Here is a 230686-nt window from a genome sequence, read left to right as displayed (position 1 = left end):
ATTATAATTCTAATATTCATCGTTCAGTATACACACTAGGGACAGAAGCAGAAGATTTATATTATAAATCAAAAGAAACAGTTAGAAGATTTATTAATGCTAAGTATCAAGAAGAAATTATTTATACAAGTGGCACAACAGAAAGTATTAATAATTTAGCCAGAATGTTAGAAAATAATATTGCTAGTGATGATGAAATTATTATAAGTTCAATAGAACATCATGCTAATTTTATACCATGGCAAGAATTGTGTAACCGAACAGGTGCAAAACTTAATATCTTAGAAGTTAATGAAAATTACGAAATTGAAGTAGAAGAACTGGAAAAATTATTGACTGAAAAAACTAAAATAGTTTCAATAACTTATGCTTCTAACGTCTTAGGTAACATTTCACCAGTAGAAAAAATTGGTAACTTATTAGAAGATAAAAATATATTTTATATTATTGACGCAGCCCAAGCAGTACCTCATCTGTCTGTTGATGTACAAAAAATAAAATGTGATTTTTTAGTTTTTTCTGGTCATAAAATGCTAGCTCCTACTGGTATAGGAGTTTTATACGGTAAGAAAAAACATTTAGAAAATTTAGCACCAGCTAAATTTGGTGGAGGAATGATTAGTATAGTAGAAGATTTTTCTTCAACTTGGGCAGATATACCAAATAAATATGAAGCGGGTACGCCACTTTTAGAACAAGCAGTAGGGCTTATGGCTGCAATAGACTATATTGAAAAAATAGGCATTGACAATATTGAAAAATATACAAAAGAACTTACTAAATATCTATATAAAAATTTATCTGAAATAGATGGTATCACAATATATGGAACTAAGAATATAAATAATAGGGTATCCCTTATTTCATTCAATTTAGATTCTATACACCCTCATGACATAGCTTCATTTTTAGATACAAAAGGAATATGTGTTCGTGCAGGACATCAGTGTACACAACCATTATTAAATAGATTAAACACTTTTTCAGTAGTCAGAGCAAGCTTATATTTCTATAATACAATTAGTGAGATTGATATATTCATACAGACTTTAAAAGAAATAAAGAAGTTTTTCAATAATGAGCTTTCTTAATTTGCAAGATATCTATAAACAAGTCATCTTAGACCATAGTAAATATCCTCATAATATGGGAGAGTTGAATACTGATTATAAACTTGAAATGCTTAACCCTTCATGTGGTGATAAAATTACAATATACATGAACATAGAAAACTACACAATAAAAGATATTAAATTTGTTGGTAGTGGCTGTTCAATCTCGATAGCTTCTGCATCTATGTTGACAGATGAATTAAGGGGTGCAACATTAGATGAAGCTAACAATAAAATAAATAATTTTTTAAATATGATAATGGGCAAAGAATATGATAGTCATATATTAGAAGATAGTAATTCATTAGAAAATATATCCAAATTACCTGCAAGAGTAAAATGTGCTACTCTTGCTTGGAAAATTTCAGAAAAAATAATAAATAAGGAGCGTGATAATTTTGAATAAAAATGAAGCAATGTTTACCGATTATAAATATGGTTTTTCTGATGTTGATATTTCGATTTTTAAAACAGAAAAAGGATTAACAAAAGAAATAGTAGAAACAATATCTAAGAAGAAAAATGAACCTAAGTGGATGTTAGATTATAGATTAAACGCACTAAAAGAATTTTATCGTTTACCTATGCCAACATGGGGGGGAGATTTATCAGAAATAGATTTTGAAGATATGACCTACTATGTAAAACCCTCAGAAAAAACTGAGCGAAGCTGGGACGAAGTACCGAATGAGATTAAAAAAACTTTTGAAAAATTAGGAATACCAGAAGCAGAACAAAAATATTTAGCAGGAGTTTCTGCTCAATATGAATCAGAAGTAGTTTATCATAATATGCACAAAAAATTTGAAGAATTAGGTATTATATTTGAAGATACAGATACAGCTTTGAAAAATCATGAAGAACTATTTAAAAAATATTTTTCAAAATGTGTAGAATCAAATGATAATAAATTTTCTGCTTTAAATTCTGCTGTTTGGTCTGGAGGTTCTTTTATTTACTGCCCTCCTAATGTTTCCATAGAAGCACCACTACAAGCATATTTTAGAATTAATACAGAAAAAATGGGACAGTTTGAACGTACTTTAATAATAATAGATGAAAATTCATCTATACATTATGTAGAGGGCTGTACAGCTCCAACTTATTCTGCAAGTTCTTTACATGCTGCAGTTGTAGAAATATTTGTCAAAAAAAATGCAAGATTTAGATATACAACTATACAAAACTGGTCTACTAATGTTTACAACTTAGTAACTAAGAGAGCCATTGTGGAAGAAAATGCAACAATGGAATGGGTTGACGGAAACCTAGGCTCTAAATTAACAATGAAATATCCTGCTTGCGTTCTTGTAGGTGAGGGAGCTAGCGGTAATACACTTTCTATTGCTCTTGCAAGTGAAGGACAAGTTCTTGATGCTGGTTGTAAAATGATTCATTTAGCACCTAGAACATCATCTTCTGTTGTTTCTAAATCTATGTCAAGAAAAGGTGGAAAAGTTAATTATAGAGGTTGGATTAATTTTGGAAAAAATTCTGAAGGTTCTCGTTCAAATATAGAATGTGATACTTTAATTTTAGATGAATTTTCAACATCAGATACAATACCTTACAATATTATCAAAAATTCAAATGTTTCTTTGGAACATGAAGCAAAAGTTTCAAAAGTTTCAGAAGAACAACTTTTCTATTTAATGAGTAGAGGCTTAGATGAAACGCAAGCTACAGAAATGATAGTAATGGGCTTTATCGAACCATTTACAAAAGAATTGCCAATGGAATATGCAGTTGAATTAAATAGACTAATTTCTTTCGAAATGGAAGGTTCAATAGGATAATAAATGAATAGTTGATTTTTTTAATCAACTATTCATTTATTTATAGCCTTAATACTATATATATGATATAATTTATTAAAATGAAACGATTTTATAAGGAGGTAAAAGATGAAATTTTTATCTTTTAAGCATAAGGAACTTGAATTATATGGTGTAAAAGTTAAAAGAGAAGAAAAGGCTTGGAATTTAATAGAAATTTTAAAAGATTTTGATAAAGATGATTTTATACCTGCAACTCTACGAGAAGCAATAGAAGTTTATGGAGTTAATTTTATAGAAAAAGTTAGAAATATTATTTCTATTGTGGAAAAACGTGAAGATGCAGAAAAATATAAAATTAATCTTAATGATATTATATGGAGGGCACCTATCACACGTACTCCTAAAAATATATTTTGTGTAGGTCATAATTATCCATCTCTTATTAAAGAAATAAAAAATGTAAATATCAAAACTCCAAAAGATGTTGTTATTTTTACAAAAGCTGCTACAACTATATCTGCAAATAATGAAGTTATACCCTCTCATAAAGATTTAACTAAACAACTTGACTATGAGGGAGAGTTAGCTATTGTTATTGCTAAAAATTCTAGAAATATATTAAAACCTCTAGCCTTAGATTATGTTTTTGGTTATACAATAATGAATGATATTACTGCCCACGATATGCAATATAAACACGGTCAATTTTTCTTAGGAAAATCTTTGGAAAAATCTGCAGCATTGGGACCTTATTTAGTTACAAAAGATGAAGTTCGTTCACCAGAATCTATGAATATAGTAACTAAGGTAAATGGAGAGATTAGACAAAATGCTTCTACATCAGAAATGTTATTTAGAATTGATGACTTATTAGCTGAAATAAGCAAAATTATCCCATTGGAAGCTGGTGATATAATAGCTACTGGGACACCAGCAGGTATAGGTTCTGCAATGACACCACAGCAATTTTTAAAAACAAGTGATGAAATAAAAATAACTATAGACGGTATAGGAACACTAACAAATATTATTGGTGACTAAAAAGGAGAATACTGATGGTTAAAGAAAAAAAAACAAAAGATAGTTCAGAGAGTTTAAGTAGAGAAGAAGCTTTAGCTAGAGCTATCAAAGAAATTGAAAAAAATTATGGTAAAGGCGCTATAATGGATTTAGAGGGTAACACTTCTGTTAAAGTAGAAGCTGTTTCTTCTGGTTCTCTTGCAATAGACAAAGCCTTAGGAATTGGTGGTTACCCTAGAGGAAGAATTATTGAAATATTTGGCCCAGAGTCTTCAGGTAAAACTACTGTAGCTTTACACGCCATAGCCGAAGTTCAAAAACAAGGAGGAGTTGCAGCCTTTATTGATGCAGAGAATGCTTTAGACCCTGAATATGCAAAAGCACTAGGAGTTAATTTTACTAAAGGAAGATTTTTCTTATCACAACCAGACTCAGGAGAGCAAGCTCTTGATATAACAGAAAAACTTGTTCAATCAGGAGCTATTGACATAGTAGTAATTGACTCTGTTGCAGCTCTAGTACCAAGAACTGAGATTGAAGGAGAAATTGGTGATGCACATATAGGTTTACAAGCTAGACTGATGTCTCAAGCACTAAGAAAATTAACAAGTATTATAAACAAATCAAATGTTATAGCAATTTTTATAAATCAACTTAGAGAAAAAGTAGGAGTAATATATGGAAATCCTGAAGTTACAACAGGAGGTAGAGCCCTTAAATTTTACTCTACTATAAGAATGGAAGTAAGAAAAGGCGACCAAATAAAAGAAGGTTCAGATGTCTTAGGTAATAGAACTAAAATTAAAATTGTAAAAAATAAAGTTGCTCCTCCATTTAAGCTAGCAGAAGTAGATATAATGTACGGAGAAGGAATTTCCCCTGTTGGTGAAACTCTTGATATAGCTGCTGAATATAATATTATAAAAAAAGCAGGTTCATGGTACTCTTATCAAGGTGAAAAACTTGGACAAGGTAGAGAAGCATCTAAAAAAGTATTAAAAGAAAATAAAGAATTGTATGATGAAATATATGCAAAAATAAGACAAGTTTTCTTAAACGGAAGTAATCACGAAGAAAAAAATACTCAATCAGGAGAAGAAATTTTAGAAAATAATGAATAAAAAAATATTTAAATTAGTTATTTGGCTTATGATATTTTCAATATTAGCAAGTGGATTTATAGCCAGTATATATATGTTTCTATAAAAAATAAAACTCATTAATTTGAGTTTTATTTTTTTTCAAAAGTGCTATGAAGCAAAAAAATCTTATTTATGATAAAATATTAAAGAACAACTAACTTTTAGGAGAATTTTATGACTAAACTTATCGAAAATATGAATGAAAATCAAAAAAAGGCAATATTGACGACAGAAGGACCTTTAATGATAATTGCAGGTGCTGGTAGTGGTAAAACAAGAGTTATTACCCAAAGAATAGCTTATTTAATATACGAGAAAAAAGTATACGAAAATAATATATTAGCCATAACATTCACTAATAAAGCTGCAAAAGAAATGAAAGAACGTATTTATAATATAGTAGGCGAAACTTCTAAATATATTTGGATAAATACTTTCCACTCTATGTGTGTTAGAATTTTAAGAGAACACATTGAAAATTTAGGTTATAATAAAAATTTTACTATATTAGATTCCAGTGAACAAAAGTCAATAATAAAAAATATATTAAAAAATCTTAATTATTCAGAAAATGACTATGAACCAAAATCTATATTAAAGATTATATCAAATTCAAAAAATGAATATAAAAAAGCAAAAGATGTAGCAGAAGCTGCAAGATTTGGTTTCATGAAAGTAGTAGCTGAAGTTTATTCTGAATATGAAAAATATCTAAAAAAAAATGCTGTTCTTGATTTTGATGATTTACTTATAAAAGTAATAGAATTATTTGAAAAATATCCAGAAATATTAGCAATATATCAAAATAAATTTAAGTATATCCATGTAGACGAATATCAAGATACTAATTTAATTCAGTATAAATTAATTACCATGCTAGCAGCTTTACATAATAATATTTGTATAGTGGGTGATGATGACCAAAGTATCTATTCTTGGAGAGGTGCGTGTATAGATAATATAAAGAACTTTGAAAAAGACTTTAAAAATGTAGAAGTTGTATTTTTAGACCAAAATTATAGGTCAAATTCTATTATTTTAACAGCTGCTAATTCAGTAATTAAAAATAATGTAGATAGAAAAGATAAAAATTTATGGTCTGAAAATAAGGGTGGCTCAAAAATTAATTTATATCATGCCTTTAATGATTTAGATGAAGCTGAAAATATATCAAGAAAAATTAAATCATTAGTAAAAACAGGTAAAGAATATAAAGATATAGCTATTTTATATAGGGCAAACTACTTATCAAGAACTTTGGAAAATTTATTACTTACTAACTCTATACCATATAAAATTATAGGTTCGTTAAAATTCTTACAAAGACAGGAAGTAAAAGATTTACTATCTTATATTAATGTTCTTGTAAATAATAATGATGAATTAAGCTTGAGAAGAATTATTAATGTTCCTAGAAGAGGAATAGGCCAAGGTGCTTTAGAAAAAATAGAAAATTATATGGCAATTAATAACACTACTATGTATAATACTTTGGCTAATATAGAAAAAGTAGGCTTATCTAAAAAATCTGTTAAAGACTTACAATCCTTGTATAATACATTTGAAAAATATTCTGATGGTGATAATTTTTCTATTGACCAAATAATAATGGGTATTTATGTTGATAGTGGTTATGAAGAAATGCTTAAAAATTCTAAAGATGAGTATTCTGAAAGTAGAATGGAAAATATTTCAGAATTAGTTACATCTGCTAAGGAATACTCAGAAATAAATAACAATATTATGGATTATATAACAGAAATGTCTTTAGCCTCTGATTCTGATGACGAAAATTTAGATAATGCTGTTACCTTATCTACTATACACGCTTCAAAAGGACTAGAATACGATACAGTATTTATAGTAGCACTTGAAGAAAATATTTTCCCATCTGTTATGAATAGTGATGACTTAACTGATGAACAAAATAAAATGGAAGAAGAAAGAAGACTAGCTTATGTAGCTATAACTAGGGCTAAAAATAATTTATACCTATCTAATGCAAATCGTCGTATGCAATTTGGAAATACAAAATTTAATGAAATATCAAGATTTATAAAAGAAATACCCGAAGATCTATTATTAGAAGAAAGAAGTCTGCAATTATCAAGTTTAAATAAAATAAATTCTGATAATAATAATATTACATACATAAGTAAATACAGTCCGAAAATAAAAGAAAAAAAATTATCAAAAGCATATAATTTTAATATATATGATAAAGTATCTCATAAAAAATTTGGAAAAGGAATTGTAAAAAATATTATAGAAGATAGCATAATTATAAAATTTGAAGAATATGGAGAAAAAACTTTATTACTTGAATATGCAAATTTAATTAAGGAGTAAATAATGAGTAGTAATGAGATAAAACAAGAAATCTACAACTTAGTAGACCTATTAAATAAATATTCATATAAATATTATGTAGAAGATATATCAGAAATAACTGATACTCAGTATGATTTACTTTACAAAAAATTAGAAAAATTAGAAGAGGATTTTCCTGAATTAATATTAAAAAATTCTCCAACTCAAAGGGTGGGCGATGTTACACTAAGTGAATTTTCAAAAGTTAGACATACTACTCCTATGTTGAGTTTATCAAATACTTTTTCTAAAGAAGAACTTAAAGATTTTGATAATAGAATAAAAAGTACATTAAATATAAAATATTTAACCTATATTTGTGAATTAAAAATAGACGGTTTAGCAGTTTCAATTACTTATAAAAATGGAGATTTAGTTTCTGCAGCAACTAGAGGTGATGGTACAATAGGAGAAGATGTTACAGAAAATATAAAGACAATATTTTCAATTCCTAAAGAATTAAATTCAAAAGTTGATATAGAGGTAAGAGGAGAGGTATATCTACCAAGAAAATCTTTTGAAATTTTAAACAAAAAAAGATTGGAAAATAAAGAACCAGTCTTTGCCAATCCTAGAAATGCAGCTTCTGGTTCTATTAGACAGCTAGATTCAAAAATTACGGCACAAAGAAAATTATCAGCATTTATTTATAGTATGGTTAATTCTAATGAAAGTACTCAAGAAGATAACTTGATAAATTCTAAAAAATATGGCTTACCAGTAAATGAAAATTATAAAATTTGTAACAATATTAATGAAGTAATTGAATATATCGACTATTGGGATAAAAACAAGGCTAATCTGCCTTACGATATAGATGGTATAGTTATAAAAGTAAATGATGTTTCTTATCAAGAAAAACTAGGCTATACACAAAAAAGTCCTAAGTGGGCTACTTCTTTTAAATTTCCAGAAGAAGAATTAGCTACTAAATTATTAGATATAGAATTAAGTGTAGGTAGAACTGGAGTAGTTACACCGGTTGCAATATTAGAACCTCTAACTATATCGGGGTCAACAGTTTCAAAAGCTACTTTACATAATAAAGATGTAATCGAAGAATTAGAAATTTGTATAGGAGATACTGTTGTTGTTAAAAAAGCAGGAGAAATTATACCTAAAATCACCAAAGTTATAAAAGAACTTCGTCTTCCTAACAGCAAACCCTATAAATTTCCTGACTATTGTCCTTCATGTAATTCAAAATTAATATGGGAAAAAGAAAATCCTTTTGTTAAATGCGAAAATTTTGACTGCAAGGAACAAACTATTAAAAAAATTATTCATTTTGCGAGTAGAGATGCTTTGAATATTGAAGGTTTAGGAGATAAACAAATAATTTCTCTATATGAAAATAAAATAATATCTGGCATTATAGACTTATATAGTCTAAATAAAGAAAATTTATTAAATATGGATAGAATGGGAGAAAAATCCGCTACAAATCTTTTAAATTCTATTGAAAATTCAAAAATATCTTCTTTAGATAAAGTTATTTATGCTTTAGGAATTTTAAACGTTGGAAAAAAAGCAGCTAATATAATAGCAAAAAAATACGAAAATTTAACAAATTTAAAAGAAGCAAAATTAGAAGAATTAATAGAATTAGAAGATATAGGTCATATAACTGCTTTATCAGTCATAGAATTTTTAAGTTATAAAAAAAATACAGATTTAATAGATAATTTGATTGAAATTGGTATAAATCCTACACATTTACATCAGGATAAAAAAGAAAATATTTTTACAAATAAAGTAGTAGTTCTTACTGGAAAACTTACAAAATTAACAAGAAACGAATCAAAATCATACTTAGAAAATTTCGGAGCCAAAGTTACTAGTTCTGTTACATCAAAAACAGATTATTTAATTTGTGGTGAAAAAACTGGTTCAAAATTAGAAAAAGCTAATGAATTAAATATAAAAATACTTACTGAAGAAGACTTTATAAATATTATGAAAGGATAGTGGATATGATAAATAAAAAAAATAAAATACCCTATAAATTATTTTTTATAGTAGTTTTTATCGTAGCGTTCTTAACTTTTTTAATTATGAATTATAACCCTGTTTCTATCACTTTTATTTTCTTTACAGTAAAAATTCCCCTAACAATACTATTTTTTATTTTAACATTTCTCGGTATAATTTCATCTCATATTTATTGGAAAAATAAATATTCAAAATTAAAACAAAAGCTAGAAAGAACAGAAAAATTACTTTTCAAAAAAGAAGAATTAGAAGAAAAAATATAATAGATGAGGACTTTGATAATGGGTTTGAAATTTAATTGGGTAAGCCCAAGTTATTCTGAAGAAGAAATAAAAAATTTAAAAAATACTTATAATTTAACGGATATGCAAGCTAAATTTCTTTTAGCAAGAAATATAAAAAAAGTAAATCAAATTAAAGAATACTTAATTGGCGACTACGATGAGGGCTTTGACCCATTTTTAATGAGTGATATGCAAATCGCAGTTGAAAGAATACACAAAGCTATTGAAAATGAAGAAAAAATTTTAGTTTATGGCGATTATGATGCAGATGGTATAACTTCTACTGTACTTTTATTAGAAACTTTATTATCTTTGGGAGCTAATGCTTCGTCATACATACCCAATAGATTTACAGAGGGATATGGTCCTAATAAAGAAGCATTTAAAAATATTATAGAATCTGGAATTAGCCTTATAATAACTGTAGATAATGGAATAGCTGGTGTTGAAGAAGTTGATTATGCTAATTCTATTGGTTGTGATGTTATTATTACAGACCACCATAAGATACAAGATAGGCTTCCCAACGCTTACGCTATAATTCATCCAGAACATCCAGACTTTAATTATCCATTTTGCAAATTAGCAGGTGTAGGAGTTGCTTTTAAGTTAGCTCATGCACTTTTAGACATATATCCGGATTTTCTCTTAGACTTAGTAGCCATAGGCACTGTTGCTGATTTAGTTCCAATAGTTTCAGAAAATAGATTTTTTGTAAAACAAGGCTTAAATCTACTAAATGAAGATACAAGAATAGGACTAAAATTTTTATTGGATATTTCTAATCATTATGGAAACATTGATGAAGATACTATATCTTTTATTATAGCACCTAGATTAAATTCTATAGGTAGAATTTCTAGTGCTAGAGACGGTTTACTACTATTATCAACTGATGATAATAATACAGCTTATGAATTAGCTAAAAAAGTTGATAGCTTCAATATAGAAAGAAAAAAAATTACAGAAGATATTGTAAATGATATTAATAAAAAAATAAAAAATGATAAAAGAAATCTACTTGTTATCTATGAAGAAGGTTATCACGAAGGTGTTTTGGGGATAGTAGCGTCAAATATTTCAGAAAAATATAAAAAACCTGTTTTAGTTATGAATAGAGATAATAATAAATTAAAGGGGTCTGCTAGAAGTATCTATAACTTTAATATATATGAGGCTATGAACAAAATAAACACAATGTTTACTGCATTCGGCGGACATAGCATGGCAGCAGGCTTTTCAACATCAGTAGAATTTATAGATGAAATAGATAAGTCACTAAACGAAGAATACAATAATTATTTAAGTAATTTTGACTTTAAATTAGAAAAAAATGTTGATTTAAAAATAGACTATAATAATATTAGTTATCAATTAATAAATGAATTAGATAAATTTAAACCTTTTGGAATGAATTTTGAAAAACCAGTAATTGTGGTTGAAAATATCAATGTTTTAGAGAAAATTGAATTTGGAGCTAATAATCAGTATTTAAAACTATTAATTGGTAATAATAATAATAAAATTGAATGTATAAGTTTTAAAGATAATGAAATTTTTAAAGAAATAAATTCAGGCGACATAATTAATATTATGTTTAATTTGAATAAAAATTATTTTAACGGAAGAACAAAATTACAAATAAATTTAATAGATATTGAGAAAAAAGATTATATTTTTAGAAATTTAACAAATAATAATTTAGACTTTAATTCTTTTCCAAAAAATGAATTGAAAATTTCTAGAAATTATAATGATACGATTAATAATTACTATCTATACAAAGATTTACATAAAATAAATCAAAATTTTGATATTATAAATATACTTGAACTACCCAACAATAAACAATTTATTTTTGATTTATTAAATTTAAATCCGAAAAAAGTAAATATATGTTGCTTAGAAGGAGAAGCTAAATATAAAAAATATAGAATAGATAAGGAAAAATTAATAAAATTTTACAATATAATTTTAAAAATTAAAACTCTTAATCTAAATACTAAAGAAAGTATTAGCAAAATGATAAACTTATTAGAAACCAATATTGCTAGTTTAAAAATTATGATACAAATTTTTATAGAACTAAATCTAATAAAATTAGATAAAAATATAATTTATTTACTATCTGATAATACAGATGTAGATTTAAAAATTTCTAAAACATATAATGCAATGATAGAAAGATTTGAAATAGAAAAATTATTATTAGAAGAAGATATATCAACAATAAATAATTATTTTATGTAAAATTAAATAATAAAATAAGATTTTAAAAATTATTTTGCCATTTATTTATTAATATAGTATAATTTAATAGTTAAAATCATAAGTTTTATATTAGGAGAAGGACAAATGAACTTAGAAAAATATATATCAATAGTAGAAAACTGGCCAAAGGAAGGGATTAGTTTTAAAGATATTACAACTCTTATGGCAGACGGAGAAGCCTATAAATATGCAACGGATAAAATTGTAGAATATGCCAGAGAAAAAAAAGTTGATGTTATTGTAGGCCCAGAAGCTAGAGGATTTATTATTGGTTGCCCTGTAGCTTATGCTCTTGGTATAGGATTTATACCAGTAAGAAAACCAAATAAATTACCTAGAGAAGTAATCAGCTATGAATATGATTTAGAGTATGGAAGCAACACACTTACTATGCATAAAGATGCAATTAAACCAGGGCAAAGAGTTTTAATTACAGATGATTTGTTGGCCACTGGTGGGACAATAGAGGCAACTATTAAATTAGTAGAAAAATTAGGAGGAATTGTAGTAGGAATTGCCTTTTTAATAGAGTTAGACGGTCTAAACGGTTTTGACAAATTAAAAGACTATGATGTTTTAACTTTATTAACAATGTAATCACTAGCAAAATATTATGAAATTCAATTTAATTAAAAAAAAATATTTAAAAGATATAGACACTACTGCGTTTGTCTATGAACATAAAAAAACAAAAGCAAGATTAATATTTTTCAATAATAATGATGAAAATAAATCTTTTAGCATTACATTTAAAACTATACCAAATAGTGATAATGGTATATTTCATATTTTAGAACATTCTGTACTTTGTGGTTCAAAAAAATATCCCGTTAAAGAACCTTTTGTAGAACTTATAAAGGGTTCTTTTAATACATTTATAAATGCAATGACCTTTGCTGATAAAACAATGTACCCTGTATCTTCAAAAAATGATGAAGATTTGAAAATACTCATGGATATTTATCTAGATGCTGTATTTAACCCTCAATTATTAGAAAATGACAAAATTTTAAAACAAGAGGGTTGGCATTATCACTTAGAAAATAAAGATGATGAACTTGAATTTAAAGGTGTAGTTTATAATGAAATGAAAGGTGCATATTCTTCTGTTGATGAAATAATTGATATGCACATTACAGAACAATTATATAGTGATACTCCTTATAGATATTCTTATGGAGGTAAACCAGAAAAAATTGTTGAACTAACACAAGAAGAATTTATAAATACATATAAATATTGCTATCACCCAAGTAATTCATACATTTTCTTATATGGAAATTTAGACATTGAAGATTATTTAGAAAAAATAGACTTATACTTAGCTAATTACGAATTTAGAGATTATAGTAATTATTTGATTAATGAACAAAAAAACTTTATTGAAAAACCAGTAGAAAAAACTTACTATACTGAATATCCAAAAGATAAAAATTATGTTACTATAAACTTTTTAATAGGGTCTAATTTAGAAAATAATTTAATAAATAGTATAAATGTAATAGATGAAATATTACTAGGAAACAATAATACAAATTTTAGAAAATATTTTATTGATAAAGGAATATGTGAAGATTTATATGGATATATGCAAAGAGATAAGGCAGAAGTAGCATATTCTATTATTTTTAAAAATGTAAAAAATGAATATGTAGATAAGATAGAATTTTTATACAAAGACGCTTTGCAAAAAGAATTAAAAAATAAATTTAATAAAGAACAAATTCAATCTATCATAAATAAAAATATCTTTACAATAAAAGAAGAAGTCAATAAAACCAGTTCTCCAAAAGGGGTAAGCTACGCTATAAGAGCCTTGAGAAATTGGTTGTATGGTAATAACCCTTTGGAACTATTTGATTATGATAAAACAATAAAATTCTTAGAAAAAAATTTACAAGATGAACAATATGAATACATAGCCAATAAATTTTTATTAGAAAACAATAAAAAATCTATTATAAAAATATTAGCAACTAATAATAAAGAAGAAGAACAATCATTAAAAGCTTATAAAAATTCTCTATCAGAAGAAGCTATTAGTAAAATTATTTTTGATACAAAATCTTTAATTAAGTGGCAAAATACAGAAGACGACAAAGAAGCTCTCGATAAAATAAAGAGTGTTAATGCTAAATCTGTAACTATAAAAAATCCATTTAAGCCTACACTTTTTAATGAAGTTAATGCTATTAAATATGCACATTACGATATTAATACTTCAAATATAGTTTATTCTAAGTTTATTTTTGATATTACTAATCTTAGTAAAGAAGAATTAAATTATGCAGCATTGCTAACCCATTTACTATTTAACATAAATACTAAAAATAAAACAGAATTAGAAGTAAATACAGAAATAGATACTTATTTAGGGGATATTAATTCTAGTATTAGTATTATGCAAGATGAAAAATCAGCTGATACAAAAATAAAATTTGTAGTTTCTGCTAAAAACTTAGTAGCCAATTCAAACAAATTAGCAAATATTTTATTAGAAAATACACTTAATTATGATTTTTCAAATAAACAAAATATTTCAAATGTTTTATTAGAATTTAAACTAAACTTAGAAACTCAACTAAAAGAATATGGTAATACTTTTGTAAATAGAAGAATAGCTAGCTATATGAGTTTAAAAAATATGTTATTTGAACAAATAAATGGTTATGATTTTTACATTTTTGTTAGTAACGTACTTAAAAATATTAATGAAGATTTCGATAATACATATAATAATTTGACAAATATAGCAGAAAAAATATTTAATAAAAATAATTTAATTGTAAGTACAACTTGCTCTAAAGAAGATAATATCATTTTTAATGAACATATTTCAAATTATGTAAACTTTTTAAAAGAAGATGCAATTTTAGCTAACACGTCTAAAATTAATTTTGAAAAAAAAGAAAAAAATTATTCAGAAGCATTTTACTTTAATACTCTAGTTCAGTATGTTGGTATGGGCTTTGATGAATTTGAAAATTATTCAGGTAGTCTTTTAGTTTTAAGACATATACTTAATTTTGATTATTTATGGAATAATGTTAGAGTTAAAGGTGGAGCTTATGGGTCTGGCATTAATATAAATAAATTTAAAGAACTGTCTTTTTGGTCATATAGAGACCCAAATTTTGAAAATACTTTAAATGTGTATAAAAATACTGCCGACTATATAAAAAATCTGAATTTAAACGATAAAGAATTAAATAAATATATAATAGGAACCCTGAATAATTTTAATCAATTAATGTCACCTATTGAAAAATCTACTTTTTCTCTAAATCATTATATTAATAATTATGATTACAAAGAATTTGATAAAATCGTAGAAGAAATAAAATCTACTACCTTAGAAGATTTAATAAAATTAGCAAAAATATTTGACAGTAATAATAAAAATTATATATGTGTTCTTACTACAAAAGAAAAAGCAACAGCTAATAGTGAGTTGTTTTCTAAAATTATAGAAATAAATTAATGAAAGGATAATTAATAATTATGAGAGTTAGAAACAAATCAAATGCACTACCTAGATTAGAAAATAATCCTTTTGTTTTTATTGAACCAAAAAATAATAAAAATAAGTGGAAAGATATTTTTAAAAATAATAGTCCTATTCACTTAGAAGTAGGGACAGGTAAGGGGAAATTCATATTTAATCTAGCAAAAAAATTTCCTGAAATTAACTTTATTGCTTTAGAAACACAACCAACTGTATTAAGTTTTCTTTTGGATAAAATAGAAGAAGAGGAAATTTCTAATCTAAGATTACTACTAGCAGATGCTAATAATTTAACAGAATATTTCGGAAAAGAAGAAATTGACAAACTATATCTTAATTTTTCTGACCCTTGGTCTAAAAAAAGACACGAAAAGAGAAGGCTAACCTTTAAAACTTTTCTTACTCAATATTCAGAAATTTTAAATAAGGAAAAAAGAATTGCTCAAAAAACTGATAATATGAATTTATTTGAATATAGTTTATTTAGTTATTCAAATTTTGGGTTCACTATTGATAAAATTTCACTCGATTTAACGAATAGTAAATATGAAAGTGATAATGTACATACAGAGTACGAAGATAAATTTATAACTAAGGGCAATAAAATATATTATGTAGAAGTAGTAAAAACAATTATATAAGTGTTGATTTTTACAATAAATTTAATTATAATTATTAAGTAATAAACTTAAAGGAGCAATAAAATGATTTCAGTTAATGATTTTAAAACAGGTATTACTATTGAAGTAGACGGTAATATTTGGAAAGTATTAGAATTTCAACATGTTAAACCAGGTAAAGGTGCTGCCTTTGTACGATCTAAATTAAGAAATCTAAGAACTGGGGCTGTTAATGATAAAACATTTAGAGCTGGTGAAAAAGTTGCAAAAGCTTTAATTACTAACGAAAAAATGTCATATCTTTATGCTACAGGTGATAATTATATTTTCATGAACAATGAAACATACGAACAAATTGAAATTCCAGAATCCAATATTAAATATGAACTAAATTTCTTAAAAGAAAATATGGAAGTTTCTATTCTTATGTATGGTAGCGAAATTCTTGGAGTTGATTTACCAACTACGGTAGAATTAGAAGTTACACAAACAGAACCAGGAGTTAAAGGAGATACAGCTACTGGTGCTACTAAATCTGCTACTGTCGAAACAGGATATACTTTACAAGTCCCTCTATTTGTAAAAGAGGGAGATGTTTTAGTAATAAATACATCTGAAGGATATTATGTATCTCGAGCATAAACAAGGATTGATTAATCCTTCTTTTTATTATTTTTAGGTGATTAATTTCATCTTGAAATAATAATTTTGACAATACCAGAAGTTTTTTTATTAAAATTAAGAAAAATTATTGTTATATTTAATAATATGTGCTATACTGATAACTGTGTATGTAGTAAATGTTATGAATAAACTATTTCCAAAAAGGAGGATTAATTCATGGCAAAAGTTTGTTACGTTACTGGGCGTAAAGCACGTTCAGGAAATACTCGTTCACATGCAATGAACGCTACAAAAAGAAGATTTAAAGCTAACTTACAAAAAGTAACTATTTTAGTTGACGGAGAACCTAAAAAAGTTTGGGTTTCTGCCCGTGCTTTAAAATCTGGAAAAGTGCAACGTGTATAATTAAACACAAGACTAACTTTAAACTATCTAAGATTTCTTAGATAGTTTTTTACTTTGCTTTCATTTGAAGCTATAAGAAATGCTAAATTAAGTCAAGATAAATAATCTCGGCTTTTTATTTTGAATATTATATAAATTTATAGTATGATATAATTATTCGCATAATACATATTATATGTATAAATGAAAAAGATAAAGGTGGAGAAAACAATGAACCAAAAAGATTATTATAAAAAAAAAATAAATAATAATATAAAAAATTTTCCAGAATATATAGAAGATTTTTTTGATACTTTCTATGACATTTTATCACCTCTAACTCTACATCGCTATTTAGAAACTTATCATTCATTTTTAAATTGGTTAATAACTGAATGTATTTCTGAAGCTGATAATATTAAATCGGTAAAAATATCTACCTTAGAAAATTTATCAAAAAAAGAAATGGAATCATATTTCAAAAAATTAGCTCGTGAAGAAATAAATGGAAAATATCGTTCTCAAACTACAATAAATAATTATAAAGCCGCCATGCGTTCATTATATAAATTTTTAACAATTACCAGTGAAAATGAATTAGGAAAATCCTACTTTGAAAGAAATGTAATGTTAAAAATTCCTATTAACAGAGTAAAAGAAACATTATCATCTAGGTCAAAAAAAATATCAGAAAAAATATTTTTAGATTCTCAAGATGATGAATTTTTAAATTATATAGAATTTGAATATGAAAAAACTTTATCTAAACATGCCAAAACATTCTTTTTAAGAGATAAAAATCGAGATATAGCTATTTTAACTTTATTTTTAAGAAGCGGTATTAGGGTTAACGAACTAGCTAATTTAAAAATTAAAGATATTGACTTTAAAAATTCTGAAATTAATGTAATTAGAAAAGGTGGAAAATACGACACTGTAATAATTACAGATTCTGCTATTAAAAAAATTAAAAATTACTTAACTACTCTACCTTTAGAATTAGGTAGGGAAGATAATTTGTTTGTAACTAAAAATAAAAAAGGTATCTCTATTAGAAGCATACAAAAATTAGTTATGAAATATACTGAAAGTTATAATATACCTATGTCCCCTCATAAATTAAGGCATAGCTACGGTACTAAACTTGCCCAAAAAACAAATGGAAATATACCAATAATAATGACACAAATGGGTCATTCAAGTAGCGAAACTTCCATTCTATATATAAACGAATCAAAGAAAATAATTAAAAAATCCATTGAAAAATTAGATGAATAATTTATATAAAGATTTCTTCATTTAAAATACAATTAATAAAATAAAAATAATAAATTATACTTACTTTACCAAAAAATATAAGTATAATTTATTATTTTTTATTTCTAAAATTATTTTTAAAAATTATCTTATATAGTAAAATAAAAAATATTTAGTGCAGATTTTTTTATTCACACTAAATATTATATTTTCATTATTTAAAAACATGTATAGAATTTTTAAAATATTCTATTCCAGATAATATAGTTAAAATTACAGATATCCATAAAATTATATTATCTAAAGCTATTCCTAAGTTATTAAAAATAGGATTCCCCAGTAAAATAAGTATTATTGCTACAAGTTGAGTTATAGTTTTTAATTTACCTAACAAACCAGCTGCTATTACCTCCCCTTGTTCAACTGCTAACATTCTTAAACCAGTAACAGCAAATTCTCTAGCAATAACACAAACAACCATCCAACTAGGTATCATAGCTAGTTCTACCATTACAATAAAGGCACTTCCTACCAATAATTTATCAGCTAACGGGTCTAAAAATTTACCAATATTAGTAACTAAGTTATATTTTCTAGCCAGATATCCATCTAAAAAATCTGTAATTGAAGCGAAGATAAATATTATTGCTGCTATAAATATATTATAACTTATACTTCTTCCTCCTAATATTGTAATATTACCATTTATATTGAAGAGTAAGAAGAAGATAAATACTGGTATTAAAATTGTTCTAAAAAATGTTATTTTATTTGGTAAATTTGTTCCCATAATATACAACTTTATCCTTACACTAATTTTTAATAATTTATCTTTGAAATTTTATTTGATTCATACTTTAATTGATTATACCATAAATATTTTTATTCAACAACTTAACTATTGATTATTTTCTGCAAATTCTGGTTCTAAAAATACTTTTCTTGGCTTGCTTCCATCAGCAGCTCCTATATAGCCGTCTTCTTCTAGGGTCTCTATGATTCTTGCCGCCCTATTATATCCAATTTTGAATCTTCTTTGCAATAATGAAGCTGAAGCCTTTTGAGTTTTTGCTATGAAAAGTAATACTTCTTTATATAGAGGGTCTACTTCATCAGATTTTCCAGCTTCTCTTGATGAATTTTCTGATGGTTTCATGCTAGGGTCGTAATCAGTTTTAGACTGATTTTTTATAAAGTCTACAATATTTTCTACTTCTAAATCAGATAAAAATGCTCCTTGCAATCTCACAGGCTTGCTAGATTCTGCTGATTGAAATAGCATATCCCCCCTTCCTAGTAAAGTTTCTGCCCCTGCCTTATCTAAGATAGTTCTTGAATCTATACTAGAACTTACAGCAAAAGAAATACGAGATGGTATATTTGATTTTATTACTCCAGTTATAACGTCAACCGATGGTCTTTGGGTAGCTATTATTAAATGTATACCAGCAGCCCTTGCCATTTGAGTTATTCTAGCAATTGACTCTTCTACTTCTTTTGAAGCAACTAGCATTAAATCTGCTAATTCATCAATAATAATAACTATGTATGGTAATTCTTTATATTCTTCATCTTCTTGTGCTATTTTGTTATAACCCTCAATATTTTTAACTCTGGCAATAGAAAATTCTTTGTATCTTCTTTCCATTTCTAAAACTACCTTATATAAAACATCAGCAGCTTTTAAAGGATTAGTTACTACTGGCGTTAACAGATGTGGTATCCCATCATAAATAGATAATTCTACCATTTTTGGATCAATCATTATCAATTTAACCTTATCTGGTTTATTTTTTAATAAAATACTTGTTATAATGGTATTTATACAAACAGACTTACCACTACCAGTAGACCCTGCAACTAAAAGATGGGGCATCTTATCCAATCTTGCAAAAATAGATTCTCCAGAAACATCTTTTCCTAAAGTAACCGATAAGGGGGAAGCGTCATTTCCATTAACAAAAACTTCTTTCATGGTTACCAACTGATTAACACTATTGGGTATTTCAATTCCTATTAGAGATTTGCCAGGTATCGGTGCTTCAATTCTAACATCTTTAGCTGCTAAATTTAAGGAAATATCATTACTCAAATTAATTATTTTACTAACCTTGGTACCAGGAGTCGGCATAATTTGAAATTGAGTTATTGATGGTCCTACTATAGCTTTTACAATTTTTACCTCTACTCCAAAATTTTTAAATGTATTTTTTAAAATCTTAGATTTATTAACTATATCTTCTTTTGAAATTTTTTTATTCTCTACTGGGTCTTTTAACAATGAAAGCGGTGGTAAAGTATAATGTTCATAATCATTTACTGCTTCATAATTTAATTTTTCTTCTTTTTTAGAAGTATTATAATTATTATCTTTTAAATTATCCTCTTTTATTAAGTCCTCATTTTTAAAATCATTTATTGATATTTCTAAATCAATATCTTTAATTTCATCATAATAAGTATTTATTTTATCAGCTTCATCTAATTCTTTGGTAAATTCAACTTCTTCGTTTTCTAAATATAAATTCTTTTTAGATGATATACTAGTTATCAAACTAGAAATTTTATCTGGGAATAATTTATTTATATACATTATTATGGTAAATATAAATAGAGATATAGCTAATATCAAAGCTCCATAATAAGATAATAAGTAAACTACTAGCTTACTTTGAAAATAAAAAATTTTTCCCCCTCCTAAAAAAGAATTATAGTTTTCAGAAACATAAAAATACGAAAATAAGTTATAATTACTAGATTTGTAAAAAAATAATTCTAATATTAAAGAAAATAAAAAAATAATAACTACTACATATATTTTATTATGTAAACTTTTTTTAAATATAGAAAATATTACGCTAGAGAAAACTATTAAATATAAAATATAGCTTGAACTACCTAATAAATATTTAATAAAATTATCAAAAGTTTGACCTAGCCAACCCATTCTTAAAGTTGTTATTGTAGTTATAGCAATAAGAACTATGTAAATAAAAAAATTATAAAAACTGGTATTATTTTCTTTGAAATTTAAAAATAACTTATAAACTGAAGTTGATTTTTTTTTTGATTTTATTTTTTTATTTTTTTTCAACCTATTTTTTGACAAAATATCACCTGCTTTCAATATTTTCTATAATTATAGATTCTGTGGGACATGAATCATAACATTCTAATAACAAAGATTTGAATTTATCATCTACTGTCTTTATCATCTTGTTGTTATCCAATTTGCAAAATGCAATACCGTCTTCATCACATTCATAAATTTCAGGGCAAATAGAATAGCAATTGCCACAAGATATACAAGTTTCTCTATTTACTTTAGTTCTCAAATTTATAAACTCCCTAAATAATCCACTAATTTATCAATAGCTTCTCTTCTGTGGCTTATACTATTTTTTTCTTCTGCTGAAATTTCTGCAAATGTTTTATTTAAACTATCAACAAAAAATATAGGGTCATAACCAAAGCCTTGAGTTCCTATTTTCTTTGTTAATATTTTCCCCTTACATTCACCTCTAAAACTTGCCCTTTTACCATCTGAATGAACAATACTTATAACACATACATATTTAGCTGGCGATTCTTTACCATTCAAATTTTTTAAAACTTGTTTAATATTGCTTTCATCTGTTTGCTCCTTAGAATATCTTGCAGAATAGACACCAGGTTCATTATTAAGTAATTCAACACAAAGACCACTATCATCTGCTATAGTATCTTTGCCAGAAAATTTAGAAACTATTTTGGCTTTTTTTAAAGAATTTTCTTCAAATGTTGGCATATCTTCTATAATTTCATCTTTAAAGCCTATATCATCTAATGTCAAAATTGTGTAATCTTTTAAGATATTTCTTATCTCCATTAATTTATGCTTGTTATTAGTTGCTAAAACTAATTCTTTTTTCATAAATTTCTCCTTATTTATAATTCAACCACTTCTATACAAATATTTTCATTTAACCATTTATTTGCTGTTTTTTTAAACTCATTACTATCCTTAGAAATAAAAAATTTATGGTCTTCTTTTTCTTTCTTATTGTGAATTTTTAAAAAAGTAAGAATCATACTTACTTCACGAGCAGTTTCTATTCCAGAAGATATAACTTTAATTTTATTCTTATAGTAACTTTCAATATCTTTTTGTAAAATTGGATAGTGAGTACAACCCAGTATTATTGTATCTATATCTAAGTTTTTAGTTTCAAGTAATTCATTATTTAATAACTTAAAAACCTTTTCTTTGTCATTATAATTCTCTTTTTCAACAAAAGAAACAAAAGTTATACAAGCCTTATTATGAACTATGATATTTTTATTTATATTATGAATTTCTTTTGTATATGCTTTTGACTTAGCTGTAAAATTTGTTCCTAAAACTAAAACTTTTTTATTATTTGTAGCTTGAATTGCTGTTCTTGCTCCTGGTTTAATAACTCCAATAATTGGAATATTATACTTTCCCTCTAAATAATCTAAAGATGCAGCAGTTGCAGTATTACAAGCTAAAACTATCATCTTAACATCTTTTGATATTAAAAATTTAACAGCTTTTTCTGTATATTTTAAAATTTCTTGCTGACTTTTATCACCGTAGGGACAATTTTTCACATCACCAAAAAAATATATAGTTTCATTAGGTAGTTGTCTTATTATTTCCTTAACAACTGTAATTCCCCCCACTCCACTATCAAAAACACCAATAGGTCTATTCATTATTTTTATCCCCTTCAAAAGAATTAAGAATACTCTCTAATTCTAAAATTTTATTATACGATTTTGTTTCTATACCTGAATACTCTTTAAGAATTATATTTATAAATCTAAATACTATATTAATTTCGCTATCATCTAAATGTATTTTTTCCAAAATATTTACAGAATTATTAGATAGAATATATATTAATTGTATTAATTTATTATCCAATTTAAAAAAACTATTATTACATTCTTCTACATCTATAAACATATTTTTTGAAAAAGAATATCCCGCATAATTTTTATTAGTTTTTAAATATTTAAATACAAATCCCTCATATTTTAAAAATAAAATTATAAAATAAATATTTGATAATTTTTCATCAATCTTATCTTCATTTATTAAATCAAGTAAATTATTAAGTAATTTATAAAAATAAGGATTTAATAATTGATTATATCCTATTATTTCTATTATATTTTTTATATAACTTGACTTTTTAATATCATAAATAATATTAGAAAAATAATTGTCGACGTCTAAATTTATTATTTTATTCATTCCACTTGTACGAAAAAATGAAGTTGTTACCAAAGTTGGAATAAACAATTTATTTTTTTTCTTATTCTTATTTACATTTTCATAAAAAAAACTTTCTACAAGCCCGTTTTCTGTAAATATATGTACTATTTCATGGTAATCTTTATAAGGAATTTTTTTTATTACAATACCTTTTAAGATAGCATTTTTAGCCAAAGACATCATCTCTATATCCTAGGTCTTTAATAAGATTTGGTTTTCTTCTCCAATTATCTATAACCTTTACCCAAAGTTCTAAAAATATTTTTTCTCCTAATAAGTCTTCAATATCTCGTCTTGCTAGCTGACCAATTTTTTTTATCATTTGTCCTTGCTTACCTATAATCATACCTTTTTGAGATTTTCTTTCTACTATTATAGAAGCAATAATTTGTTTTTTTAAATCTTTTTCTGATGATATTTTATCAATAACAACGGCTATTGAATGAGGTATTTCTTGACTTGTAAGTTGCAGAACTTTTTCTCTAATAAATTCTGAAATTATAAAATATTCTGGACTATCAGTAATAACATCGTCAGGATACATCTTAATGCTATAAGTTAAATATTTTTTAGTTACATCTAACAAATTATCAATGTTAATTGATTTTAAAGCTGATATGGGTATAATTTCAACAAAATCATGTAAATCTTTATAGAAATTTATTATTTTAAAAATATTTTCTCTATCAATTAAGTCTATTTTATTTAATATTAAAAAAGTAGGAACATTAAGTTCTTTTATAATATTAATTATTCTTTCGTCGCCTCTGCCATATTCATCTAAAACATTAACTATAAGATACACTATTTCTGATTCTTTTATAGCACTATTAGCTAATTTCATCATATAGTCCCCAAGTTTATGTTTTGGTTTATGAATACCTGGAGTATCTATAAAAACAATTTGAGCATCATCATCAGTATATACACCATTAATAATATTTCTCGTAGTTTGTGGTTTGTCTGACATTATTGCTATTTTTTGATTTAGGATATTGTTAAGTAGTGTAGACTTCCCAGCGTTGGGACGACCTATTATTGTAATAAAACCTGTTTTTATTAAATTTTCATTCATAATCATAACTTTCTATCTAGTAAGTCCGTATTTCTCTAAAATTTCTTTTTGCTTAGTAAACATTTCTATTTCATCTTCTTTTGTTGCATGGTCATAACCCAATAAGTGTAAAAAACCATGAACAGCTAAAAATCCTAACTCTCTTTCTAAAGAATGTTCATATTCTTTTGCTTGTTCTTTTGCTATTTCAAAACAAATTATAATATCACCTATGTAATTATCCTGTTCGCCACCAATAATTTTCAATTCATTTTCTACATCATCATTTAAGGCAAAAGAAATTACATCTGTTGGTCTATCAATTCCCCTATATTCCTTATTTATTTTGTGTATTTGTTCTATATCCACGATAGATAATGAAAATTCCGTTTTTGATTTATTTATATTTTCATAATCTGCAGCAATACCTAGTAATTCTACTAACATATTTTTAGTTTCAAACTCAAGTATATTAGAATCATCTATAATTTCTACAAAAGACATACATACTCCTTTTTTATAATAACTTATTGTAAATTATATTATACTTTAAAATAAAAATCCAATAGTAGTAAAAACAAAAGTTTTTACTACTATCAAATTCTTATTAAAATATATTTATAATGTTTTCTTGCTCATCAATATCTATTTTTATGGCATTTGGAATCTTAGGTAAACCAGGCATTGTTAGTATTTTATTTGTATAGACTACTATAAATCCTGCTCCTGATTTTAATTTTACATCTGTTATTTTAACTATAAAATCTGATGGTCGCCCTTTTATACTTGGGTCATCAGAAAGTGATAAAGGTGTTTTTGCCATACAGATAGGCAAATAAGAAAAGCCTAATTTATTAATATTATTAATTTCTTTTAAGGATTCTGCATTTACATCTATTCCGCTTGCTCCATAAATTTCTTTACATATTATTTCTATTTTTTCTAAAATAGTTTTTTCATCAGAATATAATAATTCAAATTTTTTATTATTATTTTCTACTGACTCAACTACTTTATTAGCCAAATCTTCTGCTCCCAAGCTTCCTTTAGCAAATACTTTTGTTTCTGATATTACAACATTATTTTCTTCTGCCCAAGCTTTAACAACTTCTAATTCGGCTTGTGTGTCAGTTGAGAAAACATTTAAAGCTACAACTACAGGTAAATTAAATTTATTTATATTTTCTATGTGTTTTTCCAAGTTTGGAAGTCCCTTTTTTATTGCTTCTAAATTTTCAAGAGTTAATTCATTTGCACTTATTCCTCCATGAAGTTTTAAGGCTCTAATAGTTGCTACAATTACCACAGCTTTTGGAACAATACCAGCTTTTCTACATTTAATATTTAAGAATTTTTCAGCCCCTAAATCAGCTCCAAATCCTGCTTCTGTTACTACATAATCGGCATATTTCATAGCTGTTTTTGTTGCAATAATAGAATTGCATCCATGAGCAATATTTGCAAAAGGACCTCCATGAATAATAGCAGGATTATTTTCTAATGTTTGTACAATATTAGGTTTAATAGCATCTTTTAAAATTGCTGCTAATACTCCTTGAATTTCTAAATCTCCAACATATATAGGTTGGTTTTTTTTATTATAAGCCACAATTACATTTGAAAGTTTTTCTTTTAAATCTTTTAAATTTTCAGATAAACAAAGAATTGCCATAATTTCACTAGCAACAGTAATATCAAAATGGTCGCTTCTTTGTTGTCCATTATTAGCAGTAGCAACTTCAATATGACGTAAGGCTCTATCATTCATGTCTAAAGCACGATTAAATACAACCCTATCAATACCTAATTCATTGCCCTGAAAAATATGATTATCAATTACAGCAGAAATAGTATTATTAGCTGTCGTAACTGCGTGCATATCTCCCGTAAAATGTAAATTAATATCTTCCATAGGAACTACCTGAGCATAACCTCCACCAGCAGCTCCACCCTTCATACCCAAAACTGGTCCCAAAGAAGGTTCTCTTAGTGCAACACAAGATTTTTTACCAATTCTATTTAATCCATCAGATAAACCTATTGTAACTGTTGATTTACCCTCGCCACTAGCTGTAGGATTTATTGCAGTAACTAAAATAAGATTAGACTTTGGATTTGTAGACAATTTATCTATTTTAATTTTTGCCTTGTAATCCCCATAAAGAATTAACTCATCAAGAGAAACTCCTAACTTTTCTGCTACCTTGCAAATTTTTTCTTTCTTACTTTCTATTGAAATTTGAAAATCTGTTTTCATCTATAAACTCTCCTATATAGTATTATAATATGTTTTTAAAATTTTGTTGCCTTAACGCCTCATATAATACCATTGCTACGGTATTAGATAAATTTAACGACCTTACTTTATCAGTAATAGGTATTCTTAAAGTTTTATTATAGTACTCTTCTCTAAAAGAAGCGGGTAAACCTTTAGTTTCCCTACCAAATATAAAATATAATTCTTCATTATTTTCATTAGAAAAATCAAAATTTGAATAAGTTTCACTTCCAAATTTTGTTATTAAAAAATAGTTTTTATCACTTGTATTCTTCAAAAAATCTTCTAAGCTATCCCATATAACTAAATCAAGATGCTCCCAATAGTCCAATCCTGCTCTTTTTAAATGTTTATCATCTATAGAAAAACCTAGGGGCATTATCAGGTGTAATCTAGCACCAGCTCCTACACATGTTCTTGCTACATTACCAGTATTAGCAGGTATCTCAGGTTGAAAAAGAACGATATTATTCATATATTATTAAAATGGTAAACTACCGCCAAAGAACTTACCTAATCCCTTTCTTTTATTTTTATTATTCATAAGACCGCCAAATTGCTTCATCATTTTTCTCATTTCATCAAATTGTTTTATTAATTTATGAACTTCAGAAATAGGTCTACCACTACCTTTGGCTATACGATTTCTCCTAGGAACATTTATTATATCTGGATTTTGTCTTTCTTCTACAGTCATTGATTGAATTATTGCTTCTATATATATAAATTGTTTTTCATCAATTTTAGACATATCCAAGCCTTTTAATTTACCCATACCAGGAAGCATTCCCAGTATATCTTTTATAGAACCTAATTTTTTTATTTGATTTAATTGAGCTAAAAAATCTTCAAATGTGAATGTTTGATTTAACATTTTTTCTTGCATTTTTTTAGCTTCATTTTCATCAATACTGCTCTGGGCCTTTTCTATCAAAGTTAAGACATCACCCATACCCAAAATTCTTGATGCCATTCTTTCTGGATGAAAATCTTCTAAATCATTCATCTTTTCACCCATACCAACTAATTTTATAGGTTTATTAATAATTGATTTTATTGATAAAGCAGCACCTCCACGAGTATCACCATCAAGTTTTGTTAAAACTATACCACTTATTTCAAGTTCTTCATTAAAAGATTTAGCAATATTAACAGATTCTTGACCTATCATAGAATCGACTACTAATAATATTTCATCAGGATTAACATCTTCTTTTATTTCCCTTAATTCATTCATTAAAAGTTCATCAATATGCAATCTCCCCGCTGTATCTATAATAATATAGTTCAAATTATTATCTGCTGCATATTTCAGTCCTTCTTTAACTATTTCCAAAGGAGACTTATCAACATAAAATACAGGAATATCAACTTGTTTACCTAATGTCTGTAATTGTTTTACGGCCGCTGGTCTATAAATATCTGCTGCAATTAATAAGGGTCTTTTTTTGTTATTTTTTTTCGCTTTTAAGGCTAACTTGCCAGCAGTAGTAGTTTTACCAGCACCCTGAAGACCTACCATCATTACAGTATTTATTTTTTTATTTTTTAATACTTCTTCTGTTTGTCCCCCAAGTAACTCTACTAACTCTTCATTTACAATTTTTACAATTTGCTGGGCAGGAGTAAGCGACTTCATTACTTCTACTCCAACAGCACGTTCGCTAATTTTTTTTACAAATTCTTTTACAACCTTAAAATTAACATCTGCTTCCAACAGTGCTAACCTTATTTCTCGCATCATTTCTTTAACATCAGATTCGCTTACTTTTCCCTTACCTCTTATTTTTGATATGGTAGCTTGTAATCTTTCTGACAAATTTTCAAATGCCATAATAAACCTCCTAACTTTCTAGTTTTATTAACTGATCTAGTAGATATGAAATATCCTCGTTACCATTAATTTTTTTTATTTCCTTATAAAAAAATAATCTTTCATTACTAAGTTTTATTAAAGATAATTTTTCTTCAAAATTCTCTAAATCTAATATTATTCTTTTTATATTATTTGAAACAGCTTGTTTTGACACATTAAAATTTTCTGATATTTCGGTTAATGACAAATCATCAAAATAATAATTTTTTATATATTCTTTTTGTTTGTCATTTAATAATTCTGAATAAAAATCATACAGCTGAGAAACTCTTAATATTTTATCTATTTCCAAAATTTTCTCCTTTAATAATATTATCGTTTAATTTTATCACATTAAAAATAATTAGTAAATTTCTTTGTATTAATAAAAAATATTTAGTACAGATTTTATCCACACTAAATATTTTTATCATTTATTTTATTATTCCACTAAATTTTAAATAGGTTTCATAATCCATCTCTTTATTTACTACTCCACCATCTGGTAAAATTTCTATAACACGATTAGCGATCGTTTGAATAAATTCGTAATCATGAGATGTGAAAAATACCGAACCTTTGAAAGCAATAATTCCTTCATTGACAGCAGTAATAGATTCTAAATCAAGATGATTTGTTGGTTCGTCTAATAATATGACATTAGCCTTGGATAACATCATCTTAGACAGCATGCAACGCATTTTTTCTCCCCCAGAAAGAACATGGGCTCTTTTAAGTGCCTCTTCTCCAGAAAATAACATACGCCCTAAAAATGAACGAAGATATGATTCTGCTTCTTCCTCTGGTGAAGCGTATTGACGTAACCATTCAACTAAAGAAAGTTTAAGTCCTTCAAAGTAAAAAGTATTGTCTTTTGGCATATAAGACCTAGAAGTTGTAATTCCCCATTTTATATTTCCTTCATCAGCTTCTATCTCTTCTGCTAAAATTTTTAATAATGTAGTTTTGGCAACTTCATCACCTAATAGTATAACCTTGTCATTAGGATTTACAGTAAAACTAACATTTTTTAAAACTTCTTTCCCGTCTACAGTTTTTGAAAGATTGTCAACTATAAGTAAATCATTTCCAATTTCTCTATCAGGGGTAAATCTAACATAAGGGTAGCGACGGCTTGATGGTTTTATATCATCGAGTGTAATTTTATCCAACATTTTTTTTCTACTCGTTGCTTGTTTTGATTTAGAAGCATTAGCAGAAAAACGTGCAATAAATTCTTGTAATTCTTTGATTTTTTCTTCTTTTTTCTTGTTAGAATCTTCTAACATTCTTCTAGCTAGTTGACTTGATTGATACCAGAAATCATAATTTCCAACATATAATTGAATTTTTCCAAAATCTAAATCACAAATATGTGTACATATATTATTTAAAAAATGGCGGTCGTGGCTGACTACAATAACTGTATTTTCAAAATTTATTAAAAATTCTTCTAGCCACTGAATTGCACTTATATCAAGCCCGTTTGTAGGCTCGTCTAATAATAATACATCTGGATTTCCGAATAAGGCCTTAGCCAGCAATATTTTTACTTTCTGAGAGTTATCCAATTCACTCATTAAAGAATAATGAACAGTGCTAGAAATACCTAAACCTTCTAATAACTGAGCTGCATCACTTTCTGCATTCCAACCGTCCATTTCAGCAAACTCAGCTTCTAATTCTGCAGCAATAATACCGTCCTCTTCTGTAAAAGGGTCTTTCATATAAATTTCATTTTTTCTGTTCATAACGTCCCAAAGTTTTTCGTAACCCATCATGACTACATCGATTACTTTTTCTTCTTCATAATCAAAATGATTTTGACGCAAAACAGCTAATCTTTCTCCCTTACCAAGAGATACATGCCCTTGTTGAGAACCAATTTCTCCAGATAAGAGTTTTAAAAACGTAGTTTTACCTGCTCCATTAGCTCCAATAAGACCATAGCAATTACCATTTGTAAATTTTATATTCACATCCTCAAATAATTTCCTATCAGCAAAGCGAAGTCCTAAATTTGTAACTTGTAACATTATTTATCTCCTTTATTAAAACTAGCTATTAAATTTTCAATGTGTAAAGCATATTCGCTACTTGTATCATAGGTAAAGATTAATTCTGGAAATTTTCTTATTTTAATTTTTTTTGCTACTTCTGATTTTACAAATCCCTTTATTTTACTCAGTGATTCTTTAACTTTTTGTTTTTCCTTATCATCACCAAATACTGTGTAATAAACTTTAGCTTGAGAGTAATCTCCTGTAAGCCTTACTTCAACTATTGTTACAAAACCTAAGTCATGATTTTTTACTTTGCTTGTAAGAACCTGTGTAATTTCTTTTTTTATTTGTTCACCTAGTCTATTAACTCTTAATTCTGACATACTAACCCTTTCTATCTTTTAACCTCTTCCATAACGAATACTTCAAATACATCACCCTCACGAATATCACTATAATTTTCTACCGTCATACCACATTCGTAACCTGCTTGAACCTCTTTAACGTCATCTTTAAAGCGACGTAATGTATCAATTTTACCTTCATATATTACTACACTATCACGAATAACACGAACCTTACCATCACGAGAAACTTTACCTTCTGTAACATAAGCTCCTGCGATTGTCCCAACTTTTGATACCCTTATTACTTGACGAACTTCTGCAAGACCGATAACTTTTTCTACAAATTCTGGGTCTAAAAGTCCTGTCATAGATGATTCGATTTCTTCAATAACTTTGTATATAATTGAGTGCAAACGAATATCAACCTCTGCATTTTGTGCCATTGCTTTTGCATTGTTATCAGGTCTAACATTAAATCCAATAACCACTGCATTAGAAGCAAGAGCTAGAGTAATATCAGATTCATTTATCGCACCTACTCCTGTATGAATTATACGAATATTAACTCCCTCCACATCAATTTTAGCAAGAGACATTGCTAGAGCCTCAACAGAACCTTGCACATCAGCTTTTATAATTATATTAAGGTCTTTCATCTCACCCTGTTTCATTTGTTCAAATAAGTTATCTAATGAAACTGCACTAGAATTTTGTCTTTGACTTTCTATATATTGCTGTTGACGAATTTCCCCTATTTGTCTAGCAGTTTTTTCATCACCAAAAACTACAAATCTATCACCAGCATTGGGAACTTCCTGTAGTCCTGTAATTTCTACTGGAGTTGAGGGTTTAGCACTTTGTATAGCTTTTGCCCTGTCATTAATCATTGCTCGTATCCTACCGTAGGTATTACCAACTACTATTGGGTCTCCAACATTAAGTGTTCCATTTTGCACAAGTAGGGTAGCAACAGCTCCTCTTCCCTTATCCAATTTTGCTTCAATAACAGTTCCAAGCCCAAGCCTATTTGGATTTGCCTTGATTTCTTGCATATCTGATACTAACAATACCATTTCTAACAAGTCATCAATCCCTTGCCCCTGTAAAGCTGATATTGGAACAAATATTGTATCACCACCCCAATCTTCTGGTGTTAAACCATATTCAGCTAATTCACCCATTACTTTATCTGGATTAGCTTGTGGCTTATCCATTTTATTCACAGCTACAATAATAGGTACTTCTGCCGCTTTAGCATGGTTAATTGCTTCTATTGTTTGTGGCATTACTCCGTCATCAGCAGCAACTACTAAAATTGTAATATCAGTTACTTTAGCTCCTCTTGCTCTCATTGTAGTAAAAGCTGCATGCCCAGGAGTATCTAAAAAAGTAATTTTTCTATCATTAACACGAACTTGATAGGCACCTATATGCTGAGTAATTCCTCCAGCTTCTCCAGCAGTTACCCTTGTATTTCTAATTGTATCAAGTAAAGTAGTTTTACCGTGGTCTACATGCCCCATAATTGTAACAATTGGAGGTCTTACCATGTTGTTTTTTTCGTCTTCTTCTACCTCAAAATAAACATCAAGGTCTTCCTTATTAATTTCAACTTCTTGTTGAATTTCCTTACCATAATCTATAGCAATTAATTCTATTTGCTCTAAAGTCAATGACTGATTAATATTAGCCATTATTTTTAATTCTATAAATAATTTTTTTATCAATTCTGTTGACGTGATTGATAAAGCAGAGGCTAGCTCGCCAACAGTCATCCCTTCTTTTACAAGAATAGTATCATCTGAAATATTATTCTCACTAGGAACCTCTATCATAGCTGGTTGTTGCTTATTACTTTTTTTATTCTTTTCTTTTTTTATCTTTTTCTTTTTATTTTTTTTATTATTTTTAAATAATTCCTTATCTAGATTATTTTCTAAGATTTCAGAATTTCTTTTTTTATTTTTTTCTTCTTTTACCCTTTCTGTTTTTTCACTTTTTTGATTTTTAACTTCTTCCTTTTTATTAAAAAGCTTTTCTAAAATTAAAAATCCTTCTTCTGTCAACATTGACATGTGATTACCAACTGCTATGTTGGCATCTTTCAATGCTTTTATTATTTCTTTTGAAGATTTATCTACTTTTTTGGCATATTCATGTATTCTAATTTTTTCCATTATCGATACATCCTCCTTTTTCTCTTATTAACTCTTTTAATCTATTACTAAAACCCAAATCTGTAATACCAACTGCTACACGATTTTCTTTTCCTATCGCACGACTTAATTCCTCTATTGAAAATACAATGCAAGTATCAACTCTGTAATACTTTGTTTTATCCACTAGTTTTTTATAGGTATTTTTTCCACAGTCATTTGCTATTAATAATAATTTTATCTCACTATTTTTGATATTTTTTAATATTAAATCTTCTCCTGTTACTACTTTCCCAGCCTTACTCATTAGACCCATTAAATTTAATGCTTTTCTCATTATTTTTGAGGAATCAACTTTCTATAAATTAGTCGTATTACTTCAGCATATATTGGCTGCATTTCTTCCTGACTTGCTTCGAAAAATTTTTCTAATTTATTTTTTTTCTGTGCAGCTTCTACAACTTCTATATCAGCAACAACATAAGCTCCTCTTCCTGATTTTTTACCTGTATTGTCAACAGAAATTTCACCATCTTTATTTTTTACTATTCTAATAAGTTCTTTTTTAGGCAACATCTCATTAGTCAATATACATTTTCTTTGCGGAATTTTCTTTTTTTTCACAAGCAGGTCTCCTTAATCATTTTTCCTATTTATATCAATTTTCCAACCTGTTAATTTAGCGGCTAATCTAACATTTTGACCTTTTTTCCCAATCGCAAGTGATAATTGGTCTTCTGCTACTTCAACAGTTGCAATTTTATCTTCTTCATTAATACTTATATTAACAACTTTTGCTGGTGATAGAGAATTTATTATAAAATTCTTTATCTCTTTATCCCAAGGAACAATATCTATTTTTTCACCATTAATTTCTTTTAAAACGTTAGAAACTCTGACACCAGAAGAACCAACACAAGCACCAACAGGGTCAATATTTTTATCTTCAGAATAAACAGCTATCTTTGTTCTTTCCCCTGCTTCTCTTGAAACACTTTTTATTTCAACAAGACCGTCATAAATTTCAGGAACTTCTTGCTCGAATAAACGTTTTATAAAATCTGGATGAGCCCTTGAGGCTAAAACATAAGGTTTGCTTCCTTTTGTTGGATTTTCTACTTTGGATATATATACTTTTATAGGGCTTTGTGGTATATAAATTTCTCCTGGAACCCTTTCATTTTCTCCTAGAATAGCTTCAATTTTACCCAATTTAACATAAACATAGCGAGAATCTACCCTATCAACATAACCTGAGCGAATTTCACCTTCATATTCTATATATTCTTTAAACAATACTTCTTTTTCCGCATCACGCAATCTTTGCATTAAGGCCTGTTTTGCAGCTTGAGCACCAACTCTTCCAAAATCTTTAGGACAATCTGTTTCTTCGTATATATCTCCCACTTCATAAGCTGGATTAATTTTAAGGGCATCTTCTAGTGAAAATTCTATTCTATCGTCATATACTTCTTCTACGACATCTTTTCTTATAATAAATTTGTAATCACCAGTTGTTCTATTAAAGTCAACACGAACATTTTTAGAAGCATTAAAATTTTTTTTGTAGGCAGATAATAACGCCATTTCCACTGCTTCAATTAAAACATCTTTTGAGATACCTTTTTCTATTTCTATTAAATCTATTGCTTTAAGCAATGCCTTGCTCATCTTATTATTCTCCTTAATTATTCTATACTTATAATTTAACAGCCAACCTAATTTTAGCTATTTTTGCATAATCTATTTCTAATTTTTTAACTCTTGTTTTATCTTTGTATTCTATCAAAATATTTTCTTTATCTACAGCTATCAAATCTCCAAAAAATTCTTTTTGATTATTAATTTTTTCATAAGTTTTTAGACATACATATTTGCCAATAGATGAACTTATTTCTTCTAAGTTTCTTAATTCTATTTCTATACCTGGAGAACTTACTTCTAAATAATATTTATCAGAAATAAAATCTTCCTTATCAAATTCCTCAGATAATAAATCACTTAATTTTACACAATCGTCAAGATTTAAGCCACCATCTTTATCAAAATATATTCTTAAAAAATATTCTAAACCCTCCTTAATATACTCAACATCATATAAATTATACTCTGTGTCTCTTACTTTATTTAAGGCTATTTCCTTAGCCCTATCAACAATATTCATAATACACCTCTTTCTTATTCAACAAAAAGAGTGGAGAACTCAAATTCACCACTCTTTTTAGGTTAAATTTATTTATTTGTAAACATTCTATCACATAAAATATAGATTGTCAAATTATTTATATAACTCTTTTTTTAATATATTTACTATATTACTTATCTCTTGATTAATATTTTCATTATAAACTTCTTTTGATATCAGACCATCATTATGAGCTTCGTTATAGCCCATAATTATAGAAATAGAATTTTTTATTCTATGCAATAAAATTTTTTGTTTTTCTTCTCTTTTATCTAATGAATTACTCTTTTTTAAAATAATATATAAATTAAAAATTAATAGTAGAGAAATGATTATATAAAATAAAAAATAATAGGCTACCTTAAAATATATAGCTAATAAACACAAAATAATTAAAGTATTTATTAAAATTAAACTATGTATATTTTTCATGATATAACTTATATACCTCTCTTTTATTCACACCGTATTTTTTTGATACAATCTTTAATGCTTCTGAAATTTTTATCCCCGATTCTACTAATTTTTCAATTTCAAACAATAAATTTTCAATTTCAACTTTTTCTTCATTTTTTTTATTCGGAGAAATTATTAATACAAACTCTCCTTTTTCTTTTATAGTATTAGAATTTAAAAAGTTTAAAATATTAATTGCCTTATCCGTTACTACTTGCTCATATATTTTTGTTAATTCTCGAGCTACCGAAATTATTCTATCTTCTTCAAAATCGACAATATGCTCTACCAAATTTTTTATTCTGTGAGGTGATTCATAGATAATAGCTGTATAGCCTTCATTCAAGATACTAGTTAATTTTTTCATTAAATCTCCACTTTTTCTTGGGAGAAATCCATGAAAAACATAATTATAAGACTCTATCCCGCTAGCAATCAAGGCTGTAAGACCAGCATTAGCCCCAGGAATTGCAACAACATCTATAAGATTTTCTTTACATTTTTTTATTAATATATAACCAGGGTCAGATATACAAGGCATACCTGCATCAGACACAAGAGATATGCTAGCCCCATCCTTTAATAATCCTAATATCCTATCACTTGCAACTTCTTCATTATGCTCATGATAAGAAATTAATTTTTTATTTTTTATATTAAAATGATTTAATAATTTTTTTGTATTACGAGTATCTTCACATGCTATAATATCAGATTCTTCTAAAACTTTTAAAGCCCTTATACTTATATCGTCTAAATTTCCTATGGGAGTTGAAACCAAATATAACATATACTTACCTACTTTCTTCATTTATGCCATTAATTATTTCTTGCTTTTCTAGGGTCATATTCTTACTTATATACAGATTTTTTTCTTTTTTACTAAGTTTTTTTAAAGCCATTTCCTTTTTTAAGGCATCACTCTTATTATCAAACTCTTCAAAATATTTTAAAATTACCGGTCTTCTACCCTTGGTATATTTTGCCCCCTTTTTTAAATTGTGCTTTTTAATTCTTTCCTTTATATCCTTTGTATAGCCTATATAAAATGTATTGTCTCTACATAATAAAATATATGTAAACTCTGATTTTTTATTCAATATAATACACCTTCTTCATTTCATCTGTATAAGTATTATCTTCATTATAAATATACATAGGCTGTTCTACTTTTATATCACTAACTTTTGACAAGGTCCCCTCTACTAAAACAATTTTTGAATTTTCGCTAGTTTTTTTACTATACACAAACCTAATTCTTTTTATACCCAAATTATAACTATGGCACTTATTTATAATATCCGCTATTCTGTAACTTCTGTGTACCATAAAAAATTTACCATTTTGCTTTAATGTATACTTTATAGCCTTTAGCACATCATCTAAATTACATAAAATTTCATGACGAGAAATACTATGATTTGTTTTATTTTTTATATTTGGCATATTTTCTACTGGAAAATAGGGAGGATTGCAAATAACATTATCAAAACTTGAACCCTTGAATAGCTTAGCTATATTTTTAATATCCCCCCTAAGTACATTAATATTCTTTAAATTATTAATCCTAATATTTTTTTTAGCTAGTTTAACCAAATTTTCTTGTATTTCTAACATAGAAATATTGGCAGAACTCTTTTCTCTAAGTAAAATGGAAATAGCCCCATTACCACTACATAACTCCAAAATATTTTTATAAGGATTACTTCTAACATTAGCAAAATCAGCAAGTAAGAAGCTATCCGTTGACATTGAATAGTAGTCTTCTAACTGTATTATTTTAAAATTTTTAGAAAGTTTATCTACTCTTTCTTTTGTATTATTCATATTATTTTAAACTGCCCATATCTATATTTTCTTTTATCAAATCAAATAAAAAAGATTCTAAAACTAAGCTAGCATTGACATTAAGGCTAATATCACTCTTAGATTTTAGGATAATTTCATAAAGTCTAAATAAATTAATATTTTCTTTAATATTATTCCTTACTTTTTCAATAGTTATATCTAAAAATAAATTTACATCTTCTTTACTTAAAATATTATCTAATAAATTAATTATAGCTAAATTCTTATTCTTAGAAAAATCTTTGTAGAATAAATTACTTAAATTTAATATTTTTTCATAATTATCTTCAAAACTTATTTTTTGTTCTTCTTTATTTCCCAGATTAATAACTTGACATCTGGATACTATTGTTTTTAAGCTAGCAGCCAAATTCAGGCTACTTAATATTGCGATTATATCATCTTCTGGTTCTTCTAAAAATTTTAAAAGTGAGTTTGCCGCTTGAGGTGTCAGTTTATCAACATCTTTTATCCAATATATTTTTTTACCAAAAGTTGATTTGATGCTTAATTTATTTTTCAAAAAATTAATTTCTTCTTTTTTTATCGAATTGTCAGATTCTATAATTAAAAAATCAATATAATTATTATTGTCTATCTGTTTACATACTTTACATTCATCACAATAATAAAAATTATTATTAAAATTATTTCTACAAAAAATAGACTTTACAAACCTTAAAATAGTATAAGAAATTACTTCTTCATTATTGCTAAAAAATAAATATGCATGAGATAATTTATCTGATTTTAAAATATTTTCAAAATACTTATCTATTGAATATTCCATCTATTTAATAATTCCTTAACCTTATTTATAACTTCAAATTTAACTTCTTCTATACTCTTATTAGCATTTACTCTTATAATTCTCTTTTCTTGCTGTAAAGCTAGCTTATCATAGCCTTTTTTCACATTAATATAAAAATCCTTTTTTTCATTATCTAAATTATTATTATCGCTACGATTTGAAGCCCTAGATAAAGCCTCCTCTACATCAACATCAAAATAAAATGTTGCGTCTGGAGATAAGTTCTCAATAGCAAAATTATTTATCACAAGAATATCCTCCTTACTCAGTCCTCTGCCGTAGGCTTGATAGGCTATTGAACTGTCTAAAAATCTATCGCACAATATTATTTTTCCTGCAGTAAGTTCAGGCAATAATTTATCCTTGATATGTTGTCTTCTGCTTGCTGCAAACAAAAGGGCTTCTGTTTTTGCATCAATATCTTCAAATAAGATTATACTTCTAATCTTTTCACTAATTTTAGTACCCCCAGGTTCTCTTGTAACAACAACCTCATAACCTTGTTTAAGTAAATATTCTCCTATAAATTTTATAATTGTAGTTTTTCCAGAACCATCAATTCCTTCAAAAGTTATAAATTTCCCTAACATAATATCTCCATTTATCTAAAAATTATACTCCACTATAAAATTAGTGGAGTATTCTTTATTTTCCAAATACTTTTAAGTAATCTTGTTTAAACAATTCTATTCCCTTATCAGTTAAAGGATGTTGTATTAACTGCCTAATAACTTTATATGGTATTGTAGCTATATCGCAACCTAATTTCGCACACTCCAAAACATGTATTGGATTTCTAACACTGGCTGCTATAATTTCACTCTCAATATTATTCACCCTAAATATTTCTACTATGTCTCCTATTAAATTTAATCCGTCTTGACTAATATCATCTAATCTTCCTAAAAAAGGAGAAACATAAGTCGCTCCAGCTCTTGCAGCTAACAAGGCTTGTGTTGGTGTAAAGATAAGTGTAAGATTTGTTTTTATACCTTCTTTAGACAAAATACTAGTCGCTTTTAAACCCTCCTCTGTCATAGGTATTTTAACTATCATATTAGGATGAATTTTTGCTATTTCTCTTGCTTCTTCCATAATATCTTCAGCTAGTTCTGTAGTAGCCTTAACTTCTCCACTTATTGGACCATCAACAATACTCGTTATTTCTTTAATAACATCTTCAAAATTTCTTCCTTCTTTAGCTATAAGTGATGGATTAGTTGTAACCCCACAAATTATTCCTAAATCATTTGCTAATCTAATTTCATCAACATTTGCTGTATCTATAAAAAATCTCATTACTTCACTCCATCATATTAATTTTACTTATAAAATAATATTATCACATGCTAAAAAAAAAATCAATCACAGCCTAATATCAACATAATAAAATTGTTTTTTTTTTATAATTATGTTAAAATTTATTAGTAAATTAGGAGGAAATCAAAAATTGGAAAAAAAATATATAAATCAAATTCCATATCTACTATTTATATTTATAGTTTTTGTAACCACTCCATCTTTTTATTATTTTTTTAATAACAAGGCCCAGTATTTAATAAATACCGTAATATTTATACTACCTATTATCATATTTCTGTTATCCTATTTCTACTCTTATAAAAATAATGATTTCAGTTTTTTATTTGCTATATTTATCCCCATATTTCATTTAATATTCTGTACAATCATTTTAAATTTAAGTTTATATACTTATGTAATACTTTATATATTTTCTTGTTTCTGCGGTCAAGGAAGCGGAAAATGTATGCTGAAAATAATTAAATATATAAAAAATAAATAATTAAATTAAAAAAGATAAGATATTAGCTAATATCTTATCTTTTTTGTATAATTCTATCTCATTGTAACAAATTCTTCTGCCCCAGTAGGATGAATAGCCACCGTATTATCAAAATCTTTTTTTCTTGCCCCCATTTTTATTGCTACAGCAAAACCTTGAATCATTTCATCAACACCATATCCTATACCGTGTAAGCCTACAATTACTTCATCTTCTCCTAAGCAAACTAATTTCATTACACAAGCTTGTCTATGACTTGTAATAGCTGAATACATGGGAGTAAAAGAAGATTTATATACTTTAATCTTATCTTTACCATATTTTTCTATAGCTTTTTCTTCTGTAAGTCCTACTGTTCCTATTGCTGGGTGAGCAAATACCACTGTCGGAATATTTTCATAATCTAAATATTCTTCAGGCTTATTATTAAATAATCTTTCAGATAATCTTCTACCAGCCGCTACAGCTACTGGCGTAAGTTCTACACGACCCGTTACATCCCCCACTGCATATATTCCCTCAACATTTGTATTTTGGAACTTATCTACCAAAATATAGCCAGCTTCATTTACTTTAACACCTGTTACTTCTAAATTCATATTTTCTGTTACTGCTTTTCTACCTATTGCCCAAATCAATAAATCAAATGTTTCTTTATTGCCATTTTCTAATTCTAAAGTTACTGAAGAATCATCATTTTTTATAACTTTTTTTGGCACAGCAAAAGTATGTAATTTTAAGCCTTCTTTTTCCATAATATCTTTTAAAGTCTCAACTATTAGTCCATCAAAACTTCTTAAAGGAGCGTGTTTACGAACAAAAAGATGAGTTTTGGTCCCTAAAGAATTAAATACACCAGCTAATTCTACAGCAATATAACCAGCTCCGACTATACCTATACGTTTGGGAATAGATTTCAAACTAAAAACTTCATTTGAAGTTACTCCATATTCAGCCCCCTCAATTTTTGGAATGCTAGGTCTACCCCCAGTTGCAATTAAAATGTGTGCTGCCCTATATAATTGTCCATTAACTTCGACTGTTTTAGAATCTACAAATTTTGCAAAACCTTTTATAACATCTACCCTGTTATTTGACAAACCCTTATTATAAGAAGTGTGTATTCTACCTATATAAGCTGTTCTATTTTCAACTAATTTAGCAAAATCAAAATTTTCTAATTTCAAATCAAAACCATAATCTGCTGAATAATTATTAATAGTATCAGCTACCTGTGCAGCATACCACATAACTTTTTTGGGTACACAACCTACATTAACACAAGTTCCCCCTATATCCTTAGCCTCTATCAAAAGGCATTTTTTACCATAAGAAGCCGCCCTATTTATAGAAGCAATACCTCCACTTCCTCCACCGATTGAAATATAATCATACTCTTTTATCATAATTCACCTCTAACAAAATTTATTTAATTTATTTTTATAGCCTTTAAAATATCCTTTAAGGGATTATTTTCTAAACTATCCTTATTCATATATTTTTTTATATCTTTAAAACTAGCCTTCTCTTTTTTATTATTTTTAATTTCTCTATCAACTTCTTTTTGTTTTATTGAAAAACCACATGAACACCTATAAGTCCCACTATCTCCATTACCAAATAATACCATTTTTTTATGACAATTCTTGCAACGTAAATTAGTAATTTTTGAAATAATTTTTATATTTTTACAACTTACATTGGAACACTTGAGTATTTTAGTGCCTTTTCTGTCTATTTCTAACATAAATTTACCACATTTGTCGCATTTTTTCCCAACCATATTATCATGTTTAAATTTATCTTCACTACTTTTAATTTCAGAAATAATTTCATGAGTATATTTTTTCACACCCGATAAAAATTTTTCTTTGGATAATTTATTTTTAGCTATATTGTCCAAATCTTTTTCCCAAGTTGCAGTCAAAGACGGACTTTTTAGTTTTTCCGGCACTAAATTAAGCAACTGTTTTGCCTTATTTGTTGTTTTTATTTGCTCCCTATCAGAAAAAAGATAATCGTTAGTAAATAACTTTTCTAAAATATCCGCCCTAGTCGCTACTGTTCCTATACCGTTTGTTTCTCTTAATATTTTCTTTTCACTCTCACTATCAACATAGTCAAAAGGATTTTCCATTGCATATATCAAACTTCCTTCTGTAAAATAAGAAGGAGGTGAAGTTTCTTTTTTCACATATACAAGAGAATCGATATTTAATTTTTTTATTTCTTTAATACTATCATCACTTTCTTTTTCAAAAATTTTATATCCCAGCTGTAATGTTTTCTTAGCAGTATTTGAAAAAATTTTATTTTTTATTTTAAATTCCCTGTGTATTTCTTCATACCTACAATCTGCTAATAAATTTTCAAGAAAACGCCTAGTTATTAGGTCATAAATCTTAATTTCCATATCAGACATAATATTATAATTAGGTCTTTCTTCCGTTGGAATAATAGCGTGATGTTCAGTAACCTTTTTATCATTAATCATTCTTCCAGCATTTATATTTCCACTTAAAATATTTTTAACTATACTTGAATAAGTCCCATAAGAAACTGCGTGAAGCCTATCTTTAATTGTTCCTTTCATATCGCTGGTTAAGTATCTAGAGTCAGTTCTAGGATAAGTTAAAATTTTATATTTTTCATAGAGAGTTTGGATAATATTAAGCGTTTGTTTCGGAGAAATTTTATACAAATTTGACGCCGTGTATTGAATATCGGTCAAATTGTAAAGTGGTTTGGGTGATGATTTTTTATTTTTACATTTACTAGTAATATTTTCTATTCTAAAATTTTTATAATTATTCACAAAATTACTAGCATCATCTAAATTATTATCAGAATTACCAGTAATAAATTTTACTCCGTCAACTACTGCTTCATATACATAATAATCTCTTGATTTAAAATTTTTTATTTTTTCTTCACGTTCAGCCACCATTTGCAAAGTTGGAGTTTGAACTCTCCCACAGTTTAAGGCCGCATTATATTTAAAAGTTAGAGCCTTAGAGGCATTAATACCTACCAACCAATCTGCACTAGCTCTTGCAAGCCCAGAGTTATAAAGCCCCATATACTCTTTTCCATCCCTTAGATTTTTAAAGCCCTCTTTTATTGATTTGTCAGTAATTGACGAAATCCATAATCTTTTTATCGGTTTATTAGACCTAGCCTTTTCTATTATATGTCTAGCCAATACTTCCCCTTCGCGCCCAGCATCTGTTGCAATTATTACTTCTTTTATATCTTTTCTATTAATCGCTTTTTCTATCACTTTATACTGCTTAAATGTTTTACCTATAATTTCAGTCTTCATTATCTTGGGTATCACGGGTAAACTATCTAAATTTATTTCTTTAAATTCCCTGTATTTATCCGGAGTTTGTAGGGCTACCAAATGCCCTAAAGCCCAAGTAACAACATATCTATCCCCCTCCAAACACCCATTAATATTCCTACTAGCCGATAAATTTTTTGCTATATCTCTTGCTACCGAAGGTTTTTCACATAATACTAAACTTTTCATAAACACCTCACAAAATTAATTTATACATATTATATATTTTTATTCCATAAATTTCTAGTATAAAAAAGATGATTAACCTAAGTTAATCATCTTCAATTATTATTTTGCAATCTTAACTGCTCGAACTTCTCGAATTACATTCACTTTTATATTGCCAGGATAGTGCATACTTTCTTCAATTTTATTCCTTACTTCTTTTGCAATCTTATAGGCTTTTGTGTCGTCTACTTCTTCAGGATTAACAATAACTCTTATTTCCCTACCCGCCTTAATAGCATAAGTTTTTTCAACACCCCTATGCTCATTCGCAATTTCTTCAAGGCCCTGAAGTCGTTTTATATATGCCTCTAAGGATTCTCTTCTAGCACCCGGTCTCGAAGCTGATAAAGCATCTGCCGTAGCAACCACCACCGATATCGGGTCACTAGCTTCACAATCTCCATGATGAGAAGCTATCGCATTAATTACTATTGGATGCTCCTTATATTTATTAGCCAACATCACCCCAACTTCAACATGAGAACCCTCTACTTCATGGTCAACAGCCTTCCCTATATCATGAAGTAAGCCTGCCCGCCTTGCCATTTGAATATCTAGTCCCAATTCACCAGCTATTATACCTGAAATATAAGCAACCTCAATAGAATGCTGCAAACCATTTTGCCCATAGCTTGTTCTATACTTCATCTTACCTAATATCTTTATTAAATCAGGATGCATATTATGAATACCCAAATCAAATGTAGCCTGTTCTCCAACATCTCTAATATGCTGGTCAATATCTTTTCTAGCCCTATCAACAGCATCTTCTATCTTAGCTGGATGTATCCTCCCATCAGCAATCAACATATTAATAGCCGTTTTAGCAATTTCTCTTCTTATTGGGTCATAACCCGACAACAATACTGCTTCTGGAGTATCATCTATTATCAAATCAACACCAGTTAAAGTTTCTAAGGCTCTTATATTCCGACCCTCTCTCCCAATAATTCTCCCTTTCATATCGTCAGAAGGCAAATCAACAACAGATACCGTATTTTCAGCTACAACTTCTGATGCAAATTTTTGCATAGATTGTATTATCAATTCTTTTGCACGCCTATCAGCAACATCCTTAGCTTCAGCTTCCCTATTTCTTATATAGACAGCTGTTTCCTTAGACATTTCTTCTTCTAATGATGAAATTATTTCTTCTCGAGCTTGTTCTTCAGTCAAGTTTGCAATTCTTTGCAACTCTTTTTCTTGTTGAACTTTCAACTCATTCAATTCTGCATTCTTATCTTCAACAATTTGAAGTTTCTCTTCTAATTTCAATTCCCTAGAACTAATTAATTCATCCTTTTTATTAACCAATTCTGTCTGTCTATCCAAAGAGGCTTCTTTTTGAATAAGTCTTTCTTCTTGTTTTTCTATATCTTGCTTTTTAAATTCTATTTCCTTATTAGCAATATTAACAATTTCTTTAGCCTCATTTTTAGCTATTAATAATTCCTTTTCAGAAATAAATTTAGCCTCCTTTTTAGCTTCATTAACTATATATTCAGCATCTTGCTTAGATAAAACTAATTTTTTTTGAATAGTATTTTTAGCAACAAAATATCCAGATATAATTCCAACAAGTAAAGTTGCAATTATGCTTCCATAAAACATTTGCAACCTCTCTTTAAATTTATTTATTGATTTGTAATTCATCGTGAATAATTATCACATACTAAATTCTACAATATTATCTAATAAAAGTCAATATAAGCAAATATTTTATTAATAAAATATAATAAAAGACTTGAATTATATATTTTCTTGTGTTAAAATTATCCAGTATTTAAAAAATACATAATGTTTGAGTGGGAGAACAATAAGAGTTCAAAGACCACATCACGAAAAATAATAGGAGGTTTATCGTGGCTAAAAAAATTATTAAATTAGTTAAGTTACAAGTTCCAGCAGGTAAAGCTAACCCTGCTCCACCAGTAGGACCTGCCTTAGGGCAAGCTGGAGTTAATATCATGGGATTCTGTAAAGAGTTTAACGCTCGTACACAAGACCAAGCAGGATTAGTTATTCCCGTAGTAATTTCTGTATATGAAGACCGCTCATTTACTTTTATTACTAAAACACCACCTGCTCCAGTATTACTGAAAAAAGCAGCTAAAATTGAAAAAGGTTCTTCAGTGCCAAACAAAGACAAAGTTGCTACAGTAACTAAAGAGCAAGTTGAAGAAATAGCTAAACTGAAAATGGAAGACTTAAACGCTGCATCGGTTGAAGCAGCTGTTCGTATGATTGAAGGTACTGCACGTAGTATGGGTATCTTAGTAGCTGAATAGGAGGATAATAAAATGGCAAAAAAAGGTAAAAAATATCTTGAAGCGGCTAAACTGATAGATTCTTCTAAACTATATTCAGTACTAGAAGCAATCGAGTTAGCTAAAAAAACTAGTCTTGTTAATTTTGACGCAACTGTCGAAGTAGCATTCCGTCTTGGAGTAGATACTCGTAAAAATGACCAACAAGTACGTGGAGCTGTAGTTTTACCAAAAGGAACTGGTAAAACTGCTAAAGTTTTAGTATTTGCTAAGGGAGATAAGGCTGCAGAAGCAGAAGCAGCCGGAGCTGATTATGTAGGACAAGGTGAATATATTACTAAAATTCAACAAGGTTGGTTTGATTTTGATGTAATTGTTGCTACTCCTGATATGATGGGCCAAGTTGGTAAAATCGGTCGTCTATTAGGCCCTAAAGGCTTGATGCCTAACCCTAAAACAGGAACAGTTACTATGGACGTAACAAAAGCAGTAAATGAAATCAAGGCTGGTAAAGTTGAATACCGTGCTGAAAAAGCTGGTGTAGTTCACACACCAATCGGTAAAGTTTCATTCCCTACTGAAGACCTAGTAGAAAACTTTAAAGCTGTTCAAGAGGCTCTAGCAAAAGCTAAACCAGCGGCAGCTAAAGGAACTTATTTCAAATCTGTAGCAGTTACTTCAACTATGGGACCTGCTGCAAAAGTAGACACTGCAGAATTTAAATAAAAAACTAGAGGAAAATTCCTCTAGTTTTTTATTTTTTACTACTTTTGAATATTAAAAACAACTAGCAAAAGCTCTATTTTGATATCATTTTAATATTAGCCCTTTTTCCTTTGCTAAATGCTTTTCAATAATAAATCCATGTGCTATATTATACTTAGCCCTAGTAGAAAAAATTAAATTCGAGAAAATAAAGTAACAACCAAGGAATTAAGAAATAATGAAAAGATATAAAAAATATAAGCAAGTAGATTTGCCCTGGTTAAGGGAAGTGCCTGAACATTGGGAGATAAATTTATTAAAAAACATAGCAAAATATACTACTGGTAATAGTATAAAGAATGAAGAAAAAAAACACTTTAGCATTACTGATAATAGTTATAAGTATATTTCTACTTCAGATTTAGATTTTGAAACTAAATCAATTAAGCACAAATCTAATCTATATATATCTAATAAAAACAAAAACTTTAAAGTAGCACAAAAAAATAGTTTGTTGGTTTGTATTGAAGGTGGAAGTGGTGGAAAAAAAGTTGCTAGATTAACTGAGGATGCTTGTTATGGTAATAAACTGTGTAATATTAATTCTTTCGAAGTAAATATAGATTTTTTATTTTATGTTATTAATTCAACTATATTTAAAAATTACTATAATACTAACATTAATGGTGATAGAAATGGGATTTCACAAAACAAATTAGGTTTATTTTCGTTTGCTATCCCCCCCCTATCAGAACAAAACCAAATAGCCAACTTTCTTGATTGGAAGATAGGGGAGATTGATAGGTTGGTGGGACTGGAGAAAAATAAAATTGAAAAGCTGGATGAGTTGTTGTTTAATAAATTAAATTCAATATATGATAACTTGAAAAATTATAATTTAGTAACATTAAAAAGAATTAGTAATGTGTATTCTGGAAAAGAAGTCGTAGATGAAATTAAAAAAAGTAGTTCTTCTTTTGAAGTGTATGGTTCTGGCCCTACAGCATTTAAATATACAAGTAATTATTTGTTTGATGGGAAATATATTATATTTGGAAGAAAAGGAACTATTGGGAAGCCTTATATTTTAGATAAAAAATTTTGGCTTGTTGACACTGCTTATGCTATTACAAATAATAAAAAAGTAAGTTTTGATTATTTATATTATATCTTAAGAATATTTAAGTGGGAAATATTTACCACTAATACAGTGAAGCCAAGTGTGGTTGCCGATGAAATTATTAAAACTAAAGTTAAATTACCTACAATTAAAATTCAGAAAAATATCAATAAAAAAATTAATATGTTAGAAAACAAAATTAAAATGTATAAAAGTTTAGTAAATCAACAAATCCAAAACTTACAAGAACTAAAACTAACATTAATTTCTGATGTAGTTACAGGAAAAATAGATGTAAGAGAAATAGAAATACCAGAAGAATATAGGAAAAAACCTATTTAATAGCTATTATCTTATATTATAAAAAGCATAATTTAGACGCCCTATCTAAATTATGCTTTTTTCTATTTATTTTTTTCTATATGACTTATTAAATCACTAATTTTTTCTATATTACTTGCATCTTCATCAGAAAATTCAAAATTATATTTTTCTTCAATATCCATAACAATTTCAGCTATTTCTATAGAATCAGCGTCTAAATCGTCATTCAAATTAGAATCTAATTTAATATCTTCAGAATCAATATTTATATGTTTTAATATTATTTCTTTTACTTCTTCAAAAATTACCATACTTGATTATTCTCCTTTAAATTCTTCCACCATTTTATCATATAATCTTGTTTTATGTATATTTTTTGCTTGCTGGACTGCATAATAAACTGCTTTTTCATCAGCAGAACCATGAATTTTAATTGCAGGATTTTTCAAACCCAAAAGTACTGCTCCGCCGTATTCACTATAATCAAATTTTCTTTTAAATTCTTTTAATTCTTTTCTAATAATTAGGGCTGACATTTTACTTAAAAAACTAGATAAAAATATACTTTTTAACATACCACCCAGAGACAAGGCAACACCCTCTATTGTTTTTAATAATATATTCCCAGAAAAACCATCAGAAATAACTATATCATAATTATGCTCTAAAATATTTCTAGCTTCCAAATTACCCTTAAAGTTACTAACATTCTCTTTTAATAATTTGTAGCTATCCTTATAAAGTTTGCTCCCCTTATTTTCTTCATGCCCTATATTTATTAAAGCTGAAGAAGGATTAGCAATACTATAAATATTTTTCATATATATATTAGCCAGTCTTAAATAATTAAGTAAATCTTCTGGCTTTGCTTCTACATTTGCTCCTAAGTCGGTTAGTAAAAATTTATGCTTAGATGCAGTTGGTAACATGGTAGCTAGAGCTGGTCTGGCAACTCCTTCTATTCTTCCTAGAATAAAAAGTCCACTTGCCATATAAGCTCCCGTACTCCCAGCAGATATACTAACATCTATCTTGCCAACTTTCAAATCTTCAAGCATTTTTATCATAGATGAATCTTTCTTTTTTCTATGAACCCTTGCCGGATCATCTGATATAAAAACTTCTTCCCTACACAAAACTTTTATTATATTATTATTTGTAATAAGACTTAAGTCTTCTTCTAAACCATAAGCAAATACTTCTACTTCATTATCACTAAATTTATTTATAAAATTAATAATATTTTGTTTATCATCTGCCCCAAGTAAATCAATACCTATTTTCATATTACGCCTTTTCTTCTCCTAAAAATTTCGCTTCTACTACAAATCTCTCTTCCCAAACACCAGTTTTATAGTTATAAGCATCACAAGTAAACATAGTTAATATATTTGCTTCACCCGGGTGCTGATTTAAAATTTCAACCTGATTATCAAAAACATTATAAACCCTACTTACTTGATATTTTAATAACCTATCTTTTGTTACTATATTTACTTCTGTTCCCACTTGAATTTTTCTAAGATTATAAAATCTTATATCAATACCCAAAACGCTGTGTCCTGCCAAAACAACATTTTGGTCATCCAAGCTTTGCTTAGGATCAACCGTAGCAACACCATTTAATAAGTTAATCTCCGAATCACCTTGAAATATAGGCTCTTGAATTTTTAAATCATCAATAAGTAAAATTCCTAGCATTGAATCAGTTAATTGAATATTTGAAGAATTATCCGTAAAAGCCTTTTGCCACCATGGAACACTTACTTCTTCTTCATTATTTTTATAGGCTGTAATTATTTTATCATTAATACTACCCGTAAGATACTCTCTAATTTTATTTTTAAAAATTAGCAACAAAGATGTTATTAGTAAAATAGCTATTATTAAGTTAATAATTATAATTTTTATTCTTTTATTTTTCATTATATCTCCAATTTCTAATATCTAGTCTTAGATAAATTAATGTAACTTTTTATTCTATCTGTATTTTCTGAAAATTCTATAAGTTTACTAGCTAATTGCTTAGCTAAATACATTAATTCAGTATCATTGATTATATCGGCCACCTTAAAGCTAGGTAACCCACTTTGCCTGGTTCCAAAAAAATCTCCTGGTCCCCTATTTTTTAAATCAAATTCTGATATTTTAAAACCGTCATTTTCTAAGCACATAATATCAATTCTTTCTGATTTAACATCAGATATTAATATACAGTAGGATTGATGAGAACTTCTACCCACCCTTCCCCTAAGTTGATGCAAGGTCGCTAAACCAAATCTATTAGCGTCCATTATAAGCATAAAAGAAGCATTGGGTACATTAACCCCCACTTCAATTACCGTAGTCGATATTAAAATATCTATTTGCTTATTTAAAAATTTTTCAACTATACTATCCTTTTCAGCATTCTTCATTTTTCCATGTAATATAGCTATCCCTACCCTGTCTGGAAAATAATTTTTCATTTTCTCATACATTTCATCAACATTTTTCAAGTCAATTTTTTCTGACTCTTCAATTAAGGGACAAACAACATAGCCTTGTCTACCCTTTTCTAATTCTATAAGTATATTATCAAAAACTGAATTAATTTCCTTTGTGCTAGCCTTATAAGTTTTTACTTTTTTTCTTCCCTGTGGAAGTTCACTTATTGTAGAAACCTTAATATTTGAAATCAAGCTTATTGCCAAACTTCTAGGTATGGGTGTAGCTGTCATCATCAAAGTATTAACCTTTTCTCCTTTTTCTGCAAAAAACTTTCTTTGATTAACACCAAATCTATGTTGTTCATCTGTAATTGCAAATTTTAAGTTTTTAAAGATAACATTTTTTTGAATAATAGCATGCGTTCCTACCAGTATATTAATTTGCCCTTCAGAAAGTAGTTTTAAAATTTTTTCTTTTTCCTTTTTAGGTGTGCTACTTGTTAGCAAGGCAATAGAGACATCAAGATTTTTAAAAAAATCAAAAAAAGTTTCAAAATGCTGACTAGCTAATATTTCAGTAGGTGCCATTATTGCTGCTTGATAAGCCGATTTAATTACTCCATAAACTAAAGCAGCAGCCACAACAGTTTTCCCACAACCAACATCTCCCTGTAACAATCTTTCCATGGGTTGAGGTCTTGATAAATCTATAATTATTTCATCAATAACACTTTTTTGAGAATTAGTTAAATCAAAATTCAAAGTTTTTATAAATGAATTAATATTTTCTAAATCTATATTTATTTTATAATCCTCATCTACTATACTATTATTAATATTTTGTAATTGTAATTTTAATTGATATTCCAGAAGTTCATGGAAAGCAAACATTTTTTTTGCTTTATAAAAAGATAATACATCTTTGGGAAAATGTAAAGTATATAGAATTTTATTTAAGTCCCAAATACCCTTAAAATTTTTTGGTACCAAGTCTAATATATAATTATTTTTATCAATTAATTCAAAACAAGTAGCTACTAATTTTGAATATTTTTTTTGACTTATTCCTTGTTTAAGATGATATAAAACTTCAATATTTGAATTTTTTGATTTAGCCAAAAGTTCTTCATTATTAAAATTAATTTTAGATGCTGTGATTGTATTAGATGATTTACTATATCTTCCTATTATTAATATTTTTTGACCTTCAGATAGATATTTTTTTAAGTATTGTTGGTTAAAAAAAACTATTTTTATAATACCAATTTCTGTTGAAATTAAAAATTGTGTTCTACTTTTTCTTTTACTATAAAATTGAGAGAGTGGTTTGCTACTAATTCTCCCGTAAACATTTACTTTTTCACCATCTTTCATATCAGCCGACAAGTCAGATAAGTGGTTAATTCTATAAGGAATATTAAAAAGTAAATCTTTAACACTACTTATCCCTAATGAATTTAACACTTCTAATGTTTTAGGCCCTATACCGCTTATATTGTTAAGATTATATTCCAATATATTATTCATTACCAAATAATAAGCTCCTATATTCTTCCTCTTTTTTCCTTATAGCTAAACCCCTTCTAGCAGTTTCTTTAAATTTAGGTGATAATTCTTGCCCTATTCTAGCTACTCCTGCTGTCTGAGAACTCGATAGACTTACCATTATAGAATCAATTATATCAAATAGACTTCTAAACTTCATTACTAACTTCTCCTATTAAGAATAAAAATATTTGCAACATGAAAAATCCACGCTGCAAATATCTTGTTATAATTCTATTATTGTAGGAATTATAACTGGTTTTCTTCCTGCTTCCTTATCGAAATACAGTGATAAATTTTCTATTATTGACTGCCTAATAGAGTAAATACTAGTAGTTTTTTTTCTAATAGAAAATAAAACAGCATTTTCTACAATTTCCTTAGCATTATTTATTATTTCTTTAGAGTCATTACCTTGTGTAAATCCTCTTGAGATTAAATCAGGTGTCCCTATTAATTTTTTATTATTTAAATCAATAACTACCGAAACAATTACTGTTCCATTTTCAGATAAGTCTTTTCTAGCCTTAATTACTACACTTCCTATATCTCCTATTCCCAAACCATCAACATAAACATCTGCTGCTTCAATCTTCCCAGTTACTCTTGCAGAATCTTTCGTTAAAGCTAGTATATCTCCATTTGCCATTATAAATGTATTTTCCTCTTTAACATCACATTCAATAGAAGTTTTAGCGTGCATAACCTGCATTCTATACTCTCCATGAATAGGCATGAAATACTTAGGTTTTATTAATCTAAACATTAATTTTTGTTCTTCTTTTGCTCCATGCCCAGAAGTATGAACATTATTAATACTAGATGTTATAACATTAGCACCTAATTTTGATAATAGGTCAATATTTTTGTTAATTGACACTGCATTCCCAGGAATGGCAGAACTAGCAAATACAATCGTATCTGTTGGCATTATAGTTATTTTTTTATGTGTTCCATTTGCAATTCTTGTTAAGGCGGCCAACTCTTCTCCTTGAGTTCCCGTACAAAGTATAAGTAGTTTATTAGGATCTACTTCTTTTAGGTGTTTAGAACTTATAAACGTATCTTTTGGGGCTTTTATATAACCTAACTCCGTTCCTATTTTTATTGCTTTTTCCATAGAACGTCCAAAAACCGCTATTTTCCTATTGTGTGCAATACAAGCCTCTACAACTTGTTTTACCCTAAACACATTAGAAGCAAAAGTTGCAAAAATAATTCTATGCTTAACTTTTCTTAAAATATTTGAAATAGTAATACCTACTTCTTTTTCACTCATAGTAAATTCATTTCTTTCAGAATTGGTCGAGTCAGAAAGTAAGCAAAGAACACCCTCTTCTCCTATTTTAGCCATTTTATATAAATTTGCTGGTTTTCCTACTGGTGTGAAATCAAATTTAAAATCTCCAGTATGAACAATTCTTCCTTGGGGTGTATTTACAATTATTCCAAAAGCATCTGGTATAGAATGAGTAGTATTGTAAAACTCTATTGATAAATGTTTAAAATTTAAAATTGTATCTTCATTTATTTCATGAAATTCTGCTCTCGAAAGTAAATTATGTTCCGCTAATTTTGATTTAATCAAACCCAGGGCAAGAGGACCTCCATATATCGGTAGACTTACACTCCTAAGTAAAAAAGGTATACCCCCAATATGGTCTTCATGACCATGAGTTATTATTAAGGCTTTTACTTTGTTAATATTTTTTTTGATGTATGTATAATCAGGTATTATATAGTCTATCCCCAACATATTATCTCCAGGAAATTTTACTCCTGCATCAATAATGATTATCTCATCACGATATTGTATGGCATAAGTATTTTTCCCTATTTCTCCCATACCACCTATAGCAGCTATCCCTACTTCGTGTTTTTCGATAAATCTATCCATTTACTTTCTCCAATTTAAAATTATCTGATTTTTTTTCAAATTCAAGATGTGCTGGACTAAGTTCTTGTACAAACTCAATATTAAAATTTCTATTTTCTAAAAATTTTAATACTTCTGGTATATTTTCAGCTTCCACATAAATTGTTTTTGTATTTTCTCTTACTGGTATTTCTTTTGCATTTTCTTGATAAAAAACTTTAAATACTTGCATAATTTATTCTCCTATCATTTCGTTTAATATATCTACTGTGTAGTCTATTTCTTCAAAATTTGTATATTTATTTATAAAAGAAAATTGTAATAAATTTTTTTCAACTAAATATTTACTATTATAATGTATAAAAATGTTATTAATAGCCAGAGAATCCCCAATATTTTTAGATGAAATATTATTAGGAATGATAACTGTTATAATTATAGGGGATTGCTCTGATTCTTTTACCTTCATTATTGATAAATTTATTTTTTCCAACTTATCTTTCATATACTTATATCTTTTTAAAATATCAAAATAAACATTATCATTTTTAAAATTATCCAAAGCCATATTAAGAGATTCCATTAATAATGATGGTTGGGTAAAGGGTATCGATAAATTTTTATTGGCATAACTTAAGTCAAGATATAAACTCTCTGAAGATAAATCCAACAATTCAGTATTATGACCTACTATTGCTAGTCCAGCAACAGAACATAAAGCCTTACCTGAAGAACAGGCAACATAATCCACATTACTATAATCATATTTTATTGCTCCTGCTGCAGAAATAGCATCAACAGCAATTACTAAATTATTTTCTCTAGCAATATCTGTTATTTCATGTAAATTATTTAATATTCCCACACTTGTTTCATGATGGACAAGATAGATATATTTATAGTTATTATTTTTAATTTCATTTAGTAAATAATCTAAGTCAAAACTTTCTCCAAAATCAACAGAATAAGTTTCAAAATATAAATCATGTCTTTTAGCCTGATTTATAAGCCTTTTCCCAAATTCTCCATTAGCAAGTATTATACCCTTGCCTAGTTTTCTCTCTGTTAATTGTGCAAATATTGATTCATTTGCCAAAGTTCCAGAACCGTGAAGTATTGTAACATTCTTTACTGACAATATTCTTTTTAATTTTTCTACTGTATTTTCAGCAAGATTCACAAATTCTTTACTTCTATGCGAATATAATTTTTTGTGAAGTTTTTCTAGCACTTCATTTGACAAATCTACTGGGCCTGGAAGATAGTTAATAGTCTTATAATTAGATAATTTTTTTAGAACTTTACTATCACTTTCTTTTAGATTTAAAAACATAGGTATATATTCTGCATCTTTAGTTCCTACATTATCATAAAATCTTTTAAAACCTATGTGGTTATATAATTTTTCTTGACGAATAGTTCCTGAAATGAATATTATGTCGTAAGAATTTTGAATAGTATAACTAAAAACTCTTTCTACAAGAGAAAAAAATACTTTTGTTTTTCTATATTCATTTTTAATAGATAATAATCTTATTTCTATTGGTTTATTAAAATCCCCCTTATAATGTTTTTCAATTCCATTAACTTTTTGATCTAAAGAAAAAGGACGCTTATCACACAAAGATATCATCCCAATAACTTCAGAACCTTTTTTTGCTATAATATATATGTTATTATCATGAAATTTATCAATTAATATTTCATCTTCATTTTTTTCATGCTGAGGTATTTCGTTTACAAAAGTTTCATAATTTAATTTAAATATTTGTTCATATTCTTCTTTTGTATTTGCAATTTTATATATCATCATATCACCAAATTATTTTATTATAAATTTTCCTAAATTCTATATTATCACAAACATATTATTTTTTCAATTAATGCACAAATTAAAAAGAGAGTTTAGAAATAAACTCTCTTTTTTGATTATAAAATTCTTTGACTTCTTATTGCTGTCTTTAAATTAGTACATTGATTTATAGATTTTGCTTCAATAAGTTTTTTAGTTTTTGAGGCAAGAAAGCCTTTATACTTAAATTTTCCAAAAACTGAAGCTATTGCATCTTTAGAACCCAGAGAGCAAACAACGCCACGATTAATATATTTGAAATTAGTTGAGCTTGTTCCCCTTAGTCTATTTAAGATATGATTAGATACATATTCACCCATTTGATTTGCTATTTGTGCTGTAGGTGGATAAGGTCTTGATTGTCCTTCTTCTATAAACGCTGCACAATCACCTACTATATAAACTTCTTCTAATCCTGGAACTGTTAGTTCTTGTGTTGTTACTAAGCGACCGTTTTTAGCTAATTCTGGGAAAGTTTCGTCCATAATTCTACTTCCCTTAACTCCAGCAGTCCATACTAGCGTAGAGGCCTTAAGTTCTTTTCTTTCTCCTTCAACTTCAATTATAAAGCTATCTGGTGTTGAACCCTTAATACCTGCTCCTAAAATAATTTCTACTCCTCTATCTTCCAAATATTTTCTAGCATAATCGCTATATTCTTTATCGAACATTGGAAGTAAAACAGGTGCTGCATCTAAACCATATATTTTTACTAATTTTTCATCAATTCCATATTTCTTACATAATACTTTTCTTCTATCTACTAGTTCTGCTAAAAATTCTATACCAGCAAGCCCAGTACCTCCAACAATTATAGAAATATCTTTTTCATCTTTTTCTGTTGACTCTGCATATTTTTTGAAATTTTCTTCTATTTTTTTAGAAATTTTTTCAGCAGCTTTAATATCTGTAATAGGCATAGAATTATCTAACATACCTTCTATGCCAAATGTGTTTGATTCAAATCCTAATCCCACAACTAAAATATCATAAGCTAACTCTTTAGTTTTTGTATGAACTAACTTTTTATCAGTATCAATTTTAACTACTTCATCTTGTAAAAAGTTTACACCAGTTTCTAAGATATCTTTTATCTCTATACATATTTCACTACTTGAAATGTTACCAGCAGAAACTTCATGTAAATTAACACTATCATAATGATATGAATTTTTATTTACTAAAGTAACTTTAGCCTCCCCACTTTTAATAACTTTTTTTAAACCTTTAAGAGTAGTTAGTCCTCCGTATCCTGCTCCTAAAATAACAATATTTTTCATTTTATTTTCTCCTTATATTAATTTTTTATATTTTATATTTTATATTTTATTTGTTTGTCTAATTTCCGAAACAACATCCACGACCACAGCAACCACCGTCATCACTCCCATCATATTGAATAAGATTAGGATTATCTATAATTATATTTTCTCCCTCATCGTCGATAATATAATCAATAACTGCCCCGCTTAATAATTCTTCATCATCTTCATTGATTAAAACTTTTAAGTCCTTATAATTATAAATTTTATCTCCTGACAGTTCAGTATCTACTGTATCAATATTATAATGCATTTGTGTACCATCAATTGCAACAGATAATTTTAGGTACAGATTTTCATCACCTGCATCTAAAAGCATTGTTTTAAATTTTTCTATGGCAACTTCTGTTATATGAACTAGATTTATTTTTTCTGAAACCATTAAATTTTTCCCTCTTTTTTCTTTATGCTATTATTATAACGCTTTTTATAGTAAAATGATAGTATAACGCTTAAAAAAAATTATAATTTTATAAAATTTTTGGAAAAGAGAATACTATGCTTAATAATGATTTAGAAATAATAAATAAAATAAAATTAGAAATTGAAAAATTAAAACCAAAATTAGAAAAAGATAATGGAAGCATCGAATTTTTAAATTTTAAAAATGGTACTGTTAAAGTTAGAATGCTAGGAGAATGTGCAAGTTGCCCAATAGCACATCTGACTATGGAACATGCTATCGAGGCAAGCTTGGTTAGAAAAATACCAGAGGTGAAAAAAGTTATTAATATTAATTTTCAAATCATAAAATAAAAAGTTGTAACTAATATTAGTTACAACTTTTTATTTTTAACGGTTTCTTTTATCCTTTCATAGGCTCCTAATTCTATTTTATCAAGAGAATTTTTTATAATGTCTAATGTTTTGTTATATCTATATTCTTTATAATATTGTTCTGCTATTGTTAATTGTTTATGTAATTCAATATTATCTTTTCTATATCTATTTGTATATCTTATTAGTTTTTCTACTAATTCTATATCTGTAAGAATATTATCAACTTCAGATTTATAAACATTCAATGATTCTTCAACTTCTTCAACTGCTTCTTTTACCAAATCTATGTTCATTGGTTCTTTTTTAAGTTCTTCAAGTGCATACTTATAACTATCCCTTACTTCTTTGTATAAAACAACAAATCTATCACTAAAACCTGGAACTCTAGAATTAGATAATTTACGTTTAACAACTTCTTTTTCTTGATTTATATAATTTAATTTTTCTCTAGCTGATAATTCTTCTTCTCTAAGACTTGTAAGATACCTAGAATAAGCTGTTTGTTCATCTTCTATTTTTTCTATTTCTTCTAATAGTGCATGAATTTTATTTTTTAAATCTTTATAATTTAATTTAGGCTGATTGCCGATATAAACATCTATCTCATATTTATCATCTATTATATTACTTATCGATTCAAAATTTCTAGCAATCATTTCTTCATCTTGTGAATAGATTTGATACCTATTTTTTATTTCTTGTATATTATTATATAGAGCCTCATTTAACTTATCCTGTACTTTTATTTTATTAGTAACATCAGAATAGTTTTCTTCTACATACTTTTTATATTCAAGTTCTTTTTTTAGATTATTAGAAACTTCTTCTATAATATCATATATACCATCTAGTATAGATTCTACCAAATCAATATTTCCAGATTTAATTTTTTCTCGAGCATCATTTAATTGCCAAACACAACTTTCAATCTTATTAGGAATTTCTAAATGCGATAATTTAAATCCTTTTTTTTCCATTTGCTCTACATTTAGTCTAAGAGTTTGTATTTGTGTAGGCGTTGTTTTCTCGATTTCTTTCAACACTTCTGGTAGAATAGTCATTTTTTCTTTTAAATTCAAGAGTTCATCATTAATAATATCAAGTTGTTCTTTTGCTTCTATGTATTTTCCACTTGCTGTTAAATTTTTAAATTCATCTAACTTAGGAGCTAAATTTTTAATCTCTTGTTCAAAATTATCAGCAGCACCTCCGTATTGGTGTCTTTTTGCCAACAATTCCCTATTCATTTCTTTATATTCTTGAACTATCTCTTCATATTTTTCTTTATTTTTAGGTTCTATTTCAGATAATTCTTTTATTTCTTTTCTTATAGTAGAGATTTTTTCTTTGATTTTAGATACCGATTCTCCACAGTTGAAAATTATTTCATCTGCTTTTTTAAAATTGAATTTATCTATATAACTATCTGCAAGATATAAATCTTTATCTAATTCATCTATATCAATACTTTGTATTTCATACCAAGAACTTTCCCAACCGTCATATAAAACTTGTGCTTTACCTGCCATATTAAGATTCTTTACTTCTCTTAACTCATCAGATAAAGTTTCTCTTTCTAAATTATCTTTAGTTTCAAACAAAGGTAACAAATCCTGCTTTTTTCTATTTTTTATTATAAATAAATAAGCAATTCCTACTATAATCGCTATGAAAATAATAGAATAAACATATACCATATTAAAACCTCCACTATTATTTTTTATAAATACATTATTAATGAAATTATAACACTTTTCTTAAATAAAAACAAAGTTTTTTAGTTATTTTTTTATATTTTTCATTTTAAACTAATGTATCTATAAATTTATTAATATTTTCATTATCATATTCCACTTTTTTTAAGAATAGTCCACTAGCTTCTGCTCTTTTCCCAGCTAAACTTCTATCTTTTGCTTTTAATATATCAACAATATATTCTTTAGGATATTTATTATTAGCTACATTAATTATAGTTCCTATTATTATCCTAACCATATTATATAAAAAACCATCTCCACTTATTTCAAAAATAACAATATCCCCTTCTTTTTTTATAGTAAAATTAGTTATTGTTCTTATTTTATTTTCTATACTACTATTTTTAGAACAAAAGGAAGTGAAGTCGTGAGTTCCCAAAAATAAATTTAAGCACTCTTCAGCTTTGTTATAATCAAAATTATATGGGAAATGTCCAACATAGTTAGCTAAAAAAGGGTCAACATTTTTAGAAATACATAGTCTGTATTCGTATGTTTTTGCAAGACTATTAAATCTAACATGAAAATTATCATCAACAATTTTAGCTCCTAATATTCTAACGTCTTTTGGCAAGTAAGCATTGACAGAATCAACCCACCCTGATTCATTTATATTTAAATAAGTGTCAAAATGTATAGGTTGAATATAGGCGTGAACACCACTATCTGTTCGACCGCTCATGTGAATTTTAACATCATTTCCTTTGTGAATTTTCTTTAAACTTTTTTCTATTACTTCCTGAACTGTTATATGATTTGGTTGAATTTGAAATCCAAAATAATTACTTCCGTCATATCTACAAAAAAGTAGAACTCTCATAAAAACCTCTTTATATTTATTTTATCACTTTAAAATAATAACATAAAAATAGCTAGAGTCAATAAATTGACTCTAGCCTTATATTAATATCCCATATCCATATCATATAAATTACGATACTTATCACTATTTTTATAGAGATAATCATGACTACCATCAAGTTCTATCTTTCCATCTTTTAAGAAAATTATTCTATCCATTTCTTCTATTGAATTTAGATGATGAGTAATCCATAAAATTGTTTTTTCTTTTGAATTTTCAAAAATAGTTTTTAATAATTCAGTTTCTGTTTTAGGATCCAGTCCAACGGTTGGCTCATCTAAAAATAAAACTTCATTTTCCTGTATCAAAGTTCTAGCGAATGCTATTCTTTGTCTTTCTCCACCAGAAAATCTTGAGCCAGTTTCATAAACACTTGTATTTATTTTTTCTGGCAAACTATAAATTAAATCTTTTATTTTTGATTTATCAAGACTTTCATCAATTTGTTTATTCAAAATTTCAGTATCAATATCAGAATTAAGAACTGCAAGTTCGATATTTTCTTTAATTGTCATATCAAACAAGTAAGGTTTTTGACTAAGCATGGATATTTTATTGCCAAGTAATTCTTCATTTGGTTTATTACCAAAAACTTTTATTTGACCTTCATAATTATTGTAAGTTCCTGTTAATAATTTTATTAATGTAGATTTTCCTACACCACTACGCCCTAATATAGCTACTTTTTCTCCTTTTTTTATATTAAGAGAAATATTATCCAAAACTTTTGAACTCTTATCGTAAGAAAAGCTTAAATTATCTATTTCTATAATATTTTCATAATCTACATCTTCAAAATTAATTTTATCACTATTTTCTTTTTCATTTTTATAAAAATCTTTTACCCTGTCGATAGATATTTGATATGCTGGAATTTGAGAAACGGCATCTCCTACCATTGTAACTACGGCTAAAACTGATAAACTAACCATACAAAAAGAAGCAATATAAACATTACTAATAACATCATTAATCATCATATTACGGCATGAATAAATCATAAATACTGCAATTAAAGCAGCAAAAAATTGAATAAATATTTCTCTAAAGTGAATAAATATTTTTATTTTATGTTCTTTCTTTAAGAGTAATTTTTCCTTGCTAGAATAATCTGAAATTAATTTATCAACTTTCCCCGCAGATACTAAATCCGTTATACCAAAAATAGCATTTGTAAAATCTCTATATAGGTCATGTTTAGATTTTTTCATTACATGTAGATTTTTTTTAGTAAATAGTAGTGATAAAAATGGTATAACAAAAATGATAAAAATTCCGAAAATAAGAGCTAGCATAGCATAATTAGCATCATATCCAAACATCATAGTAATAAATATAGTATATAATAGCAAAGAAATTATGCTAGGAAATATACTTTTTAAATAGATATTTTGCAAATGGTCGATATCTTCAGCAATTAATCCCAGTAAATCTCCTGATTTATATTCTTTTTTTAATTTTAATGACATGGGTTCTAAAATAGAATAAACCCTACTTCTCATTTTTTCTATAATTTTTAGTACTAAATTATGACTAAATAATCTTTGAACATAAGAAAATACTGATTGGGATAATGAAAAAGTTCTGGTTAAAACCGTAGGAACTTGTAACAATAAAATATTTCCTATCCTTAAAGATGATTTACTTATCAAGTAACCAGATACAAACATAAGGGCTACGCTTGAAACAGCAGAAATCAAACCAAGAAAAATTATTAAACTTATCTGCTTATTATTTCTTGAAATTTCACTTCTTACTATAGAATTATTTACTTTCATAAAAACCTCCTGTTAGAGATAGTTTTAATTCTTTATAATAACTAGAATTTTTATAATCATTAAGATTTATAATTTTTTTGATATTTCCTTTGTCAATATGTAAAGCATAGTCCATATTATTTAACCAGTGCAATCTATGAGTAGCAATAATAACTGTTCTTCCTTTAAATAATTCTAATAACTTTTCTTTTATTTCAAATTCAGTTTCAATATCTAAATGGCTAGTAGGTTCGTCTAATACTACCACTTCTCTATTACTTATTAATGCTCTTGCAATAGCTATACGTTGTGATTGACCACCACTCAGCTCAAGACCACCCTCACCTATATAAGTTTCCAATCCGTCTTCTAAATTTTCTATAAATTCTTGAAGACCAACTATATTACAAATTTCTAACAATTTATTTTCGCTAATTTTTTCTTTAGTATAGAATAATATATTATTTTTTATAGTGTCTGGAAAAATATAAGGGAACTGAGGGATATAAGAAATTTTATTTAACCAATTAGAATTTTTCAAATCAATATCTTTATCATTTAATAAGATATTTCCACTATTAAAACTAGATAAGCCCGATAATATTGAAATTAAAGAGGACTTTCCAGAACCACTATGCCCTATTAAACATAATTTATCCCCAGACTTAACAGTAAAATTCAAATTACTTAAAATTTTATTTTCTTCTTTTATTAAATCCACATTTTTAAATTCTATTTTATTAAATTTATCTATTTTTACATATTCTTTTTCCAATTGTTTTTTACTGTTTATAATTCTACATATTTCTTCATAGGCAATCTGACCATTTAAACTAGCATGATAATCAGTTGCTGCTTGCTTCATAGGCAAGAAAAATTCTGGTGCTATTAGTAAAACCGTTAAAGATGGCAATAGATAAGTTTCTCCGTCCAATAATAATATTCCTAATCTCACAGCTAAAAATGCTATTGCTAAAGTAGTTAAAATATCTAATGCAAAACTATTTAAAAAAGCATATTTTAAAGTATTCATAGTGCTTCTACGATATTCTCTATTTTTATTTTCCATGATTGGTAGGTATTTTTTAGAAATACCTAAAAATTTTAAAGATTCTATACCTCTTATAGTATCAATAAAATTGTTAGAAAGCATACGATATTTTTTATATTGGCGGTCTGCCATTTCTTTTGCAGTAACACCTAATAAAATCATAAAAATAACAATAACTGGAATAAAAGAAAATATCATAATAGCAGAAACCTTATCTGTATAAAAAATAAAAAATGATGTGAAAACTGGAATAATTACACTACGCATTTTTTTTGAAACATTAAGTTCAAAGAAATTTTTCACTTGACCTATACCTTCTATCAATAAAGTTACTAACTTACCTGTCCCTTGTTTACTAGAAAAATCAGTACCATTAACAAGATAAACATCTATTAATTCCCTACGCAATTTTTTTTCTAATTTTACCGATTCTAATTCTGTTACATACTGTTGCAAATGTAAAAATATAGTTTTAAATAAATATCCTAAAAAGAAAAATATTGAATTTTTAAAAATATTATAATCTCCATAAAATAGACTAACAATTACTTTAGCTAAAAAAGCAGTTTGCATAATTATACAAACTGCTTCTAAAATAGATAGTAATATTAATAAAATGTTCAAGTTTTTCTTTACAGGAAGTTTTATTTTTTTCTTCCTTGCTTCTTTCATTAATTAATACTCCAATTCATCTTCTTTTCTAAGTCGTTTTCTGAAAATAATGTACGACCACACTTGATAACCTAGGACAAAAGGTAACATAAAACATGCCACATAAGTCATAAGTTTTAAAGTGTAAATTCCACTTGCAGCGTCATATATAAATAATGATTTTGTAACATCTTCACTATTTATAATAGCTCTTGGGAACATTCCTGCGAAAACACTTAAAGTTAAAAAACCTAAAGTGCCTGAAGTAGATAAAAATGCTAGTAAGTCTTTATTACTTCTGTTAAGGAAAAATGATGCTACATAAAATACTACTGCAATTACTGCTAAAACAGCACCAACATAATAGTTATTAGTAAATATATCTGTCTTAATAAATGCCCAGCCAGCGAATACCAAAGTAACCACAGCAGATATAGGGAATAGTAAAGTTGAGATTTTTTGTGCTGATTTTCTCAAACCTCCCTCTGTTTTTAAAACAAGGAATTGAGAACCATGAACTAACATAAGTAAAAACATCATTAAACCACCCAATATTGTAAATGGTGATAACAATCCTAAAAAGCCGTCTAATAAGGCTTTATTTTCACTTAATCTAGCTCCAGTCATGAAATTAGCAACTGCTACCCCCCAAAGAATCGGTGGCAATGCACTACCAATAAGCATAGAAAAATCACAAAATCTAATCCATAATCTATTATCGCCTAATTTTCCTCTAAATTCAAATGATACGCCTCGCAAGATAAGTGCAACAAGCATTAAAACAAAAGCTATGTAATAACCACTAAATAATTTTCCATACCATATGGGGAAAGCAGCAAACATAGCACCTCCACCTGTCAACAACCAAACCTCGTTAGCATCCCAAAAAGGTCCTATTGTATTAAAGTATAATCTTTTTTCTAAATCATTACGACCTAATGCTTGAGATAGTACACCTACTCCGAAGTCATAACCTTCTAAAATAAAAAATCCTGTAAATAAAATAGTTATTAAAAGAAACCAAATATTAGGTAATACAACCGCTAAATCCATTTTAGATTACCTCCTTTATTGTTGCTTCTTTTTTCTTCATCATATATCTAAATAATACAAATTGTGCAATACCTAAAACAGTATATAATCCACAAAATACTATTAATGAAAATAGTACCGATTCTGCTGCAATAGGGGAAACTCCTTTACTTGTTGGCAGAATACCAAAAATTATAAAAGGCTGACGTCCCATCTCGGCATAAATCCAACCAGCCGCAGTTGCTACTTCAGCTATTAAAATCATCCAAGGAACACTTTTTAAAAACCACTTTCTTTTAAGTTCTGTTTTTCTTAAAGAAGCTATAGTTCCGAATAAAGATACAGCTAAAAGAATCGAAACAGAACCTGACATTACTCTAAATGAATAAAATATTGTCGTTACATCTGGTATATAATTCAAATGTTCTCCAACAACTGGATAATATTTTTGATCCAATTCTTTTTGAAGTTCTTTCATACCTTTTAAAGAACCTTCGAATTTATCAAATGATAAGAAACTAAGTAAACCTGGAATTTCAATTAAAGGTTTTGATTCTTGTTGTTTTTCATTAATTAAAGCTAATACTGTAAAAGGTGCTGGATCAGCAGAATTTTCATAAAGTGCTTCCGCTGCGGCAACTTTCATAGGATATTCACGAACAAGATATTGCATTTGTGAATGTCCTGTAACTCCTAAACCTAAAGAACCTATTAAGGCAGCAATTATAGAAACTTTGAATGCTTTTCTAAATAGTGTAACTTCATGTCCTTTAGCCATTTTCCATGCTGCTATACCTGATATTACAAAAGCCCCTACTGTTAATGATGTAAACATTACATGTGGAAATTGATTCCACAAATATCTATTAGTAATTATTGAAAGAAAATCCACCATCTCTGCTTTTTTACCAATAATATCATTTTCAACTATTTTAAATCCTACTGGTCTTTGCATAAATGAGTTCGCAGATAAAATCCAAAATGCTGATAAGATAGTACCGATTGACACTAACCATATACACATAGCGTGTAATTTTTTATTGATTTTTTCCCATGAAAAAATCCAAATACCTATAAAAGTTGATTCCAAATAGAAGGCCAATAAAGCTTCTATAGCTAATGATGGTCCGAAAACATCACCTACAAATGAAGAATACTCAGACCAGTTCATTCCAAATTGAAATTCTTGTAGTATACCCGTTACAACACCTACGGCAAAGTTTATCAAGAATAAATGTCCAAAAAACTTAGTTATTCTTTTATAGTGTTCATCACCACTTTTAACATACATGGTTTCAAAGATTGCTATTAAGAAAACCATCCCTATAGTTATAGGTACAAAGAAAAAGTGAAATACGGTTGTTGCCGCAAACTGTAATCTCGAAAGAAATAATAAGTCCACTTTTATACCTCCTTAAAATATTAATTATAATAATAAGTAAATTTTATTATACTTTAATTTTATTATATTATCTTTGTATTAAAAAGAATTTTATATATATTTCAAAGAAGATTTTTCAAAAAAAACAATAAAAGTTCACAATTTAGACAATTATATTAATTTTAATTGTGGCTTACACCCAAAAATAAACTTAAAAATAAAATAAAGAGTACAATTAATGAAATTTTTACATATACAGAATTTTTTTCAATATAAAATTGAAACATCATACCTAAGACTCTTATTATCGGAGTTAATATCAGTATAAAAAGTCCTATTAATAAGAAAAATTCTGCTTTAAAATTTATTAAATTATCAATTAATGAATAGTAATTAAATTTTTCATAGTGAAAAAAATCTTTATTTTCTTTTATAGACAATAGTATTCCAATAACAATAAAAAAAGAACTAGCTAAAACTCCAGAAAGCAAAATATTTGAAATTTTTTTATTAACATAATTCATTTATAGTAGCCCTAAACCTTTCAAAAACATATTAATAATAGTAAATAATAGTATCGGTAAAAAAATTAATCTTATATATTTGGCATTGATTTTTTGCATAACTTTAGCTCCGAACCTAGACCCTATTAAAGTACCTATTGCGACAGGAGCAGCTATAAATGGATTTATAGTTCCATTGAAAAAATATATAAGGGCGCTAGCACAAGCTGTTACTCCCATCATAAAATTACTTGTTGCTGTACTGACTTTTAAAGGTAATTTCATATAATCATCTAATGCTATTACTTTGAAAGCTCCACTTCCTATACCTAGTAACCCACTAGCCATACCTGCTCCAAACATCACTAAAGAACCTTTTTCAACATTTGTAACATTATAAGAAACTTCTTTTTTTTCTGCCTTGTCATAATATGAGGATGAAAATTCAAATTTTTTTGAGTATTTATCGTTTTCTACAAATTCATTTTTCACCTTGAATTTTTTTATTATTCCTGATTTTTTTAACATTCCATAAAATGAATTTAATAAAATTATAGAAAAGAAAATATATAATAATTTTGAAGAAAAGATACCAGAAAGTAATGCTCCTATTATTCCTCCAACAGTTGTAAAAATTTCTAAAAACAATCCTATTTTTATATTAGAAATTCCGTCTTTAACAAAGGCTATTGCAGAACCACTGCTTGTTGCAATTACGGCAATAATGCTAGCTCCTATTGCATATTTTATATCTACTCCAAAAAATATTGTGAGTACAGGAGTTACTATTAATCCTCCCCCAAGTCCCACTAAAGAACCTATAAATCCTGCTAGTATAGACCATAATATTAAGTAAAAAATACTCATAACTTTATCATCTCCCTAAATTAATCCTTTGAATATATTATTAAACATTTTTTATTTGTATTTAAAATTATATTACTATCTTCAAAAAATTCATTACTTGTAGCATTTGCCCTATCTAATGTCAGTTTAAAATTTTCAACGCTATATTTTGCATTATGTATACTTATTACAGTATTTTCAAAAATAGGTACAAAAGATATATACTTGTACTCTTTATTGTTTGTTAATTTATTAACACCTAATTTTGAAACAAAAATAATATTATTATTATCATAAAGTGTAATTTCTAAATGTTCGTATTTTAAGTTGTTAAGCAATAAGATATTACCAAAAAAATGGTCTAATCTCTTGCCTGTTGCCCCGAAAATATTTATTTTTTTTACATTAGAAAAATTTTTTATTATAACATCCAAGGAAAACTCTGCATCTGTTAAATCTTGATTTTCTTTTTTTATAATTCTAGTATTTTTTAATATTTTTTTATAGGTAGCATAATCAAAAGAATCTAAATCTCCACAGATTAAAATTGGTTGTATATTATTATCTATTAAAAATTCAGCACCTGAATCTACTCCTACCCAAATATTTTTTTTATGTAAAAAAGTAGGTTTTAATCCACCTAGCATGACATTTATTTCTAATATTTCATTCATATTCATAATATTATTTTAATAATTGGCTCAGTGTTTCTTCTTTATTGCTAGAATTAAATAAAAATGAACCACATACTATTAAATCTGCCCCCCTATCTCGACACAATTTAGAGGTTACTATATTTATTCCCCCATCGACTTGTATTAAAAAATTATATTTCTTGTCTTTTCTTATCTTATCCAATTCTTCGATTTTTTCTAGCATTCCTTCAATAAATTTTTGTCCACCAAAACCTGGATTAACAGTCATTAACAAGACATAATCTACTTTGTGAAGAATATGTTTAATAGTTGATATAGGTGTTTGAGGGTTTAATACTATTCCTGCTTTTTTTCCTTTATTTTTTATAACATCGATTAGTCTATCTGCATGATTTGTTGCTTCTATATGAAAAGAAACCATATCAGAACCTATATTACAAAATTCTTCTAAATATATATCGGGGTTGGCAACCATTAAATGTACATCTAAAGTTTTATTTGTAGTTTTTCTGATTGATTCTATAACTGGAAAACCAAATGAAATATTAGGAACAAAATGCCCATCCATAACATCTAAATGAAACATATCTATTCCAATATCTTCCATTTCCCTAATATCTTTTTCTAAATTTGAAAAATCAGCCGCTAGTAGTGATGGTAATATTTTTTTCATTATTATCTCCTTTTTATTTCTTTAATTTCTTCAAAAAACATCTTATAATTATTGTATCTTTCTTTAAAATAATCATCTTCTAAATTATTTTTTATATTGCAATTAGGTTCGTCAATATGGTTACAAGTTTTAAATTTACATTCTATATTATAAAAATCTGAAAATAAATATTTTAATTCTTCTTTTTCAATAAAGTTTATATCTAAAGAAGAAAAACCTGGGGTGTCTGCAATATAAAAATTATCTATTTTATGAAATTCTATATGTCTAGTAGTGTGTTTTCCCCTACCTAGATGTTTAGATATTTCTGAAGTTTTAAGTTCAAGTTTATTATTGGATAATTTATTAATAAAAGTTGATTTGCCAGAACCAGATTGCCCTGAAATAGATACAAATTTATCTTTTATTTTATTTTTTAAATCTCTTATATCCTCATCTTTATTAGAAAAAATGATATAACCTATTTTTTTATAATAATTTATTATGTTAGTAAAATTCTTAAATTCAATTTCATTTAACTTATCTAATTTCGTGAAAATTATAATTGTTTTAATATTACTATATTCATTTAAAATAATCATCTTATCAAGTAATTTGCTTGAAAAATCAGGTTCTTTAACTGATACGGTTATAATTCCATAATCTATATTAGATACTTTAGGTCTAAGCAGCTCATTTTTTCTATCTTTTATATCTATAATATATCCAAGAGAATCTTCTTCTATTTTTATTGTTACATAATCTCCTACCAAGGGTTCTATATCCTTATTTCTAAAATTTCCTCTTGCTCTACAAGTAATTATTTCATCATCAGACAAAACATAATAAAACCCACTCATAGCTTTGATTATTTTTCCCTCTTTAGATATCATTTGCCACACTACCTGCAATTTCTTTTTTTATTTTTTCTGAAATCTTAATCATCTCTATTGCATGTTCTTTAGATAATTTCGTTGTATTGTTACCTGAAATCATTCTAGATATTTCATTAACCTTTTCTTCCTCATCTAAATATTTAACCTTAGAAATCGTACGATTATCAATTATAGATTTCTCTATATATAAGTTATAATCAGATAAAGCCGTAGTTTGAGGTAAGTGTGATATAGATAAAATTTGATTTTTTTGAGATAATTGATAAATTTTTTCTGCCATTCTTTGCGAAACCTTACCGCTAACGCCGGTATCAATTTCATCAAATATTATTGATAGTCCTTTAATATTATCAGAAAAAATAATTTTTAATGCCAGCATAATTCTTGAAAGTTCTCCTCCAGAAGCAACTTTAGATAGTGATTTCAAAGGTTCTCCTAAGTTAGCGCTGATTAAAATTTTCAAATCATCTATCCCATCTGCAGAAAAATCTTTATATTTAAAATCTATTTTAATAGTACTTTTTTCCATACATAAAAATTTAAGTTCTGATTGGATTTTCTTTTCTAATATTTCAGCAATTTTTTTTCTATTATCTGATAGTAACTTGGCACTATCTAAAAGATTTTTCTCTAAAGTATGTAATTTTAATTTTAATTCATCTAAATTAGAACTATAATTTTCTAAGTAAAATAATTCGTTTTTTAATTCATCTTTATATAGCAAAAGTTCATCTGCATTTTTCATATATTTCTTTTCAAGTGATTTTATGGTTAAAAGACGATTTCCCATTTCATTTAGTCTTGCCTCGTCATAATCTAAATTATCATTAAACCTTGATAAATCATACTTAAGGTCTTCTAAAATGTAGTAAAAATCATTTATTTCTTGATATTTAGAAGAGAAATCTCCATTATGCCTTGACAATTTCTCTAATAAAGTTTTGATATTATATGTTTTTTCAAGAACTCCGCCTTCAGTATTCAAATTTTGATTTATTCCTAAAATTAATGAATTTATTTTTTCATAATTAGATAAGTAGTCTATCTCTGATTTAAGATTTTCTACTTCATTTTTCTGCAAATTTATTGCTTCTATTTCATTAATTTGGTATTTAGTAAAATCTATTTTTTTGGATATTTCACTACTATCTTCTTCCAATTCTTCTATTTTTTTGTACAGTTTCCTATATTCAAAATAATTATTTTTATAATTTTCTATAAAGGGACTTAAAATTTTTTTACCATAAGAATCTATTAAAAATAAATGTTTTTTTTCTAATAACAAAGTTTGATTGTCGTGCTGTTCATGAATATCTATTAAAAAAGAAGATATTTTTTTCAAAGTAGATAAATTAACTACCGTATTGTTTATCCGACAAATACTTTTCCCATTAGAAAATATATCCCTTTTTATTATAATCAAATCATCAAGTTCAATATCCAAAGAAGAAAAAATATCATTTAATTCCTCATTTTCAGGAAAATCAAAAACTCCTTCAATAGTAGACTTTTCTTCACCATGTCTTATATAATTAATTGAGGTTCTTTGCCCTGATAATTGCGATATGGCAGATAAAATCATAGATTTCCCTGCACCAGTTTCACCAGTTAATACTGTAAAACCATTATTAAAATCAATACTAACCTCTTCAATAATTCCGAATTGTTTTATATTTAATTGTAATAACATTAATTAATGCTCCTTACTTAAATTGTCTATTTGCTTCTTCTACTATTTTTTTTATATTTATATCCTTATTAATTACATTATCAGGTGTATATTTTAAAATCATTAAATATTCAATATTTCCATCTCCACCTGTAATCGGTGAATAAGTTAATTCCTTAACACTAAATCCTAGATTATTAGATAAATAAAATATATTTTCAACTACTTCTTGATGAACAAGTTTATCTCTAACTATTCCACCCTTTCCTACCTTGTCTTTCCCAGCTTCAAACTGAGGTTTTATAAGAGTACAAACTTCTCCAGAAATTTCAATTATTTCTGCAAGAGTAGGTAATATTAAATTTAACGATATAAAAGATACATCAATAGAAACTCGCTCAATCGGTTTTGAAAAATTATCTTTGGTGCAATATCTAAAATTAGTTTTTTCCATTACAGAAACCCTACTATCAGACCTTAATTTCCATGATAACTGATTTGTACCCACATCTAGTGCATACACATAAGACGCCCCGTTTTGCAATGCACAATCAGTAAAACCACCAGTAGAAGCACCAATATCCAACATAACTTTATCAGCAACATTAAAATTAAAATATTTTATTGCTTTTTCTAATTTTAAACCTCCCCTACTAACATAAGGTAAAGTTTTTCCTTTTATTCTCAAATTAACATTAACATCTATTTTTTCACCAGGTTTGTCGACACGATTAGAATCATAAAAAATTATTCCTGCCATTATTGCTCTTTTTGCTTTTTCTCTAGAATCAAATAATCCTTGACTTACACAAAGAACATCAGCTCTTTCTTTTAACATACACGCTCCAATAAGTTTATTTGTTTTAATTTTATCATATATACTTATTTTTATCTATAATATGGAATATTAATTACTTTTAATTTTTTTATTTTTATGTGATAATTATTAAAAATATTTTTAGGAGTGTATATGAAATTATGAAAAAAAATATTATAATCGCTCAAGCTAAATCTTTAATAAATGACGAAAATAATTTATATGCAAATCTAGCGAATTTATCAGCATTATTTAAAGAATATTTACCAGATACTAATTGGGTAGGATTTTATTTAGTTGATTTTGAAAGCAAAAATTTAGTTTTAGGTCCATTTCAAGGTAAAGTTGCATGTGTTAGAATACCATTTAATAAGGGAGTTTGTGGAAAATGTTACACAGATAAAAAAACTATCTATGTAGAAAATGTACACGAATTTCCTGGTCATATTGCCTGTGACTCTGCTTCAAACAGTGAACTTGTAATACCAATATTGGATAAAGATAAAGTCGTAGCATTATTAGATATAGATTCTGTAAAATTTAACAGATTTTCAGAAGAAGAAATTAATTCATGGACTAATATAGTAGAAGAAATATTTAAAGATTTTAAAATAAAAAAGTAATAGTTGATAAACGTGAAATAATTTTTTCTTAATTAATCCTTTTTTACTATTTCTTTTCTTTTCTTATAGTCTATTTTACTTTTTTCCATAATAAAAACATATCCTCTTTCTACCAACACATTTATTATTTTTGTGTCTAGTTTTTGGGACATGTTCTAATTTTTCTACCAATACTTTTTATTAATATTTATATTTATGTAATTTTAAAAAAAATAAAAGGGGAATACAATCTTAAAATTATATTTCCCTTTTTATATACTTACTTAATTAATTAAGTAAGTATATAATATTATCCTTTAAAATTCTTAGTTAAATTTAGCACTTCAGCTGCAATTTTTTCTACAACAACTTCTTTATGTTCTAAAAGTTCACAAATCCAATCTGCTATTTGAATAAATTCTTTTTCTTTATATCCCTTTGTAGTCATAGCAGCACTGCCTAAACGGATACCACTAGTGTGTACTGGTTTTTCATTATCAAAAGGAATGCTGTTTTTATTACATGTAATATTAACTTTACTTAGTAAAGAAGCCGCTTCTTTACCGGTGATGTTAAATTTATTTTTTACATCTATCATCAACAAATGATTATCCGTTCCATTTGAAACTACTCTTACCCCTTTTTCGGTAAATCTCTGAGCCATAGCCTGCATGTTAGCCACTACTTGTTTGATATATTCTTTATATTCATCTTGCATTGCTTCTTGGAAACAAATTGCTTTAGCGGCTATAATGTGTTGTAAAGGACCGCCTTGGGTACCAGGAAAGATGCGTGAATTTATTTTTTTTGCATATTCTTCCTTACAAAGAATAATTCCACCTCTCGGCCCTCTTAAAGTTTTATGAGTTGTGCTAGTTACAAAATCAGCATAAGGAACTGGATTAGGATGTAAGCCTGTAGCTATTAAGCCCGCTATATGAGCCATGTCTACCATTAAATACGCTCCTACTTCATCAGCAATTTCTCCAAATTTTTTAAAATCAATTATGCGTGAATAAGCACTTGCTCCAGCAACTATTAACTTAGGTTTAATTTCTAAAGCTAACTTTCTAATTTCTTCATAATCTAACATTTCTGTTTCTTTATTTACTCCATAAGCATAGAAATCATATAAAACACCAGAAAAATTCATTGGATGACCGTGCGTTAAATGTCCTCCAGAATTTAAATCCATTCCCAACACCTTATCACCAGGATTTAAAATAGCCATATAAACTGCCATATTAGCCTGTGAACCAGAATGTGCCTGAACATTAGCATGCTCTGCCTTAAATAAAGTTTTTAGACGGTCAATAGCCAACTGTTCAATTAAATCAACATTTTCGCAACCATCATAATAACGTGCATTAGGATAACCCTCAGCGTATTTATTCGTTAGAATACTACCACAAGCTTCTAAAATATCTTCAGAAACAAAATTTTCAGAAGCAATAAGTTCAATATTTTCATACTGACGTTTTTGCTCCATTTCTATATATTTTTTTACTAATTCATCTTTCATAAGTATTTTCTCCTTTTCTTATATTTATTATAATATTTAATACTTAGTTAATTATATATTTTTATTAATTTCTTCGTAAGAAAACTTATTCATTTGATGAGAATATAGGTCTAAAATAGGAATTTTGTTTTCAATCAAGTAATTTCCAACTGCCCATTCAATATGTAGTCTATTGTAATCTTTAGGAATTTTTTCTAAAGGAAATAATAATACAAAGTTTTCATTCCATTCTTGTTTTAATTGATGAATTATTATTCCTGAAGTATTATATTTCCACTTACGCTTATCGTAAATATCTTTTTCGTCATATTGTTTTGCATTTTTTGGAATATCAAAGTTTATATCATTACTGCAAGCAACAACTCCTAAAAATCCTTCTTTAGTAAATTTCATCCATACTATATCTCTTTCATCATTCAAATTATATTTTTTTTTAATATCTTTATAATTAAGATTATTAAGATTAAATATTGGATTATAAGTTTGGGCGAAAATTTTATCAATAACTCCTAAACCCGATAAAAAATTTAAAACTAATTCCCCTATTTCTTTCACTGTTGATTTAACGGCTGTTCCTCTATAATTTTTTAATTGCTCCTTTGAAGTTTTAAATCTGGGACAGTCTTTCCCTTGTACAGATTGCCCATGTACAGATTGCCAGCGAAATTCATTTTTTTCATTGTAATAGTATGCCTCACGACTTACATAAAGATATTCTTTCAATAATTTAATATTCATTATTATCTCCTAATTTTTTAATTATCCTATTAATATTACATTTTATTTAGTCAATAGCGTTACTGCTTCCACTTCACTTGTTTGTGGAAACATATCAATAGGTTGAATTTTATCCACATTATAACCTAAATCTATCATAATTTGCAAATCACGAGCTAGACTTGCTGGATTGCAACTTACATAAACTATTTTAGGTATATTCATGTCTGCCATGTTGCGTAAAAAACTTTCATCACATCCCTTTCTAGGAGGGTCTACGATAACAGCATCTATTTTTATTTTTTTTTCTATTAATTCTCTTATCTTATATTCGCTTTTACCGAGTAAAAATTTAACATTTTTTATATTATTTATTTTGGCATTTTCTTTAGCGTTTATAACAGCTTCTTCTACTACTTCTATCCCATATACTTTTTTTACCATATTAGCAGCAAATAAACTTATTGTTCCTATACCGCAATATGCGTCAATTATCACATCAGTATTTTTTAAATTTGCAAGTTCTATTGCTTTTGAATATAAAATCTTAGTTTGAGTGGGATTTACTTGATAAAAAGATGCTAGAGAAATATTGAACTTTATACCCTTAATATCATCTTCTATAAAATCTTTTCCATAAAGTTTAATACTTTTTTCTCCGAGTATTACATTAGTTTTTTTAGAATTTATATTTAACATAATGCTAACTATTCTTTTATCCAGTTCAATAATTTTTTCAACAAATCTATCTAAATTAAAAAATTTCTCTTTAGCTATAATACCAACCATAATTTCTGTTTTGGAGCTATTTGTTCTAAACATAATATGTCTTATTGCACCCTCATGCTTTTCCTCATCGTATATTGAAAGCTGCATATCAGAAATAATTTTTCTTATGTTATTTACCAAAAAATTATGTTCTTTGTACTGTATTTTACAGTCATTTGTATTTATAACGTCATGACTTCTAGGTCTATAATAACCCATTTTAACTTCATTATTTTTTACTTGTACAGGCACTACTGATTTATTTCTATAATAAGTTGGTTTGCCCATTCCTAGTGTAGATAAAACTTCTATCTTGTTAGCTCCAACTATTTTATTTATAATGTTTTTCACCTTATTTGTTTTAAAAGAAAGTTGTTCTTGATATGTCATGTGCATTAAGTTAGCACCTGATGTTTTCTCTTCTACTTCAACCCTATTAGGAGAAGAAGAAATTATCTCTATTAATCTAGCATATCCTAAATTTTTTTTAAGTTTTGTAATTTTTACTCTTATTTTTTCGCCTACTATAACATCTTCTACAAATAACGGAAAATTATCTATCTTTATAACTCCTAGTCCGTCATGAGTATAGTCTATTACTTCAGCAATAAATTCATCATTTTTCTTCATTTAATTCACCTTGTAATTTAAAAATAGTAATGGTAAAGCCATTACTATTATTTTAATAATTTGTAAATTTATATCCTAAAAATTTTTCTATTTATATATATATTTGATTAAAAGGTAAGGCATATAAATCTTTGTGATTTCTTAAAAAGTCTGAACTTAATTCATCTAAATTCTGCTCTAGCATAAAAAATTCTAAGTCATCTATCTTATCTCTTAAATCATTGACTTCTATTCCTTTACTTTCTACCAATCTAGCTATATTTTCTTGCCCTAAATTATTAACTCTTGCCACCATATTTTTTAAATATATCAAATGCTCAGTGCTAATACATTTTCTTTTTGCCAAAAATTTATTATTTGTTTGATATATCCTTCTAGGCTATCATCTTACCTTAAATTAGAAAATTTCAAGTTTTGAAATTTAGTTTTAAATTGATTTAAATTCATAAGTAGATATTCAAAATCTTCTAACTCACATTGCCAATCAAATTTTTCTGCATAGAAATTTTCAATTAAAATATCTGAAAATAATATCCAAATAAGTTCTTCTTTAGCTATATTATTTTTATCTATTCCCCTATTTTCTAAAAAATTAGTATTTTCATTTATATAGGTTTCAGTCTGTAAAATTAACTTTTCTACTTTCTGCAAAACTTTTTGATTGCTATCTGTTATTATATTAGCAAATTTTATATAGTATTATAGCAATACTTCTTTATTATTCATACTTCTAGGATTTTTTTTAAAATATTAAAAATTTTTTTTCATAAATTTCCTTATCTAAATATTAAATCCTATAACTTTTACAGAATTTACATGGGGCAAATTTTCTAGTAATGATTTTAATTTTTCTATATTTGTAAAATTTATATTCATATTCAATGATAAAATTATCGTTGCTCTATCGTTAATAGGAACTGTTTGGTGTATGGTAATAACATTACACTTTTCTCCGTGAATAATACTCAAAACTTTTCCTAGCATTCCTACTATGTCATCTACATTAATAGATAATGATAAAATAGATTCCTTTTTAAAATCTTGAATAGGAAATATAGTATCCCTATATTTATAAAAAGCACTTCTGCTCAAATCATATTTTTTAGAAGCTTCTAATATTGATAAATTTGGATTTTTTTCCAATTCTTTTTTTATTTTTATTGTTTTTTGAACAGCTTCTGGTAAAACGTCTTCTCTTATTATATAATAATTTTTATTTTCTTTCATACTTACTCTACAAATTCAAATTCGCCTTTTAATATTTTAACGGTATCTCCATTTGAACAACCTCTTGCTCTTAGGGCATCATCTACTCCCATAGAACGCATTTGTTGTGCAAATCTTCTTACTGAAGCATCACGATTAAAGTCTGTCATCATAAATGCTCTTTCTATTCCAGCACCACTAACAACGTAAGCACCGGTATCATCACGACTTATATTAAATGTTTCATCATTCGGCTTATGTTTATATAAAACCCTATTTTCAATAGTTTCTTCTTTATTAATATCAATTTCATATAAAGTATTATAGTTAGTTTTGTCTAATAAATCACTTATCTTATAAAGTAAGTTATCAATATTAGAATGAGTAAATGCCGATATTTCTATTAAATCTATTTCTTCATTATTTTCTGCAATTTTTTCTTTGAAAATTTTTAGATTTTCTTTTGATTCTGGCATATCCATTTTATTTGCAACAACTATTTGTGGACGCTCTAGTAAACGCATATTGTAGTCTTCTAGTTCCTTATTAATTATTTTATAATCTTCATAAGGGTCTCTTCCATCAGCTGCTGACATATCTATAATATGAACTATTACTTTTGTTCTTTCTATGTGTCTTAAAAATTGATAACCTAATCCTACACCTTGACTTGCTCCTTCGATAAGTCCAGGTAAGTCTGCCATAACAAAACTCTTGTTATCTTTTGTTTCTACTACTCCTAAATTTGGAACTAGGGTTGTAAAATGATAATCAGCAATTTTTGGTTTTGCTTTTGAAGTTATAGATAATAAGGTAGATTTTCCTACTGATGGGAAACCGACTAACCCTACATCAGCCATTAATTTTAATTCTAATGTTATATTTCTTTCTTCTCCTGGTTCACCATTTTCTGCTATTTCAGGAACTGGATTTGAAGGTGTTGCAAAGCGACAATTACCTCTGCCTCCACGCCCACCTCGTGCAACAATTACTTCTTGTTCATGTATTGTTAAATCACCTAGAATTTCACCAGTATCCGTATCTTTAATAATTGTTCCTGGTGGTACTATAAGATATAAATCTTTTGATTTTCTTCCGTGCATTCCTTTATTCATACCATTCTCACCATTTGGAGCAACAAAACGTTTTTGGTATCTATAATCCATAAATGTTCTCAAACCTTCGTCAACTTTAAAGACAATATTGGCACCTCTACCTCCGTCCCCTCCAGCTGGCCCTCCCTTAGGAACATATTTTTCACGCCTAAATGCTACTAAGCCATTTCCTCCATCACCAGACCTTATATATATTTTTACCTCATCTATAAACATACATTCTAACCTTTCAAATATTTTTATTAAATAAATTCTATTCATTATAACATATTTCTAATGTTTTTTAAATTATCATAATAAAATATCTCATACTAAATATTTAGCATGAGATATTTTTGTTTAATATATTCTTATAATTTTTATTTTTAATAATTTATTTTATATTTATTATTTTATAAAAAATTCTATTGATAAATATTTTAAAACTAAATTTACAAACATAAACTGAATTTCAATTTTTTTATAATTATAAAATTAATTTAGTATGCACAATTTATAGAACTAAGGTCTATTAATATTTATTTTAAATTCTAAAAACAAATCATTTTGCATTTGAACAATTTTTTGACTTTGTGCGTCATATACTTCTAAATGATTCATTGTTTCTTCACTAGGATAAAATTGCTCATCTGAAGTAATTTCTTCACCTAATATCTCATAAGCGTCCAAAATAGGTGTAGCATAGCCAACAAATTCAGCATTTTTAGCAGCATTTTCTGGTCTTAAAATAAAATCTATAAATTTATGGGCTGCTTCTACATTTTTTGCTACTTTTGGAATTACCATATTATCAAACCAAATGTTGCTTCCTTCTTTAGGAACTGAATAAACTAATTTTTCATTTTCTGCTATCATCTGTGCAGCACTTCCAGAATAAGTAATTGCAACTTTGGCATCTTCATTGACCATTAACATAGTTTTTTCATCATTGTTAATAGCTTTTATATTAGCCCCCATCAACTCTAATTTTTTCTCTGCCAACTTTAATTTTATTTCATCAGTTTCATTTACTGATTCGCCTTGCGATTGCAAAGATAAACCTAACATTTCCCTTGCTCCATCTATGAGTATTACTTCATTTTTAAGACGTTCGTCCCAAAGGTCATCCCATTTTTCAAATTTTTGGTCTTTATCAAGCAAGTCTGGATTATAAATTATTCCAAGAGTTCCCCAAAAATAAGGAATTGAATATTTATTATTCATATCAAAACTTTTATTTAATAACTCTGGATTTATTTTATTAAAATTTGTTAATTTAGATTTATCTATTTCTTGTAACAAATTAAAATCTATCATTTTTTTAATCATATAATCAGAGGGTACAACTAAATCATAAGAAGTTGAACCTGATTTTAACTTAGTTAATAGAGCCTCATTAGAATCAAAAGTTTCATATATTACTTCAATACCAGTTTCTTCAGTAAATTTTTTAAGCAAATCCGGAGAAATGTATTCTCCCCAATTAAAAATAGTGAGTGTGTTTTGACTTCCTGCTTGTGAAGAATCTATATAAGTTCTACTTTCTAGCAATCCGATACATAATAAAATAATTGATATGGCTGAAACTACTAATTTTTTCATATTATCTAGTTACCTCCTTTTTTAATTTACTCATACTAATTACATAGTAAATTAATACGGCAATTATAACAAATAATGTTATTACTGTTGAAAGTGCATTTATCTGCAAATTAATTCCTTGTCTTGCCATAGAATAAATTTCCACAGATAAAGTTTGGAATCCATTACCAGTTACAAAAAAAGTAACAGCAAAATCATCTAATGAATAAGTAAGTCCCATAAAAAATCCTGCTAAAATTCCTGGGGTTATATAGGGGATAATTACCTTAGTTATAACTTGTGGATAAGTTGCTCCCAAATCAACCGCGGCATCAATCATTGAAATAGGCATTTCATATAATTTTGGTAAAACCATTAAAACTACTATCGGAACACTAAAGGCAATATGAGAAATTAAAACTGACCAAAATCCTTGTAAACTTTCTAATCCTAACTTGTCAGATATAAAAGTAAACACCAATAAAAAAGAACAACCAATAATAACATCAGGACTAACTATTAAAATATTATTTCCTACTAAATAAGAATTTTTAAATTTATTAGTTTTTAAAGAAAATATTCCTAAAGCTCCTAAAGTTCCTAATACTGCTGAAAAAATACCGCAAAGTAAGGCAATAACTATGGTGTTAATGAGTATAACTATCATTCTAGTATTTTCTATTAACTCTTTGTAATGAATAAAAGAAAAATCTTCAAATACAACCATTGTTTTTCCTGAACTAAAAGAAAAATAAGCCAAATAAATAATAGGAATATATAAAATAACAAAGACAAGTATTAAATATAATTTTGATAGTATATTTTTCATTATTTTTTTACTCCTATCCTATTTTTATTATTTGTTAAAACCATAATTACTCCCATTACTATAATTAAGAATACTGCTATTGTAGAACCTAATCCTACATTTTGAGTAACTAAAAAATGTTCTTCAATAGCTGTTCCTAAATTGATAATTTTATTACCTGCAATAAGCCTTGTAATCATAAATATAGAAAGTGCAGGTATAAAGGTTACCTGAATACCGGTTTTTACACCCTCAATACTAAGTGGTAAAATTATTTTTGTAAATGTTGTTTTTAAGTCTGCCCCCAAGTCATAAGAAGCATCTATAAAATTTTTATTAATACCAGCAACAGAATTATAAATAGGCAGTAACATAAATGGTAAAAATATATAACTAGCTACAAAAATAAAACCAAATGAATTGAATAATAAATTTTGAGTTCCAATACCGATAAATTCTAAAAATGAATTAATCGCTCCATGTTTACCAAATAATCCTATAAAGGCATAAGTTTTTAAAAGTATATTTATCCAAGTAGGTAAGATAATTAGTAATAACAATATTTCTTTGTATTTACTTCTGCTAATTATAAAAGCAAGTGGATAACTAAGTATTAAACAAACTAAAGTTACTAAAAAAGCATACCAAAAACTATAAAAAGTCATCCACATATAAGTTTTACCAAAAAATTCTGTATAATTTAATAATGTAAAATTCCCTTGAGTATCTTTAAAAGAATAATATACTATAAGTCCTATTGGAAAAACTACGAACACCAACATCCATAACGCGTAAGGAACAATAAAAAATGAACGTATCTTTTTATCAAACACTTTTATTCCTCCTCTTCGTATGCTTCTAAACGTGCATCAAACTCTTCTTCTGTTTCTCCAGGAACCATGATATGAATTGCTTCTGGTTCAAAATCAAGAGCAACAGCTTTTCCTACTTCTGCTACTTTTGTAGAGTGAACTATCCACTCATTATATTGATCATCTAAGCAACAAATTTCATAATGAACTCCTCTAAATAGTTGGGTATCTACAACAACTTTTATTTTTCCTTTTTCTACTGAAGTAATTTCTAAATCTTCTGGACGGATTACAACTTCAACTCTTTTATTTTTAGGTAAGCCCGCATCTACACATTCATATTCTTTGCCGTATATTTCAACTAAATAATCTTCTAACATTACCGCATTTACTATATTAGATTCGCCAATAAAATCAGCAACAAATCTATTTACTGGTTCGTCGTAAATATCTAAAGGACTACCACTTTGTTGAATTTCTCCATTATTCATTACAAAAATATAATCGCTCATTGCCAATGCTTCTTCTTGGTCATGAGTTACATAAATAAATGTTATACCTGTTTGTTGTTGTAATTCACGTAATTCATATTGCATTTCTTGGCGAAGTTTTAAATCCAAAGCTGATAACGATTCATCTAACAAAATTATTTCAGGTTTATTTACTATGGCTCTAGCAATAGCAACACGTTGTTTTTGCCCTCCACTCATTTCAGAAATTTCACGTTTTTCAAAATCAGATAAGTTTACTAATTTTAAAGCTTGTTTTACTTTTTTTTCTATTATTTCTTTTTTTTCATTTTTTACCTTTAATCCAAAAGCAATATTTTCAAAAACATTCATGTGAGGAAATAAGGCATAGTCTTGAAATACAGTATTTACTTGACGTAAATTTGCTGAAACATCATTAACAACTTTTCCAGAAATTTTTACTTGACCACTTGTAGGTTGTAAGAAACCACCAATTAATTTTAGAATTGTACTTTTACCACAACCACTGGGGCCTAATAATGTGTAAAATTTTCCTTTTTCAATTTCTAAATCAATATTTTTTAAAACTTTATTATTACCAAAAGACATTGATACATCTTTAAATTCAACAATATTTGTCATTTTTTCCTCCTATAAATATGAATTTGTCGCTACTATTAATACTTTACACTCATCTTCAAAAGGATTTGATAAGGTATGATTATCCGTAGCCGTAAAATAAAATGTTTCGTTGGTATCTGCAACATATTCTTTTTCACCAAAGGTCAACATACATTTTCCTTTTAAGATATAGCACAAAGTGTCCGATTCAGATGGAGAAAAAGTTTTATAACTACTCTTACTTGATAAGGTCAATATCAAAGACTCCATCTCTTTTTCATTTGATTCTGGCACCAGCCAATTCAATTTATAATAATCATCTGTTTCTTCATAAAGTGTTTGATTTTCTTTTTTATAAAGAATTTGTTGTTCTGCACTTTTTTTATCAAAAAAATCTTTTGGTTCGCAACCTAATACTTGAAGTATATCAAAAAAAGTTTCCATCGATGGAGATGATAAGTCTCTTTCTATTTGGGATATATAACCCTTAGATAAATCTGTTCTTTCTCCTAATTCTTCTTGAGTTAATCCTTTTTGAATACGTAATTTTTTTAATCTATAGCCTATTGAATACATTTTTCTCCTTTTAGTTTAGTATTAAAAAACTTTATGTATACTTAGTTAAGTATAATAAAACTTATTGTTTATAAAGTTTAGTAAAACAAAACTTATTGTTTATTTTTAACAAGAATTATTTTATATTATTTTTTTAAAAAAATCAATACTTTATTTATAAAATAAAAAAATATCTATTTTCATATTATGAAAATAGATATTTTATGGAGATGGCGGGATTTGAACCCGCGTCCAAAAACACCTCTATTTAACTTCTACACGTTTAGTTTACCTATTAAATTTAATTTTTTACTTATGCCAGTAAACAGGCTGTAAAAAACGAGTTTGATTAAATTCTTACTTATCACTGCAAACGGAAGTAATAAATTATAGACTATTATTAAATGAACCAGTTATATTAGTCATAGTCAAACCAATTAACCAGCCTTTAGCAATTAAGCTGCTAAAGCTAATGATTTATTGTTGTCAGTTATATTTAAACTGTTTCGTTTTTAAAGAGCCGAGCCTCTTACGTGCAATCAAACAGACCAATGCCCCTGTCGAATCCTAAACATCCCCCGAATATAACTTTGTTATTATAACATACTTTCAAAAAAAAGTGAAGAAACTAAATAGTTCTTCACCTAAATTAATATTACAATTCTCTTCTTCTTGTTCTACGAGGACGAGGAAACATTTCTGATTCTGTTTCGTCTTTAGCGTAATTACTTGTAAATGATGTTGATGCAATGTTAGCTCTTTGAGATAAATCTCTATCATTTTTATCTTCATCAAAACCAGTAGCAATTACAGTAACAATTATTTCATCAGTTTGCTCTAATTCTTCATTTATAACTGTACCAAAAATCATGTTTACTTCTTCATCACTAGCTTCTTGAACTATACTTGCAGCTGCTTGTGCTTCAAATAAACTTAACGATGGTCCACCTGTGATATTTAATAATACTCCTTTTGCTCCTACAATTGAAGTTTCTAGTAAAGGAGACGAAATTGCTTTTTTAGCGGCTTCAACAGCTCTGTTTTCTCCAGAAGCTACACCAATGCCCATTAGGGCTGACCCTTGATCTGACATAATAGCTTTAACATCAGCGAAGTCTAAATTAACTGCACCCGATACATTTATTAAATCAGAAATACCTTGAACACCTTGGCGTAAAATATTATCTGCTTCTAAAAAGGCCTGCATCATAGGAGTAGATTTATCTACAATATCAAGTAATCTTTCGTTAGGAATTACAATAAGTGTATCAACTGCTCCCTTAAGCGCATTAATCCCAGCTGTTGATTGTACTTGACGTTTTTTACCTTCAAAATTGAATGGACGTGTAACAACACCAACTGTCAAAGCTCCTAATTGTTTGGCTACACTAGCAACTATAGGTGCGGCACCAGTACCAGTTCCTCCTCCCATTCCAGAAGTAACAAATACCATATCTGCACCTTCTAAAGCGGCTTCTATTTTATCTTTTGTTTCTTCTGCTGCTTTGCGTCCTATTTCAGGATTCGCTCCAGCTCCTAACCCTTTTGTAAGTTTTTCTCCTATTTGAATTCTTACATCTGCTTTTGAACGTCTTAAAGCTTGTGCATCTGTATTAATTGTAATAAATTCTACATTTTGCAAACCACTTTCAACCATTCTGTCAACGGCGTTACCACCGCCACCACCAACACCCACTACTTTAATATTGGCTGTTTGCCCAAATTCGCTATCTAAAAAGCTATTTACCATTATAATTTATCCTCCTAAATCTTATTCAAAGAATGAACTGTATTTTTTTCTAAATTTTCCAAAAACACTTGCTTCTTCTTTTTCTTCATAATATTCATCTTCATAATATTCATCTGAATTTTTGTCTGTTTCAACTGAAGATACTCCAATTTCTTCTATTTCCTCTAAGTCTTCAAATACTGTATTTGTACTTTCTTTTATTATAGCCACCTCAGCAAAACTTTGATATCCAAATAATTTTTCTATATTGTAACTACTTGTTAGGGTTCCAACTGCTACTGATAATTCTGGAGAATTTGCTCCTATTATTTTTGGAGTGCCAATTCTAACATTCATTTTTTTCAACATATCACGTGCTAATTCTAATACACCAGGCATTAATGTTGTCCCACCAGTTAATACAACATTTCCTTTTACTCTATTTATACCAAATTTTCTTAAAACGTCAAAAGCTCTAAGCATTATTTCTTCAACTATTTCTTCTATATAATCAGATAGTTCTTTTTGAGTAAAGGGTTCTTCGTCAGCTTCTAAATTATCTAAGTCTATTATTATATCACTAGATGCTAAATCATAAAAACTATGACCTTGATTATGTTTTATTTCTTCAGCTTTTTTAAATGAAACATTTAAAACATCAGAAATCATACGAGTAATATCATCTCCAGCAAGTTCTATAGATTGAGATAATTGTAATATATTGTCTTCATAATAACTTACAGTTGTTAATCCTGCTCCAATATCAATTATAACCGAACCATAATCTCTTTCTTCGTCACTTATAAGAAGTTCCCCCAATGAATGAGAAGTTATAAAAGTTTCATTACAGTCAACTCTTAATTTTTCTATACTTTTATAAATAGTATGTAAATGTGTTTTTGATGTCATAACTCTATTTCCAGTAACCTCAAAAGCATGATGCCCTGTCATACCTTTTGGTTGGGTAATATGCTCTATATCATCAACTCTATAATAATCAGGAATTATCTGAACTACTTCTCTTTCTTTTGGTAAAGGAAGAACTTTTGCTTCTTCGATTACCTCTTCTATGTCTCTTCCGTCAATATCGTGTTTATTATCAAATTTAATTTCAGCTACACTTTTCTTAATATGAGTGTGAATACTTGGAACTGCTACATAAAGAGATCTAATATCTTTATTAGCTTCACTTTTAGCCATATCTAATGCTTTTTCTATATCTTTTGCGGCTGTTTCCACATCAACTATATTGCCTCGTTTTATAGCATTAGTTTTAACAATACCAACACCCAATATATTTAATTTTTCATAAACTACATCAGCTATTATTACTTTTATACTAGATGAGCCAAGATCAAGTGCAGTGTACAATTGTGAACTCAAGTTAGACACTCCTTCCTTAAAATTTCCCATTATTTTATAATGAAATTGACACTATTACGCCAATTATTATTACATACAATAGATTATAACATAAAACAATTAAAAAAAGTACGAAAATACAAATTTTTTTTTAATTTTTTTATATTTTTACACACTTGTAATAAAAAGACGTACCCTGTTGAGTGACTTTCTATTACAAGATTTTATATATTTATTGTTTAATTAGTTTTTGTTGAATTATTTTTTATATTTATATTATTTTTTAATAAATTATTAATTTTTGACTCTTTTTGAGTTATAGTTTTTTCAGTTTCTACATAAGCTCCATTGACTAAATTTAAGGTTGTATTAGTCTTATCTGTTATGTGTTTTTCCATTTCAAAATAATAATTTAATTTCTCTGAAAAAATTGATGTAGTTACCTTAACTTTTTGACCATCTCTCATATATATTATGGATAAATCTTTATTATGTTTATCTGGTGTTATTTCTGAAATTTGAGATAAAACTTCCACCTTTAAGTTTGAAAGATTATTTAAAATTTCATTCTTTTTAAATTCTTCATTGTTAAAATTTTCAATAATAGGCAAACTATTACTGTTGCTTACCTTACCTACATATATTTGACCATCAGACATTAATACACTATAAGAATTATCCTCATTTTTTTCCAAAGCTAATAATTTTTTTTCTTTTATTGCAATAGTTATAGTTTGAAAATATTCTTTTTGAATATTAACTTCAGATACAATATTATATTTTTTTAATATTATATCTTTTACATTATCTTCATCAACTTCCCAAATTTTAACATTATTATTTATTCCTACTTCATTTAATAAATTTTCTTTTTCTACCTGGACATTACCTTGTAAATTAATGTTTTTTAATTTTACTAGGCTACTGTTGAAAAATATAAATATAGCAGATAAGATTGTTAATATTGATAATAGTATAGTTGTTTCTTTTTTTCTTTTGTTTTTGTATTTATCTACAGCGCTTATAAACTTCTTTTTACGTTCTGCCTTGTACAAAAAGTTATTTTTATTAAATTTTAAATTCATTTTAATTCAACTCTTTATTTTTTATTTTATTAAAGGTATCAATAAATTCTTGACCTCTTACTTCAAAATTTTTATACTGATCCCAAGAGGCACAAGCGGGAGAAAGCAATACTGTGTCTCCATTTTCAGATTTTTTAAAAGCTATGATAGTAGCATTATCAACTTTACTAGCTTCAATATACTTAATATTATTTTTTTTAGCAAGATTTATAAGGATATTCTTACTTTCTCCGAAACATATAAGCAACTTAACTTTATGCAATTCAGAAGCAAGTTCTTGAAAATTTATTCCCCTATCTTTACCACCTGCAATTAAAATAACATTTCTTTCAAAACCTGATAGAGCTTTTAGTGTAGACACAGGATTAGTTGCTTTTGAATCATTATAATATTTTACACCATCTATGTCTCCAATATACTGCAGTCTATGCTCCACTCCTATAAAATTATACACAATTTTCTGAATATCAGCAATAGATACATTTTCTAATATAGCTACAATAGTAGCATTTATTATGTTTTCTAAATTATGTTGGCCTGGAAGTTTTACTTTTGATATTTCAAATATATCGGTATTCTTATATTTTAACCAGCCAGATTCAACATAAGCATCTGCGTTTTTATCATTTTTACTGCTATAATAAATTATATTTGCATTTATCTTTTCTACTTCATAATTATTTTTATCTTGTATATTTAAAACTAAAAAATCATTTTTATCTTGATTTTTAAATATCCTTTTTTTTATATTTTGATAATTTTCTTTACTACCGTGATAATCTAAATGTGCCTCTCCTAAATTTGTAATAAGGCTTATATATGGCTTGAATTTCTCTGTTCCATTAAGTTGAAAAGAAGATATTTCTGTAACTAAAATTGTATCTTCTCCATTTTCATAAGCTACCTCTATGGCAGGAAATCCAATATTACCCGCTAATTTGACTTTTTTATTTTTTAGACTTAACATCTCATAAATTAGTTTAGCAGTTGTTGTTTTCCCATTAGTTCCCGTTATGCCTATTATTCTATTATTAAAAAGTAAACTTGTTAGTTCTATTTCTGTTATTATTGGAATATTTTTATTTTTTGCTGTTTCTAGTATTTCTATATTATAAGGTATTCCTGGATTTTTAACTATTAAATCTATTTTATCTAATAAAGATAGATGGTGTCCTCCAGAGATAAGCTTAACTCCTAATTTTTCTAAACTAAGTGCTTCAGTATCCTCTGATAAATCTTCACTAGCGTTTAAAACAACCTTTACTCCTAATTTAGTTAATACAAGAGCTGTTTTATAGCCACTTCTTGCAAAGCCCAACACTAAAACTACTTTGTTTTTAATTTTTTCTAATTCTTCAATGTTCATTACACTACTCCTAAATAATAACCTATAAGCGAAGATATACAAGCTATTATTACAAATAAATATACTGTTTTAACTTCCCCATAACCTGATAATTCAAAGTGATGATGAAGTGGTGCCATTTTAAATATTCTTTTCCCTGTTTTTTTAAAGTATATAACCTGAATCATAACTGATATGGTTTCTAATATATATACTAAACCTATAAAAAGAAATGCAATTTCTTTATGTAAAATTATTGATATAGCTGCAAGAATACCACCAAGTGCAAGAGAACCAGTATCCCCCATAAATATTTTTGCTGGTTTTTTATTGAAAATTAAAAATCCAGACAAGCCACCTATTATTGCTAAACAAAATATAAAAATTGGATAATTATTTTCTTTATAGCTAAATAGTAGAAAAACAAATGTTGTAATTATAGTTACACTACTTGCCAATCCGTCAAGACCGTCAGTTAAATTTACTGCATTTGAAAATCCTGTTTGCCAAAAAATAACGAATATCATATATAAGAAATACATATTAATCTTGTAATCTATAAATGGAATATTTATATAATCAACTTCTACATAACTGATTTTTATTAGTATATAAAAAATTGCAGAAAATAAAATTTGTAAAAATAATTTTTTTTTAGGAGATAGTCCATTATTTTTTTTTTTCACAACAATAAGAATATCATCAATATAACCTACAAATGCAAATGACAATGTAGTGTAAATTAAAATAAAGTAATATTTAATATTTTCTACATTGAATATTGAAGCTAAAACTAATGTTAATGTTATTGCTATTATAAAAGATATGCCCCCCATTGTAGGCGTACCTTGTTTTTTTATATGACTTTTAGGGCCTTCTTCTCTAATAGCTTGTCCAAATTTTAATTTGTGCAAATATTTTATTAATCTTGGAAGTGATAATACTGTTACAAAAAATGAAAAAAATAATATTATTATACCAAATTGTATATTCATCTTTTTCTCCTTAAGATAATTTTAATTTTAGTTCTTCATCTGGCTTAATATACTTTCCAGGTAAAATAGATTGTTCTTTTACATAGCCATTCCCTTCAATACTAATTTTTATGTTTGCCAACTCTGCATATCTTAAAACATCAGCTTTTGACCAACCTTTAAAGTTTGGTAAAATGTATTGCGTATCCTCAGTTAATAAAAATACCTTGTCGTTTTTATTAACAATATTGTCAGCAGATGGAAATTGATTTGTTACACTATTTCCAGAACCTAAAACTACTATATTTTTAGTGTTAGTAGATAAATCATTTATACTATTATTAATATTATTACCTATGTAGTTATTTATTGAATAAGTATCTTTTGAAATATTTTCGTTAACTTTTTTTATATTAAGATAGTCTAAGCTACTTTGCATGACTGGATTAAATAATTCTTTTACAGAATTGCTATAAGATTCATTTTCTTTTTTACTCGGTAATTTTATTACTGCATAAACAACTATTTCAGGATTATCACTAGGGGCATAACCTAAAAATGAATGCATAACTTTATATGTACTCTTGTAGTAGACTCCTGTTTCAGGATTAACCACTTCGGCAGTACCAGTTTTACCAGCTACAACATAATCATCTAACCTATATTTTTTACCCCCAGCTGACCATTCTCCATTGACTACTCCATATAATTCTTCCTTAACTCTTTCAGCGGTATTTTTTGATATTGGATTACCAACAATTTCTTTTCGACCCACATTGACATCAATATTTTGGTAATTATCATGTATCCTTTTTACAAAGTAAGGTTTTAACATATTTCCCTCATTCAATATTGCAGTTTCTGCTTGTAACATTTGAATTGGAGTTACTGTACTACCTTGACCAAACACACTTGTAGAAGCTGACACCACATTATTAAAAGCTAATTGTCCTGACGCTTCGTTTTCATACAAAGAGCCAGTTTTTTTACCAAAACCAAATTTTTCAAGACCTAATTTAAATTTATCTCTTCCTAGTTGTTCAAGCATAGTCAACATTAGTGTATTAGAAGATTCTTGAAAACCATGTCTATAAGATATTGTACCCCATCCATTTTTATTATGGTCATATATAGTAGTATCATACACTTTATAGGAACCAGATTTGTAATATTTATTTGGGTCAAATATATTATTTTCCATCATTATTGCAAGAGAAAAAGTCTTCATTGTAGAACCAGGTTCTACAGCTGAATTGAAAACTGCATTTGTCCATGCCTTGTCTAAATTTTCTTTCGTATTAGGATTAAATGCAGGAGTTTGCCCTATACCAAGTATTTCTCCCGTCTTGGCACTCATAACTACTGCAAATGCACTCTCTGGTTCATACTTATCATGAATATCTTTTAGAGTGTTGTCAACAAAACCTTGAATATTTTTATCTATTGTCAGATATAAATCTGCCCCGTTTACAGGTTTTACCTCTGTTGCTGGAATATTAGATACTACTTTCCCCCAAGCATCTCTTGCATAAACTATTCTACCACTCTTACCTCTGAGATAATAATCAAAAACTCTTTCTATACCCAACTTACCAACAATTAAATCACTATCATCACTAGAAGTCTGTGCAAATCCTAAAAAATTTCCTAAAAGAGATCCATTAGGATAATATCTTTTAGTAGTTGTTTCAAATTTTATACCTGGTAGTTTTAAATCTTCTATTTTTCTTTTAGTTTCTACATTAATATCTTTTCCGTAACTTCCAAATTCTACTTGATATGCTTTATCATTTTTTAAAATTTTTTCAATAGCTTCTTTTGATAGATTAATTAATTTAGATAATTCTTCTGCTGTTTTACTTACATCAACAACATGTTTTCTAGGTGCATCATCTTCTAAACCTTCAGAGGCCTTATCAGAAACTACAGCAATAAGTTTATACGATTCAATATTATCTGCTAGAACATTACCATTTCTATCATAAATTTTCCCGCGATTTGGTTCTAATACCGAGTCTATTTTATACTTCTTATCCGCGATTTCAGATAAATTCTTCCCTCTAATAGTTCCCAAAACACTCATTTGACCAATATTATAAATAAGTATCCATACAAAGAAAAAAACAAAAAGAGTTGTAAATATCATTTTTGTTCTTTTTTTAGATATATTTGATTCATTCTCAATACTTTGCTGATCTTCTAAAAATTTTAAAGTTAAAAGTTTTCTTAATTTTCTCAATTATCTCACTACCTTTACATTATCTTTATGTGAAGCCATTCCTAACATTTCTGCGATTTTCTTTACTCTTTCATATGATGACAAGTCATTTATTATAACTCTTTGTTCTTCATTACTACTTTCTATCTTACTAATTTCATTATTATTTTTAGTTTCTAAATTTCTAAGCGAATATATATCACCTACATAACTTAACATAATATATATTGAAACTATTACTGTAATTGGAAAAGCTATATATATGGTTAATTCTGAACGAGTAAGTGAAACCTTTTCTTCAATTTTCTTAACTCCGTATTCTCTACTATATACTTTTAACGTTGCCACTTTTGTTCCCTTTCTTAGGTTATTTCTGCACTTCTACTATTCTTAATTTAGCACTTCTAGACCTATTATTTTCTTCTAATTCTTCATCACTAGGTGTTATTGGTTTTTTTGTAATATTTTTTAATTTAGTTTTGTTTTCAGTTGGAATTATAGGTAGTCCTTTTGGTAAATCTTTTTCTTTTAAATGCTCATTAAATATTTGTTTGCAAATCCTGTCTTCTAAAGAGTGAAAAGTTATAACAGAAATTCTTCCTCCCATATTTACCAAATCTATTGCCTGTTCTAATGAATTTTCTAAAACACCTAATTCATTATTTACTTCTATTCTTATGGCTTGAAATATTCTTTTTGCTGGATGTCCACCTTTTCTCCTAGCGGCGGCAGGTATTGAATTTTTTATTATATCTACTAATTCAAAAGTTGTTTCTATATTTTTTTCTAGTCTTCTCGTCTCAATATTCCTAGCTATTTGCTTAGAAAATTTTTCTTCACCATAACGATAAAATATTCTTACTAAATCATTATAGTTATAGTTATTAACAACTTCATAAGCACTTAATTCTGAAGTAGTATCCATTCTCATATCAAGTCTAGTGTCATAGTTATAACTAAAACCACGTTCTGGAGTATCTAACTGGGGAGATGAAACACCTAAATCATATAGTACTCCATCTACCTTTTCTATTCCTAATTTAGCTAATTCAAATTTTAAATTTTCAAAATTTGATTTTATAAATACTACCTTATCTTCATAATCTTTCAATTTAATTTTTGCATTAGAAACTGCCAAATCATCTTGGTCAAATGCGTACAATTTTCCATTTTTTAATTTTTTTAAAATTTCTAAGCTATGTCCTGCTCCTCCTAGAGTACAGTCAACGTATATTCCATTTTCTTTTATATTTAGTCCACTTATTGCTTCATGAAGTAGCACACTATAATGTTTAAACATAATATCCCCCACTAAAAATCAAAATTTTCAAGTTCTTCTGCCATTTCTTCAAAAGTAATTTCACTATCAAGTAATTGTACTTGCCATTTTTCTTTATCCCATATTTCAATTCTATTGGATACTCCATTGACAACACATTCTTTTTCTAAACTGGCGTGTTCAATTAGTGCTTGTGGAATATTTATTCGACCCTGTTTATCAACTTCAACTTCTACTGCACCAGAGAAGAAGAAACGTTGAAAGGCACGAGCATTTTTCTTTGTAAGTGGTAGCGACTTAATTTTACTTTCTATTTTTTGCCACTCTTGAAGCGTATAGCCAAATAAACAAGAGTCAAGTCCTCTTGTTACAATAAATGTATTTCCTAGTTCTTCCCTGAATTTAACAGGCATACTAATACGCCCTTTATTATCCATTTTATTGTTATATTGACCGATAAACACGCGTCTCACCACCTTTAATATATAATTTACCACACTTCCCCACTTTTTTCCACTATTATTTTAAAAAATATTAAACTTTTTTTAAATTTGTCTTTTTATTTTATTTTTCTAAAAAATAAAAAAATCTTAAATTCTATAAAATAGAATTTAAGATTTTTAATTATTCTTCTATAAAAGAAATTATTGCTTTTTCTGAAAGAGAAGAATCACAAACTACTTTTGTATTTCCTTTCTTAGAAACAAATAAAGCTGGAACTGTTTTTATATTATGCTTCTCTCTAAAAATAGCTAAGTTCTCATCGGTAAAATCTTCTGTATTTACGAAGAAAGTTTGTTTTGCTAAATCTTTAGAAACTTTACTTATTTTTGGTGCAAATATTTGACAGAAAGGACAAGTTGACCTACCTAAAAATACTATTAATTTTTCTTTTTCTTCTATTAACTTTTCTAAGTATGAAGAATTTATAACTTGAAAATCTTTTATATATTCGTTAAACGACATAAGAATATCTCCTTAATTTAATATTTATAAAAATAATTTTACGATAAATAAAAAAAGCGAGCAAAATATTTGCTCACTTTTTATTTATTAATTTCATTAATTTTACTATTTAATTTTTTAGAATACCAAATTCCAAATAAAAGTAAGCCGAATAAAACAACCCAAAAAATTACTGTCCATAAAGTTGAATGTGGAAATTCATGTGGTAAATATCCTAATTTTTTGTTTGCCGCTGCAATTACAAACAATTTAATACCAACCCAAGCAACAATTAAAAAGGCTGCAAGTTCAAGACCTGGTTGGTCATTCAATATTTTTATGAATATATTGGCGGCAAAACGCATTATAATTACACCAATAATTCCACCTAATACCATAACTACAAATTGCCCTAAGTTTATTCCGCCTATTGAAGTTTCTGAAATGTGTGGTAGTGTTATGGCTATGGCAACTGCCGCTAAAATTGAATCAACTGCAAATGCAATGTCAGTTAATTCTACTTTTATTACTGTATCCCAAAAACCACTTTGATTTTTTGTGTTTCCATTTTCTTCGTATTCTTGATAAGCGTTTAATTTTTTATAAAATTCTTTTATGTGTGTGATAGACATATATAATAGATATAAGCCACCCACTACTTGTATTTGCCAATACTGAACCAAAACTGTAATTAAGAAAATAGCTATAATACGAAATACTAACGCCCCAACCAAACCATACATAAGTGCTTTTTTCTGCTGAATTAGTGGTAAATGCCTTACCATTATTGCCAAGACTATCGCATTATCAGCTGATAATAAGCCCTCCAATAATATTAAACTTAATAATACTATAAGGTATTGAATTAAAATTTGTGTGTCCATTTTTTCTCCTTTCAAAATATAAAAAGACCCCCGCTTTTAAATTAAAAGCAAAGGTCTTACTAAATAACAACGTTATCTCTAATACCGATAGAATTTTATCTATGTAATGACGATATCAGAAACTCAAAAGAGTTAAGTTACTCCCCTTTGGAACTATGATAATATTCTATTTAAAATTTTAATACTTGTCAATTATTTTTGCTTAAGCCATTTTAGTATTAGTGATAGTAAAAACAAAATAAGTGAATTTATAATTAAAGTTATGATTGTTAAAAGTAATGTATTTTTTTGCTCTAAAAATATTTGTGCAATAGCAATATTATGAATATCTGTAAATGTATATTTTAAATATTTGAATATATTGTTAAAAGATACTAAGTAAGCTACAACATATTTTGAACCAGCAAAGAATAATAAAGATATAGCTACTGCCAAATTTGTATTATTGAACATAGATAGAATAAACAAAACAAAATTAGCAACAAATAATAATATTGCACAAGCTAATCCCAAACTATATAAATAATTCACATTCTTTAAAAAAGATATTAAATCGAAAATTTTTATGTAGTGGAAATAAGCTAGATTTATAGCTAATATTAAGAAATAATATAATGTAAAATTAATAAATTTAACAAGTAGCTTAGAAAAGATATTTGAAAAATTAGTTACTTTTGAGTTATAAATAATATTATTTACCTTAGTCTTATAGTCTTCTCTATAACTAAATATTATATTAAGCCCTAAAATAAAAGCAACTAGAATTAATAAAACTTTCAAAACATAATTATACAAATAAGTTTCAAAATCTACTTCTAAATAATTTATTATACTTTGGTACTTATATGCTGACAAACCACTTACTAGGAGCAAGAATACAAAATAAATATAATTTAATTTTCTTTTTAAAACTTTTAAAATCTCTATTTTTAACATCTAACTACTCCTCTACTTCATATAAATCTGCATCTTCATTAAAATCACTTATATTTAATACTTCAATATTAGATTTTACAAAATAATACAGGGCGTCTTCTAGGTTATCTCTTCTAATTATTAATTTTTTATCAATAGTTTTAAAATCAAAATGTAAATCTTTATATAAATCTTCTTCTTTGTAGTCTGTAATTTCTAAAACAACTAAATCCTTAATCACAGAGAGTTTATTTGTATCATCAAAATAAACTTGTTTATCTTCTGAAATAACTAAAGTTTTTTCACATAAAAGAGCAAGGTCATTTAACTTTTTAGATAATATAACTATATTTCTATTGTTTTTGGCTATTTCTTTTTTTAGAAAACTTGTTATATAAGCCATGTCTTTAACATTTAATTTTGTATCCGTTATATCTACTATAAATATTTTTTGAGATACTAATGACGAAAATAATATACTAAATTTTTCTTTAGAAGATAAATCTAACTTAGCGTAATTAGACTTATAATCCAAATTTGCTAAGGATAAAATTTCTAATATTTGTTTTTTTGTATACTTAATTTTAAATAAGGATAAACTTGTTTTTAAGTTTTGATATAGGGAAAAATTATTATAAAATCCTATATTATTTTTAAAATATGGATAATAGTTTTTAATTTTTTTTATATCTTTGTCGTTTATAAATACTTTACCATCATAACGTAAATTTCTCTTAAATACTTTTTTTATTAATTCTAATACTTTGTCATTGTCATTAATTATAGTTAATGAAGAGTTTTCTTCTAGTGTAAAATCTAAATCTAAATATTTTTTACGAGCTATTTTTTTTCTAAATTCTTTGAATTGTAATGTCATAAATAACCTCTATTTTTTATCTATCTAAATATATTATAACATATTAGTTTTCTTTTCAAGAAAAAGTAAGTTGAATATAAAATTCAACTTACTTTTTCTCTTTGCTATCTTCCTTGTAATCACACTGATTACAGTATACATATTTTTTACCCTCAAATAACAAGTTTTTACATTTAGGGCAAATTCTATTTATCGGCTTATCCCAAGAAACAAAATCGCATTCTGGAAAAGATTCACAACCGTAAAATACTTTTCCTTTTTTTGATTTTTTTTCTAATATTTCGTGTTTACTACACTTAGGACAAGTTACACCAACTTTTTTCTGTATTGTCTCTGTATATCTACAATCTGGAAAGTTTGAACAAGCCACAAATTTTCCAAATTTTCCTAACTTAAACAACAAGGGCGAACTACAATCTGGACAGTTTTCACCAGTATATTCTTTTTGTATTTCTACCTTATTTAATTCTTTTTCTGCCTTGACTACATCTTTATAAAAATCATTATAAAAATTATAAATTGCATTTTGCCATCTAATTTCACCATCAGCTATTTTATCTAAATCAGTTTCTAAATTAGCTGTAAATTCAGCATTGATAATGTCAGGAAAATATTCTGCTATCATTTTACAAACAACTTCTCCTAACTCGGTAGGATAAAAAACTTTATTTGTTATTTTTGCATAATATCTTTTTTGCAAGGTATCAATAATAGTAACATAAGTTGATGGTCTGCCTATACCTAATTCTTCTAACGTCGCTATTAGTCTTGCTTCTGAATATCTAGCGGGTGGTTGCGTAAAATGTTGTTGCTCTTTAATATTTTTTATTTTGGCAAATTCTCCTTTTTCAAATTCTGCGACTTTTTTAACTTTTTCTTTGTCATTAAGAATTTTTAAAAATCCTTCAAATATAATTTTAGATTCACTAGCTTTAAAAATGACCTTATTATTTTTAAAAGTTGTTGTTGTCGTTTCATAAATAGCATCCGACATCTGACTAGCCACAAATCTTTCCCAAATCAATTTATATAACTTGTATTGGTCAGGACTTAAATATTCTTTAACCCTATCAGGAGTAAACTCAACATTGGTTGGTCTAATCCCCTCATGTGCATCTTGAATATTTTTATTTTCCTTAGTTTTTTTAGCAGAAGTAGAACAATACTCTTTTCCAAAATTTTTCAAGATAAAATTATATGCTTGATTTTTAGCGTCATCTGATATCCTAGTAGAGTCTGTTCTCATATAAGTTATAAGTCCAGTAACTCCTCCTAACTTTTTAAGATTTATTCCTTCATACAATTCTTGAGCAAGACTCATTGTTTTTCTAGTTTTAAAGTTAATTTTCCTAGAAGCATCTTGTTGCATAGTTGATGTTGTAAATACATTAGGAGAATTTCTATTTTTATTTACTTTTATAACATCTACTACTAAAAATTCATTACTAGTAATAGATTTTTTTACCTTATCCACATCTTTTTTAGTTTTTAATTTTATTTTTTCATCATCATAAGAATAAAAATTAGCAGATAAAATTTTTCTATCCTTAATAAAATCTATCTGTAAAGACCAATATTCTTCTGGTATAAAATTGCGAATTTCATTTTCTTTATCAACAATAAGTTTTAAAGCTGTACTTTGAACTCTACCAGCAGATAGTTTTGGTTTTACTTTTTTCCACAAGACTGGCGAAATATTATAACCTACCAACCTATCAAGAACACGTCTTGCCTGCTGTGAGTCAACTAAATTTTCATCTATTTCTCTAGGATGTTTTATCGCTTCTTTTACAGAATCTTTAGTTATTTCATTAAAAATTATTCTATTTTTTTCTTGTGGTAAATCTAAAATACTTGATATGTGCCAAGCAATAGCTTCACCTTCTCTATCAGGGTCGGAAGCAAGATATATTTTTTTCATACCCTTTGCTTCTTTTTTTAAAAACTTTATAACATCTCCCTTGCCTCTTATAGATATGTAGTCTGCTTGGATATTTTCTTTGTCAAGCACCTCTACACCCATTCTACTTTTTGGAAGATCTTTTATATGTCCTTTTGAAGAAATTACCTTATATTTTTTACCCAGATACTTTTCTATTGTTTTAGCTTTCGACGGAGACTCGACAATTACTAAATTTTCAGCCATTTTATTTTTCTCCTAAAATTTTATAATAAGTATGATAATTTATTTTTTTTAAATTGTCAATAACACTTACCTATAATTAATTTTTAATCTATTTTTGTTAAAATAAATGGTTCTTCATTTTCTCTAACCATTATTGTATGCTCGTACTGGGCTACAAATGAGTTATCTTTTGTTACCAATTCCCATTCATCTCTGTCGCTATTAGAAACTTCTTTTGCTTTTGTAGAAACAAAGGGTTCAACAGCTAAACACATTCCATTTTTTAAAATAAGATTATCCCAAGGGTCAAAATAATTAAATACGTGTTGTGGTTCCTGATGTAGACTTGTTCCTATCCCATGTCCTGTTAAGTTTTCTATTACTTGCAATTTATGTTCTTTTATTTTTTTATGGATATTTTTACCTATTTGATTTATTTTTTTTCCTGCTTGGGCATACTTAACTCCTTCAAAAAATGCTTCTTTTGCTACATCGCATACTTTTTGCTTCATATCGTTATCACATTTACCAACTACAAAAGATACTCCAGTATCTGCATAATATCCGTCTTTACAACCAGAAACATCAATATTAAGTAAATCTCCATCTTTTAATATTTTATTATTTGCTGGTATACCGTGTGCTGCTTGATTGTTAAGTGATATACATGTATAACCTGGGAAATCATATTCAGTTATTGGTGCTGAACTTGCTCCATACTCTTCAAATAATTTTTTTGCTATATTATCTAATTCTTTTGTTGATACTCCAGGTACTGCCGCTACTTTCATTGTATCTCTTATTATTGCACAAATTCTACCTATTTCTTTCATTTTTTCAAGTTGTTCTTCATTAGTTATTATCATTATTTGGCTCCTTTATATTATAATTTAATTAAAATTATTTATTAATTCACTCAAATTTTTTATACTGTATGTAGGTTGTTTTGCTTTTGCTTTCAAAGCTTCCTTAATTGTAACTCCTGTTTGTACATGAATGGTATCTATTCCTGCATTTATTCCAGACATAATATCCGTATCATAATTATCACCAACCATTACTATATCTTCCATATTATAATTAAATTTAGAAATAGCTAAATCCATAATAATCTTGTTGGGTTTGCCAATTACAGTAGGTTTAACACCAGTTACATACTCTAAATATTTTACCTGTCCTCCATTACTAGGTGCCATACCTTCTTCTGTGGGAAGTAGTTTGTCTGGATTTGTTCCTATAAACTCTGCACCATTCCTAATTATAAAGCAGGCTTGTTTTAATTTTTCATAAGTTAAATTTCTATCCAAACCTACAACAACAGCTTGTGCATCATCTTTATTAGTAATTGATATATCATTTCTTAATAAAGTTTCTCTTAAACCATCTTCTCCTATAAGATATGATTTTTTATAAGATTTTTTCTTCATATATAAAGCCGCTGCTTCTGATGAAGTAAATATATTTTTTTCGCTAGTTTCTATATCTAAACTTTTTAATTTTTTAACTACATCACTTTCTGTTTTTGTAGAATTATTAGTTAAAAATAAGTAATCTATATTATTAGAATTTAGATAATCAATAAATTCTTTTGCGTATTTTATTTTTTCATTACCGTTATACATTGTTCCATCTAAATCTATTAGATATAAACTATATTTTTTTATCTTCATTATTACACCTTCAAAATAAAAATATTACCATAATTATAACATAGCCAGATAAATAAATTAAAATTTTTTTGAAAAATATAAAATAAAAAATTTAAAATAAATCATTTTATCATAATTTACTGCTATACTTTAAATATCAAAATAGGATATTAATAATTTTTTATTAACAAAAAAAGAGATATTTTTATATATCTCTTATACATATTCTAAAAATATTTTATTGATAAATAATAACCATTCATTCATTTCAGCGAATTGTTGTTTTTCATGATACCAAACAACCATTACTAAGGACTGAAAAGACATATACCATTTAAGTTTCAACCTGTAAGCTAAACTTGATTTTATTCCATAGCTTTCAAGCCATAAATCCCAATCTTTTTGAGGAATATAACGATACAAAATAAATGAAATATCTATGGCAGCATCTCCAAGTATAGACTGCTCCCAATCAACTAAAAACAACTTTCCACTATCTGATAATAACCAATTATCCTTGTGCAAATCAGCATGGCAAGGAGAAAAAGTTTCAGTAATAGGAACATTATTTTTTAAATAATTAAATACCATAGCAATATCACTATTTCTAAGTAGTTCTTCTGACAATATTTTTTCAAGATTTCTCAAAGAACTAAGTGCTGTGGTTTCTTTAAAACCTTGAGTTTGCATCAATTTTTTTATCTTAACAGAATTATGAACTCTACTAAGTATTTTAGGTATTCTTGGGTCAGTCATTTCATCTGCTAAAAGAGTACGACCATTCTCAAAATCTTGAGCAATTATAACATCACCATTACTAAGCCTTCTAGTCCATTTTAATTTAGGAACTATCTTTTCTGCGGATAAGGTAGCTATTAAAGGAGTGGTATTTTTCTTTATAAAATACTTATTATCTTCTCTTGAAAAATAATAATCTTCTTCGTATTGTTCACCTAGCGTCCAACCCATCTGATAATATTCTCTAGCCAAAATACCACTCCTTTCCTAATTAATAATATTCTTTAATAATGCATTACTATTTTACAATTTTTAATTAATTTTTTCAAGATAACATCTCTAAAACTAAACTTAAAATTTTCAAAAATATTATTACTATTTATTAAAAAAAATAATTATTTTCTCTTTATACTTTATTATAATAAGTTATTATTTTAAAAATAAATATTTAAAAAAAATATTTTAATAAAAATAAATTTAAAAGTAAAGTTTTATTTTTTTATAATTAGTATGAAAAAATCAGTGTAGATTTTTATATCTACACTGATTTTTTATTTATATTATTCACAACAAATTCCATAAATAGATTCTGCAAAAATTGCAACTGATAGTAACAAATCTTCTACAAACACATATTCATTTGCTTGGTGCATTGTATCTTCTCTTCCTGGTAATAAAACTCCAAAAGCTACTGCTTTTTTCATACATCTAGCATAGGTTCCTCCACCTATAACCATAGCATCATTTTCAAAATCTCCAGTATGTTTTCTATAAACAGAAAGTAAAGTTTGAACTAAATCATCTTCTTTTGGAACGTAGTGAGCACCCTTATTAGCATAAAGGTCAATATCAAAATTTTCAAATGATAAAGCATTTACTTTTGATACTAAATCATACTTTGCAGGATAGCGTGTATCAGTCTCTATACTAGCAACTTGTTTTTCTAAATCATATTTAAAAATACCATAATTAAAAGTAGCTGTTCCCATTTCATTATCACTATATTTCAAACCTAACTTTTCTCCGAATGGGTCATTTGCTAAATTCAAGGCTATGTGTTCTACATAATTTTTTCCATTTACATCAAGTGATAAGGCATTTAAAAATTCTGCCATAATTGTTGCAGCATTAAGTCCTAATTCAGGAGTAGAACCATGAGCAGCTTTGCCATAAAAAATTAAAGTTATTTCTTGACCATCTTCTACTTTGTAATTATCGTAAGAATAAGATTTTAATTTTTCTTCTAGTTTAGCAAAATCACCAGATAATTTTGCAATAGCTTCACTAGGCACCATATTCTTAGCTAGCCCAGAATTTAATGACAGTAATTTGAAATCTGAAAAACTTTCATCTTTTACAAATTTTAAATCATATCTAAAATTAGCGTGTGCTTTTTCTCCATATATTACTGGATAATGAGCATCAGGTGTAAACCCTAAATCTGGTCTTTCTTCAGTTTCAAAATATCTTTTTACACATCTAAATCCTACTTCTTCATCTGTTCCAACTATTAACCTAATACGTTTTTTCCAATCAACACCTAAGTCATCAAGTAATTTCACTGCATAGTAGGCTGCCATAGTAGGTCCCTTATCATCAAGGACACCACGAGCAAAAATTTTACCATCTCGAATTTCTGGTTCAAAAGGTTTTGATACCCACTCACTAGGATTAGCAGGAACTACATCAACGTGTCCTAATATACCAAAAATTTCTTGACCCTCTCCTACTTCTATATGTCCAGAAACATTACCTACATTTTTAGTAATATATCCATCACGCTGACCAAATGACAAGATTTTATCCAAACCTGCTCTTGGACCTTTTCCAAAAGGAGCATCTTTACTTATTTCTCCTCCAGTATATGACTCTACTCTTAAAAGTTCAAACAAATCTTTTAATAAATCTTCTTTGTATTTTAGGGCTTCTTCTTTAAAATTAATATTCATCTTATTTACCTCACTTATTTTGTATTTTTTCTATTTCTTCTTTTGTTAAATATCTATATTCACCTAGTTTTAAATTTTCATCTAATACTAAGTTTCCAATAGTAAGTCTTTTTAAATATATAACATTTAAATTAACTGCTTTCATCATTCTTTTTATCTGATGAAATTTACCTTCGGATATAGTAATAAAAGCTTTGCTTTTTTCTTCAGAAGAAAAAATAATTTCTAACTTAGAACTTTTACACTTATAATCTCCGATATGTACACCTTGTAAAAATAAATCTACTATACTACTATTTAATTGACCATCCACTTCTACATAATATTTTTTATCAATATTTTTCTTGGGGGATAATAAATTATGTGCTAAATCTCCATTATTAGTAAGAAGTATTAAACCCTCTGTATCCTTATCTAGTCTGCCGACTGGAAAAGTGGCTAAAATTTTATCTTTATCACTTAAATAATCAATTACCGCCTTATCTCTAGCATCTTGTGTGGCACTTACAACATTCTTTTCCTTATTTAACATTATGTAAATATATTTTCTATATTCTAGTATTTCTCCATCTACTTGAACTTTGTCATCTTCATTAACCTTAAAATTTGGTGATTTGATAAGAATATTATTGACTAATACACCTTTTTTTATAACTTTTTTCACTTCATTTCTACTAAGAGTTGTACAAGAACTAATATATTTATCTAATCTCATATTATCCTCTCCTTAGTATAGTTTTTAAGTTTATATTTTTGCCAAATAAATATCTTACAAATTTACTTTTACTTAAAACTACAAAGTAAATAACTACTCCAAATACAGCACAAATAGCAACTAGAATAGAACTATCTATTTTAAAATGTATATTAAAATTAGATATTATCGAATCATAAATTGCTAAAATAACAAAACTCATTATAAAACAAGAAATTAATATTTTTATAAAATTCTTAGCAAATTCCCTAATTCTTAAACCTATCTCATACTCTATAACTACAAAATTTAAAAATATCATCAAAATATAGGTTAGAATTGAGCAATATATTGCTCCTTCTGTTTCAAAGTGTAATATAAATTTCTCATTTAAGAAAAATTTAAAACATACTCCTACAATTATTGTGTAGATATTTATTCTTTGTTTGTCTATGGCTTGCATTATGATACTCGTAATTCCATACACAGAATAAAATAAGGCTAATGGTATATATATTCTCATCAAATAAAAAGCCTCAAGGTCAAATTCATAAAAAGAAACGTAGATAGGTTCTGTTAGTATATACATGCCAAAAAGAGATGGCATTACTATCATCAATAAGGCTAGAATAACTTTATTGATTTGAATACTAACCTCGTCAGTCTTTTTATTGACATAAAGTCTTGTAATAGCAGGTAAAAACGCCCCTGTCAGTGCCGGTGCTAAAGAAACAGAAATCATAACCAATTTATTAATATAATTATTATAAACATTAAACTGGTCTTCTCCAATTTGAGCTTTTCCCAATATATCCATAGCAGGTATGATAGTATTTTGGTCTATCAAAGTTAGAATAGAAAAAAATGATGATACTATAACAAAGGGGACAGAAACAGAAAATATTTCTTTAATTATAGATACAGTCTTTTCTTTTTTATAAACAATATCATTATAATTATTAAAATCTAAATTGTTTTTAAATCTTACATAATAATATAATAAAATAAGCACTGCAATTATGGCTCCAATACCCGAAGCAAAAGTTGCCATAGCATTTGCATATACAACATTACCTTTTGTTATTTGCATTACTATATAAGTTCCAAGCATCATAACAGCTATTCTAAATACCTGTTCAAAAAATTGAGATATTGCTGAAGGAAGCATAATTTCATGACCTTGAAAAATACCACGCAAACCTCCATTTATCATAACAAAAGGAACTGCTAAACTTAAAGTTTGAATTACTAACTCCAAGTCCTCTACTGTATATCTTAATGGTACATCAACGGTAGATATTGTATATGCAGCCATATACTTAGCACCAAAAATAAAAATAAAAAATCCAATTATTCCAAATACAAGTAAAATACTTGAACCAGTTTTTGCTATTCTTTTACTTTTTTCAAAATTACCTATTTCGTTATATTTAGATATTAATTTTGATATTGCTAGGGGAATACCAGCAGCAGACAATTCTAATAATAATACATAATAATTATAAGCATAATTTATCAAAATCATATTAGGTTTACCACCCACTATACTATAGTAGGGAATAATATAAATTAAACCTATTAATTTTGTTAAAATTAAGCTTAGACTTAAAATAAATGTTCCTTTAAACAAGGAATCTTTTTTCAAATTATTCACTTCCAAACACTATTAAAATTTAACCTTTAAATATACAAATATTGGAAAATATATACAAGGGTAACAAATACACTATATACTAAAATTAATCTAAATAATCTATCAAATCTTTTTTTATTAATAAATTTATTCGATACTAAAATTACATATAGGGCTGAAAAACAAATAAAAGTAAGTAAAAAAACTAATATAGTACTTAGCACAAATAGCATATTTTCCTCCACAATAAAATTTTATTAGATTCATTTTATCATACTTTTAATAAATTTACACTAATTATATTTTTTAATAATAAAATTTTCTGTCAATTATAAAAATATTTCATTAAAATCTAAAATAAAATGTTAGATTATTTAACATATACTTTTACTTTATATATTTTTTATGTTATTATACCTTTGTAAATATAGATAGGAAGGTGAAATTATGGGATTTAAAGATTTTCAAAAAAATCTACCTGCCTTGTCAATTAGTGTTGTCACAAGGATAACACAACTTTCTGCTAGACAAATTCGTTACTACGAAGATAAAAAACTTATAAATCCTGAAAGAACTCCAGGAAATACAAGATTATTTTCGATAAATGATGTTGAAAAATTATTGTCTATAAAAGAATTATTGAATAAAGGTTTTAGTATAAAGGCTGTTGATGAAATAATTAATAATAAAAAAGTTTCTTCAGAAATAAATAAAATTAGACAAATTATTCATAACGATATATTTATTGGACCAAACGCTTCAAATAGAGAACAATCTATTGGTCGTGGCGACCTTTCTAGGTTTTATAATAATAAAAAATAAAAATATTAAAAGGAGATTTTATTATGTCAAAAAGACAGAAAATACTAGAGACAATTAAAAGGGAAAATGTAAAATACATTAGATTGCAATTTACTGATATTACAGGAACTATAAAAAATGTTGAAGTTCCTGTAAGTCAAATCGATAAAGTTCTAGATAATAATATGATGTTTGATGGTTCATCTATTGAAGGTTTTGTGCGCATTGAAGAGAGTGATATGTATCTTTATCCAGACTTGGATACTTTTTTAGTATTTTCATGGGATAGTGAATATGGAAAAGTTGCAAGATTTATTTGTGATGTTTATACTCCTGATAGAAAACCTTTTGCAGGCGACCCACGTGGAAATTTAAAAAGAATATTGAAAAAAATGAATGACCTAGGATTTGATACCCTAAATCTAGGACCAGAACCAGAATTTTTCTTATTCAAACTAAAAGAAAATGGTGAGCCTACTTTAGACTTGAATGATAATGGAGGTTATTTTGACCTTGCACCCGTTGACTTAGGAGAAAATGTAAGACGCGATATAGTTTTAGAATTAGAAAATTTAGGTTTTGAGATAGAAGCTAGTCATCACGAAGTTGCACCAGGACAACATGAAATTGATTTTAAATATGCAGATGTAATAAGTGCTTGCGACAATATTCAAACATTCAAACTAATTGTTAAGACTATCGCTCGTAAACATGGATTAAACGCAACATTTATGCCAAAACCTATATACGGAATAAACGGTTCTGGTATGCACTGCAACGTTTCTCTTTTTAAAGATGGAGAAAATTGTTTCTATGATGAAAACTCTGAAAATAAATTATCGAAAGAAACATATCATTTCATAGCTGGAATACTAAAACATGCCCGTAGTTTTACTGCTATATGTAACCCTACCGTAAACTCTTATAAGCGTCTTGTTCCTGGATATGAAGCTCCTTGTTATGTAGCTTGGTCGACTTCTAATAGGTCGCCATTAGTGCGTATCCCTGCTTCACGTGGTAAATCTACTCGTGTAGAAATACGTTCAGTAGATCCTGCAGCGAATCCATACTTGGCTATGGCAACAATATTAGCTGCAGGTTTAGATGGTATAGAAAATAAACTTGAGCCTATGCAAGAAGTAAATAGTAACATATATATAAGGACTAGAGAAGAAAGAATTGCAGAAGGAATTGATGAACTACCTTCAACTTTATATACTGCATTAAAAGAACTTAAAGATTCTACCATAATTAAAGAATCTTTAGGCGACCACATATTCCAAAACTTTATAGAAGCTAAATCTATTGAGTGGGATGTTTTTAGAACTCGTGTAACCGACTGGGAAGTAGAACAATATTTAAAACAATATTAAAATAAAAAAAGATGAGAATAATATTCTCATTTTTTTATTCTACTACTAGCTCTATTATTGATACTTCTTCAATAGGTTTATCTTGAAATCCTGTTTCAACGTTAGCAATTTTTTCTAAAACTTCTACACCATCAATGATATGACCAAAAACTGTATGACGATGGTCTAGCCAAGGAGTACCACCTTGCTCTGCATATATTTCGATTGCCTCTTTTGACCAACCCCCAGCTTCTAATTGTGATAACATCATACTATCAACATGTTTTGCTTGGACAACAAAAAATTGACTTCCGTTTGTATTCGGTCCTGAATTAGCCATAGATAAGGATCCATAAAAATTAAAATAATTTGGAGAAAATTCATCTTCAAAAGGAGAATTCCAAATAGACTCACCACCCATTCCTGTACCAGTTGGGTCTCCTCCTTGAATCATAAAATCCTTAATTACCCTATGAAATATAATTCCATTGTAGTAACCATTTTTGGCATGAGTAATAAAATTTTCTACAGTTTTAGGTATATCTTTTTCAAATAATTTAAAAGTCATATCTCCTTTAGTTGTTTTAATTATTACTTTTCTTTCTCCATCTTGAATTGTTTTTATTTTTTGTGATAAAGTCATTTCTACGCCTCTTTTTTAATTTTTCTTTCACTAATTTCTTTTAATATATTTTCTTTAAATTCAGCAAAAGATTTTATTTTTTGTTCTTGAGAACCAAATGTTCTTACATTTACAGAATTATTTTCTACTTCTTTGTCTCCTATAACGATTGTGTAAGGAATTTTTTTATTTGCTGCTTCACGAATTTTATATCCTAATTTTTCATTTCTATCATCTATTGAAACTCTTACTCCATTTCGTTTCAAATCTTCAAAAATTTCTTTAGAATATTCATAGTGATAGTCATTGTTTACAGGAATTATACGAACTTGGTTAGGAGCTAGCCAAGTTGGCAAATCTCCTTTGTATTCTTCTAATAAGAAAGCAACCAAACGTTCCATAGTAGAAACTACACCACGATGAATTACCACAGGTCTGTGCATTTTTCCGTCTTCACCTACATATTCTAATTCAAAGCGTTCTGGTAGTAAAAAGTCTAACTGAACTGACGACAATGTTTCTTGTTTTCCTATGGCTGTTTCTACTTGAACATCTAATTTTGGTCCATAAAATGCCGCTTCACCTTCTGCTTCAACATAATTAAGTTCTAGTTCATCAGCCGCTTCTTTTAACATTGATTGTGCATTTTCCCACATTTTGTCATCGTTAAAATATTTTTCAGTATTTTCAGGATCACGATATGATAGACGATAACTGTAATTTTCTATTCCTAAATCTTTATAGGCTTCTTGTATAAGTGCAACCGTACGTTTAAATTCATCTTTTATTTGGTCTGGTCTAACAAAAATATGGGCATCATTTAACGTCATACCTCTTACACGTTGCAAGCCACTCACCGCTCCACTAGCTTCGTAACGGTGCATCATACCCAACTCTGCTATTCTAATAGGTAATTCTCTATAAGAATGTTTTTCATTTTTATAAATCATCATGTGATGTGGACAGTTCATTGGACGTAAAACCATTTCTTCATGGTCCATAGTCATTTTAGGAAACATATCTTCTTGATAATGCTCCCAGTGTCCACTTGTTTTATACAAATCTACTGATGCTAAAACTGGTGTATAAACGTGATCGTACCCAGATGAAACTTCCTTATCTACAATATATCTTTCTATTGTTCTACGAATTGTTGCTCCGTTTGGTAACCATAATGGTAATCCTGCCCCTACTTTTTGGCTTGTTGTAAATATTCCCAATTCTTTTCCTAATTTTCTATGGTCACGTTCTTTAGCTTCTTCTAATTTTCTCAAATGGTCTTCTAAAGATTCTTTACTATAAAATGCTGTTCCGTATATACGTTGCAACATTTTATTATTACTATTTCCTCTCCAGTATGCACCAGCAACTGATAACAATTTAAATTCTTTAATTTTTGATGTTGATAGAACATGACCACCACGACAAAGGTCAGTAAATTCACCTTGCTTATATACTGTAATTTCTTCACCTAGTGGTAAATCATTTATTAGTTCAATTTTGTATGGGTCGTGATAAAATATTTCTAACGCTTCCTCTTTTGAAACTACTCTACCTTCAATTTTATGATTTTCAGAAATAAGTTTTTTCATCTCTTTTTCTATGTTGCGTAAATCTTCTTCATTTACTTTATATTCACAGTCAAAGTCATAATAAAAACCACCATCTATAACAGGTCCAACTCCGAAACAAACATTTTCTCCGTACAATCTTCTTAATGCCTGTGCTAATAAATGGGCAGACGAATGACGTAAAACATATAATGCGTCAGAATCTTTATCATCTGCCAATATTAATTTTAAAGAACCATCTTCTTCTATAGGTTTTTCCAATTCAATATAAGCATCATTTAATTTAGTAGCAACTACTTTTTTCTTCAAACTTACACTAATACTTTCAGCTACTTCTAAAGCTGATTTATTTTCATACTCTCTTATGTTCCCATCTGGAAATATTAATTTTACCATTTTATAATCTCCTTAAAATTTTTTTATAATAAAAATAAAAATCCCTACCTAGTTTATAACTAGATAGGGACGAATAAATATCGTGGTACCACCCATTTTTGAAATAAAAATTTCCTCATTTAACGATTAAAGCTCGTAAAACTTTATACAATTAAAATTACAAGGTAGTAATGAATAAAATCTTATAAGTATTTTCAGCACCATACTCTCTCTTTAATAAGTGATTTTATCATCGTGTCCTTTTTGTATAATCATATTATGCTAATGATTTTACCACAAAGAATAATTTTGTGCAAGAGGTAATTTTTTATTTTGTTCTTTCATTATCACAATCTAAATATATTGGACTTGCTAAATATCTTATTCTGTCCAAAATTCTCATAGCCTTAGTTTCATCAATAGTATTTTTAGTAACAGAAAGAAAATCGCTCAAATCAACAATACCTAAATTTGACGTGAAAAATGTTAATAAATTTTCTGAAGAACGATAATTTATAATAGGAACTAATATTTCATCACGAACAAACTCAGTAATATTTTCTGCACCTATATCGTCAATAATAAGTATATCTTGTTCTCTTATACTATCAATTACATAAGTATAATCACCACTAGAAATCATTGTTTTTATTTTGCGAACAAATTCCGGAAAATAAATTATTGCTGGTTCTTTCCCCTTATCTTTTAAATAGTTATAAACACAGCCCATTAAATATGACTTACCTATTCCTGTTTTCCCATAAACATAGATGCCTCGTGTTTGTCTACCAGCGAGATGTTCATCACAAATATCAATTAATTTTTTTGATAATTCTATTTTATTAATATTCTTAGAAACATTAGCAAAATTAGAGTATAAAATACCTTTAGATATGTATTCCGTTTTAATTCTATTAGACCATTTTCTTTCTTCATTTAATTTTTTTTGCTTAGGTGTTTCAGAAAATTCTAAATAAACAGTTCCATCATTATACTTTAATTTTGGTAAATATTCTATTTCTTTAGCCTTATTCTTGCTAAGATAAAAATCAAAAAATATCTGCTTATTATTTTCAAATATTTCATCATTAATATTATTTTTTTTTATAAATTTTAAAATATCCTTATCTTTTAAAATATTATTTGTTAAAAATTCTTCTACATTTATTTTTTCACTAAAGCTCTTAGTTATACTAGAAATTTTTTTCATTAATTAATTCCTTTTTCCTTCAAAAATTTCTCAAATTCATCATGAGAAATACTATCATTATTAGTTTCTAATTTTGTATCATTGCTCAAACTATTTAATTGCTCTTTTATATAATCAGGAGTTTGCACAATATGAGATTTTGAAAAATTACCTGGATTATTATAATTTTTACTTTTTGTTCTGTTAAATTTATTTTTATTGTAATTATCTCTTTGAGAATTTACAAAATTAATTGCATCTAAAGCACTAACCATTTTAGTTGACGACCAAGAACTTGCAATTTTATCAAAATAGTTAAAACTAGGTAATCCTTTAGAATTACTTTCACTTAGGGCATAATCTAAAAGAACATTAAGGACTCCCGATGTAAGATTATATTTATCTTGTAATTTAAAAATAATATTTTTGCTATCAATTTCAGATATAATTAAGCCCCATTTTCTATTTAAAAATTCTATATAATTAATATTATCTAGTAACTTGGCAAATTTTTCTTTTTCATCAAGTTCTCTTTCAAGATTATATGTATCAGCAAGCAAGTGTTTATTAATCATATTATCAAGTACAGGCGGTTTTTGTTTTTTTACCGTAACAAATAACTGATTTAAGTAATCTTTCAAAACTTCTATATTAATGGATGTTCCAGAAGTTATATCCTCAATAGAATGCTCAATAGCATCAGCCATATTTTCAGGACTTACCTTATACAAATGTGCTAAATTTAAAATATCCTTCTTAATTGAATTATCTTCTAATATCACATCTAAATACTTATTACTAAGTAGATAATTTAATTTTGAAAAATCAAAATAATATTGGTCTAAATTGGGACCATAGCTTATTTTAGAATTTTTATTTATATTATATTCTACTTCTTCATCAGAATAAACTTCTGAAAATTTAGCTGTAATATCTAAAAAATTTTCGAATGAAACTTTATTAAGACTAAATCTATCTTTAATTAATGTGTATGCTTCATAACCAATAGCATTTTGCAATAATTCTGACAACAAAGTATTATTTAAAAATTCGTAAAAATTAAGTGGTCTAAGAATTTTATATATGTAGAATTTTTTATTATCTTTCTCAAAGTAATATGTTTGTAACAATCCAAGAGCTTCTAATTTTTTTCTAATAAGAACAAATTGTTTAATATTTATCCCCAACATATCAATAAGTTCATAGTGAATGGAATTAACAGTCATATTCTTATCATTTAAAAGTTTAGTAGCAAGAAATTCATAAATTTTTATAGCGTTTGCACCAATTAAAGGTAAGTATAAAACATTTAGTTCTTTAGAATAATCAAAATTGTAATAATCATTATATACTAAATAATAATCTTTTTCTTGCAAGGAATTATTCATCAGTATCACTCATAACTTCAATAATTATTTGAATATACTCTAAAGCAAAAATAAAATCTTCATTAAATTCATATTTTATCTTGACGTTATTTTTTAGTGGAGCGTAAAAAGATTTAACTAAGACAGGATAAACATTATCTAATAATAATTTAGTATTATCATTCTCATATAAATCTCTCATAACTACAAATATTTTTCTAACTATGGAAATAAATTCACTCTTAGTAGGAGTTTTTATATTAGTATATGTATTGAATTTAGAATCAAAGCTTAATATATCTTTCTTATTCTCTTTTGCAACAAAATTTTTCATATCTTCAACTAAATCATACATATAGTTAAAAAACTTATTAACATCTAATAAATATTCATCACTAATTACTTTAGATTCACCTATAAATAAAAGTTCATTAATATTATAATCTGTTACAAATAAATACATTTTATATAAATCTGAAAATTCAATAGAATTAAATGTTCTATAATCATTTACTATATTGCGGATGCTTTGATTTTCTTTATATAAATTATAAATAGTATTTAACCAAATAAAATCATCTAATTTTTTATCATTAATCAAATTTATAAGATAATTATTAAATTCATATACTTCTTCATCTTTAAATAATAATAAAATATTACTTTCAATTTCATCAATTATGTTAAAAAATTTCTCAGCCTCTAATGAGTTAAAACCTTCTAAATTAAAGTCAGATTTTAAACTTGCCTTGATTTTAGTAAATAAATATTCACTATCATCATTTTGATCAATTCTTTTTTGAAATATAGTATTATAACCTGGTTTCTTAGAATAAAAATAGTTTTCTATTCCTTTATTAAATTTGAGTAAATTATTAAGTATTTTAATATAAGCTACCTTTATATTAAGTTCATTAAATGTAGAATTTATTTTTTCTAATGCTTCTAATATACTTTTTTTATTTTTTTGAGTTATAGTTAATAATTTTTCATCTTCAAGATACATAATATTACCTCCATTTATATAGTATAATGTTACACTATTTTTTTTATAAAATCAAATCAATAAAACAAAAAAAGAACCCATAAGGGTTCTCTAAAGCCTGGCAACGTTCTAATCTCGCAGGTTCTAAGACCAACTACCCTCGACGCTAAAGAGCTTAACTTCTGTGTTCGGTATGGTTACAGGTGTGTCCTCTTTGCTATCGCCACCAGACGAAAACTTTTATATATTATATTATATCCAATCTACTTTGTCAATTCCAAAACTTACTTGATTAAGTCTTCGACCTATTAGTTTTAGTCAGCTCAATGTGTTACCACACTTACACTCCTAACCTATTCTCCTTGTCGTCTTCAAGGGGTCTTATACTACGTGGGAAATCTCATCTTGAGGGGGGCTTCATGCTTAGATGCTTTCAGCTCTTATCCCGTCCGTATTTAGCTACCCAGCTATGCCACTGGCGCAACAACTGGTACACCATTGATACGTCCATCCCGGTCCTCTCGTACTAAGGACAGCTCCTCTCAAATTTCCTACGCCCACGACGGATAGGGACCGAACTGTCTCACGACGTTCTGAACCCAGCTCGCGTACCGCTTTAATGGGCGAACAGCCCAACCCTTGGGACCGACTACAGCCCCAGGATGCGATGAGCCGACATCGAGGTGCCAAACCTCCCCGTCGATGTGGACTCTTGGGGGAGATAAGCCTGTTATCCCCAGGGTAGCTTTTATCCGTTGAGCGATGGCCCTTCCATTCGGTACCACCGGATCACTAAGTCCTGCTTTCGCACCTGCTCGACTTGTCTGTCTCACAGTCAAGCTCCCTTGTGCCTTTACACTCTCTAAATGATTTCCAACCATTCTGAGGGAACCTTTGAACGCCTCCGTTACTCTTTAGGAGGCGACCGCCCCAGTCAAACTGCCTACCTGACACTGTCTCTGAGTTTTCTATTCTCTAGGTTAGAATTCCAATACAGCAAGGGTAGTATCCCAACATCGCCTCCTCGTACACTGGCGTGCACGTCTCCTAGGCTCCTACCTATCCTGTACATACTGCATCAAAATTCAATATCAAGCTACAGTAAAGCTCCATGGGGTCTTTCCGTCCTGTCGCGGGTAACCTGCATCTTCACAGGTACTATGATTTCACCGAGTCCATCGTTGAGACAGTGCCCAAATCGTTACGCCTTTCGTGCGGGTCGGAACTTACCCGACAAGGAATTTCGCTACCTTAGGACCGTTATAGTTACGGCCGCCGTTTACTGGGGCTTCAATTCATACCTTCGCTTGCGCTAAGCACTCCTCTTAACCTTCCAGCACCGGGCAGGCGTCAGCCCCTATACTTCACCTTGCGGTTTTGCAGAGACCTGTGTTTTTGATAAACAGTCGCTTGGGCCTATTCACTGCGACCACATCTCTGTGGCTCCCCTTCTCCCTAAGTTACGGGGTCATTTTGCCGAGTTCCTTAACGATGGTTCTCTCGCTCACCTTAGAATTCTCTTCCCAACTACCTGTGTCGGTTTGCGGTACGGGCACCTCTTATCTCGATAGCGGCTTTTCTTGAGAGTTTGGTTTTAGCAACTTCGCTACTTGTTTTCGCTCCCCTTAACGCTTCATGATTATGCTTGGCGGTTTTTCCTACCTCGCTCACTTTGCGCTTAGACGTACTATTCCATCAGTACGATTGCTTAACCTCCTCTGTCCCCACTTCTCTCAATTGATATTTGGTGGTACAGGAATTTCTACCTGTTGTCCATCGGCTTTTCCTTTCGGATTCACCTTAGGTCCCGACTTACCCAGGGCGGACGAGCCTTCCCCTGGAAACCTTAGTCTTTCGGTGGATAGGATTCTCACCTATCTTTCGCTACTCACACCGGCATTCTCACTTCTAACCGCTCCACCTCACCTTCCAGTTCGGCTTCACCGCTGTTAGAACGCTCTCCTACCATATAACATTAGTTATATCCGCAGCTTCGGTTGTTTGTTTAGCCCCGGTACATTTTCGGCGCAATGTCACTCGACCAGTGAGCTATTACGCACTCTTTAAATGGTGGCTGCTTCTAAGCCAACATCCTGGTTGTCTGTGCATCATCACATCCTTTTCCACTTAACATACAATTTGGGACCTTAGCTGGCGGTCTGGGCTGTTTCCCTTTTGACTACGAACCTTATCACCCGCAGTCTGACTCCCGTTTATATTTATTTGGCATTCGGAGTTTATCTGAATTCGGTAACCCGGGATGGGCCCCTAGTCCAAATAGTGCTCTACCTCCAATAAACTTCTAACGAGGCTAGCCCTAAAGCTATTTCGGAGAGAACCAGCTATTTCCAAGTTCGATTGGAATTTCTCCCCTACCCACAGCTCATCCAAACACTTTTCAACGTGTCCTGGTTCGGTCCTCCATTCAGTGTTACCTAAACTTCAACCTGGCCATGGGTAGATCACTTGGTTTCGGGTCTACTCCATCATACTATTTCGCCCTTTTAAGACTCGCTTTCGCTTCGGCTCCATGTCTTCCACTTAACCTTGCATGATAGAGTAACTCGCCGGTTCATTCTACAAAAGGCACGCCATCACACTTATATAGTGCTCTGACTAGTTGTAAGCACACGGTTTCAGGTTCTTTTTCACTCCCCTCCCGGGGTTCTTTTCACCTTTCCCTCACGGTACTGGTTCACTATCGGTCACTAGGTAGTATTTAGCCTTGCCAGATGGTCCTGGCTGTTTCCAACGGAATTTCTCGTGTTCCGCTGTACTCAGGTTCTATCTCTTTTCAATTTGCCATTTCGTCTACAGGGCTTTTACCTTCTTTGGCTCGCCTTCCCATGCGATTTGACTATGGCTTTTCTCCAATTTGTTGATAGTCCTACAACCCCCTAAAGCATGCTTTAGGGTTTGGGCTTTTTCCTTTTCGCTCGCCGCTACTTAGGAAATCGATTTTTCTTTCTTTTCCTGCAGGTACTTAGATGTTTCAGTTCTCTGCGTTACCTCCCTTTCGGGTGACAGCTTTTTATTTCTGCCGGGTTGCCCCATTCGGATATCTACGGATCTTTGATTACTTACGTCTTCCCGTAGCGTTTCGTCGTTTGTCACGTCCTTCTTCGGCTCCTAGTGCCAAGGCATTCTCCGTGTGCTCTTTTCTACTTAATCGTGTAGCTTTGGCTTCGTTTTTTCCTTGAACTCTTTTTCTCGGTTTTTCTCTTGTAAATCTTCTTTATAATATATATTCTGTTTTCATTGTGCTTGAGTGTTTGAACACTCAAAACTAAAAGAAATTGTCAATGTTTTTCCTTTTTCCTTAGAAAGGAGGTGATCCAGCCGCACCTTCCGATACGGCTACCTTGTTACGACTTCACCCCAATCATCTACCCCACCGTGACCGGCTCCCTCCTTGCGGTTAGGCCACCGTCTTCGGGTGTTATAAACTCTCGTGGTGTGACGGGCGGTGTGTACAAGACCCGGGAACGTATTCACCGCGACATTCTGATCCGCGATTACTAGCGATTCCAGCTTCATGTAGTCGAGTTGCAGACTACAATCCGAACTGAGAATAGTTTTGTGAGGTTGGCTTGCTTTTACAAGGTCGCTTCTCTTTGTTCTTATCCATTGTAGTACGTGTGTAGCCCAAGTCATAAGGGGCATGATGATTTGACGTCATCCCCACCTTCCTCCAGTTTGTCACTGGCAGTCTATCTAGAGTCCCCATCTTACTGCTGGCAACTAGTTATAAGGGTTGCGCTCGTTGCGGGACTTAACCCAACATCTCACGACACGAGCTGACGACAACCATGCACCACCTGTATCAGTGTATTACCATAGGCAATAACAATTTAATCTCTTATCTCTTCACTGTATGTCAAGACTTGGTAAGGTTCTTCGCGTTGCTTCGAATTAAACCACATACTCCACCACTTGTGCGGGTCCCCGTCAATTCCTTTGAGTTTCAGTCTTGCGACCGTACTCCCCAGGCGGAGTGCTTAATGCCTTAGCTGCAGCACTGAAGTCTTTTGACTCCAACACTTAGCACTCATCGTTTACGGCGTGGACTACCAGGGTATCTAATCCTGTTTGCTCCCCACGCTTTCGCGCCTCAGTGTCAGTTGCAGGCCAAAAAGCCGCCTTCGCCACTGGTGTTCCTCCTAATCTCTACGCATTTCACCGCTACACTAGGAATTCCACTTTTCTCTCCTGCACTCAAGTTTAACAGTTTCCAATGACCTTCCACGGTTGAGCCGTGGGCTTTCACATCAGACTTATTAAACCACCTGCGCGCGCTTTACGCCCAATAATTCCGGACAACGCTTGCCACCTACGTATTACCGCGGCTGCTGGCACGTAGTTAGCCGTGGCTTTCTGGTTAGGTACCGTCTCTACTGTATATAGTTACTATACAGTCATTCTTCCCTAACAACAGAGTTTTACGAACCGAAATCCTTCTTCACTCACGCGGCGTTGCTCCGTCAGACTTTCGTCCATTGCGGAAGATTCCCTACTGCTGCCTCCCGTAGGAGTCTGGGCCGTGTCTCAGTCCCAGTGTGGCCGATCACCCTCTCAGGTCGGCTATGCATCGTCGCCTTGGTAGGCTTTTACCCTACCAACTAGCTAATGCAGCGCAAAGCCATCTCATAGTGTCAGTTTTCTCCGACTTTTAATTTTTCTTCATGCGATTTTAATCTTATCCGGTATTAGCTACCGTTTCCAGTAGTTGTCCCAGTCTATGAGGCAGGTTCTTTACGTGTTACTCACCCGTTCGCCGCTAAAAGTTGTTGGTGCAAAGCTCCTACATCTTTTCGCTCGACTTGCATGTATTAGGCACGCCGCCAGCGTTCGTCCTGAGCCAGGATCAAACTCTCCAAATTTTATTTGTTTGTTTGATTAGCTCTTTTAAAGTTTTTTGTTGTCTTTTTTAACTTTTTTTGGAATTAACGTTGACTTTTTCTTTTAGTTTTCAATGTTCAAGTTGCTGCTTTTTTTACAGCTTTTATATTCTATCATTCTATTTTTTCTTTGTCAAGTTCTTTTTTGGGTTTTTTTAAAAATTTTTTAAATGTTTTTAAAATTGTTTAAAAGCATTTTTTATTTTATGAACTTTTGCTTGTTTTTTTCTATGAATTGTTGGTCTTTTAGGACTTTTTTATTCTAGCATTTGTTTTTGTTTCTTGTCAAGTGTTTTTTGGTTTTTTATTTAATTTTTTTCTATATCGCAAATTACAATAGTAAGTTAGGCACCTCAGGCAAGTCATAAGGACATACATAATTAAATAATTTACGTGGATAACGATTTATCCATTGTTCAACAGCCGTTACTTCGTTAGGAGTAACGGTTGTTGTGCCTTTTGGGAACCATCGTCTAATCAATCGATTTGCATTTTCGTTACTACCTCGTTCATAAGAAGAAAACGGATGTGCGTAATAAATAGGACAAGTGATGGCTTCGTCTAGTCTTAAAAATTCAGAACCATTATCAGCTGTTAAAGAGCGAATTAAATAGTCTTGTTGAATAGACGTCAAAGCGGTATTCACACTTTGGGCCGTTTTATCAGGAATAAGACGAATGATTTCATAGCGTGTTTTTCTGTCTGTTAATGTCAATAACTGTTGTCCACGTTTCTTGTTTAAAATGACTAAATCAATTTCAAAATGCCCAATTTCTTTTCGTTCGTTAATCTCTTGTGGTCGCTGTTCAATAGAGAGGGCATTCGTTTTTCTTGGTGGTCGTTTTTCATTTGATTTTATTGGTTTAGTTTTTCTAGGGTAAATCAGATGTTTACGTGAAATACCTGCTATCCATCCTTTATATATCCATGTGTAAATTGTCGTAAAAGACGGCATATCTGGTAATTGACTAATCATTTCAGGGGAATATTTATCCATAATTTTTTCTCTGATTACATTTTCTTTTTCTACAGTCCACGTATCCGTTCTACCTACGGCTAAACGTAAATGATTATAATCATTCTGTGCTTTTTGAGCAGAGTATTCTTTAGTGCCACCATGAAAAGATAAATCAATCAGTCCGCGTTTAATTTCGTTATTAATAGTTTGGTGATTTTTGCCTAATAATCTAGCGATTTCTCGGTTACTTTTTCCTTCTTTTTTCCATTTTTCAATTAAATAACGCTCTTTTTCTGTAATGTGTTTGCCTTTTGTGTTATAATGTTCTTGCATCTCTTGGTATCCTTTTTTTGTAGTTACTAAAAGTATATCCTATGAGATGCTTTTTTTGTACTACTGGCTAACTTAATTATATAATTTACTATTTTTTTCTATATAATTTATCATCAAAATATTTTTTATGGTATAATTAATTAAATTTTAAGTTTATAAAGGAGAATTTTATGGAATTTAGAGAAATAGAATATTCTGATATTGAATTAATTTTGAAATACAAAAACCATATTTTAAAGTATTCAGACCATATACATGGTGCTGCTGGTCTTAAAGATAGTGATAATATTGAAAACTGGATTAAAGAAGTTAAACTAGCTACTAAGAAAGAAACTTTATTAAATAAAGATTTTGTGCCTGCGAATACATTTGTATTAATAATAGAAAATAAAATTGTGGGCATTATAAATTTAAGACACGAGCTTAATGATTATTTATTTAATTTCGGTGGTCATATTGGATATAGTGTTCGTCATGACGAAAGAAGAAAGGGTTATGCTAAATTAATGATGAAGAAATGCTTGGAATTTTCTTTTGATAATTTAAAATTAGACAAAATATTGGTAACTTGTGATAGTGAAAATATAGCTTCTGAAAAAACTATTCTTGCATCTGGTGGAATATTAGAAAATATTGTTAATGAAGGTGATAAATTGACAAAAAGACATTGGATTTATAAAAATAAATAATTTTTAATCACTTATTTATTTTAAGTAAATAAATTAATTTTTTATTTCGAACATAAATTTTTAATACTATATTAATTAAATATAAAATTTAAAAAGTTAAGATAGTTATAAAGACTTCTTTGCTTTTTTATTTTATTCTATTGATAAAAATTTCTATAGTGATATAATATTTATAAATTATTATTAAAAGGAGTTATTATGGTTAAAGTTTCTAAATTTGGTGGTAGCTCAGTTGCAAGTTCGGAGCAATTTAAAAAAGTAAAAGAAATTGTAGTAAGTGATAAGTCAAGAAAATTTGTTGTAGTTAGTGCGGCTGGCAAGGCTCATAAGGAAGATAATAAGATAACAGATTTACTGTATTTGTGTTATGCTCACATAAAATATAATATAAATTGTGAAAATATTTATTCTATAATAAGAAAAAGATTTATAGAAATTAGAAATAATTTGAATATTAATTTTGATATTGAAAAAGAATTAGATAAGCTTGAAAAAGAGTTAGTAAAATATATAGATGAAGACTATTTAGTTAGTAGAGGTGAGTATCTTACAGCTTTATTAATGGCTGAATATCTGGACTATAAATTTGTAGATGCTAAAGATTTAATTTTCTTCAATTATAATGGAAGTGTAAATTATGAAAAAACTCAAAATAAATTTGATGAAATAATAAAAAATAATTCTAAGTTACTTATACCTGGTTTTTATGGTTCTCTTCCTAGTGGAGAAATAAAAATAATGTCAAGGGGTGGCGGAGATGTTACTGGGGCAATTATTGCTAATGTGTCTAATGCTGAAGTCTATGAAAATTGGACTGATGTTTCTGGTGTCCTAATGGCAGACCCAAGAATAGTTGATAACCCAAAGGAAATTGATTTAATAAATTATACAGAATTGCGTGAGTTGTCATATATGGGAGCTAGTGTTCTTCATGAAGAAGCTATTTTTCCTGTAAAGGATAAGGATATTCCTATTCAAATATTAAATACCAACAATCCAACTAATAAAGGAACTATTATAAAAAACAGTAAAGATGAAACCAATAATGTAATTACAGGTATAGCTGGTAAAAAAGATTTTTCTATAATTACAATAAAGAAAAATCATATGTCAAATGAAATTGGTCTAATAAGTAAAACTTTGATAATTTTTGAAGAATATAATGTAAGTATTGAGCATATACCTAGTGGAATAGACTCTTTTTCAGTTATTGTAGCAACTGAAGATATTAAGCCTTTTATTCATGAACTAATTGCTAAACTTAAAAAAATTACAAATGCAGATGAAATAACAGTAATGAATGAAATATCGCTAATAGCGACAGTCGGTTCACAAATGAAAAACAAAATCGGTACTTCAGGCAGACTATTTTCAGCTCTTGGTAAAGCAGGAATAAATGTAATAGTTATATCTCAAACAAGTGATGAAATAAATATTATAGTAGGAGTTCATAATTCAGATTATGAGCATACTATTAGAACAATATATAGTGAGTTTAATAAATAATTTAAAATATAGGTTGGCTATGATAAAAAGTATAAACTTGCCAAAATTTTATATAGAAAAATAAAAACACCCCATGAAATATTTTTTCATCTTTTTTTATAAAAATAGCCAAAATAAAAAAAGGAGCTAATGCTCCTTTTAATTGCGTAAACTATTCATAAATAATAATCAGTAAAAAAATAAACTAAGGCTAATTTATATTTTAAAATCAATATCAGCATAAGTGATATTAAAAAGTTTTTCTATTTTTTTAATATCTGGTACACTAGGGAAATTAATAGCTCTTTCCCACTTGCTCCAAGTCGCAGCGGATATATTCAAACGCCCAGCCACTTCATCTTGCGACAAATTAAACTTAACCCTTAGCATCTTTAACGTTAATTTTTCCAAAATCTTCACCTCCTTAAGTTCAAATATATATAGCTATACTAACATTTTATAAAAAACATATATAGTAACACATAAAATAAGTATTTTTACAATTAAACCACCAATATTTAAAAATAAATCTTTCATACCTCTTGTTATAAACTTAAAAAAATGTTATAATTCAATTATTAGGGGCTTTCGCCCCTATATAATTATTTTAATAATGTTTGTATTATCCACTTAATCAAACTAGCTAAAGTTCCAAGTGATAATACCAACAAAACCAACTTGTCGATGAAGTCTTTGATTTCGTCGATTTTTTCATCCCACTTTTTCAAGCTTTTAACACCTTTCTAGCTTGATAATAATATTATACAATATTATATTGTTCTTGCCAATATTTTTTTCTCTTTTTTAATACTTTTTCTCTTTTTCTATACACTTTATTTATGTAAAATATTAAAAAAATCATAAAAAACACTTGACAAAACAGACAATATTGTGTATAATAATATATGTAAAGTTGATAAAAACTTTACTAAAAAATAAAGAAAGGAGCAATAAAGCTTGAAACCTAAACAAAATAAAAAGCCTATACAGTGGGAAAAACTACTATTAGACGCACTGATAGACTTAATTATAGGTATAATCTTAATATTAATATCAAAATTAATAAATTAAGATTAAGGGGAGAAATCCCCTTACCTATAATTATAACAAATTTCAAGTTAAAGTAAACAAAATGATATTAAAACTAGGAATATTTTTTATAATATTAGCATTAGTAAAATTTATAATAAGTCTATACCTAAAAAACAAGGAGAATAAAAAAGGAGAATAAAACATGAAAAAAGAAATAGAAAAACTACTAAACAGCAATATTACAGCCTACACAATAGCTAAAAGTCTAAACCTAAACCCAACAACAATACAACGCTACAAAAACGGTATTAACAAAATAGACAACATGACACTAGCCACAGCAGAAAAACTATACAACTACTACAAACAAACAAAAAAAGGGAGCAAATAAGCTCCCTTAAACTATCTAAAATGGCCAAATTCCATTTGGTTTTTATTATCCCTAAAAGTACCAGTCGCAACAAACCTACGCTTACCACTAGAAGAAACATAAGAAACCCACACATAACCATTAGCTATGCAATAACTATCATAATTAATAACTTGACCCCTTTTATAAACAGCCACCACTTCACAATCAAGCCTAGGCTCATTTCTAACATTTAAAGACCCAGCCGTAACCGTAAAATGCCAACTCTCAGGAACCCTTGTCCACTCCCTATCATTTGCACCATCAACATCATAAGGTGGCCTAATAATAGCGGCAACCAAGCCATCATACCTATTAACAACCCTTGCAGGGCCTCCCTTTGTCAAAGCGTCTGCGTTGCCGTCTACATTTTGCTCAACACAAGTAAGCAAACCTCCATTTACAGCCGTACAAATGCCAATATGCCCCCAAGGTAAAGTAATATTCCATACCACAATATCACCTGGTTGAATAGTAACCTCACCCTTTTTAAAACGCCTAAAACCAGCTGGCAAAGCATTATTAACATAATTAATAGCATTACCGTGAACTTTACCGCCCCAATTATCATAAACATAAGCCATAATCAAATCCACACACTGAGAACCATACCAACCGTCAAAATCAGTACGCCCCCCTATCTTACTTTTTACCCAACTAATCGCTTCTGTCTGTGTTACCATAAAAAAAACTCCTTTCAAAATAAAAAAGCCAACCAAAAATTGACTTAAAATTAACTTATAAATTTACTTTTTAAAATAAAATTGCCTTACAAAAGTAAGCCAAAATAACGAATAGCTAACTCTCTTTTCGCTCACTACTAAAAGACCACTCACAAAGCCTGTGGTAGGCAGTATAACGTACCCCTGTTATACAAAGCACGGAACGGTTAAAAACTACCGAACGGAGTAATCGATTAGTTATTAAAACTAACTCCCTATGTTGTGCTTTTTAGGCTTATCGCAAAGGAACAGTTATTAAGCTCTGCCAAGCAGTGTAACGTGCTTCTATTACACTTCTATATCACTATAGATTTACTAACATTAGTGTTTTAGAAAGAGATAGGTTAAATCACTAAGGATTGGTTTTTATCTCTAAAATCATATTAACAAAATTAAAATATTTTGTCAAATTTTTAAAAAAAATTCTCATAAAACTCTTGACTTTAACCTCTTTTTAGAGTATAATATAAACATAAGGAGGTGAGAAAATGAGCAAGAAAAAACAAAAAAAAATTTCAACCCTACTAATAAAAATTAATATAGTATATTGCACCTTACAGATATTAAAAATTTTAGTAGAGTTGTTTGAAAAATTTTTAAAATAATAAGGCTGGGGAAAAATCCCCTCCTTATATCTTGCTTAATTATAACATGGACAAATAAAAAATACAAGCCCACACAACATAAAATATTCAGGAGGTAAAAAAATGATTATACAACACCACATAGAAAAATTACTAAACGGTCAAATAACAGCCTACCAAATAGGAAAAGCTACAAACTTAAACATAAACATGCTCCAAAAATACATAACAGGCGAGCGCAAAATAGAAAACATGACCCTAAAAACAGCAGAAAAGCTATATAAATATTACATAGACACACAAAAAGAGAGTTAAAACACTCTCTTTTAATTTATATTATATTATTTACCCTTTATAAAAGAAATTATCACTCCAGATAAAACAGAACCAATTAAAATAGCAGCCCCTATATTATTTCCTTTAACTGCCAAATAAAAACCACCTATAAATGCACCTATAGCTAAAGCAAAAGCCAAATACAAGCCCACACTAGTATACTTTAAATAAATTTTATTATTTTCATGGCGTTCTTTAACTTCTACCTCTAACAATTTCATCAATCTATCAGCACCATTAGGAATTATATTGTCAAACTCCTTTAGCATTGCTGGTGGTGGTAACATCCCACTATATTCTTCAGTTATCTCTATTTTTTGTAAAAGTAATAATTTATCTTTTTTTGATAATGCCTCTATTTGTTTTTGAATTTTATTTATATCATTATTTTTAGCAATATCTTTCTTTGAAGTCATTAGTTACTCCCAAAAAATCTTTACTAATATTATTAAAATCATTTTCTAAATTTTTTTTATCATCTAAATGTGTTTTAAAATTAGGTTTACCTACTTTAAAAAAATTAAAATTAAAAGCTAATAAAATACCATTTAAAAAATGTAACTTTGCATTTTTATCCATAGTAAAAACCTCCTCTGTTTAATTAAATATACCATTTTCCCAAATAAAAATCAATAAAATTTAATTATTTTCATAAATTAATTACCCGGAAATATATTCATACTTAATTTTGTTTAAAAAAATAAACCCTTAGGCTTGTTTATTATGCGTTAAAATATTTTGTCAAATTTTTTAAAAAAATTCTCTAAAAACTCTTGACAATATATCTCTTTTGATGTATAATTATAATATAAAGAAAGGAGGGAAAACGATGAACAAAAAAAGACTTAGAAAAAGAAAAGAACAGTCAAAAAAAGATAATACCATAATAACTATTAATTTCATAATAGCTATAATCAATTTAATAACTGCTCTAATAAACTTTTTTAAGTGAACCACTTTAGCCGAAAGGCTAAAGTAGGAACATCGTTTATTATACCATGAAAAAAAATATAATCCAAAAAATAACATTCGTTATTTTACTAATAACTTTAATATTACAAATATACATATTATTTTTTAAATAGAGGTAAAAAACCATGCAAGAAGTATACAAAATTATAAACCAAGTTTTACAAGAAAACACAGCTTATAAAATATCAAAAAAAACAGGGCTAGCCATATCATCTATGCAATTTTTCAAAAACGGTGACCGCAAAATAGAAAACATGACCCTAAAAACAGCAGAAAAGCTATATAAATATTACATAGACACACAAAAAGAGAGTTAAACACTCTCTTTTAATTTAGCCTATAATTCTTTTAACAAAGCCTCTTTTAAAATCTGACTAACATTAATATTTTTTTCCTTAACCAATTCGTTTAAATAACTAGGTATAGAAACATTACGCCTTACCGTTTTATTTTCTGTTCTCTTAGCATATTCTAACAAATCAGCACTTACCAAAGTTACAAAACTTTCTTCTAAAATACTAAAGCCGTCATTTTCTAATTTAATATTATGTATACTAGAAGCCTTAACAAGCTTATTTCCCTTAATAAAATCATCATACAACCAAGAACAAATATAATCTTGTGCCATTTTAAAAGCCTCTTTCAAATCCTGCCCAAAAGTTGCTCCATAATCAAAATCAGGGAAAACCACATTAAAGCTTTCACTTTCCTTATCCTTATAAAAAATAGCTGGATAAACTACAAACATAAAAAAACCTCCTAATGTAAGGGAGGGCTATTTATCCAAAAAAGCCGACTGTTTTAAAATAGCCCTTTTATCTCACACTAACCAATATACACAAAAATGTGTAACTTGTCAATAAGCTTTAAAAATTACTTATTCGGTATTTTATCATCGTTTGACATCAAATTCTTATAGCCCTGGTGAAGCGAAGTCGAAAGAAGACCACTCACAAAACCACTTAAAACGATTAAAAAATTAACATCATTTTTAAAACCAATATTAAGCAAAACCCCAACAAGCCCCAAAATAAAAGGAATAAACCTATTATTTACAAAGCCCAAATTATTTTTTAAAACATTGCCAAACAGCAGACAAAAGGCCACTATTTCAGCATTAATATAAGGCGTTAAAAAATCCATCTTAGCCCCCCTTTCTTTTTAGCGGCAAATTCTTATATTCAATAAATAAGGTAGAAACTACAGAATTACCGCCTAAATTCTCATAGCTTTCATAAAGTTCGGCTACCTCTTGCACCTTATCAACAGTAGTAAATCCAGCATGTAAAGCCCCTCGCATATCCTTTATAAGCCTATAGCTTAAAATAGCCCTTGTGCCTTGTGCTGTTTTGTCTACTGCCTCCTCTATTCGGCTTACATTGTTCGCCACCCTCTCTAAAGACTTCTCACGACCCTTTAAAATATGGTTTAAGACTGCCAAAGAAACAGGAGCAATTAAAACCGTCAAAGCCGTTACTATCAACTCAAGCATACATACCCCCTAAAAATAATAAAAAATTAACAAACAAGAAGCTTTTAAGCCTCCTTATTGCCTAGGTTTGATTTTTCCAAAAGCTCGCTAACTTTAGCACGCCATTTTTTAGGAACTTGATTTATTGTAATCCAACCTAATTCCACCTGCATTGCGAAATAATTAATCATCATTGCACCACCCCCTTTCAAAAAATTACTTAATTTAAGTCTAAAGTGTCTTAACTTCATCTACTGCCCCTCTACTTCCTCATCATCAAAAGTTACCTCATGATCCACAGCATCACCTGCAGAAGACACTTCAGCATCAGATCCTAGACTATCCACTTTTTCAGTCTCTGCTTTATCATCAGCAAGTCCTGCCTCCGTTCTTTCAGTATCCACTTTTTCAGTCTCTGCTTTATCATCAACCTTTTCAGTTTCTGCCGCTTCATCCTCAATATCTACAACATGATCTAAAGGCTCACTTGCTGGAGTATCGACTTCTGGACTATCAACTGCCCCCTTATCAACTTCTGGATTATCAACTGCCCCATCAGAGCCAATATTAGCCCCATTAGAGCCTGCCAAACCAGAGCCTAAACTATCAACCCCAGAAACAGCAGAAGACGCACTATCAAGGCTTAAATCGTCATCTTTTCCAAGCTGGGCGTCAGCCCCTGCTTTATCCTCATCAGACCTTACACTATCAGCTTCAAAGCCTACTTTATCGTCATCAAGTCCTGCATCTACCTTTACACCCTCTGCTTTATCAACGGCTACTTCCTCAGTCTCTGCTGTGTCCTCTTTTCCAACTTGAGCCTCAACTTCTGGACTATCACCTGCTAGCTTATCATTATCAGCCACTCCCCCGTCGCTTGCTAGCTTATCATCAGACCCTGGAACATCAGCCCCTGGACTACCAACTACAGCATCGCCTGCTAGCTTATCAGAAGAAAAAGCACCCTCTAGCCCATCATCAGCTACCACAGCCTCACCTGCTAGCCCCTCGTCTTCTTCCTCCTCCTCGTCTTCAATCTGTTCATTCAAGATTAAAGCAGTAGCCTTTAACATATCGTTAAACGTCGCCATCTCTTGCCTTATCTCTCCAAGGTACTTATCCTTAATCTGTTCAAGCTCACTTTGCAAGCTATCAAACCTTTCATTATTAGCCCTATTAGGGAAAACCAGCTCATAAAACCTATCAAGGGCAAGACCTACCAGCTCATCGTCATTTTTGCCCCTGTGATCCCCCTCAACCGTAAGCTGTAAGCTATTAAAATCATCGCACTTAATGGCGACAATCGTAGCATTAACCAAGCCATCGCTAGAAAAACGCGGCAAAGAATAAACCAAATTAAACTTCATCTTCTTTTACCTCCTCTTGTTCGTAAACTCTCAACTTCTCTTTCAACTCCTCATTATCCTTAAGCAAACTAAGATAAGCAACCTTATATTCGGCTAACTCACGCCTACTTTGCATAATATCATCAAGTAAAAAATTCTCGACCTTAAACTCCACAAAAAACGCCCCCTTTCAAAAACAAAATTAAATCTCTTCCCACTGAACTTTCCACCTTCTGCCAGAGCCACTAACCGTAATATCGCCCCCACTAGTAAAATTAAAAGTATAGCCTCCTTGCGTAATCTCAGCACCACCCGACAAATAAACAAGTTTATTAAAATAAGACTCCCGTTCCGTAACATCAATACCATTATAAAAGCTTGCAGTATTGCCGCAATACATCTGACCGTCAGAAGTAACACGCCAAGCATACCTGCCCGCAGTATTCCAATTACTGCCCCAATTAGCCCAAAGGGCTGTATACTGCCCAGAACCAGAAGCAATACCAACGTCAAAATCATATTTACCAGTCAGCCATTGGCCGCTACCGTTAGGATTATCACCAATTCTAAAGCCCCCCATAATACCAGTATAAGCCGACAAAATACCCTGAATATCAAGATCCCCCTGTATCTTAGTAGAAACCCCATCAATCACAACCCCGTTTACCTTGCCGTTTTTAGTAGTAAACAAAGCCCTTATACCCTCTTTTAAGGATACGCTAACCTCTGCCTTAGTCTCCTCCTTAGTCGTGAAATTATGCCTATTGAAAAACCAGGCGTAATCACCCTCAAAAATCCTTACATTCTCAAAAGCAATATTAGCTGGCAAACCAGAAAAAACAATCTCAGCCAAACTATCGGAAAAAGCAAAAGATACAGCAAACTGACCATTCTTAACCTTGATAGGCTCACCACCTACCAAATTAACAACAGACAAAGCTAAAGGTTGCATAGCTTCACTAATCCCGCTAACATCAGCCACAAAAGTATACTTGACATTAGCCCTTTTAGCCCTACTTAAAACAAACTTAAGCCTAGAATTAGACATGCTAGCCTTTCTTACAAAAATATTATTGCCTGGCATAAACTCGCTTTTAATCTCATCAACCTTACTAGCCGTTAGCGAAATCTGCTCATTATTCTGAATAATATTCGTAACAGAACTTTCAAACTCGGTTTTCTTAACAAAGGGAACGTCCCTTATATCCCCTTTATAAACCCTAACATTTAAAAGGCTAACACTAGAACCCGTAACATCAATAAAAAACTCCCTCCTACCAATAGCAACAGGAGCAAAACGCACCACCAAAACATTATTATAATCTTTCAAAGTAAGCCTATTTGCTAAAGCATCATCACGCACAGAAACAGACCTATTTCTAGGTGGATTTAAACTATCAAAAATAACAGTATACAGGCTAGCCTCCTCTATAGGCTCACTAAGAGCAAAAGCCAGCCTAGACCCCGTTTTAGTAGTCCTAGTATCTAAACAAATATTATTAAAATTAGTAGCAACCGAACGCTTAACAGAACCAACTTCAGACCTAAAGCTATCAATCCTACTTTCAAAAGTCCTAAAACGTTCCTCAGCCCTCAAGCTAGCCTGCTTTAGCCTCTCGTCTAAATTGCCCAAAGTATCCAAAGTTTTGGCAATAAACCCCTCACGCTTATTATTCCTAACTTCTGGAGCTTCAAACCTCGTAGCCACCAAGCCCTGCTCAAGCTGAATATTCTTAAAACTACTAACACCTATACAATCAGAAGAAACCAAAAGACGGCTTAAATCTTGACCAGAATTAAAAGAAGCGTAATATCTGCCGTTTTTAAACTCCAAATTATGCTCAATACCATTAACTAAAAGCTTCATCAATTCGCCTCCCAAACACTAATTTTTGGTTGCAAGTTCTCTATATTGCCCCGGCTAATAAAATACAGCACAAACCAATACTCACTAGAACCAAAGCTTGAAGGTGGGTGTCTATCCCAATTTTTGGTATACTCAAAAACCCTATAAGACCTATTACCCACACTTACAACTTGCCCGTCTGAGGAGCTAAAACTTTCATTAAAATAAGCCCCTGTTCCGTAACTAGTTCTAGCCATACTTAAACTAAAAGCCCCAGCATCCCTAAAATTAGCCTCATCAAAAATAATTTTAAACTTCAAAGGCTTACGTAAAGAAAGCGAAGACCTAGGAGTAGAAGCCGACCAATAAGACGGATAAGTAAAAGACATGCTAGCCTCATTTAAGGCGTACTTAATCTTGCCAAAAATCAAATTACCCCCGTAATAAGCCTTAATAATCCTATTCCCCCTATAAAACACCTTCTTAGCCGTCTTAAAATTACAAACAACCATAAGCTAATCCTCCGTAATCAAATAAAGCGTCCTGCTATCGTTCTTATTACGCAGGGCTAAATACTGGGCATTAGTCCCCGACCAAATCGTAATACTAGCCCCAGTAGCCCCTGTAGCCCCTCTTGCACCTGCTGGACCCGTAGCACCAGTAGCACCTCTTGCACCTGCTGGACCCGTAGCACCAGTAGCACCTCTTGCACCTGCTGGGCCTCTCTCGCCCCTTTCTCCCCTTTCTCCACGTTCTCCTTTTAAAGAATTACGCTGTGCTTCTGTAAGAGAAGAAAAAACAACATTCGCAGCGGGAATAGTTAGGGTTGAAGCGTCGCTAAAAGTAATCTCAATATTACCATTGCTTAAAGTCCTATTCGACCTAATCGTTATATTGTCGCCCTTGTCGCCCTTATCTCCCTTAGCCCCTGTTGCACCTCTTGCACCCGTAGCACCTCTTGCACCAGTAAGCCCACGCTCTCCTTGTTCGCCACGTTCTCCTTGTGGTCCCGTAAGATAGCTTAAAGCACTATAAAGGCTTCTACCGTCTCCTACCTTTAAAAAGCCCGTATCACTCTCAACACCTATTTCACCCTCATAAAGCACAATATCACTTGCCAGCCACTGGGCTTTTGTCATCCTCTTATGTTGCACCCTTGCAGTAATCTTTTCTGTCATACTAAACACCGCCTCCATCAAAAATAATTTCTGGCGACAAGTCCCAATCCGTCTGGATATCGTCGCCGTCTACAAGCTGCCTATACTCAAGCAAGGGATTATAAAGACCCCCACTTACTGCATTACTTGCCATATCTAAATCAATAACCTTAGACTTATACCACTTAGAAGAAAAAGAAAGCCTATAAGAAACCTCACTATAAAGGCTTAATATATCACTATCGCTTGTTACTTCAGCTATTAAAGGATTATTAGCCCTTGCAGTAACTCGCCAAGGCTTCCTATTAGGCTGATTAAATCTTACATCAACCCTTAAATAAGGCTGGCATTCAAGCTCAAAGCTTAAAGTATAGTTTGTATTATCCTTAAAACCATCGCCATTATGCAAAACAACAAAATTTTCACCAAGCCTAGAAGTGCCGTTTACATCTCCTAATAACCTATTCTTAGAAAATTCGATTGTCCCATCGCTCCCTAGCCTATTTCTTAAATAATTAATATCCTTTTCAATATAAGCCAACTCGTCTTTAGTAGTATTCTTTAAAGTCTGTAATATCCCGTCTTCATCAACCACAATTTGAGAAATCTTTTCTTTTAAAGTCTCTACAAACTCCCTTTTGAAATTCTCACTAGTGCTAAAGTCAATAAAAAGCTTATTGTCCCTAACGCCGATAACCTCCTTATTACCGTGTCTAATAGAAACATTATTCACATCAATAGAACCTGCTTCTATCATATCGGCATTAATCCTTAAGCCCGTGATAATCTCGGCGAACAATTGACCGTCCGAAGACGTAGCCAGCCTAAAATCGCCATTAATACCAGTTGTCGACACGCTAAGACCGTTGACATCAAACTTCCAAATAACCCTAGCCGTCTTTTCGCTGTCAGTATCCATAATATAAATCTTGTCCTTATAATAGCGAATATTGCTTCCCATACCCTGGTTTAAAGACGTCTTTAAAGCCTCCTTAGCCTTATCAACTGCCGATAATTCAACCTCATTAAGCTTAGTCTCAAGCGACGCCTGCCTATTAATAGCTTGAACCATATAATTATGTATAGGCTTAGAAGACAACCTAAGGCTAACAAACCTTTCAAGTAAGCAGTCATAAGAATAACCAACAACACGGGTTGCTACCTCAAAGCCCTTATGAACAACCCTTAAAGTATCGCCCAAATAAACCCTCTCAAGAACTGCATAATCCTTATATTCCCTAGTCTTAGACAAATCAGCAAAAGAAACCTCACAAGTAATTTCTGGTTTATCCAGCCCTTGCTCGAACTCATACCTTGCCCTTTCCTTCAAAGTCTGCAAAGCCTCCTCGTGGTTTATCTTATTTTCATTGTCTGGGCTAAGCTGTTCTGAAATAACATCGGGATATTCAATAACCCTATAATTCTTAACAAAATACTTACTCTCTAAGGGGCTTACAACATACTTTTCAGGTATCAACAAACCGTCATAGCCCTTTGGCATAATGTGAGTTACAAGCCCTGAATAATCCTCTTTAAACTCAAGACCAGTAAGATTTTTACGGTACTTTATCGTAACCCCCTTATCAGTCCCCATACTAGACAACCAATTAATCCTGAAATTATCCCTGTCTAACTCACCACCCCAACGTGAAATAAGGCTATTGTCTTCATCGCTCATAATAGCCTGGACAGTATTCTTTCTAACCAAACGTGAAGACGCCTGTATATTAATATCGCTTATAGCCGTAAAAGTATGAGGACTAACCGAAGCACTTAAAACCCGATTAAGAGCAACCGAACCGTCCTCTTTTCTGATGAAAATATCCTCAATAAAATTACCTGCCAAGTCATAAAAAATATGAGTAGCATAAACCTTTAAAGTGTCTAAATCCTTAACAATAGACTTAATACGGAAAAGTTGATCCCCCTTATAATTAGGAACCCTTAAAACCCTAGCAAGCTTAAGCTTCTTAGCCTGCTTAGCCTCTGAGGGGTAGGTTAAATTAAGCTCATAGCGGCCGTTTAAGTCTTCACTTACCACACAAGAAATACAGTCATTTAAAACATACCAGCCCCTATTATCAAAAAATCTATTATCCCTTTCAAAAAATAAACTAATCACTATAAGAGCCTCCAATTATATTTAATTTCTATACTTGTAACGTTACCCTCAACAGTAAAAATATTATCACCAGGACTTAAAACAGGTAGCTTTCCCTTTGAAGTTCTTTCTCTGGAAGAAGCACCCACAAAAACAGAATTAAGTTCGCTGTCAACTTCAACATAAGCCCCCGCGTCAGACCCTAAATCAAAAGAACATAAAAAAAGTCCATCCCTTTTAAAAGTTACAAGACCAGAACCTGCAATTTTTAAATAAGGGTAAGCCTTAAGACTATAAGGATTATTAACGCAAAAAGCCCCGTCAGTAATACTAAGTGGGACAAGCTCATTACTAATAAGTCTTGAAAAAGGCTCACACTCTAACACCACAAGAAACTTAATCAAAGAACTATTACCCAGGGGATAAGCAACCTCGACCCCCTTAGTAACCATAGCCCTATAATACCTGTCCGGGTAAGCATCAAAAACCAAGTCCCCCTCGCCACTAAAAAAAGCCAGTAAGTCTTGCCTGCTCGCCTCTGTGTGTCCCTCCAAAGTTAGGCTTATAGCCTCTAGGCTGTCATCTTCCAAAGTTAAAAAGCCGTCCCTGCCTGGAACTGTTAAAAACTGTGTCCTTTTCTGACCTGTTGGCAAATTAGGGAAATAAGAAAAGACAAGCCCCAAGCTATCGCTAGAAACTCCCTTAAAACTAAACATTACAAACCACCCCCTAAAGCCATTTTTTGCTTACGCATTTCATAGTCAAGTTCCCTTGCTATCTTCCTAATATCCTGAGGAGTATTATTATAAACCTTGTCAATATTAATTACAGTGTCCCCCCTGCCACCTTGTGAATACTCCTTATTCTCTTCAGCAGTAAGGACACGCTCGCCCCTGTGTAGTCTGGCGTGGTAGCCGTCATAAGGGACAAAATCAAGCCCGTTATAGTGGTAAGCCATATAAGAATTATGGCCGTTTGCAATAGCCTTTCCCCTATCTTCAAGACGCATAACTTGCTCGTAAACCTGGTAATTTATCCTATAAGTTGCCGATTGACTCTGTATTTTTGTCCTATTAAGCCCTAAAATACCCTCAATAACTCTATCAATCCAAGACTTAACCTTACCAGTATTAAAATCTAAAGACTTGTCAAACTGACTATATTCACCCCTAAGCTTGCTTATACCCTCACTTCTTAGGCGTTCAGCCTCCTTAGTAGCTTTGGCGTAAGTCTCAACCGTCGCCTTTTTCATCGCCTCATACGTCTTTTTCTCGTCTGTCGTAAGCTGTCCGTTTAAAGCCTCTTTTCTTGCCTTAAACTCCTCAGCAAGCCTTAATTGCTCGTCTTTTTTAGTCTTAGCCGCTTCTATCGTATCATCACGTAACTTATTAATCTTTTCAATAATCCCTGCCACGTGTTCTTGTGTAATCTCATTAGCCCTATCTTTTAAATTAGACAAAATAACCTCTTGTTCTGCCTTATTCTTAGCCACAATCGTAACTGTTTCCTCGTCTTGCTCCTTAGTTAGCCGTATAATCTCATCCTTAATAGACCTAGCATTTTCACCTTGTGCTGTCTTAAGCTCCTCAGACAATTCTATAATCCTTTTTGTTCTCTCCTCAGCTGATAAAATAGTCTTTGTCGCCGTCTCCTCAGCGTCCTTAATAAAGGCCTCCTTAGCCTCTTTGCTAAGCTCAGAAGAAGAAGAAAACAACTCATTAAACCTTTGTAGCGTCTCGTCTTTAGCCTGGTTAACCTTAGCTACATAATCATTTCTAAACCTTTCAGCCCCTTCAACAATAAGCCTGTGTCCCTCCTCTGAGTTCTGATATAAGCCCGTATACATACCCTCGGCAACCGTCCTTATTTCCTTAGAAATATTGAAAAAGTGGTTATATTCCTCTTGTGTCTGCTCACTAACCTTTTTAACACTCTCTACATGCTGACCATAAAGCGGGCCTACACTTTTAAAAGTTTCAACACTAGTCTTTTTATACAAATCAACAGCAGGTACTGCTTGCTCGGTAAAAGCTTGATAAATCCCATAACCAGCAAGAGCCACTGCAGAAATACCAGCCACCACAGGAGCAGCTGCAAGAGCTAAAGAACCCAGGGACGCACCAGCCCCCAAAAGACCAGCCCCAGCACTAGTTGCAGCAGTCGCAAGACCACCAAAACCAAAGCCAACATCAGCTATTAATGGCAGAGCGAACAAAGCCCCCTTGCCAACAGCCCTTAAAGCCTGTGAAGACTTAGACAAAAGCTTAGCAGACTTAGCCATACCAGCCCCTCCTTTTTCAACAGCAGAACCAGCCTTTAACACAAGACCCCCTGCCTTTTCAGAAGAAGAACCAAGCCCCTTAAGCTTCTTGCTAGTATCGCTTGAAACATCTCCTAATCTCTTAGTCTTAGCAGTCAAGACATCAAACCTTGCCGTATCAAGACCAGGACTATTAAGCCCCTTATTCTTGCCCTTTTTAGCCCCCTTAGACGCCTTATTAGCCCCAGCTAAAAAACCACCAGAACCAACCCTTGCTAAAGAAGAATTAGCCCTTTTAGCCTGCAATTCAAGCTCCAATAAAGACCTCTTCAAAAGCTGAATATCTGCTTGTATACTAGAGCTTGCCAGCCTAAAATCCGTACTAGCCGTTTTAGTCCCCTGTCCTAAATCCTTTTTAAAAATATTCTTAGCAAAAGTACCAAAAGAACCAATAGCCGACTTAGCCTTAATAAAACCCTTAACAACCACACCAAGAGCTAAACTTACAGGGCCTATTGCAGCAGCTAAAAGAGCAAAAGCCCCAATAGAAGACTGCAAGCCCTGGGGTAACTTATCAAACAAGCCCATAAAACGCCCCACTAAATCCAAGCCCTTATTAAGAATAGGTAGCAACTTAGAACCTAAAGAAATACCTAAATCTATAAACTTATTCTTAGCTATCTGTAATTGAGACGCCGTCGTTTTATATCTTTGCTGTGCCTCCTGTTGCAAGGCGTTATTATCTTGCCAGCCCTTATTAGCTATTTTTTGGGCTTCATTAAACTTATCACTTGCACTTGCAGCCCTTAAAATAGTGTCTCTTAGCCTCACTTCCTCAATGCCCATATCAGACAAAATTTCAATAGCCGACTGTCCACTCTTGCCAGTATCATTTAAACCTTGTAAAAACAACTGCAAAGCAGAAGACGCGTCCCTTTCAAAAGCCAGCTTAAACTCATCAGCAGAAAGCCCAGCAACTGAAGCGAACTTTTGCAACTGCTCGCCCCCCTTACTAGTAGCAAGCTTAATATTAACTAAAAGCTTACTCATGGCAGAGCCACCCATTTCTGCTTCAATACCAACAGAAGAAAGAGCGGCCGCAAGCCCTAAAGTCTGGGCTTCTGTAAGTCCTACCTGCTTACCAGCACCAGCAAGACGCAAGCCCATTTCCACAATCTCACGTTCCGTTGTAGCCGTATTATTACCCAAGGCCACAATAGTTGACCCCAGCCTGTCCACATTATCGGCACTAGTACCCATAACATTACTAAACCTTGCTAAACTTGTCGCCGCCTCGGTAGCCGTTAAATTAGTCGCATTTCCTAAATCAATCATAACACGGCTAAACTTCAAGATATCCTCTTTCTTAATCCCTAGCTGTCCTGCAGCCTCTGCAACCTGGGCAATAGACACAGCAGACGCTGGAATTTCCTTTGCCATCTTCCTTATGCCGTCGCTAATTCTGCTATATTCTGCTTCCGTTGCCTCTGTAGTCTTCCTAACACCTGCAAAAGCCTGCTCGTAATCAATAGCAAACTTAGACACAGCAAGCCCAGAAGTAACCAAGGGGGCAGTAACAGCAAGCGACGCCTTCTTACCAAAACTAACCATACGCGACGCCAAATTATCAAGCTTAGAAAATCGCTTTTCAATCTCCGACGCCTTAGCAGTAGCAAGCGACGCCACCTTGTCCATATCAGACTTAAAAGCCCCGTACTTAAGCCTTATCTCGGTATAAAGAGGTGGTAGACTAAGACCACCAACAGAATTTACACCCATAAAAACACTCCTTTCTAGCAAACAAAAAAGCAAAGGCTATTAACCCCTGCTTAAATTCTTGTCTGCTTCCTTTCTGCCCAACCTATAAATATTTTTCAAAACCTCAGCAGACTCTGGGCTTTGCTTCATACTGTGGATCCAACTATCCCTTTTAATCTGCAAAAATAAAGAAATAGGGAGGTTAGCCAACTCATCAAAAGAAAAGCCCGAATAATCCCTCATCCTCTTAAATTCATAAGTCTTAGCATCAAAAACTTTCTCCCACTCCTCACAAGCGAAATACTTGTCAAAAATAGCCTCTCTAGCCACCCTGTCGCTAGGAAGTGGGACGGCTAATTTGGGTCGTTTATAATCTCCTGTGTTCTCTCAATCAAACGGAACCACAAAGCATTAATAAAAGCCAAATTAACACTTTCTAAATCTTTCTCAGAAATCGGGACATGCTCCAAATTACGATTTAAAGCCTTAAGAACAAACTTAAACCTTAAATTCAAGCCCTTTTCCACAGTCTCAGCACTGCCTAAAAGCTTCTCAATTTCTAAAACTTCCTCATAATCCTTAAAAGAAAGCTCCCTAATATTAAGGGTTTTGTCATGCTTCCAATCTACCCTAAGCCTACGCTCAATTAAATTTTTTAACATAAATTACTGTTCCTCTCTAACTTCGCATAAAAAGCCCTTTTTCTTTTCAACTGCCATAAACTCAGCGTCAATAGTCGTTTCCTTCTCTCCCGAAAACTCAAGGGCAAAACCATTCCCAGCTTGTCCAATTAAGGTGATACGAACCTTTTTTCCGTTATCCTTAGTGTGAACAAACCTAACAATATTACTTGCAAGGCTACCCCCAGCACCAAAAACAAGCTTCTTAGACTGCTTAGAATTTTTTGTTACCGTCTCAACCCTAGCATTAGAAAGCTTAGACAGCATATCTAAATTCCAAGTCAAAATACCCGTCTTAAAAGAAACCTCCTCACCCTTAATAAACCTTTTAACAACCTTATTATACTGATTTTTAACGTCGTAAGCCTCGGGTTTATACTCAAGCGTTGCGCCCCCCGAACAATGCCCCACATTATTCGCTTCAACCTCTATAGTCGCATCTTCGGGTATCTCCCCGTCAGTTGCTGCGACCAGGTAAAGCTCACCAGAACCAAAAATAAACTCATCTATTCTATTTGTCATAAAAATTACCTCTCTTTCTTAAACCAAGTAACCGTCAAAAACTGGCTACTATCATATAAATTAAAATCATGCAAGGGCAAAATGCCACCCCCACTTAGGGCAAAACGCAGTGAATAATCATCAACAAGGCGGTTATTATCCTTATTAAAACTAATTAAACACTCAACATTAGCCCTTAAAACCTCCAGATTATCAAAATCACTTGAAATAATCCTAACCTCCAAGACGTCCCTATTAATAACGCCCCTTTCCAAAGGCTTCAAAATATAAAAAGCCTCACTATCATGAACAGGCCTAAAAGAAAGCCCCGTTACATCATCCAATAACTTCTTTACAACATGCGACAACATACTACTTGCCCCCTAACAACTTCTTAATCTCAGGTAACTTTTCAGAAATAGCCCGTTGTAAAAAAGGCTGTGGTTTTTGCCCCTTAGTAACATACCAACGCTTCGTACCGTACCTATCAGGTATAAAAAACTTCCAGCTAGACTTGCGACCATTGCCACCTACAGCATAAATTCCTGTCCCCTGGTGGACAAAAGGGGCATATTGAGCAGTATTCCCAACAAGCCCCACCACCTCATCGCCAGTAAGCCTTACATCACTTACATTACTAGCCTTTAAAATACCAAAATTTACAGGGCTTAATTCCGTCGCCCTAGCCTCAACAAGCTTTACAGACGCTTCAACCCTCTTTTTAGAAATATCTACAAGTTCTAAACTAGCGGCCTTTACACCCTTTACAAAATGCGAATTATCCATTATAAACATACTCCTTCAAAGACAAAAAACTAAGCCTATGTTCTGAAGAACAACTTACAATTTCAAACACCCTGCCACCAATCTTTAACCTATTATTCCTACTAGATAGCGACTTATCAAAAGTTAGGGCAATATGGGAAACTTCAGACCGCTTAAAATCATCAGCAAAATAAAGCTCACTAACACTATTAAGACTAAGCTTAATTTCCCTATCTTCTACCCACTCCTTAGACTTAGCCCCAGACTTAGACACAGTCTCTTTAAAAGTAAGAACACTTGCAGGTTGCAAGTTATACATCAAGCTCATAAGACAGCCTCCTAAACTTCCTTAACTTAGTCTTAATTCTGGGCGGAATATCCCTTTCATACTGAAAACTAACGCTAGGGTAGCTTTCAGAACGTAAGCCCTCAACCCCTAGCGTATTATACCTGTACATAATTAAGTCCTTTATAAGACTAGCAAAAGACGGCTTAATATCATCTTCTTCAATGTTGCAAAACTCCAAAATATCCTGGATAGCGTCCGAATACAGATCAAGAGACTCTAAAAGCTCCCCATCTACACCAGGCCTATTTTTCAAGCTGTTTAAAATCTCCTCTCTCATAAAATCTAAGCCCCAGCTTGTACTCGTGGAGTTTCAACAACACTATAATAAAGCACTGCTACAGCATCATCTCTTAAACGCTTAAAGCCGTACTTCAAAAGACCCCTTATACCATCGGCAAAAGAATTTTCAAGTCGTATAGCCTCAGTCTTTTGTATCTGCTTAGCTGCACCAATAGCCGACTTGTGATGTGCCGCAACCATACTTTGTGGTAACTCCTCACTAGTCATAACTTGCAAGCCGTTTATCTTTTGACCCTCTACAAAACCATTACTTAAAACAGTAGGGTTAACAGTAAAACGTGGATCTTTAGATAAAAGCCCCAAAACCTCAGCCGAAACAGTAACGAACCTGTCAGTCTTTGGTACCTTCTTCTTAGAAAGCTCCGTTCCCAAATCAACTATAAAATCATAAATATTTTTAGCGTGAACCGACTTCTTACTTGAAGCAGACCCCAACTTGCTTATTTGCCCTGAAGAAGTAAGCTCTGTGAAAAAATCAGCGTCATAAGTCTCAGCAAGCACTGCCCCGTGTTCGTCTGCTATCGGTTTTAAAGTATCCTTTTTAAGTTGTACCTTATCCACATCATCAAGCTTAATTGCAAAATACTTTTGCTTTGGAAAAGTCATCTCTACAATATCCGTATCTACCTCTGCCCAGTTAACAGAACCTGCATAATCACTTACAGCCCCCTTTTTAACCTTAGTAAATACTACCTTTTCCCCCTGAATATCAGTCGGTTTAGTTGCCATAGCGTCAGCTATAGAAACACTGTGAAATTGAGAAAGTAAAGCCCCCTCCCAAAGTGTCGGTTTAAAATTTCTTATTGTCATAATATCTTTATCTCCTTATTTATAAATTTTTAAAAACATCGGCTATTTCATCAGCCGACATACTATCAGCCCTATTTATAAGACTGTCATAACTATTACTAATATTTAGCTTCTCAGGATTTGCTGGCTTGTAGCCTGTTATTTTATTAGCATCTTCGCTTGTAAAAAACTCTTTGTAAGTCTCCTTAAAACCTGCTACCTGCTCATCAAGACCCTTGACTTGTCCGTCCTTGTCAACCTTTATTTTTGACATATCAACTTGCTTAGTCAATAATTCCTTATGCTTAACCCCAGACAAGGCACTTTCAATTGCATACTGAATTTTTAAATCATTTACCTTTCTTTCAGACTCGGCTTGCAAATCTGCTATTTGCTTTTTCAAGTCATCTACATCAACCCCTTCAAAAACTTTTAAGCTAGCCTGTAAATCTCTTATAGTATCCTGGTTACTTTCATTAATAGACTGTAGCGAATTAATAGTGTTGCCATGTTCTGCCATAATCTTGTTTATAACCTCAACATCAAGACCCAAAGCCTGTAAAAATCCTCTTTTCATTTTATTTTCTCCTTTACATTTATTAACGTGGTATAGTCCACAATAGAGCTTGTCAAGTAACGTTTGACATACGAAAAAGACAGTTTAGCGTCATATCCAGGACAAAAGAAAAACACCCAACAAAAGCTAAGTGTTTAATTTTAATAAAAAGTTCCTAAGCCTAAAAATAGCCTTTCCCTAACCTCCTGTAAGTATCCAGGTAATAAAAATTACAATCTGGATAATCCTTAAAGCTAGCCCCCCTAAATGTACGCTCAACCTTATGCTTCCAACGGTTTATAGATACATTAGCCTCTGGTAAAGGCTCAAGGGATAAATAATACCTTTTTTTCTCCTCTATTTCTTCGGGAGTGTAAGCCTTGCTAACTAAAAAGCCCAATTCATAAGCCTCTTCTTGCAACATTGGGCAAAGCTTAAGCAAGTTTTCCCTAGTAGGCTCACAATCAAGACTTTTAAAAAACTTTTCTCTTTGTGCTTCTATAAATTCTGACGCCCTTTTTTTATCTCCTGAAAGTACCATTTGCCACATCCAAAAATGGGAAACATCTTGAACTTGGATATAATCTTTATAGTTATTCATCTTCTAACAGCTCCATTTCTAATATTCCTTTTTCCTCGTCTATATTTAATATTTTATACCTTGTATTTCTATGAACTAAAAATTCTTGTTCAACAGGGTTTTCTGAATTTTTGCCTATATAATAGCCCTTAGTCTGCCCTGGGGTTTGGATAATAAGCTTATAGCCATCACCAAAATGTTCTGTTCTTGTCCTGTGTATGCTCGTACTGACATAATTTTTAAAATAATCACCTTCTTGAAGTGCCTTAAATTCTTCTTTGCCTGTATAACGGTATAATTTCAAATCATAGCCTAAATTATTACTTTCTAAGACTGCATCTAAGGCTTGCACCATAGCTTCAATATCTGGTTTGTTTATATCCCTTAAGTCTTTGTCTCTTAGGTATGTATTAATATCTTCTGAATATTTCCCTGTATATTTACGTATAGCCCTTTTTTTAATTTCAGACAAGCTAGACCAAACCCCATCAGAAACTTCTTGCAGCCTCTTTTCTGTCTCCTTATCAGCTATCTTATAGACTATTTCTTTCTTAATTATAGCACCAGCAGAGCCAGCCTGTAAAGCCTTATTAACTGAGGCTTCCTCCCTATCAAACTGTTTTGCCAGATTATCAACATCAATATAAGCAACCAGAACACAGCGACACCTAGGGTGTCTAGGAAGAATAGGGGCGTTATCAATATCATAAATATTACCAGCACAGACTGCACACTGCTCGCTTGTCCTATCGTCTAAGGTTACGACATCTTTTATTTTCTCCTTTACATTTATTAACGTGGTATAGTCCACAATAGAGCTTGTCAAGTAACGTTTGACATACGAAAAAGACAGTTTAACGTCATATCCAGGACAAAAGAAAAACACCCAACAAAAGCTAAGTGTTTAATTTTAATAAAAAGTTCCTAAGCCTAAAAATAGCCTTTCCCTAACCTCCTGTAAGTATCCAGATAATAAAATTTACAATCTGGATAATCCTTAAAGCTAGCTCCCCTAAATGTACGCTCGACCTTATGCTTCCAACGGTTTATAGATACATTAGCTTCTGGTAAAGGCTCCAAAGATAAATAATACCTTTTTTTCTCCTCTATCTCCTCAGGGCTATAAGCCTTGCTAACTAAAAAGCCTAAATTATAAGCCTCTTGTTGCAACATTGGGCAGAGCTTAAGCAAGTTTTCCCTGCTAGGCTCACAGTCAAGACTTTTAAAAAATTTTTCTCTTTTTTCTTCAATGTATTCTAATATTTCTTTTTTATCCTCTAATAAGTCTTTCCAATGCCAAAAATGGGAAACATCTTGCATTTGGATATAATCCTTATATTTATTCATCTTCTAACAGCTCCATTTCCAATATTCCTTTTTCCTCGTCTATATTTAATATTTTATACCTTGTATTTCTATGAACTAGAAATTCTTGTTCAACAGGGTTTTCTGAATTTTTGCCTATATAATAGCCCTTAGTTTGCCCAGGGGCTTGTATAATAAACTTATAGCCATCACCAAAATGTTCTGTTCTTGTCCTGTGTATACTCGTACTAAGATAATTTTTAAAATAATCACCTTCTTGAAGTGCCTTAAATTCTTCTTTGCCTGTATAACGGTATAATTTCAAATCATAGCCTAGCCTATTACTTTCTAAGACTGCATCTAAGGCTTGCACCCTAGCTTCAATTTTAGCGTCTCTAACTCCTCCTAAATCTTTATTTCTTAGGTATGTATTAATATCTTCTGAATAGTCCCCTGTATAGTAACGTATAGCTTCTTTTTGTTCCCCACTAAATGTTTTATAAACCCCATCAGAAACTTCTTGCAGCCTCTCTTCTGTCTCCTTATCAGCTATCTTATAGACTTTTTCTTTCTTAATTATAGCACCACCAGAGCCAGCTTGTAAAGCCTTATCAACTGAGGCTTCCTCTCTATCAAACTGTTTTGCCAGATTATCAACATCAATATAAGCAACCAGAACACAGCGACACCGAGGATGTCTAGGAAGAATAGGGGCGTTATCAATATCATAAATATTACCAGCACAGACTGCACACTGTTCGCTTGTCCTATCGTCTAAAGTTACAACATCTTTTAATTTCTTTACAACCTTACTGTCTTTGTAAGCCTGTAATTTAACCTGGTTTAAATGATGCATAGCCTCAGTTCTGACAAGTAGCATGATTTTGTTAAAATCCCTATCAACGCCATTTTTTAAACGAATAGCCATTTCAACAGCAGACAAGCCAGTATTAAGCCCAACTTGCAAAGTCTCGAATAATCTTTTTGTCATCTCAGCCTGGTTTTTGCCTAGCCTAGTCTTAAAGTTGGCACCAAGCCAGGGCTTTTGGGCTAACCTTTTAACCGACAAATCATTATAAACAATATCAAAGCCAAGCTCCTTTGAAGTATCCTCATAAGTCTTAAGGCTTATATCGTCAGTAATATTAGAATAAATCTTATCTACCTTCTTACTTAAAAGCAAAACCTCGTTTTTATACCTATTTTGTAAAAGCCTTAAATACTTAGACCTATAAGCCAAACTTCGACTTAAGCCCTTTTTGCTTATAAGTTCTTCTACCTTCATAAGCTCATCAACTAAAGACCTTGTCAAATCTTCATATATGGCAATAAGCTTTTTACTATGCTTTTCTGTATTGTAGTAAGTCTGCCACTGGTTTTTAGCTGCCCTATCTTCAAAATACTTACTACTCGTCTTCACCGCTCATTACCCTTTTAAAATCTTTCTCAAGCTTAATTGCAAAATACTTTTGCTTTGGAAAAGTCATCTCTACAATATCCGTATCTACCTCTGCCCAGTTAACAGAACCTGTATAATCATTTACAGCCCCCTTTTTAACCTTAGTAAATACTACCTTTTCCCCCTGAATATCAGTCGGTTTAGTTGCCATAGCGTCAGCTATAGACACACTGTGAAATTGAGAAAGTAAAGCCCCCTCCCAAAGTGTCGGTTTAAAATTTCTTATTGTCATAATATCTTTATCTCCTTATTTATAAATTTTTAAAAACATCGGCTACTTCATCAGCCGACATACTATCAGCCTTATTTATAAGACTGTCATAACTATTACTAATATTTAGCCTCTCAGGATTTGCTGGCGTGTAGCCTGTTATTTTATTAGCATCTTCGCTTATAAAAAACTCTTTGTAAGTCTCCTTAAAACCTGCTACCTGCTCATCAAGACCCTTGACCTTGCCCTCCTTGTCAACCTTTATTTTTGACATATCGACCTGCTTAGTCAACAATTCCTTATGCTTAACCCCAGACAAGGCGCTTTCAATTGCATAATGAATTTTTAAATCATTTACCTTTCTTTCAGACTCTTCTTGCAAATCTGCTATTTGCTTTTTCAAGTCATCTACATCAACCCCTTCAAAAACTTTTAAGCTAGCCTGTAAATCTCTTATAGTATCCTGGTTACTTTCATTAATAGACTGTAGCGAATTAATGGTGTTGCCATGTTCTGCCATAATCTTGTTTATAACCTCAACATCAAGACCCAAAGCCTGTAAAAATCCTCTTTTCATTTTATTTTCTCCTTTACATTTATTAACGTGGTATAGTCCACAATAGAGCTTGTCAAGTAACGTTTGACATACGAAAAAGACAGTTTAGCGTCATATCCAGGACAAAAGAAAAACACCCAACAAAAAGCTAAGTGTTTGTTTTTTTATTTACTATTTAATTATCTGCCTAGAAAATCCAAAGCCCTTTTATACTTCATATTTCTTTTTATATCCTTATTTGTAATATAATTTAATCTGTTTAAATTAGAATTATGTTTTAAATCAGAAATTTTAACTTGTCTTGCCAACTTATTATTTTTTACCACCTTCAAATAATCAAAATATGATTGGTTAGGCTTTTTAGTTATAACATCAACAGCTTTTACTATTTCCTCGTCAAAATAAGACTTTAAAAAATCAATAGTTATTTCGCTATCTTCTACAACATCATGAAGTAAAGCAACAATTTTCCCCTTAATCCCCTTTGTATTAAACATAACATAAATAATATGGAAAATATAAAGTCTACCCGCCTTATCTCTTTGCCCTCTATGAGCTTTTAAAGAAATGAAAAAAGCATTAACAAAGTTGAGCATAGTATTCTTCCTCTGTTATATCTTCAGTAAATATAGAACCGATATTTATTTTTAAATAAAAATTACTTGGAATTTCTTTTTTATCCTCTATTTTATAATAAATACCATCTTTTTCTTTAACATACTTTTTATAATCTGGACAATAATAATAAGAAGGCTTCATAATATATTACCTTATCCTTTCTACTCCTTTAGGAATGTTTATAGTGTTACTTAAATTTATCATTTTTTGAATTAATTTTTTATATAAAACATCATCTATACTAAAATCTAAAACTCTTTGTTTTTCATATAATTCATGCAATTCATTTTCTTTTATATGTAAAGATTTATGAGTATGAAATTGCAACTCAAAAATATTACCCTTGTCATCTTTTACCAAAGTATTTATTCCCTTGTAGGTAACATTATTTTTAAAAGTATTTTTTACTCTCATAATACTATATCCTTGTTTTTCTAAAAATTTTTTAACTAAAAAATAAGTATCAGTAAAATTATTTTCATTTTGAACCAAAGTATAACGTAAAATATCATTTACTTCATACAAAGCATTAGAAAAAGTTATATTTTTTTCTTTAACATCATCTTTTACTTTTCTATACAAGCTTTCTGAATTTTTAAGTTTAAAATCTAAACCTGCTAATTCTCCTCCAGTATTTTTAGCAATTATATCTAACGTTTTAGTTACATTCGGTTCAATACCTTTAAAATATTCAATACGATTTTCTACCAACGAACGGTAATTGATTTCTTTAATATTATTATACTTCGAATTAGTTATTTTCGCAATTAATTTCTCCTCCACTTCCTCCCTATCAAACTGTTTTGCCAAATTATCAACATCAATATAAGCAACCAGAACACAGCGACACCGAGGGTGGCGTGGAAGAATAGGGGCTTTATCAATATCATAAATATTACCAGAACAGACTGCACACTGTTCGCTTGTCCTATCGTCTAAGGTTACAATATCTTTTAATTTTCTCCTTTACATTTATTAACGTGGTATAGTCCACAATAGAGCTTGTCAAGTAACGTTTGACATACGAAAAAGACAGTTTAACGTCATATCCAGGACAAAAGAAAAACACCCAACAAAAGCTAAGTGTTTAATTTTAATAAAAAGTTCCTAAGCCTAAAAATAAAATCGCCCTAATTTTCTGTAAGTATCCAAACAGCAGAAATGCCAATCAGGGTAATCGTTAAAGCTAGCCCCCCTAAATGTACGTTCGACCTTATACTTCCAAAGCCCTATAGGTACATTAGCTTCTGGCAAAGGCTCCAAAGATAAATAATACCTTTTTTTCTCCTCTATCTCCTCAGGACTGTAAGCCTTGCTAACTAAAAAGCCCAATACATAAGCGTCGCCTTGCACCAAGGGGCAGAGCTTAAGCAAGTTTTTCCTAGTAGGCTCACAGTCAAGACTTTTAAAAAATTTTTCTCTTTCTTCTTCTATAAATTCTAATATTCTGTCTTGCCTCATCACACGCCAATGCCTAAAGTTTAAAACATCTTTAAGTTGGATATAATCTTTATAGTTATTCATCTTCTAACAGCTCCATTTCCAATATTCCTTTTTTTTCATCTATATTTAATATTTTATACCTTGTATTTCTATGAACTAGAAATTCTTTTTCATAATCATTTTCTGAATTTTTGCCTATATAATAGCCCTTAGTATGCCCAGGGGTTTGGATAATAAGCTTATAGCCATCACCAAAATGTTCTGTTCTTGTCCTGTGTATGCTCGTACTGACATAATTTTTAAAATAATCACCTTCTTGAAGTGCCTTAAATTCTTCTTTGCCTGTATAACGGTATAATTTCAAATCATAGCCTAGCCTATTACTTTCTAAGACTGCATCTAAGGCTTGCACCACATCTTCAAATTTAGCGTTTCTAACTCCCCCTAAGTCTTTGTTCCTTAGGTAATTATTAATTTTTCCTGAATCTTTATCTGTATATTTACTTATAGCCCTTTGTTCAGTTTCAGACAAGCTAGACCAAAGCCTATCAGAAACTTCTTGCAGCCTCTTTTCTGTCTCCTTATCAGCTATCTTATAGACTATTTCTTTCTTAATTATAGCACCAGCAGAGCCAGCCTGTAAAGCCTTATTAACTGAGGCTTCCTCCCTATCAAACTGTTTTGCCAGATTATCAACATCAATATAAGCAACCAGAACACAGCGACACCTAGGGTGTCTAGGAAGAATAGGGGCGTTATCAATATCATAAATATTACCAGCACAGACTGCACACTGCTCGCTTGTCCTATCGTCTAAGGTTACGACATCTTTTATTTTCTCCTTTACATTTATTAACGTGGTATAGTCCACAATAGAGCTTGTCAAGTAACGTTTGACATACGAAAAAGACAGTTTAACGTCATATCCAGGACAAAAGAAAAACACCCAACAAAAGCTAAGTGTTTCAAGTTATATTATATTAATTTTAAACTATCCCCAGGCATAAAAATTTTTATCTGGAAATTCTCCAGAATCCCAAAGTTGCTTTACCAATCCTCTGGCTCTATTAGCAAAAAAGGTGCTGTCATCTTGTTTATCAAATGATGATAATTCTAAAATATAAACCTCTCCTGTATCTGGAACTATTTCAATAATTCCAGGTCCTGCATAATTTTGTGGCGTATAAAAATATCCAGTAATACTTGAATTTTGTATTTTTTCTAAAAGTAACATCATTATAAATCACCTCTTTCTTTTTTCCATTTTTTTAAAGCTTCATAATAATTATAAATTTCATTGGTTAAATCATGAGCTTGTCTGTAATTATAACCTTGTTTCATAAGCGTATATTCAAAAAATTCATGTTCTAACATTACAAAATCATGATTTTGAATATTTTTCCCTTCTCTCAATCTTCGCCAAGATTCAGCCATATTATAATCGGGGTCAAACCTTTTAAAATCATTAACTAAATTATACTCATTTATAAAAATATGATTATATATCTTTTCTATATCTTCTATTCTAAAACCTGTATTTATAGCTATTGTTAATATTTCTTTCTTTTTATCCCTGTTTCTTACATAATTATAATATTTTTCTGCGTGCTTATCTCTATTTATTTGATAAGGATCATTATTATCGTTTAAAGCCCCATGTATCCCAGGACTAATAATTACATTTTTATTATAATTTATTTTTTCTTTATTTTCAATAATTGTGTCTGCCACTTCCTCCCTATCAAAACCCTTAGCCAAAGTATCAACATCAATATAAGCAACCAGAACACAGCGACACCTAGGATGTCTAGGAAGAATAGGGGCGTCCTCAATATCATAAATATTACCAGCACAGACTGTACACTGTTCTCTTGTCCTATCGTCTAAGGTTACGACATCTTTTAATTTCTCCTTTACATTTATTAACGTGGTATAGTCAACAATAGAGCTTGTCAAGTAACGTTTGACATACGAAAAAGACAGTTTAGCGTCATATCCAGGACAAAAGAAAAACACCCAACAAAAGCTAAGTGTTTAGTACATTATATTAAATTATTGATACCTCTTTATTTAACAAGTCTACTTCTTTTTCAAATTTAACAGAAACATCTTTTCTTGATGTAGTAGCTGAAAACATAGGAATAATAGCGTTAAAATAGATATTCCCATCAATAAGTAAGTTAGAATTATTTCTAAAATTATCTGGTAATTCTGTATCTAACTCTAAAATTAATCTATTACCAAATTTACGAGTTTTTATTACTTTCATCTTCTGTTAACCTCCTATATATTTTTTTATATAGCTCTATATCTTTTTTTACAAATTCTATTTCTATTTTTGGTAGTTTATATCTATCTGCATATCTTAATGATTTTTCTTTAGCTAATATTTCATTTTTAACTACATCTAATCTTGACCCGTCATTCTCATTTCTTAAATATTGTTCACTATGTTCAAGTTCTTCAATAAGTGCAGATATAGATATTTTTTCACGCATCAATATTGTATAAGCATCTAAAGTAATAGCCTCAGCATTACGAGAATCCAAATAAACTATTGAAGATTCATCATTTATAATAACTCCACCTCTTCTTCTAAATTTTCGGGATAATTTATTTATTAAACTTTTAGATGCTATAGACATTTTACTATTATCTATATATTTTTTTCTTTTCATATTTCTATTATATCCTACACTTTTATATTTTTCAAGCATAGCTTTCTCAAAATAAAAAGCCATATCCAAAAGAATATGACTTGTGAAATGGACGGTGTGCCTGTCCCGTCATCTCAGATACCTTTTAAGGTGCGTAGTGACACTAAAATCTCTACCTCATTTCTATTACATTATAACATAAAATTATAATTTTTTATATATCGTTAGCTCTTTTTAATTTAGTTTTTTTTATAATATTAATACTTGAAAGTAATTAATTTTATGATATAATATTATTAAATAGAAGAAGTCGCACTCCGTAGGGGCTCGGTTTCTTCTTTTTTTTATTTTTTTAATATATCAATAAGCTTATCAGATTTTTTACTATTGCAATTTTTAATCCTCTGTTGTTATATTTATAAACGTTTGTTAATTGTCTGAAAAATTCTTCATTTGTTAAAGGTGAATTTGTCAAATCAAATACTATATTTTCAGATTGTTTTTTGGCTTTCTTAGTATTATTATCAACAGTTGTTTTTCCTGAACCTGTTATTTCTTTTAAATCAAACTTCATATTGTTTATTAAATAATCAGGAGTTGAAATATTTTCAGGATAATTAACTCTTGGAACAATTTGAACATGAACTCCAAATTTTTTAGATATCCACTCTGCTACTGCTTTTTCTTCTTCAGAATAATCTAATACAACGTGTTTCCCATCAACAAAGTATTTAACACCTTCGTATTCCCAATAATTCATATCTGTAACTTTTGGTTCTTTATAATTTTTTAACCATTCATATTTTACACTTTTATACGTTAAAGCCTTATTAACTGAGGCTTCCTCCCTATCAAAACCCTTAGCCAAAGTATCAACATCAATATAAGCAACCAGAACACAGCGACACCTAGGGTGGCGTGGAAGAATAGGGGCGTCCTCAATATCATAAATATTACCAGCACAGACTGCACACTGGTCGCTTGTCCTATCGTCTAAGGTTACGACATCTTTTATTTTCTCCTTTACATTTATTAACGTGGTATAGTCCACAATAGAGCTTGTCAAGTAACGTTTGACATACGAAAAAGACAGTTTAGCGTCATATCCAGGACAAAAGAAAAACACCCAACAAAAAGCTAAGTGTTTAATTTAATAAAAAGTTCCTAAGCCTAAGTAATTATACTATAAGCCTAAATCTTGCTGTAATCCTCAAGGAAAAATCGCCCTAATTTTCTGTAAGTATCCAGGTAACAAAAATACAAATCAGGGTAGTCGTTAAAGCTAGCACTGCTAAATATACGCTTGGTCTCATGCTCCCAGCGTCCTATAGTTACATTAGCCTCTGGCATAGGTTCAAGACCTAAATAATACCTTTTTTTCTCCTCTATCTCCTCAGGGCTGTAAGCCTTGCTAACTAAAAATCCTAATACATAAGCCTCTTCTTGCTCAGTTGGGCAAAGCTTAAGCAAGTTTTCGCTAGTAGGATCACAATCAAGCCTTTTAAAAAATTTTTCTCTTTGTGCTTCTATAAATTCTGACGCCCTTTTTTTATCTCCTGAAAGTACCATTTGCCACATCCAAAAATGGGAAACATCCTTCAATTGGATATAATCTTTATAGTTATTCATCTTCTAACAGCTCCATTTCCAATATTCCTTTTTCCTCGTCTATATTTAATTTCAGCCTAAAAATAGCCTTTCCCTAGTCTCCTGTAAGTATCCAGATAATAAAATTTACAATCTGGATAATCATTAAAGCTAGCCCCCCTAAATGTACGTTCGACCTTATGCTTCCAAAGCCCTATAGGTACATTAGCTTCTGGCAGAGGCTCAAGGGATAAATAATACCTTTTTTTCTCCTCTATCTCCTCAGGCGTGTAAGACTTGCTAACTAAAAAGCCTAAATCATAAGCCTCTTGTTGCAACATTGGACAGAGCTAAAGCAAGTTTTCCCTAGTAGGCTCACAGTCAAGACTTTTTAAAAATTCTTCTCTTTTTTCTTCAATGTATTCTAATGCTTCTTTTTTATTTCCTGAAAATATCTTTTGCCACTTCCAAAAATGGGACACATCTTTAAGTTGGATATAATCTTTATAGTTATTCATCTTCTAACAGCTCCATTTCTAATATTCCTTTTTCCTCGTCTATATTTAATTTCAGCCTAAAAATAGCCTAAAAATAAAATCGCCCTAATTTTCTGTAAGTATCCAGTAAACAAAATTCACAATCTGGATAATCGTTAAAGCCAGCACTGCTAAATCTACGCTTGACTTCATGCTTCCAACGGTTTATAGATATATTAGCCTCTGGCAAAGGCTCCAAAGATAAATAATACCTTTTTTTCTCCTCTATCTCCTCAGGACTGTAAGCCTTGCTAACTAAAAAGCCTAATATATAAGCCTCGGCTTGCACAGTTGGACAAAGCTTAAGCAAGTTTTCCCTGCTAGGCTCACAGTCAAGCCTTTTAAAAAACTTTTCTCTTTTTTTTTCGATATATTCTAATGCTTCTTTTTTATCTCCTGAACATATCTTTTGCCACCTCCAAAAATGGGACACATCTTTTAGTTGGATATAATCTTTATATTTAGTCATCTTCTAACAGCTCCATTTCCAATATTCCTTTTTCCTCATCTATATTTAATTTCTTATATCTGGTATTTCTATAAACTAGAAATTCTTTTTCAGTAGGGTGTTGTGAATTTTTGCCTATATAATAGCCCTTAGTTTCCCCATGGGCTTGGATAATTAACTTAAAATCACCGAAATCATTTGTTGCCTCTTCATCTATGCTCGTACTAAGATAATTTTTAAAGAAATCACCTTCTTGAAGTGCCTTAAATTCTTCTTTGCTTACATAACGGTATAATTTCAAATCATAGCCTAGATTATTACTTTCTAAAATCTCATCTAGTATTTTCACCTTGTCTTCAATATCTACTTTGCTTATACCCTCTAAGTATTCGCCCCTTAGGTAATTATTAATTCTCCCTGAATAAAGATATGTGTAATCCTCTATAGCGTCCTTTTGTTCCTTGCTAAATGTTTTGTAAACCCTATCAGAAACTTCTTGCAGCCTCTCTTCTGTGTCCTTATCAGCTATCTTATAGACTTTTTCTTTCTTAATTATAGCACCAGCAGAGCCAGCTTGTAAAGCCTTATCAACTGAGGCTTCCTCCCTATCAAACTGTTTTGCCAGATTATCAACATCAATATAAGCAACCAGAACACAGCGACACCGAGGATGTCTAGGAAGAATAGGGGCGTTATCAATATCATAAATATTACCAGCACAGACTGCACACTGTTCGCTTGTCCTATCGTCTAAAGTTACAACATCTTTTAATTTCTTTACAACCTTACTGTCTTTGTAAGCCTGTAATTTAACCTGGTTTAAATGATGCATAGCCTCAGTTCTGACAAGTAGCATGATTTTGTTAAAATCCCTATCAACGCCATTTTTTAAACGAATAGCCATTTCAACAGCAGACAAGCCAGTATTAAGCCCAACTTGCAAAGTCTCGAATAATCTTTTTGTCATCTCAGCCTGGTTTTTACCTAGCCTAGTCTTAAAGTTTGCACCAAGCCAGGGCTTTTGGGCTAACCTTTTAACCGACAAATCATTATAAACAATATCAAAGCCAAGCTCCTTTGAAGTATCCTCATAAGTCTTAAGGCTTATATCATCAGTAATATTAGAATAAATCTTATCTACCTTCTTACTTAAAAGTAAAACCTCGTTTTTATACCTATTTTGTAAAAGCCTTAAATACTTAGACCTATAAGCCAAACTTCGACTTAAGCCCTTTTTGCTTATAAGTTCTTCTACCTTCATAAGCTCATCAACTAAAGACCTTGTCAAATCTTCATATATGGCAATAAGCTTTTTACTATGCTTTTCAGTATTGTAGTAAGTCTGCCACTGGTTTTTAGCTGCCCTATCTTCAAAATACTTACTACTCGTCTTCACCGCTCATTACCCTTTTAAAATCTTTCTCAAGCTTAATTGCAAAATACTTTTGCTTTGGAAAAGGCATCTCTACAATATCCGTATCTACCTCTGCCCAGTTAACAGAACCTGCATAATCATTTACAGCCCCCTTTTTAACCTTAGTAAATACTACCTTTTCCCCCTGAATATCAGTCGGTTTAGTTGCCATAGCGTCAGCTATAGACACACTGTGAAATTGAGAAAGTAAAGCCCCCTCCCAAAGTGTCGGTTTAAAATTTCTTATTGTCATAATATCTTTATCTCCTTATTTATAAATTTTTAAAAACATCGGCTATTTCATCAGCCGACATACTATCAGCCCTATTTATAAGACTGTCATAACTATTACTAATATTTAGCCTCTCGGGATTTGCTGGCGTGTAGCCTGTTATTTTATTAGCATCTTCGCTTATAAAAAACTCTTTGTAAGTCTCCTTAAAACCTGCTACCTGCTCATCAAGACCCCGAACTTGTCCGTCCTTGTCAACCTTTATTTTTGACATATCGACCTGCTTAGTCAATAATTCCTTATGCTTAACCCCAGACAAGGCACTTTCAATTGCATACTGAATTTTTAAATCATTTACCTTTCTTTCAGACTCGGCTTGCAAATCTGCTATTTGCTTTTTCAAGTCATCTACATCAACCCCTTCAAAAACTTTTAAGCTAGCCTGTAAATCTCTTATAGTATCCTGGTTACTTTCATTAATAGACTGTAGCGAATTAATGGTGTTGCCATGTTCTGCCATAATCTTGTTTATAACCTCAACATCAAGACCCAAAGCCTGTAAAAATCCTCTTTTCATTTTATTTTCTCCTTTACATTTATTAACGTGGTATAGTCCACAATAGAGCTTGTCAAGTAACGTTTGACATACGAAAAAGACAGTTTAGCGTCATATCCAGGACAAAAGAAAAACACCCAACAAAAGCTAAGTGTTTAATTTTAATAAAAAGTTCCTAAGCCTAAGTAATTATACTATAAGCCTAAATCTTGCTGTAATCCTTAAGGGAAAATCGCCCCAATTTTCTATAAGTATCCAGTAAACAAAATTTACAATCTGGATAATCATTAAAGCTAGCCCCCCTAAATATACGTTCGACCTTATACTTCCAACGTCCTATAGTTAAATTAGCCTCTGGCAAAGGCTCAAGGGCTAGATAATATCTTTTTTTCTCCTCTATTTCCTCAGGGCTGTAAGCCTTGCTAACTAAAAAGCCCAATTCATAAGCCTCTTCTTGCACCAAGGGGCAGAGCTTAAGCAAGTTTTCCCTAGTAGGCTCACAATCAAGACTTTTAAAAAACTTTTCTCTTTCTTTTTCTATAAATTCTGACGCCCTTTTTTTATCTCCTGAAAATATATTTTCCCAAAACCAAAAATGGGAAACATCTTTAAGTTGGATATAATCTTTATAGTTATTCATCTTCTAACAGCTCCATTTCCAATATTCCTTTTTCCTCATCTATATTTAATATTTTATATTTAGTCTTTCTATGAACTAGAAATTCTTTTTCATAATCATTTTCTGAATTTTTACCTATATAATAGCCCTTAGTTTGCTTAGGGGCTTGAATAATAAACTTATAGCCATCACCAAAATGTTCTGTTCTTGTCCTGTGTATACTCGTACTAAGATAATTTTTAAAATAATCACCTTCTTGAAGTGCCTTAAATTCTTCTTCGCTTACATAACGATATAATTTCAAATCATAGCCTAGCCTATTACTTTCTAAGACTGCATCTAAGGCTTGCACCCTAGCTTCAATTTTAGCGTCTCTAACTCCTCCTAAATCTTTGTTTCTTAGGTATGTATTCGTTACTTCTGAATAGTCCCCTGTATAATCACTTATAGCCCTTTTTTCAATTTCAGACAAGCTAGACCAAACCCCATCAGAAACTTCTTGCAGCCTCTCTTCTGTCTCCTTATCAGCTATCTTATAGACTTTTTCTTTCTTAATTATAGCACCACCAGAGCCAGCTTGTAAAGCCTTATCAACTGAGGCTTCCTCCCTATCAAACTGTTTTGCCAGATTATCAACATCAATATAAGCAACCAGAACACAGCGACACCGAGGATGTCTAGGAAGAATATGGGCGTTATCAATATTCATAAATATTACCCAGCACAGACTGCACACTGTTCGCTTGTCCTATCGTCTAAAGTTACAACATCTTTTAATTTCTTTACAACCTTATGTCTTTTTGTAAGCCTGTAATTTTAACCTGGTTTAAATGATGCATAGCCTCAGTTCTGACAAGTAGCATGATTTTTGTTAAAATCCCTATCAACGCCATTTTTTAAACGAATAGCCATTTCAACAGCGACAAGCCGTATTAAGCCCAACTTGCAAAGTCTCGAATAATCTTTTTGTCATCTCAGCCTGGTTTTTTGCCTAGCCTAGTCTTAAAGTTGGCACAAGCCAGGGCTTTTGGGCTAACCTTAACCGACAAATCATTATAAACAATATCAAAGCCAAGCTCCTTTGAAGTATCCTCATAAGTCTTAAGGCTTATATCGTCAGTAATATTAGAATAAATCTTATCTACCTTCTTACTTAAAAGCAAAACCTCGTTTTTATACCTATTTTGTAAAAGCCTTAAATACTTAGACCTATAAGCCAAACTTCGACTTAAGCCCTTTTTGCTTATAAGTTCTTCTACCTTCATAAGCTCATCAACTAAAGACCTTGTCAAATCTTCATATATGGCAATAAGCTTTTTACTATGCTTTTCTGTATTGTAGTAAGTCTGCCACTGGTTTTTAGCTGCCCTGTTTTCAAAATACTTACTACTCGTCTTCACCGCTCATTACCCTTTTAAAATCTTTCTCAAGCTTAATTGCAAAATACTTTTGCTTTGGAAAAGTCATCTCTACAATATCCGTATCTACCTCTGCCCAGTTAACAGAACCTGTATAATCATTTACAGCCCCCTTTTTAACCTTAGTAAATACTACCTTTTCCCCCTGAATATCAGTCGGTTTAGTTGCCATAGCGTCAGCTATAGACACACTGTGAAATTGAGAAAGTAAAGCCCCCTCCCAAAGTGTCGGTTTAAAATTTCTTATTGTCATAATATCTTTATCTCCTTATTTATAAATTTTTAAAAACATCGGCTACTTCATCAGCCGACATACTATCAGCCTTATTTATAAGACTGTCATAACTATTACTAATATTTAGCCTCTCAGGATTTGCTGGCGTGTAGCCTGTTATTTTATTAGCATCTTCGCTTATAAAAAACTCTTTGTAAGTCTCCTTAAAACCTGCTACCTGCTCATCAAGACCCTTGACCTTGCCCTCCTTGTCAACCTTTATTTTTGACATATCGACCTGCTTAGTCAACAATTCCTTATGCTTAACCCCAGACAAGGCGCTTTCAATTGCATAATGAATTTTTAAATCATTTACCTTTCTTTCAGACTCTTCTTGCAAATCTGCTATTTGCTTTTTCAAGTCATCTACATCAACCCCTTCAAAAACTTTTAAGCTAGCCTGTAAATCTCTTATAGTATCCTGGTTACTTTCATTAATAGACTGTAGCGAATTAATGGTGTTGCCATGTTCTGCCATAATCTTGTTTATAACCTCAACATCAAGACCCAAAGCCTGTAAAAATCCTCTTTTCATTTTATTTTCTCCTTTACATTTATTAACGTGGTATAGTCCACAATAGAGCTTGTCAAGTAACGTTTGACATACGAAAAAGACAGTTTAGCGTCATATCTAGGACAAAAGAAAAACACCCAACAAAAGCTAAGTGTTTAATTTTAATAAAAAGTTCCTAAGCCTAAAAATAGCCTAAAAATAAAATCGCCCTAATTTTCTGTAAGTATCCAAACAGCAGAAATGCCAATCAGGGTAATCGTTAAAGCTAGCCCCCCTAAATGTACGCTCGACCTTATACTTCCAAAGTCCTATAGGTACATTAGCTTCTGGCAGAGGCTCCAAAGATAAATAATACCTTTTTTTCTCCTCTATCTCCTCGGGACTGTAAGCCTTGCTAACTAAAAAGCCCAATTTATAAGCGTCACCTTGCACCAAGGGGCAGAGCTTAAGCAAGTTTTCCATGCTAGGCTCACAGTCAAGACTTTTAAAAAATTTTTCTCTTTTTTCTTCAATGTATTCTAATATTTCTTTTTTATCCTCTAATAAGTCTTTCCAATGCCAAAAATGGGACACATCTTGCATTTGGATATAATCTTTATATTTAGTCATCTTCTAACAGCTCCATTTCCAATATTCCTTTTTTCTCATCTATATTTAATATTTTATACCTTGTATTTCTATGCACTAAAAATTCTTTTTCATAATCATTTTCTGAATTTTTGCCTATATAATAGCCCTTAGTTTGCCCAGGGGCTTGGATAATAAACTTATAGCCATGATCAAAATGTTTTGTTGCTTTTTCATCTATGCTTGTACTGAAATAATTTTTAAAAAAATCACCTTCTTGAAGTGCCTTAAATTCTTCTTTGCCTGTATAACGGTATAATTTCAAATCATAGCCTAGATTATTACTTTCTAAAATTTCATCTAGTATTTTCACCTTGTCTTCAATATCTGGTTTTTTTATATCGCTTAAGTCTTTGTTCCTTAGGTAATTATTAATTTTTCCTGAATCTTTATCTGTATAGTAACGTATAGCTTCTTTTTGATCCCCACTAAATGCTTTATAAACCCCATCAGAAACTTCTTGCAGCCTCTTTTCTGTGTCCTTATCAGCTATCTTATAGACTATTTCTTTCTTAATTATAGCACCAGCAGAGCCAGCTTGTAAAGCCTTATTAACTGAGGCTTCCTCCCTATCAAACTGTTTTGCCAGATTATCAACATCAATATAAGCAACCAGAACACAGCGACACCGAGGATGTCTAGGAAGAATAGGGGCGTTATCAATATCATAAATATTACCAGCACAGACTGCACACTGTTCGCTTGTCCTATCGTCTAAAGTTACAACATCTTTTAATTTCTTTACAACCTTACTGTCTTTGTAAGCCTGTAATTTAACCTGGTTTAAATGATGCATAGCCTCAGTTCTGACAAGTAGCATGATTTTGTTAAAATCCCTATCAACGCCATTTTTTAAACGAATAGCCATTTCAACAGCAGACAAGCCAGTATTAAGCCCAACTTGCAAAGTCTCGAATAATCTTTTTGTCATCTCAGCCTGGTTTTTGCCTAGCCTAGTCTTAAAGTTGGCACCAAGCCAGGGCTTTTGGGCTAACCTTTTAACCGACAAATCATTATAAACAATATCAAAGCCAAGCTCCTTTGAAGTATCCTCATAAGTCTTAAGGCTTATATCGTCAGTAATATTAGAATAAATCTTATCTACCTTCTTACTTAAAAGCAAAACCTCGTTTTTATACCTATTTTGTAAAAGCCTTAAATACTTAGACCTATAAGCCAAACTTCGACTTAAGCCCTTTTTGCTTATAAGTTCTTCTACCTTCATAAGCTCATCAACTAAAGACCTTGTCAAATCTTCATATATGGCAATAAGCTTTTTACTATGCTTTTCTGTATTGTAGTAAGTCTGCCACTGGTTTTTAGCTGCCCTGTTTTCAAAATACTTACTACTCGTCTTCACCGCTCATTACCCTTTTAAAATCTTTCTCAAGCTTGCTTTCTTCCTTTTCCTCTTGCTCCTTAAGCCTCTTTTGCTCCTGCTCAAAATCAACAACCCAAGGATGATTAGCCAGTATAGTCTCGTCCGAAATAAGCCCCTTAGAATTAATACAATTAGCGATAACTTCACTTTCATTAATTTCTAAATCGTGGGCAAAAACAACGTTAACATCAGGAGCATTAGAAACATTTAAAAAATCATTAACAAACAATAAAAGCTTATCAATACCCTTAGAAAATTCCTGCTCAAACTTAGCCGCTTTAAGCTCCAAACCAGAAAATAAAAACTTCAAAGCGACCCCAGAAGGAGCTGACCCGAACTTGTCCAAATCCCTATTAATAGACTGTGAATACTCTATAATATCCCTTTTCAACTGCTCATAATGATTTTTTAAGGCCGTAATATCCATTTCAGGAGTTAAAGCCGACACGTCAGACTTGCTTTCAGTATCGTCTGCATCTAAAAGAATAATACGCTCGTCATTAATCATAGCCCTAAGCTTAGCCACGTTATCGCTATCTCCACTATACCCCTTTAAGACATAAATAATATTCTTAACCTCTTGAATATAATTCGCAGCTTCTGAGCGTGTCAAGTCGTAATTATCAACAATAGACTTAACAAATTTCAGATCGCACAATTCACGGTGATTATTCTTAAAAGCAACAAAAGGAATACCACTTGACCAATTAAAAAATTGATTTTCAACACGTAAAGGATAAGACAAATCCCCAAGTTGCATAATCTCACCTAAAGACGCATCAAGCCTATAATGAGTAACCCCCGAACTTGTCCAAACCTCCAAATGCTCAAAAGTCTTTAATTCATTAAACAGCCAAACCTGCTCAGGATAAAAGCGAATAAAAGAATTAAGCCTAGCGTGTGTTACATCCTCCCAAATGGGGATGCACTGCTCAGACGGTACCACCATTAAGCGAAATACCCCCTCCTCATCAACATAAGGATGCAACCAAGCAATCCCCTTATTAGACGCTTCATAAGCCAACTCTTCTAAAACATTTTGAAAATACTTGCCCAAAACCTTTTTTACATCGTGGATATAATCCACATCATCACATTGAAAAGTGCAATCCTTAGAAAAAGAAAAAGACACCTTCTCATCAACAATATTTTTATAGCTAGCGTGAATAAGCCTATTATCAGCCTTATTTTGCTTCTTATAAGCGTTCTTTGCGTCCTTATAATCGTTGTCTACGTCGTAATACTTCTGACCCAATAACATCCACTTATACCTATCAGAGCTTTTAAAACTATCGACATAATACTTTATCTTTTTAGTGTTCAAGTTTTCCATATCATCCCCGAATAAAAAACTCATAAACAACCTCCTTTTATTCCAAAATCCCATTAAAAACTTACACCCCCTACTTTAAACTTAGAAACCTTAAGACTAGCCACTTCGTAATTATCCAGCCCGTACCAAATAGCCGACAATGTGTGGGCGTCAATGTTAAATTCATCCTCCAGAAGCTGACCGTCCCTATTTACAGCAAAAGACAAATCGCAAAGTTCTTTAATAGCATTAGGGCAAGATGTAGAAATAAAAATATTTCTAAACCTCTTAACTTTTTTAGTATAAACATTTCTCGACCCCTTAAACTTCTTACAAGCCTTAATATTAAAGCCCTTTTGCTTATAATACCTTATCGCCTTAGGCTCTGCTGAATCAGCCTTAATAAGCTCGCCAGTCTGTCTAAACTCCTCAATATCCCTTGCTATCTCCTCGTCTGTCTTATCCTTAGAATAATACTCCCAATAAATGAATAAATCCTTATTATCATGATCAACAACCATTCTTAAAAGGGCGTTATAAGACGTTACAAAGCCAAAATCAAGCCCGTTAAAATATAAAGGTGTTTTTATCTCTTCCATCTTGCAAAGCATCACATCGGGCTTTAAAAGCTTAATTTGAGGCAGTACCTTTTTACCATTCACCCCAAACTCACCTCGCCTAGCTATTCGCCATAAATCCCTGTCGTAATTTTGCATATCGTCAAGTTGTTCAATATAAGAAGACGGCAAAAAATAATTATCATCACAAACGCTATGATGATAAAATGCATTACCCCTTTTTATAATCCTTTTCTCGTAAAGCTCCCTATCGTCTAGCTTAACAAGCCTTTCTTGATTATCCGGGTTTACATCAATAAAAAAGTGCCTGTAAAGCCAAGAGTTCTTACTCACGGGGTTAGAAGTATAAATAATGTGGTTAGACTGTACATTATGCCTTAAACGCCCGATAAGCTCCTTAATACTCTCATAATTAACTTCCGTACACTCCTCAACCCAGATAATAGACACCCCATTTATAGACTTTAATTTTTGCGAATTATCACAACCCTTAAAAATAAACTCACTGCCATTAAAAAAAGTTATCTGCAAGGGCGACTGCCTCTTTTTAAAATGCAAACCTTCTTTAAGCCCCAACCTAGAGCAAACCTCAAGCAAGAGATTATAGCAACTTTCCCTTATAGTCTCGTAAACCTCACGAACAACCAAAATACGCCTATTAGGTTCGCTTATAGCCTTACTTATTAACTTAATAGCCGTATTATAAGACTTACTAGAACCATAACCACCAACAACAACATAAAAATAGTGTTCCCAGTCTTCCAAAAAAGGGCGAAAATGCTTATTAACCCTTACCCTATTCATCGCGTTCAACCTCTAAAAAAGAAATATTAACATTAGGATCGGAATTAACGCTTATATTCTGACTATACATTGCATAAGATTTTGCCAGCTTATCAGAAGCTGCAAGACGTGTTGCCAAATCTGGGCTAACCTCAATAACCTTTTGGATACCCTCCCCGACACCTATAAATTTCACATCCTTTACATTGCCCCTTAAAATATCACTCCAAAACTGCCTAATCTCCAAACAAGAAGCAACCGAAAGCTCGACTGCCCTTTCATCGAAAATTGCTTGTAATTTTGCCACAACTTCTGCAATGTGTCCGTATTTTGCTTTATTATTAAGCATAAAAGACCCGTGCTTTCTAGCATTCTTAGCAGAAAAACCAGCCTTTAAAGCCGCATCAGCCGCATTTTGGAAACCATTAGCCACAAAATTTAAAACAAAAGCCTTTTGCTTATTCCTGCCAGTTGCCCAGCCTGCCATCAAATCCAAAGCCGCCCTTTCTAAATCCTTTGAAATATCCTCTCTAATAAACACCACCCCCTAAACACTGCCAAAAACCAGTAAAAAAACCAGCCTTTTTAACCTTGCTTTTAACAACAATTTATGGTATAATATACTCAAAGGAGATATAAAGCCACCTCCTAAAATTATTTAATTATTTTATTACGCTTTGAGTTGCAGCTCTTAGCGTTTTTTATTTTGCCTTTTTTAAACACTTAAAACTAGACCATTAAAAACCAAAACAAAAAGCACCTAGTAAAAACTAAATGCCACTTAACCCTTGATTTCCCTTTCAAGTCCTCTTTTTAAAACGCCACTAAAAATCCCCCCCTTTAACTGAAAACTAAATTATAACAAGTTTTTATACATATGTAAATGATTTGTCGGTTAAAAGGTTAGCCCAAAAGCCCTGGCTAGAAAAAAATCATAAACAAAGACTAAAACCCAAAATAAAAACCACTTAAAAAGTGGCCTTATTTATGTAAAATAATTTCAAAAAAGGTGGGGAAATTAACAGTGAAAAAACTAAAAAATTAACCAAAAAGCTTGTTATAAGGAATACTCCGTAGAAATTCCTTATTATACAATTTTACCCCCATTTTTTCCAATTTTTCCAGACTTTTTCAAAAAAAAATAAAAAAAAACAAAAAAAGGGGTTTTTACCCCTTAAAAAACAAAAAAACTACTCAAGCTTACCTCGCCCTAAACGCTCCTCAAAAAGCCTTTTAAATTCCTCTAAATCCTCATCAACCATTACCTTTTTAATAAAATTTCTAGCAACAGAACGTTTAGAAATATAAAGCTTTCTTTCCTTGTTTTTCTCATCCCACTTTTTATTAGCCCGCTTTTTAGCTTCACTAATTTTTATTTTATTTTCCAAAAAAATATATTGCCTTTCCCTCGCCAATACTATATAATGGTAATAGGTGGTGGCGAGTTCCACCTATACCCAATTTTTAAGTTTATAAATTTAGAAGTTATTACTTACTTAGTAATGCTTCTATTTTTTTTATTAACTCTTCTTTATCTTCCGTGTCTTTAATAACTTGAATTATTAACTTAATAACAGCTTCAAATTCTCTATTTGTCATATCTTCCAATGTTTTCTCCTCCCTCTCGCCTTATTTAAGGTTTTTAACCTTATAATAATATTATACACGCCTTACCGTGTATTGTCAATACCAAATAATAAAAAAAATAAAAATTACTTTTCAAGTTCCCTTAAAATTTCTATAAATAAGGGTTTATCTTCATCACTTATTAAATCAGTTAAAAATTTTCTGGCATGGCTTCTATAATTAATATATTGTATTTTCTTTTTCTCCTCTTCAGTTCTTCTTAACTTCCTCTCTTTATCCCTAAGCCTTCGTTTTTCCTTTTCGATAAGTTTTTCTTCTTCAGTTAGTCGCATTTGCCTTTTTCTATACTGGGTTAAATTTTCCATTTTTTCCCCTCCTTTCATCTTGTTTTTTATTTTTTTATGTGATAAAATACTTTTAAAGGTAAGGCGACAATCTGCCGCCTTGTGATTTTATAACAGTTATTTTTTACGCTTCGAGTTCCCGCTCTTAGCGTTTTTCTTTTTGCCTTTTTTAAAATGTACCTTTAAATATTTAAAAACTATTAATAAAGTATTAAATGTTATAACTACATTTTGAATATGTTCAAAAAGATATAAAATAACCTTCATAATCTCACCCCCTCTCAAATAAACTTGAAAAGGTGAGAACCTTAAAAAAAATGTAGTAACTTAACTACAATAATATAATATCATATTCTACACAACTTGTCAATAAAAAACACAAAATTCACAACAAAAAACCACTAAAACTAGTGGTTAAAAATTATAAAACAAGAAAAAAAGAAATCAATTTTAAATAAAAAGTTACTTGCCGTAAATATCCGCTTCTAAATCCAAAAGCATAGAATAAAGCTTGTCCTTTTGCCCCTTAATAATATTATAAACGCTAGACTTGCTATAAGAAACCTTAAAACAAATCTGCTGGATAGAATAACCCTTTTTAAACCTCATAGAAACAATAGAATTAGTAAAAAGATCCATCTCATCAAAAAGCCTATTAACACAGTCAAGACAACCCTTTTTAAACAAATAATCCCTATTAGAAATTTTACGTATTAAAGCCTCATCATAAGAAGAAGATAAAACAGGCCTTAAACCAAGTTCACAATCAGACTTTTCTTTAGAATTTAAAAACAAATAAATCTCACGCTCCAAAAGCTGCTGTTTAGCAAGCAAGCAAAAAATCAAATAAGAATTAACCCTAGAAGACACAAAAACACCCCCTAAAACCTAAAAACAACTAACTAAAGAACTAAACAAAAACCTATGATTTTCATTAAGCCTAATAGGATTTTTACCCCTAGACAAAAAGCTAAAATTACCCTCTAAGCAATCATCAAAAGCTTTTTCAAAATCCTTAAGCCTCCCCTGGAAATCCCCCAGCAAGACTAAATCACAATCACGGAAAAAATAAAAAACAAAATGGGAATTGCCATTATTTGAAGCAAATTCAAAAGAAGAAAATTCTAAACCCCTAACATCTGAAAAATGGCAAAACCAAAGCCTAGCCTTAGACAAATCACAAGCTAAAAAATCACAATGTAAAAAATCACAACTTTCAAAAATAAAGCTATCAAAACCTAAATTTTTCAAATCACAACGGCTAAACTTAGAAAAATAAAACTTGCCCTCATCCAAAAAACAAGAAACTAAAGAACAATCCTTAAAACTCACAAAAAAGCCATTAACACCTTTAAACTTAGCAAAAGAAAGAACACAAAGATTAAAAGAATTATCAAGAAAAGAACAATCCTTAAAACAAGCCTTATACAGATTAACACCCTTAAACTTAGCATAATCAAACCTGCAAGACTTAAAACAACTTTCAGCTAAAAAAACATCGTCAAACTTAGCATAAGAAAAATCGCAATTTTCAAAAACAGCCTGCTTTAAAAACAACTTAGAAAAATCAAAATCGCTAAAATCATAAGAACTTAAAACAAGCCTTTCTCCCTCCTTGCCCTTGCTCTCTAGCCATATTTCATGTTCGACTACCAAAACGTCAAGGCTTGCTTGCGTCATAAACTTACAAGGCTTACATTCACTTAAAAAATCACTCATAGCTACACGTCTCCCTTCTTAGCCTCTTTATAATCATTTAACATATCCAAAATAAAATCAATAACCTTTTTATACCTCTTAAGCAAAATAGGCTTATGTAAATATTTAAGCTCAACATGCTTTATAAAATCACCAAAAGAACCAATAAAAGAGCTGCAAGTTACCAAGTCTAAATCAGCCCAATAAGAAACCTGGTTATTATCGCTTGTTGTATCAAGCCCAACAGAAATAACCCTTTGCCCCTCCACTTGCTCATGGTATACATGCCTTAAATAAGCACACTTTAAATTAGCACTTGTCAAATTAGCCTTGCAAAGATTAGCCCCTTCTAAATCTGCATCCCTTAAATTAGCCCTTGCTAAATTAGCATTATAAAGATTAGCCCCTTCTAAGCAAGCATCCCTTAAAATAGCATCTTTTAAGCAAACCTCAGATAAAATAGCCTCCCTTAAATTAGCATTATCTAAATTAGCACAATCTAAATTAGCATCTTTTAAATTAGCAAAAATTAAACGTGAATCCCTTAAAACAGCAGAAGCTAAATTAGCACAAGCTAAATTAGCATAAAGTAAATTAGCCTTATAAAGATTAGCACAAGCTAAATTAGCAAGCCTTAAATAAGCATCTTCTAAATTAGCAAAATTTAAACTAGCAGAAACCAAAGACGCCTGGTAAAGATTAACACCCTTTAAAGATGCTTGCTTTAAAATAGCCTCATCTAAAATAGCCTTTCTTAAATTAGCATAGCTTAAATCACTAAAGCTTAAATTAGCCTTTTCTAAAACAGCATATTCTAAATCAGCATAGCTTAAATTAACATTTGTCAAGCTAGCATCCCTTAAATTAGCGTATCTTAAATCAAGATAGCTTAAATCAACAAAACTTAAATTAAGCCTACTACCCCCTTTACCCTCGCTATCTAGCCATTCTTCATGTTTTCTTAATAAATCCTTTAATACATCTTCATTTAATTTTTTCATCCTGTTAACCTCCTAAAAATATCTACTTAATCACAATAGGTCTTTCTTCACTAAACCTATGAAAAAAACAATCAAAAATTAAAAAACCAATATAAAAGCCCACAAACACGGCAGACAAATATTTTAATATTTTATACACTCCTAAAACCTCCAATAAAACAAAAACCCTTAAATCTCTTTTAAAAAAATTTCAATTCCAACATTACCGACTGCATAAACCTTTTTAATATGAGTAACCACAACCTGGGCATCATCCAGAAAATAACCAGACTCTGCCATACAATCTTTCAAAGCCTTAATTAAGTTATCCGTATCAGGTCTAGTAATCTTATACACCTGGTTTTTCTTAACATTCCCAGGTCTTTCAAAATGATAAACAACCCCAAGCTCCAAAGCACCCACAAAAGGGCTATCTGGTTTATATTGATCTAACTTAAGCCTATATAACTTCTTAGTAAGCTTAAGCTTTTCACTATCCCTAACAATAGGACGTCCCTTTATAACAGCTATTTTCTTTTGCTGTGCCGTAGTCCTCGGTATCTTATCAAACCCCAAAAAAATATGCAATTCTCGCTTATTATCCATCTTTAAATAACCACTCCCTATATAATCTAAAACCTAAACTTACAAGCTAAAATCCAACCTAAAATAAGCACCTAAAAAACCTAAATTACCCCTAAATGCCAAATTAAGCATTTTAAGCTATGTTTTAGCCCTTTCTTTTACTTTCTGGAACATTATATCATTTTTTCTTCTAATCAAGCTCTATGCTACCTTAAAACGCCTAATTTACCCCTTTAGACGTTCTACTCACAAAAGAAATTCCTAAAAAACATATTTATATATATTTTTATTATAAAGTAGTATAGCCCCATAATATAATATCACGCGTACGCTATATATATAACTAGTATACTAATTATATATAATAATAATATATATATATATATATAAACTAGGTGATATTATATTATATTATTATTAATATATTATTATTACTATTCATTATTACTTATGTGTAAAAATTACACTTTAAAATGGCAAAAATTACACTTTAGACGGAAAAAATTACACTTTAAAAATTCTTAAGTGTAAAAATTACACTTCTACCTCTTATGAGGTATAGAAAAGGGCATGGCTAAATAAGCCTATAGCAGACAATTTTTTTTTGTCTAAAATAAAGCGTGTTTAAATAAGCCTATAGCAGACAATTTTTTTTTCGTCTAAAATAAAGCATGATTAAATAAACCCAAAGCAAACAATTTTTTTTTGGTATCAAATAAACCATTTTTTGGTCTTAAAAATCTATTCAATTTTCATTGTACACTAAACAATTTAAAAAATACTGTTGACGAACCAAGAATAGACATTTTTTTAAAATTTTTGTTGCCTTGTACCGTGTATATGCACAAGTCCGCTCACGGTATGCGTATTTGCATTAAACATTATTTTAAAATTTATTTTCTCTTTGTACCGTGCATATGCACAAATCGAATATGGCTACTTTCCAGTCTTTTAATCCGTTAGTCATTTTATTTTATCCAGCTCCCCCTTTTTACTGTTGCCATCGGTTGAGCTGTCGTTTAAATGCACGCTTAAATATTTAGTTGTTTAGGCGGATTGTTATTGCTATATTATCCACGCCCCACATCTTACTAACCATTTAGGTGGCGTGTCGTCTATTTGTCGATTTTAATGAGTTTTCTAAGGTGTTAGTCATTTTATTTTATCCAGCTCCCCGCTTCCACTCTCCCCGACGTTGAGCTGTCGTTTATATCGCTTAGTTATTCCGGCCGTTGGTCATTTTATATTATCCACGCCCCCGCTTACAAACCTATTTGTTGGCGTGTCGTCTATTACTAGACATTATTTTAAAATTTATTTTCTCTTTGTACCATGCGTATGCACAAATCGGACACAAGGTATGCGATTTTTTTTATAAACATTTTTTTAAAATTTATTTTATTTCTTGTACCATGTATATGCACAAGGGTCTTAAGGGTATTTCGACTAAATAAGGAATAATAATTACTTGTTATACCAAGTATAATTTATTATTCTGTCAACCTCTTCTTTTTCAAATCGTTTATCTGTTCTCTTTTTATCTTCTTTATATTTTTTTCTTAAAAATCTAACAAAATTTATTAAACTTTTTATTTTTATTTTTTTTATTCTATATATTTCGATCGTATCTAGAATATATTTTTTTTCACACCCTCTTATATCTCCGTCTATCAATATTTGCTCTAGCTCTAATACAGCGGAGGGCATTTTATCTTCTAATTTATTTATTTTTTCTTTATCTTCTAATATATCTTTTAATATATCTTTTAATTTATCTTTATCTTTATTTATCGTTGAAACTATCTTATTATTTTTCTTATTATTATTATTATTATTTTTCTTAATTTCTTTATTCTTTGATTTATCTTTTTTCTTTATCTTATTTTTTTCTATAATCTTGTCTTGGGGTAAAAAGACAAAATATTTAGTGTTTTTCTTATTTCCACTTTGTTCTATTAAGTTTACTTCTATTAATTCTTGCTTAGCCTTAATTAAAGTCTTATTCGACTTTAGGCCGCTATTGTTTAATAAATCTTCTATGTTAAAGTATATAAAATATTTCTTTTCTTTATTATCGTAAAATTTTTTGTCTTTTGTTTGTGATAATCTCACCCTATCCAACATAAACATATAAAGAATTTTAGCATTGTTAGATAGGTTAAAATACTTACTTTTAGGGTTGAATAATTCTTTAGGTGCTTGAAAAAAGTTCATCTTATCCAACCCCCCTTTTTATTCTTTTTCTTTAAAAGGGTTCTTGTCGAATATCGTGTTACCGTTTATTCCTATTCCATAGCTACCAAAATTAAATTTTTGGTTTTCTGTCTTCTGATCTGCCTGGTTAAATAACCAGTCCATATTGTCCTTGTCTTCTTTGCTTTCCTCTCTCTTAGCCTGCAGGTAGCTTATACTGCTAGCTATTACATCGGTCGTATACTTAGTAGTCCCGTCTTTTGCTTGGTAGCTTCCCGTGTGTATACTACCACACAAGCCTATTAAGTTCCCCTTGCTTTGATATCTACACAGATTTTCAGCTTGCTTACCAAACGCCTTACACTGTATAAAATCCGTCTGTTTCTCTCCTCTTGCATCCTTTACGCCCCGGTCTACTGCCAGCGTAAAAACTGCTACGGCTAAGTTATTATTACCTATTTTTAACTGAGGGTCTTTTGTCAGTCTTCCGACTAGCACAAGGTTATTCATCATTTTCACCACCTCCTAGCTTATCTTCTATTATACCAATTATTTTTAAAATTGCATCTTTCTCTAATAAGGCTACCCTTATTTTTTTCGCCCTCTCCCTCTTAGGAAAGTGTAAACAGTAGGCTTTATAGCTATCATAATTTTTTTCATCATATGCCATTAAATAAAGGCTAAGCTGCAGGGCTATATAATCATACTCTACGCTTGCTGTTGTTTTTATATCATATATGATATTCTCGCCCACTCCGTCTATAGTACCGGCGTACAAGTCTTTATAATGTACCCTATGCTCTACATACTTACTTTCAAAGTTTTTTATCCTCTTATAGTCTTCTATAGTCTGCATTTCTTTTTCGCTCAAGTCTAGGTAGTTGAGGGCTTGCCCCTTTTCTAGCCTTTCTATTAGCTCGTGTATTTTTGTACCATAAGAAGCGGCAGTCGCCAAAACTTCCTCAGCTACCCCTTCGTACTTCTCACCCAGGATTAATTTTATAGCCTGCGTTACAGAAATTAAATTTTTACCACCCAAAGTATAACTATGATTTGCTTCTTGAAATTCTAATTTGTTCATTTGTTACCCTCTCCTGATTTAAATAACTTTCATACAGCTGGCTGTTCTCTTGTCTAAACTGCCGAGAATTAAACACATAAGACACACTAGACGGAATATAAGATATACTCGCCCCCTTTGTAAGGTACTTGTCTATACCCTCCTTTTTCATCTCCTGCATTAAGTCCTCTTTTATCCTTGCTATATCCTCCGTTACTTCCTTAACTAATTTTTCTTTTGCTTCAAGTTCTCTAAGTAGTTTTTCCATAAAGTCGCCAGCACCTCCCCACTAACATCATTTAACGTTTCATAACCATTAGCCTTTAACCACTTCGTAACTTGGACAGGGTCAACATTATCATTAATATTTTTTATTATCTCTTCCTTATCTTTTGCCGTATTTGCATCCTTTAAAGCCTGCCTTGCCTTTCTCTCCTCCTGGTTCTTAGCGTCTATTATATCATTTTCTGCTATCTCTAAGGCGTTCATATACAAGTACCTTTTAGCATAAGTAATAGTCGCCCCTATATCCTGCATCTTTGCCCCCTCTAACTTCTGTATAGGGCTTGTAAATTGCACCTTCTCGTCCGTCTCATTATCTTTTATAGTCAGCTTGGCCACTTCCTTATACAAGTCAAAGTGGCTATATAAATCTAAACTTTCAAAAATTTCATTTACCCTTGGTAAAAAATCTTGCAGTTCAAAATACTTAAACTTTTGAAATGGATTAAGCCCACTTTTCTTTAATTGCTTTTCTTGTAATAACACCCTTGCTTTTTGTAATTTTTTCACCGTCTTTACCTCCTACTATCTCCAACCTTCGTTGTTTACTCCTTCCCACCAGTCTATATTGTCCCAAATAAGGGCTATTATCTCGGTTACCTTCTTTTCTGGTAGCCTCTTGCCCAAATTGTATTTTTGCCTATTAAGTAGTCTTATTATTTCCCTTTGCTCGTTTAATTCATCTGTTAGTTGTCGCATTTTTTATTTTTCCTTTTTTTGTATATTTCGCTAATTGCTCTTAGCGTTCTATTTATTGCCTTGTCCCAGTCTATACCTAATTTTATTTTTGTTTTCTTTTCTAGTATTTTTAATTCGTATATGTAATGGTGCATTTCTGCCAGGTCTTCTTTTTTGTTCCTGTCTATTTTTTCTTGTATTGTTTCTTTCATCTTGACTTTTCCCTCTTTTTATGCTATCATCTACCTATATATTTAGGTTTGCTAGTAACTTATGTTGCTAGCTTTTTTATTTGCCTAAACTCCTCTTTACTTGACGGTAAGAAGCATTTATATATTCTATGCCTTCCCCCATATACACAGCTAAACGTACTTTATTATACGTATTTACACCGTGAATTGTTAAAACCGCATGTATAAAATATTTCTTGGGTATTCTATCAAATTGTACCCTATCCGTTGAAAAATCACGCCGTAAGCCCAAAAGCTTTATCCTTGCCCTTACCTCTTCCTTGCTGGTTTTAAAATGTTTTGCTAAGTCCCTAACTATAAAATGAGGTTGCAATTTATACAGATCTACATCCTCTTTCATTTCCCATTTCTTGCTTACTTCTCCCATCTTGCCTTTTCCTTTTTTCTTCTAAATCTTTTTTATAAATTCTTGCGTTGTGTGCCTCCTCCTATTTGTTTTATACATTGTTTTCTTGTATAATTTTTGTTAAGGTAACAATTCTGGGTACCCAATTTCTTTAAAAAAGGAGTTGGTTTTTTTGACCAAGTTTTTACTGATAGCGTAAACTTGTATATTTTTTTCAGTCGACTTTACATTAAACAAAGTAATTTTAGCTAGATGAAATTTTAATGTAAATATAGGTGCCGTGAAAAATTTATTGAGGAGGAACGCCTGCTGTACTTGCTAAGCCTTCTTTTATCTACTAGCAATAGATAACAAGCTAAAAGTACCGAATTAAGACGTTAGCTAGACGTCTTTTTTTGTTTTACAATTCAATTCCTTACCCCCTTTAATAAAAAGGGCTTATGAATTTTTGATTGCCTTTATTAACTTTCTTTTTCACAGGCTTCTTTTCCTCTAAATCTCTAAAATCAAAAAACATTGTTAGTACTAAGCCCCCCAGTATGTACATTAGTGTTCTGAAAGGGTTTAAGCCTTCTTCTACTCCTACAGCTAGAAAAACACCTATTATAAAGCCCCTTACACCTTGCATTTTACAGCCCCCCTTCAAATTCTATTTCATCTATGCTTACTCCGTAAACCTGGCTAATCTTTTTTAACCTGTAAAGCCTAACGCTCCTAGTATTTTTTTCATGATTATATAAAGAATTTCTACTAATACCTAAAAGCTTCGCCGCCTGCTGGACGCTAAGCCCCTTACTTTCCCTTAATTCCTTCAAAGTAACCAAAATAACACCTCCTTTAAAACCTAATCACCCTTGCTTACCCAACGGAAAATTAAAAAACAAAATATAAAAGCTAATAAAAATTGCATTTTCTAAACCAATATGATATACTTATATATAAAGGGGTTGCCCCCTTTATTAGTTATTTACGCTTTCTGTTTTTTACAGAAGGCTTTTTATTATTAGTAGCTCTTATTAAACTAGCAATACCGGCAAATAAAACACCTAAGCTAGTCAAAAGCTCTGCTAACTCTTTAAAAGTAATCATACCTTACTCCTTTTTCAAAAACTCGGATTAACTTAACCCTGTATAAATATTCTACCTTCTTCTTCTTCTTCTTTTGTCAAGCTTTTTTTACAAAAAAAATAATATTTTTTCATCTTTTTTTATAAAAATAGCCAAAATAAAAAAAGGAGCTAATGCTCCTTTTAATTGCGTAAACTATTCATAAATAATAATCAGTAAAAAAATAAACTAAGGCTAATTTATATTTTAAAATCAATATCAGCATAAGTGATATTAAAAAGTTTTTCTATTTTTTTAATATCTGGTACACTAGGGAAATTAATAGCTCTTTCCCACTTGCTCCAAGTCGCAGCGGATATATTCAAACGCCCAGCCACTTCATCTTGCGACAAATTAAACTTAACCCTTAGCATCTTTAACGTTAATTTTTCCAAAATCTTCACCTCCTATTTATAAAATTTACTTATTACTAATGCGTCAAAATCCAGTAAATAAAATAGACTAAAGCTATAATCTCAAGCGTTTTCCACACAATTTTTAAAATTAATTTTACCGTTTCCTTATCCATATTGACTATTTCTTGAAAAAGTGTTAAAATTTGGTTAGGTGGAGCTTTCGCCCCCACCTTTTAACCAAATATTATTTCAATTATAATTCTTATTATGACAGTTAGCTTTAAAAGCTTTGTTATAATTGAAAGTATTAGCTCAAGGTATTCATCAAATATCTTGAGTTTTTCTTTTTCATCTCACTTTTTCAAGCCTTTAACCCTCCTTTCTAGCTTGATAATAATATTATACAATATTATATTGTTCTTGTATGTACTTTTTTATTTTTTCTTAACTTTTTTAGTTTTTTATAATAATATATAAGTATAATAATTAAGGAAGTGATAAAATGATTAATCTTGTAAATAAAGAAATAATGGCTAGAAATACAAAGTATTATATGGGAAAAATGATTTAAACACTACTGAATTTTCAAATAAACTTAATTTTAATACACTATAGTGTTAGATTAGTTTAAAGCTAAAACTTATTCTAGAATAGATCAAATAGAGATAATGACTAATTAGTTTGTAATATCAAAAGTAGATTTAGTAGAAGCAGATTAGCAAATAAAAAAAACAAGGAGTAAAAATCCCCGTCTTAGTATAAGTAGAATCAGGTATACCAATCACAGCGATATAAGACATAATAGACTATGAAGAAATAATCCAGGAAATGGAAAGAAGTGGAGAATACTTCGACCCACAAATAAAAGACAACTCCATATAGCTAAAAATGGGCAACGGCGGCGTAATAGTAAGAAAACAACCTGATGCTCAGACAGACCACACCGTCATAATAATAGTAACCTACGATAACACAACCTGCAAAAAACTAAAAAACCAATATACAGATATCAACCAACCCTGCATACGCCCCCATGTTTTACACCCTAGAAGAAATCCAAACAAAACCAGTAACCATACTAGGCAAAGTCGTAGAACTAAGAGCGAAGTTTTAGGGATAAGAAAATAATAGAAAAAGGTTATACAATGTGAAAAAATTTTATTTTGACGAATCAGGTTCAATAACAAAAAGCAAAAACATAAATAATAAATATTTTATTTTTGCTGGAATATCTACAAATGAACCTGAACACACTAAAAGAATATTTAAAAAAGCAAAACAAAAATATTTAAAAAATAATCCAGACCTAAATTTCAACATAAAAAATGAAATAAAAGGCTCTGAAATGAATATTGATTTTAAAATATTTTTATTTGAAGAACTAATAAAAAAGACAGACATTACATTTTACTTTATGATATTTGATAATCACAATGCCTATGACAGATTAACAACAAATCCATCAATAACATTCAACTACATAAACTTCTTATTACTAAAAAATTCATTTTCAACTTGCAACATATTAAATTTGAATTTAGATAATAGAAATGTAGCTATTAAAAATTTAAAGTCCTTACAAGACTATCTAGAAATTAAATTTTGTATAGAAGATAACAAAGTAAAAGAATATGTAAAAGTAGAATATTTTGAATCACAAAACAATATATTAATACAAATAGCCGATATATTTTCAAATTTTATTTATAGATTAATAAAAGGAAAAGATAATAATTCAAATCAAGAAAAAGCCATTAAAATATTCAATAAACTAAAAATAAAAAACATTCAGCATATGGATTATTTTCCACGAGCTAAATGTAATTCTAGTTTATTTGGATAAATAGGATAGTATCAACTTAAGAATGGGTTACCAAAACAGGCAACTTACGAATAAATGTACGCCATTTCTTAAGAATTACCAATACCACCTAAATTAATTTTACATTATTGCTGCCCAATAGTCAATAATTTTTTACTTTTTATAAACAAAACTATTAAAATTATATACATAGGAAATTAGCATTTGAAAAAGCTACGGCTTTCAAGTGTGCAAATACTGTGATATATGAAAATATATATGCAGTATTTTTGTATTTAAGAAAAATTATAAAAATATAATTTTAGATAGCTATTTGTAGCTATCCAATATGGTTTTTAAACCGCTAAAAAATTAAATTTAAAGGATTATAATTATGAAAAAATCAAAAATTTTATTAACAGCATTATTATCTAGTGTGGTTATTGTAGGTGGATGTTCTAACAATACAGAAAAAAAATCTACAACTAAAGAGTCTTCAACTTCTAACTCAAAATCTAGTTCAACAAATTCAACAAACAAAAAAGAAGTAAAAGACAAAATTTATGGATTAAATGAATACTGGGTAGTCGATGGTCAATGGAAATTAAAAATTGATAGTGTAACCACTACTACAGAAAGAAATCAATTTTATAAAGATGAACCAGCACAAGTAGTTGTTATTACTTATACATATGAAAATCTAGGGTATAAAGGAGAATTCCAAGATTTATTTTTTACACCATATCAGGTCGTTGATGGCGGTAAAAAAGTATCTAAAATATACCCAATAATTAATCTTAACTATGTAAAACCTACACCTGAAGGTGCTATTATGGAGGGTGCACAAAAAGCTTTTGGATTATCTACTGAAAGTAAAACAATTAAAGTTATGTTCGACAAATACGACAGCAATAAAAAGCGACAAAAAGCTACATTTGAAGTCCCTGTAGAATAAAATAAACAAATAAAAAAACTCCCCTACTTAGCCAAAAGCAAGGGAGAAATAGCGTATAGTAAAATACACTAGTCTCAACAGCTAATATTATACTATACGCTTCTTAATAATCCAAATTTACAAAGGAGCGTGTTTTTATGAATATCAAAGAATATGAAAAAACAAAGCAAGATTTTTTTAAAAAAAGATGCCAAACTATATATTGCTAAAATGCAAACCTAAAGAAAAGAACTAGGTATATTAACTAATAAATACCAGTTATTTTCAGAAGTATATAATGACTGGTTTGAAGGGTACAAACATAATATAAAAGAAAATACACTTTTCATTAAAATGCACATTTTCAAACTATTGTTAGAGTGATTTAATAAAATTAAACTAACAAAAATAACAGATTCACATTGTCAAAAATTGATAAGTACACATTCTGAAAAATATAGTCTTGCCCTACTAAAAAATGAAAATGTAGAGAACAAAAATATTCATAAATGCAATAAAATTAAATTTAATTTAATTTATAAAAATCCAATGAACGACGTTATGCTTCCTAAAATTAAAAAACTGAACAAGAAGACGAATTATACTATAATTAAAGAAGAATTAAGACTTTTATTAAAAAAAGTTGAAAAAATTACTCATTAAAAACATTAGTAATATTTAGACTACTTGCCTTTATAGGAATTAGTAAATAAGAATTACTAGCATTAACTTAGGATGACGTTAACTTAAATAATACTCTTATAACCATAAATAAAAATCTCTCACTAAATATATACTATAAAATAAAAATTCAATCCTCAATAATCAAAAAAGCAAAAAGAAAAATTACCATAGACACTAAAACTGTACAAATGTTAAAATACTACCAAAAAACAACAAGCTCTAAATTATAGTTTACAGATAAAAATGACAACTTCATAGGTCTAATGTACTTAAATCACAAAATTAAAAATATATGCAAAAACACAACTTAAAATTAATAAAAATACATGGTTTTAGACATACCTGTTGTTCTTTATTATTCGAAAGTGGTGCAAACATTTAAGACTTACAAAACAGATTAGGGTATAACGATTTAAAAACTACAATGGGAATATACGCCCACTTAACAAAAAACAAAGAAATAAATTAGCCAACAAATTTGCTAACCATTGAAACTTTTAACAACAGTTCCTTATATATTTCGTATACATTCTAAAAACAACCCTTGAAACGTTGATGTATCAAGGGTTTAAAAAATATTATTTAGTTTCTCTGTGTAGAGTTACTTTTTTTAATCTAGGACAGTATTTCTTAAGTTCAATACGGTCTGGATTATTTCTTTTATTTTTTTTAGTAATGTAGTTTCTATCACCACATTCTGTACAAGCTAATGTTACATTTACGCGCATTAATATAGCCTCCTATTTTTAATATATGTCTTACAACTTTTTCATACAACGACAAATATTATATCATTAAATAAATATAAAATCTAGTATTTTTATATAATTTTACTTACCTATTACCTTTTTCTTTTCTTTTAATTCTTTTATTCTATTTAATCTTTCTTCTTTTCTTTTCTTTTTTTCTTCTCTACTTGAACTTTTTATAGGACCTCTTGCTATATGTTCCTTACTGTCATTTGTAATAAGAACTTTCTCTTCGTTTTTCAGTTCTATTTCTTCGTGTCTTTCTACTTTTATACGCAGTAGATTTGTAGTAACACTATCTTCAATTTCAGCAATCATATTTTCAAACATGATATGACCTTCATTACGATACTCTCTAAGAGGGTCTATTTGCCCATAAGAACGCAAGAAGATACCTTTTCTCAACTGGTCCATCTGGTCAATATGGTCTGTCCAATGCTGGTCAATAGAATTTAAAAGTATATATTTTTCAAAATTATCCATTGTTTTATCAGTAAGTAATTCACGTTTTTCAGCAAGTTCTTTTTTAATATTTACGAGGGCTAATTCTGCTATTTCTTCTTTATCACTAGCTTCTGTGTAATTATCAATATTAATAGGATTATCTAATAAATATTTTTCATTAAGTAATTTCACGATATCTCTTATATCAATATCTTCATCTACAAACTCTAAATTTAAGGAGTAATCAATAGTTTTGTTTACAGCATTGTCTACCATGCTAGCTATTATTTCAGAAACTTTTTCTAATTCTAAAACTTCATTACGTTCTCCATACATTATTTCACGTTGTTTTCTTAAAACATCGTCATATTGAAGAACTTGTTTTCTAGCATCAAAGTTATTTCCTTCAACACGTTTTTGGGCACTTTCAACAGATCTACTTATCATGCGACTTTCTAATGGAGTATCGTCATTCATATCCATTAATTTTTTAAGTCTATCCGCTCCAAAACGAAGCATAAGTTCATCTTCTAAAGAAAGATAAAATCTTGAATAACCTGGGTCTCCTTGACGTCCTGAACGTCCTCTTAACTGATTATCAATACGGCGCGATTCGTGTCTTTCAGTACCTATAACGGCTAATCCACCTAATTCTCTTACACCCTCACCAAGTTTTATATCTGTACCACGACCTGCCATGTTGGTTGCAATAGTAATTGAACCTTTTTGTCCTGCCATTTTAATTATTTCTGCTTCACTCTCATTTTGTTTGGCATTTAAGACCTTGTGGGGAACTCCAGATTTATAAAGTAAATTAGATAGCAATTCACTTGTTTCTATGGCTACTGTACCTAATAAGACAGGTTGCCCTGCAAAATATCTTTCTTTCACATCACGAACTATCGCTCTATATTTAGACTCCATACTAGAATATACTAAATCTGGTGCGTCAATACGAATTACAGGTTTATTTGTAGGAATAGTAGTTACAAACATATTATATATATTTCTAAATTCTTCTTCCTCTGTTTTGGCAGTACCTGTCATTCCAGATAATTTTTTATACATTCTGAAATAATTTTGGAAAGTTATTGTTGCCATAGTTTTGCTTTCTTTTTGGATTTCAACATTTTCTTTAGCTTCTATGGCTTGATGTAAGCCTTCCGAAAAGCGTCGTCCTGGCATAGTTCTTCCAGTGAATGAGTCAACAATTAAAATTTCTCCATCATAAACAACATAGTCAACATCAAGACTCATTGTATAATTTGCTTTTAGAGCTTGATTTATATGATGAGTTAAGTCAACATTTTTTAAATCATAAAGATTTTTTAATCCAAAATATTGTTCAGCCTTATCAATACCTCTTTCAGATAGTTGAATAGCTTTAGTTTTAATATCTAGTGTATAATCCCCATCGCTACCATCTTCTTCTTTAGCCATCTTTAAAGTTCTAACAAATGCGTTAGCTACTTGATATAAAGATGTAGATTCTTGACCTTCTCCAGATATTATAAGTGGTGTTCTTGCTTCATCAATAAGTACAGAATCTACCTCGTCAATTACTGCATAATTTAGAGGTCTTTGCACTCTCGATTCAACATTTCTAACCATATTATCCCTCAAATAATCAAATCCAAGTTCGTTGTTTGTAGAATAAGTAATATCGCAATTATATGCTTCTCTTTTTTCCGATGGAGATAGGGAGTTTAAATTTAGTCCAACAGTTAGCCCCATATATTCATAGAAAACACCCATTTCTTCTTTATCACGTTGTGATAAATATTCGTTTACAGTGATTACGTGAACACCTTCGCCGTATAGGGCATTTAGATAAACTGGCATAGTTGCAGTCAAAGTTTTACCTTCTCCTGTACGCATTTCTGCTATATCTCCCTTATGAAGAGCGATCCCCCCCATAATCTGTACCTTGTAAGGTTTCATACATAATGAACGAAAAGCTCCTTCTCTTGCAGCGGCAAAAGCATCTACTAGTATATCATCTAATATGTCCGAACTAGAAACACCTTTTTCTTTTTGTTGTGAAATATAATCTCTAAATTCTATTGTTTTATTTTTTAATTCCTCTTCTGTTAAAGAAGCATATTCATCTTCTTTAGCAATTACTTTCTTTGCCAATTTTTCAAGACTTTTTAATTCTCTTTTATTAGCATCGAAAACTTTATTTAAAAATGCCATATATAATTTCCTCTCGGTTAATAAATTAACTTCTTAACATCATAATATTATAACACTTAGATATATATTTAGCAATTATTTTTTCTAATTAGCAAATTATATGTAAAATATTCAAAGTAAAAATTTATTACTTATAATATAACTTTACTAAAAGTTATAAAAAATAGACACTTTTATTTAAACCATCTATTTTACTTATATCAAATTTTATTACTATCTTACTTCTACCGCTGTATCAGTAGCGACAACAAGAATCATATCGCCATTAGTTCCTAGGCTTTCAAAGTTTATAGATAAACCAATGACTGCATTAGTTCCTAATTTACTAGCGTTAGATTTAAGTTCTTCGTCGTATCCGGCACTTCTCCCTCTAAAGAAATTTCTAAAACCAGCCCCTATATCTTTTATGAAATTTATACCAGCTAATACTGATCCAGTAACAAGTCCCTTATATTTTATTATTTACATACCTGGAACATTATTAGTTGTTGTTATTATCATAATTAATCTCCTTATATTTAAATATTATTTTTTATTACTTATTTAATATTTTTTGTATTCTTTCTACTACTCTATATTTTCCTAGCAACTCTAAACTTAAATTTAATTCTGGCCCGTGCATTTGTCCAGTAGTAGCAACACGAATTGGCATAAATAAGTTTTTACCTTTTATACCTGTTTCTTTTTGAATTTCTTTGATTGCATTTTTTATATTTTCTGCTGTAAATTCTGACATTGAAGAAATTTTTTCTAGCAATGCTTCAAAAACTTTTGAATTTGTATCTAGGGCTAATATTTCACTTTCTTCATTAGCAAATTCAAGTTCTTTTTTAAAGAATAGCGATGTTAATTTAACTATTTCTGCTCCGTAACTCATTTGTGGTTGATATAAACTTATTAATTTTTCAAACCATTCTTTATTTGTTTCAATTTCTTCTTGGGTTACTATTCCTTCTTTAACTAAGAATGGCAAAGCAAGATTTAATATTCTTTCTAGGGGTTGTTTTTTAATATATTGATTATTAATCCACGTTAATTTTTGATTATCAAAAAATGCAGGAGATTTGCTTAGACGTTTTTCGTCAAAAATTTTAGCAAATTCATCACGAGTGAAAATTTCTTCCTCTCCTTCTGGAGACCAACCTAATAAGGCTATAAAATTGAATATTGCTTCTGGTAAGTAACCAAGTGAATCGTATTGTTCAATAAATTGAATAATACTTTCATCACGTTTTGATAATTTTTTCTTGTTCTCATTAACAATAAGTGTCATGTGTCCAAATTTTGGAGCTTCAAAACCTAAAGCTTCATAAACTACTAATTGTTTTGGAGTATTAGAAACATGGTCATCTCCTCTTAATACGTGTGATATGTTCATTAAGTGGTCGTCTATTGCAACGCAAAAATTATAAGTTGCAACTCCGTCATTTTTTAAAATAACGAAATCTCCAAAATCTTTACCCTCAAAAGATAATTCTCCTTTTACCATATCTTCCCAGCTGTATGTTCTATCTTGAGGAACACGAATACGAATTGATGGTTTTCTTCCCTCTTTTTCAAAAGCCTCTTGCTCTTCTTTTGTTAAGTTGGCATGTTTACCACTATATCTAGGTGGCAAGCCCTTAGCTTTTTGTTCTTCTCGTTCGGCTTCCAATTCTTCAGCAGTCATGTAGCATTTATAGGCCTTATTTTCTGAGATTAATTTTTCTGCATACTCTTTATATATTTCTAAACGTTCAGATTGGCGATAAGATCCACAATCTTTTTCCTTATGAAGTCCCTCATCATATTCAAGACCCAACCACTTCATATATTGCAGCTGACTTCTTTCTCCCTCTTCTTTATTACGTTTAAAATCAGTATCTTCAATTCTTAAAATAAAATCTCCGTCATAACGTTTTGCAAAAAGATAATTGAATAAAGCTGTTCTTGCATTACCTATATGCAAATTACCTGTCGGTGATGGAGCATATCTAACTCTTACTTTTTTCATTGTAAAACTCCTAATTATTTAGTTTAATTTAAAATATTATACACCAGTAAGCTGTAAAAATCAATAAAACCTTGATTCTATACATAAAAGTATATTTAAAATATTATAAAAAAATTTTTTATTTTAGAAAATATTTTATGAATTATAGAAAATAATTTCTAAATTAAAATTACCATTTTGAATCCATGTAACATTTTCATTTTCAATGTTATGCAAAATGTTATATAATATTAATTATAAATATTTTAAAGAAAGAGGGTTGTTTAATGTTACAAGTAAGTATCTTATTACCTTTACTTGCAATTTTTTTAGTGCCTTTAATAAAGAAAAATATTAAAAGCATACACTTAGGATTTTTCTTACTCTTAGTACCACTAAGTTTGTTTTTATACTTTTCATCAAAAATAAGAAGTATTTATAATGGAGAAATTTTTACAAATCATTTTTCTCTTGCTTCAAACATTGGTTTAGACTTAAATCTTAGACTAGATGGGTTATCTTTATTATTCGTACTTCTTATTACTGGTATTGGTACATTAGTGATACTTTATTCTGCATACTACATGGAAAGGCTAGACCCTAAACTGCATAAATTTTATATTTTCCTTATGTTGTTTATGTCAGCTATGTTAGGAATAGTTTTATCCGATAATTTACTTAGTATGTATATGTTTTGGGAATTAACTTCTGTTTCATCATTCCTATTAATTAGTTATTGGTATGAAAATGAACGTTCAAGAAGCGGAGCCTTAAAATCTCTTATCATAACTGTATTCGGTGGAGTACTAATGCTACTAGGAATATTCATATTAGAAAATATTACTGGAAGTTTTAAAATAAGTGAAATAATAAATTACAGTCAAAATAATGAATTTGGTAGTCTAATATATATTGCAATGATTTTAATTCTTATCGGTACTTTTACAAAGTCAGCACAGTTTCCATTCCATATATGGTTACCAGACGCTATGGTTGCACCTACACCTATAAGTAGTTATCTGCATTCTGCAACTATGGTTAAAGCTGGAATATATCTTTTATTACGTATTGGTATTGTATTTTCATTCACTCCTATATTTGCTAATACCCTTATAATATTTGGTGTCATTACAATGCTAATAGGTTCAATTAATGCAGTATTCTTAAAAGATTTAAAAGCCATATTAGCCTACTCTACTATAAGCCAACTAGGAATGATGACACTGATGATTGGTATTGGAAATCTAGGTTTATATAACAATAATCATACTATATATACATTTGCATTTTATACTGTTTGCTTCCATATAATAAATCACGCTGTTTTTAAAGCCAGCTTGTTTATGGTTACGGGAATTATTGACCACACTCTTCATTCTCGCGATATATCTCTTATCAGAGGAATGAGAAAAATTCTACCTGCAAGTTTTGTAATTAGTATATTAGCTGCAATGTCTATGGCTGGAGTACCACCATTTAGTGGTTTCTACTCTAAAGAATTTTTATTAACAACAGTTTATAATTTATTAGATACTAATATCTATTATCTTATTGTTATAATAATGACTATTTTGGCTGCTATAGGTACATTCATCTACTCCATGATATTGGTATTCAAACCATTTTTAAATGAATTTAATCCTGAAGTTTTAGGAAAACACAAATTACATATTGTTAATAAAGGAATTGTTATAGCACCTGCAATACTAGCATTAATGACTTTAGCAAATAATTTTTACAAAGATGTAATAGTTATTCCAGCTCAAAAATCAGCTGTTGTAACAAAAAATTATATTACTCATATTAATCACGAAAGTTTTGTAACTAAAGAATTAATAACATCAATAATAATTATTCTTGTAGGAAGTTTAATATATATAAAATTCGCTAATAAAAATTCTATTTATAATTACAGTCCTGTTATTATAAATATTCAAAAATTATATGATATTTGTGGCGAAAAATTACATAGTTTAACAAAAGAATTACATGATTTATTTATAACAAATAAAATAAGAAGAAGTATGACTTATATCTTTATATCTCTATCTGCTACTGTAATAATAGGTTACTTCATTTTAGGTAAACCTCTTGCTATTAATAATTTTTCTGAAGTAAATTTAATAAATATCATTATATCTATCGGTATTGTTATATGCTGTATCTTCTTATCTTTTATGACTAACAGATTAGTTTTAATTATGACTTCATCAGGAATAGGATTTATGATGACAGCTCTTTATGTAACATTTAGGGCTCCTGACCTTGCAATGACACAATTTGTAATAGAATCAATATCAACAATTATATTCTTGATTGCTTTTATTGTTCTAACTAATAAAACTAAACATATTGAAAAAACAAAATTCAAACTAACAAATGCAGTAATAGCTATCTTGTCAGCTATTAGTTTTATAATCGTAGGTCTTGTTTCTTATGCTTATAAAAATCCATCAGTAATTAGTCCATTTTATAGCGAAAATGTAATTCCTTCTGGTGGAGGAAATATAGTTAATGTTATTATAGTTGACTTCCGTGGTTTTGATACTTTATTTGAAATTACCGTTATGAGCATGGTTGCCCTAATAATTTACTCTATGTTTAAAATTATAAAAAAAGGAGGTAATAAAGATGAAAACTAATGATTTAATTTTAAAAAGTTTATCGACCATAACTTCAATATTTATCTTTTTACTTTCGCTTTATTTATATTTCGGAGGGCATTTTTCTCCAGGTGGAGGTTTTGTTGGCGGGTTACTTTGCACAATGGCTTTAGGTCTAGCTATGTTTACATACGGCATAGACAAGGTTACATCTACCCTGCCTATAAACTATATTTATATTACAGCCAGTGGTTTAATATTTTCCATAGGAACTGCCATTTCTGGTATGCTTGTAGGAAAAAATTTCTTTAAACACCACTTCACTCATATTCATTTTCTCTTAATTGGAGAGGTTGAATTACATACGGCAGCTATATTTGATTTGGGTGTTTATCTTGTAGTTGTCGGTGTACTTATGTCTGTAATATTAGCCTTTGGAAAGGACGGTAGATAATATGGAATTTTATATGATTATACTCTGCGGAATTTTGGTTGGTTTTGGAGTATATATGATGCTTTCAAAAAGTACAATCAGAATAATTATAGGTGTTGGACTTTTTGGTCATGCTGCTAATCTTATTATATTAATATCGGGTGGGCTATACGACGGAGATATTCCTATTATTTCAGAACTTGGTAATAATTACATAGACCCAGTTCCTGCTGCTCTTATTCTTACAGCAATAGTTATAGGTTTTGCAGTAACTTGTTTATTAATATCAATATATATAGCAAACTACAAACTTCAAAACAGTGATGATATTAACACATTAGAAGATGTAGATTTTATAAAGGAGGTAAGTAAAGATGTATAGTAATTTACCAGTTATTCCCATAGTAATACCTCTACTATTTGCATCAATTACTATTTTCTTTAAAAATAATACTTTTATACAAAAACAAATTACACTCTGTGCTAGTATTTTAGTAACTATATCTGCAATATTTAATATTTTTAAAATTAAAAAACATGAAATTTTAATTCTTGAAATGGGTGATTGGAAGAGTCCTTTTGGTATAACTTTAGCCCTTGATGGATTAAATAGTATTTTAGTTTTAACATCAGCTATTGTTTTTCTAGCAACAATAATTTATTCGAGTAAAACTATTGATAAATATAGTGAAAATAGTTTCTTTTATACTGGTATATTACTTATTATGACTGGTATTAACGGAGCTTTTACAACAGGAGATATTTTTAATTTATTTGTATTTTATGAAATACTCCTAATGGCATCTTATCTTTTGTTACTTGTAGGTATAAAAAAAGAACAACTAAAATCTTCAATAAGTTATGTTCTAATGAATGTTTTTGCTGGAAGTTTATTTGTTATTAGCGTAGGTTATTTATATACAATAGTTGGTAGTTTAAATATGGCTTACATCTCTAAAACTATCAGTTCACTACCCGACAAAAGAGGTTTGTACCTTGTAGGTCTAGTTATGATATTTGTATTTGCCATGAAGGGAGCTATATTCCCCTTATTCACATGGATGAATAGGGCTTATGCCGCTCCTCCTATTGCAGTATCAATAATATTTGCTGCACTACTAACAAAAGTAGGACTTTATTCAATAATTAGAACTTACAGTTTATTCTATTATGAATCTAATACTATAAAATATTTTCTATTATCTTTAGGAACTATTTCAATAATAGTTGGTTGTATCGGTGCAATATATCAAAAAAATCTAAAACAAATTGTAATATTTAATATTATAATATCACTAGGAATTATGGTTGCAGCTACTTCAGTATTAAATAGCAAAGCAATAAAAGGTGTTATCCTCTACTCAATAAATGATATTTTATTAAAAGCTGCTCTATTTACAATGGTAGGAATTATAATTTATATTTGCAAGGTGAAAAATATAAAAAAATGCGGACTAATTAACAAATATCCCTTACTTGGCTGGACTTTCTTTATTACCACTCTTTGTCTATCAGGTGTTCCACCTTTAAGTGGATTTTACGGAAAAGCATTAATTATACAAGGCTTCGTAGAAGATAAACAAATATTTGTAGGTGTGATAGTTACCCTATCTGGTTTAATAGTATTTTATTCTCTTATAAAAGTATTCTTAAATATTTTTTATGATAATACAAATAAATCATTAGAATTAAAACCACTGCCAAAAATTTTAATAATACCAGTTTTATCTCTACTTGTTATTGCTATTGTTGTAGGTTTGTGTAGTAATCTTTTAGAACCCTTATTAGAAAAAAGCACATCTACAATATTAAATTCAAATAAATATATAGAGTTGGTTTTACAGAAAGGATAGTTGACTATGGCAATTCAATTTTTTATTAATATATTTTTCGGAATACTCTGGATGTTCTTTTCTAACGGATTTAATCACGAATACTTTTTTGTTGGCTTTTTCTGGGGAGCTGTAATAATTTTTATTTTGAGAAAACAACTTCCTGGTAAACAACTATATTTTGTATATCTATACAAGTGGATAAAATTAATATTATTATTCTTAGTAGAATTATTAAAAGCAGATATTGCGGTGTTTAAATTAATGTTCAAACCAAAGTTAGATGTAAATCCTGCAATATTTGAATATCCTTTAGACGTAGAAAAAAAATGGCAAATTGTTATGTTGGCTAATATGATAACTTTAACTCCTGGAACAATAACAGTAAATATTAGTTATGATAATTCTAAATTATTTATTCATAGGCTAGACACTGACGATATAGCAGGAGAAATAGAAGCTATAAAAAACAGTTTTGAAAAAGCCATTTTGGAGGTGGATAAAATTGAATAAGATATTAGATATTACTATTTTAGCTGGTATTTTTACAAGTTTTATTATGATTATCTTTCTTCTTTACTACATGGTAACTAAAAAAAGTATTTATGATAAACTTATAGCTAGCGATTTAATAGCAATGCCTTTAATTTGTGGCGTTGTACTTATAAGTATGTATTACAAAACTTTATCCTACATAACTTTGGTACTAATAATTGCGATAATTTGCTTTGTTGGAACCGTAGTTACAACTAGATTTTTAGTGCGTAAGGAGGTTTTCCCTGATGACAATTCTAAATAATGCAATGACAATAATAATTATTCTTTTAATAATTATTGCAATACTGGCTATGATTAGTACAATTTTAGGATTTATTAGACTTCCTGATGAATTAACTAAATTACACGCATCAGGAGTTACAGGTTCTTTTGCAGTTGAGCTAGTATTAATCGCTGGTTTTATATTCTTTTATAGATACTTGAATGTTTTTGAATATAAATTAATTATTGCGATAATATTTTTATTTATAGTTTCTCCTATTACAGCTCACATGATAGGATTGACTTCAATAATCTATAAAAAAGATGCTTACTTTAAAAGAAATAAACAAATAGAACCCTTATTAGAAGATGTAAAAAAATATAACGAAAAATAATATTAAAATAAATTTTAAGAAATTTAAAATTTTATATGAAAAAATAGAATTATTTTTTAATAATTCTATTTTTATTTTGTCTATAATGTAAGAAATTTTCTACAAACAAGTGTGTAATTGACTTATTAATTTTAATGTAGTATTATAACCTTATAATTATTTAAAATATTAAGGAGATTTTCCAATGAGAAAATATTTTGGAACAGATGGTATAAGAGGAGTTGCAGGTCAAACTTTAACTGCTGAATTAAGTTTTAAAGTTGGTCGTGCTTTGGGTTCACTTCTTATATCAAAACATGAAAGTCCAAAAGTAATTATAGGTAGGGATACCAGAATATCTTGTGATATGATAGAAAGCTCTTTGGTATCTGGTTTAACAAGTTCAGGTGTCAATGTAATGCTAGCGGGTGTAATACCTACTCCAGCTATAGCATATTTAACAAATGTATTAGATACAAATTCTGGAATTATGATATCAGCATCTCATAATCCTTATCAAGATAATGGAATTAAAATTTTTGGTTCAGACGGTTTCAAATTAACTGACGAAGAAGAAATTATTATTGAAAAATTAATAGATGATAATTCAAATATAATAAATGCTTCAAAAGATAAATTAGGAAAAATATATAATTCTTTCAATCTAGCACAAAAATATATACAACATATTAAACAAGCAATAAATTTAGACTTAGAGGGTATGAAAATAGCCTTAGATTGTGCTAACGGGGCTACAACTTCCATAGCACCATTTATATTTGGAGATTTAGAAGCTGATATAGAAACAATAGGTTGTAATCCAAATGGTCTTAACATTAATCATAATGTTGGTTCTACAAAATTAGAAACTTTAGCTGAGTTTGTAAAAGAAAATGATGTCGACCTAGGTTTTGCTTTTGACGGTGATGGAGATAGAATGCTTGCTGTTGACAACGAGGGAAATATTGTTGACGGTGATAAGATAATGTTTATTTTGGCTCAATATTTAAAAGAACAAAATAAATTAAAAGATAATATGGTTGTTTCTACTGTAATGAGTAACTTAGGATTTTATCGTTCTATCGAAAGTCATGGTATGCAGTCTGTTAAAACTTCAGTCGGCGACCGTTACGTTGTAGAAGAAATGAGAAAAAATAATTATTCTATTGGTGGAGAACAGTCAGGTCATGTTATTTTATTTGAACATGCCACTACTGGAGATGGAATACTTACAGCTGTTTGTCTAGCTTCAATTATAAAAGAAAAGAAAACTACTTTAAAAAATCTTGCCGACCAAGTTACAATATTCCCACAAAAATTAGTCAATATCAAAGTTGAAAATAAAACAGAAGTCATGCAGGATAAAGAAATATTAGAAGAATGCAAAAAAATAGAAGAAGAACTATCTTCTAGTGGTCGAATATTACTTAGAGCTTCTGGAACAGAAAACATAGTAAGAGTTATGGTAGAAGCAAGTAGTCATGAACTGACTGACAAATACTGTAAACAATTAGCTGCTTTAATAATAGAAAAATATAATAAATAAAAACATACCTAGTGTAATTCCACACTAGGTATATTTTTATTTCACCTTATCCAATTCAACATTCATAGATTTAGCAGTTTCTTCAACTTTTTTATATACATCTTGATTTACTTCTTCAAAACCTGTTATTGAATATAACTTAGTCATTAATTCCATTGTTTCTTTATCATTTTGTAATTCTAATAAAGCATTTTTTAATTTTTTTTGCATATCTGCATCAAGAGAATTAGATACAGTAATAGTTATTCCAGGTATTAAATCACTTGTCGCTAAAACTTTAAGTTCGTCTTTGGCAGTTGGAAAATCTTTAGCATATTTATTTAAAAGATTTTCATAAGAACCGATAGCATCCACATCACCATTTAATAATAATTGTAAACTCTTGTCATGGCCCCCAGTAAATTGTGTAACAATATCTTTTTCCAAACTAAGACCTTTGTTTACTATCATTGCTCCAGGATATATGTAGCCTGAAGTTGAAGAAGGATCTACAAACGCAACTTTTTTATTTTTTAAATCTTCGATTGAATTTATATTAGCATTTTTTCTTACCAAAATTACAGCCTTATAGCCAGGTTGTCCATCTCTTCCTTTAGCCGTAAGAATATTTTTAGCATTCCCTTGACTTGTTGCTAGTAAAGAAGAAAATGGTGGTATTAAACCAAAATCTACACTTCCACTATTTAATCCTTCAATAACGCCAATATAATTACTAGCAGTAAAAGCTTCAACCTTTACTCCTAACTTTTCACTTAATTTGTTAGCAATAGGTTGCACATCCTCGATAAGTTTTTCACTATTAGAAGTTGGAACAAGTCCCATTTTTAAAACTTTTGTTTCTGCTTTTTTATTGTCATAAGAACAGCCTGTTAAAGCTATAATTAAAATAAAACTAGAAATTAATAATAGTAATTTTTTCATCTACTATACCTCCCATAAAATTAATAAATATATAATATCATATTTGATAATTTTTATCAATTAATCTTTTATAAAAATAATTTATAAGCAACTTTCTACATTTTTAAGATTTATAATTTTTGATAAATATATTAGTATATAAAGAATTAATACTAGAAAAAACTAATAAAAAGAACTACTTAATAATTTTGAAGAAGTTTATCAAAAATGGAATTTACAAGAATTAAATATTAGGGAGGCTGCTTGTGTATTAGGAGTAGCAAAGACAACTTGTTACAATTGGTTAATAATTAGAAAAAAACAAAAAAATTGTTCCAAATAGTAGACTTTTTGGAACGGAGTTTTTATCTTTAAATTTTTTTTAAAAATAAGATAAAAACTTATTCACTTAGCCGTTTATAAAATATTTTTATGAACAAGTTTATTATATAATTTAAGTTCAAAAAAGTCTGATTTTATGAACTAATTAAAAAATATAAGGAGGTCATTATAATGACAAAAACTACAAAATTTACTAAATTTCTAACTGCTGCACTTGCAGTTTCATTATTTACTAGCCCTATGGTAACCCATACAACTTATGCTAAATCAAAGATAAGATCTAGTGTAAGTGTATATAATAACATAATTTATGTTTCATTTTCTGAACCTTTTTATCAAAATGAATATCCAAATGAATATCCAAAAGCTGATAATTTTATAAAAAAAGTTGATGATTATATTAAATCTAAAGACTTTGCTAGCCAAGGAATTACTTTTAAATATTATGAGACTGCTGATTTTCTTGAAAGTGGAGAAGAATTTCGTTGGGTTGGGAAAACTATTATGTACACATTAAAAGACAATGAAAATGCTGAAGAAGTAAAAGCACGTTTAACAGCTATAGCTAATGAAATACTAGCGGCTACATCTGAAGCTGGAAACAGTGCGAGTGATTCTAATAACGATAATAATGCAAATTCTGAAAATAACGTAAATAGCTTAAAACCTGAAAATAATGTGGGTAATACTAAAAAAGATAATAACCTGAAAATAAAAGATGAAAAATTTGTTAAAAAAGATGGAGCTTGGATTTACAACAAAGCAGATGGTTCTATGGCTAAAGGATGGTTATTCGATAAAGAATACAAGTCTTGGTTCTTCTTTGGTGAAAACGGAAGAATGGCTGAAAATACTTGGATACTAAGCAATGGTTCTTGGTTCTACTTAAAATCAGGTGGATATATGGTGCAAAATGAATGGGTATTTAGTAACGGTTCTTGGTTCTACTTAATTCAAGGTGGATACATGGCACAAAATGCATGGATTCAAGACGCTAATGGAAACTGGTTCTACCTAAAATCAGGCGGATACATGGCTCAAAATGAGTGGGTTAAACACACTGACGGAAACTGGTATTACCTAAAATCAGGTGGATACATGGCAGTGAATGAATATACTCCAGATGGATATTTTGTTGACGCTAGTGGCGTTTGGGTAAGATAATAGCATAAAAAATAAAAAAACTTAATTGGGTAAATTTACCTAGTAAGTTTTTTTTTTTTCTATTTAAAATGTAAATTTGATAAGAGATGTGAAGCTAATATTATATATCTTTTTTTAAAAATTTTTATCTATGCTCTTGCTCAACTTAATAAATATTCTATTGTAAAATAAAAAACCCACAAAATTAATTGTGGGAATTTTTTATTATCTAGAGTAGTACTCTACTATTAATTGTTCATTTATTTCTTGGTTAAGTTCGCTTCTTTCTGGAATTCTAACTAATGAACCTTCAAGTTTATCTTCATCAAAAGTTAAGTATTCAGGTACAAAGTTAGTTATTTCAACAGCTTCTTTAATAATTTCTAAATTACGTGATTTTTCACGAATAGAAATTACTTGTCCTGGTTTTACTTGATAAGATGCTATATCAACTTTTTTACCATCTACAAGAACGTGTCCGTGGTTTACTACTTGACGTGCTTGACGGCTAGTTCTAGCTAGACCTAAGCTGTAAACTACAGAATCTAAACGTGTTGCTAGTAAAGCCATGAAGTTTGTCCCGTGAAGACCTTGTAATTTTCCTGCTTTATCGAATAATTTACGGAATTGTTTTTCGTTCATGCCGTGTAGGTAACGAAGTTTTTGTTTTTCTTGTAACTGTAATCCGTATTCAGATAATTTTTTTCTTTGACCTGGACCGTGTTGTCCTGGTGCGTAAGGACGTTTTGCTAACTCCTTACCAGTACCACTTAGTGATATTCCTAAACGACGAGATTTTTTCCAAGTTGAACCTGTAAAACGAGCCATTATATGCTCCTCCTTATATCTTTTTGTTTTGGTAAAACAAAAAGCACAATACTGTTGTTGTATATGTTATAGTTCTGGAACTTCACCTAGCAGCATAGGTTACGAGTTGCCACATTAAAAAATGTATAACATAGAGGCAATAACAAATATTTCACTGCTATTATTTTACACTGTTTAGTATTTTAACATTTAATTATATTTAAGTCAATAGTTTTAGCTTAAAATCCTTGTTTTTTAAGCAATTCATTTGTTATGGCAAGGGGTTTTTCCTTATAGAAATCTGCGAATTTTTTAGACCATAATTTTGTTTCTCTTGCTTCTGCAAATTTTTCCATAACTTCATCATATTCTTCTATATCTGAAATTGTAGAAATTGGAAATTTATTTTTTCCGACATTAACGCTTGCTTTTATTCTTGGTTTAACTCTTTCCGTAGTTAATTTTTCATCTATTTTTCATATACTTATTCCACAAATTGGATAGGTATATTTTGGCATTTCTAATATTTCTATTAATTCTTTGGCAGCTGACCTTATAGCACCACAACAAACAGTACCATATCCTAATGATTCTGCTGCTAAAACTGCATTTTGCATAGCCAGTGCAACATCAGTAGTTGCAGTTATTATTGTATCTAAATTATCTTCAATATTAAAATTAGAAAAATGTTTTTCACTTGATAATTTATGTCTAGTTAAATCTGCACAATATAATAAAAATACAGAACTTGTAGATATATGAATATTAGATTTTGATAATTCCCATATTGTATTTTTTAAATCTTCATCGTCTATCACTACTATACTATAGTGTTGACCATTCATCCAACTAGGTGCTTGTTTGCTAGATTTTATTATTATATCTAATTCTTCTTTGTGTAATTTATATCCCTTAACAAAACTTCTATTTGAACGATGATTGTTTATAGTTTTTATTACCTCATTCATTTTATAATTTCCCCCTTAAATTAAAAATATTTGCTTAATATTATAAGAAGTCAGATAAAAATTTATCTGACTTTACTTTATCTTTTTGCTATTTCTTCTAGTAACATTTTATTAATTATTTGTGGGTTAGCTTGCCCCTTAGAAACTTTCATAATTTGTCCAACTAAGAAACCTATTGCTCTGTCTTTTCCATTTTTAAAATCTTCTATTGATTTAGGATTATTATCTAGTACTTCACTTACCCACGTTAATAGCTGGCTTGTATCAGAAACTTGAACTAGACCTTTAGCTTTTACTATTTCTTCTGCATTACCACCATTTTCGATAAGTTCTGCAAAAACTTTTTTAGCTATCTTACTTGAAATAGTTCCGTCAGTTATTAACTTGACCATTCCAGCAAGACTAGCTCCAGTTATTTTTGTTTCTTTCAGTGTTTTTTGTTCTTTGTTTAAATATGCGTTGACATCAACCATTAAATAATTTGATACTAATTTAGGGTCGCCTCCATTTGAAACAGCTTCTTCAAACATATCAGACATTTCTTTTGTAAGTGTCAGCACATGAGCGTCGTAGGCTGGTAGCCCTAATTCTTCTTGGTAACGTTTCTTACGTGCGTCGGGTAATTCAGGAATTGTCAAACGAACTTCTTCTATCCATTCATCAGATATTCTCATAGGGACTATATCAGGTTCTGGGAAATATCTATAATCATCTGAACCCTCTTTAACCCTCATAAGTTTTGTTGTGCCTGTTGTTTCATCAAAACGTCGAGTTTCTTGTTTTATTTCTCCACCAGATAGAATAACTTGTTCTTGTCTTTTTTCTTCAAATTCTAATCCTTTTTTTACAAAAGTAAATGAATTTAGATTTTTTAATTCTGTTTTTGTACCAAATTTTTCTTGACCATAAGGTCTTATAGATATATTAGCATCACATCTCATAGACCCCTCTTCCATTTTTACGTCTGATACTTCAATGTATTGAATAATTGAACGTAATTTTTCAAGATAGGCATAGGCTTCTTCAGGAGTTCTTATATCTGGTTCAGAAACTATTTCAATTAATGGCGTTCCTTGACGATTAAGGTCGACTAGAGAATAACCATTTCTGTGAGTTAATTTTCCTGCATCTTCTTCAAGATGGGCACGAGTTATACCAATACGTTTTGTTTTTCCATTAACTTCTATATCTATCCAACCATTTTCTCCTATTGGCTGGTCAAACTGTGAAATTTGATATGCCTTGGGATTGTCTGGATAAAAATAATTTTTTCTATCAAATTTTGATTCTTTTGCTACGGTCATATTAAGAGCCATAGCTGCTTTCATTCCCCATTCAACCGCACGTTTATTAACTACTGGCAATACTCCTGGATAACCTAAATCAATAACACTTGTATTCGTGTTTGGTTCTGCACCAAAATGTGCTGGTGATGATGAGAAAATTTTTGAATTTGTTTTTAATTCTACATGGACTTCAAGTCCGATTACTGTTTCAAAATGCATAAATTTCTCCTAATATTAAAGTTCAATTTTTTTATTGTGTAAATTATAGTGTGATTCGTAGTTATAAGCAACATCATATATAGTTGATTCAGCAAATGGTTTACCAATTATCTGCATACCTATAGGACGTTTACCCTTGAAACCACAAGGAATACTTATAGCAGGTAAACCAGCCATATTAACAGGAATTGTTAAAATATCATTAGCATACATTGTTACTGGGTCTGTAATTTCTTCTCCAATATTAAAGGCTACTGTCGGTGCTGTTGGTCCAATAACTACATCATATTTTTCAAAAACTTTATCAAAATCTTGTTTGATTAGTGTACGAACTTTTTGGGCTTTTTTATAATAAGCGTCATAGTAACCAGAAGATAATACATAAGTTCCTAGCATGATACGACGTTTTACTTCAGCACCAAAACCTTCTCCACGAGTTTTTTTATAAATTTCTTCCAGGTTGCTAGCATTCTCACTTCTATAGCCGTAACGAATACCGTCAAAACGTGAAAGATTTGAACTAGCTTCAGCAGAAGCAATAATGTAATACGACTCTATTGAGTAAGATGTATTAGGTAGAGAAACTTCTTCTACTATTGCTCCTTGACTTTCTAAATATTTAACAGCTTCTAAGACACTATTTCTAACTTCTTTGTCTATTCCTTCGCCAAAATATTCTTTAGGTAGGGCTATTTTAAGTCCTTTAACGTTACCAGTAATTATTTCACTAAATTTAGGAACATCAACTGGAGCACTTGTCATATCATTTTCATCAAGACCAGAAATTATTTCTAAAATTCGTGCATTGTCTTTTACTGTTCTAGTCATAGGTCCTATTTGGTCTAGCGATGATGCAAAAGCAACCAAACCAAATCTTGATACACGACCATAAGTTGGTTTAAGTCCTACTATCCCGCAATAAGAAGCAGGTTGACGAACAGAACCACCAGTATCACTTCCCAAAGTGAATGGCACTTGCCCAACTGAAACAGAAGTTGCACTTCCTCCAGAAGAACCACCTGGTACAGCATCTAAGTCATGAGGGTTGCGGCAAGATTTGTAATATGAATTTTCTGTTGACCCACCCATTGCAAATTCATCCATATTTAATTTTCCTATTAAAATTGGATTTTCTGCATTCAATTTATTCATAACTGTAGCATCATATATAGGATTAAATCCTTGTAATATTTTTGATGCACAAGTAGTTTCTACATTTTTTGTTATTATATTGTCTTTTATTCCCATAGGTACACCAAAAAGTTTCCCAGAGAAATCATTTTTTTCTTGACTAATATCTAACTCTTTAGCTTTATCTAAAGCTAATTCTTCTGTTAAAGTAATAAAAGAACCAATTTTTTCATCAGTTTCTTTAATTCTTTTTAAAGAAGTTTCAACTAATTCAGAAGGTTTTACTTCTTTATTTTTTAGTTTAGCTTCTAAACTTTCTATACTTTCATACATTAAAGTCATTCATCTTCTCCTTAAAAGTAATTATTCAATAATAGTTGGAACTTTAAATTGTCCAGCCTCTTGTTCATAAGAATTTTTTAATACTTCTTCTCTATCAAGACCTTTTTTTGCAACGTCTTCTCTAAATACATTTACCAAATCTAAAACGTGATATGTTGGTTTGATATTTTCTGTATCTACAACAGATAAATTTTCTACTAAAGATACTATTTTTTCTAATTGTTCAGTATATATTTCTACTTCATCTTCTTTAATTTCAAGTCTTGCAAGATGAGCTATGTGTTCAACCTGTTCTTTTGTTATCTTAGACATACAATCCTCCATTTTAATTAATTACTAACTAATAATAGCATAAACCAGCCTTTTTATCAATTAAATATTAAATCTTTTATATTATAAATTTTAAATTTAAAATAAATTTTCCAATAAAAAAACTCTTGATTATCAAGAGTTTTTTTATTATCTTATTTCAGCACCATTAGGAATATCATAATTTATTTCTACTACTTTTAGTATTCCATCTTTTTCTGCAGATAAAATCATTCCTTCACTAAGTTCACCGCATAATTTAACTGCTTTTAAATTTGCAACTACTGCAACTTTTTTTCCTACTAATACTTCTGGCTCGTAATATTTTGCTATTCCTGAAATTATTTGACGAGTATGATTTCCTAAATCTAATTTTAATTTAAGTAATTTTGAACTTTTTTTAACTTTTTCACAACTCATTACTTGTGCAACACGAAGTGAAGTTTCAAAAAATTTGTCGATTGTAATTTCTTCAGCCAAGGGAATAAAATTATCATTTTTTTCTTCTGCTTCTTCCAAATTAGCCAATGCTTTTGGAGACATTTGTTCTTTTATGTATTCTATTTCTATATTTTTATCAAATCTAGGGAATATTGGTTCTGGTTTTTCTGTAACCTTGATTGTTCCGTCAAATTTTCCAAATTCTTTAACACTTGCATAAGTTAGTAACTCATCTGTAAGATTAAGTTGAGTTTTTATTTCTTTAGGTGCTTTAGTTAAAAACGGACTTATTAATATGGTAGTAATGCGTAAACTTTCTGCCAAATAATTCATCACTTTATCAAGAACTGATTTTTTTGATTCGTCTTTAGCTAGTAACCAAGGACTTGTTTGGTCTATATATTTATTAGTTCTTGTTATAAATTTCCAAAGACTTTCTAAGGCTTTAGAAAATTGCATATTCTCCATATAATTTTCATATTCATCAACCATTTGTTTGGCATTAGAAATTAAATCTTTATCAATTTCATCTTCCGTTGCAACAAAGGCTGGAATAAAACCATCGCAATATTTATTAATCATAGAAATTGTTCTATTCAATAAATTTCCTAAGTCGTTAGATAAGTCTGAATTTATTCTGTCAATAAAACTTTCTGGCGTAAATAATCCGTCTTGCCCAAAAGGAACTTCACGCATTAAGTAGTATCTAACAGAATCTAAACCGTAACGTGAAATTAACATATAAGGGTCTACTACATTTCCTTTTGATTTAGACATTTTACCGTCTTTCATAAGAAGCCAACCATGACCAAAAATCTTTTTAGGTAAAGGTAAGTCTAAAGCCATAAGTAATATAGGCCAATAAATAATATGGAAACGAATAATTTCTTTTCCTACAACTTGAACATCTGCTGGCCAGTATTTCTTGAATAATTCATCACTTTCACCAGTTGCATAACCTAGTGCAGTTATGTAATTAACCAATGCGTCAATCCAAACGTAAACAACATGTTTAGGGGCAGAATTAACTTTAACTCCCCAATCAAATGTTGTACGAGTAACTGCTAAATCTTCCAAACCTGGTTTGATGAAATTATTTAACATTTCATTTTTGCGACTTTCAGGTAAGATAAATTCAGGATGTTCATCATAATAAGCAACTAATCTATCAGCATATTTACTCATCTTAAAGAAGTAACATTCTTCTTTTACTAGCTTAACTTCATTACCACTTGGAGCAATACCACCAATCATTTTCCCATTTTCATCACGAAAAACTTCTTGTAATTGAGTTTCTGTAAAATATTCTTCATCACTGATTGAATACCAGCCCTCATATTCTCCTAAATATATATCGCCTTTTTCTAGCAACTTATCAAAAATATTAGCAACTGCTTTTTTATGATAAGTGTCAGTCGTTCTTATAAATTTACTGTAATTTATATCCATAGAAGACCAAAGTTTTTTTATGTCTTCTATCATTGTATCTACATATTCTTGTTCACTAATTCCTTTTTCTTGAGCTTTTTGTTGTATTTTTTGCCCATGTTCATCAGTTCCTGTTAAAAAGAACGTGTCATAACCCTGTATTTTTTTATATCTAGTTATCGTATCGCAGGCTACGGTAGTATATGCATGCCCTATGTGTAAATTCCCACTCGGATAATAAATAGGGGTCGTTATGTAAAATGTTTTTTTATTCATTACTACATTTTCCTCTCTAAATTTTAATATAATTATTTTTATTTTATCACAATAATACAAAGTATGTATATAATTTATTGTAATAAATTATAATATTAAAATTGAAAAATTATTTTATACTCAAAATTTTTATACTAAAAATAATTTTAAAGTTGCTAAAAAATTATCTCTTATCTACTTTCTTAACTGCAAAATCTCCTAGGTATTGAACGACAAATACTATTATCAAAATTACTATTGTAGAAACTAAAGTTACTGCATTATTATTACGTTGAAAACCATCTAAGTAGGCTAAGTTCCCAAGACCTCCAGCGCCAATAACACCTGCCATAGCAGTTGAACCAACAAGGGCGATAGCTGTAACTGTAATTCCTGATATTAAAGCTGGCTTGCTTTCTGGGATAAGAACTTTTGTAATAATAGTAATATTTTTTGCTCCCATTGCTTTAGCTGCTTCGATAACTCCCTTGTCAACTTCTCGCAAGCCAATTTCTACTAAACGAGCATAAAATGGTGCTGATGATATTATCAAGGCTGGTATAGCTGCTTGCACACCTAAAATTGTACCGACTAGAACTTTTGTAAAAGGTATTAATAGAACTATTAAAATAATAAAAGGTATAGCCCTAAATATATTTACTATTGCAGTTATTATTGTGTAAACAGTTATTACTAATTTATTATTACTTGTTGATGTTAAATAAAGTAATAATCCTAAAACCATACCTAAAATAAAAACTGCTATTAAAGATTCTGATGTCATTATCAATGTTTCTATTGTTTTTTCTATTATTTTGTCCCAATTTACTCTTGAAAAATCCATATTATAATACCTCCACAGAAATTTCTAATTCATATAATTTATTAATAGCTTGCTCTATATTATTATCTTCTCCAACAATCTGTATATATAAAGTTCCGATATTCCCTGTTTTTATTTTATCAATTTTACCTTGGATAATATTAACAGTTACTGAATTTTCTTTTGCTAGTTTACTTACTATTGGTTCGCTAAAATGTTTGTCATCAAATGTTAATTTTACTATTTTTCCATTAACAAAAGTTTCTTTCCAATTTTTTATATTTTTATTGGCTGATTTTTCTGAACTAAATGCTGTTTGTTTTAAGAAGCGTTTTGTAACTTCTTGTTGCGGTTTATAAAATACATCATACACTAAACCAGATTCTACAATTTCACCATTGTCTATTACTGCAACTTTAGTGCAGATAGTTTTTACTACATTCATTTCATGCGTTATTAAAACAACTGTAATATTTATTTTTTTATGAATTTCATTAATTAATTCTAATACATCAGCTGTTGTTTCAGGGTCTAATGCACTTGTTGCTTCATCACAAAGTAAAATTTTAGGATTACCTGCCAAGGCTCTCGCTATACCAACGCGTTGTTTTTGTCCTCCAGATAATTGAGATGGATAATTATCTTTTCTATCTTCTAAACCTACAAGTTTTACAAGTTCATCAACTCTTTTTTTTCTTTCATCTTTAGCAACTCCTAAAATTTCTAAAGGAAATTCAATATTTTCTGCAACAGTTCTGCTCCAAAGTAAATTGAAATGTTGAAAAATCATTCCAATATTTTGTCTTTTTAGACGACGTTTCTCATTACTGATTTTTCCAAAATCTTCTCCCAAAACAATAACTTGACCGTCTGTTGCAGTTTCAAGACCATTTAATAATCTGATTAATGTAGATTTTCCTGCACCTGAGTAACCTATTATTCCATAAATATCTCCTTTTTCGACATTCAAGTCTATATTTTTAATTGCATGAACATTATTTTTATAGATTTTATTTACATTTTTTAACTCTATAATTGATTTTTTTGTCATTGTATTTCTCCTTTTCAATATTATAAAAATAAAAACACCCTTATTGCATATACAATAAGGGCGTCAAAACGCGGTACCACCTTGATTTTTACTTCAGCTACTAACATAGCCTTTGCCTATAACGTGGCACAACGAATAAAGTTCACTAATTTTAATTGCTTACTCTATTGACAAACATAGACCATATTCACAAATTTCATATTACATACTCTCAGCAAACGTATGCTCTCTTTAAATATTCTATATGCTACTCATCAATGCTTCTGTCTAATATTAATGAAAAGTATATCACTATATATATTTATTGTCAATACTATTATTTAATTTTCTTAATAGTAAATAATTTTAAAAATTGCAAAGTGTTTAATAAAATAATATAAATAATTACATAATAATATATAAATTCAATTTTAACATTATATTTTAATATAAAATAAAGTGTCAACAAGTTGATAGCTCATATCAGTTAATGCTTTTGTAAAATCTTCTGAAGTAATTGTTTTTACTTCTTTTACTAGTGTAGTTGTTTTTTGATTGCTACTTTGACTATAACATCCTGTAACAACTAATCCTGCAACCGCTAAAAATGAAATTAATTTTTTATTGTACATTTTGCCTTATGTTCTAACCTAGCACTTATCATTTCTTTTTTTATCCTACTGATGTATAATATCATAAAAATTTTAAAATTTCAATAGTTTGTTTCTATATTTTACGTACGACAGAAGTACATATATGGGTTTCTGCCGATTAATTTTTATTTATTATTCTGAACTTTCTGTGCCAGTATAGTATTATACATTAACATAGTTATCGTCATTGGTCCGACACCACCAGGAACAGGAGATATATGTTTTACTTTTTCTTTAACTTTTTCAAAATCAACATCGCCTACTAATTTATCATCTTTATAATTATTTCCTACATCTATAACAGTTGCTGTGTTTTTATAATTATATTCATCTGTTAAGAAATGTGCTATCCCCACGCAAGATACAATAATATCTGCCCTTGCTATTAATTCTGATAAATTTTTAGTTTTTGAGTGTGCTATCGTTACTGTTGCATTTTTTTGAAGTAACAAACTAGCAACTGGTTTGCCAACAATATTACTTCTACCTATAACTAAAGCATTTTTCCCTTCTATATTTTCTTCTACACTTTCTATTAAACTCATTATTCCTAACGGCGTACATGGAATAAGTTCTGCAGTGCCTAGCGTTAATTTTCCTACGTTTATAGGATTAAAACCATCAACATCTTTTTCTATGGTTATAGCTTCTAATATTTTTTCTGAATTAATATGTTTAGGTAGGGGTAACTGAACTAAAATACCATGCACAGAATTATCATTATTTAATTTTTCTATTTCTTGCAAAAGATTTTCCTCAGAAATATTTTCTGCAAGTTCTATTTTCACAGAATTTATTTTATTTTCTAAGCATGCTCTGTGCTTAGAATTTACATAACTTCTTGAGGCTCTATTATCTCCTACTAATATTACTGCTAAAGTTGGTACTATTCCCCTATCAAGTAAAATCTGTGTTTGATTTTTTATTTCATTTCTTATTTCACTTGCTATTTTTTTTCCGTCAATTATATAAGTCATTACATCTCCTTAATATTTTTATAATCAAATATTTATAATAAAATTTATTTTTTTATTTTTAATTTTGAAATATTTTCTGTTCCCTTAATTATTCTAATAACATTATCCTTGTGCATATATATTATGAACATACACATAAATACCATTATGTATCTATCAAGTCCTACACCAAATATTCCTATATATAAGGCTCCTAAAAAAGAAATTATAATACTTCCAAGAGATACATAGCCCGTTATAAATAAATTTATAAAAAATATTATTATTAGGGCTAAGGCTAGATAAGGATAAAGATACACGAATACAGATGAACCTGTCGCAACAGCCTTGCCACCTTTGAAGTTAGCAAATATAGGAAAAATATGACCTATCATCGCAAAAGCTCCAAATAAGGTTAGATAGGTTACGTCTCCTAAAATTTTATTGGCAATAATTAAACTAAGAATGCCCTTTAAAAAATCTAAGAAAAAAACTGCAAGTCCTGCTTTTTTACCAAGATTTCTTATCATATTGGTTGTACCTAAATTTCCACTACCCATATTTCTAATATCTTTGTTAAAAAATATTTTTCCTATTATCAAAGCAAATGGTATAGAACCAAGCAAGTATGATAATAAGAGTAATAAAAATATCGTCATATACTTTTCCTCTTATCTTATTGTTACACCATATTTTACTAATTCATCTATTACTTGGCTATGAACTTTTGTTATTTCTTCTTCTGTTAAAGTTTTTTCTTTATCATTATAAAATACTGTTATAGCTATAGATTTTTTCCCACTTGGTAAACCTATTCCTTGATAAATATCAAATAGTTCTATATTCGTAATTAATTTATTAGGAATATTTTTAATTAAGTTTTCAATATTTTTAAATTCATCTTTTTCATCAATCAACATGGCAATATCACGACTTACACGAGGATATTTAGAAATTTCAAAATAAGTTGGTTTAACTTTATCGTTAGATAGTATCTTATCCAAATTAATTTCAAAAACATAAGTTTCTTCTAAGTCTAAATCTCTAGCATAAGTAGGATGTATTTCTCCAATAAACCCTATTTCTTCATCATTATAAAAAACTTTTGCTGTTCGACCTGGATGCATTAAATCTATATTTGCTTTTTGGTAGGAAATATTTTCTTGCAATCCTAATTTTACAAATAATAATTCTAAATAGGATTTAAGGTCATAAAAATCTATTTTTCTTTCTTCTTTTAGCCACTTAGTTACTTGTTCTTTACCAGTTATAGCACCAGCTATATATAGTTCTTCTTGTGGTTGAACATTGTCATCACCACTGCCAAAAAATACCTTACCTATTTCAAGTAATTTTAAATTTTCATTACGACGTGCCTTGTTATAAACTACCGTATTTAATAATCCTGATAACAAAGTTTGACGAAGCGTTGAGTGATTTTCTGACATTGGCATTAGTAGAGAAACTTTTTCTTTTTTTGCCAATGTAAATTGACTGGCTTCTTTATCTGATACTAAAGAGTAATTTATTGTGTCTGAAAATCCTAAATTCACATATAATTTTCTTATCTCACGCACTAAATTTTGTTTGTATGTTAAACCACCCTTAGTTGAATTAGAAAATTTTGGTAGGCTTGAAGGTATATTATCATAGCCGTATAATCTAGCAACTTCTTCTGCTATATCTTGCTTGATTGTTATATCAGGTCTTCTTGTCGGAACTGTAATTATTAATTCTTCTTCATTTATTTTCACAACAAAATTTAGTAATAAAAGTATATCTGCTATTTCTTTTGTTGTAAGTTTTATACCTATATAATTATTTATGTATGCAGTAGTTACTACTATTTCATTTTCTTTATTTTCTTTTTCTAGTGCTACAATTTTTTCTGGACTTGCCTCAGGGCATAATTCTTTTATTAACTCCACTGCTCTTCCCAGTGCTAGTAATTGTAATTTTGTATCTATTCCTTTTTCAAAACGTGTTGAAGATTCGCTTCTTAAATTATGATATGCTGAAGTTTTTCTTACAGATAATGGAGAAAAATATGCAGACTCTAGCACAATACTTGTTGTTTTTTCTGATATTTCTGTATCTGCTCCGCCCATTACTCCTGCTAAGGCTACTGGAAGAGTACCGTCTGTAATAACTAAGTCTGTTGCTAGTAGTTCTCTTTCTTCTCCATCTAGAGTGATTATTTTTTCATTTTCTTTAGCATTACGAACTAAAATTTTTTCACCTAAAAGATTTTTGTCAAAAGCGTGCATAGGTTGACCATATTCTAATAAAACATAATTAGTAATATCAACAATATTATTAATAGGTCTTATGCCTGCTCTCATTAATTTTGATTGCAACCAAAGTGGAGATTCTTCTATTTTTATATTATTTACTATTTGCCCACAATAAGATAAACAATTTTCACTTTCTATTTCTATATTTAAGTTTGTTGCAGGATAATTTTCATTATTTAAAATTTCTTTGAAATTTGATTTTTTATTATAGAGTGTAGCAACTTCATAAACAATTCCACGTATACTCAAAGCATCTGCCCTATTTGGTGTGATAGAAATATCAATTATTGTATCATTTAAACCTAATAATTCTATAACATCACTACCAACTTGAATAGGCTTATTAAAAACATATATTCCTTCTTGAGAATTTTTAGGAACTACTGAGTTAGATAAACCTAATTCTTTTAAAGAACATATCATACCTTGTGATTCAACGCCACGAAGTTTAGCTTTTTTTATTTTTAAACCTGGTAGTTTTGCTCCTACTTTTGCTACTATAACATATTGACCTTTTGATACGTTGGCTGCTCCACATACTATTTGTAATACTTCATCACCTACATCTACGCTACAAATATTTAATTTTTCTGCATCTGGATGTTTTTCTTTTTCTTTTACATAACCTACTACTAAACCTGATAGGTCTTTATCTAATTTAATTAATTCTTCTACTTCTAAACCACCACGAGTAATTTTATCAGCTAATTTTTCTACACTGTCATCTATATCAATTAATTCTTTTAACCAGTTATAACTAAGTAACATATTATCCTCCTAATTAATCATTTCTTTTACTAACAAATTGTTCTAAAAATCTTACGTCATTTGTATAAAAACTTCTTATATCAGAAATTCCATATTTCAACATAGCGATACGTTCTGGTCCCATTCCAAATGCAAAACCTGAATAAACTTCCGGATCAAAACCTGCCATTTTTAAAACGTTGGGGTGTACCATACCTGCACCTAAAATTTCTAACCATTTTATGTTTTCTTCATCATCTTCATTACCCCAAGAAATATCTACTTCAACAGATGGTTCAGTAAATGGGAAAAAGCTAGGACGCAAACGAATTTTTTTATTTTCTCCAAAAATTGATTTTATTAAATATTCTAAAGTTCCTTTCAAGTCAGAAAAACTTATATTCTTATCAACTACTAATCCCTCTATTTGTGTAAATTGATGTGAGTGAGTAGCATCGTCATTATCACGTCTAAATACTTTACCTGGACAAATAATTTTTACTGGTCCCTTACCTTTTGCCTTTAACATTTCTCTTGCTTGTACAGGAGATGTTTGAGTTCTCATTAAAAGTTCATTAGTTATATAAAATGAATCTTGCATATCTCTTGCTGGATGATTTTTAGGTAAATTTAACATTTCAAAATTAAAATGGTCTGTTTCTACCTCTGGTCCTTCAGCAACAGAATAACCCATAGATATAAATAATTCCTCTATTTCTTCAATAACTTTGTTTAGAGGATTCATTCCTCCCCTATTTATTTTTCGAGAAGGTAGGGTTACGTCTATTTCTTCACTTGCTAATTTCATTTCCGTAGCTTTATTTATTAAATATTCTTTTGTTTCTTCCAAACTATTATTTATATATTCTTTAATTTCATTTACAGCCTTACCAAAAGCTGGTCGTTCTTCAGGAGATAATTTTTTTGCTCCTTTCATAATTTCAGTCAAAGCACCTTTTTTACCTAAAAACTTAACTTTTAAATCATAAAGTGATTTTTCATCTTTTATCTCTTTTACTAAATTTTGATATTCCTCTTTTAATTGTTCTAAATTCATTAAAATTTCTCCTTCTTAAATTTCTTTTTTTAATTTATTTTCTATAATATAAAAATCCCCGCAACAAATATTTGTTACAGGGACGAATAAGTTCGTGGTACCACCCAAGTTCAAGAGTAATTTTTAACTCTCCTTAATTGATTTTTAACGCAAATCAAACGATTGTACTCACCGGCGCTTATACAATTACTCATAAGTTAAAAATACATATCTAGTTTTATAATTCTCTCAGTTATAGAATTATTTCCTGTAAAAACTTTAATATATAACCTCTTAGTCTACGCTTTTATTTTATTATTTTAATTCTTCTCCACTGAGTATGTATTCTAGGAAATAATCTTTTTGCACTTTTATAAAAGTTCCTTTCATACCCAGTGATTTCGATTCAATAATTCCAGCACTTTCTAATTTTCTAAGTGCGTTTACTATTACTGAACGAGTAATCCCTACTCTGTCAGCTATCTTACTAGCTATTAATAAACCTTCTTTACCATCTAATTCTTTAAAAATATGTTCAACCGCTTCTTTTTCAGAATAAGATAGTGAGTTCATAGACATAACTACTAAATCTTTATCGCGTGCAATATTTTTTTCTCTATCCTGATTTTCGTGTAATATTTCAATTCCTACTACCGTTGAAGCATATTCAGCAAGAACAAGATCATCTTCTTCAAAATTTTCTCCAAGTTTACCGATAACAAGAGTTCCAAGTCTTTCGCCAGCACCCCTAACAGGTAAAATTACAGTATAACTTCTTCCGTCAAATCTTTCTTCCTCTTCTATTGGAAAAATAGAAAGTTCATGTCTAAAAGGTATGTCAACTTTAGTAGAATAAACTTTAAGAGCCGCATTGATATAATCATTTGTTACACGTCCAGTTTTTATCATATCATCAAGACGCTCATTTGAGTAATCAATACTAGAATCATAACCTAATATTTTTCCATCATTATCTAAAATATATACAACAGAGTCAAGAATTGCGCTAAGTCTCATAGCCATTGCTTCAAAATCAACTTTTGAATGTCTTCCTTCTTGCAAAATAGCACTTATTTTTCTAGTTTTTTGTAATAGACTTGCCATTTTCTCCTCCTATAATTAATTTACTCCCCTAAGATTATACAGTTATTTATATAAAATGTAAATAATTTTTAAAATATTTATTCTATATTTTCTAAAAATTTACTTAAAATTTCTAATGAACGTTCTGCATACTTAGAATATTTTTCTTTTTTATCCTTTATTCTTTCTTCTAAAGGTTTTATTATTCCGAAATTTGCATTAATGGGTTGAAAATTTTTACTCGTATTATCAACGATATAATTTGCCATTGCTCCAATCATTGTTTCAGTTGGAAAAATTATTTCTTTACCTTTAGAATTATTAACGGCATTCAATGCTGCTACAATACCAGATGCGGCACTTTCAACATAACCTTCTACTCCTGTCATTTGCCCTGCAAAATAAATATTTTCTTGCCCTCTTAATTGATAAGTTCTTTTTAAAAGTGTTGGCGAGTTTAAATAAGTATTTCTGTGCATAACACCATAACGAACAATATTTGCATTTTCTAAACCTGGAATAAGATTTATTATTCTTTTTTGTTCTCCCCATTTTAAATGAGTTTGAAAACCCACTATATTATAAAGTGTTCCTTCAGAATTATCTTGACGAAGTTGAACTACTGCATAGGGTCTTTTGCCAGTTGGGTCTTCTAACCCTACCGGTTTCATAGGTCCAAATAATAAAGTTTTTTCTCCACGCTTTGCCATTTCTTCAAAAGGCATACAGCCTTCAAAATATATTTCTTTTTCAAATTCTTTTAAAGGGGCTACTTCTGCCTTGATTAATTCATTATAAAATACTTCAAATTCTTCTTTTGTCATGGGGCAGTTAAGATAGGCTGCCTCTCCTTTATCATAACGAGATTTCAAGTAAACTTTATTCATATCTATCGAATCTTTTTCTACAATAGGTGCCGCCGCATCATAAAAATAAAGTCCTGTTTGTTTTGTATATTTTTTTATTTCTTCTGCTAAAGCATCGGATGTTAAAGGACCAGTTGCTATAATTACTGGAGTGTCTGTCTTAGGTATTTCAGTAATTTCTTTTTCTATTACTGTGATGTTAGAATGATTTTTTATTTTCTCTGTTATCATTTCAGAAAATTTTTTCCTATCTACTGCTAAAGCACCTCCAGCTGGAACTTGTGTAGCATCGGCACAAGAAATAATTAATGAATTTATGCGACGCATTTCTTCTTTTAATAATCCTACTCCGTTTGTCAGTCCATTTGCCCTAAGAGAATTAGAACATACTAATTCTGCAAAATTATTTGTTTTGTGGGCTGGTGTCATTTTTTTAGATCGCATTTCATAAAGTTCAACCTTAATACCTCTTTCTGCTATTTGCCAAGCTGCTTCACTTCCAGCTAAACCTGCTCCTATTACTATTATTTTTTCCATAATTTTCTCTCTTTCTACTTTATAATAAGTTTGAAAATTTTTCTTTTTCCCTATCAATTACTTCTTGTTCATCTTCAAATAAAGTAACCGAACTTTTATTCACTAAATATGTTTTCACACTTTCAAGTGTTAAGTCTATTAAGTCTGAATAATCATCTCGACTTTCATATTCTTCGATTTTTTCTAATTTTGGTTTTGTTTTTGGTGATTTAGGTGTAAATATTGTACAGCAATCTTCAAAAGGCAAATTAGAAATTTCATAAGTTTCTATATCAGTAGCTATCTTAATAATATCAATTTTGTCCATTGTAAGTAGGGGTCTTAGTACAGGTAAATTAGTTACACTGTTAATACAATTCATAGATTCTAATGTTTGACTAGCCACTTGTCCTAAAGACTCTCCTGTGGCAAGAGCTAAGCACCCTTCTTTTTTTGCAATTAGTTCTGATATTCTAAGCATAAAACGTCTTGTAGAAGTCATAGTGTAATTCGAGGGTATTCTTTTTACTATTTCAGTTTGAAGTTTTGTAAAATTAACTACATGTACTTTTACCGTACCTACCGTTTGACTAAGTTTTTTTGATAAACTAAATATTTTTTCAAGGGCTTCATTAGACGTAAATGGTGGTGATTGAAAATGAATCATATCTACTTCTACTCCCTTAACCTGTAACATGTGGGCTGCAACTGGGGAATCTATCCCTCCAGATAATAACAACAAAGCTTTAGAAGATGTATTCGCAGGAAAACCACCCAAGCCTTTTAGAAAATCTGTAAAAATAAATATACCCTCACTTCTTACTTCGACATTTATTACAAAATCAGGATTTTTTACATCTACTTTTAAATTACTATAATTTGTTAAAACATGGCTACCAAAAATATTATTTAGTTCATTTGTATTCTTATGAAAATTTTTATTCGGACGTTTTGTTTGTATTTTAAACTTATATTCTTTATCAAGTTTACTTTGTAATAATATATCTATTTTTTTCTCGGCTTCATCTATTTCTAAAGGTGATTTAATAACAGGAGAAAATGTGTGAATACCTGGTATTTTTTTAAATACAGCTAACATTCCAGATAAATATTCATTATTATCTAAGTGAATATACATTCTATCTCTTTTTGTCTGAATATGATAACCCTTAAATTCTTTAAAATTTAATTTTATATTTTTTGTTAGTTTTTTTAAAAATTCATTTCTATTTCCTGATTTTAGAGTTAATTCTCCATACCTAACTATAATATGACTATATTCCACTTTCTATTACCTCTTTAAATTGCTTATATTTTTCTTTAAATAATTCAACAAATTTTTCTATTTCTTGCATATTTGTAAAATATGAAAAACTTATTCTGATACTTCCCTTGATATTATCTTCATCTAATCCACGGGCATTTAAAGCTTCATTTACATTAAATTTTTTAGATGAGCAAGCACTGGTTGTCGAAATCATTATTCCCTCATCATTTAAAGCATTGATTATAGCTTCGCCTTTTATTTTTGGTAGACTTATATTTACTATCGAATCAACATAAGTATCAGCTAAGGGAGAATTTATCTCGACATATTCTAGTTTTGATAATTCTTCTACTAGATATTTTTTAAAATTTTTATGATTATTTTTTATTGTTTCTATTTGTTCTGCATACAGACGCATAGCCTTAGCCATGGCGACTATACTAGGTAAATTCACTGTACCGTTTCGTAAATTATCTTCTTGACCCCCACCAAAATTAATATTTTGAATGGCTCTCCTAGATTTTATATAGAGTAAACCAATTCCTTTTAAACCATGAAATTTATGGGCAGAAATTGAATAACTGTCTATTTCATCAAGATTAATTTTATCCTTAATCACACCTTGTACACCGTCTACATGAAAATGTACTTTGGGATAATCTTTTAAAATTTCTATTATTTCTGAAATTGGTTGTATAGCTCCAAAAACATTATTAACCTGCATTACGCTAAGTAAAACTGTATCCTTACTAAGTAATTTTTTTAGATGTTCTAAATCTATTTTTCCATTTGGAAGAATTTTTATATAATCTAATTTAAAACCTTGATTTTCTAAAGAACGAAAGGTTTCTAATACTGACGGATGTTCTATTTTAGAAGTTATAATGTGTTTGCCAAAATCTTTTTTATGCAGAGCAACACCTAGTATGGCTATATTATTACTTTCTGTTGCTCCAGAAGTAAAATAAATATTGTTACTTTTTATTTTAAGAATATCTGCTATTTGATTTCTACTAGCTTCTAATAGCTTAGCATTTGTTTTGCCATAACTATTTATACTTGCAGTGTTACCATAATAATTTTTATTGACTTCTATAAATGTTTCTAATACTTCTTTAAAGGGTTTTGTAGTAGACGCATTATCCAAATATATCAAAACTTTATTCTCCTTTATTCAAAATATAAGTATCTTAAAAGATAGCATGACTATTCTTAAGATACTTTTAAAATATTACAATTCATTATTTACCACATCTTTTAATATTTGGTCCCATTTTGGTAAATATCTATCCATTCTAACAGCTCTATCACTATCTGAACGCAATACATTATGTGTGCTAGATGCAGTTAGTAGCAACTGACCATCAATATAGGCTTCATAATTAAATATTGATTTTATACCATTATGCTTAGCTAATGTTGTCTTGATAAATAAGTCCTTATTTTGTAATTTTATATTATTTTTTATGTATATTCTTATTTCAATATCCGTATAGTAGAAACCATAATTTCCTAAAGAATCAATATCTATTCCCAAACTATTTAAAAAATATTTTCTTGCTAGTGTTAGCCATTCATAAATATATTTATTATCTAAATAATCGTATTTATTAAAAAATTTTTTCTCTAGTTTGAATTTTATAGTTTTTTCGTACATTTTTGATTCTCCTTGTCTATAATATTTTGAATTGATTTCATTATTTCATTAGTTATGTCGTCATGTTTATAGCCATGTTTTTTTAAATCGGCTGTATCTATCACATCACCAATTACTATCTTAATCTTTGAAAAAATTCTAAAATTTTTCTCGGGGATAATAGCAAAAGTTAAAACTTTAGCTTCTGCTCTTGTCGATATTAAAGATACACCATTATGAGCCTTGCCTAATTTTAAATCTTTTGCGTAAGAGCGAGTACCTTCTGGAAAAATACCAATATTATCTCCATTTTTTAAGGCTGATATTGCTTCTGTTATACAAGCTCTGTCAAAAGTTCCCCTTTTTACAGGAATAGCATTTGTAGATTGTAGAAAGTTTTTTAATAAGGGTACCCTAAATAATTCTTCTTTTGCAATAAAGCGAATTTTATTTTCAAAAAAGGGAACAAATAGCAAGGGGTCGTGATTACTTAAATGATTACCAGATATTACCATTCCTTTGGAATTTTCTAGTTTTCCCTTATTGACAACTTCTACTTTATAAAAAATTTTATAATAAAGAGTTAGAGAAAATTTTACAAACTTATACACTTTGTTACCTCGTATTTTTTTAAAATAATATTTTTTATTTTATCTACTACCTCATCTATGGTAAATTCAGTTGTATCTATTTTTATTGCATCTTCTACCATAATTAAGGGAGCTATATCACGATTTTCATCTTGATAATCACGCTGGGAAATTTGTTTTTGTATTTCTTCTATACTTATATCGCTACAATTACCAGATTTTAGCATTTCCTTATATCTTCTATTAGCTCTTTCTTCTACTGAAGCTGTAAGATAGATTTTTACATTGGCATTGGGTAAGACTACCGATCCTATGTCCCTGCCATCCATTATAACATTACAACTATTAGCCAAACCTCTTTGAACATTTATAAGAAAATCTCTAACATTCTTACTTTTAGCAAATAATGATGTGTAAGTAGATACTTCTGACGTTCTAATTTTATCTGTAACATCTTGTTCATTTATTTCTTGCTTCTGAACAAAATCATCAAAGTAAACTTTTATTTTTGTATTATCTAAAATTTTTTTAATTTTTTCTTCATTTAATTCTTTTAAACCTTGAATTAAAAAATTATAGGTTAATGAACGGTATAAGGCTCCTGTGTCAACATAATTAAATGCTAATTCCTTGGCTACTCTTTTTGTTATTGTACTTTTACCAGAACCAGCAGGACCGTCAATAGCTACTGCAAAAAACATAAATATTACTCCTTAATAAATATATCCATACCATTATACTATAAACTATAAGTAAATGCTAATTCTAATATTTTAATAATAAAAAGTTCTATTTCTGTCTACCTATTTCAAAATAAAAAATATAATTTTTGAATTTAGCAAACAAAATAAAACTTTTTAAAATAAATGAAAAATTTTAAACAAAATGGCAACTAATAAGGCTGGTAACATATTTCCAACTTTTACATTAGTTTTAAAGAGCATATTACTTCCCAAACAAAAAATCATTATAGAACCTAGAGTTGAAATTCCAACCATAATATCTTGTGTGAAATAGTCGGCAATAAAAAATGATAATAATGTTATTGTCCCTTGATAGCAGAAAACTGCAAGAGCAGAAAATATTACACCAAAACCTAACATAGATGCAAAAATCATAGAAGTAATACCATCGAGCATTGCTTTATTGTAAAGAATACTCGGGTCATGATTTATTCCATCAGCAATAGAACCTAAAATCCCCATAGCTCCTATACAAAATATTAAAGAAGTTGTTACAAATCCTTCAACAAAATTATTATCGCCCTTACTACTTACTTTTGATTTTAAATAAAAACCAAACTTTTCAAAATATTTTTCTATATCAATTACTTCTCCAACAATTACACCAAGCACTAACGCAATAGTTATAACCATTGTACTCTTTGATTTAATAATACTATTATCAATAAAAAATATATTTTCTAAAAATCCAATAAGACCCATTAACAAAACAGACAGTCCCATTATTTTTAGTATAGAATTTTTTATTCTATCTGGTATCCCATTTTTTAAAAATAAACCTAATACTCCTCCTGTAATAATTGCTAAAGTATTTACTAGCGTTCCAATTCCTATCAAAATATCACCTCCAACTTATAAATAATCATTATAGCATAAATGAATTTTTTTCGTAAGAAAAATTTTAAAAAATTTATTCGCTATAAAAATAAAATTAGTATAAAATTAATGCTTCTTTGGCAAATACGTTGACTAAAAAAGATTACAAAAAATATTTTTTCTTGTATAAATATAAAAATACTTATTATAATTCTTAGCTCATAAAATAAAACGTGACAAACATTACAAAAACATAATAACTTAGTGAAAAATGTTAATAACGGTAAAAACACACAAAGATAAATGTGAGTTATAAATTATTAAATTAAATAATAGAAAGAATATAGAATTATTAAGAAATTACGAATTTCCACTAGAATAATAGCAGAAATTTTAAGACTTCAGCATTTTACAATATTTAGGATATATAAACCAAGTTATGAAGATATAAAAGCAGAGAAAAACAAAAAATATAAATCAGCATTGAGGTAAGAAAAATTAATAAACAATTTAATGGAAATTAACAATAGACTTAGAAAATATCTAAACTATCAAACTTCATTTTATATATTTATAGGCGAACTTAGTTTACTTTAAGTTGTAGTCATATTTTTTGTTTTAGTATTAAAAAAAGCAACTCAAAAGAGTTGCTTAGGTAATATCTAATTATTTTACGTCTAGAACTTGTTTACCTTTATACATACCAGTTTTTCTATCAATACGATGACCCATTACATAGTTACCACTTTGAGCATCTAAAGTAATAGCTGGTGAAGATAATTTTTTATGTGTTCTTCTTTTTCTTTTAGCTGTTTTCGATGTTCTTCTAAAAGGAACTGCCATAGTTAACTTCCTCCATATAATTTAATTCTGAGAATTAGCTTTCTTTAAACATATCACTTAAAGCAGAAAAAGGATTTTCCTTTTTCTTTTCTTCAATATAATCATCAGATATTAATTTCCAATCTTTACCACTACTATATTCTATTTCTTCATTTTCTAAATAATAATTTAGCGGGGCGTTCAAAATTATTAGTTCAGTAACAAGATGACTTATATCAATAAATCTATCCATAACATTAACATCATAATCTTCATCACCATATAGAAATGACTTATCAATAAATTCCTCTCTTTCTTCTATATCAAAAGGAACAGAAATTATATTCATAGTCCTACTAGAATAAACATTATAAGTTCCTGTGATAAGCAAATCGACAAAAATTTTATCTTGACCGTTTCTTGTGAGAACTCCACTAATTTTTATATTATCTATACTACTTATAGCGGGAGTAAAATTTTCAATATTGATATCTAATTCTTCTTCAAAAATAAATTTATCACTATTATCTTTGAATAAAGAAGATCTTAACCATTTCATTAAATATCACCTCATAAACACAATCATCATTATAACTTATAATTATATTTATGTCAACATAAAAAGTTTACACTTGTTTTTATATTTAAAGTTCGTTAAAAAATATTTTTTATTACTTGAAATAAATTATTTTTTATATTAATATATATGAATACAAAATAAAAATTAAAAAGGAGTAATCTTTTATGTCTAATTCCGAACTATTCAAGTTGGATGGTAATCCTAGTTTTAGTAAATCTCTACCCATATCTATTCAACACGTCCTTGCAATGATAATTGGTAATATAGCACCAGCTATTATAATTGCTCAGAGTATTGGGTTGAAACCAGCACAAATTACAGAGATGGTGCAGTCCTCTATGATTTGTGCTGGACTTGCAACAATATTACAAATATATGGTATTTGGAAATTTGGTGCTAGACTTCCAATAGTTATGGGTACTAACTTTGCATTCGTTCCTGTCATTATTACTATAAACTCTAACTATGGATTTTCTTCAGTCTTTGGTGCCTGCTTAGTAGGAAGTATTTTCTTAGTTTTCTTTGGATTATTTATAGAAAAAATTATAAAATATTTCCCTCCAATAGTTACAGGTACAACAGTTCTTTCTATGGGAATTTCACTTTATCCCGTAGCTATTTCTTATATGGCTGGAGTATCAAACACACAAGAATATGGAAATCTTACTAACTGGGCTGTTGCTATTATAACCTTAGTAGTAGTCTTAGCTATCGACCATTTTGGAAAAGGATATATAAAAATACTTAGTATTCTTATAGGAATAGTTGTTGGATATTTATTATCTTTTGCTTTTGGTTTGGTTGATTTTTCTGCAGTTTCTTCTGCACCTTACCTATCATATCCTAAAGTTTTACCATTAGGTATAGAGTTTCACACTGGAGCAATTATTACTATGATAGTTATGTATCTAGTAACATCTATACAAGTTATTGGGGACGTGTCATCTCTTACAGTAGGTGCAATTAACAGGGAAGCTAGTAAAAATGAAGTATCAGGAGCCTTAATGAGTAAAGAGCTTAGTGGTTTTCTAACTGCTATTTTAGGTGGTTTACCTTCTTCATCTTTTGCACAAAATATTGGAATTATTAGTATTACTAAAGTTGTTAGTAAAAAAGTAGTTACTATTGCTGGTATTATTATCTTAGCACTAGGATTTTTCCCTAAATTTTCTTCTATTATGACAACTATTCCATATCCTGTTTTAGGAGGAGCTACTCTATCAGTATTTTCAATAATTACTATCAACGGTATAAAATTGATAAGTAGAGAAAAAATGAAAAATAGAAATGCAGGTATTCTTGGTATATCTCTAGCATTTGGACTAGGACTAACAACTGTCCCAGCAACGCTAGCAAAAACACCTTTAGCTTTCTAAACATTTATAGGTAGTTCACCTATAATAATCGCAACAATAATTGCTTTTATTTTAAACTTAGTTTTGCCGAGAAAAGAAGAATAATATAAAAAGCTAGCATATTGGTAATTAATTTTAAAAATTATCAATATGCTAGCTTTTTTCTTTATAATAAAAATTTTATATCTATAATAAATTCATCATCTTTGGGAGCATAAGCCTTGATTTGTGATTTATGCCTATCTATTATAAGTTTTGCTAAAGATAAACCTATTCCATATCCCTTAGTTTTACTATTTCTTGATTCATCAAGTCGATAAAATCTATCAAAGACTTTACTTAAATCTCCCTCTTTTATTCCCTCTGTTTTATTTCTAACAACTAGATTTATACTTTTCTTGTTGCTAGTTAGATTAACATTAATAATACTATTATCATCAGCATATTTTATTGCATTATCAAGTAAAATATCTATTACCTGCATAATTGTTTGCTTATCGCCACTATAAAAAATATTTTCAGCAATATCGGCTACAATTTCCTTATCTTTAAAATTAGCAAGTTCTTGAAAGTCTTCTAATCTTGACTTAACTAAATTTGTCATAGAAAAATTATTTTTAATTAAATTTTCCCTTTCTTCTGCCCTGCTGAATGCTACCAAACTATTTATTAAGTGTGTTAATCTCTCAATTTGATTATGAATATTGTCTAACCATTTTGACTTGCCTACTTCCATTTCTAAAACATCTGCATTAGAAATTATTATTGTGAGAGGTGTTTTTAATTCATGACTAGCATCGGTAACAAATTGTTTTTGTTTTTCATAATTTATTTCTATTGGTTCAACTATTTTTTTTGAACTTATTACGAGAATAATTGAAATTACTATTATTATAACTAGAGCCACTATGATGCTATTTGTAAGAAATTGGTAAAATATTCCTAGCTCTCTTTCTACATTGGCACATACTATATATTTTTCTATTCCATAATCAACATAACCGTATTTGTAATAGTCGATATATCCTCCGTCATTATTTTCATCAAGTGCTTCTTGGATAATTTCTTTCGCCTTAACTATTCCAACACTGTTATCTCTGTTATAAATATTAATAATTTGATTGTAGTCTGTTATTTGAGCAATAAAGAAACCATTATAAAAATTTTTGTCCGAAGAAACTATTCCCCTACTTCCATTTTCTGTCCCATTTTCGATAATTTCTCTAAGAAGTATGGGTTCATTTTTAAATTTGTTTATTACTTCATCACTTCTTGATGAAATATTATTGTAATTTAAAAAATTTATAATAATAAATACTGCCGATATTACAAAAGTAACAGTAGAAACAGAAACTAAAATAAATTTTCTGCGTAAGGTATTAATCATTTAATTCCTCCAGAGTGTAGCCAACATTTCTTGTAGCTTTTATTTGAATATTTGCTCCAAGAGATTTTAGCTTTCTTCTTAAATAGGATATATTCACCCAAACTACATTTATTTCTGATTCGCTGTCATATCCCCAAATTTTTTCTAAAAAGTTTTCTGTGGGAATAACATTCCAAGGATTTCTCATTAGCATTTCCATAATTTGAAATTCTTTGTTCGATAGTCTGTAACTATCTTTGTTAGTTGATAATTCAAATGTTAATTTATTTAATTTTACATTGCCAAATTTTAATTCATTACTTGTAAAAGTTGCCTGTCTGCGTGTCATAGAACGGACACGAGCCAACAATTCTTTTGATGCAAAAGGTTTTGTTAAATAATCATCTGCACCGCTATCTAAACCCATTACCTTATCTTCTATTTCTGATTTTGCAGTTAGTATTAAAATTGGTGTGTTTTTTTTTTCTTCTCTAATTTTTTTTACAACGGTTATTCCGTCCATTTTTGGCATCATTACATCAAGTATAGCTCCGTCATAATCATCTAATAAAAGATAGTCTAGAGCATCTTGACCATTATGTACAACATCTATTGAATAATTATTATGTTTTAGCATAGCTTCTAGGGCTTCTGCCAAATCTTTTTCATCTTCTGCTAATAATAACCTCATACATTCCTCCACAATAACTTAATTACAGTTTTATTTTAAATTGAAAAATTAAAATTAAGTTTAAATAAAAATTATTATAAATTAAAAGAATAGATTTTTCAAATCTATTCTTGTTTGCTTATTTCATGTGTTTAACACGAAAAACTATTTCTTTGCCCCATCCCTTAATCATTGGTCGTGCTTGTGGATTACCCAAGTAACCACACGTTCTCTTAACAATATCACAAGTTTTTGTATTTCTGTTGCTACATTATGGGCATTTGAATCTTTTTTTAGTTTGGTTCAAAATCTCCTTAACAACCACATTCATAACATTTTTCTATGGTCGTATTAGTTCCTAAATATCCAATCTTGTCATAGGCGTAATTCCAAACAGCTTCTAGAGCTTTAGGATTTTAACGTAGAACTGGGTAATCGCAGTAGTGAATAAAACCAACACTTGCATAATCTGGATAATCTTTTTCAAAATATAATTTCTCAAGTGGAGTAGGATTTTTACTAACATCATAGTGATATGAATTTTTATAATAATCTTTGTCATTAATATTTTCTAAACTTCCGTATTTTTCTTTAATATATTCGGTAAAATCTATATTTTAAACTTTCTGAGGGTGTAGAATAGATACTAAACCATTAGTCATATTTGGCAGCCCATCCATCAACATTACGTTTTAACTCTTTCATTATTTCTAGGGTAAAATCTTTTGCTTCTTTATTTTATTCCAAATCGCCTCCATAAAATACACCAGCAACTTCATAAAGTACTATGTATCCTAAAGATAGAGTTTAACATTTATTTTTAAATAATTTGCTAACATTTTCACTGGCTTCTAACCTTTTTCCAAAAGCTCCATGCATATATAAAATTACTGCATTTTCTAGTTTTGCCTCCCCACATCTTTTGGCACGATAAACTAAAGCATCTCTACAGATATGCAATCTTTCTTGTAATATTTTCCAAAATTTTTCTTTATTGCCATTTGATTCAATAGCTATGCGTATTAATTTAAGTGTTACTACTCCCAAATTCATTCTACCACTTTCAATATTATTCCCATTTTCATCTTGCCAAGCTGGAAAAAATGAACGGTAAGACATAGCTGTTTTGCAAGAACCAGTAATTTTTACTAGTGTCTAATACATGATAACATCAGGATACATTCTCTTAATAGAACATTCCAAAGCTAATTTTTTTATGTCATAATTAGGATCTGTTTCTTTCAAATTCAATCCATCTTTCAGTGTAAATATAATTTTTGTAAATATGGCAGTTCTTTTTTCTATTCCTAAACTATTAATTCTTACTTTTAAGATAGCTTTTTGAACTTCACGAATGAAAAAATCTTCTCCAAGGTCGAAACCTGAAGATGTAAAAGGCGTTTGCCCTTGTAATTAATACAAAGTATTTATTTCATATTCTAAACTCTTCATTGCGTCATAAATATCTTTCTTTGTTCTTTCTAAAGCAAATTGTTTTTGTTTATCTTCACCCTCTATCCATTCTTTTGCTAGTTTATAATTTTTATCATAATTTAATTTAACAAAGGGAGTAATAAAATTAAGAAGAACACTTAATCACTGTTTTAGTGAAAAATGTTTAGCTTAATTCTTTTTTATTAGAGAGATTGATAGAAAGAAGGTTAAACATTGAGAAATTTTAAAAAGATAACAGTACTTTATGAGAGATTAAGTCGTGATGATGAATTTCAAGGAGAAAGTAATAGTATTTCTAACCAAAAGAAAATACTTGAAGAATATGCAAGCAAAAATGATTTAGATAATATCATTCACTTTACAGATGATGGTATAAGTGGAAAAAGATTTGATAGACTTGGTTTTACATTAATGATGGAACAAGTCAATATAGGAAATATTGGAACAGTTATTGTAAAAGATATGAGCTGTATAGGGCGTGATTATTTAAAAGTTGGTCAATTTATGGAATTAATAAGACAAAAAGGAGTTAGGTTAATTGCCATAAATAATAATGTAGATAGTTTTTACAAAGAAGATGATTTCAGCCCTTTTAGAAATATTATGAACGAATGGTATGCAAGGGGTGCATCAAGGAAAATAAAGTCAACTTTTAAAGTGAAAGGTGAAAGCGAAAAGCCAACGGCTAATACAGCACCTTACAGATAGATAGCAATAAATGGATAGTCGATAAAGTAGCAGCAAAAACAATAAAAAGAATATTTGATTTAACAATGAAAGGAGCAGGACCTTATCGTATCGCAAGAATATTAGAAGATGAACAAGTACCAATACCTGCAGTACATCAACAAAGACTAAAAGTGGGATTATATAAAACAACTCAATTAAATTATCCATATCGTTGGTGTAGTTCAACCATAGCAAATATCTTAAAAAGACAAGAATATTTAGGGCATACAGTAAACTTTAAAACAAGAAAACACTTTAAAGACAAAAAAAGTAAGTATGTATCAGAAGATAAGTGGTTGGTATTCGAAAATACACACGAGCCAATCATAGACCAAGAAACATTTAATAATGTTCAAAGAATAAGAGGAAATGTAAAAAGATACCCAAATGGTTGGGGCGAATTTCACTCACTAAGTGGACTTTTATATTGTAGTGATTGTGGAAGCATAATGTATGTTCACATAACATACAATTACAAAAATATCCCTTACTATACTTGTAGTTCATATACAAAGACACCTTGTGGAAGTCAGTGCAAAACGGCACACAGAATAAAGGCAGAAAATGTATTAGAACTCATCAAACAAATACTAGAAGATATAAAAAAGCAAATAGAACTTGATAAAGATGAATTTATATTATCTGCAACTGATGAAATGAAAGAAAAGGAAAAAGAGGAAATAGAATACAATCTTGCAAGAGAAACAGAATGTAAGCATAGGATAAAAATTTTAGAAAAACTAATGTGTAGAATATATGAAGATATGATTTTAGAAAAAATACCAAGCACAAGATATGAAGTATTAAATGTACAGTATGAAGATGAACAACTAAAACTTACTGAAGAATTAAAAGGAATTGAACAAAAGATAAAAAATATAACACATAAAAAGATGGAATAAAAAAATTTATAAAGTTAATTGGAAAATACAATACATTTGAAGAACTAACAACATATATGAACAATGAATTTATCGAAAAAAATTATTGTATATGAAAGAGATATAAAAGGATCTCCTACATCACCACAACGGATAGATATTTATTTAGATAGTTACAAACCTCCACAAGAAAAAAATAAGTGAGGAAGAAAAGATAATATTAGCAGAATAAGAACTAAAAAGAGAAGAAAGAAGAATAAAACTACACAATAACTACTTGAAACTAAAAGCAAACGGTAAGCAAAAAAGAATATGAAGAAAGCTATAAGGTAAAACGAGAACAACTAAAACAAGATAAACTAAAAAAATTAAAGCAAAATGGAATTAAGTTATCAGAACTAAAAGAAATGGAGAAAATAAAATAGAATAGTTTTTATATAAAAAATATGAAAAACAAATAAAAAATGCAACTAATAGCTTGCAAAACTTAAATAGATATGCTATGCTATAAAAAAAGGGGTGAAATGATTGAATAATAGAATAAAAGAGAGAAGAAAAGAATTGAAAATTACACAAAGTGAATTAGCAGAAAGAATTGGAGGAGTTTCAAGACAGTATATAAGTTTTTTAGAAGCTAATAAAAGAGAAGTACCTTCATTAGTATTTGCCAATAAAATTTCAAAAGCATTAGATAATTGTATATATAGATTATTTGATTTGGATGGAAACGGAGAATATAAATGCTATTGTTGTGAGTAGTCTATATAAAATAAAAATAGGAGGTGTTAAGTATGAAAAATATTAATCCTCAGAGGTATAAGAACGGAGATAAGTTTTAATGTAGTTTTTCTAGTATGTTATAGTTATAAAAAGGAGGTGTATATTTATGAAAAGTCTATTGTTTAATGATTTTGATAAAAGTAAGATTATTGAATTATTACAAAATAATAATATACCTGAAGAAAATAATTACTTAATCGTAACAAAGAATCGTAGTATAAAAGAAGGTTTAATAAAATTGCTTATTAATAGTACTTATAATGCTATAGATGCATCTTTACAATATTTACTAGTTTTCACTAGTGACGCAATATATGAAGCAAGAATTTCAGGAGAAGTACTAGATTTTTTAAAAAGAGGAGAAATTTCGTTTAATAAATATAAACATAATGAAATTAGTGATTTCAATATTGAAAAAAAAATGACAAAACATATTATTTCTTGGAAAGCCGGTGGTAAAATTTATTCTTATGAAGTAGATAAATTTCAGGGGATTTACGGCTTTGTAAAAGAAAATTTTAATTATTTACAAGAAAATAATTTTTTCAGGAAGACTTAATTATGAAAAAGATATTATCAATATTTTTAGCCTTAAATATTTTAATGGGAACTTTTGGAAGTACTGTATCTGTATATGCATATGACAACAAGGTTGTTTCTAATAAATCTGAAGTAGAGACTTTAAAAAATGATATAGAAAAAGAGTTAATATTTTTATTTGAAGAAGCAACAAGTTATAAAAATGGAATTTTATATGTAAATAAAGATTTGTTAATTGAAAAATACGGCAATGAGAAGGCACCCTTAGTAGCAATGGGAATAGAAAGGATTTATAAATAGGAGAATCTTTCAGCAAATTTAAAGGCCGAATTAGAAGACAGGGATTTTGTATCTTGCATGGGAGAAGAATTAGTAGGAATGATCCCAGGGATGGAACTTGTTGATTTGATGTCTGGAAATCTAAGAGGTTATATTGAAGGAAAGATGTGGGGAGAAACAGCTGAATATGTAACAAAAAAATTAGTAAAATTTGGATTGAAAACTAATGTTGCAGGAATAGTTGCACAGTTGGCTATATCTGCAGGTAAATGTGCTATTTGGGGATAATTATTAACAATTCAATATTTTTTTCAGAAGAAAAGAATAATAAATTTACTTTCATAGGTTAAAAATTAAAATTCTTATACTATAAAAACAAATATATATTAAATATTTAAGCGATTGAGAAAAATCTTAGTCGCTTTTTTATTTCAAGAAAGGAGCAAATATACAAACAGAAAATAAGAAAAAATTAAAATTAAGTATAGAGGAAAAGATAATATTATCATAAGAAGAAAAGAAAAAAGAAGAGCACAGATTAAAATTACATAATAACTATCTAAAACGAAAAGCTAACGGAAAACAAAAAGAATATGAAGAAAGATACAAGATAAAAAGAGAACAGTTAAAACAAGAGAAAATAAAAAGATTAAGACAAAGTGGAATTAAATTATTAGAACTAAAAGAAATGGAGAAAAATAAAAATGAAATGGAAAGAATATAAAGAGAAATTAGAAGAACTAGAAAAAGAAGATTATGAAAACTATATAAAGGCGATAATCAGTATAGAAAAAGGAATAGATGATGAAAAAGTGTTAGATAGTATATATAACGAATACTTAAATAGTCCTTGTAATCTTTTGAATGATATGTTCGATGAAATGTTAATATAACCGATAATGAAACTTGAGAAAACTCAAGTTTTTTGTTATAATTAAACAAAATAAAAAGGCAAGAGAGGATAGTATGAACATATCGTATGATCCGTTATGGAATATTTTAAAATCAAGAAATATGAAGAAAAAAGATTTATTAGAAAAAGCAAATTTAACAACAAATTGCATAGCAAATATGGGTAAGAATGAGTATATATCTTTAAAGAATATTGAGAAAATATGTGAGGCACTTGAATGTGATATTGGCGAAATTATTTGTTATTGTAAATCAGGAGGAAATTCGTTTAATGAATAATATATATACAAGTATTGAACTTTTTGCAGGTGCAGGTGGCTTGGCGTTAGGGTTAGAACAAGCTGGTTTTAATCATATTGGATTAGTTGAATATGATAAAAATGCTGTTAATACATTGAAAATAAATAGACCAAAATGGAATGTTATTTGTGAAGATATAGAAGTTGTTGCTAAAAGAGATTTGGAGAAAGAATTTAATATAAAAAAGGGAAAATTGGACTTATTATCAGGTGGAACTCCTTGCCAAAGTTTTAGTTATGCTGGCAAAAGACTTGGACTTGATGATGTTAGAGGTACAATGTTTTATCATTACGCAGTTTTTTTAAATAAGTTACAACCTAAAATGTTATTATTTGAGAATGTAAAAGGTTTATTATCTCACGATAAAGGTAGAACATTTAAAACTATTATAAATATTTTTGAACAAGAGGGTTATAAAATATTTTATGAAGTATTAAATGCTTGGGATTATGGTGTTGCACAAAAAAGAGAAAGACTAATTGTTGTAGGAATAAGAATAGATTTATTAAATAATAAAGAATTTTCATATCCAGAAAAACATCAATATAAGCCAGTATTATCAGATATTTTAAAAAATGTTCCTAGTAGTTTAGGTGCTAAGTATTCAAAAACTAAAGAGAATATTTTTGCTTTAGTACCACCAGGAGGATATTGGAGAGATATTCCAGAAGATATTGCTAAAGATTATATGAAATCTTGTTGGCATATGGCTGGTGGAAGAACTGGTATATTGAGAAGATTAAGTTTAAATGAACCATCTTTAACAGTTTTAACTACGCCTCAAATGAAACAGACAGATAGATGTCATCCAACGGAAGTTAGACCATTTACAGTTAGAGAAAATGCAAGGATTCAATCTTTTCCAGATGATTGGATATTTACTGGAGCAATGGGGTCTCAGTATAGACAAGTTGGGAATGCTGTTCCGTGTAATTTAGCTAAAGAGGTAGGTTTAAAAATATTAAAAAAGTTGGAGGAATTAAAAAATGGAAACTTATAAATTAAATTTTATTTCAAAAGAAGATTTTGAAAATCATGTAACCAATACTTTGAAACAGTATAATGAAACTTTAAAGAGCATAAATTTAAAAAAATTTAATAGTAATTTAATAGATCCAATTAAGTTACTTTTTGATAAAAATGTTTTTGATAAAAGTTTTGAAGAAATTATAAAATTAGAAATACACAGACAAAGGGATAAAATTAATAGTAATATAATTGGATATTTTCATCAAAATTTATTTAAAAGTATAAAAAAATGTGAAGTTCCAAATGAGGAGTGGGATATAATATTTAGAAATGATGATATAACATATTATGTTGAAATGAAGAATAAACACAATACAATGAATAGTTCATCATCTAGTAAAACTTTTATGAAAATGCAAAATCATTTATTAAATGCTGAGGATAAAGAAAAAAGTATTTGTGCCTTAGTAGAGGTTATTGCTAAAAAATCTCAAAATATACCTTGGATAATAACTCTCGATAAAGCAAAGCAATCTTCAAATGAAAAATTAAGAAGAATTTCAATAGATAAATTCTATGAGATAGTAACTGGAGATAAGAATGCTTTTAGTTTGATATGCGAGCAGTTACCAATAACAATTGAAAAAATCATTTCCAATAATAAAGAACTTAAGGTGCAAAAAGATACAGTATTTGAGGAATTAGAAAATATTAATAATGATACATTGTTAGCCTTATATAAATTAGCATTTAGTACTTATGAGGGTTTTAACTGGTAGAATATTGGACGATTAGATAAAAATCTAGTCGTCTTTTTTACTTGTAAGAAAGGAGATTTTAAAATGGCAGATAGTTTCCATTTTTCAATAGAGATTATTTCAAGGGGAAAAGGAAAAAGTGCAGTCGCAAGTGCTGCATATATTAGTGGAGAGAAAATAAAAAAATAATGGGACGGAATAACCCACGACTATACAAGAAAAGAAAGAGTATTACACAAGGATATATTACTAGCTCAAAACATAGCAAGAGAATTTAAAAATAGAAGTTATTTATGAAACTCAGTTGAGTTAAACGAAAAAGCAAATAACACCCAACTAGCAAGACAATAAGAAATATAAAACCTAGATAAAAAATTACTCTATATCAAACTTTACAAAGCGAACAAAGACTTATACAAAACCATTGAAAAACCAATCACTATGGCCTTAATAAAACACTTTAAAGAATTAGCGAATAAGCTAAATAATCAAAAAGAAAAAGCATTAGATAACACTAATAAAAAATCAATGTAAATGAAAAGGTGAAACAAGCAAGTAAAGATATGAATTTAGAAAGGTATGCTAAAATGGCAGAAAGAAGAATGCTATCAAAAACACTTATTTCTAGTGATTTATTTTTAGATATGCCCTTATCATCTCAAGCACTGTATATTCACTTTACGATACTTGCAGATGATGACGGCTTTGTAAACTATCCTAGAAGAATACAAAGAATTATAGAAGCAAGTGAAAATGATTTTAAAATGCTACCAGCAAAAAGATTTATTATATCTTTTGAAAGTGGAATTATAGTTATTACGCACTGGAAGATAAACAACTATATACAAAAAGACAGGTAGAAAGAAAGGGTTTATCAGTATGAAAAATCATTATTACAATTAGGAGATAATAACATTTATTAACTAAAAACAACTTAATATATACAGAATGTATACAAATTGGATACGCAGCTTAGTATAAGATAAGGATAGATTAGTAAAGGATAATATAGATAAGAGGAGGGGAAATGAGCCACTATCCACAAACTTTTACGGAGAATTCCAAAATATCAATTTAAACACCAAACAATACCAAAATCTAAAAGAAAAATTAGGAACAAATATAGATACAATGATTAAAAAGTTATCAAGATATATTAAAAGTAGTGGAAAGACATACAAAGACCATTAAGTAACCATATTAATAAAAAAATTATAAATTTATTATCTCGCACTTAACTATGGAATTTTTTTTGTTTTTGTAATATACTAATTACTAACTATGTTACAAAGGAAATTAAAATGAAAATTAAAAAAATATTTACTTCTGTAATAGTTAGCTTTTTACTTTTACAAGGTAACTTTGCTATTGCAGATGAAAAATTTATAGATAATAACGCAATTAACCAATTACTTAGAAATAATTCTAATATGAAAATTGTTGTTTCTGACTACAATACAGGAAAAATAGTTTCTGAAAAAGATGGCAATAAACAAGTAGCCTACAAAAATTTAATAAACCATATTGCAGTATTTGTTTTGTCTGAGGAACTTAGAGATGAAAAAATAAACTTAGAAACGAAAATAGAAGTTACTTCTGATGAAATTTTAGATAAGTATAAAATTGAAAATACTATAAGTGTTAAGGACGCCAT

The 230686-nt window shown here is 29.5% G+C and carries 248 protein-coding genes, 3 rRNA genes, 1 other RNA gene and 5 pseudogenes (2 of these 257 cut by a window edge); 55 read left to right on the top strand and 202 right to left on the bottom strand.

The genetic code is table 11. The annotated features are described in order from the left end of the window. The 15 genes from KMP11_RS03730 to xerS form a co-directional block, all read left to right on the top strand. Positions 1-1091, top strand: partial view of an aminotransferase class V-fold PLP-dependent enzyme gene (locus tag KMP11_RS03730; RefSeq protein ID WP_216280148.1) — the 3' portion only. Its footprint begins 139 nt before the window's first position; the window shows 1091 of its 1230 coding nt (coding positions 140-1230); its start codon lies off the left edge, out of view; its stop codon occupies positions 1089-1091. After that, a complete protein-coding gene (gene sufU / locus KMP11_RS03725; RefSeq protein ID WP_216280147.1) occupies positions 1078-1518 on the top strand; it encodes a Fe-S cluster assembly sulfur transfer protein SufU in 441 nt (146 codons plus the stop codon). The genes KMP11_RS03730 and sufU overlap by 14 nt, the downstream gene beginning before the upstream one ends. 10 nt (positions 1519-1528) lie before the next feature. After that, on the top strand, positions 1529-2908 hold the full coding sequence (sufB, locus tag KMP11_RS03720) for a Fe-S cluster assembly protein SufB (RefSeq protein WP_216280179.1): 1380 nt from the start codon (positions 1529-1531) through the stop codon (positions 2906-2908). 108 nt (positions 2909-3016) lie between these two features. Next, the gene (locus KMP11_RS03715) at positions 3017-3931 is read left to right on the top strand and encodes a fumarylacetoacetate hydrolase family protein (RefSeq protein ID WP_216280146.1); all 915 of its coding nucleotides are present in this window, start codon (positions 3017-3019) and stop codon (positions 3929-3931) included. Between the two features lie 14 nt (positions 3932-3945). After that, positions 3946-5031, top strand: coding sequence for a recombinase RecA (gene recA, locus KMP11_RS03710; RefSeq protein WP_216280145.1), 1086 nt, complete (start codon positions 3946-3948; stop codon positions 5029-5031). A 195-nt stretch (positions 5032-5226) separates the two neighbouring features. After that, a complete protein-coding gene (locus tag KMP11_RS03705) occupies positions 5227-7401 on the top strand; it encodes an ATP-dependent helicase (protein WP_216280144.1) in 2175 nt (724 codons plus the stop codon). Between the two features lie 3 nt (positions 7402-7404). Then, positions 7405-9390, top strand: coding sequence for an NAD-dependent DNA ligase LigA (ligA, locus tag KMP11_RS03700; RefSeq protein WP_216280143.1), 1986 nt, complete (start codon positions 7405-7407; stop codon positions 9388-9390). 5 nt (positions 9391-9395) lie between these two features. Further along, positions 9396-9677 carry a LapA family protein gene (locus KMP11_RS03695; RefSeq protein WP_215756194.1) on the top strand — a complete coding sequence of 94 codons (282 nt, stop codon included), beginning with the start codon at positions 9396-9398 and terminating at the stop codon, positions 9675-9677. Positions 9678-9695: 18 nt separating this feature from the next. Further along, a complete protein-coding gene (recJ, locus tag KMP11_RS03690; RefSeq protein ID WP_216280142.1) occupies positions 9696-11948 on the top strand; it encodes a single-stranded-DNA-specific exonuclease RecJ in 2253 nt (750 codons plus the stop codon). A 105-nt stretch (positions 11949-12053) separates the two neighbouring features. Further along, positions 12054-12566, top strand: a complete 513-nt coding sequence (locus tag KMP11_RS03685; RefSeq protein ID WP_215756196.1) for an adenine phosphoribosyltransferase — start codon at positions 12054-12056, stop codon at positions 12564-12566. A gap of 16 nt (positions 12567-12582) precedes the next feature. Further along, entirely contained in the window at positions 12583-15450 is a 2868-nt protein-coding gene (locus tag KMP11_RS03680; RefSeq protein ID WP_216280141.1) for an insulinase family protein, read from the top strand. A 20-nt stretch (positions 15451-15470) separates the two neighbouring features. Then, the gene (gene trmB / locus KMP11_RS03675) at positions 15471-16115 is read left to right on the top strand and encodes a tRNA (guanosine(46)-N7)-methyltransferase TrmB (RefSeq protein WP_216280140.1); all 645 of its coding nucleotides are present in this window, start codon (positions 15471-15473) and stop codon (positions 16113-16115) included. A 63-nt stretch (positions 16116-16178) separates the two neighbouring features. Further along, positions 16179-16736: an elongation factor P gene (gene efp / locus KMP11_RS03670; RefSeq protein ID WP_215756199.1), complete on the top strand. Its 558-nt coding sequence runs from the start codon at positions 16179-16181 to the stop codon at positions 16734-16736. Between the two features lie 198 nt (positions 16737-16934). Then, positions 16935-17123 carry a 50S ribosomal protein L28 gene (rpmB, locus tag KMP11_RS03665; RefSeq protein ID WP_215756200.1) on the top strand — a complete coding sequence of 63 codons (189 nt, stop codon included), beginning with the start codon at positions 16935-16937 and terminating at the stop codon, positions 17121-17123. 210 nt (positions 17124-17333) lie between these two features. Then, positions 17334-18380 carry a tyrosine recombinase XerS gene (gene xerS / locus KMP11_RS03660; RefSeq protein ID WP_215756201.1) on the top strand — a complete coding sequence of 349 codons (1047 nt, stop codon included), beginning with the start codon at positions 17334-17336 and terminating at the stop codon, positions 18378-18380. Positions 18381-18573: 193 nt separating this feature from the next. Here xerS and pgsA read toward each other — a convergent pair whose 3' ends face one another. From pgsA to rny, 28 genes are all read right to left on the bottom strand, one after another. Then, positions 18574-19149 carry a CDP-diacylglycerol--glycerol-3-phosphate 3-phosphatidyltransferase gene (gene pgsA, locus KMP11_RS03655; protein ID WP_216280139.1) on the bottom strand — a complete coding sequence of 192 codons (576 nt, stop codon included), beginning with the start codon at positions 19147-19149 and terminating at the stop codon, positions 18574-18576. A 108-nt stretch (positions 19150-19257) separates the two neighbouring features. Next, on the bottom strand, positions 19258-21468 hold the full coding sequence (locus KMP11_RS03650; RefSeq protein WP_371741360.1) for a DNA translocase FtsK: 2211 nt from the start codon (positions 21466-21468) through the stop codon (positions 19258-19260). A gap of 4 nt (positions 21469-21472) precedes the next feature. Continuing rightward, the gene (locus KMP11_RS03645; protein ID WP_215756203.1) at positions 21473-21694 is read right to left on the bottom strand and encodes a ferredoxin; all 222 of its coding nucleotides are present in this window, start codon (positions 21692-21694) and stop codon (positions 21473-21475) included. Between the two features lie 2 nt (positions 21695-21696). Then, entirely contained in the window at positions 21697-22272 is a 576-nt protein-coding gene (rdgB, locus tag KMP11_RS03640) for an RdgB/HAM1 family non-canonical purine NTP pyrophosphatase (RefSeq protein WP_215756204.1), read from the bottom strand. 14 nt (positions 22273-22286) lie between these two features. Next, complete coding sequence (gene racE, locus KMP11_RS03635; RefSeq protein ID WP_215756205.1) at positions 22287-23078, bottom strand: glutamate racemase; 792 nt, start codon at positions 23076-23078, stop codon at positions 22287-22289. Beyond that, positions 23071-23826, bottom strand: a complete 756-nt coding sequence (gene recO / locus KMP11_RS03630) for a DNA repair protein RecO (protein ID WP_215756206.1) — start codon at positions 23824-23826, stop codon at positions 23071-23073. Before recO ends, racE begins: the two co-directional genes overlap by 8 nt. Beyond that, positions 23810-24718, bottom strand: a complete 909-nt coding sequence (era, locus tag KMP11_RS03625; protein WP_216280138.1) for a GTPase Era — start codon at positions 24716-24718, stop codon at positions 23810-23812. The genes recO and era overlap by 17 nt, the downstream gene beginning before the upstream one ends. Before the next feature lie 12 nt (positions 24719-24730). After that, on the bottom strand, positions 24731-25201 hold the full coding sequence (gene ybeY, locus KMP11_RS03620; protein WP_216280137.1) for an rRNA maturation RNase YbeY: 471 nt from the start codon (positions 25199-25201) through the stop codon (positions 24731-24733). A 103-nt stretch (positions 25202-25304) separates the two neighbouring features. Continuing rightward, entirely contained in the window at positions 25305-26954 is a 1650-nt protein-coding gene (locus KMP11_RS03615; RefSeq protein WP_216280136.1) for a formate--tetrahydrofolate ligase, read from the bottom strand. Positions 26955-26976: 22 nt separating this feature from the next. Further along, positions 26977-27450, bottom strand: a complete 474-nt coding sequence (trmL, locus tag KMP11_RS03610) for a tRNA (uridine(34)/cytosine(34)/5-carboxymethylaminomethyluridine(34)-2'-O)-methyltransferase TrmL (protein WP_215756210.1) — start codon at positions 27448-27450, stop codon at positions 26977-26979. 6 nt (positions 27451-27456) lie between these two features. Further along, positions 27457-28809, bottom strand: a complete 1353-nt coding sequence (gene ffh / locus KMP11_RS03605) for a signal recognition particle protein (protein ID WP_216280135.1) — start codon at positions 28807-28809, stop codon at positions 27457-27459. Positions 28810-28819: 10 nt separating this feature from the next. Further along, positions 28820-29143, bottom strand: a complete 324-nt coding sequence (gene ylxM / locus KMP11_RS03600; protein ID WP_215756212.1) for a YlxM family DNA-binding protein — start codon at positions 29141-29143, stop codon at positions 28820-28822. Between the two features lie 121 nt (positions 29144-29264). Next, positions 29265-30866, bottom strand: coding sequence for an ABC-F family ATP-binding cassette domain-containing protein (locus tag KMP11_RS03595; protein ID WP_216280134.1), 1602 nt, complete (start codon positions 30864-30866; stop codon positions 29265-29267). Then, positions 30866-31216, bottom strand: coding sequence for a 30S ribosome-binding factor RbfA (gene rbfA, locus KMP11_RS03590; protein ID WP_215756214.1), 351 nt, complete (start codon positions 31214-31216; stop codon positions 30866-30868). The genes KMP11_RS03595 and rbfA overlap by 1 nt, the downstream gene beginning before the upstream one ends. A gap of 11 nt (positions 31217-31227) precedes the next feature. Then, positions 31228-33357 (bottom strand): translation initiation factor IF-2, encoded by a 2130-nt coding sequence (infB, locus tag KMP11_RS03585; RefSeq protein WP_216280133.1) that lies wholly within the window; start codon positions 33355-33357, stop codon positions 31228-31230. Continuing rightward, the gene (locus KMP11_RS03580) at positions 33344-33673 is read right to left on the bottom strand and encodes a L7Ae/L30e/S12e/Gadd45 family ribosomal protein (RefSeq protein ID WP_216280132.1); all 330 of its coding nucleotides are present in this window, start codon (positions 33671-33673) and stop codon (positions 33344-33346) included. Before KMP11_RS03580 ends, infB begins: the two co-directional genes overlap by 14 nt. Then, positions 33673-33960, bottom strand: a complete 288-nt coding sequence (rnpM, locus tag KMP11_RS03575; RefSeq protein WP_215756217.1) for an RNase P modulator RnpM — start codon at positions 33958-33960, stop codon at positions 33673-33675. Before rnpM ends, KMP11_RS03580 begins: the two co-directional genes overlap by 1 nt. Before the next feature lie 12 nt (positions 33961-33972). Next, the gene (nusA, locus tag KMP11_RS03570; RefSeq protein ID WP_215756218.1) at positions 33973-35007 is read right to left on the bottom strand and encodes a transcription termination factor NusA; all 1035 of its coding nucleotides are present in this window, start codon (positions 35005-35007) and stop codon (positions 33973-33975) included. A 28-nt stretch (positions 35008-35035) separates the two neighbouring features. Then, complete coding sequence (rimP, locus tag KMP11_RS03565; protein WP_216280131.1) at positions 35036-35500, bottom strand: ribosome maturation factor RimP; 465 nt, start codon at positions 35498-35500, stop codon at positions 35036-35038. Between the two features lie 436 nt (positions 35501-35936). After that, positions 35937-36767: a 16S rRNA (cytidine(1402)-2'-O)-methyltransferase gene (rsmI, locus tag KMP11_RS03555; RefSeq protein WP_216280129.1), complete on the bottom strand. Its 831-nt coding sequence runs from the start codon at positions 36765-36767 to the stop codon at positions 35937-35939. A gap of 4 nt (positions 36768-36771) precedes the next feature. Then, the gene (locus tag KMP11_RS03550) at positions 36772-37077 is read right to left on the bottom strand and encodes a GIY-YIG nuclease family protein (protein WP_216280128.1); all 306 of its coding nucleotides are present in this window, start codon (positions 37075-37077) and stop codon (positions 36772-36774) included. Continuing rightward, on the bottom strand, positions 37070-37804 hold the full coding sequence (locus KMP11_RS03545; protein ID WP_216280127.1) for a tRNA1(Val) (adenine(37)-N6)-methyltransferase: 735 nt from the start codon (positions 37802-37804) through the stop codon (positions 37070-37072). Before KMP11_RS03545 ends, KMP11_RS03550 begins: the two co-directional genes overlap by 8 nt. Before the next feature lies 1 nt (position 37805). Continuing rightward, the gene (locus tag KMP11_RS03540; protein WP_216280126.1) at positions 37806-38615 is read right to left on the bottom strand and encodes a DNA polymerase III subunit delta'; all 810 of its coding nucleotides are present in this window, start codon (positions 38613-38615) and stop codon (positions 37806-37808) included. Next, positions 38600-39226, bottom strand: coding sequence for a dTMP kinase (gene tmk / locus KMP11_RS03535; protein WP_216280125.1), 627 nt, complete (start codon positions 39224-39226; stop codon positions 38600-38602). Before tmk ends, KMP11_RS03540 begins: the two co-directional genes overlap by 16 nt. 55 nt (positions 39227-39281) lie before the next feature. Continuing rightward, on the bottom strand, positions 39282-39935 hold the full coding sequence (gene fsa, locus KMP11_RS03530) for a fructose-6-phosphate aldolase (RefSeq protein ID WP_216280124.1): 654 nt from the start codon (positions 39933-39935) through the stop codon (positions 39282-39284). Between the two features lie 558 nt (positions 39936-40493). Continuing rightward, positions 40494-41846, bottom strand: coding sequence for a glutathione-disulfide reductase (gene gorA, locus KMP11_RS03525; RefSeq protein WP_216280123.1), 1353 nt, complete (start codon positions 41844-41846; stop codon positions 40494-40496). A 23-nt stretch (positions 41847-41869) separates the two neighbouring features. After that, complete coding sequence (locus KMP11_RS03520; RefSeq protein WP_216280122.1) at positions 41870-43972, bottom strand: DNA topoisomerase 3; 2103 nt, start codon at positions 43970-43972, stop codon at positions 41870-41872. Between the two features lie 99 nt (positions 43973-44071). Beyond that, complete coding sequence (gene rny / locus KMP11_RS03515; RefSeq protein ID WP_216280177.1) at positions 44072-45622, bottom strand: ribonuclease Y; 1551 nt, start codon at positions 45620-45622, stop codon at positions 44072-44074. A gap of 251 nt (positions 45623-45873) precedes the next feature. Here rny and rplK point away from each other — a divergent pair, with 251 nt between their 5' ends. From rplK to KMP11_RS03500, 3 genes are all read left to right on the top strand, one after another. Then, entirely contained in the window at positions 45874-46299 is a 426-nt protein-coding gene (gene rplK / locus KMP11_RS03510; protein WP_215756229.1) for a 50S ribosomal protein L11, read from the top strand. A gap of 12 nt (positions 46300-46311) precedes the next feature. Beyond that, entirely contained in the window at positions 46312-47004 is a 693-nt protein-coding gene (gene rplA / locus KMP11_RS03505; RefSeq protein WP_215756230.1) for a 50S ribosomal protein L1, read from the top strand. A gap of 217 nt (positions 47005-47221) precedes the next feature. Then, entirely contained in the window at positions 47222-48445 is a 1224-nt protein-coding gene (locus KMP11_RS03500; protein ID WP_216280121.1) for a restriction endonuclease subunit S, read from the top strand. Between the two features lie 62 nt (positions 48446-48507). Here KMP11_RS03500 and KMP11_RS03495 read toward each other — a convergent pair whose 3' ends face one another. The 10 genes and pseudogenes from KMP11_RS03495 to KMP11_RS03450 all read right to left on the bottom strand — a co-directional run bounded on the left by KMP11_RS03495 (position 48508) and on the right by KMP11_RS03450 (position 57833). Then, the gene (locus KMP11_RS03495; RefSeq protein ID WP_215756521.1) at positions 48508-48738 is read right to left on the bottom strand and encodes an acyl carrier protein; all 231 of its coding nucleotides are present in this window, start codon (positions 48736-48738) and stop codon (positions 48508-48510) included. Positions 48739-48744: 6 nt separating this feature from the next. Next, complete coding sequence (plsX, locus tag KMP11_RS03490) at positions 48745-49713, bottom strand: phosphate acyltransferase PlsX (protein WP_216280120.1); 969 nt, start codon at positions 49711-49713, stop codon at positions 48745-48747. A gap of 1 nt (position 49714) precedes the next feature. After that, complete coding sequence (locus tag KMP11_RS03485; protein ID WP_215756519.1) at positions 49715-50353, bottom strand: class A sortase; 639 nt, start codon at positions 50351-50353, stop codon at positions 49715-49717. 14 nt (positions 50354-50367) lie between these two features. Then, positions 50368-52383 (bottom strand): ATP-dependent DNA helicase RecG, encoded by a 2016-nt coding sequence (gene recG / locus KMP11_RS03480; protein ID WP_216280119.1) that lies wholly within the window; start codon positions 52381-52383, stop codon positions 50368-50370. Further along, positions 52376-52561, bottom strand: coding sequence for a hypothetical protein (locus KMP11_RS07930; RefSeq protein ID WP_215756517.1), 186 nt, complete (start codon positions 52559-52561; stop codon positions 52376-52378). Before KMP11_RS07930 ends, recG begins: the two co-directional genes overlap by 8 nt. 66 nt (positions 52562-52627) lie before the next feature. After that, positions 52628-54298: a ribonuclease J1 gene (gene rnjA, locus KMP11_RS03470; RefSeq protein ID WP_215756516.1), complete on the bottom strand. Its 1671-nt coding sequence runs from the start codon at positions 54296-54298 to the stop codon at positions 52628-52630. A gap of 67 nt (positions 54299-54365) precedes the next feature. Then, positions 54366-54509: pseudogene (locus KMP11_RS03465) on the bottom strand (RNA polymerase epsilon subunit); the annotation flags it as partial. 3 nt (positions 54510-54512) lie between these two features. Further along, positions 54513-56087: an aminotransferase class V-fold PLP-dependent enzyme gene (locus tag KMP11_RS03460; RefSeq protein WP_216280118.1), complete on the bottom strand. Its 1575-nt coding sequence runs from the start codon at positions 56085-56087 to the stop codon at positions 54513-54515. A 119-nt stretch (positions 56088-56206) separates the two neighbouring features. Beyond that, positions 56207-57409, bottom strand: a complete 1203-nt coding sequence (locus KMP11_RS03455; RefSeq protein ID WP_215756514.1) for an NAD(P)/FAD-dependent oxidoreductase — start codon at positions 57407-57409, stop codon at positions 56207-56209. Between the two features lie 58 nt (positions 57410-57467). After that, a complete protein-coding gene (locus KMP11_RS03450; RefSeq protein WP_215756513.1) occupies positions 57468-57833 on the bottom strand; it encodes a HesB/IscA family protein in 366 nt (121 codons plus the stop codon). Positions 57834-57949: 116 nt separating this feature from the next. Between KMP11_RS03450 and KMP11_RS03445 the strand changes: the two genes are divergently transcribed. Next, a complete protein-coding gene (locus KMP11_RS03445; RefSeq protein ID WP_215756512.1) occupies positions 57950-58207 on the top strand; it encodes a NifU family protein in 258 nt (85 codons plus the stop codon). A 20-nt stretch (positions 58208-58227) separates the two neighbouring features. Here the strand turns inward: KMP11_RS03445 and KMP11_RS03440 are convergent, their stop codons facing one another. From KMP11_RS03440 to KMP11_RS03380, 13 genes are all read right to left on the bottom strand, one after another. Then, the gene (locus KMP11_RS03440; RefSeq protein ID WP_216280117.1) at positions 58228-59928 is read right to left on the bottom strand and encodes a septation ring formation regulator EzrA; all 1701 of its coding nucleotides are present in this window, start codon (positions 59926-59928) and stop codon (positions 58228-58230) included. A 106-nt stretch (positions 59929-60034) separates the two neighbouring features. Beyond that, positions 60035-60808, bottom strand: a complete 774-nt coding sequence (gene truA, locus KMP11_RS03435) for a tRNA pseudouridine(38-40) synthase TruA (RefSeq protein ID WP_216280116.1) — start codon at positions 60806-60808, stop codon at positions 60035-60037. Positions 60809-60891: 83 nt separating this feature from the next. Beyond that, positions 60892-62628: a thiol reductant ABC exporter subunit CydC gene (cydC, locus tag KMP11_RS03430; protein WP_216280115.1), complete on the bottom strand. Its 1737-nt coding sequence runs from the start codon at positions 62626-62628 to the stop codon at positions 60892-60894. Further along, positions 62615-64330, bottom strand: a complete 1716-nt coding sequence (gene cydD / locus KMP11_RS03425; protein WP_216280114.1) for a thiol reductant ABC exporter subunit CydD — start codon at positions 64328-64330, stop codon at positions 62615-62617. Before cydD ends, cydC begins: the two co-directional genes overlap by 14 nt. Before the next feature lie 3 nt (positions 64331-64333). After that, positions 64334-65362: a cytochrome d ubiquinol oxidase subunit II gene (cydB, locus tag KMP11_RS03420; protein ID WP_215756507.1), complete on the bottom strand. Its 1029-nt coding sequence runs from the start codon at positions 65360-65362 to the stop codon at positions 64334-64336. Between the two features lies 1 nt (position 65363). Continuing rightward, entirely contained in the window at positions 65364-66743 is a 1380-nt protein-coding gene (locus tag KMP11_RS03415) for a cytochrome ubiquinol oxidase subunit I (RefSeq protein ID WP_216280113.1), read from the bottom strand. A 161-nt stretch (positions 66744-66904) separates the two neighbouring features. After that, positions 66905-67246 (bottom strand): DUF1634 domain-containing protein, encoded by a 342-nt coding sequence (locus KMP11_RS03410; RefSeq protein ID WP_215756505.1) that lies wholly within the window; start codon positions 67244-67246, stop codon positions 66905-66907. Beyond that, the gene (locus KMP11_RS03405) at positions 67247-68092 is read right to left on the bottom strand and encodes a sulfite exporter TauE/SafE family protein (protein WP_215756504.1); all 846 of its coding nucleotides are present in this window, start codon (positions 68090-68092) and stop codon (positions 67247-67249) included. Between the two features lie 20 nt (positions 68093-68112). Continuing rightward, on the bottom strand, positions 68113-68751 hold the full coding sequence (locus KMP11_RS03400; protein ID WP_253195972.1) for a thiamine diphosphokinase: 639 nt from the start codon (positions 68749-68751) through the stop codon (positions 68113-68115). 4 nt (positions 68752-68755) lie between these two features. Continuing rightward, positions 68756-69400 (bottom strand): ribulose-phosphate 3-epimerase, encoded by a 645-nt coding sequence (rpe, locus tag KMP11_RS03395; protein ID WP_216280112.1) that lies wholly within the window; start codon positions 69398-69400, stop codon positions 68756-68758. Between the two features lie 2 nt (positions 69401-69402). Further along, positions 69403-70272, bottom strand: coding sequence for a ribosome small subunit-dependent GTPase A (gene rsgA, locus KMP11_RS03390; protein WP_253195971.1), 870 nt, complete (start codon positions 70270-70272; stop codon positions 69403-69405). Beyond that, positions 70262-71965, bottom strand: coding sequence for a DNA repair protein RecN (gene recN, locus KMP11_RS03385; RefSeq protein ID WP_216280111.1), 1704 nt, complete (start codon positions 71963-71965; stop codon positions 70262-70264). Before recN ends, rsgA begins: the two co-directional genes overlap by 11 nt. Positions 71966-71978: 13 nt before the next feature. Further along, positions 71979-72782 (bottom strand): TlyA family RNA methyltransferase, encoded by an 804-nt coding sequence (locus tag KMP11_RS03380; protein WP_216280110.1) that lies wholly within the window; start codon positions 72780-72782, stop codon positions 71979-71981. 140 nt (positions 72783-72922) lie between these two features. On the opposite strand from KMP11_RS03380, the gene KMP11_RS03375 reads away from it, so the two are divergent. Beyond that, positions 72923-73384: a GAF domain-containing protein gene (locus KMP11_RS03375; RefSeq protein ID WP_216280109.1), complete on the top strand. Its 462-nt coding sequence runs from the start codon at positions 72923-72925 to the stop codon at positions 73382-73384. 289 nt (positions 73385-73673) lie between these two features. On the opposite strand, the gene glyA is transcribed toward KMP11_RS03375, so the two are convergent. From glyA to KMP11_RS03210, 33 genes are all read right to left on the bottom strand, one after another. After that, on the bottom strand, positions 73674-74885 hold the full coding sequence (gene glyA, locus KMP11_RS03370; RefSeq protein WP_216280108.1) for a serine hydroxymethyltransferase: 1212 nt from the start codon (positions 74883-74885) through the stop codon (positions 73674-73676). A 51-nt stretch (positions 74886-74936) separates the two neighbouring features. Continuing rightward, positions 74937-75623, bottom strand: coding sequence for a hypothetical protein (locus tag KMP11_RS03365; protein WP_216280107.1), 687 nt, complete (start codon positions 75621-75623; stop codon positions 74937-74939). Positions 75624-75665: 42 nt separating this feature from the next. Beyond that, entirely contained in the window at positions 75666-77000 is a 1335-nt protein-coding gene (gene rlmD / locus KMP11_RS03360) for a 23S rRNA (uracil(1939)-C(5))-methyltransferase RlmD (protein WP_216280106.1), read from the bottom strand. 91 nt (positions 77001-77091) lie between these two features. After that, positions 77092-77346 (bottom strand): hypothetical protein, encoded by a 255-nt coding sequence (locus KMP11_RS03355; RefSeq protein ID WP_216280105.1) that lies wholly within the window; start codon positions 77344-77346, stop codon positions 77092-77094. 41 nt (positions 77347-77387) lie between these two features. Continuing rightward, positions 77388-77678, bottom strand: coding sequence for a DUF6630 family protein (locus tag KMP11_RS03350; RefSeq protein ID WP_371741368.1), 291 nt, complete (start codon positions 77676-77678; stop codon positions 77388-77390). Positions 77679-77780: 102 nt separating this feature from the next. Continuing rightward, positions 77781-78227, bottom strand: coding sequence for an ACT domain-containing protein (locus tag KMP11_RS03345; protein WP_215756494.1), 447 nt, complete (start codon positions 78225-78227; stop codon positions 77781-77783). A gap of 2 nt (positions 78228-78229) precedes the next feature. Beyond that, entirely contained in the window at positions 78230-79537 is a 1308-nt protein-coding gene (obgE, locus tag KMP11_RS03340) for a GTPase ObgE (RefSeq protein WP_216280174.1), read from the bottom strand. 285 nt (positions 79538-79822) lie between these two features. Further along, positions 79823-80902 carry an ABC transporter substrate-binding protein gene (locus tag KMP11_RS03335; protein ID WP_215756493.1) on the bottom strand — a complete coding sequence of 360 codons (1080 nt, stop codon included), beginning with the start codon at positions 80900-80902 and terminating at the stop codon, positions 79823-79825. Position 80903: 1 nt separating this feature from the next. Continuing rightward, positions 80904-81710 carry an ABC transporter permease gene (locus tag KMP11_RS03330; protein ID WP_215756492.1) on the bottom strand — a complete coding sequence of 269 codons (807 nt, stop codon included), beginning with the start codon at positions 81708-81710 and terminating at the stop codon, positions 80904-80906. Beyond that, positions 81710-82471: an ABC transporter permease gene (locus tag KMP11_RS03325; protein ID WP_253195979.1), complete on the bottom strand. Its 762-nt coding sequence runs from the start codon at positions 82469-82471 to the stop codon at positions 81710-81712. The genes KMP11_RS03330 and KMP11_RS03325 overlap by 1 nt, the downstream gene beginning before the upstream one ends. Before the next feature lie 53 nt (positions 82472-82524). Then, entirely contained in the window at positions 82525-83613 is a 1089-nt protein-coding gene (locus KMP11_RS03320) for an ABC transporter ATP-binding protein (protein ID WP_216280102.1), read from the bottom strand. Positions 83614-83622: 9 nt separating this feature from the next. Continuing rightward, positions 83623-84168, bottom strand: a complete 546-nt coding sequence (locus tag KMP11_RS03315; RefSeq protein WP_215756489.1) for a helix-turn-helix domain-containing protein — start codon at positions 84166-84168, stop codon at positions 83623-83625. A 201-nt stretch (positions 84169-84369) separates the two neighbouring features. After that, positions 84370-84726: a transfer-messenger RNA gene (gene ssrA / locus KMP11_RS03310) on the bottom strand. A 76-nt stretch (positions 84727-84802) separates the two neighbouring features. Then, the gene (gene ftsZ / locus KMP11_RS03305) at positions 84803-85897 is read right to left on the bottom strand and encodes a cell division protein FtsZ (protein WP_215756488.1); all 1095 of its coding nucleotides are present in this window, start codon (positions 85895-85897) and stop codon (positions 84803-84805) included. Between the two features lie 21 nt (positions 85898-85918). Then, a complete protein-coding gene (gene ftsA / locus KMP11_RS03300) occupies positions 85919-87268 on the bottom strand; it encodes a cell division protein FtsA (RefSeq protein WP_253195978.1) in 1350 nt (449 codons plus the stop codon). Between the two features lie 209 nt (positions 87269-87477). Continuing rightward, on the bottom strand, positions 87478-88323 hold the full coding sequence (locus KMP11_RS03295) for a cell division protein FtsQ/DivIB (protein ID WP_216280100.1): 846 nt from the start codon (positions 88321-88323) through the stop codon (positions 87478-87480). A gap of 1 nt (position 88324) precedes the next feature. Beyond that, on the bottom strand, positions 88325-89689 hold the full coding sequence (gene murD / locus KMP11_RS03290; RefSeq protein ID WP_216280099.1) for a UDP-N-acetylmuramoyl-L-alanine--D-glutamate ligase: 1365 nt from the start codon (positions 89687-89689) through the stop codon (positions 88325-88327). Further along, positions 89689-90663, bottom strand: a complete 975-nt coding sequence (mraY, locus tag KMP11_RS03285; RefSeq protein WP_215756484.1) for a phospho-N-acetylmuramoyl-pentapeptide-transferase — start codon at positions 90661-90663, stop codon at positions 89689-89691. Before mraY ends, murD begins: the two co-directional genes overlap by 1 nt. A 10-nt stretch (positions 90664-90673) precedes the next feature. Beyond that, positions 90674-92881, bottom strand: a complete 2208-nt coding sequence (locus KMP11_RS03280; protein WP_216280098.1) for a penicillin-binding transpeptidase domain-containing protein — start codon at positions 92879-92881, stop codon at positions 90674-90676. Then, the gene (locus tag KMP11_RS03275; protein ID WP_215756482.1) at positions 92882-93208 is read right to left on the bottom strand and encodes a cell division protein FtsL; all 327 of its coding nucleotides are present in this window, start codon (positions 93206-93208) and stop codon (positions 92882-92884) included. 19 nt (positions 93209-93227) lie between these two features. Then, entirely contained in the window at positions 93228-94160 is a 933-nt protein-coding gene (rsmH, locus tag KMP11_RS03270) for a 16S rRNA (cytosine(1402)-N(4))-methyltransferase RsmH (protein ID WP_216280097.1), read from the bottom strand. An 11-nt stretch (positions 94161-94171) separates the two neighbouring features. Continuing rightward, positions 94172-94603, bottom strand: a complete 432-nt coding sequence (gene mraZ / locus KMP11_RS03265; RefSeq protein WP_216280096.1) for a division/cell wall cluster transcriptional repressor MraZ — start codon at positions 94601-94603, stop codon at positions 94172-94174. A 160-nt stretch (positions 94604-94763) separates the two neighbouring features. Continuing rightward, positions 94764-95105, bottom strand: a complete 342-nt coding sequence (locus tag KMP11_RS03260; protein ID WP_215756479.1) for a thioredoxin family protein — start codon at positions 95103-95105, stop codon at positions 94764-94766. Positions 95106-95185: 80 nt separating this feature from the next. Continuing rightward, entirely contained in the window at positions 95186-95968 is a 783-nt protein-coding gene (locus tag KMP11_RS03255) for a TerC family protein (protein ID WP_215756478.1), read from the bottom strand. A 192-nt stretch (positions 95969-96160) separates the two neighbouring features. Continuing rightward, entirely contained in the window at positions 96161-96904 is a 744-nt protein-coding gene (locus tag KMP11_RS03250; RefSeq protein ID WP_216280095.1) for a hypothetical protein, read from the bottom strand. 4 nt (positions 96905-96908) lie between these two features. Continuing rightward, the gene (locus KMP11_RS03245) at positions 96909-97760 is read right to left on the bottom strand and encodes a hypothetical protein (protein ID WP_216280094.1); all 852 of its coding nucleotides are present in this window, start codon (positions 97758-97760) and stop codon (positions 96909-96911) included. A gap of 88 nt (positions 97761-97848) precedes the next feature. Further along, positions 97849-99906, bottom strand: a complete 2058-nt coding sequence (gene topA / locus KMP11_RS03240; RefSeq protein ID WP_216280093.1) for a type I DNA topoisomerase — start codon at positions 99904-99906, stop codon at positions 97849-97851. Between the two features lie 83 nt (positions 99907-99989). Next, on the bottom strand, positions 99990-100751 hold the full coding sequence (map, locus tag KMP11_RS03235; protein ID WP_215756474.1) for a type I methionyl aminopeptidase: 762 nt from the start codon (positions 100749-100751) through the stop codon (positions 99990-99992). Positions 100752-100775: 24 nt separating this feature from the next. After that, entirely contained in the window at positions 100776-101555 is a 780-nt protein-coding gene (locus tag KMP11_RS03230) for a TIGR01457 family HAD-type hydrolase (RefSeq protein WP_215756473.1), read from the bottom strand. Positions 101556-101750: 195 nt separating this feature from the next. Then, positions 101751-102524, bottom strand: a complete 774-nt coding sequence (locus KMP11_RS03225) for a phosphotransferase family protein (RefSeq protein ID WP_215756472.1) — start codon at positions 102522-102524, stop codon at positions 101751-101753. A gap of 308 nt (positions 102525-102832) precedes the next feature. Then, on the bottom strand, positions 102833-104221 hold the full coding sequence (gene pepV, locus KMP11_RS03220; RefSeq protein ID WP_215756471.1) for a dipeptidase PepV: 1389 nt from the start codon (positions 104219-104221) through the stop codon (positions 102833-102835). 10 nt (positions 104222-104231) lie between these two features. After that, entirely contained in the window at positions 104232-104936 is a 705-nt protein-coding gene (locus tag KMP11_RS03215) for a pseudouridine synthase (protein WP_215756470.1), read from the bottom strand. A 1-nt stretch (position 104937) separates the two neighbouring features. Beyond that, a complete protein-coding gene (locus KMP11_RS03210) occupies positions 104938-106560 on the bottom strand; it encodes a putative polysaccharide biosynthesis protein (protein WP_215756469.1) in 1623 nt (540 codons plus the stop codon). A 435-nt stretch (positions 106561-106995) separates the two neighbouring features. On the opposite strand from KMP11_RS03210, the gene KMP11_RS03205 reads away from it, so the two are divergent. Together KMP11_RS03205 and glnA are read left to right on the top strand one after the other, a co-directional pair. Beyond that, entirely contained in the window at positions 106996-107370 is a 375-nt protein-coding gene (locus KMP11_RS03205; protein ID WP_215756468.1) for a MerR family transcriptional regulator, read from the top strand. Between the two features lie 23 nt (positions 107371-107393). Further along, complete coding sequence (gene glnA, locus KMP11_RS03200) at positions 107394-108722, top strand: type I glutamate--ammonia ligase (protein ID WP_216280092.1); 1329 nt, start codon at positions 107394-107396, stop codon at positions 108720-108722. Between the two features lie 34 nt (positions 108723-108756). On the opposite strand, the gene KMP11_RS03195 is transcribed toward glnA, so the two are convergent. The 9 genes from KMP11_RS03195 to KMP11_RS03155 form a co-directional block, all read right to left on the bottom strand. Next, positions 108757-109344, bottom strand: a complete 588-nt coding sequence (locus KMP11_RS03195; protein WP_215756466.1) for a peptidylprolyl isomerase — start codon at positions 109342-109344, stop codon at positions 108757-108759. 2 nt (positions 109345-109346) lie between these two features. Beyond that, positions 109347-111290 (bottom strand): threonine--tRNA ligase, encoded by a 1944-nt coding sequence (gene thrS / locus KMP11_RS03190; protein WP_216280091.1) that lies wholly within the window; start codon positions 111288-111290, stop codon positions 109347-109349. A 307-nt stretch (positions 111291-111597) separates the two neighbouring features. Then, positions 111598-112479, bottom strand: coding sequence for a primosomal protein DnaI (dnaI, locus tag KMP11_RS03185; RefSeq protein WP_215756464.1), 882 nt, complete (start codon positions 112477-112479; stop codon positions 111598-111600). Then, positions 112479-113846, bottom strand: a complete 1368-nt coding sequence (locus KMP11_RS03180) for a DnaD domain protein (RefSeq protein WP_215756463.1) — start codon at positions 113844-113846, stop codon at positions 112479-112481. Before KMP11_RS03180 ends, dnaI begins: the two co-directional genes overlap by 1 nt. Continuing rightward, positions 113839-114831 (bottom strand): hypothetical protein, encoded by a 993-nt coding sequence (locus KMP11_RS03175; RefSeq protein WP_253195970.1) that lies wholly within the window; start codon positions 114829-114831, stop codon positions 113839-113841. Before KMP11_RS03175 ends, KMP11_RS03180 begins: the two co-directional genes overlap by 8 nt. Positions 114832-114926: 95 nt before the next feature. Beyond that, positions 114927-115041, bottom strand: a 5S ribosomal RNA gene (rrf, locus tag KMP11_RS03170). Positions 115042-115098: 57 nt separating this feature from the next. After that, a 23S ribosomal RNA gene (locus tag KMP11_RS03165) occupies positions 115099-117981 on the bottom strand. Positions 117982-118133: 152 nt separating this feature from the next. Continuing rightward, positions 118134-119690 (bottom strand): 16S ribosomal RNA (locus KMP11_RS03160). The 16S, 23S and 5S rRNA genes sit together here, the layout of an rRNA operon. 349 nt (positions 119691-120039) lie before the next feature. After that, positions 120040-120999: an IS30 family transposase gene (locus KMP11_RS03155; RefSeq protein ID WP_216280090.1), complete on the bottom strand. Its 960-nt coding sequence runs from the start codon at positions 120997-120999 to the stop codon at positions 120040-120042. A 170-nt stretch (positions 121000-121169) separates the two neighbouring features. Between KMP11_RS03155 and KMP11_RS03150 the strand changes: the two genes are divergently transcribed. Together KMP11_RS03150 and KMP11_RS03145 are read left to right on the top strand one after the other, a co-directional pair. Continuing rightward, complete coding sequence (locus KMP11_RS03150; protein WP_215757050.1) at positions 121170-121688, top strand: GNAT family N-acetyltransferase; 519 nt, start codon at positions 121170-121172, stop codon at positions 121686-121688. A 198-nt stretch (positions 121689-121886) separates the two neighbouring features. After that, a complete protein-coding gene (locus tag KMP11_RS03145) occupies positions 121887-123194 on the top strand; it encodes an aspartate kinase (RefSeq protein WP_215757051.1) in 1308 nt (435 codons plus the stop codon). Between the two features lie 195 nt (positions 123195-123389). Here KMP11_RS03145 and KMP11_RS03140 read toward each other — a convergent pair whose 3' ends face one another. After that, positions 123390-123584, bottom strand: coding sequence for a helix-turn-helix domain-containing protein (locus KMP11_RS03140; RefSeq protein ID WP_216279631.1), 195 nt, complete (start codon positions 123582-123584; stop codon positions 123390-123392). A gap of 191 nt (positions 123585-123775) precedes the next feature. Then, the gene (locus KMP11_RS07835) at positions 123776-123901 is read right to left on the bottom strand and encodes a hypothetical protein (RefSeq protein WP_256444862.1); all 126 of its coding nucleotides are present in this window, start codon (positions 123899-123901) and stop codon (positions 123776-123778) included. Positions 123902-124407: 506 nt separating this feature from the next. Here KMP11_RS07835 and KMP11_RS03135 point away from each other — a divergent pair. Then, complete coding sequence (locus KMP11_RS03135; RefSeq protein ID WP_216280089.1) at positions 124408-124596, top strand: XRE family transcriptional regulator; 189 nt, start codon at positions 124408-124410, stop codon at positions 124594-124596. An 11-nt stretch (positions 124597-124607) separates the two neighbouring features. On the opposite strand, the gene KMP11_RS03130 is transcribed toward KMP11_RS03135, so the two are convergent. Further along, positions 124608-125297 (bottom strand): SH3 domain-containing protein, encoded by a 690-nt coding sequence (locus KMP11_RS03130; RefSeq protein WP_216279632.1) that lies wholly within the window; start codon positions 125295-125297, stop codon positions 124608-124610. A 746-nt stretch (positions 125298-126043) separates the two neighbouring features. Here KMP11_RS03130 and KMP11_RS03125 point away from each other — a divergent pair. Beyond that, complete coding sequence (locus KMP11_RS03125; protein ID WP_216280088.1) at positions 126044-126235, top strand: hypothetical protein; 192 nt, start codon at positions 126044-126046, stop codon at positions 126233-126235. A 26-nt stretch (positions 126236-126261) separates the two neighbouring features. Here KMP11_RS03125 and KMP11_RS03120 read toward each other — a convergent pair whose 3' ends face one another. Next, positions 126262-126672: a DUF2335 domain-containing protein gene (locus KMP11_RS03120; protein WP_216280087.1), complete on the bottom strand. Its 411-nt coding sequence runs from the start codon at positions 126670-126672 to the stop codon at positions 126262-126264. Then, on the bottom strand, positions 126647-126835 hold the full coding sequence (locus KMP11_RS03115) for a hypothetical protein (RefSeq protein ID WP_215756892.1): 189 nt from the start codon (positions 126833-126835) through the stop codon (positions 126647-126649). Before KMP11_RS03115 ends, KMP11_RS03120 begins: the two co-directional genes overlap by 26 nt. 250 nt (positions 126836-127085) lie before the next feature. Between KMP11_RS03115 and KMP11_RS07830 the strand changes: the two genes are divergently transcribed. Together KMP11_RS07830 and KMP11_RS03110 are read left to right on the top strand one after the other, a co-directional pair. Beyond that, positions 127086-127208, top strand: coding sequence for a hypothetical protein (locus KMP11_RS07830; protein ID WP_256442630.1), 123 nt, complete (start codon positions 127086-127088; stop codon positions 127206-127208). 145 nt (positions 127209-127353) lie between these two features. Next, positions 127354-127545, top strand: a complete 192-nt coding sequence (locus tag KMP11_RS03110) for a hypothetical protein (RefSeq protein WP_215756891.1) — start codon at positions 127354-127356, stop codon at positions 127543-127545. Positions 127546-127565: 20 nt separating this feature from the next. On the opposite strand, the gene KMP11_RS03105 is transcribed toward KMP11_RS03110, so the two are convergent. The 72 genes from KMP11_RS03105 to KMP11_RS02755 form a co-directional block, all read right to left on the bottom strand. Further along, positions 127566-127976, bottom strand: coding sequence for a type II toxin-antitoxin system HicB family antitoxin (locus KMP11_RS03105; protein WP_215756890.1), 411 nt, complete (start codon positions 127974-127976; stop codon positions 127566-127568). A gap of 125 nt (positions 127977-128101) precedes the next feature. Next, positions 128102-128371 carry a phage holin family protein gene (locus KMP11_RS03100; RefSeq protein WP_216280086.1) on the bottom strand — a complete coding sequence of 90 codons (270 nt, stop codon included), beginning with the start codon at positions 128369-128371 and terminating at the stop codon, positions 128102-128104. A gap of 1 nt (position 128372) precedes the next feature. After that, entirely contained in the window at positions 128373-128720 is a 348-nt protein-coding gene (locus KMP11_RS03095; protein ID WP_216280085.1) for a hypothetical protein, read from the bottom strand. Positions 128721-128764: 44 nt separating this feature from the next. Further along, positions 128765-128950, bottom strand: a complete 186-nt coding sequence (locus KMP11_RS03090) for a hypothetical protein (RefSeq protein ID WP_215756887.1) — start codon at positions 128948-128950, stop codon at positions 128765-128767. Beyond that, on the bottom strand, positions 128951-130066 hold the full coding sequence (locus KMP11_RS03085) for a DUF1366 domain-containing protein (RefSeq protein WP_216280084.1): 1116 nt from the start codon (positions 130064-130066) through the stop codon (positions 128951-128953). Continuing rightward, complete coding sequence (locus KMP11_RS03080; RefSeq protein WP_215756885.1) at positions 130056-130220, bottom strand: hypothetical protein; 165 nt, start codon at positions 130218-130220, stop codon at positions 130056-130058. Before KMP11_RS03080 ends, KMP11_RS03085 begins: the two co-directional genes overlap by 11 nt. 27 nt (positions 130221-130247) lie before the next feature. Then, positions 130248-131912: a gp58-like family protein gene (locus KMP11_RS03075; protein ID WP_216280083.1), complete on the bottom strand. Its 1665-nt coding sequence runs from the start codon at positions 131910-131912 to the stop codon at positions 130248-130250. Next, a complete protein-coding gene (locus KMP11_RS03070; RefSeq protein ID WP_216280082.1) occupies positions 131912-132403 on the bottom strand; it encodes a hypothetical protein in 492 nt (163 codons plus the stop codon). Before KMP11_RS03070 ends, KMP11_RS03075 begins: the two co-directional genes overlap by 1 nt. Before the next feature lie 3 nt (positions 132404-132406). After that, complete coding sequence (locus KMP11_RS03065; protein ID WP_216280081.1) at positions 132407-133069, bottom strand: hyaluronate lyase N-terminal domain-containing protein; 663 nt, start codon at positions 133067-133069, stop codon at positions 132407-132409. A 1-nt stretch (position 133070) separates the two neighbouring features. Continuing rightward, a complete protein-coding gene (locus tag KMP11_RS03060; RefSeq protein ID WP_216280080.1) occupies positions 133071-135170 on the bottom strand; it encodes a phage tail spike protein in 2100 nt (699 codons plus the stop codon). Beyond that, positions 135170-135865, bottom strand: a complete 696-nt coding sequence (locus tag KMP11_RS03055; protein ID WP_216280079.1) for a hypothetical protein — start codon at positions 135863-135865, stop codon at positions 135170-135172. Before KMP11_RS03055 ends, KMP11_RS03060 begins: the two co-directional genes overlap by 1 nt. Then, a complete protein-coding gene (locus KMP11_RS03050) occupies positions 135865-139188 on the bottom strand; it encodes a phage tail tape measure protein (protein WP_216280078.1) in 3324 nt (1107 codons plus the stop codon). Before KMP11_RS03050 ends, KMP11_RS03055 begins: the two co-directional genes overlap by 1 nt. A 39-nt stretch (positions 139189-139227) precedes the next feature. Beyond that, on the bottom strand, positions 139228-139497 hold the full coding sequence (locus tag KMP11_RS03045; protein ID WP_215756878.1) for a hypothetical protein: 270 nt from the start codon (positions 139495-139497) through the stop codon (positions 139228-139230). Positions 139498-139520: 23 nt separating this feature from the next. Next, positions 139521-139829 (bottom strand): hypothetical protein, encoded by a 309-nt coding sequence (locus tag KMP11_RS03040; protein WP_215756877.1) that lies wholly within the window; start codon positions 139827-139829, stop codon positions 139521-139523. Positions 139830-139832: 3 nt separating this feature from the next. Further along, complete coding sequence (locus KMP11_RS03035) at positions 139833-140369, bottom strand: hypothetical protein (RefSeq protein ID WP_215756876.1); 537 nt, start codon at positions 140367-140369, stop codon at positions 139833-139835. Between the two features lie 5 nt (positions 140370-140374). Beyond that, positions 140375-140719 (bottom strand): hypothetical protein, encoded by a 345-nt coding sequence (locus KMP11_RS03030; RefSeq protein WP_216280077.1) that lies wholly within the window; start codon positions 140717-140719, stop codon positions 140375-140377. Between the two features lies 1 nt (position 140720). Beyond that, positions 140721-141134: a hypothetical protein gene (locus tag KMP11_RS03025; RefSeq protein ID WP_215756874.1), complete on the bottom strand. Its 414-nt coding sequence runs from the start codon at positions 141132-141134 to the stop codon at positions 140721-140723. Beyond that, positions 141127-141441: a hypothetical protein gene (locus KMP11_RS03020; RefSeq protein ID WP_216280076.1), complete on the bottom strand. Its 315-nt coding sequence runs from the start codon at positions 141439-141441 to the stop codon at positions 141127-141129. The genes KMP11_RS03025 and KMP11_RS03020 overlap by 8 nt, the downstream gene beginning before the upstream one ends. Beyond that, complete coding sequence (locus KMP11_RS03015; protein ID WP_216280075.1) at positions 141425-141739, bottom strand: phage head-tail connector protein; 315 nt, start codon at positions 141737-141739, stop codon at positions 141425-141427. Before KMP11_RS03015 ends, KMP11_RS03020 begins: the two co-directional genes overlap by 17 nt. Positions 141740-141744: 5 nt before the next feature. Further along, positions 141745-142572: a hypothetical protein gene (locus KMP11_RS03010; protein WP_216280074.1), complete on the bottom strand. Its 828-nt coding sequence runs from the start codon at positions 142570-142572 to the stop codon at positions 141745-141747. Between the two features lie 19 nt (positions 142573-142591). Next, positions 142592-143128, bottom strand: a complete 537-nt coding sequence (locus KMP11_RS03005; protein WP_216280073.1) for a phage scaffolding protein — start codon at positions 143126-143128, stop codon at positions 142592-142594. Between the two features lie 160 nt (positions 143129-143288). After that, positions 143289-143708, bottom strand: a complete 420-nt coding sequence (locus KMP11_RS03000; RefSeq protein WP_216280072.1) for a hypothetical protein — start codon at positions 143706-143708, stop codon at positions 143289-143291. Then, positions 143701-144498 carry an ADP-ribosyltransferase gene (locus KMP11_RS02995; RefSeq protein WP_216280071.1) on the bottom strand — a complete coding sequence of 266 codons (798 nt, stop codon included), beginning with the start codon at positions 144496-144498 and terminating at the stop codon, positions 143701-143703. Before KMP11_RS02995 ends, KMP11_RS03000 begins: the two co-directional genes overlap by 8 nt. Before the next feature lie 119 nt (positions 144499-144617). Continuing rightward, entirely contained in the window at positions 144618-145034 is a 417-nt protein-coding gene (locus KMP11_RS02990; protein ID WP_216280070.1) for a hypothetical protein, read from the bottom strand. Continuing rightward, positions 145027-146412: an ADP-ribosyltransferase gene (locus KMP11_RS02985; RefSeq protein WP_216280069.1), complete on the bottom strand. Its 1386-nt coding sequence runs from the start codon at positions 146410-146412 to the stop codon at positions 145027-145029. The genes KMP11_RS02990 and KMP11_RS02985 overlap by 8 nt, the downstream gene beginning before the upstream one ends. Continuing rightward, complete coding sequence (locus KMP11_RS02980) at positions 146399-146683, bottom strand: hypothetical protein (protein ID WP_216280053.1); 285 nt, start codon at positions 146681-146683, stop codon at positions 146399-146401. The genes KMP11_RS02985 and KMP11_RS02980 overlap by 14 nt, the downstream gene beginning before the upstream one ends. A 19-nt stretch (positions 146684-146702) precedes the next feature. Next, the gene (locus KMP11_RS02975; protein ID WP_216280052.1) at positions 146703-147239 is read right to left on the bottom strand and encodes a phage scaffolding protein; all 537 of its coding nucleotides are present in this window, start codon (positions 147237-147239) and stop codon (positions 146703-146705) included. A gap of 158 nt (positions 147240-147397) precedes the next feature. After that, positions 147398-147814, bottom strand: a complete 417-nt coding sequence (locus KMP11_RS02970; RefSeq protein ID WP_215757013.1) for a GTP pyrophosphokinase — start codon at positions 147812-147814, stop codon at positions 147398-147400. Further along, positions 147798-147977 (bottom strand): hypothetical protein, encoded by a 180-nt coding sequence (locus tag KMP11_RS02965; protein WP_215757012.1) that lies wholly within the window; start codon positions 147975-147977, stop codon positions 147798-147800. The genes KMP11_RS02970 and KMP11_RS02965 overlap by 17 nt, the downstream gene beginning before the upstream one ends. 6 nt (positions 147978-147983) lie before the next feature. After that, entirely contained in the window at positions 147984-148646 is a 663-nt protein-coding gene (locus KMP11_RS02960) for a hypothetical protein (protein ID WP_216280068.1), read from the bottom strand. Between the two features lie 303 nt (positions 148647-148949). Next, a complete protein-coding gene (locus KMP11_RS02955; protein ID WP_215757010.1) occupies positions 148950-149360 on the bottom strand; it encodes a hypothetical protein in 411 nt (136 codons plus the stop codon). Continuing rightward, complete coding sequence (locus KMP11_RS02950) at positions 149353-150150, bottom strand: ADP-ribosyltransferase (protein ID WP_216280067.1); 798 nt, start codon at positions 150148-150150, stop codon at positions 149353-149355. Before KMP11_RS02950 ends, KMP11_RS02955 begins: the two co-directional genes overlap by 8 nt. Positions 150151-150270: 120 nt before the next feature. After that, entirely contained in the window at positions 150271-150516 is a 246-nt protein-coding gene (locus KMP11_RS02945; protein ID WP_216280066.1) for a hypothetical protein, read from the bottom strand. Next, positions 150516-151235: a structural protein gene (locus tag KMP11_RS02940; protein ID WP_216280065.1), complete on the bottom strand. Its 720-nt coding sequence runs from the start codon at positions 151233-151235 to the stop codon at positions 150516-150518. The genes KMP11_RS02945 and KMP11_RS02940 overlap by 1 nt, the downstream gene beginning before the upstream one ends. Positions 151236-151326: 91 nt before the next feature. Next, on the bottom strand, positions 151327-151548 hold the full coding sequence (locus tag KMP11_RS02935) for a hypothetical protein (RefSeq protein ID WP_215757006.1): 222 nt from the start codon (positions 151546-151548) through the stop codon (positions 151327-151329). After that, positions 151526-152020 (bottom strand): hypothetical protein, encoded by a 495-nt coding sequence (locus tag KMP11_RS02930; protein WP_216280064.1) that lies wholly within the window; start codon positions 152018-152020, stop codon positions 151526-151528. Before KMP11_RS02930 ends, KMP11_RS02935 begins: the two co-directional genes overlap by 23 nt. 268 nt (positions 152021-152288) lie before the next feature. Then, positions 152289-152987, bottom strand: a complete 699-nt coding sequence (locus KMP11_RS02925; RefSeq protein WP_216280063.1) for a CdiA C-terminal domain-containing protein — start codon at positions 152985-152987, stop codon at positions 152289-152291. A gap of 140 nt (positions 152988-153127) precedes the next feature. Next, positions 153128-153565: a hypothetical protein gene (locus KMP11_RS02920; RefSeq protein WP_216280062.1), complete on the bottom strand. Its 438-nt coding sequence runs from the start codon at positions 153563-153565 to the stop codon at positions 153128-153130. Between the two features lie 56 nt (positions 153566-153621). After that, positions 153622-153864, bottom strand: a complete 243-nt coding sequence (locus tag KMP11_RS02915) for a hypothetical protein (protein ID WP_216280061.1) — start codon at positions 153862-153864, stop codon at positions 153622-153624. Between the two features lie 9 nt (positions 153865-153873). Then, positions 153874-154041: a hypothetical protein gene (locus KMP11_RS02910; RefSeq protein ID WP_216280060.1), complete on the bottom strand. Its 168-nt coding sequence runs from the start codon at positions 154039-154041 to the stop codon at positions 153874-153876. Positions 154042-154108: 67 nt separating this feature from the next. Continuing rightward, positions 154109-154528 (bottom strand): hypothetical protein, encoded by a 420-nt coding sequence (locus tag KMP11_RS02905; protein ID WP_215757055.1) that lies wholly within the window; start codon positions 154526-154528, stop codon positions 154109-154111. Beyond that, positions 154521-155903, bottom strand: coding sequence for an ADP-ribosyltransferase (locus tag KMP11_RS02900; RefSeq protein WP_216280059.1), 1383 nt, complete (start codon positions 155901-155903; stop codon positions 154521-154523). Before KMP11_RS02900 ends, KMP11_RS02905 begins: the two co-directional genes overlap by 8 nt. Then, complete coding sequence (locus tag KMP11_RS02895) at positions 155890-156174, bottom strand: hypothetical protein (protein ID WP_216280058.1); 285 nt, start codon at positions 156172-156174, stop codon at positions 155890-155892. The genes KMP11_RS02900 and KMP11_RS02895 overlap by 14 nt, the downstream gene beginning before the upstream one ends. Before the next feature lie 19 nt (positions 156175-156193). Beyond that, complete coding sequence (locus tag KMP11_RS02890; protein ID WP_216280057.1) at positions 156194-156730, bottom strand: phage scaffolding protein; 537 nt, start codon at positions 156728-156730, stop codon at positions 156194-156196. A 181-nt stretch (positions 156731-156911) separates the two neighbouring features. Beyond that, entirely contained in the window at positions 156912-157349 is a 438-nt protein-coding gene (locus KMP11_RS02885) for a hypothetical protein (protein ID WP_216280056.1), read from the bottom strand. Further along, on the bottom strand, positions 157342-158037 hold the full coding sequence (locus tag KMP11_RS02880; RefSeq protein WP_216280055.1) for an ADP-ribosyltransferase: 696 nt from the start codon (positions 158035-158037) through the stop codon (positions 157342-157344). Before KMP11_RS02880 ends, KMP11_RS02885 begins: the two co-directional genes overlap by 8 nt. Before the next feature lie 265 nt (positions 158038-158302). After that, positions 158303-158728, bottom strand: a complete 426-nt coding sequence (locus KMP11_RS02875; RefSeq protein WP_216280054.1) for a hypothetical protein — start codon at positions 158726-158728, stop codon at positions 158303-158305. Then, entirely contained in the window at positions 158715-158999 is a 285-nt protein-coding gene (locus KMP11_RS02870) for a hypothetical protein (RefSeq protein ID WP_216280053.1), read from the bottom strand. Before KMP11_RS02870 ends, KMP11_RS02875 begins: the two co-directional genes overlap by 14 nt. A 19-nt stretch (positions 159000-159018) precedes the next feature. Further along, positions 159019-159555, bottom strand: coding sequence for a phage scaffolding protein (locus KMP11_RS02865; protein ID WP_216280052.1), 537 nt, complete (start codon positions 159553-159555; stop codon positions 159019-159021). Positions 159556-159726: 171 nt separating this feature from the next. Next, positions 159727-160143 (bottom strand): hypothetical protein, encoded by a 417-nt coding sequence (locus tag KMP11_RS02860; RefSeq protein WP_216280051.1) that lies wholly within the window; start codon positions 160141-160143, stop codon positions 159727-159729. Next, positions 160136-161521: an ADP-ribosyltransferase gene (locus KMP11_RS02855; protein WP_216280050.1), complete on the bottom strand. Its 1386-nt coding sequence runs from the start codon at positions 161519-161521 to the stop codon at positions 160136-160138. Before KMP11_RS02855 ends, KMP11_RS02860 begins: the two co-directional genes overlap by 8 nt. Next, on the bottom strand, positions 161508-162899 hold the full coding sequence (locus KMP11_RS02850; protein ID WP_216280049.1) for a phage portal protein: 1392 nt from the start codon (positions 162897-162899) through the stop codon (positions 161508-161510). Before KMP11_RS02850 ends, KMP11_RS02855 begins: the two co-directional genes overlap by 14 nt. 29 nt (positions 162900-162928) lie before the next feature. Next, positions 162929-164236: a PBSX family phage terminase large subunit gene (locus KMP11_RS02845; protein ID WP_216280048.1), complete on the bottom strand. Its 1308-nt coding sequence runs from the start codon at positions 164234-164236 to the stop codon at positions 162929-162931. Next, entirely contained in the window at positions 164229-164756 is a 528-nt protein-coding gene (locus KMP11_RS02840; protein WP_216280047.1) for a terminase small subunit, read from the bottom strand. Before KMP11_RS02840 ends, KMP11_RS02845 begins: the two co-directional genes overlap by 8 nt. A 649-nt stretch (positions 164757-165405) precedes the next feature. After that, entirely contained in the window at positions 165406-165603 is a 198-nt protein-coding gene (locus KMP11_RS02835) for a hypothetical protein (RefSeq protein WP_253195969.1), read from the bottom strand. Positions 165604-165927: 324 nt separating this feature from the next. Continuing rightward, positions 165928-166167 carry a hypothetical protein gene (locus KMP11_RS02830; protein WP_216280046.1) on the bottom strand — a complete coding sequence of 80 codons (240 nt, stop codon included), beginning with the start codon at positions 166165-166167 and terminating at the stop codon, positions 165928-165930. 441 nt (positions 166168-166608) lie between these two features. Further along, positions 166609-167016: a hypothetical protein gene (locus KMP11_RS02825; protein ID WP_216280045.1), complete on the bottom strand. Its 408-nt coding sequence runs from the start codon at positions 167014-167016 to the stop codon at positions 166609-166611. Between the two features lie 18 nt (positions 167017-167034). Beyond that, entirely contained in the window at positions 167035-167865 is an 831-nt protein-coding gene (locus KMP11_RS02820; protein WP_215756946.1) for a pentapeptide repeat-containing protein, read from the bottom strand. A 2-nt stretch (positions 167866-167867) separates the two neighbouring features. Next, the gene (locus KMP11_RS02815) at positions 167868-168845 is read right to left on the bottom strand and encodes a pentapeptide repeat-containing protein (RefSeq protein WP_216280044.1); all 978 of its coding nucleotides are present in this window, start codon (positions 168843-168845) and stop codon (positions 167868-167870) included. A gap of 168 nt (positions 168846-169013) precedes the next feature. Further along, the gene (locus KMP11_RS02810) at positions 169014-169430 is read right to left on the bottom strand and encodes a RusA family crossover junction endodeoxyribonuclease (protein ID WP_216280043.1); all 417 of its coding nucleotides are present in this window, start codon (positions 169428-169430) and stop codon (positions 169014-169016) included. A 1443-nt stretch (positions 169431-170873) separates the two neighbouring features. Next, the gene (locus tag KMP11_RS02805; RefSeq protein WP_216280042.1) at positions 170874-171623 is read right to left on the bottom strand and encodes a replication initiator protein A; all 750 of its coding nucleotides are present in this window, start codon (positions 171621-171623) and stop codon (positions 170874-170876) included. Between the two features lie 18 nt (positions 171624-171641). After that, a complete protein-coding gene (locus tag KMP11_RS02800) occupies positions 171642-172112 on the bottom strand; it encodes a single-stranded DNA-binding protein (protein WP_216280041.1) in 471 nt (156 codons plus the stop codon). Continuing rightward, positions 172105-172683 carry a hypothetical protein gene (locus tag KMP11_RS02795; RefSeq protein WP_216280040.1) on the bottom strand — a complete coding sequence of 193 codons (579 nt, stop codon included), beginning with the start codon at positions 172681-172683 and terminating at the stop codon, positions 172105-172107. Before KMP11_RS02795 ends, KMP11_RS02800 begins: the two co-directional genes overlap by 8 nt. Continuing rightward, positions 172649-172930, bottom strand: coding sequence for a hypothetical protein (locus tag KMP11_RS02790; RefSeq protein WP_216279624.1), 282 nt, complete (start codon positions 172928-172930; stop codon positions 172649-172651). Before KMP11_RS02790 ends, KMP11_RS02795 begins: the two co-directional genes overlap by 35 nt. Further along, complete coding sequence (locus KMP11_RS02785; protein ID WP_216279625.1) at positions 172888-173454, bottom strand: ERF family protein; 567 nt, start codon at positions 173452-173454, stop codon at positions 172888-172890. The genes KMP11_RS02790 and KMP11_RS02785 overlap by 43 nt, the downstream gene beginning before the upstream one ends. Before the next feature lie 15 nt (positions 173455-173469). Continuing rightward, positions 173470-173643, bottom strand: coding sequence for a hypothetical protein (locus tag KMP11_RS02780; RefSeq protein ID WP_216280039.1), 174 nt, complete (start codon positions 173641-173643; stop codon positions 173470-173472). Next, a complete protein-coding gene (locus KMP11_RS02775) occupies positions 173631-173834 on the bottom strand; it encodes a hypothetical protein (RefSeq protein WP_215756865.1) in 204 nt (67 codons plus the stop codon). Before KMP11_RS02775 ends, KMP11_RS02780 begins: the two co-directional genes overlap by 13 nt. A 76-nt stretch (positions 173835-173910) precedes the next feature. Continuing rightward, complete coding sequence (locus tag KMP11_RS02770) at positions 173911-174240, bottom strand: hypothetical protein (RefSeq protein ID WP_216280038.1); 330 nt, start codon at positions 174238-174240, stop codon at positions 173911-173913. A 403-nt stretch (positions 174241-174643) separates the two neighbouring features. Beyond that, positions 174644-174847 carry a hypothetical protein gene (locus KMP11_RS02765; protein ID WP_216280037.1) on the bottom strand — a complete coding sequence of 68 codons (204 nt, stop codon included), beginning with the start codon at positions 174845-174847 and terminating at the stop codon, positions 174644-174646. A 1-nt stretch (position 174848) separates the two neighbouring features. Next, the gene (locus tag KMP11_RS02760) at positions 174849-175043 is read right to left on the bottom strand and encodes a helix-turn-helix transcriptional regulator (protein ID WP_216279629.1); all 195 of its coding nucleotides are present in this window, start codon (positions 175041-175043) and stop codon (positions 174849-174851) included. A gap of 139 nt (positions 175044-175182) precedes the next feature. Continuing rightward, entirely contained in the window at positions 175183-175308 is a 126-nt protein-coding gene (locus tag KMP11_RS07825) for a hypothetical protein (protein WP_256444861.1), read from the bottom strand. Between the two features lie 218 nt (positions 175309-175526). Then, positions 175527-175721 carry a helix-turn-helix domain-containing protein gene (locus KMP11_RS02755; protein WP_216279631.1) on the bottom strand — a complete coding sequence of 65 codons (195 nt, stop codon included), beginning with the start codon at positions 175719-175721 and terminating at the stop codon, positions 175527-175529. A 1108-nt stretch (positions 175722-176829) separates the two neighbouring features. Here KMP11_RS02755 and KMP11_RS02750 point away from each other — a divergent pair. The 4 genes from KMP11_RS02750 (at position 176830) to KMP11_RS02735 (ending at position 179080) form a co-directional block, all read left to right on the top strand. Next, positions 176830-177525, top strand: a complete 696-nt coding sequence (locus KMP11_RS02750) for a DUF3800 domain-containing protein (RefSeq protein WP_215756377.1) — start codon at positions 176830-176832, stop codon at positions 177523-177525. 352 nt (positions 177526-177877) lie between these two features. After that, the gene (locus tag KMP11_RS02745; RefSeq protein WP_215756376.1) at positions 177878-178438 is read left to right on the top strand and encodes a cell wall-binding protein; all 561 of its coding nucleotides are present in this window, start codon (positions 177878-177880) and stop codon (positions 178436-178438) included. A 237-nt stretch (positions 178439-178675) separates the two neighbouring features. Beyond that, complete coding sequence (locus tag KMP11_RS07925) at positions 178676-178801, top strand: tyrosine-type recombinase/integrase (RefSeq protein WP_215756382.1); 126 nt, start codon at positions 178676-178678, stop codon at positions 178799-178801. Positions 178802-178849: 48 nt separating this feature from the next. Further along, positions 178850-179080, top strand: a complete 231-nt coding sequence (locus KMP11_RS02735) for a hypothetical protein (protein WP_215756375.1) — start codon at positions 178850-178852, stop codon at positions 179078-179080. A gap of 599 nt (positions 179081-179679) precedes the next feature. Here the strand turns inward: KMP11_RS02735 and rpmG are convergent. From rpmG to gltX, 4 genes are all read right to left on the bottom strand, one after another. Beyond that, positions 179680-179829, bottom strand: coding sequence for a 50S ribosomal protein L33 (gene rpmG, locus KMP11_RS02730; RefSeq protein ID WP_003145675.1), 150 nt, complete (start codon positions 179827-179829; stop codon positions 179680-179682). Between the two features lie 102 nt (positions 179830-179931). Beyond that, on the bottom strand, positions 179932-182490 hold the full coding sequence (secA, locus tag KMP11_RS02725) for a preprotein translocase subunit SecA (protein WP_215756374.1): 2559 nt from the start codon (positions 182488-182490) through the stop codon (positions 179932-179934). Positions 182491-182703: 213 nt separating this feature from the next. Next, the gene (locus KMP11_RS02720; protein ID WP_253195977.1) at positions 182704-182952 is read right to left on the bottom strand and encodes a heavy metal-binding domain-containing protein; all 249 of its coding nucleotides are present in this window, start codon (positions 182950-182952) and stop codon (positions 182704-182706) included. Positions 182953-183025: 73 nt separating this feature from the next. Then, positions 183026-184483: a glutamate--tRNA ligase gene (gene gltX, locus KMP11_RS02715; protein ID WP_215756373.1), complete on the bottom strand. Its 1458-nt coding sequence runs from the start codon at positions 184481-184483 to the stop codon at positions 183026-183028. 266 nt (positions 184484-184749) lie between these two features. Here gltX and mbhE point away from each other — a divergent pair, with 266 nt between their 5' ends. The 8 genes from mbhE (at position 184750) to glmM (ending at position 192009) form a co-directional block, all read left to right on the top strand. Continuing rightward, positions 184750-187104 (top strand): hydrogen gas-evolving membrane-bound hydrogenase subunit E, encoded by a 2355-nt coding sequence (mbhE, locus tag KMP11_RS02710; protein ID WP_216280036.1) that lies wholly within the window; start codon positions 184750-184752, stop codon positions 187102-187104. Continuing rightward, positions 187094-187519 (top strand): MnhB domain-containing protein, encoded by a 426-nt coding sequence (locus KMP11_RS02705; protein WP_215756371.1) that lies wholly within the window; start codon positions 187094-187096, stop codon positions 187517-187519. The genes mbhE and KMP11_RS02705 overlap by 11 nt, the downstream gene beginning before the upstream one ends. 1 nt (position 187520) lies before the next feature. Continuing rightward, positions 187521-187880 (top strand): sodium:proton antiporter, encoded by a 360-nt coding sequence (locus KMP11_RS02700; RefSeq protein ID WP_215756370.1) that lies wholly within the window; start codon positions 187521-187523, stop codon positions 187878-187880. Beyond that, a complete protein-coding gene (locus KMP11_RS02695; protein WP_215756369.1) occupies positions 187873-189351 on the top strand; it encodes a proton-conducting transporter transmembrane domain-containing protein in 1479 nt (492 codons plus the stop codon). Before KMP11_RS02700 ends, KMP11_RS02695 begins: the two co-directional genes overlap by 8 nt. A gap of 6 nt (positions 189352-189357) precedes the next feature. Beyond that, positions 189358-189843, top strand: a complete 486-nt coding sequence (locus KMP11_RS02690) for a Na+/H+ antiporter subunit E (RefSeq protein ID WP_215756368.1) — start codon at positions 189358-189360, stop codon at positions 189841-189843. After that, complete coding sequence (locus KMP11_RS02685) at positions 189836-190129, top strand: MrpF/PhaF family protein (protein WP_215756367.1); 294 nt, start codon at positions 189836-189838, stop codon at positions 190127-190129. Before KMP11_RS02690 ends, KMP11_RS02685 begins: the two co-directional genes overlap by 8 nt. After that, positions 190113-190484, top strand: a complete 372-nt coding sequence (locus KMP11_RS02680; RefSeq protein WP_215756366.1) for a monovalent cation/H(+) antiporter subunit G — start codon at positions 190113-190115, stop codon at positions 190482-190484. The genes KMP11_RS02685 and KMP11_RS02680 overlap by 17 nt, the downstream gene beginning before the upstream one ends. 184 nt (positions 190485-190668) lie before the next feature. Then, on the top strand, positions 190669-192009 hold the full coding sequence (glmM, locus tag KMP11_RS02675; protein ID WP_215756365.1) for a phosphoglucosamine mutase: 1341 nt from the start codon (positions 190669-190671) through the stop codon (positions 192007-192009). 36 nt (positions 192010-192045) lie between these two features. Here glmM and KMP11_RS02670 read toward each other — a convergent pair whose 3' ends face one another. Next, complete coding sequence (locus tag KMP11_RS02670; RefSeq protein WP_215756364.1) at positions 192046-192930, bottom strand: phosphate/phosphite/phosphonate ABC transporter substrate-binding protein; 885 nt, start codon at positions 192928-192930, stop codon at positions 192046-192048. A gap of 492 nt (positions 192931-193422) precedes the next feature. Between KMP11_RS02670 and KMP11_RS02665 the strand changes: the two genes are divergently transcribed. Further along, positions 193423-194415 (top strand): hypothetical protein, encoded by a 993-nt coding sequence (locus KMP11_RS02665; RefSeq protein WP_215756363.1) that lies wholly within the window; start codon positions 193423-193425, stop codon positions 194413-194415. A gap of 204 nt (positions 194416-194619) precedes the next feature. Here the strand turns inward: KMP11_RS02665 and rpsD are convergent, their stop codons facing one another. From rpsD to KMP11_RS02550, 23 genes are all read right to left on the bottom strand, one after another. Continuing rightward, the gene (gene rpsD / locus KMP11_RS02660) at positions 194620-195222 is read right to left on the bottom strand and encodes a 30S ribosomal protein S4 (RefSeq protein ID WP_215756362.1); all 603 of its coding nucleotides are present in this window, start codon (positions 195220-195222) and stop codon (positions 194620-194622) included. Between the two features lie 455 nt (positions 195223-195677). After that, positions 195678-196169, bottom strand: a complete 492-nt coding sequence (locus tag KMP11_RS02655; RefSeq protein WP_252344687.1) for a nitroreductase family protein — start codon at positions 196167-196169, stop codon at positions 195678-195680. A 77-nt stretch (positions 196170-196246) separates the two neighbouring features. After that, positions 196247-197674: an Asp-tRNA(Asn)/Glu-tRNA(Gln) amidotransferase subunit GatB gene (gatB, locus tag KMP11_RS02650; RefSeq protein ID WP_215756361.1), complete on the bottom strand. Its 1428-nt coding sequence runs from the start codon at positions 197672-197674 to the stop codon at positions 196247-196249. Positions 197675-197689: 15 nt separating this feature from the next. Beyond that, positions 197690-199147 (bottom strand): Asp-tRNA(Asn)/Glu-tRNA(Gln) amidotransferase subunit GatA, encoded by a 1458-nt coding sequence (gene gatA / locus KMP11_RS02645; RefSeq protein WP_215756360.1) that lies wholly within the window; start codon positions 199145-199147, stop codon positions 197690-197692. Positions 199148-199168: 21 nt separating this feature from the next. Beyond that, positions 199169-199459 (bottom strand): Asp-tRNA(Asn)/Glu-tRNA(Gln) amidotransferase subunit GatC, encoded by a 291-nt coding sequence (gene gatC, locus KMP11_RS02640; RefSeq protein WP_215756359.1) that lies wholly within the window; start codon positions 199457-199459, stop codon positions 199169-199171. Positions 199460-199606: 147 nt separating this feature from the next. Next, entirely contained in the window at positions 199607-201601 is a 1995-nt protein-coding gene (gene metG / locus KMP11_RS02635) for a methionine--tRNA ligase (protein WP_215756358.1), read from the bottom strand. A gap of 163 nt (positions 201602-201764) precedes the next feature. Next, the gene (locus KMP11_RS02630) at positions 201765-202424 is read right to left on the bottom strand and encodes a methionine ABC transporter permease (RefSeq protein WP_215756357.1); all 660 of its coding nucleotides are present in this window, start codon (positions 202422-202424) and stop codon (positions 201765-201767) included. Position 202425: 1 nt separating this feature from the next. Continuing rightward, the gene (locus KMP11_RS02625) at positions 202426-203439 is read right to left on the bottom strand and encodes a methionine ABC transporter ATP-binding protein (RefSeq protein ID WP_215756381.1); all 1014 of its coding nucleotides are present in this window, start codon (positions 203437-203439) and stop codon (positions 202426-202428) included. Positions 203440-203870: 431 nt separating this feature from the next. Beyond that, the gene (locus KMP11_RS02620; RefSeq protein WP_216280035.1) at positions 203871-204065 is read right to left on the bottom strand and encodes a hypothetical protein; all 195 of its coding nucleotides are present in this window, start codon (positions 204063-204065) and stop codon (positions 203871-203873) included. 146 nt (positions 204066-204211) lie between these two features. Continuing rightward, positions 204212-205063 carry a bifunctional 5,10-methylenetetrahydrofolate dehydrogenase/5,10-methenyltetrahydrofolate cyclohydrolase gene (locus tag KMP11_RS02615; protein WP_216280034.1) on the bottom strand — a complete coding sequence of 284 codons (852 nt, stop codon included), beginning with the start codon at positions 205061-205063 and terminating at the stop codon, positions 204212-204214. Between the two features lie 44 nt (positions 205064-205107). After that, positions 205108-205701 (bottom strand): glycerol-3-phosphate 1-O-acyltransferase PlsY, encoded by a 594-nt coding sequence (plsY, locus tag KMP11_RS02610; protein WP_216280033.1) that lies wholly within the window; start codon positions 205699-205701, stop codon positions 205108-205110. Positions 205702-205713: 12 nt separating this feature from the next. After that, a complete protein-coding gene (gene pheT / locus KMP11_RS02605; RefSeq protein WP_216280032.1) occupies positions 205714-208104 on the bottom strand; it encodes a phenylalanine--tRNA ligase subunit beta in 2391 nt (796 codons plus the stop codon). Positions 208105-208117: 13 nt separating this feature from the next. Next, on the bottom strand, positions 208118-209140 hold the full coding sequence (gene pheS, locus KMP11_RS02600; protein WP_252344683.1) for a phenylalanine--tRNA ligase subunit alpha: 1023 nt from the start codon (positions 209138-209140) through the stop codon (positions 208118-208120). A 294-nt stretch (positions 209141-209434) separates the two neighbouring features. Beyond that, entirely contained in the window at positions 209435-210223 is a 789-nt protein-coding gene (gene codY / locus KMP11_RS02595; protein ID WP_215756352.1) for a GTP-sensing pleiotropic transcriptional regulator CodY, read from the bottom strand. A gap of 77 nt (positions 210224-210300) precedes the next feature. Further along, positions 210301-211608 (bottom strand): FADH(2)-oxidizing methylenetetrahydrofolate--tRNA-(uracil(54)-C(5))-methyltransferase TrmFO, encoded by a 1308-nt coding sequence (gene trmFO, locus KMP11_RS02590; RefSeq protein ID WP_215756379.1) that lies wholly within the window; start codon positions 211606-211608, stop codon positions 210301-210303. Positions 211609-211624: 16 nt separating this feature from the next. Beyond that, positions 211625-212869: a tRNA uracil 4-sulfurtransferase ThiI gene (thiI, locus tag KMP11_RS02585; RefSeq protein WP_215756351.1), complete on the bottom strand. Its 1245-nt coding sequence runs from the start codon at positions 212867-212869 to the stop codon at positions 211625-211627. After that, positions 212859-214007, bottom strand: a complete 1149-nt coding sequence (locus KMP11_RS02580) for a cysteine desulfurase family protein (protein WP_216280031.1) — start codon at positions 214005-214007, stop codon at positions 212859-212861. The genes thiI and KMP11_RS02580 overlap by 11 nt, the downstream gene beginning before the upstream one ends. Positions 214008-214082: 75 nt before the next feature. After that, entirely contained in the window at positions 214083-214508 is a 426-nt protein-coding gene (locus KMP11_RS02575; RefSeq protein ID WP_215756349.1) for an acyl-CoA thioesterase family protein, read from the bottom strand. After that, complete coding sequence (locus KMP11_RS02570) at positions 214490-215098, bottom strand: lysophospholipid acyltransferase family protein (protein WP_215756348.1); 609 nt, start codon at positions 215096-215098, stop codon at positions 214490-214492. Before KMP11_RS02570 ends, KMP11_RS02575 begins: the two co-directional genes overlap by 19 nt. Continuing rightward, positions 215083-215778, bottom strand: a complete 696-nt coding sequence (gene cmk, locus KMP11_RS02565; protein WP_215756347.1) for a (d)CMP kinase — start codon at positions 215776-215778, stop codon at positions 215083-215085. The genes KMP11_RS02570 and cmk overlap by 16 nt, the downstream gene beginning before the upstream one ends. Positions 215779-215934: 156 nt before the next feature. Beyond that, positions 215935-216657 (bottom strand): DUF554 domain-containing protein, encoded by a 723-nt coding sequence (locus KMP11_RS02560; RefSeq protein WP_215756346.1) that lies wholly within the window; start codon positions 216655-216657, stop codon positions 215935-215937. A gap of 645 nt (positions 216658-217302) precedes the next feature. Continuing rightward, positions 217303-217479, bottom strand: a complete 177-nt coding sequence (rpmF, locus tag KMP11_RS02555) for a 50S ribosomal protein L32 (protein ID WP_215756345.1) — start codon at positions 217477-217479, stop codon at positions 217303-217305. Between the two features lie 34 nt (positions 217480-217513). Next, on the bottom strand, positions 217514-218017 hold the full coding sequence (locus KMP11_RS02550) for a YceD family protein (RefSeq protein ID WP_215756344.1): 504 nt from the start codon (positions 218015-218017) through the stop codon (positions 217514-217516). A 185-nt stretch (positions 218018-218202) separates the two neighbouring features. Between KMP11_RS02550 and KMP11_RS02545 the strand changes: the two genes are divergently transcribed. Beyond that, positions 218203-219414: a uracil-xanthine permease family protein gene (locus tag KMP11_RS02545; protein WP_215756343.1), complete on the top strand. Its 1212-nt coding sequence runs from the start codon at positions 218203-218205 to the stop codon at positions 219412-219414. 145 nt (positions 219415-219559) lie between these two features. On the opposite strand, the gene KMP11_RS02540 is transcribed toward KMP11_RS02545, so the two are convergent. The 4 genes and pseudogenes from KMP11_RS02540 to nrdD (KMP11_RS07645) all read right to left on the bottom strand — a co-directional run bounded on the left by KMP11_RS02540 (position 219560) and on the right by nrdD (KMP11_RS07645) (position 222785). Then, the gene (locus KMP11_RS02540) at positions 219560-220780 is read right to left on the bottom strand and encodes a sensor histidine kinase (protein WP_215756342.1); all 1221 of its coding nucleotides are present in this window, start codon (positions 220778-220780) and stop codon (positions 219560-219562) included. Next, positions 220773-221450 (bottom strand): response regulator transcription factor, encoded by a 678-nt coding sequence (locus tag KMP11_RS02535; protein WP_215756341.1) that lies wholly within the window; start codon positions 221448-221450, stop codon positions 220773-220775. The genes KMP11_RS02540 and KMP11_RS02535 overlap by 8 nt, the downstream gene beginning before the upstream one ends. Positions 221451-221845: 395 nt before the next feature. Continuing rightward, positions 221846-221995 (bottom strand): anaerobic ribonucleoside-triphosphate reductase, encoded by a 150-nt coding sequence (nrdD, locus tag KMP11_RS07650; protein WP_253195976.1) that lies wholly within the window; start codon positions 221993-221995, stop codon positions 221846-221848. Between the two features lie 241 nt (positions 221996-222236). Further along, a pseudogene (gene nrdD, locus KMP11_RS07645) lies at positions 222237-222785 on the bottom strand (anaerobic ribonucleoside-triphosphate reductase). A 312-nt stretch (positions 222786-223097) separates the two neighbouring features. Here nrdD (KMP11_RS07645) and KMP11_RS02525 point away from each other — a divergent pair. From KMP11_RS02525 to KMP11_RS02475, 13 genes and pseudogenes are all read left to right on the top strand, one after another. Beyond that, positions 223098-224919, top strand: a pseudogene (locus tag KMP11_RS02525) (recombinase family protein). 103 nt (positions 224920-225022) lie between these two features. Next, positions 225023-225253: a helix-turn-helix transcriptional regulator gene (locus KMP11_RS02520; protein WP_215756340.1), complete on the top strand. Its 231-nt coding sequence runs from the start codon at positions 225023-225025 to the stop codon at positions 225251-225253. A 127-nt stretch (positions 225254-225380) separates the two neighbouring features. After that, positions 225381-225833: a hypothetical protein gene (locus KMP11_RS02515; RefSeq protein WP_215756339.1), complete on the top strand. Its 453-nt coding sequence runs from the start codon at positions 225381-225383 to the stop codon at positions 225831-225833. A 2-nt stretch (positions 225834-225835) separates the two neighbouring features. Then, positions 225836-226114, top strand: a complete 279-nt coding sequence (locus KMP11_RS02510) for a glycine/sarcosine/betaine reductase component B subunit (RefSeq protein WP_215756338.1) — start codon at positions 225836-225838, stop codon at positions 226112-226114. Between the two features lie 90 nt (positions 226115-226204). Then, complete coding sequence (locus tag KMP11_RS02505) at positions 226205-226381, top strand: hypothetical protein (protein WP_216280030.1); 177 nt, start codon at positions 226205-226207, stop codon at positions 226379-226381. Between the two features lie 223 nt (positions 226382-226604). Then, positions 226605-226817 (top strand): annotated as a pseudogene (locus KMP11_RS07920) (recombinase TnpX); the annotation flags it as partial. Further along, complete coding sequence (locus tag KMP11_RS02500) at positions 226798-226986, top strand: hypothetical protein (RefSeq protein WP_215756336.1); 189 nt, start codon at positions 226798-226800, stop codon at positions 226984-226986. The pseudogene KMP11_RS07920 and the gene KMP11_RS02500, both read left to right, overlap by 20 nt. 73 nt (positions 226987-227059) lie before the next feature. Then, on the top strand, positions 227060-227284 hold the full coding sequence (locus KMP11_RS02495) for a helix-turn-helix domain-containing protein (protein WP_215756335.1): 225 nt from the start codon (positions 227060-227062) through the stop codon (positions 227282-227284). Next, a complete protein-coding gene (locus KMP11_RS02490; RefSeq protein ID WP_252344681.1) occupies positions 227277-228305 on the top strand; it encodes a DNA cytosine methyltransferase in 1029 nt (342 codons plus the stop codon). The genes KMP11_RS02495 and KMP11_RS02490 overlap by 8 nt, the downstream gene beginning before the upstream one ends. Further along, positions 228292-229053 (top strand): Eco47II family restriction endonuclease, encoded by a 762-nt coding sequence (locus tag KMP11_RS02485; protein WP_215756334.1) that lies wholly within the window; start codon positions 228292-228294, stop codon positions 229051-229053. The genes KMP11_RS02490 and KMP11_RS02485 overlap by 14 nt, the downstream gene beginning before the upstream one ends. Positions 229054-229116: 63 nt before the next feature. Continuing rightward, positions 229117-229326 (top strand): annotated as a pseudogene (locus KMP11_RS07915) (MobA/MobL family protein); the annotation flags it as partial. Positions 229327-229574: 248 nt separating this feature from the next. Further along, complete coding sequence (locus KMP11_RS02480) at positions 229575-229892, top strand: hypothetical protein (protein ID WP_216280029.1); 318 nt, start codon at positions 229575-229577, stop codon at positions 229890-229892. Positions 229893-230333: 441 nt separating this feature from the next. After that, on the top strand, positions 230334-230686 hold the 5' end (the start) of the coding sequence (locus KMP11_RS02475) for a hypothetical protein (protein ID WP_216280028.1). 859 nt of this gene lie beyond the right edge of the window; the window shows 353 of its 1212 coding nt (coding positions 1-353); its start codon is at positions 230334-230336; its stop codon lies beyond the right edge, outside the window.

Source organism: Gemella sp. zg-570 (genome assembly GCF_018866345.1).
Classification (GTDB): domain Bacteria; phylum Bacillota; class Bacilli; order Staphylococcales; family Gemellaceae; genus Gemelliphila.
The sequence above is the reverse complement of the archived record's forward strand: the minus strand, read 5'-3'. Positions and strand labels throughout refer to the sequence as shown.

What these genes read in the sequence shown, in the direction of transcription:
- KMP11_RS02980 (WP_216280053.1), bottom strand. Translation starts at nt 146,683, where the DNA reads ATGACAATAAGAAATTTTAAACCGACACTTTGGGAGGGGGCTTTACTT.
- rsmH (WP_216280097.1), bottom strand. Translation starts at nt 94,160, where the DNA reads ATGTTTAAACATTATAGTGTGCTACTTCATGAAGCAATAAGTGGACTA.
- KMP11_RS03455 (WP_215756514.1), bottom strand. Translation starts at nt 57,409, where the DNA reads ATGAAAAATATTGTTATTTTAGGAGCAGGATACGGAGGACTAACTACT.
- cydC (WP_216280115.1), bottom strand. Translation starts at nt 62,628, where the DNA reads ATGAAAGTAAATAATTCTATAGTAAGAAGTGAAATTTCAAGAAATAAT.
- gatA (WP_215756360.1), bottom strand. Translation starts at nt 199,147, where the DNA reads ATGACTTTAATGTATGAAAGTATAGAAAGTTTAGAAGCTAAACTAAAA.
- KMP11_RS03055 (WP_216280079.1), bottom strand. Translation starts at nt 135,865, where the DNA reads ATGTTTAGTTTTAAGGGAGTTTCTAGCGATAGCTTGGGGCTTGTCTTT.
- KMP11_RS02910 (WP_216280060.1), bottom strand. Translation starts at nt 154,041, where the DNA reads ATGAATAACTATAAAGATTATATCCAACTTAAAGATGTGTCCCATTTT.
- KMP11_RS03365 (WP_216280107.1), bottom strand. Translation starts at nt 75,623, where the DNA reads ATGAATATTAAATTATTGAAAGAATATCTTTATGTAAGTCGTGAGGCA.
- KMP11_RS03695 (WP_215756194.1), top strand. Translation starts at nt 9,396, where the DNA reads ATGATAAATAAAAAAAATAAAATACCCTATAAATTATTTTTTATAGTA.
- plsY (WP_216280033.1), bottom strand. Translation starts at nt 205,701, where the DNA reads ATGACGATATTTTTATTACTCTTATTATCATACTTGCTTGGTTCTATA.
- glmM (WP_215756365.1), top strand. Translation starts at nt 190,669, where the DNA reads ATGAGAAAATATTTTGGAACAGATGGTATAAGAGGAGTTGCAGGTCAA.
- cmk (WP_215756347.1), bottom strand. Translation starts at nt 215,778, where the DNA reads ATGTTTTTTGCAGTAGCTATTGACGGTCCTGCTGGTTCTGGTAAAAGT.
- KMP11_RS02505 (WP_216280030.1), top strand. Translation starts at nt 226,205, where the DNA reads ATGGAACTTGTTGATTTGATGTCTGGAAATCTAAGAGGTTATATTGAA.
- KMP11_RS02935 (WP_215757006.1), bottom strand. Translation starts at nt 151,548, where the DNA reads ATGAAAGTAATAAAAACTCGTAAATTTGGTAATAGATTAATTTTAGAG.
- KMP11_RS03135 (WP_216280089.1), top strand. Translation starts at nt 124,408, where the DNA reads ATGAAAAAAGAAATAGAAAAACTACTAAACAGCAATATTACAGCCTAC.
- KMP11_RS03215 (WP_215756470.1), bottom strand. Translation starts at nt 104,936, where the DNA reads ATGAGATTAGATAAATATATTAGTTCTTGTACAACTCTTAGTAGAAAT.
- KMP11_RS02865 (WP_216280052.1), bottom strand. Translation starts at nt 159,555, where the DNA reads ATGAAAAGAGGATTTTTACAGGCTTTGGGTCTTGATGTTGAGGTTATA.
- xerS (WP_215756201.1), top strand. Translation starts at nt 17,334, where the DNA reads ATGAACCAAAAAGATTATTATAAAAAAAAAATAAATAATAATATAAAA.
- KMP11_RS03325 (WP_253195979.1), bottom strand. Translation starts at nt 82,471, where the DNA reads ATGTTGGTGTTCGTAGTTTTTCCAATAGGACTTATAGTATATTATTCT.
- KMP11_RS02615 (WP_216280034.1), bottom strand. Translation starts at nt 205,063, where the DNA reads ATGACTTATATAATTGACGGAAAAAAAATAGCAAGTGAAATAAGAAAT.
- KMP11_RS02805 (WP_216280042.1), bottom strand. Translation starts at nt 171,623, where the DNA reads ATGAACTTTTTTCAAGCACCTAAAGAATTATTCAACCCTAAAAGTAAG.
- ybeY (WP_216280137.1), bottom strand. Translation starts at nt 25,201, where the DNA reads ATGTCTTTTGTAGAAATTATAGATGATTCTAATATACTTGAGTTTGAA.
- trmL (WP_215756210.1), bottom strand. Translation starts at nt 27,450, where the DNA reads ATGAATAATATCGTTCTTTTTCAACCTGAGATACCTGCTAATACTGGT.
- KMP11_RS02485 (WP_215756334.1), top strand. Translation starts at nt 228,292, where the DNA reads ATGGAAACTTATAAATTAAATTTTATTTCAAAAGAAGATTTTGAAAAT.
- KMP11_RS03155 (WP_216280090.1), bottom strand. Translation starts at nt 120,999, where the DNA reads ATGCAAGAACATTATAACACAAAAGGCAAACACATTACAGAAAAAGAG.
- KMP11_RS02920 (WP_216280062.1), bottom strand. Translation starts at nt 153,565, where the DNA reads ATGAATAACTATAAAGATTATATCCAATTGAAGGATGTTTCCCATTTT.
- KMP11_RS03375 (WP_216280109.1), top strand. Translation starts at nt 72,923, where the DNA reads ATGAAAAAAAATATTATAATCGCTCAAGCTAAATCTTTAATAAATGAC.
- codY (WP_215756352.1), bottom strand. Translation starts at nt 210,223, where the DNA reads ATGGCAAGTCTATTACAAAAAACTAGAAAAATAAGTGCTATTTTGCAA.
- rpmG (WP_003145675.1), bottom strand. Translation starts at nt 179,829, where the DNA reads ATGCGCGTAAATGTAACATTAGCTTGTACAGAATGTGGTGATAGAAAC.
- plsX (WP_216280120.1), bottom strand. Translation starts at nt 49,713, where the DNA reads ATGAAAATAGGTATTGATTTACTTGGGGCAGATGATAAACAAAATATT.
- KMP11_RS02630 (WP_215756357.1), bottom strand. Translation starts at nt 202,424, where the DNA reads ATGGATTTTTCAAGAGTAAATTGGGACAAAATAATAGAAAAAACAATA.
- gatB (WP_215756361.1), bottom strand. Translation starts at nt 197,674, where the DNA reads ATGCATTTTGAAACAGTAATCGGACTTGAAGTCCATGTAGAATTAAAA.
- KMP11_RS02490 (WP_252344681.1), top strand. Translation starts at nt 227,277, where the DNA reads ATGAATAATATATATACAAGTATTGAACTTTTTGCAGGTGCAGGTGGC.
- KMP11_RS03120 (WP_216280087.1), bottom strand. Translation starts at nt 126,672, where the DNA reads ATGACTTCAAAGAAAGATATTGCTAAAAATAATGATATAAATAAAATT.
- secA (WP_215756374.1), bottom strand. Translation starts at nt 182,490, where the DNA reads ATGGCATTTTTAAATAAAGTTTTCGATGCTAATAAAAGAGAATTAAAA.
- KMP11_RS02860 (WP_216280051.1), bottom strand. Translation starts at nt 160,143, where the DNA reads ATGACTAAATATAAAGATTATATCCAAATGCAAGATGTGTCCCATTTT.
- KMP11_RS03400 (WP_253195972.1), bottom strand. Translation starts at nt 68,751, where the DNA reads ATGAATATGAATGAAATATTAGAAATAAATGTCATGCTAGGTGGATTA.
- KMP11_RS02540 (WP_215756342.1), bottom strand. Translation starts at nt 220,780, where the DNA reads ATGATTAATACCTTACGCAGAAAATTTATTTTAGTTTCTGTTTCTACT.
- rlmD (WP_216280106.1), bottom strand. Translation starts at nt 77,000, where the DNA reads ATGAAGAAAAATGATGAATTTATTGCTGAAGTAATAGACTATACTCAT.
- trmB (WP_216280140.1), top strand. Translation starts at nt 15,471, where the DNA reads ATGAGAGTTAGAAACAAATCAAATGCACTACCTAGATTAGAAAATAAT.
- KMP11_RS03065 (WP_216280081.1), bottom strand. Translation starts at nt 133,069, where the DNA reads ATGACAGAAAAGATTACTGCAAGGGTGCAACATAAGAGGATGACAAAA.
- KMP11_RS02880 (WP_216280055.1), bottom strand. Translation starts at nt 158,037, where the DNA reads ATGAATATTGATAACGCCCATATTCTTCCTAGACATCCTCGGTGTCGC.
- KMP11_RS03380 (WP_216280110.1), bottom strand. Translation starts at nt 72,782, where the DNA reads ATGTTAAAAGAAAGAGCTGATGTTCTTTGTGTAAGTCAAGGATTATTT.
- KMP11_RS02695 (WP_215756369.1), top strand. Translation starts at nt 187,873, where the DNA reads ATGTATAGTAATTTACCAGTTATTCCCATAGTAATACCTCTACTATTT.
- KMP11_RS02515 (WP_215756339.1), top strand. Translation starts at nt 225,381, where the DNA reads ATGAAAAGTCTATTGTTTAATGATTTTGATAAAAGTAAGATTATTGAA.
- KMP11_RS02800 (WP_216280041.1), bottom strand. Translation starts at nt 172,112, where the DNA reads ATGAATAACCTTGTGCTAGTCGGAAGACTGACAAAAGACCCTCAGTTA.
- KMP11_RS03150 (WP_215757050.1), top strand. Translation starts at nt 121,170, where the DNA reads ATGGAATTTAGAGAAATAGAATATTCTGATATTGAATTAATTTTGAAA.
- KMP11_RS07830 (WP_256442630.1), top strand. Translation starts at nt 127,086, where the DNA reads ATGAACAAAAAAAGACTTAGAAAAAGAAAAGAACAGTCAAAAAAAGAT.
- KMP11_RS03050 (WP_216280078.1), bottom strand. Translation starts at nt 139,188, where the DNA reads ATGGGTGTAAATTCTGTTGGTGGTCTTAGTCTACCACCTCTTTATACC.
- KMP11_RS02665 (WP_215756363.1), top strand. Translation starts at nt 193,423, where the DNA reads ATGACAAAAACTACAAAATTTACTAAATTTCTAACTGCTGCACTTGCA.
- gorA (WP_216280123.1), bottom strand. Translation starts at nt 41,846, where the DNA reads ATGATAAAAGAGTATGATTATATTTCAATCGGTGGAGGAAGTGGAGGT.
- fsa (WP_216280124.1), bottom strand. Translation starts at nt 39,935, where the DNA reads ATGAGATTTTTTATAGATACAGCAAATGTTGATGAAATTAGATTAGCA.
- KMP11_RS03345 (WP_215756494.1), bottom strand. Translation starts at nt 78,227, where the DNA reads ATGAAAGAAAATAAAAATTATTATATAATAAGAGAAGACGTTTTACCA.
- KMP11_RS02970 (WP_215757013.1), bottom strand. Translation starts at nt 147,814, where the DNA reads ATGCTCAACTTTGTTAATGCTTTTTTCATTTCTTTAAAAGCTCATAGA.
- KMP11_RS03025 (WP_215756874.1), bottom strand. Translation starts at nt 141,134, where the DNA reads ATGGATAATTCGCATTTTGTAAAGGGTGTAAAGGCCGCTAGTTTAGAA.
- KMP11_RS02870 (WP_216280053.1), bottom strand. Translation starts at nt 158,999, where the DNA reads ATGACAATAAGAAATTTTAAACCGACACTTTGGGAGGGGGCTTTACTT.
- KMP11_RS02500 (WP_215756336.1), top strand. Translation starts at nt 226,798, where the DNA reads ATGAAATGGAAAGAATATAAAGAGAAATTAGAAGAACTAGAAAAAGAA.
- KMP11_RS02810 (WP_216280043.1), bottom strand. Translation starts at nt 169,430, where the DNA reads ATGGATAATAAGCGAGAATTGCATATTTTTTTGGGGTTTGATAAGATA.
- cydD (WP_216280114.1), bottom strand. Translation starts at nt 64,330, where the DNA reads ATGAAAGAAGCAAGGAAGAAAAAAATAAAACTTCCTGTAAAGAAAAAC.
- KMP11_RS03095 (WP_216280085.1), bottom strand. Translation starts at nt 128,720, where the DNA reads ATGCTTGAGTTGATAGTAACGGCTTTGACGGTTTTAATTGCTCCTGTT.
- rpe (WP_216280112.1), bottom strand. Translation starts at nt 69,400, where the DNA reads ATGAAAAAAATATTACCATCACTACTAGCGGCTGATTTTTCAAATTTA.
- ftsZ (WP_215756488.1), bottom strand. Translation starts at nt 85,897, where the DNA reads ATGGTAAATAGCTTTTTAGATAGCGAATTTGGGCAAACAGCCAATATT.
- KMP11_RS02945 (WP_216280066.1), bottom strand. Translation starts at nt 150,516, where the DNA reads ATGATGTTACTTTTAGAAAAAATACAAAATTCAAGTATTACTGGATAT.
- KMP11_RS03040 (WP_215756877.1), bottom strand. Translation starts at nt 139,829, where the DNA reads ATGTTAAAAAATTTAATTGAGCGTAGGCTTAGGGTAGATTGGAAGCAT.
- KMP11_RS03520 (WP_216280122.1), bottom strand. Translation starts at nt 43,972, where the DNA reads ATGAAAAGTTTAGTATTATGTGAAAAACCTTCGGTAGCAAGAGATATA.
- glnA (WP_216280092.1), top strand. Translation starts at nt 107,394, where the DNA reads ATGTCAAAAAGACAGAAAATACTAGAGACAATTAAAAGGGAAAATGTA.
- KMP11_RS03495 (WP_215756521.1), bottom strand. Translation starts at nt 48,738, where the DNA reads ATGGTAATTTTTGAAGAAGTAAAAGAAATAATATTAAAACATATAAAT.
- KMP11_RS02510 (WP_215756338.1), top strand. Translation starts at nt 225,836, where the DNA reads ATGAAAAAGATATTATCAATATTTTTAGCCTTAAATATTTTAATGGGA.
- KMP11_RS03715 (WP_216280146.1), top strand. Translation starts at nt 3,017, where the DNA reads ATGAAATTTTTATCTTTTAAGCATAAGGAACTTGAATTATATGGTGTA.
- KMP11_RS02705 (WP_215756371.1), top strand. Translation starts at nt 187,094, where the DNA reads ATGAAAACTAATGATTTAATTTTAAAAAGTTTATCGACCATAACTTCA.
- cydB (WP_215756507.1), bottom strand. Translation starts at nt 65,362, where the DNA reads ATGGATTTAGCGGTTGTATTACCTAATATTTGGTTTCTTTTAATAACT.
- KMP11_RS02850 (WP_216280049.1), bottom strand. Translation starts at nt 162,899, where the DNA reads ATGAGTTTTTTATTCGGGGATGATATGGAAAACTTGAACACTAAAAAG.
- KMP11_RS02745 (WP_215756376.1), top strand. Translation starts at nt 177,878, where the DNA reads ATGAAAAAATCAAAAATTTTATTAACAGCATTATTATCTAGTGTGGTT.
- rplA (WP_215756230.1), top strand. Translation starts at nt 46,312, where the DNA reads ATGGCAAAAAAAGGTAAAAAATATCTTGAAGCGGCTAAACTGATAGAT.
- rsmI (WP_216280129.1), bottom strand. Translation starts at nt 36,767, where the DNA reads ATGTTATATTTGGTTTCAACTCCCATAGGAAATTTAGACGATATAAGT.
- KMP11_RS03115 (WP_215756892.1), bottom strand. Translation starts at nt 126,835, where the DNA reads ATGGATAAAAATGCAAAGTTACATTTTTTAAATGGTATTTTATTAGCT.
- KMP11_RS03545 (WP_216280127.1), bottom strand. Translation starts at nt 37,804, where the DNA reads ATGAATAATACAAAAGAAAGAGTAGATAAACTTTCTAAAAATTTTAAA.
- KMP11_RS03615 (WP_216280136.1), bottom strand. Translation starts at nt 26,954, where the DNA reads ATGAAAACAGATTTTCAAATTTCAATAGAAAGTAAGAAAGAAAAAATT.
- KMP11_RS02575 (WP_215756349.1), bottom strand. Translation starts at nt 214,508, where the DNA reads ATGTACGAAAAAACTATAAAATTCAAACTAGAGAAAAAATTTTTTAAT.
- KMP11_RS03035 (WP_215756876.1), bottom strand. Translation starts at nt 140,369, where the DNA reads ATGACAAATAGAATAGATGAGTTTATTTTTGGTTCTGGTGAGCTTTAC.
- KMP11_RS02915 (WP_216280061.1), bottom strand. Translation starts at nt 153,864, where the DNA reads ATGTTGCAACAAGAGGCTTATGATTTAGGCTTTTTAGTTAGCAAGTCT.
- rpmB (WP_215756200.1), top strand. Translation starts at nt 16,935, where the DNA reads ATGGCAAAAGTTTGTTACGTTACTGGGCGTAAAGCACGTTCAGGAAAT.
- tmk (WP_216280125.1), bottom strand. Translation starts at nt 39,226, where the DNA reads ATGTTAGGGAAATTTATAACTTTTGAAGGAATTGATGGTTCTGGAAAA.
- KMP11_RS03595 (WP_216280134.1), bottom strand. Translation starts at nt 30,866, where the DNA reads ATGTTACAAGTTACAAATTTAGGACTTCGCTTTGCTGATAGGAAATTA.
- KMP11_RS07825 (WP_256444861.1), bottom strand. Translation starts at nt 175,308, where the DNA reads ATGATTACTTTTAAAGAGTTAGCAGAGCTTTTGACTAGCTTAGGTGTT.
- KMP11_RS02765 (WP_216280037.1), bottom strand. Translation starts at nt 174,847, where the DNA reads ATGCAAGGTGTAAGGGGCTTTATAATAGGTGTTTTTCTAGCTGTAGGA.
- sufB (WP_216280179.1), top strand. Translation starts at nt 1,529, where the DNA reads ATGTTTACCGATTATAAATATGGTTTTTCTGATGTTGATATTTCGATT.
- KMP11_RS03540 (WP_216280126.1), bottom strand. Translation starts at nt 38,615, where the DNA reads ATGGAATATTCAATAGATAAGTATTTTGAAAATATTTTAAAATCAGAT.
- KMP11_RS02845 (WP_216280048.1), bottom strand. Translation starts at nt 164,236, where the DNA reads ATGAATAGGGTAAGGGTTAATAAGCATTTTCGCCCTTTTTTGGAAGAC.
- KMP11_RS03230 (WP_215756473.1), bottom strand. Translation starts at nt 101,555, where the DNA reads ATGAAGATAAAAAAATATAGTTTATATCTAATAGATTTAGATGGAACA.
- KMP11_RS03250 (WP_216280095.1), bottom strand. Translation starts at nt 96,904, where the DNA reads ATGTTAAAAATAGAGATTTTAAAAGTTTTAAAAAGAAAATTAAATTAT.
- KMP11_RS02775 (WP_215756865.1), bottom strand. Translation starts at nt 173,834, where the DNA reads ATGAAAGAAACAATACAAGAAAAAATAGACAGGAACAAAAAAGAAGAC.
- nusA (WP_215756218.1), bottom strand. Translation starts at nt 35,007, where the DNA reads ATGAGCAAGGCATTGCTTAAAGCAATAGATTTAATAGAAATAGAAAAA.
- KMP11_RS02680 (WP_215756366.1), top strand. Translation starts at nt 190,113, where the DNA reads ATGACAATTCTAAATAATGCAATGACAATAATAATTATTCTTTTAATA.
- KMP11_RS03020 (WP_216280076.1), bottom strand. Translation starts at nt 141,441, where the DNA reads ATGAGCTTGATGTATAACTTGCAACCTGCAAGTGTTCTTACTTTTAAA.
- recN (WP_216280111.1), bottom strand. Translation starts at nt 71,965, where the DNA reads ATGTTATTACAATTAAATATAAAACAATTCGGAATTATTGAAGAGGTT.
- KMP11_RS03315 (WP_215756489.1), bottom strand. Translation starts at nt 84,168, where the DNA reads ATGTATTCAATAGGCTATAGATTAAAAAAATTACGTATTCAAAAAGGA.
- KMP11_RS03205 (WP_215756468.1), top strand. Translation starts at nt 106,996, where the DNA reads ATGGGATTTAAAGATTTTCAAAAAAATCTACCTGCCTTGTCAATTAGT.
- rdgB (WP_215756204.1), bottom strand. Translation starts at nt 22,272, where the DNA reads ATGAAAAAAGAATTAGTTTTAGCAACTAATAACAAGCATAAATTAATG.
- KMP11_RS03500 (WP_216280121.1), top strand. Translation starts at nt 47,222, where the DNA reads ATGAAAAGATATAAAAAATATAAGCAAGTAGATTTGCCCTGGTTAAGG.
- KMP11_RS02535 (WP_215756341.1), bottom strand. Translation starts at nt 221,450, where the DNA reads ATGAGGTTATTATTAGCAGAAGATGAAAAAGATTTGGCAGAAGCCCTA.
- thrS (WP_216280091.1), bottom strand. Translation starts at nt 111,290, where the DNA reads ATGGTAAAATTAATATTTCCAGATGGGAACATAAGAGAGTATGAAAAT.
- KMP11_RS03680 (WP_216280141.1), top strand. Translation starts at nt 12,583, where the DNA reads ATGAAATTCAATTTAATTAAAAAAAAATATTTAAAAGATATAGACACT.
- KMP11_RS03105 (WP_215756890.1), bottom strand. Translation starts at nt 127,976, where the DNA reads ATGTTTGTAGTTTATCCAGCTATTTTTTATAAGGATAAGGAAAGTGAA.
- KMP11_RS02790 (WP_216279624.1), bottom strand. Translation starts at nt 172,930, where the DNA reads ATGGAAAAACTACTTAGAGAACTTGAAGCAAAAGAAAAATTAGTTAAG.
- KMP11_RS03685 (WP_215756196.1), top strand. Translation starts at nt 12,054, where the DNA reads ATGAACTTAGAAAAATATATATCAATAGTAGAAAACTGGCCAAAGGAA.
- KMP11_RS03485 (WP_215756519.1), bottom strand. Translation starts at nt 50,353, where the DNA reads ATGAAAAATAAAAGAATAAAAATTATAATTATTAACTTAATAATAGCT.
- KMP11_RS03440 (WP_216280117.1), bottom strand. Translation starts at nt 59,928, where the DNA reads ATGGTATATGTTTATTCTATTATTTTCATAGCGATTATAGTAGGAATT.
- KMP11_RS03320 (WP_216280102.1), bottom strand. Translation starts at nt 83,613, where the DNA reads ATGACAAATATTGTTGAATTTAAAGATGTATCAATGTCTTTTGGTAAT.
- KMP11_RS02545 (WP_215756343.1), top strand. Translation starts at nt 218,203, where the DNA reads ATGTCTAATTCCGAACTATTCAAGTTGGATGGTAATCCTAGTTTTAGT.
- KMP11_RS02895 (WP_216280058.1), bottom strand. Translation starts at nt 156,174, where the DNA reads ATGACAATAAGAAATTTTAAACCGACACTTTGGGAGGGGGCTTTACTT.
- KMP11_RS03255 (WP_215756478.1), bottom strand. Translation starts at nt 95,968, where the DNA reads ATGGACACACAAATTTTAATTCAATACCTTATAGTATTATTAAGTTTA.
- ligA (WP_216280143.1), top strand. Translation starts at nt 7,405, where the DNA reads ATGAGTAGTAATGAGATAAAACAAGAAATCTACAACTTAGTAGACCTA.
- rbfA (WP_215756214.1), bottom strand. Translation starts at nt 31,216, where the DNA reads ATGTCAGAATTAAGAGTTAATAGACTAGGTGAACAAATAAAAAAAGAA.
- KMP11_RS02550 (WP_215756344.1), bottom strand. Translation starts at nt 218,017, where the DNA reads ATGAAATGGTTAAGATCTTCTTTATTCAAAGATAATAGTGATAAATTT.
- KMP11_RS02495 (WP_215756335.1), top strand. Translation starts at nt 227,060, where the DNA reads ATGAACATATCGTATGATCCGTTATGGAATATTTTAAAATCAAGAAAT.
- KMP11_RS03100 (WP_216280086.1), bottom strand. Translation starts at nt 128,371, where the DNA reads ATGGATTTTTTAACGCCTTATATTAATGCTGAAATAGTGGCCTTTTGT.
- glyA (WP_216280108.1), bottom strand. Translation starts at nt 74,885, where the DNA reads ATGAAAGATGAATTAGTAAAAAAATATATAGAAATGGAGCAAAAACGT.
- KMP11_RS03030 (WP_216280077.1), bottom strand. Translation starts at nt 140,719, where the DNA reads ATGTTGTCGCATGTTGTAAAGAAGTTATTGGATGATGTAACGGGGCTT.
- pepV (WP_215756471.1), bottom strand. Translation starts at nt 104,221, where the DNA reads ATGAATATTAATTTTAAAGAAGAAGCCCTAAAATACAAAGAAGATTTA.
- racE (WP_215756205.1), bottom strand. Translation starts at nt 23,078, where the DNA reads ATGAATAGACCTATTGGTGTTTTTGATAGTGGAGTGGGGGGAATTACA.
- KMP11_RS02830 (WP_216280046.1), bottom strand. Translation starts at nt 166,167, where the DNA reads ATGGAAAATTTAACCCAGTATAGAAAAAGGCAAATGCGACTAACTGAA.
- recO (WP_215756206.1), bottom strand. Translation starts at nt 23,826, where the DNA reads ATGATGTCTTTGGCTAAAAATGCTATCTTAAAAGGTATTGTAATAAAA.
- KMP11_RS03260 (WP_215756479.1), bottom strand. Translation starts at nt 95,105, where the DNA reads ATGTCGTTTAACGAATATATAAAAGATTTTCAAGTTATAAATTCTTCA.
- KMP11_RS02700 (WP_215756370.1), top strand. Translation starts at nt 187,521, where the DNA reads ATGGAATTTTATATGATTATACTCTGCGGAATTTTGGTTGGTTTTGGA.
- rny (WP_216280177.1), bottom strand. Translation starts at nt 45,622, where the DNA reads ATGTTTTATGGAAGCATAATTGCAACTTTACTTGTTGGAATTATATCT.
- obgE (WP_216280174.1), bottom strand. Translation starts at nt 79,537, where the DNA reads ATGTTTATAGATGAGGTAAAAATATATATAAGGTCTGGTGATGGAGGA.
- KMP11_RS03410 (WP_215756505.1), bottom strand. Translation starts at nt 67,246, where the DNA reads ATGAATTATGTTAATAAAAAAATTTCAAATATTTTGCTTTCTGGAGTT.
- murD (WP_216280099.1), bottom strand. Translation starts at nt 89,689, where the DNA reads ATGAACATTGAAGAATTAGAAAAAATTAAAAACAAAGTAGTTTTAGTG.
- KMP11_RS03460 (WP_216280118.1), bottom strand. Translation starts at nt 56,087, where the DNA reads ATGATATATAAAATTGCAAATACAAAAGAAGAATATGAACAAATATTT.
- efp (WP_215756199.1), top strand. Translation starts at nt 16,179, where the DNA reads ATGATTTCAGTTAATGATTTTAAAACAGGTATTACTATTGAAGTAGAC.
- KMP11_RS02885 (WP_216280056.1), bottom strand. Translation starts at nt 157,349, where the DNA reads ATGAATAACTATAAAGATTATATCCAACTTAAAGATGTTTCCCATTTT.
- KMP11_RS03005 (WP_216280073.1), bottom strand. Translation starts at nt 143,128, where the DNA reads ATGAAAAGAGGATTTTTACAGGCTTTGGGTCTTGATGTTGAGGTTATA.
- KMP11_RS03075 (WP_216280083.1), bottom strand. Translation starts at nt 131,912, where the DNA reads ATGAAGCTTTTAGTTAATGGTATTGAGCATAATTTGGAGTTTAAAAAC.
- KMP11_RS02670 (WP_215756364.1), bottom strand. Translation starts at nt 192,930, where the DNA reads ATGAAAAAATTACTATTATTAATTTCTAGTTTTATTTTAATTATAGCT.
- KMP11_RS02770 (WP_216280038.1), bottom strand. Translation starts at nt 174,240, where the DNA reads ATGGGAGAAGTAAGCAAGAAATGGGAAATGAAAGAGGATGTAGATCTG.
- KMP11_RS03195 (WP_215756466.1), bottom strand. Translation starts at nt 109,344, where the DNA reads ATGACTTTATCACAAAAAATAAAAACAATTCAAGATGGAGAAAGAAAA.
- dnaI (WP_215756464.1), bottom strand. Translation starts at nt 112,479, where the DNA reads ATGAAAAAAATTTCTAGTATAACTAAGAGCTTTAGTGAAAAAATAAAT.
- KMP11_RS07930 (WP_215756517.1), bottom strand. Translation starts at nt 52,561, where the DNA reads ATGAAGTTTAGAAGTCTATTTGATATAATTGATTCTATAATGGTAAGT.
- KMP11_RS03085 (WP_216280084.1), bottom strand. Translation starts at nt 130,066, where the DNA reads ATGAAGTTTAATTTGGTTTATTCTTTGCCGCGTTTTTCTAGCGATGGC.
- KMP11_RS03245 (WP_216280094.1), bottom strand. Translation starts at nt 97,760, where the DNA reads ATGACATTACAATTCAAAGAATTTAGAAAAAAAATAGCTCGTAAAAAA.
- era (WP_216280138.1), bottom strand. Translation starts at nt 24,718, where the DNA reads ATGAATGAAAATTTAATAAAAACAGGTTTTATTACAATAATAGGTCGT.
- KMP11_RS03015 (WP_216280075.1), bottom strand. Translation starts at nt 141,739, where the DNA reads ATGAGAGAGGAGATTTTAAACAGCTTGAAAAATAGGCCTGGTGTAGAT.
- KMP11_RS02965 (WP_215757012.1), bottom strand. Translation starts at nt 147,977, where the DNA reads ATGAAGCCTTCTTATTATTATTGTCCAGATTATAAAAAGTATGTTAAA.
- gltX (WP_215756373.1), bottom strand. Translation starts at nt 184,483, where the DNA reads ATGAAAAAAGTAAGAGTTAGATATGCTCCATCACCGACAGGTAATTTG.
- KMP11_RS03070 (WP_216280082.1), bottom strand. Translation starts at nt 132,403, where the DNA reads ATGGTTGTTTGTAATTTTAAGACGGCTAAGAAGGTGTTTTATAGGGGG.
- rpmF (WP_215756345.1), bottom strand. Translation starts at nt 217,479, where the DNA reads ATGGCAGTTCCTTTTAGAAGAACATCGAAAACAGCTAAAAGAAAAAGA.
- KMP11_RS02780 (WP_216280039.1), bottom strand. Translation starts at nt 173,643, where the DNA reads ATGCGACAACTAACAGATGAATTAAACGAGCAAAGGGAAATAATAAGA.
- KMP11_RS02930 (WP_216280064.1), bottom strand. Translation starts at nt 152,020, where the DNA reads ATGGCTTTTTATTTTGAGAAAGCTATGCTTGAAAAATATAAAAGTGTA.
- ffh (WP_216280135.1), bottom strand. Translation starts at nt 28,809, where the DNA reads ATGGCATTTGAAAATTTGTCAGAAAGATTACAAGCTACCATATCAAAA.
- truA (WP_216280116.1), bottom strand. Translation starts at nt 60,808, where the DNA reads ATGAGAGTTCTACTTTTTTGTAGATATGACGGAAGTAATTATTTTGGA.
- KMP11_RS03010 (WP_216280074.1), bottom strand. Translation starts at nt 142,572, where the DNA reads ATGACAATAAGAAATTTTAAACCGACACTTTGGGAGGGGGCTTTACTT.
- gatC (WP_215756359.1), bottom strand. Translation starts at nt 199,459, where the DNA reads ATGTCTAAGATAACAAAAGAACAGGTTGAACACATAGCTCATCTTGCA.
- KMP11_RS03145 (WP_215757051.1), top strand. Translation starts at nt 121,887, where the DNA reads ATGGTTAAAGTTTCTAAATTTGGTGGTAGCTCAGTTGCAAGTTCGGAG.
- KMP11_RS02655 (WP_252344687.1), bottom strand. Translation starts at nt 196,169, where the DNA reads ATGAATGAGGTAATAAAAACTATAAACAATCATCGTTCAAATAGAAGT.
- KMP11_RS02990 (WP_216280070.1), bottom strand. Translation starts at nt 145,034, where the DNA reads ATGAATAAATATAAGGATTATATCCAAATGCAAGATGTTTCCCATTTT.
- KMP11_RS02890 (WP_216280057.1), bottom strand. Translation starts at nt 156,730, where the DNA reads ATGAAAAGAGGATTTTTACAGGCTTTGGGTCTTGATGTTGAGGTTATA.
- KMP11_RS02820 (WP_215756946.1), bottom strand. Translation starts at nt 167,865, where the DNA reads ATGAGTGATTTTTTAAGTGAATGTAAGCCTTGTAAGTTTATGACGCAA.
- KMP11_RS03405 (WP_215756504.1), bottom strand. Translation starts at nt 68,092, where the DNA reads ATGAGTATTTTTTACTTAATATTATGGTCTATACTAGCAGGATTTATA.
- sufU (WP_216280147.1), top strand. Translation starts at nt 1,078, where the DNA reads ATGAGCTTTCTTAATTTGCAAGATATCTATAAACAAGTCATCTTAGAC.
- KMP11_RS03580 (WP_216280132.1), bottom strand. Translation starts at nt 33,673, where the DNA reads ATGAGAAAAGCATTAAATTTAATGGGTCTAATGAGTAAGGCTGGGAAA.
- KMP11_RS03330 (WP_215756492.1), bottom strand. Translation starts at nt 81,710, where the DNA reads ATGAAAAATATACTATCAAAATTATATTTAATACTTGTCTTTGTTATT.
- KMP11_RS03335 (WP_215756493.1), bottom strand. Translation starts at nt 80,902, where the DNA reads ATGAAAAAATTAGTAGTTTCAGCCATATCAATTATTTTATTATGTATC.
- KMP11_RS02905 (WP_215757055.1), bottom strand. Translation starts at nt 154,528, where the DNA reads ATGACTAAATATAAAGATTATATCCAACTAAAAGATGTGTCCCATTTT.
- KMP11_RS02815 (WP_216280044.1), bottom strand. Translation starts at nt 168,845, where the DNA reads ATGAAAAAATTAAATGAAGATGTATTAAAGGATTTATTAAGAAAACAT.
- metG (WP_215756358.1), bottom strand. Translation starts at nt 201,601, where the DNA reads ATGAATAAAAAAACATTTTACATAACGACCCCTATTTATTATCCGAGT.
- recG (WP_216280119.1), bottom strand. Translation starts at nt 52,383, where the DNA reads ATGAATAATATATTGGAATATAATCTTAACAATATAAGCGGTATAGGG.
- infB (WP_216280133.1), bottom strand. Translation starts at nt 33,357, where the DNA reads ATGGAAAAAATTAGAATACATGAATATGCCAAAAAAGTAGATAAATCT.
- map (WP_215756474.1), bottom strand. Translation starts at nt 100,751, where the DNA reads ATGATAATAACTAATGAAGAACAACTTGAAAAAATGAAAGAAATAGGT.
- rpsD (WP_215756362.1), bottom strand. Translation starts at nt 195,222, where the DNA reads ATGGCTCGTTTTACAGGTTCAACTTGGAAAAAATCTCGTCGTTTAGGA.
- pheS (WP_252344683.1), bottom strand. Translation starts at nt 209,140, where the DNA reads ATGAATTTAGAACAATTAAAAGAGGAATATCAAAATTTAGTAAAAGAG.
- topA (WP_216280093.1), bottom strand. Translation starts at nt 99,906, where the DNA reads ATGGCTGAAAATTTAGTAATTGTCGAGTCTCCGTCGAAAGCTAAAACA.
- mbhE (WP_216280036.1), top strand. Translation starts at nt 184,750, where the DNA reads ATGTTACAAGTAAGTATCTTATTACCTTTACTTGCAATTTTTTTAGTG.
- KMP11_RS02955 (WP_215757010.1), bottom strand. Translation starts at nt 149,360, where the DNA reads ATGAATAACTATAAAGATTATATCCAACTTAAAGATGTTTTAAACTTT.
- KMP11_RS03450 (WP_215756513.1), bottom strand. Translation starts at nt 57,833, where the DNA reads ATGGTTTCAGAAAAAATAAATCTAGTTCATATAACAGAAGTTGCCATA.
- recA (WP_216280145.1), top strand. Translation starts at nt 3,946, where the DNA reads ATGGTTAAAGAAAAAAAAACAAAAGATAGTTCAGAGAGTTTAAGTAGA.
- rsgA (WP_253195971.1), bottom strand. Translation starts at nt 70,272, where the DNA reads ATGATATCTAAAGAGGGAAAAATAATCAAAGCTATGAGTGGGTTTTAT.
- mraY (WP_215756484.1), bottom strand. Translation starts at nt 90,663, where the DNA reads ATGAATATACAATTTGGTATAATAATATTATTTTTTTCATTTTTTGTA.
- KMP11_RS03125 (WP_216280088.1), top strand. Translation starts at nt 126,044, where the DNA reads ATGATTATACAACACCACATAGAAAAATTACTAAACGGTCAAATAACA.
- KMP11_RS02975 (WP_216280052.1), bottom strand. Translation starts at nt 147,239, where the DNA reads ATGAAAAGAGGATTTTTACAGGCTTTGGGTCTTGATGTTGAGGTTATA.
- KMP11_RS03180 (WP_215756463.1), bottom strand. Translation starts at nt 113,846, where the DNA reads ATGAATAATTCCTTGCAAGAAAAAGATTATTATTTAGTATATAATGAT.
- pgsA (WP_216280139.1), bottom strand. Translation starts at nt 19,149, where the DNA reads ATGGGAACAAATTTACCAAATAAAATAACATTTTTTAGAACAATTTTA.
- KMP11_RS02795 (WP_216280040.1), bottom strand. Translation starts at nt 172,683, where the DNA reads ATGAACAAATTAGAATTTCAAGAAGCAAATCATAGTTATACTTTGGGT.
- KMP11_RS03175 (WP_253195970.1), bottom strand. Translation starts at nt 114,831, where the DNA reads ATGTATCTTGAAGATGAAAAATTATTAACTATAACTCAAAAAAATAAA.
- KMP11_RS03000 (WP_216280072.1), bottom strand. Translation starts at nt 143,708, where the DNA reads ATGAATAACTATAAAGATTATATCCAAGTTCAAGATGTTTCCCATTTT.
- KMP11_RS02690 (WP_215756368.1), top strand. Translation starts at nt 189,358, where the DNA reads ATGGCAATTCAATTTTTTATTAATATATTTTTCGGAATACTCTGGATG.
- KMP11_RS02620 (WP_216280035.1), bottom strand. Translation starts at nt 204,065, where the DNA reads ATGTACAATAAAAAATTAATTTCATTTTTAGCGGTTGCAGGATTAGTT.
- KMP11_RS03110 (WP_215756891.1), top strand. Translation starts at nt 127,354, where the DNA reads ATGCAAGAAGTATACAAAATTATAAACCAAGTTTTACAAGAAAACACA.
- KMP11_RS03090 (WP_215756887.1), bottom strand. Translation starts at nt 128,950, where the DNA reads ATGAAGTTAAGACACTTTAGACTTAAATTAAGTAATTTTTTGAAAGGG.
- rimP (WP_216280131.1), bottom strand. Translation starts at nt 35,500, where the DNA reads ATGAATATTGTTGATAGGGCTAAGGAAATAGCCTTAAATAAAGTAAGA.
- recJ (WP_216280142.1), top strand. Translation starts at nt 9,696, where the DNA reads ATGGGTTTGAAATTTAATTGGGTAAGCCCAAGTTATTCTGAAGAAGAA.
- KMP11_RS03705 (WP_216280144.1), top strand. Translation starts at nt 5,227, where the DNA reads ATGACTAAACTTATCGAAAATATGAATGAAAATCAAAAAAAGGCAATA.
- rnjA (WP_215756516.1), bottom strand. Translation starts at nt 54,298, where the DNA reads ATGGATAGATTTATCGAAAAACACGAAGTAGGGATAGCTGCTATAGGT.
- KMP11_RS03130 (WP_216279632.1), bottom strand. Translation starts at nt 125,297, where the DNA reads ATGGTAACACAGACAGAAGCGATTAGTTGGGTAAAAAGTAAGATAGGG.
- KMP11_RS03445 (WP_215756512.1), top strand. Translation starts at nt 57,950, where the DNA reads ATGCTTAATAATGATTTAGAAATAATAAATAAAATAAAATTAGAAATT.
- pheT (WP_216280032.1), bottom strand. Translation starts at nt 208,104, where the DNA reads ATGTTACTTAGTTATAACTGGTTAAAAGAATTAATTGATATAGATGAC.
- KMP11_RS03295 (WP_216280100.1), bottom strand. Translation starts at nt 88,323, where the DNA reads ATGAATTTAAAATTTAATAAAAATAACTTTTTGTACAAGGCAGAACGT.